The organism is Streptomyces sp. NPDC047886, assembly GCF_043204435.1.
In the GTDB taxonomy this organism is placed as follows: domain Bacteria; phylum Actinomycetota; class Actinomycetes; order Streptomycetales; family Streptomycetaceae; genus Streptomyces.
Genome location: NZ_JBIDCF010000001.1, coordinates 1070462 through 1301147, shown reverse-complemented (window position 1 = coordinate 1301147; position 230686 = coordinate 1070462). Strand labels below are relative to the sequence as shown.

Below are 230686 nucleotides of genomic sequence, written 5' to 3'. Positions count from 1 at the left end.
CGATCGTGCTCACAGAAGCGGTCGCCTTTCGACGGGGGCGGTGTGGGGGCGGGCCCGTACGGGGCCGGAGCCTCGCGGTCACCGGCGATGGAACGGACCCGTATCGTCGCTACGGCGAGACTAGGCCGGTATGACGTCGGAACGCAACCGTCTCGTCGTGACGGGGTCGTCACGCTATGATCCGGTCCATGACCCCACCGCCGCCCGGAACCCCACGCCGCGCCCCCGCCGGAGCCGCCGTGCTCCGGGAGGACGTGACCGACGCGATCCGCGCCGCCGTGTTCGAGGAGCTGGCCGCCGTCGGCTTCGCCCGGATGTCGATCGAGGGGATCGCCCGCCGCGCGGGCGTCGGCAAGACCGCCGTCTACCGGCGCTGGAAGTCCAAGCTGTCGCTCGTGCTCGACCTGCTGACGGTCTTCGCCGCGCAGGGCCTGCCCGCGCCCGCGACCGGCTCGCTCTACGGAGACGTCCGCGCCCTGCTGGAGGTCGCCTCGCACGCGCTGCGCCACCCGGTCGCCTCGCAGGTCATCCCGGACCTGCTGGTGGAGTCGGCCCGGCACCCCGAGATCGCCGACGCGATCAAGGCGGCCCTGCTCGACAGCCAGCAGGGCGTGGCCGCGCTCGTCGTGCGCGACGCGGTGGAGCGCGGCGAGCTGCCGGAGGGCGCCGACCCGGACCGGGCACTCGACCTGATCATCGGCCCCCTGTACTGGCGGCTCGTCGTCGTCCGCGGCGACCTCCCGCCGGGCTACCTCGACACGCTGGCCGCGTCGGCGGTCGCGGCGCTCACCACCACGCCCTGACGTACGGCCGCCCCCACGTACGGCCGCCCTGGCGTACGGCGTTCTGATCCGAGGCGTCACCTCGTGACCCACGGGTCACCCTGACAGGCGGCCGTGTCGCCGCCGTGCTGCCGCGTCACCCGATCGGGTGCGGGTTCGGTGACGTGGCGGCGTCCCGTCGGTTGACAGCGGGGACATGAGGGGGCGCGACACGAAAGGACGGTGACCGCTGTGCGGGAGCTGAGCATCGAAGGCGCGTGGGTCAGGGAACCGGAGGTCTTCCGGGACGAGCGGGGCAGTTTCCACGAGTGGTTCCGGGCCCCCGAGCTGGCCGAGGCCGCCGGGTACGGTCTGGGGCTCGCCCAGGCGAACTGCTCCATCTCCGCTCGGGGCACCCTGCGCGGCGTCCACTTCGCCGACGTACCGCCGGGTCAGGCCAAGTACGTCACGTGTGTGCGTGGCGCCGTCCTCGATGTCGTCGTGGACGTCAGGACCGGCTCACCGACCTACCGCGCGTGGGAGGCGGTACGGCTCGACGACCGCGACCGCCGGGCCGTGTACCTCGCCGAGGGGCTCGGGCACGCGTTCATGGCCCTCACCGACGACGCCACCGTCGTCTACCTCTGCTCGCGCGGCTACGACCCCGCGCGCGAACACGGCGTCCACCCGCTCGACCCGGACCTGGGCATCGAGTGGCCGGCCGGACTCGCGCCCGTCCTGTCCGCCAAGGACGCGGCGGCCCCCGCGCTCGCCGACGCGGAGAGCGGGGGGCTGCTGCCGTCCTACGAGGACTGCGTCCACTGGTACGAGGCGCTCCGCGCCCTGCGCGGCGCCCCGGCCCGTGACGCGCGGTCCGGCGCCGCGCAGTCCAGCGCCGCGCACTCCCGGGGCGCCGGACGGGGGCTCACCGCCGCTCGGCGGTGACCAGCGCGGGAAGCGCCGCCGCCAGCGCCTCCCGCCAGTCCCGCAGCGGCTCGAGGCCCGCGGCGTGCCAGCGGTCGTGCCCGAGCACGCTGTACGCCGGGCGCGCCGCGGGCCTCGGGTACGCCGTGCTGGACGTCGGCCGCACCCGGTGCGGATCGGCGCCCAGCAGCCGGAACGACTCGCGGGCCAGCTCGCACCAGGTGCCGTCGCCGGCGTTGGTGCCGTGGTACACGCCCGCGGGCGCCCGCCCGGCCAGCGCGGCCCGGCCCAGCGCGCGCAGCCGGTCCGCGAGGTCGGCGCTCCAGGTCGGCTGGCCGCGCTGGTCGTCCACCACGTCCAGGGCGGGCCGTGCCGCCTCCAGCCGGATCATCGTCCGGACGAAGTTGGCGCCGCCCGCCCCGTACAGCCACGCCGTGCGCACCACATAGCCCCGCTTGGGCAGCAGTTCGATGACGGCGCGCTCGCCGACGAGTTTCGTCCTGCCGTAGGCGGTGCGCGGTCCGGGCAGCGCGTACTCCGGGTACGGCACGCACGCGTCGCCGCCGAAGACGTAGTCCGTCGAGACGTGCAGCAGCACGCACCCGAGTTCGGCGCACGCCTCCGCGAGGTGCCGCACCGCCGTGCCGTTGACGGCGAGGGCCTCCCGCTCCCGTGACTCGGCCTCGTCCACGGCCGTCCACGCCGCGCAGTTGACCACCACCGACGGCCGGTGCGCCGCGAGCGCCGCCCGTACCGCCACGGGGTCGGTCAGGTCCAGCGCCCGCCGGTCCAGGCCGACCGCCCGTGCCCCCAGCCTGGCCACCACGTCCCGGCCGAGCAGGCCGCCCGCCCCGGTCACCAGCCACCGCCTGCGTACGGTCCTCACAGCGCCGCCCGGCCCAGCAGCGGCTCCCACCAGGAGCGGTTGTCGCGGTACCAGGCCACGGTCTCGGCGAGCCCCGTGGCGAAGTCCTTGCGGGGCCGGTAGCCGAGTTCGTCGCGGATCTTGCTCCAGTCGACCGAGTACCGCCGGTCGTGGCCCTTGCGGTCGTCGACGTGGTCGACCCGGGACCAGTCGGCGTCGCACGCCGTCAGCAGCAGCCCGGTCAGCTCCCGGTTGGTCAGCTCGGTGCCGCCGCCGACGTTGTAGATCTCGCCGGCCCGGCCGGACCGCCGGACCAGCTCGATCGCCGCGACGTGGTCGTCGATGTGCAGCCAGTCCCGCACGTGGGAGCCGTCCCCGTACAGCGGGACGCGCCCGCCGTCGAGGAGCCGGGTGATGAAGAGGGGGATCACCTTCTCGGGGAAGTGGTGGTGGCCGTAGTTGTTGGAGCAGCGCGTCACGCGCACGTCCAGGCCGTGCGTGCGGTGGTAGGAGAGGGCGAGCAGGTCGGCGGACGCCTTCGTCGCGGCGTACGGGGAGTTCGGCCGTACCGGTTCGCTCTCCGTCCAGGAACCGGAGTCGATCGATCCGTACACCTCGTCGGTGGAGACGTGCACGAAGGCGCGCAGCCGGTGGCGCAGGGCCGCGTCCAGCAGCGTCTGTGTGCCGAGCACGTTCGTCCTGACGAACTCGGCGGCGCCGGAGAGGGAGCGGTCCACGTGCGACTCGGCCGCGAAGTGCACGATCTCGTCGTGCTCGGAGACCAGCTTGCCGACCAGCTCGGTGTCGCAGACGTCACCGCGGACGAAGGTGAAGCCGGGGTGCTCGCGGACCGGGTCCAGATTGGCCGGGTTGCCGGCGTAGGTGAGCTTGTCCAGGACGGTGACGTCGAGGCGTTCGGCCGGGGCCGGCGGGTCTGCGGCCGGGCCCGTCGCCGTGCCGGCCGTGGCCGTGGTCGTCGGGGACAGCAGCGTACGGACGTAGTGGGAGCCGATGAATCCGGCGCCGCCGGTCACCAGCACGCGTGTGCGGGGGGTCGTGTCGAGAGCCGTGTTCATGCCGAGATCTGCACCTTGCTGTGATCGCCGAGCACCAGCCGGTGCGCGGCGGGGATGTGCGGGGCCGGGGTGATCTCCACGTTGCGGCCGATGAGGGACGCCTCGACCCGTCCCACCCCGTGCAGGGACGAACCGCTGAGCACGATGGAGTACTCGATCTCGCTGTCGGTCACCCGGCAGTTCTCCGCGATGGACGTGGACGGCCCGATGTACGAGTTCTCCACGACCGTGCCCGCCCCGATGACGACCGGACCGACGATCCGCGAGCCGCGCACGACGGCGCCGCCGCCGATCCGCACCCGGCCGATGATCTCGGTCGTCCGGTCGACGCTGCCCTCGTTGGCCGGTGTGAGCAGTTCCAGCACGGAGCGGTTCACCTCCAGCATGTCGGCGACATTGCCAGTGTCCTTCCAATAGCCGGAGATCACCGTCGATTTGACGGTGCGCCGCTCGTCGATGAGCCACTGGAGCGCATGCGTGATCTCCAGCTCGCCGCGCGCCGAAGGCTCGATGCGGCGCACCGCCTCGTGCACGGCCGGGGTGAACAGGTACACGCCGACCAGCGCCAGATCGCTGCGGGGCTGGGTCGGTTTCTCCTCCAGGCGGGCCACGCGGCCGTCGATGTCGAGCTCGGCGACGCCGAAGGCGCGCGGGTCGGCCACCTTGGTCAGCAGGATCTGCGCGTCGGGGCGCGTGGCGCGGAACTCCTCCACCAGATCGGTGATGCCGCCGACGATGAAGTTGTCGCCGAGGTACATCACGAAGTCGTCGTCGCCGAGGAACTCCGTGGCGATCAGCACGGCGTGCGCGAGGCCCAGCGGCGCGTGCTGCGGAATGTACGTCACGTCCAGACCGAACCGTGAGCCGTCGCCCACCGCCTCCCGGATCTCCTGGGCGGTGTCGCCGACGATGATGCCGACCGTGCGGATGCCGGCCGCGGCGATCGACTCCAGCCCGTAGAACAGCACGGGTTTGTTGGCGACCGGGACGAGCTGTTTCGCGGACGTGTGGGTGATGGGGCGGAGCCGGGTGCCCGCGCCGCCGGAGAGTACGAGTGCTTTCACTGGATCTGACCTGACCTGACCTGAGCCGTCGGGGAAGTGGGGTGGCTGGAATCTGGAACAAGGTGCAGGTTGTGAACGACAGTTGAACGCCACGAATTACGACCTGCCATGCGCCATACGTGTGATTCGGGAAATTCACTCGGGTGGAGATCCCGGCGCGATACCACGGTGATCCGGCGATGAACCCGCTGGGATAACACCCGTACGCCGAACTCCATTGCGGCCACTGGGCTTTAAGTGTGTTAATCGGTGCTTCGCCTCACGCCATCGGTATTGCTACGTTCGTCAACCATGAACGTCCGAATGTCGTCCCTGTCCTGGGACGTACGGAAAGCCCGAATCGCCGTCATCGTCGTCGCGGCGATCGCGTTCTTCTCGAAAACGGCGCTCGCGGCTGCCACTCGCGGCCCCGCCGACGTGCGCTTCTTCGAGGGATTCGCCCGGGTCATCGCGGAGACGGGACCACTGCGCGTCTACGCGGAGCCCCTGCCGGGCCTGCCCGTCTACAACCATCCGCCACTGGCGAGCTGGATGCTCCTCGGGATGGAGAAACTCACCGGGTTCGGAGTGCCGTTCGGCCCCATGATCCGGTTCCCCGCCTGCCTCGCCGATTTCGTCACCGTCATTCTCGTGTTCGAGATCGTGCGACGGCGCGGCACCCTGCGGACGGCCGTGTTCTGCGCCCTCGGCGCCGCACTCTGCCCGGTGCTCGTGGCCACCTCCGGCTACCACGGCAACACCGACTCCGTCGCCGTCATGTTCGCGTTCGCCGCCGCCTACCTGCTCATCGACCGTGAAAAGCCGCGGGCGGCCGGTGTCGCCGCCGCACTCTGCATCAGCGTGAAGCTCATTCCGATCGTCGCCGTCCCGCTGTTCTTCGTCGCCGCCTGGCACCTCGGGCGCCCCGCCCTGATCCGGTTCTCGGCCGGGTTCGCGGCGCTGTTCCTCGTCGTCTGGGGCCCGGTGATCGCCACCGTGCCGGCTGGGCTCAAGGCGAACGTCCTCGAATACGCGGGCGGCAACTTCAGCTTCTGGGGCGTCATCCGCTTCGCCCGCTGGGCGGGCGTCCCCGAGGAGTACGTACAGCTCCTGCGCGGCGACGGCCACTACCTCATCGTGCTCGGCCTGACCGCGGTGGGCGTCTGGCTGGTCCGGCGGCGCCCCACCGACCTGCCCGTCGCCGTCGCCGTCACGCTCGGCCTCCTGCTGCTGCTCAGCACCGCGTCGGGCGTGCAGTACCTGGCCTGGCCGGCCGCCGGGCTCTTCGTCGTCGGCCTGTGGCAGGGCCTCGCGTACGGCGTCGTCGTCGGCGGGGTCACCACCTCCGTCTACTCCGGGCAGCGCCCGGTCCACTGGACCGTCACGGAGATGGCGTTCGGCGCGCTCGGCTGGGCGGTGCTCGGCGTCTGCGTCGCCACCGGCATCCACCGCGTGCTGTCCGCCGCACGGCGCACCGGCGCCCAGGGGCCGCCGACCGGGCTCCCCGTGGACATCGCCAAGCCACGCGCCGGGACCGGGACGGCCCCACCCACGGCGGTGGCGTCCGACCGTCCCTGAAACGACCGCATAGCCCCCTGCCAGACCTCGACCCCCCGTGAGAGTGGAGAAGCACCGTGACGGAAGGCCGGAGCCCCAGGATCGGCATCCTGGTGGTGGCGTACAACGCGGAATCGACGCTGGAGAAGACCCTCGACCGGATCCCCGCCGACTTCCGGTCGAAGATCGCCGAAATCCTGATCCTGGACGACGCCAGCCATGACGCCACCTTCACCGCAGGCTGCCGCTGGTCGCAGCGGGAGGGCCGGCCGCCCACCGTCGTGATGCGGCACACCAAGAACCTCGGCTACGGAGGGAACCAGAAGGCCGGCTACGCCCTGGCCGCCGCCCGCGGCCTCGACATCGTCGTCCTGCTGCACGGCGACGGCCAGTACGCACCCGAACTGCTCCCGCAGCTCGTCGCGCCGCTGGAGCGCGGCGAGTGCGACGCCGTGTTCGGCTCCCGGATGATGCGGCCCAGGGATGCGCTGCGCGGCGGCATGCCGCTGTACAAGTGGCTCGGCAACCGCGTCCTGACCCGGCTGGAGAACCGGCTCCTCGGCACCCGGCTCAGCGAGTTCCACTCCGGCTACCGCGCCTACAGCGTGGACGCCCTGCGCAGGCTGCCGGTCGAGCGCAACACCGACGCGTTCGACTTCGACACCCAGATCATCGTGCAGCTCTTCGACGCCGGGATGCGCATCCGCGAGCTGCCCATCCCGACCTACTACGGCGACGAGATCTGCTACGTCAACGGCATGCGCTACGCCAAGGACGTCGTCAAGGACGTCCTCGCCTACCGGCTGGCGAAGAAGGGGTTCGGCACCTGCGACTGGATCCCCAAGCCCGTGGACTACGCCTTCAAGGAGGGCGACGGCTCCTCGCACTCCGTGATCCTGGACCGCATGCGGTCCCTGCCGCCCGGCCGCGTCCTCGACGTCGGCTGCTCCGGCGGGCTGTTCGCCGAGCGCCTGGAAGCACTCGGCCACCAGGTGACCGGCATCGACCACGTGGAGGTGGAGGGGGTACGCGGCCGCTGCTCGCGGTTCTTCCTCGCCGACCTGGAGGAAGGGCTGCCCGACGGCGTCGGCGACGGCTACGACTACGTCGTCGCCGGTGACGTCATCGAGCACCTGTCCCGCCCGGAGCGCCTGCTCGCCCAGCTGCGGGACGTCCTGAGCCCCGACGGCCGGGTCCTGCTGTCCGTACCGAACTTCGGGCACTGGTACGCGCGGCTGCGGGTCGCGCTCGGCGTCTTCGACTACGACCGGCGCGGCATCCTCGACGAGACGCATCTGCGCTTCTTCAGCCGGGCCAGCCTCCGCAGGACGGTGCGCTCCGCCGGGTACGACGTGCTGTCCCTCGCCGCGACCGGGGCGCCGTTCTGGTCGGTGCTGGGCGGCGGCCCGCTCGCGAAGGCCCTCGGCGGCCTGTCGAAGGTGCTGACCCGGATCCGGCCGACCGTCTTCGGCTACCAGTACGTCGCCGTGCTCACCCCCCACGCGTCGCGCACGATCGTCGCCGGGGAGCACGTCGCCGTCCAGGACATCCTCAGCCGCCAGTTCGTGCCCGACGACCGGCCGGCCGGACGGACCACCGCCACGGCCGGCACCGGCGGCCGGGCGGGAGACCGGGTGGGGGTGTGAACGACCCGCACGGGGAGGGCCGCCGACGCGTCCGCCCCGTGCGCCGCACGCAGCCGCCCCCCTCGCCCCAAGGACCGTACGCCCCCATGCCCAAGCCCAGCCCCCAGCCCCACCACGAGCCGAGCGGCTCCGCGCCAGGCTCGGCCGTCCACAGGCCCCGTCCCGCTCCCCGGCCCGCGCTCAGCGTCATCGTGTCCGGGCACGCCCCGTACCACCGGTTCCGCGCCTGCCTGGACAGCGTCACCGGGCAGGACCACCCCGGCCTGGACATCGTCGTCGCCGTCGCCGGCGAGCCCGCCCGCGCGCTCGCCGAACGCCACGCCCTGCGCGATCCGCGCGTCACCGTGGTGAGCGTGGACCCCGGCACCCACGCGGCCGGGGCCCGCGCCGCCGCCGCCCGCGCCGCCACCGGGGCGTACCTCCAGTTCCTGAACCCCGCCGACCTGCTCCCCGACGGTGCCGCCGCCGCGCTCGCGCGCCGCCTCGACCGGCAGTCCGGCAGGACCGGCGGTGCCGACGCGCACGGGCCGGACGTCCTGCTGTGCGACCACCACCGCGCCACCTGGTGGGACAGCGCGGCGCCCGGCGACGACACCGCCGTCCTCACCCGGCCCGGCGGCACGGGCACCACCCTCGCCCGCCGCCCCGACCTCCTCACCACCGCGCCCCTGCTCGGCAACCGCCTCATCAGCACCGCGCTCCTCGCCGAGCACCCCGACCTCATCGGCACCGAGGGCCACGACGAGCTCTACCTCTCCTACGCGGTGCTGCTGCTGGCCCGCGCCATCACCTGCTGCGACACCGTCGCGTTCACGCACCGCGACGACCGCCCCGCCCAACGGCACGCGGCCGGGTCCGCCCGGCGGTTCGCCGTCTTCGGCCAGTACGAGCGGCTGCACCGGCTCGCCGCCGCCGCGTCCGCGCCCGACGCGCTGCGCTCCCGGCTGTACGACCGGATGGTCGACGACTATCTGACGACCCTCGCCCGGCGCACCGGACTCCCGCCGGCCGAGGCCGCCGAGTTCTTCCGGCGCGCCGCCCGGCACGCCGCCCTGTTCCGCCCCGACGGCCACCACCGCCCCCGCGGCCTCGACGGGGTGCGCCAGCTGCTGCTCGCCCACGACGCCCAGCTGCCGTACCTGCTGCTGCGCGCCGCGAACGAGCGGCACCGTACCGTCCGGGCCGCCGCCGCCACCGGGGCGCGCCGCGCCGCCACCGCCGGAACCCGGCTCCGCTACCGGGGCGCGCTGCGCCGGGGCGTCGACCAGGACCTCGCGGTCTTCTCCGCGTACTGGGGGCGGGGCATCGCCTGCAACCCGGCCGCGATCGCCGCCGAGCTCGCCGAACTGGCCCCGGACATCCGCCAGGTGTGGGTCGTGGAAGCCGACCGCGTACCGCTGCTGCCGCCCGGCACCGAGCACGTGGTCCCCGGGACCGCCCGCTACTGGACCACGCTGGCCCGCGCCAAGTACCTCGTCAACAACGTCAACTTCGCCGACGGCGTCGTCAAGCGCCCCGGCACCGTGCACGTCCAGACCCATCACGGCACCCCGCTCAAGCACATGGGCGTCGACCAGCGGCCCTTTCCGGCGGCGGCGCGCGCCCTCGACTTCGACGCCCTGCTGGAACGCGTCGACCGCTGGGACTACAGCCTGTCCGCCAACAGCCACTCCACCGAGACCTGGCAGCGCGCCTACCCGTCCGGCTTCCGGTCGCTCGACTACGGCTACCCCCGCAACGACGTCCTCTACCGGGCGACCGCCGACGACGTCCTCGCCGCCCGCGCCGCCCTCGGGCTCGAACCCGGCACGCGCGCCCTGCTGTACGCGCCGACGCACCGCGACTACGAGACCCGCTGGACGCCCCGCGTCGACCTCCGGCGGCTGGCCGCCGACCTCGGCGACGACACCGTCCTCCTGGTACGCGGCCACTACTTCCACGCCGACGACCACCGGCCCGCCACCGGGGCCCGCGTCCTCGACGTGACCCGCTTCGACCCGGTCGAGAAGCTGCTGCTCGCCGCCGACGCCCTCATCACCGACTACTCGTCGATCATGTTCGACTACGCCAACCTCGACCGCCCCGTCATCGTCCACGCCGACGACTGGGACACCTACACCCGCACCCGGGGCGTCTACTTCGACCTCACGGCCGAGCCGCCCGGCCATGTCGCCACCAGCCAGGGCGAACTCGCCGACCTGCTGCGCGACGGCACCTGGTGCGACGAGGCGGCCGGCAAACTGCGCCACGACTTCCGGCTGCGGTTCTGCCAGTACGACGACGGGCGCGCCGCCGAACGCGTCGTCCGCCGGGTCTTCCTCGGCGAAGGCGAGGAATCGCTGCCGCCCGTCCTGCCCCTCGCCCGCCGCACCCCCGCACCCACGCCGCAGGAGGCCGTGCGCCGATGAGCCGTACGCACCCGGTCGGCAGGCCGACCACCGCGCCCCGCGACCCCGACGTGACCGTCACGGTCATCGTCCACAACGACGCCGACCGGCTGCCGCGCGCCGTCGCGTCGGTCCGCGCCCAGACGCACCGCGCCATCGAGATCGTCATCAGCGACGACCACTCGACGGACGCCACCCCCAGGGTGGCCGCCGAACTCGCCGCCCGCGACGACCGGATCAGGGTGCTCCGCCTCGAACGCAACAGCGGCGGCTGCGGCGTGCCCCGCAACCGCGCCATGGACATCGCCCGCGCCCCGTTCCTGATGTTCCTCGACAGCGACGACGAACTCCCGCCGAAGGCCGTCGAACTGCTCCTCGCCGCACACGCCGAGGACGACGTCGACTTCACGATGGGCGCGGTCGAACGGATCCGCACCGACACCGCGACGACCTCCCTGTGGATGCCCTCCCTGTTCGACCGGCGCCGCACGGTCCACGGCATCGAGGCCGAGCCCCGGCTCCTGTTCGAACCCCTGTCGACCAACAAGATGTACCGCAGGGAGTTCCTCGACCGGCACGCGCTGCGCTTCCCCGAGGGCCTGCACTACGAGGACCAGCTGTTCTCCGCCCAGGCGTACACCCTCGCCCGCGCGTTCCGGGTCATCACCGAGCCCGTCTACCGCTGGTACTTCGCCCCCTACGCCGCCGCCGACTCCGCCACCATCTCCAACCGGCGCCACCTCATCGCCAACGTCCGCGACCGGATCACCATCGCCCGGCGCATCGACGCCTTCCTCACCGAGCGGAACAGCCCGGCCGCCCTGCGCGAGGAGAAGGACTTCAAGTTCCTCTCCCACGACCTGCGCCTGTACGCGGGCGACCTGCCCTACCGGGACCTCGACTGGATCGCCGAGTTCGCCGCCGAGACGGTCCCCTACCTGGACGGGCTGTCCGGTGCCGCGTACGAACGGCTCGGCCGCGCCGAGCGCGTCGTCGTGGGCCTGCTGCGCGACGGCAGGTACGAGGAGGTACGGCTCGCCGCGCGGGGCCTCGCCCATGCCACGGCCCCCCGCGAGACGGTCGGCGACCGGACAGGACGTACGTACTGGGGCGCGGTGCCGCCCCGCTGCGAGGCGTCCCGGCGCGACCTGGACATCACCGACTGGGACCTGGCCGACTGCCCGTTCGCGGCCGCCGGGTTCCGGCACGAGATCACCCGGGTCGAGCGGGGACCTGGCGGCACCGTCGACCTGGACCTGCGCACCTACGACCCCGGGCGGCGGCTCGCGCTCGCGCCGCACGTCGCCGCCCTGCACCTCGCCCCCGCCGGACGGCGGCTGACCACCCGGCTGCGTCTGGACCCGGCGGGGCGCGGTGTCTTCGAGGGCACCGTACGGCTCGACCCGGGCGCCGCTTCCCTGCCGGTGTACGGCTTCGCGGGCGTACGGCACCCGGTGCTCGAACTCACCGACGGACCGGCGCACAACACCGGCGTGGTGCTCGCGCCGCCGTCCTTCGAGCCGTTCGACGTGCCGGGCCCCGGCCGGCACCGGATCACGGTGGAGCCGGAGGGCCGCGACGCGGGCCGGCTCCAGCTGCGCTGGCAGCCGAGAGGAGTCGTCGGCCGCCTGCTCGTCCCGGTCGGCCGGCGCGCCCCGGTCCGCAAGGCGGCCAAGGCGCTGATCCGCGGCTGACGACCACCCCGGCCGTCGGCCCGCGCCGCGCCCCGGCCGCCGCCCCGGCCCCTGGCGTCAGCTGATGAGCGGCGACCCCTCCCGGTCGTCACCGGGGCGCTGCGGCGACGGGAAGAGCCCCGCACCGTCGCCCCCGGCCTCCTCCACGGCGGCCGGTGCCGGGGCCGGGCGCCGCTCGTCCGGCGGGACCACCGGCGGCAGCCCCGCCGGGTCCTCGCCCAGGAACAGGTGCCGCACCACCCGCTCGGCGGCGTGCCCGTCGTCGTACGGGCAGAACCGCGCCCGGAACGCGGCCCGCAACTGCGCGGACCGCGAACCGCGCCAGTGGCCGGTGGCGAAGATGTCGATCAGTTCGTCCTCGCTGCGGGCGACCGCGCCCGGCGGGAACGCCCGCACGTCGAAGTAGGTGCCGCGGGCCGCCGTGTACGCCTCCCAGTCCTCGGTGTGCACGACGATCGGCCGGTCCAGGCCGGCGTAGTCGAACATCAGCGACGAATAGTCCGTGACCAGCGCGTCCGACGCCAGGCACAGCTCCTCGACGGACGGGTGCGCTGACACGTCGACGACCCGCGGGTGCGGCGTCGCCGCCGACGGGACCGCGTCGCCGCCGTGGGTGGGGTGGGGGCGGTGGAGGATCACGAACCGCGGGCCGAGCGCCGTCAGGATCCGCTCCAGGTCCAGCAGCCGGGGCTGCGGACGTACGTGGTCGCGGTGGGTGGGCGCGTACAGGATCGCCGTGTGCCCGGCGGGGATGCCGAGCGCGGCCCGCAGCCGCACCACGTCATCGGCGGTCGCCCGCTGGAAGACGTCGTTGCGCGGCGAGCCGTACTCCAGCGTGCGGTAGGCGGCCGGGTAGACCCGCTCCCACACGAGCGTGGAGTGCCGGTTCCCGGAGAGCAGGTAGTCCCATTTGTCGATGTTGCGCAGCAGCTCGGGGAAGTCCATGGACCGCGCCGCGGCCGGCCGGTACTGGAGGTCCAGGCCCATGTGCTTCAGCGGGGTGCCGTGCTGCGTCTGGATCAGCAGCTGCCCCGGGCGCTTGACCAGCCGCCGGTCCGGATTGACGTTGCCGACCAGATACCGGGCGCGGGCCAGCGCCGACCAGTACGCCACCGAACCCTGGCGCAGCACCCGCGTACCGCCCGGCACGGTCCCCGCGTGCTCCGGAGCGCAGATCCAGGCCGTACGGATGTGCGGGGCCAGCTCCCGCACCCGCGCCTCCAGGGCGGCCGGCGAGCACGCGTACCCGCGACCCCAGTAGGCGCCGAACACGGCCAGGTCGGATCGGACCGGCAGCAGCCGCTGGAACCGGTAGTGGAGCTGGAGGAGCCCGCCGCGCAGCGCCCGCAGCACCGCCGAACCGAACCGTACGGCCCGCTTCTTCAGGCCCCGCGCGGACGTGATCGCCCGGAACGCGCGGTGGCAGCCGAACCGGACCAGGGCGTGCCGCAGCCGGGTCGTGAACTTGGGCGTGGCGCCCGGCGTCCGGTACCGGCGGTAGTGGGCGCGGGCGCGGCGGAAGAAGTCGGCGCGGGTGCCGCGCGGCAGCCGGCCGGGCGCGGTGAACACCGAGGTGAAGTGGTCGACCATCCGGCGGAACAGCACGGGCCGCCAGCACGCCAGCTCGGGCCGCGCGTCGAGGAACGCGAAGACCCGCTCGTACTGGTCGAAGAGGTCGAAGTGCCGGGGACTCGTCGTCCGCAGGATGGAGCCGGTGCGCCGCTGCCGGTAGTGGACGCACACCCGGTCGAGGGTGGCGATCGACCCGGCGGCCATCAGCGCCGGATACGTCCACGGCGCGTCCTCGTAGAAGCCGGGCGGGAAGGCGAAGCCCTCGCGCTCCAGGAACTCCCGCTTGTACGCCTTGTTCCACACCACCATCAGGACCTGCAGCAGCCCCGGCCGGTCCGCCAGCGTGAACGGCGCGGGCCCGTCCTCGGTGAGGTGGCGGGAGAACTCGTTGCGCACGGCGTCGCCCGACCAGTACGTCCGGGCGTAGTCGTACAGCAGCACATCGGGCGAGCCGGTCTCCTTCAGCCGGTCAGCGACCGCCCGCAGCGCGCCCGGCACGAGGACGTCGTCACCGTCCAGGAACACTACGTAGTCCCCGGTGGCCCGGGCGAGGCCCACGTTCCGCGCGGGCCCCAGCCCGTGGTTCTCCGGCAGGTGCAGGGCCACGACCCGGCGGTCGCGCGCCGCGAACTCGTCGATGACCGCCCCGCCGCCGTCGGGCGAGCAGTCGTCCACGACGATCAGCTCCAGATCGTCGAAGGACTGGCGGAGTACCGACTCCAGGCATTCGTGCAGATAGGCCTGGACCTTGTACGCGGGGACGATGACGCTGAACCGGGGCATGGCCCGGAAACCTCCGATGGACCGACCGGGTTACGTACGCCGTGGCATACGGGGGACGAACGACCCGTGACGCCCCGGTTTCCCGGGGCACCGCACCGTCGGGGGAAGGTGATCAACCGGTACGCGTCTTGACCTGGTGTCACTTCACCGCACCCGCCATCACCCCCGACACGAACTGGCGCTGGAAGGCGAAGAACACGGCCAGCGGGACGACCATCGACACGAAGGCGCCCGGCGCCAGGATGTCGATGTTGTTGCCGAACTGCCGTACCTGCTGCTGGAGGGCGACCGTGATCGGCGGCGAGTCGGAGTCGGCGAAGATCAGGGCGATCAGCATGTCGTTCCAGACCCACAGGAACTGGAAGATGCCGAGCGAGGCGATCGCCGGGCCGCCGAGCGGCATGACCACCCGCGTGAACAGCCGGACCTCGCCCGCGCCGTCGAGCCGGGCCGCCTCCAGCAGCTCACGCGGGATCTCCGCGAAGAAGTTGCGCAGCAGGAAGATCGCGAAGGGCAGTCCGAAGGCGGTGTGGAAGAGGACGACCCCGAGCGTCGTCTCGAAGAGGCCGATCTCGCCGAACAGCTTCGACACCGGAACCAGCGCGACCTGCACGGGGACCACCAGCAGGCCCACCACCACCAGGAACCACCAGTCGCGGCCGGGGAACTCCATCCACGCGAAGGCGTACCCGGCGAGCGAGCCGATCACGACCACCAGGACCGTCGCCGGGACGGTGATCAGGACGGTGGACAGGAGGGAGTCGGTGATCGTGTCGTTGCGGAGGAGGGACGTGTAGTTGTCGGCGGTGATCCGGGCCGGCGCGCCGAACACCCGCCACCAGCCGCTGGCGCTGATGTCGGCGGGGTCGCGCAGCGAGGAGATCAGCAGCCCGACCGTCGGCATCAGCCAGAACAGCGCCACCACGATCAGGAAGACCCGCACCGCCCCGCCGCCGACCCGGCCCACGAGGCGGGCCGCGGCCGAGGTGCGCGAACCGTTCATCGCCGCGTCTCCTTCCGGATTCTCCGGATGTTGAAGAACATCACCGGGATGACGAGCAGCAGCAGGAGGACCGAGATCGCGCTGCCGATCCCCAGGTGGGCGTCCGTGCCGAACGACGAGCGGTAGAGCTGGAGCGCCAGGACGTTCGCGTCGTCCTGGACGGAGCCGGGGGCGATGATGAACACCAGGTCGAAGATCTTCAGCACGTTGATCATCAGCGTGACCAGGACCACCGCGAGGACCGGCGCCAGCAGCGGGACCGTGATCCGGCGGAAGACCTGCCACTCGTTCGCGCCGTCCACCCGGGCCGCCTCCAGCAGTTCGCGGGGCAGGCCCGCAAGGCCCGCGGCGATCAGCACCATCGCGAAGCCGGCCCACATCCACACGTAGCTGCCGATGATGGCCGGCGTCACCAGGGTCGGGCCGAGCCAGTCGACGCCGTTGTACCGCTCGCGGAAGTTGGACTCGGGCAGCCGCAGGTGGGCGCCGTCGGCCGTGGCCGGGAGGCTGAAGGTGCCGTCCGCCGCCGCGGTGGCCGACGCCACCACAGCGCCGTCCCTGACCGCCTCCACCTTCAGCCCCTTCAGGCCGAGTTCGCGTGCGTCGATGACGTTCGGCCGGCCGCCGCCGCCCCGGGTGAAGTCCAGCCACGCCGTGCCCGTGACCCGGTCGCCGGCGGGGCTCGCCGGGGCCGCCGGGCGGGCGTCGCCGGGCATCTTCGCGGGCGCCACGCCCACCAGCGGCAGCTGGACGAGGGTGCCCGCCCGCACCGGCTCCTTCGTGATGAACGCCCCGCCGCCCGCCGCCTTCAGCGGGTGGACGGGCAGCGGGCGCGCCTTGGGGTAGCCCGCGGACTCGGCGAACGTGTCGTGCACGCCCACCCACACCGCGTTGGCGACCCCGCGCTCCGGGTCCTGCTCGTACACCAGCCGGAAGATGATGCCGGCGGCCAGCATGGAGATGGCCATCGGCATGAAGACGATCAGCTTGAACGCCGTACCCCAGCTGACCCGTTCCGTCAGCACCGCGAAGACCAGGCCGAGGGCGGTGGCCACCGTCGGGGCCACGACCACCCAGATCGCGTTGTTCCTGACGGCGGTGAGGATCGTGTCGTCGGAGAAGATCTCGACGTAGTTGTCCAGGCCCGCGAAGCCGCTGCCCGGCTGGTCCAGGAACGACCGGTACACCGAGTACGCGATCGGATAGACCACCAGCGCGCCGAGCAGGACCAGCGCGGGCAGCAGGAAGCCGGCCGCGACCAGCTTGCGGGTGCCCGTGACGCTCTTGCGTACGGGCGGGGGCGGCGCCGCCCCCGCCGTGTTCGCCGCCGTCGTGGCCATGACGTCAGCTCTTGTACGCCTTGGCCGCGTCGGCCTCCAGGCGTGCCTGGGTGCCCGCGATGTCCTTCGGGTTCTTCAGGAAGTCCTGGAGGGCCTTCCACTCGCCCTTGCCGGGCGTTCCGCCGAACGACTGCGGCATCTGGTCCGACATGTCGAAGCGGAAGTCGTCGCCCGCCGCGATCAGCGCCTCCGCGATCCCGCGCTGGACGTCGTTGGGGTACGCGGCCGGGTCCAGGGCCTTGTTGGGGGAGAGGAACCCGCCCTCGCCCGCCCAGATCCGGGCCGCGTCCGGCGTCGCGAGGAACGTCAGCAGCGCCTGGGTCGCGGGCCGGTCGGTCAGCGCGACCGCCACGTCGCCGCCGGTCACCACCGGGGGCTCCGCACCGACCGCGGGGAACGGGAACACCTTGGCGTCCGTACCGACCTTCGCCTCGGTCTGCGCGATGTTGATGGAGACGAAGTCGCCCTCGAAGACCATCGCGCCCTTGGGCTGGTCGCCGCCGGTGAACGTCTGGGTGACGGACGCCGGGAACTCGGTCTGCAGTGCGCCGTCCGCGCCGCCCGCGATCAGGTTCGGCTTGCCGAACAGCTCGGCGAGGGTGGTGAGGGCCCGGGTGACGGACGGGTCGGTCCACTTGATCTCGTGCTTCGCCAGCCGGTCGTACTTCTCCGGGCCCGCCTGCGACAGGTAGACGTTCTCGAACCAGTCGGTGAGGGTCCAGCCGTCCGCGCCGCCGACGGACACCGGCGTCACCCCGGACGCGGAGATCGTCTCGGCCGTGGACAGGAACTCCTTCCACGTCTTCGGCTCGCTCGCGCCCGCGTTGTCGAAGACGGCGGTGTTGTACCAGACCAGCGACTTGTTCGCGGCCTTGAAGTACACGCCGTACCGGGTGCCGTCGACCGAGCCGAGGTCCTGCCAGCCCCGCGAGAAGTTCTTCGCGAGCTGCGCCCTGGCGTCCGCACCGGCCGGCCGGGCCCACTTGCGCTCGACCGCCTGGTGGAGCGCGCCGACCTGCTGGAGCATCGCCACATCGGGCGGGGCGCCACCGGCGATCTTCGTCCCGATGTAGTTCAGCATCGCGTCCTGGGTCGGCACGTACGACACCTTCGCCCCGGTGCGCTTCTCGAACTCCTTGAGCACCTTGGTGAACGCCTGCTGCTCCGGGCCCGTCCACACCGCCACGACCTGGAGTTCCTCGCCGTCCAGGCGCGGTAACTCGACGGTCGGCGCGCTGCTCCCGCCCTTGCCCTTGCCCTCGTTCGTGCCGCTGGAACCGCCCTCGTCGGCGCAGCCGGTGAGGGCGAGAGCGCCTGCGGCTGCCATGGCGACCATGGCCCTGCGTGTGCGAAGAGCTGTACGCATCTCTGCCCCGTTTCTCCCGCGCGCGTCGTCCTCTCGATGTTCCTTCCGATCCGGTCTACGCCGTGCTTACGGGGCCCGCAATACCGCCTTCTCTGTCAACCGCACGATCGTGATGGGCTCGTGACGTGACGTCAGCGGTGGCTCGGGTCGGGGGTGAGGGGCTGGGGCGGCTCCGCGCCGACCGACCTGGCAGCCCGCTCCAGGGCGCTGGCGAGCAGGGCCAGGTCCGTCGGGCCGTTGCCCAGCTCCCGTACGGGCCGCCGGGTCGGCGGATCGCCCATCCGCTCCCACTCCAGCGGTACGACGGTGGGCCGCAGCGTCGCCGTACGCGGGATCCGCCCGGTCACCCGGCCGCCCTGGAACGGGGTCACCCGCCCGTCCGGATGGCCCAGCCGGCCACGCCCCGGCATCGGGTCGTCGGGGCCGGGAGCGGTGGGCCGGGCGTCCAGGACGACCCGCAGCCGCGCGTGCCGGGCCGGTTCCGTGTCGGCCGTACGGTCCGGGCGGGCGGACGCCGTCACCAGATGGACGCCCAGCCGCTCGCCGTCGCGGGCCACCGCCTCCAGCGCCCGTACCACCGAACCGGCCGCGGGCCGGCCGGGGGCGCCGAGCGCGGGCGCGATCAGCGCGTCGAAGTCGTCCACCAGCACCACCAGCCGGGGGAGGCCGGGACCTCCGGACCCTTCGGCCCCCTCGGCGCCGCCGTCGTGGCCTCTCCGGGCGCCTGGGGTCTCCTCGGTGCGGGCGGGGCGCAGGCGGATCGTGGTGCCGCTGGGGAGGGTGTCCAGATCGCCGGCTCCCGTGGTGCCGGCGGGCCGCTCGGACGAGTGCCGCTGCCCGGGAACGCCGCCCTGGTCCGCACGGTCGGTGCGGTCCGTACGTTCGGTGCTGTCCATCCGCTCGGTGCGGTCCGTACGCTCCGCGCGGCGCGCGCCCGCAGGGTCCGCCGCGTCGTGCGCCGCCTGCCACTCGGCGAACGTCCGCCGTCCCAGCAGCTCGGCCCGCCGCTTCAGCTCCGCCCCGAGCGCCTGCGCGAACCCCCGCATGCGCACCGGGTCCGACGCCACCAGGTGCTCCCGCGCGTGCGGCAGCTCCATGCAGGGCGCCAGCCCGTCACCGCCCCGCTCGCCGCCCGAACCGTCCACCAGGAGCAGCCCGAGCCGGTCCGGGCGGGACGCGGCGGCCAGCGAGGCCGCCAGGGAACGCAGCAGCTCCGTACGGCCGCTGCCCGCCGGGCCCTCGACCAGCAGATGCGGTCCCTCCGCCACCAGGTCCACGGCCAGCGGACCGCGCGGCCCCGCGCCCAGCACGGCCGTACCGTCCGGCGCGGACGCCCAGCGGGCCATCAGCGACGCGGGCGTGGCCCGCGCCAGCTCCAGTTCGTCCAGCAGCCTCGCCGACCGGGGCAGCGCCGTCGCCGCCCGCCCGCGCGTGCCCCCGCCCTCGGCGCGCAGCGGCGCCAGGGCACGCCCGAACCGCTCGGCCCAGGCGACGGACACCGCGTCCACCGCCGCGACGGTGCCATGGCCCACCGGGCGGCCCTGCGCCGTACGCATCAGCCGCAGCGCCGTCGCCACGTCCCCGCTCAGCAGGGCGACCGCCCCGCACTCGCGGATCGCCGGCGCGGCGGCGCACGCCGTCTCGTACGTCGCCGCGACCGGTGACAGCGCCGACGCCGCCGGGGCTTCGGCCAGACAGATCAGATGGATGCCGGCGGCCGCGCCCGCGCCCGCCAGTCGCGCCATGGTCTCGCGCAGCGCCGCCGTGCCCGGGTCCCCGTCGACGATCACGACCGTGCGCGTCCCGTCGAACGCCGCCGCCGCTTCGGCGACGTCCCGGTGGTCGCTGCTCGCCCAGCCGGGGCCGAGCGGCCCGTCGTCCAGCCGCCGGGTGAGCTCGGCCGCGCGCGCGGCGGCCTGGTCCCGGTCGTACGCGAGCAGCAGCCGGCAGTCCTGGCCGTGCGCCGGGCGGGAATGCGGCAGCCAGCCGAGCCAGCCCCAGTCGCGCTTGCGCTCCTCCAGTGGCCGGGACCGGTCCGCGCTGATCAGCACGGTCTCCAGGTCCGCGGGGGCGTGCAGCGCGGCCAGCTGCGCCACGGCGGACCGGGCGAGTCCGGCCAGCCGCGCGCGGGGCCCGGCCAGCGCGAGGGACCCGGCCTCACGCAGCCCGACGGTGACCGGTACGGCGGGCAGCCCGGCCCGGTCGGCGGTGCCGAGCCGTACGACCAGGGCTTCGGGGTGCGCGGGGCCGCGCTCCCAGAGCCGGGCGCCCGGCCCGAGCGCGGCCAGCAGCACGGCGGCGGGGTCCGGCCAGGTCTCCGGGGCGGCGCCGCGCGTGGTGGCGCCCGCGAGCGGCGTCCCGGGCGGCGCGTCGTGCGGGGCCCGCCCGGCGGCCGGCCCCTCGGCGCGGCCGCCCGCGAGGCGCCGCGCCCAGGCTCCTATGCCACGCCTCCGGGGCGAGCTCTCCGGGGCTGAGGGCACGGGCGCGGACGGTTCGGGTGTGGACGGCACGGGTGCGCCGCCGGGCGCGCGGGTGCCGTCCCCGGGCGTGGCGCCCGCGCGGCGGGTGATGTCCTCGGGCAGATGGGTGCCGCGCGCGGGCGTCGCCTGGCGCCGGGGGTCGGGCTCCCGGCTGTGCGGCACCGCGCCGTCGGGCACGTCGGCCGCGCGGGTGTGCACGGTCTGACCGGCGTGACCGTGCCCGCCGGGACCGTGCGCCGTGTGCGCGGGCCCCGGGCGCGCGGGCCCGGTCGGCGCGGGTGCCGGGTGCCCGGCGCCCTGTCCCTCGGTCGCGGTCGCGCCACCTGCCGTTCCGTACGGCCGCCGCGCCGCCGGCACCACAGGGGCGGCCCCGCCGGAGACCGGCCGGATCGGCGCCCCCGCCCCCTCGTCGGGAGAGCCCGCTCCGGGAGCGCCCCCTGGTGTACCGGGGCGGATCGGCAGGCGCAGGTGGCCCTCCCCGTCGGGCGTCGTCGCCGGGGCCGTACCGTCCGCGTCGGCGGGGCCCGTCGTGAGGCGTAGCGCCGACTCGCCCAGCCGCAGCAGCGCGCCGGGGGCGAGCCGGACCGGACGGGAGCCGACGTCCTTGCCGTCGAGGGTCGTGCCGTTGGTGGAGCCAAGGTCCGCCACGGTGACCCGGCCGTCGTCCGCGACGGTCACCTCGCAGTGCAGCCGGGAGACGTCCGGGTCGTCGAGGGGGACGTCCGCGTCGGCGGAGCGGCCGATCGCGATCCGTCCGCCGTGCAGCAGATGGACGCCGCCCGCGTCCGGCCCGGCGACCACGTGCAGCCGGGCGGCCGCGCCGTCGAGGGGGGTGTCGTCCTCGCCGGGGGCCTGGAGCGACAGCACGGCGCCGTCCACGAGCGGGGGCTCGCCGAGGGCGCACCGCTGCGGGTCGAGCCGCTCGCGGCCCGCGTACAGCACGACGGCGCCCGACGCGTCGGGCCCCGAGACGGCGGCGGCCAGGCCGGACGCCACGGCGGCCAGCGCGGTCCCCGCCGGTGCGGTGACGAGCACGTCGCAGGCGCGCCGCGCGGTGTGGCCGCCGGTGGGCGGCGCCGCGAGGACGGTCAGCCGGATCTGCATCGCCGTCAGCGGTCCCTTCTGCGCGGCGCGCCGGGCAGAAGGCGGGGGGAACGCAGGTCGACCTCCCCCTACCCGGCGCGGACACGTCGTCCGGTACAGGTCGGCACGGGTCGCGGGCCCAACAGGCCCCGCGACAAGCCGTGCTGGAGGCATCCTCGCACCTGCCACCGACAGCCCGCCCACGGCCCACCTCGAAGTGATCTTGAACGGTCAGCCCTGATCAGGGAAGAGCCTGCTTGTGGTCCACTTGGGATCATCCGTGACCTTTCGGGGTACAACGGTCGGGCAACCATGTCCGTCGAGGAGACGTCTTCCTTTCGAACCCGATCGGACCGCCGTCGGGCACCGACCGGGAGACGTCCTGAACCCATCCGGTACCCGTCCGGAACCCGTCCTGGGGGCGAGGTGAGTACGACCGGCCCAATGAGCCGTTCGGACGAAGCGGAACGGCACTAAAGTGGGTCGGACACCCGGGCGGAGCCGACAGCGGCCCGGACAGGCAAGGACCACGATCGCAGGGAGCGCATGACGTGCGGCCGGTAGGCAGCAAGTACCTGCTCGAGGAGCCGCTCGGGCGCGGCGCCACGGGCACCGTCTGGCGAGCCCGCCAGAACGAGGCGGCGGGCGCCGACGCGGCCGTGCCCGGACAGCCCGGCGAGACCGTCGCGATCAAGGTCCTCAAGGAGGAGCTCGCGAACGACGCGGACGTGGTGATGCGGTTCCTGCGGGAGCGCTCCGTCCTCCTCCGCCTGACCCACCCCAACATCGTCCGCACCCGCGACCTCGTCGTCGAGGGCGACCTCCTCGCCCTCGTCATGGACCTGGTCGACGGCCCGGACCTGCACCGCTACATCCGCGAGAACGGCCCGCTCACCCCGGTCGCCGCCGCGCTGCTCACCGCGCAGATCGCCGACGCGCTCGCCGCCAGCCACGCCGACGGCGTCGTCCACCGCGACCTCAAGCCCGCCAACGTGCTGCTCGCCGAGCGGAACGGGCAGATGCACCCGATGCTGACCGACTTCGGCATCGCGCGGCTCGCCGACTCCCCGGGCCTGACCCGTACGCACGAGTTCGTCGGCACGCCCGCGTACGTCGCGCCCGAGTCCGCCGAGGGCCGCCCGCAGACGTCCGCCGTGGACATCTACGGCGCCGGCATCCTGCTGTACGAGCTGGTCACCGGCCGTCCGCCGTTCGCCGGCGGCACCGCGCTCGAAGTGCTCCACCGCCACCTCAGCGAGGAGCCCCGCCGCCCGTCCACCGTCCCCGGCCCCCTGTGGACGGTCATCGAGCGCTGCCTCAGCAAGGACCCGGACCGCCGTCCCAGCGCCGAGAACCTCGCGCGCGGCCTGCGCACCGTCGCCTCCGGCATCGGTGTGCACGCGACGCCCGCCCAGATCGAGGCGGCCGAGGGCGTCGGCGCGCTGCTGGCGCCCGACCCGTCCCCCGCGCCCGTCCCCGGGGCGTCCGGCGTCCCCGGCTCGGCCGACCCGACGCAGGTCCTGCCGAACACCGGCGGACCCGGCGGCCCCTCCACGTACGACCCGGCCGCCGCGACCAGCGTGCTGCCCGCCACGGGCCCGGCCGGCGCCGCCGACCCCACCGCCGTCATGCCCCCCGTACCGCCGCGTCCCGACGGCCCTCCGCAGCAGCGGCCGGAGGAGTCGCACCCCTGGCAGACCCAGCTGCGCGCCGCCCGCGACCGCAACGAGCAGACGCAGATCCAGTACCTGGACCCGAGCCAGGACCCGCTGCGCCGCCGTCCCCAGCGCCGGCCGCAGCCCCCGCAGCCCGGCCAGCAGCAGTACGCCCCCCAGCCCCATCATCAGCAGCCTCCCCAGCACCAGCACCAGCAGCCGCAGCACCGGCCCCAGCAGCCTCCCCAGCACCAGCAGTACGCGCCGCCGCCCCCGCCCCAGCAGCAGTACGCGCCTCAGCCGCAGCAGCGGCAGCAGTACCCGCCGCAGCACCAGCAGCCGCAGCAGCCCCGACGGCCGCAGCCCGAGCCACCGGCCCCGCGTGAGCCGCGCGCGCCCCGGCAGCGCAGCGCCAACCCCATGCGCATCCCCGGCCTGGGCTGCCTCAAGGGCTGTCTCTTCACGATCGTCCTGTTCATCGTGGCGGGCTGGCTCATCTGGGAACTCACCCCGCTCCAGGACTGGATCGCCGAGGGCAAGAGCTACTGGCAGGCCATCGGCGACGCCGTGTCCACCGTGTCCGACTGGATCTCGGCGATCGGCGGGGACTCCGGCACCACCACACCGTAACGACCGGTAACCCCGCCGATCCGTCGACTTCGGAGGGGTGGTTTTCCCCTCCGAGGTGAATACCGGCGCCCACGCGCGCGTAACTTGGTCGGGAACGCCAGCCGCTGAGGGAGCAGTCTTGGCACGGAAAATCGGCAGCCGGTACACGGCCCACCAGATCCTGGGACGGGGCAGCGCCGGCACGGTGTGGCTCGGCGAGGGCCCCGAGGGGCCCGTCGCCATCAAGCTGTTGCGCGAGGACCTGGCCTCCGACCAGGAGCTCGTCGGACGCTTCGTCCAGGAGCGCACGGCCCTGCTCGGACTGGACCACGCGCGCGTGGTCTCCGTCCGCGACCTCGTGGTCGACGGCAACGACCTCGCGCTCGTCATGGACCTCGTCCGCGGCACCGACCTGCGCACCCGCCTCGACCGCGAGCGCCGCCTCGCCCCCGGCGCGGCCGTCGCGATCATCGCCGATGTCGCCGATGGCCTCGCCGCCGCCCACGCGGCCGGGGTGGTGCACCGGGACGTGAAGCCGGAGAACATCCTCCTCGACATGGAAGGCCCGCTCGGCCCCGGCGGCGCCCACCCCGCCCTCCTCACCGACTTCGGCGTCGCCAAGCTGATCGACACCCCGCGCCGCACCAAGTCGAACCGGATCATCGGCACCCCCGACTACCTGGCACCGGAGATCGTCGAGGGTCTGCCGCCCCGCGCCGCCGTCGACATCTACGCCCTCGCCACGGTCCTGTACGAGCTGCTCGCCGGGTTCACCCCGTTCGGCGGCGGCCACCCCGGGGCGGTGCTGCGCCGTCACGTCACCGAGACCGTCGTCCCGCTGCCCGGCATCCCCGACGAGCTCTGGCAGCTGATCGTCCAGTGCCTGGCCAAGGCCCCCGCGTCCCGGCTGCGCGCGTCCGAGCTCGCCGCCCGCCTCCACGACCTGCTGCCGCTCGTCGCGGGCATGCCACCGCTGGATGTCGACGAACCGGACGCCGAGCCCGCCCCCGACGCGTACGAGGACGACCCGTACCCCACCCTTCCGGGCGGTCCCCGCCGGGGCGCCGTCCCGCTGGTGCCGGGCTCGTCCACCGACTCCAACCGGGACACGCACACCTCGATGCGCGTCCCGGCGCCCGACGAGCTCTCCGGCGGCCCCCTCGGCACCGCCCGCGCTCCGCGCGCCGCAGGCCAGCGCAGGCCCGGCTCGGCCCGCCACAAGTCCGAGGCGGTCCGCAAGCGGCGGATCGCCCTGGGTGCCGCGGCGGTCGCGGTGGCCGCGGCGGTCGGCGTCGGCGGCTGGTTCGCGGTCGGCGGCGACGACGACTCCACACCACCGCAGGACTCCAGGCAGTCGTCCCCCACGCAGCCCTGACACCGCCGGCGGCCGTGCCGTCCGGCGGACGGCGGAGGGCAGCGGGGGACGGCCTGTCGCGGGCAGCCGTTACGCTGGACCCGTGGCAGTCGTCGACGTATCCGAAGAGCTGAAGTCCCTCACCTCGACCATGGGGTCGATCGAGGCCGTCCTGGACCTCGAGAAGATGAGGGCAGACATCGCCGTGCTCGAGGAGCAGGCGGCCGCGCCGTCCCTGTGGGACGACCCCGAAGCGGCACAGAAGATCACCAGCAAGCTTTCGCACCTCCAGGCCGAGGTCCGCAAGGCGGAGACGCTGCGCGGGCGTATCGACGACCTCGCGGTGCTCTTCGAACTCGCCGAGGCCGAGGACGACCCGGACACCCTCGCCGAGGCCGAGGTGGAGCTCGCCGAGGTGAAGAAGGCGCTGGACGAGATGGAGGTCCGCACCCTCCTGTCCGGCGAGTACGACGAGCGCGAGGCCCTCGTCACGATCCGCGCGGAGGCCGGCGGCGTCGACGCCTCCGACTTCGCCGAGCGCCTCCAGCGCATGTACCTGCGCTGGGCCGAGCGCCACGACTACAAGTCCGAGATCTACGAGACGTCGTACGCGGAAGAGGCCGGCATCAAGTCGACCACCTTCGTCGTGCACGCCCCGTACGCGTACGGCACGCTCTCCGTCGAGCAGGGCACGCACCGCCTCGTGCGCATCTCGCCCTTCGACAACCAGGGCCGCCGCCAGACGTCCTTCGCGGGTGTCGAGGTGCTGCCGGTCGTGGAGCAGACCGATCACATCGAGATCCCGGAGAACGAACTCCGGATCGACGTGTACCGGTCCTCAGGACCCGGCGGCCAGTCGGTCAACACCACCGACTCGGCGGTGCGCATCACGCACATCCCGACCGGTGTCGTGGTGTCCTGCCAGAACGAGAAGTCGCAGATCCAGAACAAGGCATCCGCGATGCGCGTCCTCCAGGCCCGGCTGCTGGAGCGCCAGCGCCAGGAGGAGCGGGCCAGGATGGACGCCCTGAAGGGCGACGGCGGCAGCTCCTGGGGCAACCAGATGCGCTCGTACGTCCTGCACCCGTACCAGATGGTCAAGGACCTGCGTACCGAGTTCGAGGTCGGCAACCCGCAGTCCGTCCTGGACGGCGAGATCGACGGTTTCCTGGAGGCGGGCATCCGCTGGCGGAAGCAGCAGGAGAAGTAGCGGCGGCGATCGCCGTGCCGGCGGCGCCGGACCTCCCACGAGGTCCGGCGCCGTTCGCGTGTCCGGGAGGGGATCGCGGGTCCGGGAGGGGGGATCGCGGGTCCGGGAGGGGGGATCGCGGGTCCGGCGCCTTTGTCGATTCGCGGGAGCAAGCGGTGGCTGTGTCATTTCCTCGCTTTGTCGACAACGAACGACCGCTCATCGGGCGGCTGTTCCCCTTTTACGTCACAGTTGCATCCCCGCACGTCGGGCAAGCTTGATCATTTCGGGCATCGCACGCGCAACGACCTTGACGCTCTTGCGAAAACTGGGAAAGCTGGCGCGCGGCATGCGCATGTCCGGGGCGTGTGTGGTCGGGGGAACGGAACGCCGCCCCCAGTGTCGTCCGCCCCGAGCGCGCTGCTCCATTGACGAGAACAGCTACTGGGGGTAGCAGGCAGATGACCAATAAGACGCGGGTCCGCGTGGCGCGGATAGCTGCCGGTGCGGTGATCGCCGCCGGCGCGTCCCTGACCGCGGCGGGTGCCGCCTCGGCCTTCGGCAACGAGACGGCCGGTATCGGCGTCACGGCCAACGAGAACGGTCTGGAGCTCGAAGCCATCGGCGGCGTCGACGGCGGCGGCGACCCGGGCGGTGTCGGCGACCAGGGCGGTACCGGTGACCAGGGTGGCTCGGGCGACCAGGGTGGCACGGGCGACCAGGGTGGCTCGGGTGACCAGGGTGGTTCGGGTGACCAGGGTGGTTCCGGCGACCAGGGTGGTTCGGGTGACCAGGGTGGTTCCGGCGACCAGGGTGGTTCGGGTGACCAGGGTGGCTCCGGCGACCAGGGTGGCACGGGTGACCAGGGTGGCTCCGGCGACCAGGGTGGCACGGGTGACCAGGGTGGCTCCGGCGACCAGGGTGGCACGGGTGACCAGGGTGGCTCGGGCAACCAGGGCGGTTCCGGCAACCAGGGTGGCTCGGGCAACCAGGGCGGTTCCGGCAACCAGGGTGGTTCCGGTAACCAGGGTGGCTCGGGTGACCAGGGTGGCTCGGGTGACCAGGGTGGCTCCGGTACCAACGGTTCCGCCACCGGTGACGCCGGTACCTGCACCGTCGACCTCGACGGCGCCGAGTGCGTCGACAACAACCCGGGCACCAACAACGTCGGCTCCCAGCCGGTCGAGCAGGGCAAGGCCAAGGAGGAGCTGGCGGAGACCGGCGCCGCCGAGACCTCGTTCCTGCTGATCGGCGCCGCGACCATGATCGCCGGCGGTATCGGCTTCCGCTTCCTGCCGCGTCTCGTGGCCGGCGGCCGCACCGCCGCCTGATCCAGGCGACAGGAAGGGCCCGGGAATCCGCTGAGAGGCGGGTTCCCGGGCCCTTCCGGCTGTTCTCGGGAGCGGTGGAGCGGTCCGGCCGCCTGGTAGGCCCCGGAGGGCGCTCAGGCGGTCTGGTGGGCCGCCAGCAGGGCCGCCGCCGCCACGAGGAGCAGGAGCAGCGCCAGCAGGGCGGCGGGCGTGAGCGCGCTCCACGGGTTCTGCTGCTGGAGTCGCTCGCGGTTCGCCCGGCACACCGGGCAGCGGCCCTCGTTGACGGGTGCCGCGCAGTTGGCGCACACCAATCGGTCATAGGTCATGCGCTCTCCTCCTCCCGCGCGGCGGAGCCGCAACCGCGGACTGTCCACACAGTTCTCTCCGCACAACGCTCAGGGAAACGCGACCGTTCCCCTTACCACTGTGCCAGGTCCCCGGAGTTTAGGCGCGCCCCACCGGATTCCCACCGGATTCCCCCCGGTCCTGCCCCCGGCACAACCGGACAAACGTCGCAACCCCGGACGGCGACTGCGCGGGGCATCCCGCTTCGCGTATGGTCACGCACACCTACTCCCGGCCGACCGTGGTGCATCCGTGATCCGATTCGACAACGTCTCCAAGTCCTATCCGAAGCAGAACCGTCCCGCGCTCAGGGATGTCTCCCTGGAGATCGAGAAGGGCGAGTTCGTCTTCCTGGTGGGCTCCTCCGGCTCCGGAAAGTCCACCTTCCTGCGGCTGGTCCTGCGCGAGGAGCGCGCCAGCCACGGCCAGGTGCACGTCCTCGGCAAGGACCTCGCCCGGCTGTCCAACTGGAAGGTGCCGCACATGCGGCGCCAGTTGGGCACGGTCTTCCAGGACTTCCGCCTGCTGCCGAACAAGACCGTCGCGCAGAACGTGGCCTTCGCCCAGGAGGTCATCGGCAAGCCGCGAGGCGAGATCCGCAAGGCCGTCCCCCAGGTCCTCGACCTCGTCGGTCTCGGCGGCAAGGAGGACCGCATGCCGGGCGAGCTGTCCGGCGGTGAGCAGCAGCGTGTGGCCATCGCCCGGGCCTTCGTGAACCGGCCGATGCTCCTCATCGCCGACGAGCCGACGGGCAACCTCGACCCGCAGACCTCGGTCGGCATCATGAAGCTGCTGGACCGGATCAACCGCACCGGGACCACCGTCGTCATGGCGACCCACGACCAGAACATCGTCGACCAGATGCGCAAGCGCGTGATCGAGCTCGAAAAGGGCCGTCTCGTACGCGACCAGGCGCGCGGCGTCTACGGCTACCAGCACTGAGCAGAGCAGCAGGCAAGGCAAGGAAAGGCTGAACGCACGCGATGCGCGCCCAGTTCGTACTCTCGGAGATCGGTGTCGGCCTCCGTCGAAATCTCACGATGACGTTCGCCGTCATCGTCTCCGTGGCTTTGTCGCTGGCTCTCTTCGGCGGTGCCCTGCTCATGCGCGAGCAGGTCAGCACGATGAAGGACTTCTGGTACGACAAGGTCAACGTCTCGATCTTCCTCTGCAACAAGAACGACGCGGAGACCTCCACCAAGTGCGCCAAGGGTGCGGTGACCACCGAGCAGCGCAAGCAGATCGAGACCGACCTCGAGAAGATGGACATCGTCGAGTCCGTCCACCACGAGACGGCCGACGAGGCGTACAAGCACTACCGGGAGCAGTACGGCGACACCGCCATCGCGAGCGTCATCACCCCGGACCAGATGCAGGAGTCGTTCCGGGTCAAGCTGGACGACCCGGAGAAGTACAAGGTGGTCGCGACCGCCTTCGCGGGCCGTGACGGCGTGCAGTCCGTACAGGACCAGCGCGGCATCCTGGAGAACCTGTTCAACATGATGCGCGGCATGAACATCGCCGCCCTCTTCGTGATGGCGCTGATGCTGGTGATCGCGCTGATGCTGATCGTCAACACCGTACGGGTGTCGGCGTTCAGCCGACGGCGTGAGACCGGGATCATGCGACTGGTCGGCGCGTCCAGTTTCTACATCCAGATGCCGTTCATCATGGAGGCCGCGTTCGCCGGGCTGCTGGGCGGTCTGGTGGCCTGCGTCATGCTGCTGGTCGGCCGCTACTTCCTGATCGACGGCGGGCTCGCGCTGTCCGAGAAGATGCCGCTGGTCAACTTCATCGGCTGGGACGCGGTGATAGCGGTGCTGCCGCTCGTCATCGTCATCGGTCTGCTGATGCCCTCCCTTGCCGCCGCGATCGCGTTGCGCAAGTACCTGAAGGTGTGACGAGCGCCCCTGGCGCCGTACGGCCAACGGCCGTACGGCGCCTTTCGCTTGTCCTACAGTGGTCGCCATGTTGGGCCCCGCTTTCTGTACCCGGCCCCGCGGCATGGGCCGCGGGGCGGCCCTGACATTGGTCTTCGCGACGGTCGTCACGGCCGCGGCCGTGACCAACTGCCTCCCCCGCGACGAGGGGCGGCCGGAACCGCGCCCGGCCGCGCGCGCCGCGGCGGCCACCGTCGGCCACGAGGGGCGCGCCGGACGCGACGGGACCGCCGACCGGGACGAGGTCGCCCGCGCGGCGGCCGAGGCCATGGCGGACGGCAAGTCCGGCACCGACGCGGCGCAGGAGGTCGTCAGCCGCAGCGGCGACCGCTGGGGCGCGGTGTACGACGAGAGCGAGTACGCGCAGTTCGAGCGGGCCCTCGACGGCCAGTACACCGGCGTCGGCCTGTGGGCCCGCCGCGCGGCGGGCGGCGACGTCGAGGTGGCCCGGGTCCAGCGGGGCAGCCCCGCGGAACGGGCCGGCATCAGACCGGGCGACCGGCTGCGCACCGTCGACGGCCGCGCCGTCCAGGGCCTGCCCGTCGCCGAGGTCGTCGCCCTCCTGCGTGGTGACGACACCGGCGGCGGTACGGACGCCGAGGCGGGCTCCGCCGTCGTGCTGGGCGTGCAGCGGGGCGACCGCACCTGGACCGAGACGCTGCGCCGGGCGCGCCTCGCCACGGAGGCGGTCACCGTCCGGCGGCTCGACGACGGCACCGTACTGATCCGGGTCGCCGAGTTCACCAAGGGCTCGGGCGCCCGCATCCGCGCCGCCGTCGCCGACGCGCCCGAGGGGGCCGGCGTCCTGCTGGACCTGCGGGGCAACGGCGGCGGCCTGGTCGCCGAGGCGGTCGCCGCGGCCTCCGTGTTCCTGGACGGCGGCCTGGTCGCCACGTACGACGTGCACGGCGAGGAGAAGGCGCTGTACGCGGAGCCCGGCGGTGACACCGGCAGACCTCTCGTCGCGCTGGTCGACGGCGGCACCATGAGCGCCGCCGAGCTGCTCACCGGGGCGCTGAAGGACCGGGGGAGGGCCGTCACCGTCGGCTCGCGGACCTTCGGCAAGGGATCGGTGCAGATGCCGAACCGGCTGCCCGACGGGTCCGTCGCCGAACTCACCGTCGGCCACTACCGCACCCCGTCCGGCCATCGCGTCGACGGCCGGGGCATCACGCCGGACGTGGCGGCGAGCGACGGTGCCGAGGAGCGGGCCCGCACGGTATTGAGTGGCCTCGGGGGCGGGGCGTAGTGCGAAAATGGCCGCACTATGGCTAAGGAAAAAGGGCGCAAGCTGATCGCGCAGAACAAGAAGGCGCGGCACGACTACCACATCATGGACACCTACGAGTGCGGTCTCGTGCTGACCGGCACCGAGGTGAAGTCGCTGCGCCAGGGGCGGGCCTCCCTCGTGGACGGCTTCGTGCAGATCGACGCGCACGAGGCATGGCTGCACAACGTGCACGTTCCCGAGTACAGCCAGGGCACCTGGACCAACCACAGCGCGCGGCGCAAGCGGAAGCTGCTGATGCACCGCGCCGAGATCGACAAGCTGGAGTCCAAGTCCCAGGAGACGGGGCACACGATCGTGCCTCTGTCGCTGTACTTCAAGGACGGCCGCGCCAAGGTGGAGATCGCGCTGGCGAAGGGCAAGAAGGAGTACGACAAGCGGCAGACGCTGCGGGAGAAGCAGGACCGGCGCGAGGCCGAGCGGGTGATCTCCGCGGTGAAGCGCCGCCAGCGGGCGTGACGCCCGGCACGGGGGCGCGGAAATAAGCTGGCACCGTCGCGCGTTGTTCACGTACGATGGCGCATGCTCCCCACAGCGGGGGCGCACCACTCCGGGTTCGCTCCGGAGGTTTGAAAAATCAACATGGGGATGATCGGTTTCGACAGCGGATGTCGAAGCAGGGGAAGCGTGTCGAGGAAGCGGCAATGATCTCGTAAACCATATGTCGCAACCAATAATCGCCAACACCAAGCGCGATTCCTTCGCCCTCGCTGCCTAAGTAGCGACTTGCGAAGTGTCAGCCCGGGGCTGTTCCCGACCCGGATCCTGGCATCAGCTAGGGAACTAAACTTCTGAGCCCGGTCGCGGGGCCCAGGAGGAAATCAAACAGTGACTGAGCCCGTCGGAGACTTGTCCGCGTGATCTCCGGGGCCGAGAAAAGCGCAGCGGACTGCACACGGAGAAGCCCTGGTTCCGCACCGTTGGACGCGGGTTCGATTCCCGCCATCTCCACCGGTTCCGGACGGTTCTGCCGCCCGGAAGACCCCATGTGAGGGCGAAGGCCCGGCTGTCGTGACACTGTCACCGCGGCCGGGCCTTCGTCGTACCCGCCGCCGCCAGGCACAGCGCCACCGCGGCCGCGGCGACCGGCACCACGTACCCGGACGTGCCGCCGGCGTGCTCCACCGTCCACCCGCCCGCCGCCGAGCCGGCCGCTATCCCGCCGAGCAGCGCGGTCACCGCCAGCGTCATGCCCTCGTTCAGCTGCCCGGCCGGGGTGAGGCGCTGCACCAGCGTCATCCCCGTCACCAGGGTCGGCGCCGTCGCCATCCCGGCCAGCAGCAGCGCGCCCGCCAGGACGAGCAGCGACCCCGTGCCCGCCGCGAGCAGCGGCAGCCCCATGAGCAGCGTCATCGCGGCGAGGCAGCCCAGCAGCCGGCGCGGCACGCTCCGCGCGGGGCGCACCGACCCGTACACGAGCCCCGCCAGACACGACCCCAGCGCCTGGGCGGCGAGGACCGCGCCCGCCGCGGGCCCGTCCACGAACGCCAGCGTGACCACCTCCATCGACCCGAACACCGCGCCCGTCGCGAGGAACACCGCCAGCAGTCCGCCCATGCCGGGCGTACGGAGGGGCGAGCGCGCCCGGCCGGTGGTGCGCGGCGCCGGCGGCGGCTCCGTGGCGCGCTGCGCCGCGAAGACGAGGATGCCGGTGAGCAGCAGGACCGCGCCGATCAGGGTGCCGGCCTCGGGGAACAGCGCGGCGCACAGGAACGCGGCGAGGACCGGGCCCAGCATGAAGCACAGCTCGTCCATCGCCTGCTCGAAGGCGTTCGCGGTGTGCACGGCGGCCGGGTCGCGCCGGTAGATGTGGGCCCAGCGGGCGCGGGACATGCCGCCGGTGTTCGGTGTCGTCGCGGTCGCGGCGTACGCGGCGAACAGCGTCCAGGTGGGCGCGTCGTGGCGTACGCACAGCAGCAGGGCCAGCGATCCCAGTACGGCGATCACGGTGGCGGGCACGGCGACGCGGGCCTGGCCGTACCGGTCGACCAGCCGGGCCGTGAACGGTGCGACCAGCGCGGTCGCGGCGAGACCCGTGGCGGTGACGGCACCGGCGAGGGCGTACGAGCCGCGCGATCCGGCGATCATGATGACGGCGCTCACGCTGAACATGCCCATGGGGAGCCGGGCGATCAGATTGCCGAGCGTGAAGGCGCGGGCGCCGGGCGCGGAGAAGAGCCGGAGGTACGGGTTGCGCGGCGGGCGCGCGGACCGGGTCCTGGCGGGGGTGCGGGGTTCCGTGTAGCGGGGCGCCAGGACCAGGGCGTCGGCGGTGACGCCGAGCGTGGGCAGGCCGGTCGCGGGCACGGCGGCAGGGGGTGTCTTCGTCGGTTGCGGCATGGGCATCAGCCTCGCGGCCGGGCGCCCCGCCGGTCCAACACCTTGTGGGCAGCCATTGACACACCCTGGTTGTAAATTCGGCGCGTGCCCCATGACATCGACCCCCGCCTCCTGCGCGCCTTCGCCGCCGTCGCCGACGAACTGCACTTCACGCGCGCCGCCGCCCGGCTGTTCGTCGCCCAGCAGGCGCTCAGCCGCGACATCCGGCGCCTGGAGCGCGAGCTCGGCACCGAACTGTTCGTCCGGACCACCCGGCAGGTCGCGCTCACGGCGGACGGCGAACGGCTCCGCCCGTACGCGCGGACCGTGCTCACCGCGTACGACGAGCTCCGCGCCGCCTTCGCACAGCAGGACCGGCCCCTCCTCGTGGACCTCAACACCGAAGGCATGATCACCACGCGGGTGCTCGCGCGGGCCAGGGAGCTGGCCCCCGACTCCGACCTGATGGCCCGCTTCGAGAGCGGCCTGACCGGCGCGGCCGCCGAGATCCTCGCCGGGCGGCTCGACGTGTCGTTCGGGCGCGTCGGCGGCCTGGAGCCCACCGTCCGCGCCGGGCTCGCCTGGCAGCCCGTCCGGTGGGAGCCGATGGCCGTCGTCCTGCCGGCGGACCACCCGCTCGCCGCCCGCGCCGAGGTCGAGCTGGACGCCCTCGCGGGCGAGACCCTGTACGCGGGAGCCGGCAACCCCGGCACCCGGGAGTGGACCGCGCTCGCCGAGCTGCTGTTCTCGGGGCGCGGCATCCGGGTCGCGCCGCCCGCGCCGGTCGCCATAGGCGCCGAGGAGTTCCGGCGGGTGATGGCGAAGACACGTAACCCGGTCCTGGCGGGCGTCGACTTCCCCGGCATGCCCGGCACCGTGCTGCGGCGGCTCGTCCGCCCCGTACCGCTGTCGCCGGTTGCGCTGGTGTGGCGCAAGGGGCTGACCCACCCGGGGCTCGACGCGCTGCGTACCGCCGCCGCCCAGCTCGCCGCACGGGAGAACTGGCTGGTCATCCCCGAGGGCGCCTGGTTCCCCGAGCACGACGCCCCGCTGATGCGCGGCTGACCCCCACCGGCGGGCCCCCGCGCGGCACGGGGGCCGGGACCCCGGGCGCGAGCTGGGCACGCCAGGGCGGGAGCGGGTCGGCAGCGGGTCGGCAGCGGGGGCGCGCCCGGGTCGGCAGCGGGGCGCGGAGCGGGGCGCTCACAGTGCGGCCGGGCCCCGGGTGAGAGCAAGGTTTCAGGCCGGTCACCTCACATGACCGGCCTGAAACGCGCCCTCCCTAGCGTCTGCTCCTGACGGGTTCAGGGCTTGACAGCAGTGGAGGTGCGCGATGGCCGGCCGGTGGATCGAAGAGTGGGACCCCGAGGACGAGACGTTCTGGCGGGAGAAGGGCGAGCGGATCGCCAAGCGGAATCTGCTCTACTCCGTGATCTCGGAGCACATCGGGTTCTCCATCTGGACCCTGTGGTCCGTGATGGTCCTGTTCATGGGCCCGGAGTACGGCGTCGACCCGGCCGGGAAGTTCTTCCTGATCGCCGTGGCGACCCTGGTCGGTGCGGTGATCCGCGTCCCGTACACCTTCGCCGTCGCCCGGTTCGGCGGCCGCAACTGGACCGTCTTCAGCGCGCTGATGCTGCTGGCGCCCACCGGCGCCGCCTACGCGGTGATGGAGCCCGGGACGTCGTACACGACCTTCGTCCTGGTCGCCGCGCTCACCGGCGTCGGCGGCGGCAACTTCGCCTCGTCCATGACGAACATCAACTCCTTCTTCCCGCTCCACAAGAAGGGCTGGGCCCTCGGCCTCAACGCGGGCGGCGGCAACATCGGCGTCCCGGTCGTCCAGCTCGTCGGCCTCGCGGTCATCGGAGTCGCGGGCGCCACCCACCCCCGTATCGTGCTCGGCATTTACATCCCGCTGATCGTCGTCGCCGCCGTCTGCGCGGCGCTGTTCATGGACAACCTCGCGCCCGTCAGGAACGACACCGGGGCGTCGAAGGAGGCCGTACGGGCCACGCACACCTGGATCATGGCGTTCCTGTACATCGGCACGTTCGGCTCGTTCATCGGCTACAGCTTCGCGTTCGGCCTCGTCCTCCAGACCCAGTTCGGGCGGACCCCGCTCCAGGCCGCGTCGCTCACCTTCATCGGCCCGCTGCTCGGCTCGCTGATCCGGCCCGTCGGCGGGTCCCTCGCCGACAAGTACGGCGGCGCCCGCATCACCCTCGGCACGTTCGCCGCCATGGCCGCCGCGACCTCGGTCGTCGTCTACGCCTCCCTCGCCGAGTCGCTCACCGTCTTCCTCGTCGGCTTCACCGCCCTGTTCGTGCTGACCGGACTCGGCAACGGCTCCACCTACAAGATGATCCCCGCGATCTTCAAGGCCAAGGCGTACGCCTCCGGCCTGGAGGGCGAGGCCGCCGACGCGTACGGACGCCGGCTCTCCGGCGCCTCCATGGGCCTGATCGGCGCGGTCGGCGCACTCGGGGGCCTCGGCATCAACCTGGCCTTCCGGCAGTCCTTCCAGACCGGCGGGAGCGGCACCGCCGCCTTCGTCGCCTTCCTGCTCTTCTACGGTGTCTGCATGGCCGTGACATGGGCGGTATACCTTCGCAAGCCGGTCGAGATGCCCGCCCAGCGGCAGCTCAGCTACTCCGAGGTGTGATCGGGCATGGTCCGTAACGGCGGGGAAACCCCGGCGAACCGAGACTGTCACGCACTCTTGCCAGTCTCCAACGTCATGCACGAGCAACAGCACGGCCCCCTCGCGGGCTTCACGGTCGGCGTCACCGCAGCCCGCCGCGCGGACGAGCTGGGCGCGCTGCTGCAGCGCCGGGGCGCGGCGGTCCTGCACGCCCCGGCACTGCGGATCGTGCCCCTCGCCGACGACGCCGAGCTCCTCGCCGCCACCAAGGACCTGATCGCCGAAGCCCCCGACATCGTCGTCGCCACCACCGCCATCGGCTTCCGCGGCTGGGTGGAGGCGGCCGACGGCTGGGGGTACGGCGAGAAGCTCCTCGACGCCCTGCGCGCCACCCAGGTGCTGGCACGCGGCCCCAAGGTCAAGGGCGCGGTACGGGCCGCCGGGCTCACCGAGGAGTGGTCACCCGGCAGCGACTCCATGGCCGAGGTCCTCGACCGGCTCCTCGACCAGGGCGTCGACGGCCACCGGGTCGCGCTCCAGCTGCACGGCGAACCGCTGCCCGGGTTCGTGGAGGCCCTGCGGGACGCCGGGGCCGACGTGGTGGTCGTCCCCGTCTACCGGTGGATGCCGCCCGAGGACCTCGCACCGCTGGACCGGCTCCTCGACGCCACCGTCGCCCGCACCCTGGACGCGGTCACCTTCACCAGCGCCCCGGCCGCCGCGTCGCTGCTCGCCCGCGCCGAGGACCGGGGCCTGCGGCGGGAACTGCTCGACGCCCTGCGCCACGACGTACTGCCCGCCTGCGTCGGACCGGTCACCGCCGTGCCGCTCCAGGCCCACGCCATCGACACCGTGCAGCCCGGCCGCTTCCGGCTCGGCCCGCTGGTCCAGTCGCTGTGCCAGGAACTCCCGGCCCGCGCCCGTACCCTCCCGGTGGCGGGCCACCGCATCGAGATCCGGGGCCACGCGGTCCTCGTGGACGGCGAACTCCGGCCCGTACCGCCCGCCGGCATGTCCCTCCTGCACACGCTGGCCCGCCGGCCCGGCTGGGTCGTCTCCCGCGCCGATCTGCTCCGCGCCCTCCCGGGCGCCGGGCGGGACGAGCACGCCGTGGAGACCGCGATGGCCCGCCTCCGCTCCGCCCTGGGCGCGCCGAAACTGATCCAGACGGTCGTCAAGCGCGGCTACCGCCTCGCCCTGGACCCGGCGGCGGACGCCACGTACGCGGACGCCCACGGGTAGGACGGGCGCGCCCCGGCGGGGCGCGCCCGGACGCCACCGGCGAAGGCGGGGTTCCGGGGAACCGCCGGGACGGGCACCCTGAGGGGGCCCGGAACGGGCGCGGCAGCGGTGGCTCCCGACGGTGACCCGAGGCGGTGACTGGCGCATGGACGAGTGGCGGTTCGACTCCGGGCGACGGTGTCTGGACCTGATGGCCGAGCCGCCCACGAGTCCCGAGCGGCTCGCCCGGTGGCTGGCGGCGGCCGGGCTCGTACCACCGGGGACACCGCTGCCGGGCGTCGACAGGCACTGGGTGGAACGTTTCGGCGAACTGCGCGGCCACATCGAGACGCTGGTACGCGCCGAACTCGCCCCCCAAGCCGCCCAGGACGGCGCCCCCGACCGCGTCCCCAAGGCCGCCCCGGACCACAAGCCCGGCCGCGTCCCCGAGGCCGCCCCCGACCCCCGGCGCGCCCCCACCGCCGCGGCCCTCGCCCGTCTCAACTCCCTCGCCGCCGCTGCCGCGCCGCCCGCCCCGCGGGCCGTACGCGCCGAAGACGGGCGCCTGGTACGGGTGTTGGACACCCCGCCGGACTGCGGCGCCCTGCTCGCCCTGCTCGCCCGCGACGCCGTCGAACTCCTCACCGATCCGGCGGCGCGCGCCCGGCTGCGGCAGTGCGACGGCGACCACTGCGCCCGCGTCTACCTGGACACCTCCCGTGGCAGGCGCCGCCGTTGGTGCTCCAGCGAAGTGTGCGGGAACCGCGAGCGGGTGGCCCGGCACCGGGCCCGCGCCGGAAGAACCCGAGAAAAATCTCCGCGCCGTTGAGTCGATCCGCTCCGCCGTCCGTAGTGATGGGAGCAAGGAGTCGGACAAGGTCTCGACCGGGGAGGTTCGGGTGCGCAAGGATGCCGCCGTGGCCGATGACCGTCGGGGGACGCATCGGGCCCGGCATCGCGCCGAGCCGTCGCGCCTCAACACCGCCGTCCCGGACGAGGAGTTGATGCGCGCGCTCTACCGTGAACACGCCGGCCCCCTGCTCGCCTACGTACTCCGCCTCGTCGCCGGCGACCGCCAGCGCGCCGAGGACGTCGTACAGGAGACGCTCATCCGTGCCTGGAAGAACGCCGGCCAGCTCAATCGGGCGACCGGCTCTGTCAGACCCTGGCTGGTGACGGTCGCCCGGCGCATCGTCATCGACGGCCACCGCAGCCGGCAGGCCCGGCCGCAGGAGGTCGATCCGTCGCCGCTGGAGGTCATGCCCGCGGAGGACGAGATCGACAAGGCGCTGTGGCTGATGACGCTCTCCGACGCCCTCGACGATTTGACCCCGGCCCACCGGGAAGTCTTGATCGAGACCTATTTCAAGGGGCGTACGGTCAACGAGGCCGCCGAGACGCTCGGCATACCCAGCGGGACGGTCCGGTCCCGGGTGTTCTACGCACTGCGGTCCATGAAGCTCGCACTGGAGGAAAGGGGGGTATCGGCATGACCACGCACGGCTACGGGCACGAGCCCGCGTACGAACGCGAGTCCGTGCACGACGCCGTCGGCGCGTACGTACTCGGCATACTCGACGATGCCGACGCCACCGCCTTCGAGGCGCACCTCGCGGGCTGCGGACTGTGCGCCGCCCGGCTGGACGAGTTCGCCGGGATGGAACCCATGCTCGCGATGCTGGCCGAAGGACCAGGCCCCGCCGAGCGGCCCGTCGTCCTGCCGCCGCCGCCCGAGCCCGCCCGGCCGGGGCCCGGCATGCTGGACCGGCTCGTGGACGAGGTCGCCGTCAAGCGGGCGCAGCGCCGCCGGCGCACCCGCTACCTGGTCGCGGCCGCCGCCGCCCTGATCATCGGCGGCCCCGGGATCGCCGTGGTCGCCACCTCCGGCGACACGCGCGGCAACCAGGCCGAGACGCTCCGCGACCCGCACCCGACCAGCCCGGCGGAGGACGCCTTCTTCCAGCACATGGACGAGAAGATCCGGGCGACGGACGCGACGACCAGGGTCAGCGCCACCGTCGGCCTGGAGAGGAAGGGCTGGGGCACCCACGCCGTCCTGGAGCTCAAGAACGTCAAGGGGCCCCTCAAGTGCCGTCTCGTCGCCGTCTCCAAGACCGGCGAGGAGGAGGTCGTCACCTCCTGGGCGGTCCCGAAGTGGGGCTACGGCATCGCGGACAGCCCCAACGAGGCGTCGAAGAACCCCCTGTACGTCCACGGCGGCGCGGCGATGGACCGCGACGACATCGACCACTTCGAGGTCCGTACGTTCGACGGGCAGCGTCTCGTGGAGGTGGACGCCTGACACCCGGACGGCCCCGTCACGCCGCCGTCACCCCCCCGTCGCCCCGCCCGCACCGACCCGCGCCTGACATCGCGGCCCCCTTGGCGTACGCTCGACGGCTGCCCAGTGCACGTCAGAAGGGGGTCTCGGTGGCCGCGAAGGAAGCCGGCGGTGTGGTCGACACGATCCGGGACCGCGAGATCGGTGTCGAACAGGATCATCTGGACCAGGTGTACCGACGTCTCGAGGAGAAGATCCACGAGGCGGAGTTCCTCATGCGCGACGCCGCCAAGCGCGGCCAGGTCGGCACGCCCGGCGCGCTCGCCGAGCGCGACGCCCAGGTGTTCCGGGCCGGGATCCACCTGAACCGGCTCAACAGCGAGTACGAGGACTTCCTCTTCGGCAGGATCGACCTGCTGCGCGGCAAGGACGGTGTACGGGGCCCCGACGGCGCGTACACCTCCGTCGAGCCCGCCGACGACGCCGTACGGCCCGACAACACCGCGGAGATCGGCGAGACCCTGCACATCGGCCGTATCGGCGTCCTCGACGCCGACTACAGCCCCCTCGTCATCGACTGGCGCGCCCCCGCCGCCGCGCCGTTCTACCGCTCGACCCCGGTCGACCCCGGCCGGGTCGTGCGCCGCCGCGTCATCCGCTCCAAGGGCCGCAAGGTCCTCGGCGTCGAGGACGACCTGATGCGCCCCGAGCTGACCGCGACCCTCGGCGGCACCGAACTGGCCGTCATCGGCGACGGCGCCCTGATGGCCGCGCTCGGCCAGGCCCGCGGCCACACCATGCGGGACATCGTGTCGTCCATCCAGGCCGAGCAGGACCTGGTGATCCGCGCCCCCGCCGCGTCCGTGACCTACGTCGAGGGCGGCCCCGGCACCGGCAAGACCGCCGTGGCGCTGCACCGCGCCGCCTACCTGCTCTACCAGGACCGGCGGCGGTACGCGGGCGGCATCCTGATCGTCTCGCCGACGCCCCTGCTGGTCGCCTACACGGAGGGCGTCCTGCCGTCGCTCGGCGAGGAGGGCCAGGTCGCCATCCGCGCGGTCGGCAGCCTCGTCGACGGCGTCGAGGCCGCCGCGTACGACGACCCGGCCGTCGCCCGCGTCAAGGGCTCGTCGCGGATGCTCAAGGTGCTGCGCAAGGCCGCGCGCGGCGCCCTGGAGCTCGGGGACGCCCCGGAGCGGCTGCGGGTCGTCGCCTCGGGACGGCGCGTCGAACTGGAGGCGGACGAGCTCCAGCGCGTCCGCCACAGCGCGCTCGGCGGCACCGCCCCCGTCAACCTGCTGCGCCCGCGCGCCCGCCGGCTCCTCCTCGACGCCCTGTACGCCAAGTCGGGCGCCGCCGCCCGCAACGCCTCGTCGTCGCTCGGCGACCCGGAACTCGCCGCCGAGCTGCGGTCCTCCTTCGACGAGGACGTCTCCACCGAGGACAGCTTCATTGCGTTCCTCGACGCCTGGTGGCCCGAGCTCACCCCGCGCGGCGTCCTCACCGCCATGGCGGACGAGAAGCGGCTCGGCCGCTGGGCCCGCCGGATCCTCAACCCGGGCGAGGTACGGCGGCTGGCCCGCTCACTGCGGCGCGAGGCGTACTCGGTGCACGACGTGGCGCTCCTGGACGAGCTCCAGACGCTGCTCGGCGCCCCGGCACGCCCCCGCAAGAAGCGCGAGCTCGACCCGCTGGACCAGCTGACCGGCCTGGAGGAGCTCATGCCCGTACGGGAGGAGTCGCAGCGCGAGCGCGCGGAGCGGCTCGCCCGGGAGCGCACCGAGTACGCCCACGTCATCGTGGACGAGGCGCAGGACCTCACGCCGATGCAGTGGCGGATGGTCGGCCGGCGCGGCAGGCACGCCACCTGGACGGTCGTCGGCGACCCGGCGCAGTCGTCCTGGTCGGTGCCGGACGAGGCGGCGGAGGCGCGGGACGAGGCGCTCGGCACCCGGCCGCGCCGCCGCTTCGAGCTGACCGTGAACTACCGGAACCCGGCCGAGGTCGCCGAGGTGGCCGCCAGGGTGCTCGCCCTGGCCATGCCGGGCGCTGAGCCGCCGCGCGCGGTCCGCTCGACGGGCCTGGAGCCGCGCTTCGTGGCGGTCGGCGACGGGGACCTCGCGCAGCTCGTACGGGAGGAGGCGCGGCGGCTGCTGGAGCGCGTGGACGGCACGGTGGGCGTCGTCGTGGCGATGAACCGGCGCGAGCAGGCGGCGCGCTGGCTGGCCGGGCTCGGCGACCGGGTGGTGGCGCTGGGCAGCCTGGAGGCGAAGGGCCTGGAGTACGACGCGACGGTCGTCGTGTCCCCGGCCGAGATCGCCGACGAGTCGCCGGCCGGCCTGCGGGTCCTGTACGTGGCGCTGACCCGAGCCACACAGGAGCTCACGGTGGTGTCGGGGCGGCGGGACGAGCCCGACGCGGACGGCGTTCCGGACCTGCTCCGGGACTGATCCGGCGAGTGATCCGCGTCTGATCCGCGTCTGATCCGCGTCTGATCCGGCGAGTGATCCGGCGAGTGATCCGGCGATGCGGGAATCGCGTACGGGGGTCGTTTGTTAGCCTGGGTACGGCACCGGCTCGATCCAAGCCCCCGGGCCCAACCTTCGTCGCTTCGAGCGACCACTTGCCGCGAGGCGAGCATGGCGGGCCGGTGCCACCCACAGCGTGTGACCAGACGACGGCGGGTCCGTCCCTCTCCGGAGGGGCGGACCCGCCGTCGTCGTGTTTCAGGCCCGCTCTCGGGGCGTCGGCCTTCCGCTATCCCCATGTTTCTCGTATGGTGGAAAAGAGTTTCCGAAAACTCAAAGACCGTATTACCTGCTACTCGCAGGTAGGTGCGACCATCGGAGGGCGCCGCACGGCCACCGCCGGCGCGGCGTAGCAACGAAGCTAGGGAAAGCAGAGGAACTCGGCCATGGCAACGGCGCCCAGCGTCTCGTACTCGATGACGGTCCGGCTGGAGGTGCCCGCGAGCGGAACCGCGGTCTCCCAGCTCACGACGGCCGTGGAGTCCTCCGGAGGCTCCGTGACCGGCCTCGACGTGACCGCATCCGGCCACGAGAAGCTGCGGATCGACGTCACCATCGCGGCGACCTCCACTGCGCACGCCGACGAGATCGTCGGCAAGCTCCGCGACATCGAGGGCGTCGTCCTCGGCAAGGTCTCCGACCGTACGTTCCTGATGCACCTCGGCGGCAAGATCGAGATGGCGTCCAAGCACCCCATCCGCAACCGTGACGACCTCTCCATGGTCTACACCCCGGGCGTGGCCCGCGTGTGCATGGCGATCGCCGAGAACCCCGAGGACGCCCGCCGCCTCACCATCAAGCGCAACTCCGTCGCGGTCGTGACGGACGGCTCCGCCGTGCTCGGCCTCGGCAACATCGGCCCCAAGGCCGCCCTGCCCGTCATGGAGGGCAAGGCCGCCCTGTTCAAGCGGTTCGCCGGTATCGACGCCTGGCCCATCTGCCTGGACACCCAGGACAGCGACGCGATCGTCGAGATCGTCAAGGCGATCGCCCCCGGCTTCGCCGGCATCAACCTGGAGGACATCTCCGCACCGCGCTGCTTCGAGATCGAGGCGCGGCTGCGCGAGGCCCTCGACATCCCGGTCTTCCACGACGACCAGCACGGCACCGCCATCGTGGTGCTCGCCGCGCTCACCAACGCGCTGCGCGTCGTCGGCAAGGCCATCGGGGACGTGCGGGTCGTCATGTCCGGTGCCGGCGCCGCCGGTACGGCCATCCTCAAACTCCTCATCGCGGCGGGCGTCAAGCACGCCGTCGTCGCCGACATCCACGGCGTCGTGCACGCCGGCCGTACCGACCTCGTGGACGCCGCGCCCGAGTCGGCCCTGCGCTGGATCGCCGACAACACCAACCCCGAGGGCGTCACCGGCACGCTCAAGGAGGCGGTCGTCGGCGCCGACGTCTTCATCGGCGTCTCCGCCCCCAACGTCCTCGACGGCGCGGACGTGGCCGCCATGGCGGACGACGCGATCGTGTTCGCGCTCGCGAACCCCGACCCGGAGGTCGAGCCCGCAATCGCCCGCCAGACGGCGGCAGTTGTGGCCACCGGCCGCTCCGACTTCCCCAACCAGATCAACAACGTCCTGGTCTTCCCCGGCGTCTTCCGCGGTCTGCTCGACGCCCAGTCGCGCACCGTGAACACCGACATGATGCTCGCGGCGGCGACCGCGCTCGCGGACGTCGTCACCGAGGACGAGCTCAACGCGAACTACATCGTCCCCTCGGTCTTCAACGAGAAGGTCGCGGGCGCCGTGGCCGGTGCCGTGCGCACCGCCGCGAAGGCGGCGGGCGCGGCCGCCGCCGATCCGACGGCGGTGTGATCGCGTTCACGTCCGCCGTACCCCCGGCGCGTCGCAGGTCGCGACGGTACCGACCCGCCCTTAGGGTGGCGATTCGGCTCCGTGGCCGACTGCGGAGCGTCTCGACGGAGCCGACCGGGCGTCACCACGGCGAGGTCGTGGCGCTTTTCGTGTGACTCCGGAGGGTGCCGGATTGGCTTTCCCGCCGCTGGTGGGGGCAGGATGCGTATTCGGGCGCGAGGGTCTGACAGCAGACCCGGGTCCGGGGACTGTCCAAGGACCCTGGCAGCATCGGCTTCGATCTCACGCCTCACAGGCAAGAAGAACACGGGAGTAACAACATGAACCGCAGTGAGCTGGTGGCCGCCCTGGCCGACCGCGCCGAGGTGACCCGCAAGGACGCCGACGCCGTGCTGGCCGCGCTCGCCGAGACCGTCGGTGAGGTCGTCGCCAAGGGCGACGAGAAGGTCACCATCCCCGGCTTCCTGACCTTCGAGCGCACCCACCGTGCCGCTCGCACCGCTCGTAACCCGCAGACCGGCGACCCGATCAACATCCCGGCCGGTTACAGCGTGAAGGTCTCCGCGGGCTCCAAGCTCAAGGAAGCCGCCAAGGGCAAGTAAGCCCCTCAGGCGCGCGAGAAGGGCGGCCACCCTGTCAGGGGGTGGCCGCCCTTCCGTTTGTCCGCCCACGGGCCTCGTGCGCGCTTTCGAGCCCCTCCCGCCCACGCGGCCCGCCCCCACGAACGACCACGGCCCCCACCTGTGCGGTGCGGGGGCCGTGGTCGAGCTCGCGGCACCGGCCGTACGGCGTACGGAAGGTGGCGTCCCGTCAGACGGCTGCCGTGCCGGGGAGTTCTCCCTTCGCGCCGAGCAGCGTCAGCTTCTCCATGCTGTGTTTTCCCGGGGGGGGCGACCCCCGGACCCCCGGCCGGGACCGGTCAGACGGCTGCCGTGCCGGGGTGTTCGCCGGACCGGTCAGACGGCTGCCGTGCCGGGGAGTTCTACCTTCGCGCCGAGCAGCGTCAGCTTCTCCATGAAGTTCTCGTAGCCGCGGTTGATCAGGTCGATGCCGTGCACCCGGGACGTGCCCTGGGCGGCCAGGGCGGCGATCAGGTACGAGAAGCCGCCGCGCAGGTCCGGGATGACCAGGTCGGCGCCCTGGAGCTTCGTCGGGCCCGACACGACCGCCGAGTGGAGGAAGTTGCGCTGGCCGAAGCGGCAGGCCGAGCCGCCCAGGCACTCCCGGTACAGCTGGATGTGCGCGCCCATCTGGTTGAGCGCCGACGTGAAGCCGAGCCGGGACTCGTACACCGTCTCGTGGACGATGGACAGGCCCGCCGCCTGCGTCAGGGCCACCACCAGCGGCTGCTGCCAGTCCGTCTGGAAGCCGGGGTGCACGTCCGTCTCCAGGGCGATCGCGTTGAGCGAGCCGCCCGGGTGCCAGAAGCGGATGCCCTCGTCGTCGATCTCGAAGGCGCCGCCCACCTTCCGGTAGGTGTTCAGGAACGTCATCATCGAGCGCTGCTGGGCGCCGCGCACATAGATGTTGCCCTCGGTGGCGAGCGCGGCCGACGCCCACGACGCCGCCTCCAGGCGGTCGGGGAGCGCCCGGTGCGTGTAGCCGCCGAGCGTGTCGACACCGGTGATCCGGATGGTCCGGTCGGTGTCCATCGCGATGATGGCGCCCATCTTCTGCAGGACGCAGATCAGGTCCTCGATCTCGGGCTCGACGGCCGCGTTCGCGAGTTCCGTCACGCCCTCGGCGAGCACCGCCGTCAGCAGCACCTGCTCGGTCGCGCCCACGGACGGGTACGGCAGCTGGATCTTCGTGCCGCGCAGCCGCCGCGGGGCCTCCAGGTACTGGCCGTCCGCGCGTTTCTCGATCTTCGCGCCGAACTGCCGCAGCACCTCGAAGTGGAAGTCGATGGGCCGGCCGCCGATGTCGCAGCCGCCGAGGCCCGGAATGAAGGCGTGGCCGAGGCGGTGCAGCAGCGGGCCGCAGAGGAGGATCGGGATGCGCGACGACCCGGCGTGGGCATCGATGTCGGCGACGTTCGCGGACTCGACGTGCGTGGGGTCCATGACCAGCTCGCCGGGTTCCTCACCCGGGCGGACGGTCACCCCGTGCAGCTGGAGCAGTCCGCGTACGACCCGGACATCACGGATGTCGGGCACATTGCGCAGTCGGCTCGGACCGCTGCCGAGCAGAGCGGCGACCATCGCCTTGGGCACGAGGTTCTTCGCGCCGCGGACGCGGATCTCGCCCTCCAGCGGGGTTCCGCCGTGGACAAGCAGTACATCGTCTGTGCCGGTCATGAATCTCGCGTTCCGGAGTGTGCGGGCAGGGGCCAGGGAAAAGGGTAAGGGGCTTCCACCCCTGCCCCGTAAGGCCGAGGGGGCCATGGGATCGTAATGAATTGGGCACAACACCCTCTGTTTCTCACACCTCGCGGAGGGTTACCGTCCGCTTTCGGCCGGGGCGGGCCGGGGGCGCACCCCGGCGCGGCGTGCGCCGGAGGTTCGTCAGGAGTCCGCCGCAAACCCCTCGCAGACCCTTCGCAGCGGCTGAAGATGCGGGATCATGTCTGGCATGACCGAGGTGTCCTCGCTCTCAGGGCGGCTGCTCGTCGCCACTCCCGCGCTGGCCGACCCGAACTTCGACCGCGCGGTGGTGCTGCTGCTCGACCACGACGACGAGGGCTCGCTCGGCGTGGTCCTCAACCGCCCGACGCCGGTCGGTGTCGGCGACATCCTTGAGCCGTGGGCGCCGCTCGCGGGTGAACCGGGCGTCGTCTTCCAGGGCGGTCCCGTCTCCCTCGACTCGGCGCTCGGCCTCGCCGTCATCCCCGGCGACGAGGGCCCGCTCGGCTGGCGTCGCGTGTTCGGCGCGATCGGCCTGGTCGACCTGGAGACACCGCCCGAGCTGCTCGCCGCCGCGCTCGGCTCCCTGCGGATCTTCGCCGGTTACGCGGGCTGGGGCCCCGGCCAGCTGGAGGACGAGCTGAACGAGGGCGCCTGGTTCGTCGTGGAGTCCGAACCCGGCGACGTGTCGTCGCCGCACCCCGAGAGCCTGTGGCGGGCGGTGCTGCGCCGGCAGCGCAGCGAACTCGCCATGATCGCGACGTACCCGGACGACCCGAGCCTGAACTGAACCCGTGGCGGGTGAGTACCCTTGGCAGTTATGAGCACTCTCGAGCCCGAGCGCGGGGCAGGTACGGGGACCCTCGTAGAGCCGACGCCACAGGTGTCGCACGGCGACGGCGACCACGAGCGCTACGCCCACTATGTCCAGAAGGACAAGATCATGGCGAGCGCCCTCGACGGCACTCCCGTGGTGGCACTGTGCGGGAAGGTCTGGGTGCCCGGGCGCGACCCGAAGAAGTATCCGGTCTGTCCCATGTGCAAGGAGATCTACGAGTCCATGGGCGCCGGTGGCGACAAGGACAAGGGCGGCAAGGACAAGAAGTAACCGGTCACGACCGTCCGTGACACCGGGAGGCCCCCGGGGTGCGCAGCCGCGCCCCGGGGGCCTTCGCGTTGCCCGGCGACGCGGGTGGCGGGCAGTGGGCAGTAGGCAGTGGGCGGCGGGCAGTGAGCAGTGGGCGGTGGTGGGTGGCGGGCGGCGGGCGGTGGTAGGCGGGATGGGCCGGGCGGGCGAAGTGGTCTCGACCTCTTGTCCGCATCCGGCGCGCCGATCTAGTCTCCTGCCTGTTGTGCAGAACGAAACGGCCGTTGCGTATGCTGCAACGCTATCGGTGGGAGCCCCGTATGAAGCTTTCTGCCCGACTGCCCGTCCTGGCCCTGACGCTCGCGCTGGCCGCCGCCTGCGCCCCGCAGACCTCCGACACCGCCGCCGACAAGGACGACAAGAGCGGGACCCTGCGGGTCTGGCTGTTCCAGGAGGTCGACAACAAGCCGAAGGAGCGGGTCGTCGACGCCGCCGTCGCCGCCTTCGAGAAGCGCCACCGCGACACGGACGTCCAGATCGAGTACATCCCCGTCGAGACCCGCGCCCAGCGCGTCAAGGCCGCCTTCAACGACCCCGCCAGCGCCCCCGACCTCATCGAGTACGGCAACACCGACACCGCCGGCTATGTGAAGGACGGCGGACTCGCCGACATCAGCGCCGAGTTCGGCGCCTGGGACGAGGCGGAGGACACCGACCCCACCGCCCGCGCCTCCGTCACGGTCGACGGGAAGGTCTACGGGGCGCCGCTGTTCGTCGGCGTACGCGCCCTGTACTACCGCACGGACGTCTTCGAGGAAGTCGGCGTCTCCGTCCCCGCGACACAGGCCGAACTCATCGCGACGGCTAAGCGGATCCGCAAGGCCAGGCCCGAGCTGTACGGCATCGCCGTGGGCGGTCTCTACACCTACGGCGCGATGCCCTTCATATGGGCCAACGGCGGTGAACTCGCCACCCCGGACGGCGACACCTACAAGGCCGCCGTCGACAGCGACGCCGCGCGTGCCGGCATCACCGCGTACACCTCGCTGTTCGGCGACGACAACTGCCCGGCCGCCAAGTGCGCCGCCATGGGCGGCAACGCGACGGTGACCGCGTTCGCCTCCGGCAAGGCCGCGATGGCCATCGGCGGCGACTTCAGCCACGCCGCCGTCGAGGCGGGCACGGTCAAGGGCAGGTACGCGGTGGTGCCGCTGCCGGGCGTCACGGCCGGATCCATCGCCCCCGCCTTCGCCGGCGGCAACAACCTGGGCGTACTCAGGAGCAGTTCGCACCGCACACTCGCCGTGGACCTGATGAAGTCGCTGGCAGGCAAGGAGAGTCAGCGCGCCTTCTTCGACGCGATGGGCTTCCTGCCGACGTACACGGACGTCCGGGCCGACGCGGCGCGCGAGCAGCCGTTCGTGAAGCCGTTCATCGACACGCTCGCCACGGGCGCCAGGTTCGTCCCGGCGTCGCCCGCGTGGGGGCAGATCGACGCTTCCCAGGTCCTGCCCACGATGTTCCAGGAGATCGTCAGCGGGCGTAAGGACGTGACGGCGGCGGCCCGCGACGCCGCGAAGAAGATGGACGCGGCGTTCGCGGCTGCGGGCTGACACCCATGACGAACGGCACGCACCCGCCGCCGGACCCCCGCCCGACACCGACCCCGACCCCGCTCCCGGCCCAGGCAGCCCGCCCGACCCCGCCCCCAGCCCCGACACCGGCCCAGGCAGCCCGCCCGACCCCGCCCCCAGCCCCGCCCCCAGCCCCGGCCCAGGCAGCCCGCCCGGCCCCGGCCCCCGGCCCGGCCCCGGTCCGAGCCATCCGCCGCGCCCCGGCCCCCGCCGGGGGCTCGGCGCGCACTCCCTGGCTCTACCTCGCGCCCGCGCTCGTCGTACTCGCCGGGCTCCTCGTCTACCCGATCTACCAACTCGGCCTGATCTCGTTCCTGGAGTACACCCAGGCACAGGTCAGCGGCGGCGAACCCACCTCGTTCCAGGGCTTCGGCAACTACGCCGCGCTCTTCCGCGACGAGCAGTTCTGGGAGGTCCTCCTCGCAACCGTCCTGTTCGCCGCCGCGTGCGTCGTCGCCACCCTCGCCGCCGGCTGCGCACTCGCCGTACTCCTCACCCGCGTACGGGCCGTGCCGCGCCTCGCCCTCATGCTGGCCGCGCTCGGCGCGTGGGCGACACCCGCGATCACGGGGTCCACCGTCTGGGTGTTCCTCTTCGACCCGGACCACGGCCCCGTCAACCGGATGCTCGGGCTCGGCGACTTCTCCTGGACGTACGGGCGCCACAGCGCCTTCGCGCTCGTCCTGTTCGAGGTCGTCTGGTGCTCGTTCCCGTTCGTGATGGTGACCGTCTACGCCGGCATCAAGGCGATCCCCGGTGAGGTCCTGGAGGCGGCCGCGCTCGACGGGGCGTCACAGTGGCGGACCTGGCGGTCGGTCACCGCGCCGATGCTGCGGCCCATCCTCGTCGTGGTCACCATCCAGTCCGTCATCTGGGACTTCAAGGTGTTCACCCAGATCTACGTGATGACGAACGGCGGCGGCATCGCGGGCCAGAACCTCGTCCTCAACGTCTACGCCTACCAGAAGGCGTTCGCGTCCTCCCAGTACAGCCTGGGGTCGGCGATCGGCGTCGTCATGCTGCTGATCCTCCTCGCCGTCACCCTCGTGTACCTGCGCCTGCTGCGACGTCAGGGAGAAGAGCTGTGAACGCCGTCCGCTTCCGCCTCCGCATCCCCTCGCGCGGCCGCCACGGCCGCCGCCGCAGCCGCCGCCACAGCCTCCGCCTCCGCGGCCGCCTCCATGTCCGCAGGCCCGGACGGCTCGCCGCCGAGGCCGCCGCGCTGCTCGTCGCGGTCGTCGTCGCGTTCCCGCTGTACTGGATGGTCCTCTCCGCGCTGAAACCGGCCGGGGAGGTCCAGTCGACGGAGGCGCGCCCCTGGACGCTCGCCCCGTCCCTCGACTCGTTCCGGCGGGTCTTCGAGCAGCAGGAGTTCGGCCGGTACTTCGTCAACAGCCTCGCCGTCGCGGGCAGTGTCGTGGTCGCCTCCGCCCTCATCGCCTTCCTGGCGGCGACGGCCGTCACGAGGTTCCGCTTCCGGTTCCGTACGACCCTGCTCATCATGTTCCTGGTCGCGCAGATGGTGCCGATCGAGGCGCTCACCATCCCGCTGTTCTTCCTGATGAGGGACCTCGGCCAGCTCAACACGCTCGGCTCGCTGATCCTGCCGCACATCGCGTTCTCGCTGCCGTTCGCCATCTGGATGCTGCGCGGCTTCGTCAAGGCCGTCCCGGAGGCCCTGGAGGAGGCGGCGTACATCGACGGCGCGAGCCGTACCCGCTTCCTCTGGCAGATCCTCTTCCCGCTCGTCTTCCCCGGCCTCGTCGCGACGAGCGTCTTCTCGTTCATCTCCACCTGGAACGACTTCCTGTTCGCGAAGTCGTTCATCATCAGCGACACCTCGCAGTCCACCCTGCCCATGGCGCTGCTGGTGTTCTTCAAGCCGGACGAGAACGACTGGGGCGGCATCATGGCCGCCTCGACCGTGATGACCGTGCCGGTGCTGGTCTTCTTCGTACTCGTACAGCGCCGCCTGGTGTCCGGGCTCGGCGGCGCGGTGAAGGACTGAACGGCGGCCACATGGACGGCGACACGGGCATCGAGAAGGACACGCACAGCGACGTGGAAAGCGACAGCGACGTGGTGAGCGACAGCGACGTGGAAAGCGACAGCGACAGCGATAGAGACAGGGGCAGGGACGGGAAGACCGGGACGGACGTCGAGGGGCTCGTCCCCGCGCCCCGCACCCTCATCCGCGGCGCCGTCGCCCGCCGAGCCGCCGGCCCCGGGTACGTCACGCTCGGCGGTGACACCACGCTGGACGCCCGCCCCGGCACCGAGGGCACGGCGCGCCTGCTCCGTACCGTGCTCGGCGCCGCCACCGGCCTGCCCTTCGCGCCCGGCGGCGGACCGCGCTCCGTCCTGCTGCGGATCAGCGCCGACGTGGAAAGGGCGTACGGCCCGGAGGGCTACCGCCTGTCCACCGACGGCTCCGTCGCCGACGCGGCCGTCGTCATCGAGGGAGGGGGCCCCGCCGGGGTGTTCTGGGGCGCCCAGACGCTCCGCCAGCTCCTCGGCCCCGCCGCGTACCGCCGGGCGCCCGTCCACCCGGGGGAGTGGCGACTCCCGCTCGTCACGGTGGAGGACGGCCCCCGGTTCGGGTGGCGCGGGTTCATGCTGGACGTCGCGCGCCACTTCCTGCCCAAAGACGACGTCCTGCGCCAGCTCGACCTCCTCGCCGCGCACAAGCTGAACGTCCTCCACCTCCACCTCACCGACGATCAGGGCTGGCGGATCGAGATCGCGCGGTACCCGAGGCTCACCGAGGCGGGTGCGTGGCGCTCGCGGACGAAACGCGGGCACCGCGCGTCCCCGCTGTGGGACGACACCCCGCACGGCGGGTTCTACACCCACGACGACATCCGCGAGATCGTCGCGTACGCCGCCGAGCGGCACATCACCGTCGTCCCCGAGATCGACGTTCCCGGCCACTCGCAGGCCGCCATCGCCGCGTACCCCGAACTCGGCAACGGCGACGCGGTCGACACGGCGTCCCTCGGCGTCTGGGACACCTGGGGCGTCAACCCGAACGTCCTCGCCCCCACCGACACCACCCTCCGCTTCTACGAAGGGGTACTCGAAGAGGTCCTCGGACTCTTTCCCTCGACCTTCATCCATCTGGGCGGCGACGAGTGCCCCACGGAGCAGTGGCAGGCGTCCCCGGCCGCACGGGCCCGCGTCGAAGAGCTCGGGCTGAGCGGCGTGGACCGCCTCCGGTCCTGGTTCATCGGCCACTTCGACCGCTGGCTCGCCGACCGGGGCCGTCGCCTCATCGGCTGGGACGAGATCCTGGAGGGCGGCGACAGGCCCGAGCCGGTACGGGCGTCCCGCGGTGATGAGCGGGTACGGGCGTCCGGCGGTGACGAGCGGGTACGGGCGTCCGGCGGTGACGAGCGGGTACGGGCGTCCGGCGGTGACGAGCGGGTACGGGCGTCCGGCCGAGACGTGACGGCGTTCGGTCTCACGCCCGGCGCCGCCGTCACCTCCTGGCGCGGGTACGCCGGGGGCGTCGCCGCCGCCCGCGCGGGGCACGACGTCGTCATGTGCCCCGAGCAGCACGTCTACCTCGACCACCGGCAGAGCGGCGCCGACGAGGAGCCCGTGCCCATCGGGTTCGTCCGCACCCTGGAGGACGTCTACCGCTTCGACCCCGTGCCGCCGGGGCTGCCTCCCGAGGCCGCCGCCCACGTCATCGGCGCGCAGGCCAACCTGTGGACCGAGGCGGCCGAGAACCGCGCCCGCGTCGACTACCAGGTCCACCCCCGGCTCGCCGCGTTCGCCGAGGTCGCCTGGTCCACCACCCTGCCGGCGCCCGCCGAGCGGGACTTCGCGGACTTCGAACGCCGTATGGCCGCCCACTACCGGCGCCTCGACGCGCTCGGCGTCGCCTACCGCCCGCCCGGCGGTCCCCTGCCGTGGCAGCGCCGCCCCGGCGTACTCGGACGCCCGATCGAGGGGACGCCCCCGAACGTGTGACCCCGGCGGGAACCGGTACGCCGCGCGCCCGGCTCCCGGCCCTGTGAACCCCCACCGGAACAAGCCGTACAAGATCGCCGGGAAGTGGCAAAGAAGTGGCAATACGCCCTTGTCGCCGATGGCATGCCAAACCGGACCATCGCCCAGGTCATGGGACGTCGTGGGCGGATACGCGCTTCGCGGACCCTCGCGTCGGTCTTCCTGGAAGATGTGCCAGAGTTGCCACGTCGGGGCTGTGAGCACGTACGGTACGGCAACACAGGCGGGGACGCCGGGACAGCCGGGACACCGGGAAGGGGCAGCTGGGTTGACCACGCACGCACCGCAGGCGGCGCAGTCCGTGACGCTGCCCGCCACACTCGACGAGGCCGTGGCGGCGCTCACGGCCATGCCCGCCGCCGTGCCCGTCGCGGGCGGCACCGACCTCATGGCCGCCGTCAACAAGGGGCAGTTGCGCCCCGCCGGCCTCGTCGGACTCGGCCGCGTCAACGAGATCCGAGGCTGGCAGTACCAGGACGGCCACGCCCTCCTCGGCGCCGGACTCACCCACGCCAGGATGGGCCGCCCCGACTTCGCCGCGCTCATCCCCGCGCTCGCCGCCGCCGCCCGCGCGGCCGGGCCGCCGCAGATCCGCAACGCGGGCACCCTGGGCGGCAACGTCGTCACCGCGGCGCCCACCGGTGACTCCCTGCCCGTGCTGGCCGCGCTGGAGGCGGACCTCGTCGTCGCGGGCCCGGCGGGCACGCGCGAGATCCCCGTCTCCTACCTGCTGGCCGGCCGCGAGATGCTGGGTCCCGCCGAGCTCGTCGCGTTCGTCCGGGTGCCGATCCTGCACGCCCCGCAGGTGTACCTCAAAGCGACCGGGCGGACCGGCCCCGGCCGGGCCGTCGCGTCCGTCGCCGTCGTCCTGGACCCGGCGCGGCGCGCGGTGCGCTGCGCGGTCGGGGCGATCGCGCCGATGCCGCTGCGCCCGCTGGAGGCCGAGCACTGGATCGCCTCGCTCGTCGACTGGGACGGCGACCGGGGGCTCGCGCCCGAGGCGCTGACCGCGTTCGGCGAGTACGTGGCGGCCGCCTGCATCCCGGATCCGCCGCCCGCGCCCGAGGGCGCCGAGCAGCCGCCCGCGCTGCCGCCCGCCGTACTGCACCTGCGCCGCACGGTCGCCGTGCTGGCCCGACGAGCACTGGGGAGGGCGCTGTCGTGACGACCGAAGAGAACGACGAGCAGCAGCGGGGCGGCTGGCAGCCGACCCCGCAGGGCGAGTACGACGCCGACGCGACGGCGTTCGTGCAGCTGCCGCCCGGCGCCTCCCTGGAGGGCCTCCCGCTGGAGGCGCCCGGCCACGGCTATGTGCCGCCGCACATCGCCATGCCCGGAGCACCCGGCGGCCCGGCCGGTGTGCCGGATGCCGCCACGGGTGGCCACGACCTCCGCGACGCCCCCGACGTCCACGAGGCCCCCGACCCGCACGACGCCCACGCCACGGCCCAGTGGAACTTCCGGGAGGCGCTGGTCGCCGAACAGGAGCAGGCCGCTCCGCCGCCCGTGCCCGGCCCGTCCGAGCTGACCGGCCAGTGGACCATCCCGGTCGCCCAGGGGGACCTGCCCGAGGAGTCGGGCGAGTTCCAGCTGTCGCAGGCCGCCTCGCAGTGGACCGGCGGCAACCCGCCCGCGACGCTGCCGGGCGGTGCGCCCGCGCCCTGGGCGACGCCGTCGCCCGAACCGTCGCCGGAGCCGGTGGAGCGCCCGCCGACGCACGCCCCGGAAACCGCCGCGCCCGAGGCCCCGGTCGATGCCCCGGCCCCGGAGCCCGTGACGGCCGAGACGTACGCCGCGAACGTGGACGTGGCCCACGTCCAGGAACCCGTGGCGGCGCACGTCCCGGCCCAGGGCCAGGCGCCCGCTGCCGAACTCGCGCCGGCCGCCGAACTCCACGTACCGGCCGCCGAGCAGCCGCACGCGCCCGCACCCGCGAACGAACCCGCGAACGAACCCGCGCCCGTGGCCGCGCCCGCAGCCCCGCCGCTCGCCGATCCGGCGGACGCGGCGGCGCAGGCGCACACGCAGACGGACGCCCACACGCAGACGGACGCGCAGGCGCAGACGGACGCAGAGGCGCACGCGCAGGCACCGGCGGAAGCCCCGCCGCAGGCCCCGGCCCAGGACGGCCCCCCGCTCGGCGTCGGCGACAGCGACGAGCACCCGCACGTCTCGTACGTCCTGCGGGTCAACGGCACCGACCGGCCCGTCACCGAGGCGTGGATCGGCGAGTCCCTGCTCTACGTCCTGCGTGAGCGGCTCGGGCTCGCCGGCGCCAAGGACGGCTGCTCGCAGGGCGAGTGCGGCGCCTGCAACGTCCAGGTCGACGGCCGGCTCGTCGCCTCCTGCCTGGTGCCGGCCGCGACGGCCGCCGGCAGCGAGGTCCGTACCGTCGAGGGCCTCGCCGCCGACGGGCAGCCGTCCGACGTCCAGCGAGCCCTGGCCCGCTGCGGCGCCGTCCAGTGCGGTTTCTGCATCCCGGGCATGGCCATGACCGTGCACGACCTGCTGGAGGGCAACCACGCCCCGAGCGAGCTGGAGACCCGGCAGGCCCTCAGCGGCAACCTCTGCCGCTGCACCGGCTACCGGGGCGTCCTCGACGCCGTACGGGACGTGGTCGCCGAACGCGAGGCGAGCGCCGCGGCCGCCGCCGAGAACCGGCACACCGCACCCGAAGGGCACCCCGAGGCCCGTATCCCGCACCAGGTTCCCCACCCGCACGACGGAGGCATGGCGTGAGCAACGACGCGGCCACCGCCATCCCGGCGGTCGACGCCCCCCGGCAGGAGACCCCCGCCCACGGGCTGGGCGCCTCGCTCCCGTCGGCCGACGCGCGTGCCAAGGCCGAGGGCACCTTCCCGTACGCCTCCGACCTGTGGGCCGAAGGGCTGCTCTGGGCGGCGCTCCTGCGCTCGCCGCACGCGCACGCGCGGATCCTGTCGATCGACACGTCGGCCGCCGCCGCGATGCCCGGCGTACGGGCCGTCGTGACCCACGCCGACGTGCCGGGCGACCGGGCGTACGGCCGCAACGTCGCCGACCGGCCCGTCTTCGCCTCCGACCTGGTCCGCCACCACGGCGAGGCGATCGCCGCCGTCGCCGCCGACCACCCGGACACGGCCAGGCTCGCGGCCGCCGCGATCATCGTCGACTACGAGGTGATGGACCCGGTCACGGACCCCGAGAAGGCGTTCTCGGCACCCCCGCTGCACCCCGACGGCAACCTGATCCGCCACATCCCGCTCCGCTACGGCGACCCGGACGTGACGGGCGAGGTGATCGTGGAGGGGCTGTACCGCATCGGCCGCCAGGACCCGGCACCCATCGGCGCCGAGGCCGGGCTCGCCGTACCCCGCCCGGACGGCGGCGTGGAGATCTACACCGCGTCCACCGACCCGCACACCGACCGCGACCTGGCGGCCGCCTGCTTCGGCCTTCCCCCCGAGCAGGTCAAGGTCGTCGTGACGGGCGTCCCCGGCGCCACGGGCGACCGCGAGGACCCGGGATTCCACATCCCCCTCGGCCTCCTCGCCCTGCGCACCGGCGCACCGGTGAAACTGGCCGCCACACGCGAGGAGTCGTTCCTCGGCCACAGCCACCGCCACCCCACTCTCCTGCGCTACCGCCACCACGCGGACGCGGAGGGCCGCCTCGTGAAGGTGGAGGCCCAGATCCTCCTGGACGCCGGCGCGTACGCCGACTCGTCCTCCGAATCCCTGGCCGCGGCCGTCGCGTTCGCCTGCGGCCCCTACGTCGTGCCGCACGCCTTCATCGAGGGCTGGGTTGTCCGTACGAACAACCCGCCCTCCGGCCACGTGCGCGGCGAGGGCGCCATGCAGGTCTGCGCGGCGTACGAGGGCCAGATGGACAAACTGGCCGCGAAACTGGGCCTGGACCCGGCGGAACTCCGGCTCCGCAACGTCCTGGCGACGGGCGACCTCCTGCCCACAGGACAGACGGTCACCTGCCCGGCCCCGGTCGCGGAACTCCTCGAAGCCGTACGGGACTTCCCGCTCCCCACGCTGCCCAAGGACACCCCGGAGAACGGCTGGCTGCTGCCCGGCGGCCCCGAGGGCGCGGGCGAGCCCAGCGCGGTCCGGCGCGGCGTCGGCTACGCGCTCGGCATGGTCCACATGCTCGGTGCCGAGGGCACCGACGAGGTCTCCACGGCGACGGTCAAGGTCCAGGACGGCGTGGCGACGGTCCTGTGCGCGGCCGTGGAGACGGGCCAGGGCTTCGCCACCCTCGCCCGCCAGATCGTCCAGGAGACGCTGGGCGTCGAAGAGGTCCACGTGGCCTCGGTCGACACCGACCAGCCCCCGGCGGGACCGGCCACCCACGGCCGCCACACCTGGGTGTCGGGCGGCGCGGTGGAACGCGCGGCCAAGATGGTGCGCACCCAGCTCCTCCAGCCGCTGGCCCACAAGTTCGGCATGTCGACGGAGCTGCTCCAGATCACCGACGGCAAGATCACCTCGTACGACGGTGTCCTGTCGACCACGGTCATGGAGGCCATGGAGGGCAAGGAGCTCTGGGCCACCGCCCAGTGCCGCCCGCACCCCACCGAACCCCTCGACGAAGCCGGCCAGGGCGACGCGTTCGTGGGCCTGGCGTTCTGCGCGATCCGCGCGGTCGTCGACGTCGACATCGAACTCGGCGCGGTCCGGGTGATCGAGATGGCGGTCGCCCAGGACGTCGGCCGCGTCCTCAACCCGGCCCAGCTCGCCACCCGTATCGAGGCGGGGGTCACCCAGGGCATCGGCGCGGCCCTCACCGAGAACCTCCGCACCGCGCGCGGCCTGATCCGCCACCCCGACCTCACGGGCTACGCGCTGCCCACGGCCCTGGACGCCCCGGACATCCGTATCGTCTCGCTGGTCGAGGAACGGGACGTGGTGGCCCCCTTCGGCGCGAAGGCCGCGAGCGCGGTCCCGGTGGTCACGTCCCCCGCCGCCGTCGCCTCTGCCGTCCGCGCCGCCACCGGCCGCCCGGTCAACCGCCTCCCGATCCGCCCCCAGTCGGCCGTGGTGACAGCCACCTCGTAGTGCTTCGTGTCGCTCCGGGGCGCGCGACTACAGTCGGTGCCGTGAACACCCGCCGAGTTCCCGGTATGACCCGGCGAGGCTGACCGCAGCGAGGGGGAAGCGATGTCGTTCGAGGACGAGTGGGCGCACGCGAAGGCCGATGTCGTGCAGCGGCGGGAGGCCGGTACGCGCCTCAACCAGCTGCCGGCAGAAGCCGGCAGCAGTGGAGCGGCGAACTACAAGGTCATCCCCAAGGACCTCCAGGCGGTGGGAAACGAAGCTCAGGAGCTGTTCCACGGCTTCGAAGCCGCAGCCTTCCACGCGGGAGCTCAAACAGGCACGGCCGCCACGAGTCTTGACCAGGACGGCTTCAAGACCGGTTCTGGCATGTGGACCGCATGGGACAAGTGGCGTACGCAGTGCGAAACGCTGCTGAGCGCATGCGCACATATCCACAATCACCTTGAGTACACGATCGCTGACAACGCGAAGGGTGAGGAAGTTCTTATCAGCAACTTCTCCATCTCCAAGGTCGATAAGCACTTCTCCTGAGGGGCTCGCAGATGCCGACATTCGACCAAGTGCTCCATGTCAGACTCGGCAGTCTGAGGGAGGCTGTCACGGACTGGGGGCAGACCTATGACAAGCTGGCCAAACTGCAGGAGAAGGCGGAGAACGGCCTTCGCCATAAAGCGGACAAGGCAAACTGGGCGGGAGAGAACGCAGGCGTAACTCGCCCCTTCGTCAAGAAGACAGCCAAAGAGTTCGGGGACGCGGCCAAGGTCGCGGACAGTATCCGGAACATCCTGCGGGACGCACTGGCCGAATTTCAGGCGGCGAAGGATGCCCTGGAGAAGCTGGTTGAGCAGGCGCCGGGCAAGGGTATTCGTATCGACGCCAATGGAGTCGTTGGCTACCTGATTCACCCGGACCGCAGGAGCAAGGACTACGACGGCCCCAAGCCGGAACAGTCCGACTTCGATGCGATGAGATCGGCCATCAAGGCAGCCATCGAGAGAGCCAATGATGCGGATGATGTGGCATCACGGGCCATGCGTACGGTGGTGGGCGCCGACGAGAACAACTTCTCCGGCACAGAGTACACATCTCTCCAGGCTGCCTCGAAGGCCCAGGATGCCGAGGATGCCAAGTGGGCAGCCGACATCGTCAAGAAGGGTGACGACGCGACACCCAAGGAGATCGACAGGCTGAACAGGTACTTCACGGACAACAAGGGGGATCCGCACTTCGCGGAGCGATTCGCCCTCGAAGTCGGCGCGAAGGGCACTCTTGAATACTGGGCGGACCTGGGGGACTTCAGCGACGGATCGCGGCTCGGAATCGACAACCCGGACAAGCTGAAAGAGCTCCAGAAGAACTACAGCCTGACACTGGCCGCTGCCACCCACGCCACCAGCCCGGAGATGGAAGCGTGGAAGTCGGACATGATCAAGGCGGGCGACGACCCGATCCGCGCGCGTGGAAGCTCTCCGTACGGGTTCCAGATCATGAGCAACCTCATGCGGGTCGGCGACTACGACGACAAGTTCCTGCGCAGCTACGGGAACGCCCTCGTCGCGACCGAGCAGAAGATCACCCATGGGAACGCCGGAGCGGCGGACAGGGCCTGGTTCTCCCCCCAGGCGAATCACCTCAACTGGATGGGCGGAGACCAGGGCCGGGACCCCGTGATCGGCTTCATGGAGGCCCTGGGGAGGAACCCAGGGGCGTCGACCGCGTTCTTCAACAGCGACATCGACCTCACCCCCGACAACACCACCGACGACAAGAAGCTCAACGCCTTCGACTACTTCACCAAGGACAGGAACTGGCCGGAGGAACTCACGGACAAGGGCGACATGTCCCGGGAACCCGGGTTCAACGCCCTGGGCCACGCCCTGGAATCCGCGACCACCGGTCGCGCCCACGACGCGGGGCCTGGCCGGCAGGACGCCCGCACGACGGAAACCGCGCAGGTCATGCAGAAGGTGGTCGAGTACTACGGCGGCGACCCGAAGCGCATGCACGAACAGCCCGGCATGGAGGACAGCCTGGCGAGGATGGGTACGGCGTACATCGATGAGCTGAACCGGGCGTTGGAGACCGAGTACGACACCACGATGACGGAGAACGCCGATTCGCCCTTCGGGTACAACGGGCCGGACGGCACCTCGAGATTCGGCGACAGGTTCGACACGGAACTGCTGTGGAGCCGGAGTGAGGCGGTCGCCTTCATGGGAATCGTCGCACAGACCGAGGTAGGGCACGCACAGCTGTCCATGGCTCAGTCGGTGTACACGGCGAGCGTACTCGACGTGGTCGGTCCCCGGCCCGGTTCAGTGGATCTCCGCAACGATCTCCTCCTCACCGATGCCAAGACCGCTTTGCGTATCGGCGCCGAGGCGCACGGAATCCTCGACGAGTCCCGTATGGCCCAGATCGACGCCACCTACGCGAAGGAATCCGAGGACCACAAGAAGGCGGTCGGAAAGACCACGGAGTGGGTCAAGTTCGGTGTGGGCGTAGTGGTCACCGGTGGAGTGGCAGCCATGACGGGCGGGGCCGGTGGGGCCCTGATCCCGCTGGCAGCGGAGACCGCCGGAGGCGCGGTGGTGACCATGCTCGGAATGGAGGCCGCCGACATCGCGGAGAAGTACGAGAAGGATGAGCAGGCGAAGAAGGAGGCGGACACTCAGAAGGAGAGTGCCCTCCAAGCCGGCCGGCAGTTCGCCGTGCAGCCCGGGGTGGCATACGCGATGGCGCCGGGCTGGACCCGCGCGGAATCCAACTATCTGAGGGAAGAGCTGGTGGCGGACATTATGAACGGGCGTATGCACGGTCGTGGCAACTCTCTTCCCGATCCCTATCAGAAGCAGTGAACATGCCGACTTCCGCGCTGAGGATTCTGGCGGCGGCCGTTGCCGTCCTGATGCTCGTGTCCTGCTCCGCCGACCCCGAACAGCCACGGGGAGAGGCGACCGAAGAGCTGTGTGGGGGGTTCGCCGAGGGCGAATCTCTCGCAGCCCTCGAGTCGATCGTCGGCGAGGACGTTCTCACGGACAGGCTTTCCGACCGGGAGGGGACGATCAGGGCGCTTCGGTCTCCTGACGGGGAGGTGACGGTGGAGGAGTACGCGTCGGGAAGCCCCTACTGCAGGCTCTGGTCGGAGAGGGATTCCGGTCAGGTTCTCGACATCGCATTCCGTGAGGCGCTGGTGATCCCAGAGAGCCGTGACCGTGCCCAGTTCACCTACTACGCTTCCGGAAGAAAGGCGTTCTCTTCCGACCGGCTTGCGATGGTCTACTTCGAGTGCCGACTCAGCGGCTCGAAGGACTTCTTCCTGGCCGCCATGCTGGAGCGCTCGAACCGAAAGCGAGAGCATGTGCCGGGCGTCCGAGCCAGCCAGATCACGCTGCTCAACGCCGCGGCACGCGCGGTCTCCAAAGACCTGAACTGCCAGAACGACACGAAGCTGGTCGCCGGTGTGCCCGTACCCGAAGCAGCGGACGGTGCCCCCGCTCCCGTCAAGGGCAGTGACCGTCGAGGCTGACCGCAGCGAGGGCGTGCGGATTCGGGGGACATGTGACGGGACGAGGAGAAGGCCCTGGGCGGTCCCGACGCCTCGGCCCTGCACCCCTACGAGCTGGGGCTCAAGGCGGTGGCCGGGTCTCGGCGCTCGTACCTCTACTTCGGCTGCGTCAGCCCGCGCCTGCCCGGGTCGCGGGAGCATCCGGCCGTCGTGGGCGGTGAGTTGTTCAACCGGGGCGCGCCCCGAGGGGAGTCCCGTGTTCTGCGCGAGGCGGGGCTCACCGCGCCGCCCGCCGACGACGGGTGCCGCCTCCCCGGACCCGCCTGGCGTGGCGGGCACGGGGAGGCGTACGCGTGTCAGGCCACACAGCCGGGCAGCTGGGCCCGCCCGGACTCGGCGACCTTCTGGCCGTTGACGTACATCTCGCTGTAGATGCCGCGGACGTGGACGAGACCGGTGAAGCAGGCGCCTGCCGCGTCCAGGGATCCCACCGAGAAGAACTGCTTGTTGTGGGCGAGGCGCTTGTCCGGGTTGAAGGCGATGTCCGACCAGATCATGACTTCGACGGTGGCGTTGCCGCAGCCACCTCCGCGCCGTTCGACGGTGGCCTTCGCCCTGCCGGTTCCGTCACTGGTCGGGAGGTGCGCCGTGTTGGTGCAGGGCAGGGCCCGTGACGATCCGTGGGCCTTCTGGGCCCCGGCCTGTGCGGGGGCGAGCCCGCACAGCAGGGCGGTGGTCGCGGCCATCACCGTGATGGCGGTGGAACGTCGCATGTCTCCTCCTTGGTTGCAGGGGTCTCGCACCCTCCGGGTGTGGGCGTGGTGCGATCTCCCACGAGCCGCTTGACGCGGTGGGGTCCCGCCGTTCGCGGAGCCGGGTGGGTCTGAGTCTGCGAAGGGGGCGACGGCCCTCACAAGGCGATCCCGGCTGCTTCACCGAAGTCGGGATCCCGCCCTCTCCGACCTGCGGGGACGTGCTCGTCCCGGGACGGGTGAAGCGGCGACCGGGTGGCGTGGGGACGCGTTCTCCGGATCGCCCGCCGAAACGATGAGTTCCGGCGCCCGGTCCGGTCTACCCGGGTGAGGAGAGAAGGAGCCCACCATGCACAAGGTCACGCAGAAGATCACGCCGTTCCTGTGGTTCGACACCGAGGCCGAGCAGGCCGTCGCGCACTACACGTCGATCTTCGACGATGCCCAGGTCGTCAAGGTCACGCACTTCGGGGAGGCCGGGCCCCGGGAGGCGGAGATGGTCATGACCGTGGAGTTCGAGCTCGCCGGGCAGCGGTTCGTCGCGCTGAACGGCGGGCCCGAGTTCAGGTTCACGGAGGCCGTGTCGCTGGCCGTGGCGTGTGAGACCCAGGAGGAGGTCGACCACTACTGGTCCCGGCTGTCCGAGGGCGGCGAGGAGGGCCCGTGCGGCTGGCTCAAGGACAGGTTCGGGCTGTCCTGGCAGGTCAACCCCCGGGTGCTGGACGAGCTGCTCAGCGACCCCGACCCCGTCAAGGCGAACCGGGTCATGCGGGCCATGCTCGGCATGAAGAAGATCGACATCCAGGGGCTGAAGGACGCCTACGCGGGCTGAGCCGCGCCGGAGAAGTCCGCCCGGCGCCTCGTCAGCGCCGACGGTGACGTGCCGGGTCCTACGACCAGCGGACGAGATCGTTCCCGGTCGTAGGACAGGGGCCAACCTGTGGCATGCCCCTTACTCTGTGGGCATGAGCGCCTTGGAGCCCCCCGACACCGCCGATCCGCCCGTCGCCGCCCGTCCGCAGGAGGCGGGCGGCGTGCTGGACCGGTCGCATCGGGCGCTGAGCATCGGCATCGTCTCGGTCGTGCTGCTGATCGCGTTCGAGGCGACCGCCGTCGGTACGGCCATGCCCGTGGCCGCGCGGGAGCTCGAAGGGGTGGCGCTGTACGCGTTCGCGTTCTCGGCGTTCTTCACCACCAGCCTCTTCGGCATGGTCCTGGCCGGGCAGTGGGCCGACCGGGACGGGCCCCTGGGGGCGCTGGCGACCGGGATCGCCTCGTTCGGGGCGGGGCTCGTGGTGTCCGGGACCGCCGGGACGATGGTGCTGTTCATCCTGGGGCGGGCGGTGCAGGGGTTCGGCGGCGGGCTGGTGATCGTCGCCCTGTACGTGGTCGTCAGCCGGGCGTACGAGGAGCGGCTGCGGCCCGCGATCATGGCGGCGTTCGCGGCGAGCTGGGTGATCCCGTCCGTGGTGGGGCCCCTGGCCGCGGGGACCGTGACCGAGCGGCTCGGGTGGCGGTGGGTGTTCCTGGGGATCCCCGTCCTGGTGGTGTTCCCGCTCGCGCTCGCGTTGCCTGCGATACGCCGCAGGGCGTCCGGGCCCGCCGACCCGGGGGCGCCCGTCGCCGCGTTCGACCGGCGGCGGCTGCGGCTGGCGTTCGGGATCTCGGTGGGCGCCGGGCTGCTCCAGTACGCGGGGCAGGAGCTGAGGTGGCTGTCGCTGGCCCCGGCGGCGATCGGCGCCGCCCTCCTCGTACCCGCCGCGCTGGGGCTGCTGCCGCGCGGCACCTACCGGGCGGCGCGCGGGCTGCCGTCGGTGGTGCTGCTGCGCGGGGTCGCGGCGGGGGCCTTCATCGCGGCCGAGTCGTTCGTCCCGCTGATGCTCGTCACGGAGCGGGGGCTCTCGCCGACGCTCGCGGGCCTCTCGCTCGCGGTGGGCGGGGCGACCTGGGCGCTGGGGTCGTTCGTCCAGTCGCGGCCGCGCGTGGAACCGTACCGGGAGCGGCTGATGGTGCTCGGCATGCTGCTGGTGACGCTCTCCATCGCGGCGGTGCCGAGCGTGCTGCTGCCGGCCGTGCCGGTGTGGATCGTGGGCGTGGCCTGGGGCTTCGGCTGCCTGGGCATGGGCATGGTGATCGCCTCCACGAGCGTGCTGCTGCTGAAGCTGTCGGCGCCGGAGGAGGCGGGTACGAACTCGGCCGCCCTCCAGATCTCGGACGGCCTGTCCAACGTGCTGCTCCTGGCGGCGGGCGGTGCCGCGTTCGCCGCCCTCGGCGGCGGCTCCGTCGCGGGGCACGCGGCGGTCGGTGCGGGCGCTGCCACGGGCGGCTCGCACCCGGCCGCGTTCGCCGTGGTGTTCCTGCCGATGGCGGGCGTGGCCCTGGTCGGAGCCTGGGTGGCGACCCGGGTCAGAACCCCTGCGGAGGCCCCGGCGGCCGGCGCGGCGCCCGGGACGCCGACGGCGCCCACGGCCGGCGGGTGACGCGGCGCTCCCGTGCCGTGCGAGGAGGCTGGTACCAGAATGACCCCATCGCGTAGTACCATTCTGGTATGGCTATGAACCTGCGTCTCCGCGACGACCAGAACGACGCCCTGAAGCAGCGTGCCGAGCAGGAGGGCGTGAGCATGCACGCCATAGTGCTCAAGGCGGTCGACGACTACCTTGCGCGCACCGCGCAGGAGGCCATCGTGCGCAAGACGGCCAAGGAGCAGGCGGCCAAGTGGCACGAACTCCTGGAGCGACTCAAGTGACGTGCATCTACCTGAGCGCCGAGGACGTCCTGGCCATCGCCGAGCACGCGATCGATGACCAGGACGTCGTCGTACGGGACGCCGGGCTCCTGGAGTCCGCCGTGCACCGCCCCTCCGCGGCGATGTTCGGCCAGGAGGCGTACCCCGACCTCATGGGAAAGGCGGCCGCCCTGCTCCAGTCCCTCGCGATCAACCACCCGTTCTTCGACGGCAACAAGCGCACGGCGTGGCTGTCCTGCGTGACCTTCCTCGCCATGAACGGCGTGGACCTCCGGCCCGACATCGACGCCGCCGAGCGGCTGGTCATCGACGTCGCCACCGGGGACGAGGACGAGATCAAGAACATCGCCCAGCGGCTGGCGGCACTCACGTTGTGACGCCCGTCGCACTCCGCGAGGTCACGGCGCCGTCCGTCCGGGAGCCGGGCCGGGCCACCGGTAGGGTGGCCCGGTTGTCGTACGTAAGGCCCGTGCGTGAGCCCGCATCACGCCCGTACCGCCGTCCGTACCTCGCCCGTCCGTACCTCGCCCCGCGCGAGCCCGTACGTACGCGCCCGTGCCCCCCAGAGCCGAGAGCCCCGAATCGGAGACCGTGACTACTACCGCCTCCCATCACCTCTCACCCGCCTTCCCCGGCCGCGCCCCCTGGGGCACCGCCAACAAGCTGCGTGCCTGGCAGCAGGCCGCCATGGAGAAGTACGTCCAGGAGCAGCCCCGCGACTTCCTCGCCGTCGCCACGCCCGGCGCGGGCAAGACCACCTTCGCGCTCACGCTCGCCTCGTGGCTGCTGCACCACCACGTCGTGCAGCAGGTCACGGTCGTCGCGCCGACCGAGCACCTGAAGAAGCAGTGGGCGGCCGCCGCCGCGCGGATAGGCATCAAGCTGGACCCGGACTACAGCGCCGGTCCGCTGAGCAAGGAGTACCACGGGGTCGCCGTCACCTACGCCGGTGTCGGCGTCCGCCCCATGCTCCACCGCAACCGCTGCGAGCAGCGCAAGACGCTGGTCATCCTGGACGAGATCCACCACGCCGGCGACTCCAAGTCGTGGGGCGAGGCATGCCTGGAGGCGTTCGAGCCGGCCACGCGGCGGCTCGCGCTGACCGGTACGCCGTTCCGGTCCGACACCAACCCCATCCCGTTCGTCACGTACGAGGAGGGGAACGACGGCATCCGCCGCTCGTCCGCCGACTACACCTACGGGTACGGGAACGCCCTCGGCGACGGCGTCGTCCGGCCGGTGATCTTCCTCAGCTACAGCGGCAACATGCGCTGGCGCACCAAGGCGGGCGACGAGATCGCCGCCCGGCTCGGCGAGCCCATGACCAAGGACGCCGTCTCGCAGGCCTGGCGCACCGCCCTCGACCCGCGCGGCGACTGGATGCCCAACGTCCTGCGCGCCGCCGACCAGCGGCTCAGCGAGGTGCGCAAGTCCATCCCCGACGCCGGCGCCCTCGTCATCGCCTCCGACCAGGACTCCGCCCGCGCCTACGCCAAGCTGATCCGGGAGATCACCGGGCACGGCGCCACCGTCGTCCTCTCCGACGACGCCGGGGCCTCGAAGAGGATCGACGAGTTCAGCGAGAACGACGACCGCTGGATGGTCGCCGTGCGCATGGTGTCGGAGGGCGTCGACGTGCCACGCCTCGCGGTCGGCGTGTACGCGACGACGATCTCGACGCCGCTGTTCTTCGCGCAGGCCGTGGGGCGTTTCGTACGGTCCAGGCGGCGCGGCGAGACCGCGTCCGTGTTCCTGCCGACCATCCCCATGCTCCTCGGCTTCGCCAACGAGATGGAGGTCGAACGGGACCACGTCCTGGACCGGCCGAAGAAGGCGGGCGACGACGAGGACCCGTACGCCGAGTCCGAGAAGGAGATGGACGAGGCGAACAAGCAGCAGGACGAGGACACCGGCGAGCAGGACATGCTGCCGTTCGAGGCGCTGGAGTCCGACGCCGTCTTCGACCGCGTCATGTACAACGGCGCCGAGTTCGGCATGCAGGCCCACCCGGGCAGCGCGGAGGAGCAGGACTACCTCGGCATCCCGGGGCTGCTGGAGCCCGACCAGGTGCAGCTGCTCCTGCAGAAGCGGCAGGCCCGGCAGATCGCGCACAGCAGGCAGAGGCCCGCCGACGAGGCCGACCTGCTGGAACTGCCCGCCGAACGGCGGCCGGTGGTCTCGCACAAGGAGCTGCTGGAGCTGCGCAAGCAGCTGAACACGATGGTCGGCGCGTACGTACACCAGAGCGGCAAGCCGCACGGCGTCATCCACACCGAGCTGCGGCGCGTGTGCGGCGGCCCGCCGAGCGCGGAGGCCACGGCCGGCCAGATCCGCGAGCGGATCAAGAAGGTCCAGGAGTGGGCCACGCGCATGCGCTGACACCGCGACGGTCCGCCGCGGCCGGCGCCGCGCGGACCGGTTCCGGGCGCCCCGGGGACGTGCCTTTCGGGTACGGCTTCGGGGCGCTTCCGTGCCTAGCGCCACAAACCCGGAGCAACTCCCCATCGACGCCCGGATTCTGGACGAGGTCTTCCGCTGAGCGGAGACGGTCGCTACTGTCCGGGCACATGCAAACGCCCCGTGGCAGCGCCGCCGCGGAGCGCAGCCGGTGTGCCATGGCCTGCCGGCGGCCTCTCGGTGCGACGCCTATGGGACAGGTGTCGCTGAAGCCTTGAGAGTGTCCGCCGTCACTCACTCCGAAGGAGAGGGCGTCGTGACCGCGGAGACTTCCCAGACGCTCGACCGAGGACTGCGCGTCCTCAAACTGCTCGCCGACACCGACCACGGGCTGACCGTCACCGAGCTGTCCAACCGGCTCGGTGTCAACCGCACCGTCGTCTACCGTCTGCTCGCCACGCTCGAACAGCACGCGCTCGTACGCCGTGACCTCGGTGGCCGTGCCCGGGTCGGCCTCGGAGTGCTCCGGCTGGGCCGCCAGGTCCACCCGCTGGTACGGGAGGCCGCGCTGCCCGCCCTGCGGTCGCTGGCCGAGGACATCGGGGCGACGGCCCACCTCACGCTGGTCGACGGCACCGACGCGCTCGCCGTCGCGGTCGTCGAACCGACCTGGACGGACTACCACGTGGCCTACCGTGCCGGTTTCCGCCACCCGCTCGACCGGGGCGCGGCCGGCCGCGCGATCCTCGGGGCCCGCCAGGGCGGCCTGCCGGAGCCCGGGTACACGCTCACGCACGGGGAGCTGGAGGCCGGCGCGAGCGGAGCCGCCGCCCCGCTGCTGGGCGTGACGGGCGTGGAGGGCAGCGTGGGCGTGGTCATGCTCGCGGACGCCGTCCCGGAGCGGGTCGGCCCCCGCGTGGTCGATGCCGCCCGCGAAGTGGCCGACGCGCTGCGCTGACGCGGACGCTCCGGTGCCGACGCGGGCACGGGCGGGGCCGACGGCCGGCCAGCCAGGCACCCCGCAGCTCGCCTCCCGTAGCTCGCATCCCGCGCCCCGCGCCCCCGCGTCCGACGCCGGCCGAGGAGGGTGGGGCAGGCGGCTCATGGGGCTCGGCCGATAGATTGGCGTCGTGCTCTCCAGCCTCACGCGCCCCCGTGCTCTCGCCCTGTGCGCCCTGCCCGTCCTCGCGCTGCTGGCCGTCGCCGGGTTCGCGCCGCTGCCGTTCGCCATCGCGCAGCCCGGCTCGACCGCGGACGTCCTCGGCGCCGACAAGGGGCGGCAGGTGATCACCGTCTCCGGGGCGCCCGTGCGGCAGACCGAGGGCCGGCTGCTGATGACGACGATCCTGGCGACCGGGCCCGGCACGGACCTCGACCTCGCCGACGTCGCGGCGAGCTGGTTCCGCACGGACCGCGCCGTACTGCCGCACGACTCCGTCTACCCGGCCGGCAAGTCCGACCAGGAGATCGAGAAGCGCAACCTCGGGCAGATGAAGGAGTCGCAGAACAGCGCCGTCCTGGCCGCCCTCGGCCACCTGGGCAAGAGTACCGAGGACGTCGAGGTCACGCTGCACCTCGCGGACATCGGCGGCCCCAGCGCCGGGCTGCTGTTCTCGCTCGGCATCGTGGACAAGCTCGACGGCGACGGCTCGGGCGGTGACCTCACCGGCGGGCGGACCATCGCGGGTACGGGGACGATCACGCCCGACGGGAAGGTCGGCGCCGTCGGCGGGGTCTCCCTCAAGACGCAGGCCGCCGCCCGTGACGGCGCCACCGTCTTCCTCGTACCGAAGGACGAGTGCTCCGACGCCCGCGCCGAGGCTCCCGAGGGTCTGCGGCTCGTCCCCGTGTCGACGCTGGACGACGCGGTGTCGTCGCTGCGCGCCCTGGAGCGCGGCGGCAAGGTCCCCAGCTGCTGACCCGGCCACCCGCGCCCCGGTCACCCGCGCCCCGGTCACCGGCGAGCTGGCCACCGCGAGCCGGCCACCCGCGGTCACCCGCCGACCCCGCCACCGCTCGCCGCGCCCGCCCCGCCCCGGCCCACCGCCGCCGATCAGGCCGGGTCGTCACCGGCGGCCTGCTCCACCAGCGGGATGATCCGCAGCGGTACGGGGTTCTCCATCACGATCGCCGTGGACGCCCGCACGATGCCGTCGAAGCCGACGACCCGGTCGATCACCCGCTGGAGGTCCGCGTTCGAGCGGGCCACGAGCCGGCACAGCATGTCGCCGTGGCCCGTCGTGGTGTGCAGCTCCAGCACCTCCGGCACCCCCGCCAGATGCTCCCGGATGTCCGCGCCCTTGCCCTGCTTGATCTCCAGCGTGGCGAACGCCGTGACCGGATAACCGAGCGCCGCCGGATCCACGTCCGGGCCGAAGCCCCTGATCACCCCGTTGGACTGGAGCCGGTCCAGACGGGCCTGGACGGTGCCCCGGGCCACACCGAGCCGGCGCGACGCCTCCAGCACACCGATCCTCGGCTCACGCGCCAGAAGCGCGATGAGCCTGCCGTCCAGATGATCGATCGCCATGACGGCCTCCCAGTGGTCATCCTGTACACAACGCCCTCCCATAGTGCGTCCCGGCTATACGGATTGCCCAGAGGATTCGCGAACTATTGCGCAGCTTGTGGATCGGAGAGAGCCTGCCGCCATGACTGAGACCATGCCTCACACCCCTGACACCGCTCGGCAGGCCGACCCCTTCCCGGTGAAGGGGATGGACGCGGTCGTCTTCGCCGTCGGCAACGCCAAGCAGGCCGCGCACTACTACTCCACGGCCTTCGGAATGAAGCTCGTGGCCTACTCCGGACCGGAGAACGGCAGCCGCGAGACCGCCAGTTACGTCCTGACCAACGGTGCCGCCCGTTTCGTGCTCACCTCCGTGATCAAGGTGTCCACCGACCGCGGCCGCTTCATCGCCGACCATGTCGCCGAGCACGGCGACGGCGTGATCGACCTCGCCATCGAGGTCCCGGACGCGCGCAAGGCGTACGCGTACGCCGTCGAGCACGGCGCGACCGGCCTCACGGAGCCGTACGAGGTGAAGGACGAGCACGGCACGGTCGTCCTCGCCGCCATCGCCACTTACGGCAAGACCCGCCACACCCTGGTGGAGCGGTCCGGCTACGACGGCCCGTACCTGCCCGGCTTCGTCGCCGCGCAGCCGCTCGTCGAGCCGCCGGCCAAGCGCACCTTCCAGGCCATCGACCACTGCGTCGGCAACGTGGAACTCGGCCGGATGAACGAGTGGGTGGCGTTCTACAACAAGGTCATGGGCTTCACCAACATGAAGGAGTTCGTGGGCGACGACATCGCCACCGAGTACTCCGCCCTGATGTCGAAGGTCGTCGCCGACGGCACGCTGAAGGTGAAGTTCCCGATCAACGAGCCGGCGATCGCGAAGAAGAAGTCGCAGATCGACGAGTACCTGGAGTTCTACGGCGGAGCCGGCGTCCAGCACATCGCGCTGGCCACCAACGACATCGTCGCCACCGTCCGCACCATGCGCGCGGCCGGCGTCCAGTTCCTCGACACCCCCGACTCGTACTACGACACCCTCGGCGAGTGGGTCGGCGACACCCGCGTCCCGATCGAGACCCTGCGCGAGCTGAAGATCCTCGCCGACCGCGACGAGGACGGCTACCTGCTGCAGATCTTCACCAAGCCGGTCCAGGACCGGCCGACCGTCTTCTTCGAGCTGATCGAGCGGCACGGCTCGATGGGCTTCGGCAAGGGCAACTTCAAGGCCCTGTTCGAGGCGATCGAGCGCGAGCAGGCCAAGCGCGGCAACCTGTAGGCGCCGTCGGCGACTTGTGGCCCCGTGGACCTGACCCGCGGGGCCACTGGCCGTTACAGTGCCGATCATGGCCAGGATCAACGACGTGGGCGGCATGCAGGGCTTCGGCCCCATCGACACGACCGACGACACCGAACCCTTCCACGCCGACTGGGAGGCCCGCGTCTTCGCCGTCAACCGCGCCCTCATCGCCGCCGGGGTCATCGACCTGGACGAGTTCCGCGACGCCATCGAGACGATGCCGACCGCCGACTACCTCGCCGCCTCCTACTACGAGCGCTGGTTCCACGCGATGCGCACCCTGCTGGAGCGCAAGGGCCTCATCCCGCCGGGAGCGCTCGATGACTGACCGCTTCCCGCCGGGCACCGTCGTCCGGACCTTCGACCACGACCCGCCGCACCACACCCGGCTGCCCCGCTACGCCCGGGGAAAGCGCGGCACGGTCGTCGAGCCGGAGGGCCGCTCCCCGCTGGCGGACGTCCGCGCCCAGGGCGCCGACGCACCGGTGGAACAGGTGTACGCGGTCCGCTTCAGCGCCCGCGACCTGTGGGGCGAGGGCGACCATGACGTCGTACTCGACCTGTTCGAAAGCTACCTGCACGTGGAGGACCAGTGACCGAGGCACACTCCGACGCCCTGATCTCCCGTCAGGTACGCCGGCTCGAGACCCTCCTCGAACAGCGCGGCATCGTGTCCGGCGAAGCCCTGGACGAGGTGCTCGACGCCTTCCTCACCGGCGCGTCCCCGGCGAACGGCGCCCATATCGTCGCCCGCGCCTGGACCGACCGGGACTTCCGCGCACGGCTGCTCGCGGACGGCAACGCGGCCGTCGCCGAGCTCGGCTACACCACCGGCAGCGCGCACCGGCCACGGCTGCGCGTCGTACGGAACACGGCGGACGTCCACAACGTGCTCGTCTGCACCCTCTGCTCCTGCTACCCCATCCGGCTGCTCGGCCCGTCGCCCAGCTGGTACAAGTCGGAGGCGTACCGCTCGCGGGTGGTCCGCGAACCCCGCGCCGTCCTGGCCGAGTTCGGCCTGCGGCTGCCGGAGGAGACGACGATCACGGTGTGGGACTCCACATCCGAGACCCGCTACATGGTCCTGCCCCGCCGCCCCGAGGGCACCGCCGGCCTGGCGGAGGCCGAACTGGCCGCCCTGGTCACCCGTAACGGCCTCATCGGTACGGCAGCGGTCTGACCACCGGCGGAAGGGGGCGCGCAGGGTCGCCCCCGCAGGGGATCGGAGGACACGCAACGCCTCGGTTTCCGGCAGCCGAACCCTCCGACCCCGAGGAGGCGAGCCCGGAGCGCCCCCCCCCCCCCCCCCGCGGGAGAGCCCCCCCCCCCCCCCCCCCGCGCCCCCCCCCCCCCCCCCCCCCCCCGCCCACCCACCGGCGGAAGAGCACCCACCCACCGGCAGCAAGGCACCCACCCACCACCCACCCACAGCGGGCAGGACCCCACCCACCGAAGCAGCAAGACACCCACCATCCCCCCCCACCCACAGCGCGGCAGGACCCCACCCACCCAACACCCGTCCACAGCGCGGCAGGACCCCACCCACCCAACACCCGTCCACAGCGCGGCAGGACCCCACCCACCCACCAACCCACCGCAGAGCCCTCACCCCACCCGCCCCCGGGCGGCCGAGGGGCCGCCGGGCGGCGGGTCGCCGAGTTCCGCGAGTGCCGCCCGGGCCTTCGGGGCCAGCAGCGGCGAGAAGGACGGGTTGGTCCGCAGGGCCTCGTCGAGGTGGCGGCGCGCGGCCCCGTACAGCTGCAGCTCCCGTTCGATCTCCGCCCGGTGGTACGAGAACAGGGCGCTGCGCGGGCCCTGTTCCGTGGCTCGACGCGCGTACGGCAGGGCCTCCGCCGCCCGCCCGGCCCGCAGCAGCGCCCACCCGAGGGCGTCGGCCACCTCCGCCGACCGGTGCCCCCGCGCCCATTCGGCCCGCAGCCACGTCACCGCCCTGTCCGGCGTTCCGTGGTCCGCCTCGTACCGGGCCAGCACCAGCGACTGGTTCACCCCGTGCGCGGCTCCCTCGGCGGCCCGCGCGCGCAGCACCGCGTACCGCGCCTCGGCCTCCGCCACCCGGCCTCGGGACGCGGACCAGTCGCCCGCCTCCAGCGCGTACCGGGGCAGCGGCGCCGCCTTCAGCGCCGCCTCGTAGTCCCGCCCGGCCTCCGCAGGACGGCCGAGCGCCGCGAGCGCCCGCGCCCGGCCCACCAGGGACGGGGCGTGGCCGGGTACGAGCCGCAGCGCCGTGCCGTAATGGCGGGCCGCCTCCCGTGGCTCGCCCCGCTCCCAGGCGAGGTCCCCGAGGCGGGCCAGGCACGCGGCCTTCTCCGCCGGGCTCGCGGCGAGCGCCACGGCGTCCTGCGCGGCCGCCGCCGCGTCCTCCCGCCAGCCCAGGTCCCGGTACACCCGCGCGGCCCCGGTCAGCGCGGGCGCGCCCGAGCGCAGCTCCCGCAGCCGTTCGGCCGCCTTGCCGGCCGCCGCCTGGTCGCCGAGCCCGCCGTACGCGTCGATCAGCACGGGGTACGTCTGCCACCGGCGCGGCCGCTGCTTCGCGGCCGCCTCGCCCCAGCGTTTCGCGGCGCGGAAGTCGCCGCGCGCGTTCGCGAGGGCGCCCATGGCGAGCTGCGCGTCGACGTTGCCCTCGGCGGCCGGGTGCGCGGCCAGCGACCGCTTCAGGGCCCGCTCGGCACGCGGGAAGTCGGCCGCCCGGCCCGTGCGGGCGCCACGCTCCACGTACGCGGCGCCCAGCGCCGCCCAGGACGCGTCGTCGCCCGGGTGGGCGCGCAGCCACTTCTCCCGGTCCGTGATCAGCGCGGCCAGCTCGGGCAGCGATGCCTGCGCCCCCGCGTGCGCGGCCGCGACCGCCCGTGCGGCGGGGCCTGGGGCCGGCGGCGGCCCGTCCCCGGCGGGACCGCTCCCGCCGGGCCAGGGCACACCGATCGGCGCGTACAGCACGACCGCGCACGCCACCACCGCGCCCGCCCATGCGAGCAGCACCGTCTGGGACACCCGTTCCGTCTTCATGCCGCTCACTGTGCGTCGGTACGACGAGCACACCGGCCACTCGCGGGCCGTGTAGTGGACGGGTTCACACCGATGGCCCCGGGTGCGAGGCTGGGATCATGGACGAGCGTGACGAGCACGTACCCGCATCCGCACCCAGCCCCGCGCCCCCACCCACACCCACACCCACACCCGCGCCCACACCGGAACTCCTGACGCGGCTGCGTACGGGCCTCCCCGAAGACGCACTGATCACCGACCCCGACGTCACCGGCTCCTACTCCCGTGACATGGCGAGCTTCTGCCCTGCCGGAGCGCCCGCCGTGGTCGTGCTGCCGCGTACGGTCGAGCAGGTCCAGCATGTGATGCGTACGGCGACCGCGCTCCGCGTGCCGGTGGTTCCGCAGGGCGCCCGCACGGGCCTGTCCGGCGGCGCCAACGCCACCGACGGCTGCGTCGTGCTGTCCCTCACCAAGATGGACCGCATCCTGGAGATCAACCCCACCGACCGTATCGCCGTCGTCGAACCGGGCGTCGTCAACGCCACGCTGTCCCGGGCGGTCGCCGAGCACGGCCTGTCCTACCCTCCCGACCCGTCCAGTTGGGAGATGTGCACCATCGGCGGGAACATCGGCACCGCGTCCGGCGGCCTGTGCTGCGTCAAGTACGGGGTGACGGCCGAGTACGTGCTCGGCCTGGACGTCGTCCTCGCCGACGGCCGTCTGCTGTCCACCGGCCGCCGCACCGCCAAGGGCGTCGCCGGCTACGACCTCACGCGGCTGTTCGTCGGCTCCGAGGGCAGCCTCGGCATCGTCGTACGGGCCGTCCTGGCGCTCAAGCCGCAGCCGCCCGCCCAGCTCGTCCTGGCCGCCGAGTTCTCCTCCGTCAAGGCGGCCTGTGACGCCGTCTGCGCCATCATGGAGCGCGGCCACACCCCGTCACTCCTCGAACTCATGGACCGCACGACCGTCCAGGCGGTCAACCGGCTCGGCAGGATGGGGCTTCCCGAGTCGACGGAGGCGCTGCTGCTCGCCGCGTTCGACACCCCGGACCCGGCCGCCGACCTGGCCGCTGTCGGCGCGCTGTGCACGGAGGCCGGAGCGACCGGAGTCGTGCCCGCCGAGGACGCCGCGGAGTCCGAACTCCTCCTCAAGGCCCGCCGGATGTCGCTCACCGCGCTGGAGACGGTCTCGTCCGCGACGATGATCGACGACGTGTGCGTGCCCCGCTCGCGGCTCGCCGCGATGCTGGACGGTACGGCGGCGATCGCCGCCGAGTACGACCTCACCATCGGGGTGTGCGCCCACGCGGGCGACGGCAACACGCACCCCGTCGTGTGCTTCGACCACACCGACCCCGACGAGTCCCGGCGCGCCCGTGAGTCGTTCGACGCGATCATGGCGCTCGGTCTGGAGCTCGGTGGCACCATCACCGGCGAACACGGCGTCGGCGTGCTGAAGAAGAAGTGGCTCGCGCGCGAACTCGGCCCGGTGGGGATCGAACTGCAGCGGGGCATCAAGGCCACGTTCGACCCGCTCGGCATCCTGAACCCCGGCAAACTCTTCTGACCCAGGCTCCCACCGGCCCACCGTCCCCAGCCCCACCGTCCCCAGCCCCACCGTCCCCAGCCCCACCCGGCCCCACCGGCCGCGCCGGTCCTCGCGCGGGGCGAGGGCCCGCGCGTCACGCGTCTCCGTCCTGCGTCTCGTCGGAGGGCCGGAGGTCGCGCGGCCACAGGTCGTCGCGGCCGCCGGCCGTGCAGGCCAGCAGTTCGGCCAGCCCGTCGTCCAGGCCGAGCCGCTCCGCCTCCGTGCCCGGCGGCACCGCCCGCAGCGTCCGCTCCAGCCATGCCGACACCTGCGCCGACGGGGCTTCCAGCAGCGCGTCGCCGTCCGGCGACGACAGCGCCATCAGGATGACGTCGCGGCCCTCGACCTTGGTCGGCCAGATCCGCACGTCGCCGTGCCCGCACGGCCTGAACACCCCTTCGACCAGCAGTTCGCGGGCGAACGTCCAGTTCACCGGGTGGTCGGAGCCGATGTGGAAGGTGACGTGCAGCGCGTACGGGTCGGCGGTGCGGTACGACAGCCGGGCCGGAACGGGCACGCTGCGCTCCGGCGACAGGACCAGCTTCAGCTCCAGCTCGCGCTCGATCACGGTGTTGTTCCGCTCCATGGCTCTGCGTCCTTCCGCTACCTCGGTACGGCCCCGGAGCGGGCCGCACAGAACGAGAGCGGGTTCGACCGTTTTCATTACGCGACTTTCGCCGACAACTTTCTGTTACTTTGCGTGACAGTCGTGTGACCGGATGGTGCCCCTTGCCGAACGACCGGCCCGGGGGCCTCCGGCGGTCTGATAGATGTGGTGCCTTGAATTGAGGCCCTCGAGGAGATACGGGACCACGGTGATGAGCGCCCCAACCCCGGCAACCGGCGACGGCAGCCCCACGCCCGGCTACTACCCCGACCCGTCCATCCCCGGGTACGTCCGGTACTGGAACGGCGCGTCGTGGGTGCCCGGGACCAGCAGGCCCGCGCCCAAGGAGGGCGATGCCATGCCGGCGCCCCCGGCCGGGGCCATCCCGGCCCAGGCCCCCGCGCCGGCCGCGCCGAGCCCGGCCCCGACTCCCGCGCCGGCCGGGTCGCCGTCGCCCGCGCCCGTACGGGCCGTCGAGGAGACCGGGCCGGTCTTCTTCGACGAGGAGCCGCTCGCCGGGACCCAGTCGGAGCCCGGCCCCGCGGGCCGGCCGGAGCCCGCGGCCGCCTGGCAGGCCGACGTCTCGCGGCAGAGCGGGTTCGGTGGGGAGCGGGACGCCCGCGTCTCCTGGGGCGCCGACGCCCGGGACCCCCGCCGCCCGGCTCCCGCGGCCGACCCGACGGGCGGCGCGCTGCCCGGCGTACGGCAGGTGGGACCGGACCCGGTGCCCGAGCCCCGCCCGGCGCCCGCGCCCGGTGTCCCCGACGGCACGATGACCATCCGGCCGGGGGTGGCCCGGCCGGAGGCGCCGCACGTGCCCGCGCAGTCGCGCCCCCCGGCGCAGTCGGCGCAGTCGCCCGGCCAGCCCGGCCAGCCCGGCCAGCCCGCGCAGGGCAGTTCGCCGCAGCAGGCGCAGCAAGCACCGCAATCCAACCAGGCCCACCAAACTCAGCAACCCCACCAACCCCACCAACCCCACCAACCCCACCAACCCCACCAATCTCCCCAACCCCACCAATCTCCCCAACCCCACCAACCCCCGCAATCCCAGCAGGCGCAGCCGCTCGCGCCGCAGCCGGCGGCGGCGCAGTCCGCCCCGTCGGTGACGCCCGCCGCCGGCCAGGCGGCCCCGGGCGCGCCCGTCACCCCGGCCGCGTCCACGCCCCTCACCCAGGGGCCGGGCGGCGGTTCGGCCTCGTGGGCGCAGCAGGTGCACCAGCTCGCCCAGCCCGCGCAGGCCACTCCGGGGGGCGGGGCCGCCCAGCCGGGCCAGCCGGTGGTGCCGTGGAAGCCCCCGGTCGACGACCCGTTCCTGAGGGCGGCCCAGGCGCAGGCATCGGCCCGTCCGGCCGGGCTCGGGAAGCGGCTGGTGGCGCGGCTCATCGACACGGTGGTGCTCGGGGCGGCCGTCGGCGGCGTCTCCGCGCCGTTCGTCGTCAAGGCCCTCGACCACATCGACGGCAAGATCCAGCAGGCGAAGCTGTCGGGCGAGACGGTCACGGTGTGGCTCCTGGACGGCACGACGTCCACGTACCTGGGTATCGTGCTCGCCGCGCTGCTGGTGCTGGGCGTGCTGTACGAGGCGCTTCCCACCGCCAAGTGGGGCCGGACGCTCGGCAAGAAGCTGTGCGGCCTCGAGGTGCGCGACATCGAGGCGCACGAGCCGCCGACGTTCGGCGCCGCGCTGCGCCGCTGGCTGGTCTACGGGGTGCTGGGCATCCTCGTGATCGGTGTCCTCAACGTCCTGTGGTGCCTGTTCGACCGGCCGTGGCGCCAGTGCTGGCACGACAAGGCGGCCCGCACGTTCGTCGCGGGGTAGCGGTCCGGCTGCCTCGCGCGGCCGGCCGGGCCGCGTACCGCCCCTTCCCCCGAACGCACCTGAGCGGATGCGAGGGGGCATCGGGCGGGATGCACTGCCCTCATGAGCGACGAACCGCCGGCGTCCGGCCGGCCGCCCGAGGACGATCGGTTCCGCAAGCCGCCGCAGGACTCGTCGGAGCCTCCTCCGGCGCCGCCCCCGCCTCCGCCCGGCAGCGGAGGTCCGTACGGCGGGAGCCCCTACGGCGGCGGAAGCCCCTATGACGGCGGGGGCGGACACGGCGGCGGGGGCGGTTTCGGATACGGCGGCGCCGATCCGCTCGCCGGGATGCCGCCGCTCGCGGAGTCCGGGAAGCGGATCCTGGCGCGCCTCATCGACTGGCTCATCATCGCCGTGCCGCTGGCGCTCCTCGTCCTCCCGTTGAACATCTACCGGTGGACGACGGACGGCGACAGGAATGAGGGCTTCGCGGACGCGTGGCAGTCGGGCGGACAGTGGGGCGTCCAACTCATCGGGATCCTGGCGTACATCGGCTACGACACCTATATGACGCAGCGGAACGGGCAGACCTTCGGCAAACGCCTGATGGGTCTTCGGGTGGCCATGCTCAACGACGGCACCGTGCCGCCCACCAACGTGGCCCTGATCCGGGCCCTCGTGCTCTGGCTGCCGACGCTGATCTGCTGCGCGTGTCTGTGGCCCCTGCTGCTGCTCGTGCTGATCCTGGTCGACAAGCCCTACAAGCAGGGCCTGCACGACAAGGCGGCGAAGACCGTGGTGGTGTCAGCCACGCAGTGAGTGCTCAGCCACGCAGTGAGTGCTCACCCGCGCGGGCGCGCGGGCTGGGCACCCGGGCCGCCAGGCCGTCGTCCGTGCGGGCCGCACCGGACGTACGGGGCGCGTCGGCCGTCTGGGCCGGTGCCGCTTTCCGTGCCGCCCTCGCCCGTGCCGCCAGCGGCAGGACCAGGGTGACGAGGAGGCCCAGCAGGAGTCCGGCGACGGCGGTGACGGTGACACCGATGCCGGTCGTCGTGCGGAACAGCAGGAGCATGGCGACGGTCGAGCAGACGACGGTGGCCGAACCGTAGGCGAGCTGTGCGGCGGTCGGACGCGGCATGGCGGTTTCCGTCCCTCGAAGCAACGTGGAGCATCGGTTGGGGGTGTCTCGCAGCAACGCAGTCGCACTCTCCTGCGACTCTACGACGGTGGATGCCCGAGAGGAACCGGTAGTAAGCGTGACCTAACCCACGGTACCGGTGCATGGGGGGCGCACAGAATCACGGCCTATGCCAAATGGCCGGATCCGAGCGCCCGCTGGCGGGTTCCGCCGCTTGTTCCCTCCGCTCAGAACTCGTGTGGCGCACGGGGGAGGACCACAGCCCAGTGACGTACTTTTCCCGCTTCTCCCACCGGTCGGCGGCGCTGGCCGCCCTGGTGACCCTGACGACGACGGCCACCGCCGTGGTGACCCTGACGACGACGGCCGCCGCCACGGGCGCGGCCCCGCCCGCCGCCCCCCTCGCCCCCGCGGCCACCATCCCCGCCGCAGGGGACGCCCGCGACAGCCGCGCCCGGTACGGCGGCGGCCGTCACGGGGACGTCGTGGACGGCCCGTACAGTGCCCGTCAGGCGCTCCAGCGGCGTACCGCCCTGGAGCGGGTGCTGTCCGGCGCGGCGACGCCCGAGCGGCGGGGCGGGTCACGGGTCGTCAGGCTCGGTCCCGGCAAGTACGTCGAGCTGGGCCGGGAGCGTACCGACCGGATCCTCACGATCCTCGTGGAGTTCGGCGACAAGGTCGACGACACCACGATGTACGACCCGGACGGGGCGGCCGGTCCCAGGCCGCCGGTCCTCAAGTACGGCGGTACGCCCGGCCCGCTGCACAACCGCATACCCCGGCCCGACCGTACGCGGGACAACTCGACCGCCTGGCAGCCCGACTACGACCGGGCGCACTACCGGCGGCTGTACTTCGGCGAGGGGCCGGGCGTCGAGTCCCTCAAGACGTACTACGAGAAGGTGTCGTCGGGTCGCTACTCGGTGGAGGGCGAGGTCTCGGACTGGGTGAGGGTCGAGTACAACGAGGCCCGCTACGGGTCCAACTACTGCGGCGGCAACAACTGTCCCAACGTGGAGGACCTGGTCCGCGACGGGGTGGCCGCCTGGGTGGCGCGGCAGCGGGCGGACGGCTGGACCGATGCGCGGATCAGGGAGGAGGTCGCGCGGTTCGACGTGTGGGACCGTACGGATCACGACAACGACGGTGTGTTCGACGAGCCCGACGGCTATATCGACCACTTCCAGATCGTGCACGCGGGAGAGGACGGTTCGGCGGGCGGCGGGGCGCAGGGTCCGGACGCCGTCTGGGCGCACCGGGGTTACGCGTACGCCCGTGACGAGGGCGACACCGGCCCGGACGGCTTCAAGGCGGGCGGGGTGCCGATCGGCGACACCGGTGTCTGGGTCGGCGACTACACGATGCAGCCGGAGAACGGCGGCCTCGGGGTCTTCGCCCACGAGTACGCGCACGACCTGGGTCTGCCGGACCTGTACGACACGAACAACGTGCCCGGCGTCGAGAACTCGGTCGGCTTCTGGTCGCTGATGTCGTCCGGGTCGTGGCTCGGCACCGGCAAGGACGCGATCGGCGACCTGCCGGGCGACATGACCGCCTGGGACAAGCTCCAGCTGGGCTGGCTCGACTACGAGAAGGCGAAGGCCGCGACCCCGTCGAGGCACCGGCTCGGTGTCGCGGCGTACCGGACGGCGATGCCGCAGGCGCTGGTGGTGGAGCTGCCGAAGAAGACGGTGACCACCCCTGTCGTCACGCCGGCCCGGGGCGCGCGGCAGTGGTGGAGCGGCTCCGGGGACAACCTGTCGCACACCCTGGCCCGTACGGTCGATCTGACGGGCCGGTCGACGGCGTCGCTGGAGCTGGACGGCTGGTGGGACATCGAGAAGGACTACGACCACCTGTACACGCAGGTGTCCACGGACGGCGGCGCGAGCTGGCAGGCCCTCGACGGTACGGCCGACGGCGAGCCGATCACCCGTGACGGCGGTGGCCGGCCGGCGCTGACAGGCGTGTCGGAGACGTACCGGAAGCTGGTGTTCCCGCTGGACGCGTACGCCGGGCGGCGGATCGACGTACGGTTCCGCTACCGGACGGACGGCGGGGTGGCGGGCAAGGGGTTCGCGGCCGACGACATCACCGTACGGGCGGACGGCGTCCCGCTCTTCACGGACGACGCCGAGGACACCGCCGAGGACGGCGCGAGCGGGGACGGGGGCGGCTGGACGGCGCGGGGGTTCGACCGGGTGGGCGCGTCCGTCACCGGTGACCACCCGCAGTACTACATCGCCGAGAACCGCCGCCATGTGGCGTACGACCGCACCCTCGCGACCGGCCCGTACAACTTCGGCTTCGGCGCGCCGCTGAACCGGTGGGTCGAGCACTACGCCTACCGGCCGGGGCTGCTGATCTGGCAGTGGGACACCTCGCGGCGGGACAACAACGTGAGCGAGCACCCGGGCGAGGGCATGCTCCTGCCGGTGGACGCGCATCCGGAGCCGATGAGATGGTCGGACGGCTCACCGATGTCGAACAAGATCAGCCCGTATGACGCGGCCTTCGGCTGGTTCCCGCTGCCGGGTTTCACCCTGCACCGGCAGGACGTACCGACGCGGATCCCCCGACGTGCGGGCAATCCGGTCTTCGACGACCACAGGGGCGTCTACTGGTACGAGGAGAACAAGTACGGCAGCGTCAGAACCCGGGACACCAACACCCGTATCGCGGTGGTGGGACAGTCCCGGGACGGCTCCTCCGTCACGGTGCTCGTCGGCCCTTCGGCCAGGTGAACGAGGCGGACGCGGGCCCGGTCGGCTCCGTCCGCTATACGGACCGCGATGTCCACATAGGGCACTTGGCCTGTCCAAGTCAAGATCTGTCTTTTCGCGCGTAAGTCCGGTCGAATGTCGTCACTTGTGGCGCTGCACCGCACGCGGATAATCACTTGACCCCCCATCCGCGCCGGCGGTGCGCAGGGGAGGAAACGACAAGTGAACAGCAGACGACGGGCGTTCCGGGCGTCCGCGGTGATCGTGGCGCTCGCCGCGTCGGCCGCGACAGCGGGAGCCCTCACCACGGCCCAGGCCGACAACCGCCCGGATGCGGGCATCGAGCGCGTCGACCCGGCACCGGGCGCCGGGCACGACCACGGGAACGAGAAGGCGGCGGCGGTCGACCACGACCTCGAAGGCCCGTTCAGCGAGCGGCAGGCCAAGCAGCGCGAAGCAGCGCTGGAGCAGGTCCTGTCCGGGGAGTCCAAGGTGGAGCGCCGCGGCGGCTCCCAGGTCGTCAAGCTCGACAACAAGAAGTACGTCGAGCTCGGCCGGGAGAAGACCGACAAGATCTTCACGATCCTCGTGGAGTTCGGCGACAAGGTCGACAACGAGACCCTCGTCGACCGCAAGGACGACGACACCGACGAGCTCAAGCCGAAGTTCGGTGGCACGCCGGGCCCGCTGCACAACCAGATAGCCGAGCCGGACCGTACGAAGGACAACTCGACGGCCTGGCAGAAGGACTACGACCGCAAGCACTTCGAGGACCTGTACTTCGGCGAGGGCAAGGACGCCAAGGGCAACCCGAAGCACTCGCTCAAGACCTACTACGAGCGCACCTCCTCCGGCCGTTACTCGGTCGAGGGCGGCGTCTCGGACTGGGTGAAGGTCGAGTACAACGAGGCCCGCTACGGCTCCAACTACTGCGGCAACTCCAACTGCGCCAACGTCTGGGACGCCGTCCGCGACGGTGTGACCGCTTGGGCCGCCGACCAGAAGGCCAAGGGCAAGACGGACGAGCAGATCAAGACGGAGCTGGCCCAGTACGACAAGTGGGACCGCTACGACTTCGACGGCGACGGCGAGTTCAACGAGGCCGACGGCTACATCGACCACTTCCAGATCGTGCACGCCGGTGAGGACGAGTCGGCGGGCGGCGGCGCCCAGGGCGGCGACGCCCTGTGGGCGCACCGCTGGTACGCGTACGGCACCAGCGCGGGCAAGACCGGCCCCGAGAACAACAAGGCCGGCGGCACGCAGATCGGCGACACCGGCATCTGGGTCGGCGACTACACGATGCAGCCGGAGAACGGCGGCCTCGGCGTCTTCGCCCACGAGTACGGCCACGACCTCGGCCTGCCGGACCTGTACGACACGTCCGGCCTGCGCGGCGCGGAGAACTCGACCGGCTTCTGGTCGCTGATGTCGTCCGGGTCGTGGCTCGGCACCGGCAAGGACGCGATCGGCGACATGCCGGGCGACATGACCGCCTGGGACAAGCTCCAGCTGGGCTGGCTCAACTACGAGAAGGCCAAGGCGGCCACGGCGTCGACCCACAAGCTGGGCGTCGCGGCGTACAACACCAAGAACCCGCAGGCGCTCGTCGTGGAGCTGCCGAAGAAGAAGGTCACCACCGAGGTCGTGAAGCCGGCCGAGGGCTCCAAGCAGTGGTGGAGCAACATGGGTGACGACCTCAAGAACACCCTCACCCGCTCCGTCGACCTGACCGGCAAGGCCACGGCCCAGCTGTCGCTCGACGGCTGGTGGGACATCGAGGACGAGTACGACTACCTGTACGCCGAGGTCTCCACGGACGGCGGCGCCCAGTGGACCGCGCTCGCCGGCACCGCCGACGGCAAGGCCATCCCGGTCGACGCGGCCGGTGCCCCGGCGCTGACCGGTGTCTCCGAGACGTACAAGAAGCTCGTGTACCCGCTCGACGCGTACGCCGGCAAGAAGATCGACCTCCGCTTCCGCTACCAGACGGACGGCGGCGTGGCCCAGAAGGGCTTCGCGGCCGACGGGATCGTGGTGACGGCGGACGGCGCCCCGGTCTTCTCGGACGACGCCGAGGGCGACGACGCGGGCTGGACCGCGAAGGGCTTCTCCCGCATCGGCGCGTCCATCACGGACGAGTACCCGCAGTACTACATCGCCGAGAACCGCCAGTACGTGTCGTACGACAAGACCCTCAAGGTCGGCCCGTACAACTTCGGCTTCGCGGGCACCAAGGACAGCTGGGTGGAGCACTACCCCTACCAGACCGGTCTGATGATCTGGCAGTGGGACACCTCGCAGAAGGACAACAACACCGCCGCCCACCCGGGTGAGGGCATGATCCTCCCGATCGACGCCCACGCGAAGCCGCTGAAGTGGACGGACGGGACGCTGATGCGCAACCGCATCCAGTCCTACGACTCCCCGTTCAGCTGGTACCGCACGGACGGCATCACCCTGCACAAGGCCGGCGAGGCCGCGCGCATCGGCTCCCAGTGGGGCAACCCGGTCTTCGACGACCGCAAGGGCGTCTACTGGTACGAGGAGACCGCTCGCGCCGGTGTCAAGGTAACTGACACCAACACCCGGATCGCGATCGTCAAGCAGCCGCTGAACGGCCAGACGATCACCGTCAAGGTGGGTCCGTCGACCAGGTAATCGCATCACCGCAGGTCACAGCGTGATCGGCCGTCGCCCTCTAGCGGGCGGCGGCCGATCGTGTTTAGGTGCAGCGGACAGGTTCTTATTGACACACGTCTCACGGGGGAGCGGTTCGACATGCCCGGTGGAGGTTTCAGCAAGTTGCCGGGAGGCAGCGTGGTGGTCGCGCTCAGCCTGCCGAGTCCGGTCGTCGAGGGCGCCACGGTACGCATCCTCGTCCACGCCGTGAACCGGGCCCGCGCCCTGACCAGGCTGCGGAACCTCGGGCTCCGGGCGGTCTACCTGCGGGGCAACACCCACCCGCCCACCCCGGACGAGATCACGGCGGTGCTCCACCACCCGGACGGCCTGCTCTGGCGGACCAACCCGGGTCACGCCCAGGAGCTCTGGCACCCGATACGCGCCCTGCTCCGCCCGTAGCGGCCCGCGGCGGGCCCGCCCCGAGCCGTCGACGGCCCCGCAGCGGGCCCGTGGCGAGCCCGCGCCGGACGGGGCACCCGCGCCGGCCCCGGCGAGCCCGAGGGCCGCAGGCGGCAGTGCGCGGCGCCCGCCCGGTCCCGGTGAGCCCCCGAGGGCTACAGGCGGCGGCGTGCGGCGCCCGCCCGGCCCCGGTGAGCCCCGAGGGCCGCAGGCGGCGGCGTGCGGTGTCAGACGACCGGCTTGCCGCTCAGCTCCACGCCGGCCGCCCGCAGCTCCTCCAGCGCCTTCTGCGTCGTCTCCTCGGCCACGCCCGCCGTCAGGTCGAGCAGCACATGGGTGCGGAAGCCCTCGGCGGCCGCGTCCAGGGCGGTCGCGCGGACGCAGTGGTCGGTGGCGACGCCCACCACGTCCACCTCCGTCACCTCGCGCTCGCGCAGCCAGCCCGCCAGCGAGGTGCCGTTCTCGTCCACGCCCTCGAACCCGCTGTACGCGGCCGCGTACGCGCCCTTGTCGAAGACCGCGTCGATCGCGCCCGACGCCACGGCGGGGGCGAAGTTCGGGTGGAAGCCGACTCCCTCCGTACCGGCCACGCAGTGCACCGGCCAGGAGGTGACGTAGTCGGGGTGCTCGGCGAAGTGGTCGCCCGGGTCGACGTGGTGGTCGCGGGTGGCCACCACGTGCCGGTAGACGGCGCCGGCGGCCTCGCCCACGAGATCCGTGATGGCGGCGGCGACGTCCGCGCCCCCCGCCACCGCGAGGCTGCCGCCCTCGCAGAAGTCGTTCTGAACGTCCACGACGATCAATGCGCGGTGCATGGCGGTTGTCCTTCGGTGGTGGGGAGCGGTCAGCGGTCGTGCCGTCGGGGGGCGGGTCGGTGAGCGGGCCGGTCGGTCATGAGCGCTTCGGGGATGCAATCGAGCCTAGAGACTTCGCCCGCCGGGCGGGAGGGGGCGTCGCCTCCCGGGTGCACACGCGGCGCACGTGGTCAGGCGTGCTCCGTCAGGTACTCCGTGGCGATGACCGGCTCGCCCCGCGACAGCTGGACCGCCGACATCGGCAGCCCCGCGCGCGCCGCGATGTGCCGCGCGCGTGCGTCCTGCAGCGGTTCGCGCGCCACGACCTCGCCGCCCTTGACCAGCTGGACCGGCAGCTGCCGGTCCACCAGGTCCGCCGGTACGGGACCGGTGCCCACGACCTCCGCCTCGGCGACGCCGTCCGCGTCCGTCCGGCGGGCCGCCCACTTGCGGCCGCCGACCGAGACCTTGCCGCCGGACGACTTCTTCGCCACCGGCCGCAACGGCGCCGCCGGGTCGGCGGACTCCGCGCGGGCGACCAGCTTGTAGACCATCGAGCAGGTCGGGTGCCCGCTGCCGGTCACCAGCTGCGTCCCGACGCCGTACGCGTCGACGGGCGCGGCGGCCAGCGACGCGATCGCGTACTCGTCCAGGTCGGATGTGACGACGATCCGCGTGTCGCGCGCGCCCAGCTCGTCCAGCTGCTGCCGGACCCGGTGCGCGACCAGCAGCAGGTCGCCGGAGTCGATACGGACGGCGCCCAGCCCCGTCCCGGCGGTCTCCACGGCCGCCCGCACCGCCTCCGCCACGTCGTAGGTGTCCACGAGCAGGGTCGTGCCGCGCCCCAGGGACTCCACCTGCGCCCGGAACGCGTCCCGCTCGGTGTCGTGGAGCAGGGTGAAGGCGTGCGCGGACGTGCCCACCGTGGGGATGCCGTAGCGGAACCCGGCCGCCAGGTCGGAGGTGGAGTCGAAGCCGCCCACGTACGCGGCGCGGGCGGCGGCCACTGCGGCCAGCTCATGGGTGCGGCGGGCGCCCATCTCGATGAGCCGCCGGCCGCCCGCCGCCGCCGACATCCGGGACGCGGCGGCCGCGATGGCCGAGTCGTGGTTGAGGATCGACAGGATCACCGTCTCCAGCAGCACGCACTCGGCGAACGAGCCCTCGACGCGCAGGACGGGGGAGCCGGGGAAGTACACCTCGCCCTCGGGGTAACCCCAGATGTCCCCGGTGAATCGGTAGTCGGCGAGCCACGCGAGCGTCGGCTCGTCGACGATGCCGCGTTCGCGGAGGAAGCCGAGGACGGCCGGCTCGAAGCGGAAGTTCTCGACGGCGTCGAGTACGCGGCCGGTGCCGGCCACGACGCCGTACCGCCGGCCCTCGGGGAGGCGCCGGGTGAAGACCTCGAAGACCGAGCGCCGGTCGGCGGTGCCGCCCCGCAGCGCGGCCTGGAGCATGGTCAGCTCGTACTGGTCGGTGAAGAGCGCGGTGGACGGAACCGCCACCGGGAGCCCAAGGTCCGCAGCGTTCATGCCCGGATGCTACCCCGAATACTCGTCAGAGTGACGATTTCTCGTTCGGGTCCTCATCCCTCACTGATCGGCCCCGTTTGTGCGGTGCCTCACCCCGAGTGGCAGCATTGGGGGAGTGAGTGTTGCTCCCGTAGAGATCGAACGCACCGAAGCGGCAGAAGAGAGCTTCGCCGTCACCGAACCCGACGTGCCGTGGGTGACGATCGTCCACAACGACCCGGTCAACCTCATGAGCTATGTCACCTACGTCTTCCAGGCGTACTTCGGCTACTCAAAGGACAAGGCGCACAAGCTGATGCTCGACGTCCACCACAAGGGCAGAGCCGTGGTCTCCAGCGGAACCCGCGAGGAGATGGAGCGGGACGTGCAGGCGATGCACGGCTACGGACTGTGGGCGACGCTCTCCCAGGACCGCGGCTGATGAGCGGGCACTTCGAGGCCCTGCCCGGCGGCGGGGCGGCCGTCCTGCTGGACGAGGTCGAGATCTCCATCCTGCACTCCCTGGCCGTGCAGCTGCTGGAGCTGATCGGCCCCGGCGACGAGCCTGCCCAGGGCGAGGACCCGCTCGCCGCGCTGTTCCAGGACGGTCCGAGCGAGCCCCCCGCCGACCCGGCGCTCGCCCGGCTCTTCCCCGACGCCTACGGCGATGACGGCGAGGAGCTGCGCGCGGCGTCCGCCGAGTTCCGCCGCTACACCGAGAACGACCTGCGCGCCCGCAAGCGCGGCGACGCGCTCATCGTCGTACGGACCCTGCAGCGCCTCATGTCGGCCGGCGGGGACAGCGGCGGCGAGGGCCGGGGCGGGCCGGGCGGCGCGGAAGGGCCCGGCGGCGCGGAGGACGAGGGGCGGCGCCTGGAGCTCACCGCGGACGAGTCGCGCGGCTGGCTGGGCGCGCTCAACGACCTCCGGCTGACCATCGGCACCCGCCTGGAGGTCACCGACGAGGACGAGAACGGCGAGCTGTACCGGCTGCCCGACTCCGACCCGCGCAAGCCCATGGTGATGGCGTACCTGTGGCTGGGCGCGCTGCAGGAGACGCTGGTCGAAACCCTGATGCCGTAGCGCGTGTCGTGGGGTATGCGGCGGCAAAGCCGCAGGTAACGAGCGCACAGCGGGACCATCCGCTACATGCCTTCTACACCTTCTGACCGCGTTCGCTCAACGGACGCTCAAATCCGGATAACGATCGAGTCACCGCTCCTGGGGTTCTGTGCCCCGGGAGCGGTTTCAATTTCCATGCTGTGACCTGTGTCACATAACGATCAGCGAAACACGTGGTAAAACTTCGCAACTCCACAGCGGCTCACCCTGCCGTGCCCGTGGAGGGCTGGATCTTCCAGCGCGCACGACCTGTGGAACCCACGTCGTCCGAGTCCGCGGCCGGCGAGGGTGACACGTCGCCGATCGGACAACGGCGTTCGCTCAAAAACCCCGCACCCCTCTTCTGCTGCGCCACGCCCAGCAGGTCCCTGCGCCATTGAGGTAGTCAGATGTCACTCGACTCCATCACCGCAAGCATCGACAAAAACGTCAGCGAGTTCTTCGAGCCCATCTCCAAGTGGCTCGGCGAGATCGTCTTCTACTCGGTCCCGGTAGCCGGTACCGAGCTTCCGCTCATCGTCGCCTGGCTCGTCGTCGCTGGTCTGGTGTTCACGGGCTGGTTCGGGTTCGTCCAGTTCCGCAAGTTCCGGCTTGCGATCGATGTGGTCCGCGGCAAGTACGACGAGAAGGGGTCGGCCGGTGAGGTCAACCACTTCCAGGCCCTGACCGCGGCCGTCTCCGGCACCGTCGGCCTCGGCAACATCGCCGGTGTCGCCGTCGCCGTCTCCATCGGCGGCCCGGGTGCCACGTTCTGGATGATCCTCTGTGGTCTGCTGGGAATGGCCTCCAAGTTCGTCGAGGTCACCCTCGGTGTGAAGTACCGCGAGGTGCACGAGGACGGCACCGTGTCCGGTGGCCCGATGCAGTACCTCCGCAAGGGTCTCGTCGACCGCTTCGGTGAGGGCGCCAAGACGGCGGGCAAGATCCTCGCCAGCGCCGCCGCCGTCATGGTCCTGTTCTTCGGCCTCTTCGGCGGAAACCTCTTCCAGGCCAACCAGAGCTACAGCCAGCTGGCGTCCGTCACCGGCGGCGGCTCCTCCACCTACGCGCTGTTCTTCGGCCTGCTGATCGCCGCGCTCGTCGGCCTGGTCCTCCTCGGCGGTCTCCGCTCCGTCGCCTCGGTCACCAGCCGCCTGGTCCCGGCCATGGCGATCATGTACATCCTGGCCTGCCTGGTCGTCATCCTGACCAACGTCACCGCGCTGCCCTCGGCCGTCTCCACGATCATCACCGAGGCGTTCAGCCCGCAGGGTGTCGCCGGTGGTGTCATCGGCGCCCTGATCATCGGCTTCAAGCGCGCCGCCTTCTCCAACGAGGCCGGTCTGGGCTCCGCTCCGATCGCCCACTCCGCGGTCAAGACGAAGCACCCCGCGAGCGAGGGCCTGGTCGCCCTGCTGGAGCCGTTCATCGACACGGTCGTGATCTGCACCATGACCGCGCTGACCATCGTCATCGCGCGGCCGGAGAGCTGGCTGAAGGCCCGTGAGGGCGAGAGCATCGGCGGTGTCACCATCACGTCGGACGCCTTCGCCACCGTGATGCCGTGGTTCCCGTACCTGCTCACCATCGCGGTCCTGCTGTTCGCCTTCTCCACGATGATCACCTGGGGCTACTACTGCCTCAAGGCCTGGACGCACCTCTTCGGCCGCAGCAAGACCAGCGAGATCAGCTTCAAGATCCTCTACTCGGCCTTCGTGGTCGTCGGTTCGCTGCTGTCCCTGGGCACGCTGATCGACCTCGCCGACTCGGTGCTCTTCCTGCTGGCCGTCATCAACATCATCGGCCTGTACCTGCTGGCCCCGGTCGTCAAGAAGGAGCTCGACTCCTTCCTGGAGTTCGTCCGTCGCCGCAAGGCCGGCGAGGAGCCGGAGGAGCGCGAGGAGGAGCCGGTCAAGGCTCTCTGACCGAACCTCGGCACCACCGCACACCCGCAGTACAGTCCACCCGCACCGGGCCACCGGTGCGGGTGGACCCGTTTCCAGCCCCGTGCGCCCTCCGGCCCCGTGCGCCGTCGCCGCCCGTGCGCCCTCCGGTTCCGTGCGCCCTCCGGTTCCGTGCGCCGTCGCCGCCCGTGCGTCCTCCCCGCCCGTACGCCTCGCACGGCCCGCGCTGTTCGCTCAACGGACGTTCAAATCCGTATAACGATCCCGTCATGCACGCGTCCCTCATTTGTCATGGAGAGGGGCGTTTGTCTGCTTCTTGCTGTGGAGCGGGTCACAGTACGGTTCGCCGGACATGTGTGCGGCCGTGATAAATGTTCACGACCGCCCGGGAACGCCACCCATGTTCCCGGGGGCGCCACAGCCGGCCGACCGCCGGCGGCACTCCAGCCATGTCCGGGGGGATTCAGCGTGGAGAAAGGCGCACCAGAACCATGACCTCTCTGCAGGTCGACACAGACCACCGGGGCGACGCGGTCACGGGCGGCTCGGGCGGCTCGGGCGACCCCGAAGGCTTTGAAGGCCCCGAGGGCGAGGGCTATCAGCGAGGGCTCGGCGCCCGCCAGATCCAGATGATCGCGATCGGCGGCGCCATCGGCACCGGGCTCTTCCTCGGCGCCGGAAAGGCCATATCCAAGGCCGGCCCCAGCCTCATCCTGGCGTACGCGGTCGCCGGCCTCGTCATCTTCTTCATCATGCGGGCCCTGGGTGAACTGCTCATGTACCGCCCGGTCTCCGGCTCCTTCTCGGAGTACGCCCGCGAGTTCGTCGGGCCGTTCGCCGGGTTCGTGACGGGCTGGACGTACTGGCTCTTCTGGGTCGTCACCGGGATCACCGAAGTGACCGCGGCCGCCACCTATATGACGTACTGGTGGGACATCCCGCAGTGGATCTCGGCACTGGTCTTCACCGTCGTCCTGTACGCGGCGAACCTCATCTCGGTGAAGCTCTTCGGCGAGCTGGAGTTCTGGTTCTCCATGGTCAAGGTCACCGCCATCATCGGCATGATCCTGATCTGCGCCGGCATCCTCACCCTCGGGTTCTCCGACGCCGGTGACACCGCGTCGGTGACCCATCTCTGGGACGACGGCGGATTCTTCCCGACCGGTATCGGCGGCACGCTGATGACCCTTCAGATCGTGATGTTCGCCTTCCTCGCCGTCGAGTTGGTCGGGGTGACCGCGGGGGAGTCCAAGGACCCCGAGACGACCCTGCCCAAGGCGATCAACACCGTCCCGTGGCGCATCGCCGTCTTCTACGTCGGCGCGCTGATCATGATCCTGTCGGTCGTGCCGTGGAGCGAGTTCCAGCCGGGCGTCTCGCCGTTCGTCGCCGCCTTCGAGAAGATGGGCCTCGGCATCGGCGCCGCCGTCGTGAACTTCGTCGTCCTCACGGCCGCCCTGTCCTCCTGCAACTCCGGGATGTACTCCACCGGCCGGATGCTGCGCGACCTCGCGCTCAACGGCCAGGGGCCGAAGCTCTTCACCCGGCTGACCCGCTCGGGCACCCCGCTGATCGGCACCACGTTCTCCGCGCTGCTGATGCTGGCCGGCGTGTGGATCAACTACCGGTGGCCGGGCGACGCGTTCGAGAAGGTCGTCTCCTTCGCCACGATCTCCGGCATGTGGGCCTGGGTGATGATCCTCGTCTGTCACATCCGCTACCGGGCGAAGGCGGACCGCGGCGAGCTGCCCGAGTCCTCGTTCAAGGCGCCCGGCGCCCCCTGGACCAGCTGGTTCGCGCTGAGCTTCCTCAGCATGGTCGTCACGCTGATGGCCATCGACCCGGAGGCCAGGGTGTCCCTGTACTGCGCGCCCCTGTGGGCCGCCGTGCTCGGCGTCGCCTATCTGGTACTGAAGGCCAGGAACCCGGAGGGTACGGCGTTCCAGCGCCGCTGACCGGCCGCCCGCGCCGCCGCTCCGGCGCCTCTGTCCAGCATGTGGGCCCGCCTGTACCGACCCTCGGTACAGGCGGGCCCGTCTGCTTATCCTGAACCCCATGCTGACCATCACACGGGCTCTGTACGACCAGATCGTCGCGCACGCCCGCGCCGACCATCCGGACGAGGCCTGCGGCGTGGTCGCGGGCCCGGCGGGGTCCGGGCGCCCGGAGCGCTTCGTCCCGATGCTCAACGCCGCCCGCTCGCCCACGTTCTACGAGTTCGACTCGGGCGACCTGCTGAAGCTCTACCGCGACATGGACGACCGCGACGAGGAGCCGGTCGTCATCTACCACTCGCACACCGCGACCGAGGCGTACCCCTCCCGTACCGACGTCTCGTACGCGAACGAGCCCGGCGCCCACTACGTCCTCGTCTCCACGGCCGACACCGACGACGCCGGCCCCTTCCAGTTCCGCTCGTTCCGGATCGTGGACGGCGTGATCACCGAGGAAGAGGTCGAGGTCGTCGAAACCTACTGACCAGCGGTTCCCGGGCGGACGCGAGGCCGATGTCCGTATGGTGAGCGGATGTCGTCCGCTATGTGGGATCACACTCTGGTTCCCCGAGCGGGAATCGATACGATGACCGCATGGTTTCCATCGACGTGAGCGAACAGACGCCGGGCACCGTCCTGCTCGTGGCGCGGCTGCACGTCGACCTGTGCCGCCTCGCCAGCGCCATGTGTCCACACGGCGCTGCCGCCTGAGCCGCGGCCCATCGCGCACCACCACCTCCGCACCGCGCACCCCGCGGGCGCCCGGGTCCGGGCGCCCGCACCGCAACGCCTGCCTTTCTGCCGCCTTTCCACAGGAGCCCACGCCATGGCCATCGAGGTCCGCATCCCGACCATCCTCCGCACCTACACCGACGGCGCCAAGGCCGTCGAGGGCAGCGGGGACACCCTCGCCGATCTCTTCGCCGACCTCGAGACCCGGCACACGGGCATCCACGCCCGCATCGTCGACGACGGCCAGCTGCGCCGCTTCGTCAACGTGTACCTGAACGACGAGGACGTGCGCTTCCTCGACGGCATCTCCACCAAGCTGGCCGACGGCGACAACGTCACGATCCTGCCGGCCGTGGCCGGTGGCATGGCCTGACATGCGCTACGACAGCCCGCTCGCCGCCGTCGGCAACACCCCGCTCGTCCGGCTGCCCCGTCTGTCCCCCTCGGACGACGTACGCATCTGGGCCAAGCTGGAGGACCGCAACCCGACCGGATCCGTCAAGGACCGCCCCGCCCTGCACATGATCGAGCAGGCGGAGAAGGACGGCCGCCTCACCCCGGGCTGCACGATCCTGGAGCCCACCAGCGGCAACACGGGCATCTCGCTCGCGATGGCGGCCAAGCTCAAGGGCTACCGCATCGTGTGCGTCATGCCCGAGAACACCTCCCAGGAGCGGCGCGACCTGCTCGCCATGTGGGGCGCCGAGATCGTCTCGTCGCCCGCCGCCGGCGGCTCCAACACGGCCGTACGGGTCGCCAAGGAGCTCGCCGCCGAGAACCCGTCCTGGGTGATGCTCTACCAGTACGGCAACCCGGACAACGCGGGCGCCCACTACGCCACGACGGGCCCGGAGATCCTCCAGGACCTCCCCTCCATCACCCACTTCGTGGCGGGCCTCGGCACCACCGGAACCCTGATGGGCGTCGGCCGGTACCTGCGCGAGCACAAGCCGGACGTCAAGATCGTCGCCGCCGAGCCGCGCTACGACGACCTCGTGTACGGGCTGCGCAACCTCGACGAGGGCTTCGTCCCCGAGCTGTACGAGGCGTCCGTCCTCACCACCCGGTTCTCCGTCGGCTCCGCCGACGCGGTGACCCGCACCCGTGACCTCCTCCAGCAGGAGGGCATCTTCGCCGGCGTCTCCACGGGCGCCGCGCTGCACGCCGCGATCGGCGTCGGCAACCGGGCGCTCAAGGCCGGCGAGAGCGCCGACATCGTCTTCGTCGTCGCCGACGGCGGCTGGAAGTACCTGTCGACGGGCGTCTACACCGCCCCGACGACAGAGGCCGCCATCGAAACCCTCCAGGGCCAGCTCTGGGCGTAGGCCGCGTCCGGCGTGGTGCTCCGCACCGCGCAGGGTCTCCCGGTCCGCCGTGGTGCTCCGCACCGCGCAGGGTCTCCCGGTCCGCCGTGGTGCTCCGCACGCCAGGGCGGGCCGGCCCTGCGGCGGGCTCAGTCGGCGGCCAGGTGGCGGACCTGGTCCCAGACCAGCGGGTCCACCGACCCGACCCGGCGGCGGAACTCCCACAGCGGGACGTCCCGCAGCTCGTCCGTCTCCAGGAAGCTCGGCCGGCCCTGAGCGTCGCCCACCGAACCCGGCGGCAGCGCGATCACCCCGGTGCGCTCACCGCGCCCCTTGCTGGTGATCTTGGCGACGAGCGCCTCGCCGCCCCGTACCGACAGCACCAGGCACGGCCGGTCCTTCGAGCCGGGGCCGTCCTCGAACGGCACGTCGGCCCACCAGATCTCACCCGGCTCCGGCCGGTGCTCCGGCGCCCCCCGAGGCCGCTGGGGCCGCGGAGCCGGCCGTACGCCCGCGCGCCCCGCCGGGCGGGTGCGGCCACCGGGACCGCGGCCCCCGGGGCGGCGGCCGGGGGGCCGACCGCTCCGGCCCCAGCCGTCGGCCACCGCCGCGACGAGGGCGAGCACCACCACGGCGACGAGCGCCAGCCACCAGGACGTGTCCATACCCCAGGACGTTACAAGAGCGCCGCCCGCCGCGCCCCGCCGCCCGCGCCGTCCACAGGGTCCATCCGAACCGGTGACAGCGCAGGTGAGTTCCCCCACAACGGGCCGCTGCGAAGGAGCGCCCCGCCCTGCCGCGCCGTACGCTCGACGCACCGCACGACCTCCCCCGTCAGCGTCGCCCCGCTCCCGTCCACGGAGGTTCACGCTCCATGAAGCTCACCGTCGTCGGCTGCTCCGGGTCGTTCCCGTCCGCGGATTCGGCCTGTTCGAGCTACCTCGTAGAGGCCGACGGCTTCCGGCTGCTCCTCGACATGGGCAACGGCGCCCTCGGCGAGCTGCAGCGCCACTGCGGTCTCTACGACCTCGACGCCATCTTCCTGAGCCACCTGCACGCCGACCACTGCATCGACATGTGCGGCTACTTCGTCGCGCGCTACTACCGGCACGAGGGCGGGCGCTGCCCGGCCATCCCGGTGTACGCGCCGGACGGCGCCGAGCAGCGCCTGACGACGGCGTACGCCGACACGCCGTCCGACACGTCGATGAGCGAGGTGTTCGACTTCCACACGCTCAAGCCGGGCTCCTTCGAGATCGGCCCGTTCCGGGTCCGTACGGAGCGGGTGTGCCACCCGGTGGAGGCGTTCGGCATCCGGATCGAGCACGGCGGCGCTTCGCTGACGTACTCGGGCGACACCGGGGTGTGCGACGCGCTGGACACGCTGGCCTCCGGCACGGACCTGTTCCTGTGCGAGGCGTCCTTCACGCACGGCAAGGAGGACATCCCGGACCTGCACCTCAACGGCAGGGAGGCGGGCGCCCACGCGGCGCGCGCGGGCGCGGGGCGGCTGGTGCTCACGCACATCCCGCCCTGGACGGACGGGCAGCGGAACCTGGCGGACGCGCGGGCGGTGTACGACGGCCCTGCGGAGCTGGCGCGGCCGGGCGCGGTCTACGAGCTCTGAGAGCCGACGGCGCCGTCGAGGCCGGACAGCAGCTCGCGCAGCAGCGCGAGGTCCTCGTGCAGGCCGTGGCCGGCGCCCCGCTCCGCTGCCGCATGGAGCGCCGGCCGCACCAGGTCGTAGCGGCCGCTCGCCAGTGCCACGGTCGCCTGTATCTCGAACAGCTGCCCCATGACGTGACGGCTGTCGACCGTCTCCCACCGCGCGGCCGCCGCGATGCGGTCGGCGAGCGTCGAGAGCCGGGTGAGCACGCGACCCGACTCCATGAGCGCGGTGAAGTACGCCGCTTCGACGTGACGGCCCACGCCGTCGAGGCGGGCGGCGAACTCGGTGATCTCCTCAGAGCCGCCGAACCCCACGGCGAGCCTGCACAGGAGCGCCCAGGCGTCGACGTTCCGCTCGGTCAGGTACTCCGGGGAGTCGTCGGGCAGCGGCCGCTCCACAGCGGTGCGCAGCTCGTCGAAGAGGGCGCGCAGCCGCTCGGGCCCGGCCGCACGGAAGTCGGTGGTGTCGCGGACCGCGTAGTACACCCAGGTGGCGTTGTCCGGCTCCTCCCGCCGGCACAGCTCCAGCAGCCGCGCGTTGCGCTGCCGCTTGCTCCTGCGCTCCATGACCTCCGGCGTGTAGCCGGTGTGGTCGAACCGGGTCGCCAGGTGGATGCGGGGAGGTGCCTGCCCCTCCCTGTCGTACGGCTTCTCGTGAACCCGGCCCCGGTAGCGGAAGCGGGTGCTGGCGCGCAGTATCCGCCGGTTGTCCGAGTAGCCGGTGCCGTCCGCGTCGACGATGAGCGGGGAGACGACGAGGTCGGCGGAGGGCAGCAGGTGGTCCAGTGCGCGCAGGGCCTTCCTGAGGCTTCCGGCGTCCTGCTCCCTGAGCACCTCGTCGGCATCCACGAAGACCACCCAGCCTTCGGTGATGTGCTGGAGCGCCAGATTGCGGTGGTGGGCGAAGTCGTCGCACCAGGGAGCGGTGAGCACCTCGACGTCCGGTCGGACGCGGCGGGCTCGGGCGACGGTGTCGTCCGTCGACTGGGAGTCGATCAGCAGGATCCGGTCGGCGTCGTGGACGAGCGCGGTGAGGCACGCCTCGATGTGCTCGGCTTCGTCGCGGGTGAGGACGGCGATCGTGATGGGCGTGGCGGTGGAGGTGGCGTAGCCGGCGCTCAGCTCGTGCGGTGTGCGGGGGCCGAGAGCGGTCCGCGCGAGCTCTGGGCTCATCGCCGTGACGGGCCGGAGGCCGGCCGCCAGGGGGGATCCGGTCAGGGTTGGTGCCAGGTCCAGGAAGTCGGCGAAGTTCATACGAGTGCCCTTTCCGTGGACTCGTGCGGTGTGGTCGCGGTGTGTGAGTCGAGGTCGAGGGTCAGGTCGAAGCCGGCGTCCGGCAGACCGCCATGGGCGACGACGATCTTCGTGGCGTCGAGGGCGGTGAGGCGGGCCCACACCGTACGGAGCGTCTCCCCGTCGATGCCGCTGAAGCTCTCGTCGAAGAGGAACGCGTCCGGAGCCTGGAGCACCGCCCGGGCGAGGGACAGCCGCTGGAGCTGCCCTCTGGACAGGCGACCGCCGCCCTCGCGCAGCGGGTGGTCGAGGCCGTCCGGGAGCCCTTCGACGACGTCGAGGAAACAGGCGGTACGGCAGGCGTCGAGGATCTCGGCATCGGGCCGGTCCGTGCCGAGGGTGAGGTTCTCCCGTATGGAGGCGGTCAGCAGGACCGGCGTCTCCGGTACGTAGAGCACCTGCCGTCGCAGGGCCTCCTCGGGTACGCGGGTCAGCTCCGCGCCGCCCAGGGTGATCCGTCCTCGGTAGTCGGGGTGGAGGCCCGCCAGGGACTTGAGGAGGGTGCTCTTGCCGGAGCCGTTGCGGCCGCGGACCAGCATGCTCGTGCCGTGCGGCACGTCGAGGTCCACACCGCTGACGACGGGCCGGTCCGGGGTGGTGTGGTAGAGAGTGAGCGATCGGGTCGCGATGCCGCCGCGGGGACGTGGCTGCTCGGCGTCCTCCGCGGCGAGTCCGAGCCGCGGGTCGTCGTGCTGGAGGGCTATGTCGCGATAGCGCCCCAGAGCCGCCGACGTACGTTGCAGTGTCACCTGGAGAGAGGCGATCGATTCCATGGCGCTGAGGAAGTAGCCGGCCATGGTGAGATATCCGAAGAGCACTCCCATGGTCACGGCACCCGCTCCGACCTGGAGCAGCCCTGTCCAGGTCACGACGATCGTGAAGACGGCCTGAGTGGTCAGCTTGGTTACCGCGTTGAGGTTTTCCAGTCGGCCGAGCCGGGTTTCGGACTGGATTCTCCGATCGAGCGCGGTCGTGATGCGGGAGAGAGCGAGAGTCCGCTTTCCGTACGAGACGAGTTCCGTGTGGCCCTGGACAATGGTGACGGCTTCCGACTTGAGTGTGGCGTCCCGCTGGAGGGCTTCTTCCGCTGCTTCCCGAATGGGTGTGTAGAGGGCGTACGAACTGAGGACGTTGACCGCTGCCGCCGGTATGAGGATGAGGAAGAGGAGCGGCTGCACTACCAGCAGGTATCCGCCCACCGTCAATACCACGAAGGCGTCCATGGTCAGGCCGATGGCGGTGGAGGTCACCAATGCCTGTATTTCCTGCACGTCGTCGAGGCGGCTGACCAGGTCGCCGGTCCTGCGCGTGCGGAAAAAGGAGAGCGGTAGGCGCAGGAGCTTCTCCGTGTAGCGGGTGGACAGCTGCCGTTGGAGCTTCTGGCCCAAGGTGACGATCATTCGGCCGCGGGCGTACTGGAGCCCCGAGGCTCCGACCGTCAGCGCGATGAAGCCGCAGGCGAGCGCCGCTAGCGAGCCGCCGGAGCCGCCGCCCATGAAGTGGTCCACGGCGACCTGTACGAACAGGCTTACGGCCAGGGCCAGCAGGGACACGGCGGCGGTCGCGAGCAGGATGACCGCCAGAGGGCGGCGGTGATCACTCACCGCCTCGCGCAGCAGGGCTTGGCCCCGTAGCCCCTTGAAGCGGGCGCGCAGCGTGAGCCGGTGGGCCGGACGGTCCGTGACCAGGGTCTCGCCGTGGAAGGTAGAGGCCAGTTCGGTCGCGGACACGTGCCGGACACGGTGGAACAGGGGGTCGCTGACCAGGAAGTCGTCGTGGTCCGTCACCGCGTGTACGACGACGAAGTGCCGGTAACCCTCGTCCTCCAGCAGGATCACCGCCGGCCCGGCGATTCGTACCGCCTGTGCCAACTGGGCGGTGTCGAGGAGCAGTAGCTCGGAGTCGAGCCCGTACCCGCGCAGGGCGTCTCGCAGGCTGAGGAGGGTGGAGCCGGAGTCTCCCAGCCCGATCGACTCGCGCAGGACGGGGGTGTCGACCAGGATGCCGTGTCTGCGCAGCACCGTACGCACACAGGCCGGACCGCAGTCGGTCTCGCCCTCCTGATGCGTGTGGTACTTCTGCCACTTCCGCTGCCGCTTCACCGCGCTCGTCCGCCCCCTTGTACATCGTGTGCGTCCAGTGCTTGAAAGAGCCCCTGAAAAGGCGGTGTCCGCCTCCCCGGCACGGGGAGGCGGACACCGTTTCCCCAGGGATTCAGGGGCGGCCGTAGAGCTTGTCGCAGCCGAGCGACTTCCACAGCTTGTAGTAGTCCGTCGGCGAACCGCCGCACGGCATCGGGTTGAACGACATGGCGTAGATGGCCGCGCACTGCGCACGGGTCGGCTTCTTACCCTCACCGGAGACCGCGGCGGCCTCCTCGTCGGTGAGAGCCGTGAACTGAAGGTTGCGAAGAGTCGAGAGACTCATGGTTCCCCCTCGCAGGGATGGAAAAGTGGTCTAGGCCAGTTTGTGACCTGCGAGAAAGGTAGTCAGTCGCGCTCTTGAAGATCAAGTCGGACGGCATGAGGGATCTCTCCCGTGTCGATGCCGTGCGCGGCGCGGGTGATGTGCTGCATCCCACCGGCAGTCGCGTTTACCCGTCGACGTGACGGCGAAGCCCGGCCGCCGTGGACGGCGGCCGGGCTCCTGATATTCCGGCGGGGTTTCGGGACTTACACGGCCCCTTCTCCCCCCTACTCGCGCATGGCTCCTACTTGGCCTCCGCCTTCTGCAGTTCGGCCAGCTCCTCGTCGGACTCGCGGCCCGGCGTCGGCAGGTTGAACTTGACGATCGCGAAGCGGAACACCGCGTAGTAGACCGCCGCGAAGCAGAGCCCCACCAGGGCCAGGCCCCACGGGTTGCTCGCGATGCCGAGGTTCAGCAGGAAGTCGATGGCGCCGGCGGAGAAGCCGAAGCCGTCCCGCATGCCGAGCGCCCAGGTGAGCGCCATGGACACACCGGTCAGTACCGCGTGGACGGCGTACAGCACCGGCGCGATGAACATGAAGGTGAACTCGATGGGCTCCGTGACGCCGGTGACGAACGAGGTCAGGGCCAGCGAGAACATCATGCCGCCGACGACCTTCCGGCGCTCGGGCCGGGCGCAGTGGACGATCGCGAGGCAGGCGGCCGGGAGGGCGAACATCATGATCGGGAAGAAGCCGGTCATGAACTGGCCGGCGCTCGGGTCACCCGCGAGGAAGCGGGCGATGTCGCCGGTCTTGCCGTCGAACTCACCGGCCTGGAGCCAGGGGAAGGAGTTGAGCAGGTGGTGCATGCCCACCGGGATCAGGGCGCGGTTGGCGACACCGAAGATGCCCGCGCCGACGGCGCCGGAGCCGACCAGCCACTCGCTGAAGTTGTGCAGGCCCGCACCGAGCACCGGCCAGATGCACCCCATGACGACGCCGACAGCCAGGCCCGCGAAGGCGGAGAGGATCGGCACCAGGCGGCGGCCGCCGAAGAACCCAGCCCAGTCAGGCAGCTTGGTGCGGTAGAAGCGCTGGTAGAGCAGGGCCACGATGAGGCCCATGACGACACCGCCGAGGACGCCCGCGTCGACCGCCTTCTCGACCATGACGATCTCGCCGTCGACGACCGTGGCCTGCTTGGGGAGGCTGCTGTCGGTGAACGTCCCGAGGACGTTCTTGAAGACCAGGTAGCCGGTGACGGCGGCGAGGGCGGTCGAGCCGTCGGACTTCTTCGCGAAACCGATCGCGATACCGACGGCGAACAGCAGCGCCATGTTGCTGAGAATGGCGTTGCCGCCCGCGAACATGAAGCTCGCGATCTTGTTGATGAAGTCGGGGAACGACGCGCGACCGAGCATGTCGTCGTTGCCGAGCCGGATCAGCAGCGCGGCCGCGGGCAGCACGGCGACCGGCAGCATCAGGCTGCGGCCGATGCGCTGCATGACCGCCATCACGCCCGCGCCCTTCTTCTTCTGCTCCGCCGCCGGGGCGGCGCTGGCCGTGGACATCAACTTCCTCCAGTGGGCAAGGCGCCGCCCAGGGGAAAAGGGGACGGCGGCGTCTCAGGGGGTGCGCGCGGCACGGGGACACGGCCGCGTGGTCTACACCAATAAGTGGTGTAGACCTGTTGTAGCACGGTGGGGATAGATAAGGAACCTGTGAAATCGTGATGTGACCTCTACGGTCCGTGCGCACGTCGCCGACGCGTGCGAAGGCCCCGGAACACCAGGGTCCAAGGGTCCTGATCCGGGGCCGTGCGGTCGCCTCCGCGTCGCCTGCCGCCTTCGTGCGGCCGCCTCCGTGGCGTCTCCGGGGCTGTTATGGCTTGGTGACCTCCCGCTCCATCTCCTCCTCGACCTCCGGTGGCTCCCGCCCCGGCGTCGGGAGGTGGAAGAGCGTGATCGCCAAACGGAACACCAGGTAATAGATCACCGCGAACGCCAGGCCGATCGGAATGATCAGCCACGGTTTCGTGCCCAGGTGCCAGTTGACGATGTAGTCGATCAGGCCGGCCGAGAAGCTGAACCCGGCGTGCACCCCGAACGCCCACGTCACCGCCATCGACACACCCGTCAGCAGCGCGTGCAGCCCGTACAGCAGCGGGGCCACGAACATGAACGAGAACTCGATCGGCTCCGTGACGCCCGTGACGAACGACGTCAGCGCCACCGACAGCATCAGGCCCGCCACCTCCTTGCGGCGCTCGGGCCGTGCCGTGTGCGCGATGGCCAGCGCCGCCGCCGGCAGGCCGAACATCATGATCGGGAAGAAGCCCGACATGAACTGCCCCGCCGTCGGGTCCTCGGCGAAGAACCGCGTCAGGTCGCCCTGCACCACCGTGCCGTCCGCCTGCGTGAACTCGCCGGCCTGGAACCAGAAGAACGTGTTGATGAACTGGTGCATGCCCACCGGGATCAGCAGCCGGTTCGCGACACCGAAGATGCCCGCGCCCCACGCGCCCAGGCCGATCAGCTGCCTGGCGAACCAGGTCAGCGCGTCGCCCACCGGCTCCCACAGCAGCCCGAACAGCACGCCGAGCACCACGCACAGGAACGCCATGATGATCGGGACGAGGCGGCGGCCGTTGAAGAAGCCCAGCCAGTCGACCAGCTTCGTACGGTGGTAGCGCTGCCACACGACCGCCGTGAGCAGGCCGATCAGGATGCCGCCCAGCACGCCCGGGTTCTGCGGCACCCCCTCCGGGAGGTCGGGTGTCACCGTCCCCTCGCGCGGGAACGCGGCCAGCACGTTGTGGTAGACGATGAAGCCCACCACCGCCGCCAGCGCCGTCGACCCGTCCGCCTTCTTCGCGAAGCCGATCGCGACGCCGATGCAGAACAGCAGGGGCAGACCGAACGAACCGTCGAGGATCGCCGTGCCGCCCTTCAGCAGCACATTGGACGTCTTCTCCCAGAAGTCGCCGCCCAGGTACGCCGAGAAGAGATTGCCGAGGCTGACCAGCAGGCCCGCCGCCGGCAGCACCGCCACCGGCAGCTGCAGACTCCGGCCGACCTTCTGGAGGCCCTGGAAGAGGCCGCTCCACCGGGACCGCCGCGGCGGGGTCGGCGGGCTCGGCGGTGCGGCGGCGCGCTCGCCGCCCCTGTCGTCGCTCATCGGCGTCCTCCCGGAAACAAGACTGGTGTAGACCAGTTGCGATAGGCTCCCGGAGCCCGGCCGCGGGCAGGGTACCGGTGATCATCATCATTGAGGACCAGCCAGGAGAACGCTCGCGAAGATGGGCCAACCGTGAGTTACCGTGACAAACGCGGATCCACGGTGCGCCAAGGCCGCGCTCTTTGACCGCACTCTTCGAACCGACAGGGAGAAACAACATGGCCAGCAAGGCTGAGAAGATCGTCGCCGGGCTCGGCGGTATCGACAACATCGAAGAGGTCGAGGGCTGCATCACCCGCCTGCGCACCGAGGTCAACGACCCCGCCCTGGTCGACGAGGCCGCACTCAAGGCCGCCGGCGCCCACGGCGTCGTCAAGATGGGCTCCGCCATCCAGGTCGTCATCGGCACCGACGCCGACCCGATCGCCGCGGAGATCGAAGACATGATGTGAGCACACATCGTCCGTGAGGGGCCCGTTCCCGTACCACCGGTACCGGAACGGGCCCCTCACTCGTCTGCCACTAGGCTCTTCCCATGTCTCGCATCGACGGCCGCACCCCCGAACAGCTCCGCCCCGTCACCATCGAACGTGGTTGGAGCAAGCACGCCGAGGGCTCCGTCCTCATCTCCTTCGGCGACACCAAGGTCTTCTGCACCGCCTCCGTCACCGAAGGCGTCCCGCGCTGGCGCAAGGGCAGCGGCGAGGGCTGGGTCACCGCCGAGTACTCCATGCTCCCCCGCTCCACCAACACCCGCGGCGACCGCGAATCCGTACGCGGCAAGATCGGCGGCCGTACGCACGAGATCTCCCGCCTCATCGGCCGCTCCCTGCGCGCCGTCATCGACTACAAGGCCCTCGGCGAGAACACCATCGTCCTCGACTGCGACGTCCTCCAGGCCGACGGCGGCACCCGCACCGCCGCCATCACCGGCGCCTACGTCGCCCTCGCCGACGCCGTCTCCTGGGCCCAGAAGCAGAAGCTCGTCAAGGCCGGCCGCAAGCCGCTCACCGGTACCGTCGCCGCCGTCTCCGTCGGCATCGTGGACGGCGTCCCCCTCCTCGACCTCTGCTATGAGGAGGACGTCCGCGCCGAGACCGACATGAACGTCGTCTGCACCGGCGACGGCCGCTTCGTCGAGGTCCAGGGCACCGCCGAGGCCGAACCCTTCGACCGCAAGGAGCTCAACGCGCTCCTCGACCTCGCCACCGGCGGCTGCGCCGACCTCGCCGCGCTCCAGCGCGGCGCCCTCGACGCCACGCTCTGAGCGCAACCGAGGACGCCCCGCGCGCGTCTACGCACACCACCGGGCGTACGGGACCGGCCCGGCCCGGCCGGTCCCGTACGCCCGTCACCACCACAGGGGAGGGCCCCATGCGCAGCCACCGTCACACCCGCACCACCCGCGTCGTACGCGCCGCCACCGCGACCGTCCTCGCCCTGGCCGCCCTCACCGCGGCCACCGGTTGCGCGGCCCTCGACAAGGCCCTCGACTGCGTCCAGGCCGCCGACGCCATCGCCACCAGCGTCGACCGCCTCACCCAGGCGGCGTCCGCCGCGGGCAACGACCCCACGCAGCTCGCCGAATCCCTCGACGCCATCGACAAGGAGGTCGCGAACCTCCAGAACAGCACCGGCGACGCCGACCTCTCCAAGGCCGTGGACGACCTCGCCAAGAGCGTCGAAACCGTCCGCACCGCCGTCGAGAACGGCGACACCACCCCCGACATCGCTCCCCTCACGGACGCCGCCGCCGAGATCGGCAAGGTCTGTACGCCCTAGCGGGAGCCGTCGCGGACCTGGCCCCGGAGCCAGGTCCGTACCGGACGTACCGGAGCCGTCCCGGACGTAGCCGCAGCCGTCCCCGCAGCTGAAGCCGCATCCGCATCCGCATCCGTATCCGTATCCGCATCCGGTTCCGTGGCCGTGGCCGTGGCCTCACCCGGGGCGCGATCCGCCCGCGCGGGCACCGCGATACTGGGGGGCATGACCCGCCTGATCCTCGCCACCCGCAACGCCGGAAAGATCACCGAACTGCGCGCGATCCTCGCCGACGCGGGCCTCGCCCATGAACTCGTCGGCGCCGACGCCCACCCCGAGGTCCCCGACGTCAAGGAGACCGGCGTCACCTTCGCCGAGAACGCCCTCCTCAAGGCCCACGCCCTCGCGCGGGCCACCGGCCTGCCCGCCGTCGCCGACGACTCCGGCCTCTGCGTCGACGTCCTCGGCGGCGCCCCCGGCATCTTCTCCGCCCGCTGGGCCGGCACCCACGGCGACGACACCGCCAACCTGAACCTGCTCCTCGCCCAGCTCGGCGACATCGACGAGCCCCACCGCACGGCCCACTTCGCCTGCGCCGCCGCCCTCGCCCTCCCGGACGGTACGGAACGGGTGGTCGAAGGCCGTCTGGAGGGCACCCTCCGCCACAAGCCCGCCGGCACCGGCGGCTTCGGCTACGACCCGATCCTCCAGCCCGTCGGCGAGACCCGCACCTGCGCGGAGCTGACCCCGGCCGAGAAGAACGCCATCAGCCACCGGGGCAAGGCATTCCGCGCCCTGGTCCCGGTGATCCGCGACCTGCTGGGCTGAGCCCCCGCCACTGTCGGCTCCCGCCGCCCGGGTACGCCGAAGGCGCAGCCGCCTGGGCTGCGCCTTCGAAAGCAAGGTAAGTGCGGCCGGAGGGACTCGAACCCTCACGGGTGTTACCCCACTGGGACCTAAACCCAGCGTGACTGCCAATTCCACCACGGCCGCCTGACCGTCAGACATCGTAGCGGGCCGGTCGTCCGGGGCGGGACCGCGTAGGCGTACGCCCCGGTCGGGGCACGGCAGTTCGGCACCGGGAGCGGGGCCGGGGTTCGGACGCCGGGGCCCTCAGGGGCTCAGTCCTCAGACGCTCAGATCCTCAGACGCCCAGGTCCTTGATGATCTTGGCGACGTGTCCGGTCGCCTTCACGTTGTACAGGGCGCGCTCGACCTTGCCCTCCTCGTCCACGACGACGGTCGAGCGGATGACGCCCGTCACCGTCTTGCCGTACAGCTTCTTCTCGCCGAACGCGCCGTACGCCTCCAGCACCGCCTTCGACGGGTCGCCGACGAGGGTGACCTTGAGGTCCTCCTTCTCGCGGAACTTCGCGAGCTTCTCCGGCTTGTCCGGCGAGACGCCGATCACGTCGTACCCGGCGTCCGCCAGCAACTCCAGGTTGTCGGTGAAGTCGCAGGCCTGCTTGGTGCAGCCCGGAGTGAGGGCCGCGGGGTAGAAGTAGACGATGACCTTGCGGCCCCTGTGGTCCGCGAGCGAGACCTCCTTGCCGTCCGCGTCGGGCAGGGTGAAGGCGGGGGCGGTGTCGCCGGGCTGCAGTCGCTCGCTCATGGCTCTCCTCGGGCAGGGGTGGGCGTATGCGACCAGAGCCTAATGGGGGTCTGTGACAGTCGTCGGGCCCCGGAGCTGACAGACTGTCCATCACGGACCACGACGGGCCGACCAGCGGATCGACCAGGACTACGGAGGCAGCGCGGTGTCGGATGCCAGGACCCCTGCGCAGATCGAGGCGGACATCGTCCGCCGGCGCGAGCAGCTCGCCGTCACGCTCGACGAGATCGGCGTACGCATGCACCCGAAGACGATCATCGGGGACGCGAAGGCCAAGGTGGCGTCGACGGTGGACGAGACGGCCGGGCGTGCCTACGTCACGGTGAACCGGGTCGTGACCGACGTGAAGGCGCGGTTCGTCGCGGAGGACGGCTCGCCCCGCCTGGAGCGGGTGCTGCCCGTGGCGCTCGTCGCGGTCGGAGTGATCGGCCTGCTCGCCGTCTCCGCGACCCGTAAGCGCAAGGACTGAACCGACCGGGCCCGGTCTTCCGGCGATCGTGACCCGCTGGCGTACGGGCGCCTCCCGGCCAGGTAAGTTCGTGGCGTGAGCGCAAACACCCACGACAAGCTGCCCATCCGCATGCTCCACGACCGGGTGCTGGTCCGGTCCGACACTCCCGAGGGCGAGAGGCGTTCGGGCGGTGGCATCCTCATTCCGGCGACGGCCGCCGTCGGCCGCCGGCTGGCCTGGGCCGAGGTGGTCGCGGTCGGCCAGAGCGTACGGACCGTGGAGCCGGGCGACCGGGTGCTGTACGACCCGGAGGACCGCGCCGAGGTCGAGGTGCGCGGTGTGGCCTACGTCCTGATGCGCGAGCGCGATCTGCACGCCGTGGCGGCGGACCGCTTCGAGGGCTCGGAGGACTCCACGGGGCTGTACCTCTGAGTTTGCTACGGTTGTACGAACCCGACGAGACGCGCCGTACCGGGACATAAGGCAAAGACGACGCACCGCCTGAAGTTCTCCCGTCCCGAAGGGTGCGTGCCGTCATGGCCTGGGTTCTGCTGCTCGTCGCCGGTCTGCTCGAAGTGGGCTGGTCGATCGGAATGAAGTTCACCGACGGATTCACCCGGCTGTGGCCGAGCCTGTTCACCGGTCTCGGCATCGTCACCAGCATGGTGCTGCTGGCCCAGGCCGCGAAGTCCCTGCCGATCGGTACGGCCTACGGCGTCTGGGTCGGCATCGGCGCGGCCGGTGCGGCGGTGGTCGGGATGGTCGTCCTGAACGAGCCCGTGACCGCCGCCCGGATCTTCTTCGTCTGTCTGCTGCTGGTGGCCGTGGTCGGCCTCAAGGCGACGTCGGGGCACTGATACGCGGCGCCGAGCCGTGCCGCGTGCCGGGGCCCGTCGCGCCCGGGACGGTGGCGCCTGGCACGGCGGCGCCCGGCACGGTGGCGCCCGGCACGGCCTGGGTCACGGGGCCGGGGCCCCTCAGCGGGCCGGTCACGTCCCCGACGCCCGTACCCGTACCCGTGCCCGCGCCCGCGCCCGTACCCGCGCCCGCCGCCGACCCGGGAGGGTTCGCGTCCGGTACGCCAGGTGCCGACTGAGGCGCCTGCGGGCCGGGCGCGGGCTGGACGCCGCCCGGCGCCGCCTGGGCGTTCCCGGCGTCCTGGAGGTCCGGGGCGCCGCCCGGCCCGTGGCCGTGGCCGCGCCCGCCTTCGTACCCGTAGTCGCCGCCGTACGGGTCCTGGGCGCCGGGCTCCCGGGCGTACGCGTCCTGGCCCTCGTCCCACGGCTGCTCCCGGTACTCGAAGCCGGCCGGGACGTCCAGGTCGAAGTCCCGCGCCGGGGTGCCCTCCAGCGCCCTGGCCGTGAACTGGCCCCAGATCTCCGCGGGCGCGCCACCGCCGTTGATCCGTTCCAGCCCCATCACGCCGTACAGCGACTTCTGCGCGCCCGAGCCGGGATCCTGGCCCATCATCGCCACCACGGTCGCCAGGTCCGGGGTGTAGCCCGCGAACCAGGCCGCCCGGTCGTGCTCCGCCGTGCCGGTCTTGCCCGCGGCGGGCCGCCCGGCCGATCCGGCGGCGGTCCCGGTGCCCGCCTCGACGACGCCGCGCAGCATGGCCGTGGTGGCGTCGGCGGCCTGCCGGCTGATCACCTGCCGGCCGGAGCGCGTGGGCAGCGCGATGGCCTTCTCGCCCTTCTGGACCTTCTCCACCAGCGTGTACGCGCTGTGCTTGCCGTGGTTGGCGAGCGTCGCGTACGCCTCGGCCATGTCGAGGACGCTGGCGGTGGCCGGGCCCAGGGCGATGGACGGGGACGGGTTGAGGTCGGGGGTCGTGGCCGGCAGCCCGAGGTCGATGGCGGTCTGTTCGACCTTGGCGGGGCCGACGTCGACGGCCATCTGCGCGTACACGGCGTTGACGGACCGGTCGGTGGCGGCGCGGACGGTGATGCCGCCGTAGCTGACGTCGTCCTCGTTGGCGGGCGCGTAGGCGTTGCCGGTCCAGCCCTCGACGGTGCGCTTGTTGGAGCCGTCGTAGACCGTGTCGGGGGTGATGGGCTCGCCGTACTGGGTGGTGGAGCCGTGGTGGACGGCGGCGGCGAAGACGAACGGTTTGAACGTGGAGCCGACCTGGTAGTCGCGGCGCGTGGCGTTGTTGACGTACTGCTGCGTGTAGTCCACACCGCCGTACAGGGCGACGACCTTTCCGGTGGCCGGGTCGATCGCGGCGCCCCCGACCCGTACGTACCGGTCGGCGGGGTTGCCGTCGGGGTCGAGCCTCGCCATCACGTTGTCCTCGACGGACTGGACGAACGCGTCCATCTTCGCCTTGTCGAGGGTCGTGGTGATGCGGAAGCCGCCCGCCTTCAGGGTCTCCTCGTCCAGGATCCGGTGGCCGGTCAGATACTTCTCGACGGCGCGGATGACATAGCCGCGCTGGCCGGTCAGCCCGTCGGTGGCGCTCGCGTCCAGCGGCATGGGGAAGCTCATGCCCGCGCGGGCGGCGGGTGTGAGCCACCGCTCCTTCACCATCGCGTCGAGCACGTAGTTCCAGCGGCTGGTGGCCCTCGGCCTGTTGCCGGGGTGGGTGGCGACGTCGTACGCGCTGGGCGCGTTGAGCAGTGACGCGAGGTAGGCGCCCTCGGCGGTGCCGATCTCCTGGACGTTCTTGCCGTAGTAGGCGCGGGCGGCGGCCTGGATGCCGTAGGCGTTGCGGCCGTAGTAGCTGGTGTTGAGGTACCCCTCGAAGATCTCGTCCTTGCTCTTCTCGCGACCGAGCTTGATCGCGATGAAGAACTCCTTCACCTTGCGGGTGACGGTCCGTTCCTGCCCGAGGTAGTAGTTCTTGACGTACTGCTGGGTGATGGTGGAACCGCCCTGCGTGCCCTTGCCGGTGACGGTGTTCCAGGCGGCGCGGAGCATCGCCTCGGGGTCGACGGCGGGTGCGGTGTAGAAGTCGCGGTCCTCGGCGGCGAGCACCGCGTGCCGTACGGCCTTCGGGATACGGGAGAGGGGCACGCTCTGCCGGTTGACGGAGCCGTCCCGGGCGATCTGGCTGCCGTCCGCGTACAGGTACACGTTGGCCTGGGCGGTGGCGGCCGCGTTGGCGGGCGGGATCTCCACCAGGTGGTAGCCGGCGAAGAACCCGCCGATGAGGAGCAGGGCGCCGAGGACGAAGGTGCCGAGGACCATGCGCCAGGTCGGGACGAGCCTGCGCAGACCGGTGCGGCGGCGTGTGCGGACGGATGCGTCGGCGGCTGACTCGGTGCGTCGCGCACCGTGGACGGTGGGGTCGCGGGGCTCCCAGCGCTGGGACTGCGGGGGATCGTCGCTCATGGTCTCGGTCTCCGGCCTGCCCTGTACATGCTCAATGTCGTGTTTGTTTCGTTTGATGTGATTTGCACAACCCCCTCATAGTGCACCGAGCCCTCGCGTATCCCGTGGATCTCGCCCCCGCTCGTCGCGCGGCCGGGGGTTCCGTGGCAGGGGGCGCGGCAGGGGGATGCGCGGCCGGGGGTTCCGCCCGAAAAGCGGTCGCGGGACCGCCGCGCCGCTGACTAGGCTTCCCCGCTCGACTCACGGCAAGTGACGGCTCGTCGGCACGGAACGGAGTGGGGGCTGTGGTGCGGCTGTACGCGGCGGTGGCGGCGGGTGGGTTCCGGCGCCACGCGACGTACCGCATGGCGACTGCGGCCGGTGTGTTCACCAACACCGTCTTCGGCTTCATCCTGGCGTACACCTATATGGCCCTCTGGACCGAGCGGCCCGCGCTCGGCGGCTACGACATGGCCGAGGCGCTCGCCTATGTGTGGATCGGCCAGGCCCTGCTCACCACCTGCGGACTGATGGGCGGCGGCTTCGAGGACGAGCTCGTCGAACGCATCAAGACGGGTGACATCGCCGTCGACCTGTACCGGCCTGCCGACCTGCAGCTGTGGTGGCTCTCGGTGAACCTGGGCCGCGCCGCGTTCCAGCTCATCGGGCGGGGCGTCGTCCCCATGGCGGTCGGCGCGCTCGCCTTCGACCTCGCGCTGCCCGAACAGCCGCTGACCTGGGCGGCGTTCCTGATGTCGGTGGCGCTGGGCTCGGTCGTCAGCTTCGGGGTGTGGTTCATGGTCGCGCTGTCCGCGTTCTGGCTGATGGACGGCGCGGGAGTCGTGCAGGTGGCCTGGCTGTCGGGGCTGTTCTTCTCCGGCATGCTGCTGCCGCTGACCGTGTTCCCCGGGGCGCTGGGAGAGGTCGCGCGGGCCCTGCCGTGGGCGTCGATGCTGCAGGTGCCGGCCGATGTGTTCCTGGAGAAGCGGACCGGCTGGGGGCTGGTCCAGGCGTACGCGTTCCAGGCCGGCTGGGCGGTCGTGCTGCTCGCCGGCGGCCGGGCCCTCCAGGCGGCGGCGACACGGAGGGTGGTGGTCCAGGGTGGATGAGGAACGCGGCGCCGCCGACCGGGGCGGGCGGGACGCGGTGGGCGTCGTGTCGGGGGCCGGCCCGGGCGGGGGCGGGGGCGGTGGCCTGGCGGCCGGGAGCGGTCTGACGGAGGGGCTGCGGGCGTACGGACTGATCGCGGCCATGTGGGTGCGGTCCACCATGACGTACCGCTTCTCCTTCGCGATGACCCTGCTGTCGAACTTCACCGCGACGCTCTTCGACTTCGTCGTCATCCTGCTGATGTTCCGTCACGTCCAGGGCCTGGGCGGCTTCTCCTTCGGCGAGGTGGCCTTCCTGTACGGCACGACCAGCACCTCCTTCGGGCTCGCCGACCTGGCGATGGGCCAGGTGGGGCGGCTGGGCCGCAGGATGCGTGACGGGACGTTCGACACCCTCCTCGTACGGCCGGTGCCGGTGCTGGCCCAGGTGGCCGCCGACCGGTTCGCGCTGCGCCGGCTGGGGCGGATCGCGCAGGGACTGCTGGTGCTGACGTGGTCGCTGATGGTGCTCGACGTGGCCTGGACGCCGGTGAAGGCGGCCCTCGTCCCGCTGATGGTGATGGCCGGCGGGCTGATCTTCGGCTCGCTGATGGTGGCCGGGTCGGCGTTCCAGGTCTGGGCGCAGGACGGCGCCGAGGTCGCCAACTCGTTCACCTACGGCGGCAACACCCTGCTGCAGTACCCGCCGACGATCTTCACCGCGGAGCTGGTGCGTGGCGTGATCTACGTCGTCCCGCTCGCCTTCGTGAACTGGGTGCCCGCGCTGTACGTGCTCGACCGGGACGCCCCGGCCGGTCTGCCGGGGTGGGCGGCCTTCGTGTCACCGCTGGTCGCCGCCGTGTGCTGCGGGCTGGCGGGGCTCATCTGGCGGGCGGCGCTGCGTTCGTACCGAAGTACGGGGAGCTGATCGATCATGGATACGACGACGGCGGCGGCGACAGGCGACCGCGACCGCGATGGTGATGGCGATGGCGATGGCGACCGCGATGGCGCCCCGGGCCGCGACGGCCGTCGGGGCGGTGCCCCCGGCCGCGACGGCCACCGGGACCGCGCCCAAGACCCCGGCCGCTACCGTACGGAGCCGGGCTTCATCGATCTCGTGGACGTCGAGAAGGTCTTCGACGTACGCCGCAAGGCCGGCCTCCTCCGCCGCGAGAAGCGGCAGGTACGGGCCGTCGACGGCATCAGCTTCCGTGTCGCGCGCGGTGAGATGGTCGGGTACATCGGCCCCAACGGCGCCGGCAAGTCCACCACCATCAAGATGCTCACCGGCATCCTCACGCCGAGCGGCGGCCAGGTCCGCGTCTCGGGCATCGACCCGCACCGCGACCGCACGCGCCTCGCGCGCCGGATCGGTGTCGTGTTCGGGCAGCGGACGACGCTGTGGTGGGACCTGCCGCTGCGCGACTCGTACCGCCTGGTGCACCGGATGTACCGGATCCCGGACCGCCGGTTCCGGGAGAACCTCGACCGGTGCGTCGAGCTCCTCGACCTCGGCGAGCTGCTGACCGTACCCGTACGGCAGCTGTCCCTCGGCCAGCGCATGCGCGGCGACATCGCGGCGGCGCTGCTGCACGACCCCGAGGTCCTCTACCTCGACGAGCCGACCATCGGCCTCGACGTCATCTCGAAGGCGAAGGTACGGGAGTTCCTCCGCGACCTGAACGCCGAACGCGGCACCACGGTCCTGCTGACCACCCACGACCTCACCGACATCGAGCAGCTGTGCGAACGGGTCATGGTCATCGACCATGGGCGGCTCATGTACGACGGTGCGCTCGGCGGCCTCCATGAGATCGGCGCCAGTGAGCGGACGCTGATCGTGGACCTGGAGCGGGAGCTGCCGCCCATCGAGACGGACGGCGCGCGGGTCGTCCGGGTCGAGGGGCCGCGGCAGTGGCTGGCCTTCCCCGCGACGTGGTCGGCGGCGCCGCTCGTGGCGCGGATCGCGGCCGCGTACCCGCTGGTCGACCTGTCCGTACGGGAACCCGACATCGAAACGGTGATCGCCCGGATGTACGAGGAGCGGAAGTACGGGGAACGGACCACTCCGGAATCCGCACATTAGTCTGGCGATATGACGAGCGACGTCCCCGGGGATCGCCCCGAGAACCTCCCCGAGAATCGGCCCGAGAACCGGCCCGAGAGCCTCCCCGAGAACCGGCCCCAGAACCCCCCGGACATGCGGGCATCGGACGCCGAACGCGAACGCGTCGCGGAACGCCTGCGCGACGCGGTCGCGGAGGGCAGGCTGGACATGCCCGAGTTCGAGGAGCGCCTCGACGCGGCGTACAAGGCCCGTACGCGCGGGGAGCTCGAACCGCTCGTACGCGACCTGCCGGCGCCCACCACCGCAGCCGCCTTCCCGGCGGCCGCGTCCGACGGGGGCTGGCCCGCCCGTATCGGGCGGCCCGCGACCTCGCGGGGCGGGTTCGCGTTCTGGAGCGGCTTCAGCCGGCGCGGGGCCTGGACCGTGGGCCGGGACTTCACCGGCGTCGTCGTCCAGGGCGGCGGCCAGATCGACCTGCGCGAGGCCGGCTTCGAGGACCGCGAGATCGTGATCCGCTGCTTCGCCCTCATGGGCGGCATCGAGGTGATCGTCCCGCCCGAGCTGCACGTCGAGGTGACCGGCCTCGGGTTCATGGGCGGCTTCGACGACCGGGGCGCCGGCGCGGGCACCCCGGGCTCGCCGCGCGTACGGGTGACGGGGTTCGCGCTGATGGGCGGAGTCGCCGTAGAACGTAAACGACGCAAAGAGCGCAAAAAGCTCCAGAAGTGACCACGTCGGAAGGGCGGCGGAACTTCCGGAACTTAACGTGTGCGCCAGGAGTACCTGAGGTAGGGACGGACGTACGGACGCCCGGCACCGTCGACGTCACCGTACACGTGAACGTCAACGCAGACGTCAACACACACGACGACGGCAACGGCAACGGCTGAGCAACGGCAAGGGGAACGGGGCGGAGCGATGCGAGGCGAGACCACCGAAGAACAGCCCGAGCCGCCGAAACGGCCAGACCCCGCCCCGGCCCCCGGCCCCGCCTCCGCGACAGGCCCCGCCCGCACATCCCCGCCCCTGGTCGCGTTCTCGTACACCGCCGAGGACGAGGAGAAGCGGCGAGGGGTGCGCCGGATGAAGACCACCGCGACCGGGCTCCTCCTGCTCGTCGCGCTGATCTTCACCCTCGCCACCTGGGCGAAGAACTCCGGCGTGACCGGCTGGCCCGGCTACGTCGCGGCGGCCGCCGAAGCGGGCATGGTGGGCGCGCTGGCGGACTGGTTCGCGGTCACCGCCCTGTTCCGCCGCCCCCTCGGCCTGCCCATCCCGCACACCGCGATCATCCCCACCAAGAAGGACCAGCTCGGCGCCTCGCTCGGCTCGTTCGTCGGCGAGAACTTCCTCTCCGAAGGCGTCGTACGGGCCCGGCTCAACGCCCTCTCCATCGGCAGCCGCCTCGGTACCTGGCTCGCCGAACCGGCCCACGCCGACCGGGTCACCGCCGAACTGTCCACGGCGCTGCGCGGCGCCCTGACCGTCCTGCGCGACGCCGACGTCCAGGCCGTCGTCGGCGAAGCCATCACCCGGCGCGCCGACGCCGCCGAGGTCGCCCCCGGCATCGGCCAGACCCTCGACAAGGTCGTCAGCGACGGCGCCCACCACCGGGCCGTCGACCTCGTCTGCGCCCGCGCCCACGACTGGCTGGTCCTGCACTCCGACTCCGTCATGGACGCCGTCCAGGGCGGAGCGCCCGGCTGGACACCCCGCTTCGTGGACCGCAAGGTCGGCGAACGCGTCTACAAGGAGCTCCTCCGCTTCATCACCGAGATGCGCGACATGCCCGCGCACCCGGCGCGCGGAGCCATCGACCGGTTCCTCACCGACTTCGCCGCCGACCTCCAGGCCGACACCGACACCCGCACCCGAGTCGAACGCCTCAAGTCGGACCTGCTCGCCCGCCCCGAGGTCCAGGACATCATCGCCTCGGCCTGGGCCTCCGTACGCGGCATGATCATCTCGGCGGCCGAGGACGAGCGCAGCGAGCTCCGCCTCCGGGCCCGCTCCTCGATCCTCTCCCTGGGCAGCCGCCTGGCCACGGACCCGCGCCTCCAGTCCAAGCTGGAGGGCTGGCTCGAAGACGCGGCCGTCTACATCGTCACCACGTACCGCACCGAGATCACGTCCCTGATCAGCGACACCGTCGCCGGCTGGGACGCGGACCAGACGTCCAAGAAGATCGAGGCCCACATCGGCCGCGACCTCCAGTTCATCCGCATCAACGGCACGGTCGTCGGCGCCCTCGCCGGACTGCTGATCTACACCGTCTCCCACGCACTGGGCGGGTGACCGGTCCCTGCCGACCGACCACCCGCCCAGCTACTACGGGGAGGTGCCTTCTCATACGTACGCCCCCCGCCCAGCGTTCAACCCTTCTGCCGGGTCACCGCCCACGAGGCCACCGCCATCGCACCCGCCACGGAGAACACCGCAGGCCAGGCGCCCACCTTCTTCGCCAGCGGATGCGACCCGGCGAACGCCGCGACATACGCCGCGCTCAACCCGGCCGCCGCGACCCCACCACTGCGCCGCTGCCACTCGCGCGCGGCCACAGCCCCGGCCGCCACCAGCGCCACCCCACCGAGCGGCCGCTTCTTCGTCCACCGAGCGATGCCATACCCGCCGACAAGCCCACCCGCGGCGACGGCCGCCACCGGAATCCTGGCCATTGCAGTCCTGCCTTCCACCCGCGTTCGATATGCCCACCCCGAGGCTAACGCGCCCCCTTGGAGCTTTTGCGGCCGGTCGCCCAGGCGAGTAGAGCCACGACGGCGACGGCGAGGACGAGGATCCCCTTGGCCGCGGTGGCGTCGGAAATCGAGCGCTCGACACGGTCCGGCAAGGAAGCCAGCACGATCAGGGCGATCGTGTGGGCGATCGCGTAGCCGGACGCGATGAGGATCGCCCAGCGCACCACGCGCGATTGTCGGCTGTTGAGAAGTTCATCGGGCACGGTGTTCCGCCTCATCACTTGATGATGTTGTGGCACTGTGTGGCTCGCTTGGCGCCACCCGCGTAGAAGTCGACGCAGGCCTTGCCGTAGTGCTTCAACGTGCGCTTCTGCTTGTCGACACGGCCGATGTTCTGCAGCATGTCGCAGCCATTGCGAATCGGCCCCTTGCTGACCAGGTAGGTACGACCGTTCGTGTCCGAGTAACGCCAGTCGAAGTGCCAGTTACACCAGCGGCCGCCTGCGGAATCGGCGCCGAACACGTCTTGGATGGACGCTTCCTGCCGGGAGATCTTCTTCCCCGAGCCCTGCACGAAGTGCCCGAGCGTCGTGACCGGAACGCAAATCTCGGCTGTCTTCGTGCCGTGGCAGAACCCGACCACCTTCGCGTACCCCACCGCGCTCGCCGCCGCCGGTTCAGCGACCGTCGCGACCAGTCCGGCGGCGGCCAGGAAGACCTGGGCGTACTTCACAACTGCGCGCATGGGGGGCTCCGTTCAGGGTGTCCGCTGGTTACGTCACCAAGAACGCCGCCCGCCCCCAGCCCGGATCCCTCCGTGACCGGGTAGTGACACAAGGTAATCATCGCGAGTGGTGCAGGACCCTTCCTGCCACCATTCGGTAACGCCGTCCCACCTGTTGGGTAAGGCGTCGACCCGCACGGGCACACCACGCTCATGCCGAACCTCACCGTGCTCGACCGCCTCGCCACCGACCCGCTCGTCGTCGCCCAGGACGGCCTGGCGACCGTCCATCAGCTCATGGACCTGGGCTGCGCGTCCTCGGTGGTCGCCGAGCGCTGCCGACCGGCCGGCCCGTGGCGCCGCGTACTGCCGCGCGTCGTCCACCTCCGCACCGACGCCCCGACCCCGCACCAGCGCCTACGGGCGGCGCTCCTGTACGCGGGTCCGGGCGCGCTCCTCACCGGTGAGGCGGCGCTCGCGCTGCACGGCGTGGAGGCCGCCCCGCCGCTCGCGGACCTGCCGAAGGTCGACGTCCTCGTAGCCCGCCCGGTGCACCCGCGCAGCTACGGCTACGTCCGCATCCACCGAACCCACCAGCGCTTGACGCGGGTTCCGGTCCGGGACCTCGCCTGCGTCCCCGTGCCCCGCGCGGTGAGGGACGCCATCCCGTACCTGAACGACGAGGCAGCGATGACGGCGCTGCTGGCGGAGGTGGGTCAATCCGTTTAGGTGGAACGGCGTCCTGCGGAAATCGATCAAAACGGGGCCACGGTCGGATCGACTTGGTTAAAATCTGTCATGCCGCTGCGTGACCTGCTCATACGTATAGCTGAGATCTATGAACCAGAGGGGACCGCGTCCAGCGACCGCCCTGGCCACGCTCTTCTGTGGGAAGTGAAGGACCGGACAGATCTCCCATGGCCATCCCGTTGCTTCGCTACGGGGAACGGAGGCAAAGGGCACGCGACCCTCACTCCGTGGATCGGTGTTTTCGATCGCACCATCAACTCGAACCCTCACGAGGGGCTCTATCTCGCCTACATCTTCAACTCCGACCGCAGTGCCGTCACGCTCACGCTGCAGCAGGGCGTTACGCGATTGACTAAGGTCTACGGGAAGGGCGCCAGCCTGCACCGGTATCTAGTCGCCCAGTCGGAGACCCTGCGTAGGGCCTTGCGGCCGGCGTTGTCCGCCGAGTGGCGCGACCCGCTTCATCTCCTGGTAGCGAGCAAGGACTGGCGCCCCCGAGCGTACGAGAAGGCCAATGTGGCCGCCCGGCGCTATGAGATCAGACGATTGCCATCTGACGAGGTCCTGGCGAGCGATCTGCGGGAAGCGGTGCAACTTCTGCGCGACGCCGCCGTGGTGGAGCGCCTCTGGCTGCAGTCAGCGAAGGTGGACGAGCCGATCCTTGAGTACGAGCCACTCGAGCACGCGGGTGACGATCCCTTCAGCGGGTTCCGTGCGAAGAGCAGCAATGCCTACTACGTCGATGTCAAGGGCGGAAGGCAACGTCGAGAGAGGGAGCATGAAGCGCTGGTCCGTCGGTTCGCGCATCATGCCGCTGCCTGCGGCTACCTTCCATTGACCGAGGGTCAGCATCCACGGGACACCGTCTTGCGGCACCGTGAACAGCCGACCGAGGAGTGGTTGGTGGAGGCCAAGACGGTGAGCAGGGGCAAGGAGTATCTGGCTGTCCGTGAGGCAGTTGGCCAACTCTACGAGTATCGGCACACGTGTTACAGAAAGCACGGTAAGCGGGACCCGTATCTGGTGGCGCTCTTCAGTCAGGACATCGGGCCCTTCGTTGAGTACTTGGAGACGCTGAATATCGCATCGATCTGGGAATCCCCTGACGGATGGGCGGGATCACCTCTCGTCACCGAAGCGAATTGGGGACTGGTCACGTAGCTGCTCGGCCTGGGCTGATCGGAGGCGACCCGGGGAAGCCGCCCCCGAGGGTCAGCTTTCGCAGGCCACGCCGTCGTTGTCGCGGTCCAGGTGGCGGCCGTAGCCGGGGTCGCCTCGGTAAACGGGGGCCGCGCCGGCGGCTCGGGCCGCGGTGCAGTTGCTGTAGTAGACAGCCCCTCCGGCGTCGTCCGAGGCATCGTTGGCAGCCGCCTGTCGGGTCACCGTGGCCGTGGCCGTGGCCGTGGCCGTGGCCGTGGCGGTCACGGTCGCGGTCGCGGTGGTCGTGACGGTGACCGCTGGTGTGGGGGCCGGGGTGGCGACCGGCGTCGCGGTGACAGTGGCTGTCGCCGTGGTTGTCACGGCCGGTGCCGGGCGGGCGTCGTTCGTGGTGCTCATTGCTCCACAACCACTGCCGATCAGCAGCAGGAAGACGCCACCGGCCCACACGCGCTTCATGCGGTACAGCGGGCGCTGTGCCGTCGGCGCGGGGGGCGGCATGAAGGGCTGCTGGTACGGGTTGCTCATGGCACACGTCTCCCTCACGCACATGGGACTGGGTTGCGTGGGGGGACGGAGGAGCCAGTCGACCGCAGTGGTTCACCGTGAAACTACTGCAGAGGCGAGGTGAAGGAAAGGTGAATGGCTGAGGTGATGGATCCGCCCCCGGAGTCGCGACGGCGGGGGCGGGCGAGACCGGTGGGTAGGCGGGACGGGCGGGACGGGCAGGACAGGCGGGGCCCGTGGGGCGGGGGCTTACGGGTGGGGTTTGCCGTGGCAGTCGGTGTAGGGGGTGCCTGAGCCGCACCAGCAGGGGGACGTGCGGGGTGGGGGCCAGGGGAGGGCGCGGCCTCGGGCGGCGAGGGTGGTGGCGTACTGGGGGAGCAGCGCCGCGTTCGACGGGGTGGTGGCCTCCGAGGCGGCGAACGCCTCGTACGACGGGACCGTGCCCTGCACGATGCCGAGGTTCCGGGTGCCCGTGGCGTGGAGCTCGCGGAGGGACGCCTCGATGTCGGTGAGGTGCGCCTCGTATGTGGGGTACTCCGACTCCAGCTCCGGGTACGACGTCAGCAGTTCGGCCAGTTCGCCGGCCGGCCAGTGGAGCACCGCCACCGGGAACGGGCGGGACAGCGCCGTACGGTAGGAGCCGAGTTCGCTGCGCAGCCGGGCGATCTCCGCCTGGAGCTCCGCCGGGTCCGATGAGCCCAGCGCCCAGAGCCGCTTCGGGTCGTGGAGCTCGTCCAGGGACACCGTGCCGCGGTGGAGGCGGTCCGCGAGGACGTCCCAGTCGTCGTGCGGGCGGGCCAGGAGGCGGCGCACCCGGTGGCGGCCGATCAGCAGGGACTGCGTCGGGTAGGGCACGTCCTCGTCCGGCGACGGCGCCAGGGCGTGCGCGGCCGCCGTGAACGTCTCCTCGGACGTCTCCAGCTCGTCGTGGGACTCCAGGGCCTCGCCGATGATCTCCCACGCGGCCGCGTCCGTCGGGGTCAGCGCCCGCAGACCGTCGATGATCGCGCGGGCTTCGGCCTCGTGGCCGTACTCCCACAGGTTCGCCGCCTTCAGGGCCCTGATCAGGTGGGGCCTGTCCGGGGCGGCAGCCGCGAGCAGCGTGTCGTACAGCGTCGTCGCGCGGGGACGGTCGCCGGCGAGCTCCAGGTGCGCGGCCGCCCTGAGGAGCAGCGGTTCCTGGTCCTCCGGGTACTGCGCCGCGGTGCGCAGCAGGCGCTCGGCTTCGTTGGTGTGGTCGGCAGGCGTGTCGGGGCGCATGGTCACCACCGTACTGCTGTGCGTGGTCTGGTGAGTTGTCGATGCAGACCCTATGGTGCCCGCGTGCACGGACGGGGTCGGGGACGGGGACGGGGATGGAGACCGGGCCGCGGTCGCCTTCGCGGTCGCCTTCCCGATCGTCTTCGCGGTCGTGCGGTTCTCCGGCGCGGACTGTGGATCGGTGGTGAGACCGCCGTCAGCGTCGGGCTCGTCCTCCTGCTCTTCGTCGTCCACCAGCTGTGGTGGACCAACCAGCAGGCCCGCGCCGGTGCCCGGGAGCAGGTTCTCCTTCTCGAACGCGCGTGGGCGGGGGAAGGGGGCGGGGAGGGGGACAGAGGGGGAGGGGGAGGGGGAGAGGGAGGAAGGGGAGGAGAGGGAGGTGGGGGTGGCTCTGCCGTGTCCCCCGCCCCTGCGGTGCCTTCGGTGCCTTCGGTGTCTTCTCCTGCGGTGCCTTCGTTCGCGCCCTCCGTCGCGTACGCCGTCCTCCGCGTGCCCGCCATCGGGCTCGTCGTGCCCGTCGCCCCCGGGGTCGAGCGGCGTGGCGTTCTCGACCGCGGGTTCGTCGGGCACTACCCGCGCACCGCGTCCGCCGGTGACGTCGGCAACTTCGCGCTCGCCGGGCACCGGAACTCGCACGGCGAGCCGTTCCGCCACCTCGACCGGCTCGGCAAGGGTGATCGGCTCCTGGTCGAGACCCGCGACCGGACGCATGTGTACGTGGTCGACCTCGTCCTGCCGGAGACCTCGCCCCGTGACGTCGGCGTCATCGCCCCCGTGCCGCGCAGCCTCGTACGGCCCGCGTACGGGTACGAAGCGCCCGGGCGCTATCTGACGCTCACCACCTGCACCCCCGCCTTCCGGTCCACCCACCGCCTGGTCGTCTGGGGGGTGTTGGCCGAAACCCGCGTTCGATGACACGTTCGCCTTGTTAGGGTGACGGCATGGTGCGGATGCTGCTCGTCCTCCTCGCGGAGGTCCTGCTCGCCGACGGCGGCTCGTTCTCCGCCGTCGGGCTCGCCGCCACTGCCGCCGCCGGCGCCGCGCTCCTCGTATGCGCCGTCATCAGCGCGCGTACCGTGCCCGTCGTCCCCCGGAACCGGGTGCGGACCGCGATCCGCGACCGTGAGCGACGCACCGCCTTCCTGCCCCAGCGCGATCCCGACGCCGCCGGGCGCTCCCGGCCCCGCGCACCCGGCCGCCCCCTCGTGGCAGCCGCGTAGAGGCGGGTTCGTCCCCGGGTCCTCCTCGGGGCCAATCCTCGGGGTCTGCCGGGGTTCCCCCTGAGGGTTCTCCCCGGCGCTTCCTCCTCCGGGTGTTCCCTGGTTCTCCGGGGCTCTTCCGTGCGCGTTCCGCCCTGCCGACTCCTTCCTTCTTCTCTTCGGTACGGCTGGTCCCTGGAGGGCTTCCCCATGTCCGTCTTCGCTGTCCCCTTCGCCTCGTTCGTGAACTTGGTCGAACCCTGGTTCGGTGCCGGTTCCGCCGCCGCCGCGATCGTCCTGTTCACCGCGCTCGTACGGCTCGCCCTGCTGCCGCTCTCGCGGGCCGCCGCCCGGGGCCAGCAGGCCCGCACTCGGCTGGCGCCGCGCATGGCGGAGCTTCAGACCCGGTACGGCAAGGATCCCGAGCGGCTGCGGAAAGCCGTGCTGGAGCTGCACGCCAAGGAGGGCGTCTCGCCGCTCGCCGGGTGTCTGCCCAGTGCGCTGCAGCTCCCGGCGTTCCTGCTCATGTACCACCTGTTCGCCTCCGGTGGCGCCGGTGATCACCTGCTGTTCGCCGCGCCCCTCGCCGGCCGCTGGACCGACGCGCTCGCGGACGGCGGGGTCTTCGGCCCGGCCGGGGTCGTCTACGCCGGGCTGTTCGTCGTCGTCGCGGTCGTGGCGACGTACTCGTACCGGTTCGCCCGGGAGCTCGGTGCGGGAATCGGCGGAGGGAGTGGTGCCAGTGGTGCTGGTGGTGCTGGTGGTGCCGGTGGTGCGGTGGCGCGGGTGATGCCGTTCCTGGCGTACGGGACCCTCGTCACCGTCGCCGTCGTACCGCTCGCCGCCGCGCTGTACGTCGTGACGTCGACCACCTGGACCGTCGTGGAGCGGGCGGTGCTCTACCGGCACACCGCGAAGGGCTCGGCTACTCGCGCGTAACGGTCCAGGGTGTGAACCGGGTCTTGCGGGGTGTTCGGTTGTCTTGGAGGATCGGCCAATCCTGACGATGGCCGCACTCCATCGGCCGGGGCTCACCTCGACCACAGGGAGAAGACCATGAAGCTGTTGCGCGTCGGGCCGACGGGCGCCGAGCGGCCCGCCCTGCTCGACGGGGACGGAACCCTCCGCGACCTGTCCGCCCTCGTGGCGGACATCGACGGGAACCTCCTCGCCGACGGAGCCGCGCTCGACCGGATCCGTGCCGCGGCGGGCGCCGGGGTGCTGCCCGTCCTGGACGCGGCCGGGCTGCGCGTCGGCCCGCCGGTCGGCAGGATCGGCAAGGTCGTGTGCATCGGGCTGAACTACCACGATCACGCCCGCGAGACCGGCGCCGAGCCGCCCGCCGAGCCGGTCGTCTTCTTCAAGGCGGCCGACACGGTCGTCGGGCCGCACGACACCGTGCTCGTACCGCGCGGCAGCCGCAAGACCGACTGGGAGATCGAGCTGGCCGTCGTCATCGGGCGTACGGCCCGCTACCTCGACTCGGCCGAGGACGCGCTCACCCATGTCGCGGGCTACACGATCGCCCACGACGTTTCCGAGCGCGAGTTCCAGATCGAACGCGGCGGCACCTGGGACAAGGGCAAGAACTGCGAGACCTTCAACCCGCTCGGGCCGTGGCTCGTCACCGCCGACGAGGTGCCGGACCCGCAGGACCTGGGGCTCCGGCTGTGGGTCAACGGGGTGCTCAGGCAGGACGGCAGGACCGGCGACCAGATCTTCCCGGTCGGCGAGGTCGTGCGGTACGTCAGCCAGTTCATGACCCTGTACCCCGGTGACGTCATCAACACCGGCACGCCGGCGGGCGTGGCCATGGGGCGGCCCGAGCCCAAGCCGTACCTCCGCGCGGGCGATGTGGTCGAGCTGGAGATCGACGGGCTCGGGCGTCAGCGGCAGGAGCTCAAGGACGCCTGAGCAGGACTGACGGTCACCCGGGCAGGGTCACCGTCACACCCTCGCGGGCCGAGCGGCGCGCGGCCTCGAGTACGTCGAGCGCCGCCGCGGCCTCCTCTGCCGTGACCGGCGGGGGCGTGCCGTCCCGCAGGGCGGCGGCCACCGCCGCGTAGTACGCGGGGTAGTCACCCGGCAGGGTGGGCACCGGTCGGCCGCCGCCCGTCAGCGGCGACTCGCCCGCGCCGACCCTGCCCCACATCGACTCGGGCTCCACGCCCCACGCCCCGGCCTCGGTCCCGGACGGGGTTTCGCTTTCGGATCGGGTGCCGCTCTCGGAGGGGGTCTCGCGCTCGGACCGGGGCTCGGTTCCGGAGCGGGGCTCGCTGTCGGCGGTTGCCGGGCGGGCGCCCTCGCGCAGTGCGCCCTCCTGCGGGTCGAGCCCGTACTTCACGAACCCGCCGCGCGACCCCAGTACCCGGAAACGCGGGCCGAGCTGGGCGGCGGTGGCGCTCACGTACAGGTGCGAGCGCACGCCGTTCGCGTGCGTGAGCGCGATGAACGTGTCGTCGTCGGCCGCCGCGCCCTCGCGCCGTACGTCCGACTCTGCGTACACCCGCACCACCGGGCCGAACAGCACGAGCGCCTGGTCGACGACATGGCTGCCCAGGTCGTACAGCAGCCCGCCGATCTCCTCCGGCGCGCCCGACTCGCGCCAGCCGCCCTTGAGCCGGGGCCGCCACCGCTCGAAGCGGGACTCGAAACGCTGAACGGTCCCGAGTTCACCGTCCTCGCCGTCGCCGAGCAGCGCACGGAGGGTGAGGAAGTCGTTGTCCCAGCGACGGTTCTGGAAGACGGAGAGCAGCAGGCCCCGCTCCTTCGCCAGCGCGGCCAGGGCGCGCGCCTCGGCGGCCGTACCCGCCACCGGCTTGTCCACCACGACCGGCAGACCGGCCCGCAGCGCGGCCGTCGCGAGCGGGACGTGCGTCTTGTTCGGCGACGCGATCACGATCAGATCCAGTTCGGCCGCGCGACGCCACAGCTCGTCGGGCGACCCCGCGAGCCGGACGCCGGGGAACTCGGCGCGCGCCCGGGACCGCCGCTCCTCGTCCGACGTGACGACCGTGTCCAGCACCATGCCGTCGGTCGCGGCGATCAGCGGGGCGTGGAAGACGGAACCCGCCAGGCCGTAACCGACCAGTCCGACGCGGAGGGGGCTGCTGGTACGGCTCACTGCGCTCACCGGGGTCTTCGGGCTCATGGGGCTCGTGGGGCTCATGACACCACTTAAGCAACGCTGTTGCGTTAGTGCAACCGGGGCGGCGAGGATGGCAGCGTGAATCTCGCCGGACTCCGCAGCCACAACGCCGCCCTCGTACTGAACCTCCTCCGCACGGCGGGCGACGAGGGCATCAGCCGACTGGAGCTGGCGGAGCGCACCGGGCTCACCCCGCAGGCCGTCAGCAAGATCACCGCCAGGCTCCGCGACGAGGGCCTCGCCGCCGACGCGGGGCGCCGCGCCTCCACCGGCGGCAAGCCGCGCACGCTGCTGCGGCTCATCCCGGGCGCCGCCCACGCCGTGGGTCTGCACCTCGACCGGGACGAGCTGACCGGGGTCCTGGTGGACCTCGCGGGCGTGACCGTCGCCGTGCGCGTCGAGCCCCTGGACCTGGGCGCGGGCGCCGACGCGGTCATGGACGCGGCGGCACGGGTGGTCGCCGACCTGCGGTCACTGGGCGGGGGAATGGGCGGTGCGGGGAGGGCGGACGCGGATGCGCGCGGGGGGATGGGGGTTGCGGGGCGGGCGGACGCGGACGCGTGCGGGGGGATGGGGTTTGCGGGGCCGGCGGACGTGCGTGGGGGGATGGGTGTTGCGGGGTCGGCGGACGTGCGTGGGGGGCGGGCCGTGCTCGGGGTGGGGGTGGCCATGCCCGGGCCGCTCGACCATGTCGCGGGCGTGCCGCACCGGGTCACCGGCTTTCCGCAGTGGGACGGTTTCCCGCTGCGGGACGCGCTGGACGGGCGCCTCCGGTTGCCCGTGGTCCTCGACAAGGACACGAACGCCGCCGCGCTCGGTCTCGCGCTGCGTGCCGGGCGGGCGGCGGGCTCGTTCGCGTACCTCCATCTCGGTACCGGGCTGGGCGCCGGGCTGGTCCTGGGCGGCACCCTGCACCGGGGCGCGCGCACGGGCGCCGGCGAGTTCGGCCACCAGACCGTGCAGCTCGACGGTCCGCCCTGCGACTGCGGCGGGCGCGGTTGTCTGGAGGCGCTGTGCCTCGCCGCCGTCGCCCGGGGCGACCTGCACGAGGCCGCGCGGGTCCTCGGCACCGGGGCCGCGAACCTGGTCGGGCTGCTGGACATCGACCGGGTACTGCTGGGCGGCCGGATCGTCACCGCCGCGCCGGACCCGTTCGTACGGGGCGTGGGCGCCGTCCTCGCGGAGCGCGCCCGGCGTGGGGGCGGGGGCGGACCGGCCGTGCCGGTGGCCGCCGTGGACGGTTCGCCGCACCCGGTCGCCGAGGGCGCGGCGCTACTCGTCCTCGCCCCGGTGTTCGGGCTGTGACCAGGGACCGCCGGCCGTTGCGCTGATCGGGGGGTTGCGTCCCGCCGTACGGCGGGATGCCGCCGTGCGACCCGGGAGACGGGCGCGTCGCCGTGGGAGGTCTCCGAACACGACTGTCCACGACCGTACGACTGTCCACGACCGCTCGTGATCAAGCAAAGGCACTGCCATGCGACTGCGCACCGCCGCCCTCGCCGCCGGATTCGGGCTCCTGGCCCTCGTGACGGTGGCCTCCGGCGTACAGCCGGTCGCCGCGTCGCCCCACGCGCACGCCCCTGCCCCCGCCCCCGGCGCCGGTGCCGGTGCCGGTGCCGCCCACGGTCCCGCCGGTGTCGTCGCCCACAGTCCCGCCGATGTCACCGTCGCCGGCCGGGAGCCGACCTGCGGCGACACCTCCGCCATCCGGTTCCCGATCACCACCCGCATCGTGGGCGGCCCGGACAGCTACCGGCCGGGTGACGCGTTCCGGGAGTGGAGCGTCGAACTGACCAACACCACCCGTCAGCCCTGCCGCAACATCCATCCCGTGATCGTCCTCACCGACCGGGGCCGGACGCTGAAGCCGGCGCAGGTGCGGCTGGAGTTCTCCAGCGGTGCCGGGCTGCGTCCCGGGCACCCGGTCGTGGTCGAGCAGACCGACCAGGACGAGATCGTCGGCGTCCTGGACGATGACGCGGACCGGTCCTTCGCCGGCTTCACCGTGCCCGCCGGGCGTACGGTACGCGTGCCCGTCCGGCTGGCCTTCACCGCCGACACCGCCCTGGAGGAGGTCACCGCTCACGCCGCGATCGTGCAGCGCAAGGGCGACGACGGCGACTGGGTCGGCGAGTCGGGTGCCTACCGCTTCGCGCTCGTCGCCGCCGGTGAACCGTTCTCACCGCCGGAGATCGACGAGGAGCTCGCGACGACCGGACGCCGGGGCGTGCTGCCCCTCGCCGGGGCGGCGGTGGGCGCCGTCCTGCTGGGCGCCGGTGCGGTGGTCATGGCGCGGCGACCGCGCCGCGACCGCCCCCGCGACTGAACGCCCAGCCCTGAGCCGCCCCCGCGACTGAACGCCCGGCCTGAGCCGCCCCGGTCGCCCGGCCGCCCCGGGCTGCCCGCCCCCGTCCCGCCCCGTCCCGCCCCGTCCCTTCCCGTCCCGCCCCTTCCCGTCCGGTCCCGTCCGCGGGTTCAGCCGAGGCGGGTGGTGAAGCTGAAACGATCGCCCCGGTACAGGGTGCGGACCCGCTCCAGCGGCGCGCCGTCCGCGTCCCGCGAGAGCCGGTGCAGCAGCAGCATCGGCAGCGCGGGAGGGGTTCCGATGAGCAGGGCCTCGCGCGGTGTCGCGAGGACGGTCTCGATGCGCTCGTCCGCGTCGCCGAAGCCGATGCCGAGGCGCTCGCGCAGGTACGCGTAGAAGGAGGAGTCCGGGTCGAAGTCGCTGTCCAGTCGCGGGACGCGGGCCTCGGCGACGTACGTGCTCTCCAGCCCGACCCGTTCGTCGTCGGCGAGCAGCACCCGCTCCAGGTGCCAGACGGAAGCTCCCGCCGGGAGGCCCAGTTCGGCGGCGAGCGGGGCGTGGGCGGGGAACCGGTCGAGGGAGACCAGCCGGCGGCCTGGCCGGCGGCCCTGGCGGCGGACGCCCTCGGTGTAGCTGGCGAGCGAGAGCGGCTGTTCCAGCTTGGGCCCCGCGACGACCGTGCCGCGCCCTTGTCGGCGCAGCCGCCCCTCCAGGAGCAGTTCCCGCAGGGCCTGGCGCACGGTCTCGCGGGACACCTCGTACCGCACGGCGAGGTCGCGTTCGGTGGGCAGGGCGTCGCCCTCCCTCAACTCCTCGATGAGCTCGGCGACATGGGCCTTGACCGCGTAGTACTTGGGGATGCGGCCGTGCTCCGGGATCCCGGAGCGGACGGGTGCGCCAGGTGCCTGGCCGTGCGGGTGGTTCACGCGGGGATCGTCGCAGACGTAGGTGAACGGCCGGGTGCGGGCGCGGCGGGGCGCCACGGCGCGGGCGCCCGGATCCGGCGACGCGTCCTCCTCCCGGCGGCCCGACCGGCCACCCCCGCAAGGTAACGACAAGATAACGGGTCTAGGCCAGTCTTGAGGGGCCGTTCACACTCCCGTCGCCCGTCCGACCTGTCCGGGCCACCCGCCGCCACGACCGTTTCCGGCGTGAGAGTCATCGTCGTAGGAGCCGGCGTGCTGGGCACCATGCACGCCTGGCACGCAGTGGAACGCGGCCACGAGGTCGTACACATCGAGCGCGAGAGCGAGGCCCGGGGCGCGTCCCTGCGCAACTTCGGCCAGATCTGGGTCAGTGGCCGCGCGGGCGGCGAGGAACTCGCGACCGCCCTGCGCGCCCGCGAGCTGTGGGAGCGGATCGGGGCCCGCGTCCCGGGCCTCGGGTTCCGGGCCATCGGCTCACTCACGCCCGTCCGCACCGAGCCGGAGCGTGCCGTCGCCGAGGCGGCGGCCGCCCGGCCCGACGCCGCCGCCCGCGGCTTCGAGCTGGTCACCGCCGACCGGGCACGCGCCATCAACCCCGCCCTGCGCGGCGAGTTCAACGCCGCCCTGTGGTGCGCACGCGACGCCGCCGTCGAGCCGCGCACCGCCCAACTCGCCCTGCGGGCCGCGCTGCACGCCTCCGGCCGGTACACCTTCCTGCCCGGCCGGGAGGTCCGCGATGTCGTCGGCGGGAACGGGGTCCGCGACGACCAGGGCGACACCCATACCGGCGACGCCGTCGTCCTGTGCACCGGCGCCTGGCTCGGCGGCCTGGTCCGCGAGGTCGCGGGCGACATCCCCGTACGCCGCGTACGCCTCCAGATGATGCAGACCGACCCTCTCGGCGAGCCCCTCACCACCTCCGTCGCCGACGCCGACAGCTTCCGCTACTACCCGGCGTACGACTCGGCCGCACTGGAGGCCGGTCAGCCGCAGGAGCCGGTGGCCGCCGCCCACCGCATGCAGCTGCTCATGGTGCAGCGCCTCGACGGCGGACTGACCATCGGCGACACCCACGAGTACGAGCACCCCTTCGCCTTCGACACCCTCGAAGACCCCTACGAGCACCTCACGAAGGTCGTCGAGTCGCTCATCGGCCGGCCCCTGCCGACCGTACGCCGCCGCTGGGCCGGGGTGTACGCGCAGTGCACCGACCCCTCCCGCGTCGTCCACCGCCAGCGGGTGCGCGACGGCGTCCACCTCGTCACCGGCCCCGGCGGCCGCGGCATGACCTGCGCCCCCGCCATCGCCGAGACCACCGCGAACGAACTGAACTGGTGAGCCACCCCATGCCCCCCATGCCCCCCATGTCCCCTACATCGCCCACATCGCCCATGTCCTCTGCGTCCTCCGCGTCCTCCGCGTCCCCCCTGCCTCCCGTGAACCTGGTCGTCCTCGACATGGCCGGCACCACCGTCGCCGACGGCGGCCTGGTCGAGGCCGCCTTCGCCGCCGCCGCGCGCCGCGTCGGCGAGGACCCGGAACCGCTGCTCGACCACGTCCGCGCCACCATGGGCGAGTCCAAGATCTCCGTGTTCCGCGCTCTCTTCGGCGGCGACGAGACCAAGGCCCACGAGGCCAACACCGCCTTCGAGGAGGCGTACGGAGAGCTGGTCGCCGCCGGGGCCGTCGCCCCTGTCCCCGGCGCCGCCGACGCCATCGGCGCACTCCGGGAACAGGGCCGTACCGTCGTCCTGACCACCGGCTTCGCCCGCGTCACCCAGGACGCGATCCTCGACGCGCTGGGCTGGCGGGACCTGGTGGACCTCACCCTCTGCCCCGCCGAAGCCGGGGGCAGGGGGCGCCCGTACCCCGACCTGATCCTCGCCGCCTTCCTCCGGACGGGTGCCGTGGACGACGTCCGGCGGATCGCGGTCGCCGGGGACACCACGTACGACATGCTCAGCGGCGTCCGCTCCGGCGCCGGGATCGTCGCGGGCGTCCTGACCGGCGCCCACGACGCGGAACGGCTGACCGCGCACGGCGCGGGCCACGTCCTCGCCTCGGTCGCCCAACTGCCCGACCTGCTGAGCCGGGTGGATCGCCGGATGGACCGCCCGATGGAACGGCCGGTGGAGCCATGAGCAACGGCATACGCTTCGAACAGGTCTCCGTCGCCTACGGCGGCGACACCGTCCTCGACGCCCTCGACCTGACCGTCGGGCCAGGCGAGGTCATGGCGCTGCTCGGACCGTCCGGCTCCGGCAAGACCACCGCGCTGCGCGCCGTCGCCGGGTTCGTACGGCCCGTGTCCGGACGGGTGTTCATCGGCGACCGTGACGTGACCGCGCTGCCGCCGCACCGGCGGGGCATCGGCATGGTGGTCCAGCAGTACGCGCTGTTCCCGCACATGCGGGTCGCGGACAACGTGGCGTTCGGCCTGAAGGCGCGCAGGACCCCGAAGAGCGAGATCCCCCGGCGGGTCGCCGAGGCCCTCGACATGACGGGCATGGCCGACTACGCCCGGCGCTACCCGCGTGAACTCTCCGGCGGGCAGCAGCAGCGCGTCGCCATCGCTCGCGCCCTCGCCATCCGCCCCGGCGTACTGCTCCTGGACGAACCGCTGTCCGCGCTCGACGCGCGCCTCCGCTCCGGCATGCTCGCCGAACTGGCCCGACTGCACCGGGACCTGCCCGACATGTCCATCCTGTACGTCACCCACGACCAGGTCGAGGCGCTGACGCTCGCCGACCGCATCGCCGTCATGGAACGGGCCCGGCTGCGGGACTGCGGCACGCCGCAGGAGCTGTACCGCACGCCGCGTACGGAGTTCACCGCGTCGTTCGTCGGCAACGCGAACCTGCTGCCGGTGACCGTCGGCGCCCGCTCGGTCTCCTTCGCCGGGCGCGAGCTGGAAGTGAACGTCCACGCCGGTGACGGTGACGCTGGCAGTGGAAGTGGCAGCGGCAGCGGCGGTGATGGTGATGGTGATGGTGATGGTCAGTACGGCGGCAGCCTCGCCGTGGCACCGGGCGCCGGCGCCACGCTCTGCGTCCGCCCGCACCTGATCGGCCTCGGCGAGGGTCCCAACGCGCTGCGCGGCACACTCGCCGAGATCCAGTGGCGTGGCGCCACGCACCGGCTGTACGTCGACGTGGCGGGCCACCGGGTGAAGGCGGACGTCCGCGAACTGCGCGAACCGCCGCCGCTCGGCGCCGAGGTCACCCTCCACTTCGCCGCCGAGGACGCGGTGCTGCTGGCGGCGGGGGTGGCGGCATGACCGCCACGACCGTCACCGGGACGGCCGGTCAGGGCGCGCCGGGGCCGGGCCGCCCCGGCCGGTCGCGGGATGACCGTGAGCCGGGCGGGGACCGTGAGCCGGGCGGGGACCGTGCGCCGCGGGCGTCCCGCGCGCCGGCCGCACACCGTACGGTCCGGGCCGCCCGTGCCCTGTGGGCGCCGCGCGCGCTCTGGGCGCTGCCACCCGTCGCCGTGCTCGGCGTCGTGTTCCTCCATCCGCTCGCCCTCGTCGTCCAGGAGTCCCTCGCGCCCGGGGCGTACGCCGAGGTGCTCGGCTCCCCGGCCTTCCGGGACGCGCTCGTCACGACCGTGCTGCTCGCGGCCGGGGCGACCGCCGGCTGCCTCGTCATCGGGTTCGTCCTGGCGCTGATCGTGGCGTTCGTGCCGTTCCCCGGCTCCCGGGCGGTCGCCCGGTTCATCGACGTCTTCCTCTCCTTCCCGTCCTTCCTCATCACCCTCGCCCTGCTCTTCCTCTACGGCACCGTCGGCATCGCCAACGGCCTGTGGACGGACGTCACGGGCGCCGCCGAAGGGCCGTTCCGGTTCCTGACCACCCCGTGGGGCGTGCTGCTCGCCGAGATCACGTACTTCACGCCGTTCGTGATGCGGCCGCTCCTCGCGGCGTTCGCCCAACTCGACACCGCCCAGCTGGAGGTGGCGTCCTCGCTCGGCGCCCGGCCCGCGCGGATCGTACGGCGGGTCATCCTCCCCGAGGCGCTGCCCGCGCTCGCCGCGGGCGGCGGCCTCGTCCTCGTCCTGTGCCTCAACGAGTTCGGGATCGTCCTGTTCACCGGCGCCAAGGGCGTCACGACCCTGCCGATGCTCGTCTACGGCAAGGCCATCCTCGAATCCGACTACACCGCCGCGTGCGTCGTCGCCGTCGTCGAGGTGGCCCTGTCCGTGGGCCTCTACGCCCTGTACCGGGTGGTGAGCCGCCGTGCTGGTGCACAGCGCTAGGGGCAGGTGGGCCGCCTGGACCCTGTTCCTCGTCCTGTTCGTCCCGCTCTTCGCCCTGCCCCTGCTGGTGATCGTCGCCGCGTCGTTCGCCACAAACTGGTCCGGCACGCTCCCGTCGGGACCGACCGGCGCGAACTACGCCGCCGCCGTGCGCGGCGAGTCCCTCCAGGCGCTCACCACCAGTCTCGTCACCGCCGTCACCGCGAGCCTGCTCGCGCTGCTCATCGGCGCCTGGGCCGCGCTGGCCGCCGAGCGCCTCGGCCGGCGGGCCCGGCGCGTGCTGGACGCGCTGTTCATGCTGCCGGTCGCCGTACCGTCGGTAGTCGTCGGGCTCGCCGTGCTGGTCGCGTTCTCACAGCCGCCGCTGCTCCTGAACGGCACTCGCTGGATCGTGATCGTCGCGCACACGGTGCTCGTCACGGCCTTCGCCCACCAGTCGGTGACGGCGGCCCTGCGGCGGCTGGACCCGGCGTACGAGCAGGCGGCGGCGGGTCTCGGCGCCCGCCCGTCGTACGTCCTGTGGCGAGTGAAGCTGCCGCTGCTGCTGCCGTCGCTGAGCGCCGCCGCCGGGCTCGGCCTCGCCCTGTCCATGGGCGAGTTGAGCGCCACGATGATGCTCTACCCGCCGGACTGGCTGCCGCTGCCCGTCCTCGTCTTCACAGCCACCGACCGGGGCTCCCTGTTCACCGGATCGGCCATCGCCGTCGTCCTGATGGCGACGACGCTGCTGGTCCTGCTGGCCGTCTCCCGCTTCCGCACCCGAGCCACCTACCGCTAGGAGAGAACGACGTCATGGTCACCCGCACCCCCCGGCGGACCGCCGCCCTCGCCGGCAGCCTGCTCCTCACCACCGTGCTCACCACCGGACTCGCCACCGTGCTCACCGGCTGCGGCACCACATCCGCCGCCGACGAGAAGGTCGTCACCGTCTACAGCGCGGACGGCCTCAAGGGCGAGAACGGCGACGGCTGGTACGACCGGGTCTTCGAGGACTTCGAGAAGGAGACCGGCATCACGGTGAAGTACGTGGAGGGCGGCTCCGGCGAGATGGTGCAGCGCGCCCTGCGCGAACGCACCAACACGCAGGCCGACGTCCTCGTCACACTCCCGCCGTTCATCCAGCAGGCGGCCTCCAAGGGCCTCCTCCAGCCGTACGAGCCGAAGGGCGCCGACCAGGTGGACGGCGCCGACACGTCCCGCGACGGCACCTGGACCCCGGTCGTCAACAACTACTTCGGCTTCATCCACAACAAGGAGGAGCTGAAGACCCCGCCCACCACCTGGGAGCAGCTCCTCGACCCGGCGTACAAGGACCGGCTCCAGTACTCGACGCCCGGTGTCGCGGGCGACGGCACCGCCGTCGTGATCAAGGCCATGCACGACTTCGGCGGCCAGGAGCCCGCCATGGAGTACCTGAGGAAGCTCCAGGCCAACAACGTCGGCCCGTCGTCCTCTACCTCGAAGCTGGCGCCCAAGGTCGACAAGGGCGAGCTCCTCGTCGCCAACGGCGACGTCCAGATGAACTTCGCGCAGGCCAGGTCCATGCCGAACCTCGGCATCTGGTTCCCCGCCCGCGAGGGAGGCAGGCCCACCACCTTCGCCCTGCCGTACGCGGCGGGTCTGGTCGACAAGGCGCCGCACGCCGCCAACGGCAGGAAGCTGCTCGACTTCCTGCTGAGCGAGGGCGCGCAGCGGCAGGTCAGCGAGGTCGGCGGCGGCTTCCCCGCCCGGGCCGACATCAAGCCGGCCGACGCCAACGCCGTCGCGCTGGCACGGCTGATGGAGGGCGTCGAGGTGTTCGAGCCGGACTGGACCGACATCGACAAGAACCTGAAGACCTATGTCGACGCGTGGAAGACCGCCACGGGCAGCTGAGAGTTCACCGCACGCCCCTGGAACACCACGGCACATCGCGGAACGATAACGGGTACGGACCGACGCGCCACCGCGCCACCGCGCCACGGTTCGACCGCGCCACGGTCCCACTGCCCCACGCCCCACGGTCGACCGCGCCACGGTTCGACCGCGCCACCGCCCCGCCGTCCCACCGCTCCACCGCCCCACGGCCTCACCGCGCTTTCGCCCTACCTCCGCACCGCTCCACCGCCCCACCGCCCCACGGCCCCACGGCCCCACGGCTCCACGGCTCCACGGCTCCACCGCCACACCGCTCCACCGCGTCGACGTCCCTGAACACCGGGGGCGTCGGCGTGCCCGAGAGCGCGACGACCCGAAGACCGAGCCCGGCCCCCCGTCTCCCACCCACCACGGAGGACCCACGATGCCGCCCACCGGCACGCCCAGCAGCCCCCGCACGCCCCGCGTGTCCCGCCGTAGCGTCCTCGTCGCGGGGGCGGCGACCGCCGCCACCGCGGCCGCCGGCACCCTCGCCGCCGCGTCCACCGCCCAGGCCGCGTCCACCGCCCAGGCCGCCGCCCCGGCCCTCCCGGACGGCACCAGCGCGAACAAGGTGCTCGTCGTCGGCATGGACGGGCTCCGCCACGACAGAATCGACGCGGCGACCGCGCCGCACCTCAAGGCCATGCGCGCGAACGGCACGTTCGGCACGTCCCTGCTGTACGCCAACCCCATGGCCGCGACCTCGTCGGGCCCCGGCTGGTCGACCGTCTCCACCGGCGTCTGGCCCGACAAGCACGGGGTCAAGGACAACTCCTTCACCGGCCGGAACTACAGCCGCTACCCGGGCTTCCTGGCCCGGCTGCACCAGGTCAGGCCCGATCTCTCGCTGTTCGCGGCCGTCGACTGGAAGCCGCTGGACACCTACGGCACGGTCACCGCGGGCGCCGACGCGGCACTCGTGCTCGACGGTGACCGTGACGGCTATGTCGCCCACGACGAGACCATCACCGCCACCACCGTGTCCGTCCTGCGGGAGCGGAACCCGGACGTGCTGTTCGTCTACCTCGGCAACACCGACGTCGTCGCCCACTCCTCCGGCACCGGACAGCGCTACCTCGACGCCATCGCCGTCCAGGACGCCCAGCTCGGACGGATGCTCGCCGCCATCGAGGCCCGCCCGACCCGCGCCGCCGAGCGCTGGACGGTCATCGTCTGCACCGACCACGGCCATGTCGACACGGGTGGTCACGGCGGCAGTTCCGTCGAGGAGCGGCGCACCTTCGTCCTCGCCACGGGACCCGGCATCGCGGCCGGCGCCCGCCCCGCCGACACCCGCCTCGTGGACGTCGCCGCGACCGTGTTCCACCAGCTCGGCATCGCGCCCGACCCGGCCTGGGGGCTGGACGGCAAGCCGGTCCAGCAGCGGTCCACCGACCCGTTCGACAGCCTCCAGGGCTCCCTGTCCGGCCGGGTCGACGAGACGGGCATCCCGGCCGGGGTGCTCGGCTTCACGCACACCCCGCCCAGCGGCTGGTCCGTCATCGACAACGCCATGGGCACCGGCGGTGTGACCGAATGGCGCGGCTGGTCGTTCGCCACCGACGAGTTCTGGAGCCGGACCCAGCGCGACCAGTGGCGTGAGCTCAACGTCCGCGCCCGGGGCGTCTTCGCGGTCGCCGACTCCGACGAGTGGGACGACCGGGCGAACTCGGGCCGGTTCGACTCGACGCTGGTGACACCGGCGTACGACGTCGTCGGCCGTACGAAGGTGACGCTGGACTTCGTCACGCACTACCGGCAGGAGGCCGGCCAGACCGCCGAAGTCCTCGCCTCCTTCAACGGCGGCACCCCGACCGCCGTCCGCGCCTACACCTCCGACGTGGTGTCCCAGCCGCAGTCGCTGACCGTGGCCGTCCCGTCCGGGGCGTCCAGCGTGAGCTTCCGCTTCCGCTACACCGGTGCCAACAACTGGTACTGGGTGATCGACGGGGTCACCATTCGCACAACGTGACTAATCTGGGGGCGTCGCCACAGTGCTGTCGCGGCGCCCCAGCACACCGCATGTCTTGTACGGCAGGAGTCCCGTAACCATGGCAGAGCGCAAGCCGATCGAATCCTGGCTCACCGACATGGACGGTGTCCTCATCCACGAGGGCGTACCGATCCCCGGCGCCGAAGCCTTCATCAAGAAGCTGCGGGACACCGAGCGGCCCTTCCTGGTCCTCACCAACAACTCCATCTACACCGCCCGCGACCTGCACGCCCGGCTCTTCCGCATGGGCCTGGACGTGCCGGTCGAGAACATCTGGACGTCCGCGCTCGCCACCGCGCGGTTCCTGGACGACCAGCGGCCCGGCGGCACCGCGTACGTCATCGGCGAGGCGGGGCTGACCACCGCGCTCCACGACATCGGCTACGTCCTGACCGACCACGACCCGGACTACGTCGTCCTCGGCGAGACCCGGACGTACAGCTTCGAGGCCCTCACCAAGGCGATCCGGCTGATCAACGCGGGCGCCAGGTTCATCTGCACCAACCCCGACGAGACCGGCCCGTCCACGGAGGGCCCGCTGCCCGCCACCGGCTCCGTCGCGGCGCTGATCACCAAGGCCACGGGCAAGGAGCCGTACTTCGCGGGCAAGCCGAACCCGCTGATGATGCGGACCGGGCTGAACGCGATCGGCGCCCACTCCGAGAGCAGCGCCATGATCGGCGACCGGATGGACACGGACGTCCTGGCCGGTCTGGAGGCGGGCATGGAGACCTTCCTCGTCCTCACCGGGCTGACGACCCCCGCCGACGTCGACCGCTATCCGTTCCGGCCGTCCACCATCGTCGATTCGATCGCCGATCTGGTCGAACGCGTCTGAGCCGACCGGGACCGGCGCGGATCGCGGTACGCGCAGGTCAGCGGCGTGCCGGCGGGGCGTGACCCGGCGGCCGCGCGGCCGCTGCGGATGCGGAAAGCGGCGTCAGGAGTGAATCTTGCCAGCAGGAGGTTCACGATGCGTTCAGGACTGCTTGCTCTCCGTTCCGTCGCGGCGGCGGCCGCCGTCCTCGTGCCGGCCGCGCTCGCCGGGCCCGCGCACGCCGGTGACAACGCCGACGTGACCGTCAAGGTCATCCCGGCCACGGCCCGGCCCGGCGCCGACGTCGACCTGCGGGTCTCCGGCTGTTCCGGTACGACAGGCTCGGCCAGGTCCAAGGCGTTCGTCGCCGACGCCGAGCTGTCCGGGCGCGACGGCAAGGGCAAACCCCTGCACGGCGACACCACCGTCAAGTCCTCCCTCCCCTCAGGTGTCTACGCGATCACCGTCGTTTGCGACGGCCGCGACCACCACGACGTCGGCAGCGTCCACGTCACGCACAACCCGCCGCCGCCCACCCCGCACGCCCCCGTGAAGGCGGGCGGCGGAGGCACCGCCGCGCTCTCCGCCGACGCCCCCAGCGTCGCCGAGCAGGGCCCCGGCACCCCGCACACCGTCGTCGGCCTGGTGCTGGCGGCCGCGGCGGCCGTCGCGGTGGCGTTCCGCAGCGCGCGCCGCCGCCGCACGGGCGCGGACTGAGGCCCGCCGTGTCGTCCGGCGACCGCCCGGCCGGCCCCGGCGGCGATGACGGCGGCACGGGGGGCGCGGTGGGCGGTACGGGAGGCGGTACGGGGAGTGGCACGGGACGGCTCGTCACCGGCGTGGCCTGGGCGCTGCTCCTCCTCGGCATGTGGCTGTGGGGCAAGGAGGTCACCGGCGGCCCCGGCCGGCCCTCCGGCCCGACGACCGGTGACGTGGCCGCGGTCGGCCGGCCCCTGGCCGTACCGCTGCCCCCGGCGCGGGATCCCCTCCGGGAGGCCAGGCCGCGGCGGCTCCGGGTGCCGTCGCTGGGCATCACCGCCCCCGTCGTACCGCGCGGCCTCGACGCCACGGGCGCGATCGAACCGCCCCCGTACGAGATGCCGCAGACCGTCGGCTGGTTCGGCTCCGGCGCCGCGCCGGGCACGGACGGCGCGGCGCTCCTCGTGGGCCATGTCGACACGGACACGAAACCGGCCGTCTTCTACGGGCTGAGCTCCGCCCGCCCCGGCGCGCGCATCGAGGTGACGCGGGCCGACGGCTCGGTCGCCGAGTTCACCGTCGAGGACGTACGGGTTTTCACGCGCCGCGAGTTCGACGCGCGGCGGGCGTACGGGCAGCACGTGCCCGGCCGCGCCGAGCTGCGGCTGATCACCTGCGGCGGCACCTTCGACCGGGCGACCGGCTCGTACACGGCGAACGTGGTCGTGTCGGCGTATCTGACCGGCCTGCGCTGACCCGTCGCTCACCGCCGCCCGGGGCCCTGCCGTCCGAGCGAGGCCCGACAGGCCCCGAGCGCCCGGCAGACCCGGCGTACGCCCGACAGGCCCCCGGCAGCGAATGCCGAGGGCCTGCGGTCGTACGTCACGCGGTCGTACGGTCACGGTCGTACGGTCACGGTCGTACGGTCACGGCCGTGCCGTCATGCGGTCGTACCGTCATGCGGTCACCTGGTCAGGTGACTACGCGCGGCGGGCCGTGAAGTCGCACCACGCCGTCCACTCCGAGACGGCCGAGCCGTCCTGGACGCGGACCCGCCAGCGGTAGTCGCCGTCGGGCAGCTTGTCCTCCGGAACCTGGAAGGCGGCGTTCTGGCTGGTCTCACTGACCGTCTGCCGGCGCAGCACCTGCTTGCCGTCGCCCTGCTCCAGCTCGAAGACCACCTTCCGGCCGGGTGCCGCGTCGCCGGGAGTCTCGACGGTCCCGGGCGGGGCCACCGACTCCAGCGTCGCCGCGAGCGTCGCGGAGCCCGTCGTGACGACCGGCTTCTGCGGCGCGCCGCAGAACTGGAAGCCCGCGTACGGGCCGTCGGATATACGCGGGTTGCCGGGGGTGCGCAGCAGGCGGTCCGGGTTGTCGGCCGCCGCGTTCGCCGCCGTGGCCACCGTCCCCGTGTTCGGCTCCGCCAGGGCGAGGGGCGTGGCGACCGCCGCTGCGGCGAGCACCGCCACGGCCGCCGTGACGAGCCGTGCCGGCCGTACGCCGGAACCTCTGTTGAACAGACGCATCGCTTCTGTCTCCTCCTCGGCTACTTGACGTTGAGGACGTGGTCGGGGGTCTCGACGGGGTTGACCGCCACGCACTGGTAGGCGCTCCAGCGGTGCTCCGCCACGAGCCGCTTGCCGACCGCCTCGCAGCCGCCGAGGTTGTGCAGGTCGCCGTACTTCACCCAGCTGGACGCCGAGTTGGCGGTCAGCTTGGTCGCGGCGACGTGCTCGGCGATCCTGTTGCCGGCCGTGACCCCGTCCGTACCGTCCCACCGGTAGTGGACACCGAGCCAGACGCGGCCGATCGAGTTCTCCTCGGCGGCGGCGGAGAAGCTGGTGAAGGTACGGGTCACCCCGAGGGCGTTCGGGTCCTCGGTGGTGCCGGTGAAGGTCACGTTGTCCGTGCGGAACCACTTCTCCATGGCCTTGGCCCAGGCGCCGCCGAAGGTCGCGTGACCGGAGACGTACGCGGGGAACGCGGGGGAGAAGTGGATGCCGTCCCGGTCCTGGGAGAGCGGCTGCCAGCTGGAGTTCGGCTGCGTGGCGTCGTTGCCGTCACCGTCGAGCCGGATCGCGGACTCCGGCCGCCACAGGTCGATGTTCGTCTGGTACTTGGCGTCCCAGGCCGCGATGCCCGCGTCGGCCATCGAGAACGCGGCGAGCGCGAACAGCTTGGCGTTTCCGGCGACGGTCAGCCGCTGGTCCCGCGACAGGATCTGGGTGAACTCGAAGAGCTGACCCGGCGGCTTGTAGGTGCCGTCGAGGTCGTTGGCCCAGAACAGGGCCGCCTGCCGCTGGTCGGCGGTGCGGGCGGTGGAGTCGCTCTTGCCGAGGTTCTTGACCTCCTCGACCTGAGCGGCGTACGCCGGGCTCTTCAGGAGGCTGTCCATGACGGTGTGCCCGCCGGGACCGGCCGGCCGGAACTGGGTGCCGGAGGTCAGGGAGAACGGCTTGACCAGGCCCCAGCCGGGCGTGGCGGCGGACTTGCCGTCCGTGGGACGCCAGAAGCCGGGCGTCTGGCTGCCGCTGTAGGCGACGGTCGTCGAGGAGCCGTCGTTCTGGCGGGCGTTGATCATCGCGGCGGCGGCCTGCTGGCCGACGGACGTACCGGCGGTGCGCTCGGCCGCGGTCACGGCGGCGGGGATGGTGGACCGCGCCGTGGCGATCTCGTCGTCGAAGTTGGCGCCGGGGAAGACGCTGCGCAGCACGTCGAAGGCCGCGTGGTCGATGGCGCTGTTGACGTCGGGCACGGCCCCGTTGCCGGCGGTCGCCTTGATCAGGTACGGGGCGCCCAGGCACTTGACCGCGCCTTCCGCGCACTTGGCGGAGTTGGCCGCGTCGTAGATCGCGCCGTGCATCATGGCGCCGGCCCTGGCCAGCGGACCGGGGGCGCCGCCGACCTCGCGGAAGGTCTGCTGCAGGACGTCGTTCCAGTACACGACGTGGTCCTTGACCGGGTCGGCCGGGGTCTCGTACGTGACCAGGATCGACGGGGCGTTGGCGGTCGCGTCGCTGGACGCGAAGATCTTGAACGCCTTGTAGTCGGCCTCGTCGGTGGCGCGCAGACCGACGGTGTCGACCGCCCGGTCCACCTTCGACCACTGCTTGACGATGGAGGTGATGTCCTCCGAGATCCACCGCGGCCCGCAGTTCGTGTGGCCGTGCGTCACGGTGGAGGTGTTCGCCTTGGTCCGCCAGGCGGGCTGGGTGCTCCAGCGGGTCGACGCGGAGACGACGCCGGTGTCCCAGATCTCCCACGAGCGCGGCTCACAGGAGTCCGACCACACGGCGTACAGGTTCAGCTCGGCGTTGAGGACGTCCTGCCCGGTGACGGAGGCGTCACGCGGGAACTGGATGAACGAGCGCGCCTCGTTCTTCTGCCACTCGCGGCCGACCCGCAGGCCGACGGCGCCGGAGAGGTCGGCCGTCTCGCCGTTGACGACGGTGGTGTCGAAGTTCGTGCCGAAGTAGATCGCCGGGTCGATCGTCACCGGGTACTTCGTGTCCTTGTCGGCCAGGAAGTCACGGTCGGCGGAGACGTCGAGCGTGTAACCGCCCTTGGCCGGCGTGATGTCGAGTCCGACCGGAGCCCGGTTGGTCTCGGCGAGGCCGCGCCGGTCGCGCGAGGCGTCCCACATCACGGGCGTCGGCAGCTTGCCGACCGTCTTGTTCGTCGCCGTGTCCGTGAAGGTGACCGACTTGTCGGCGCCCTGCGCGGCCTTCACGCCCTTGGCCTTGAGCGGCAGGGTGACGTCGGCGGCACGTTCGGCCGCCGCCCGGTTCTTCACGACGAGGAACTGCTCGAACCCGGTCCTGGTGGCCTCGACCACGAGGTCGGTACCGGGCAGCGCGTCGACGTACGTGGCCTTGTTGCCCTTGAGGACCGGCTGCGGAAGGGCGCCCTGCCAGCCGAGGGCGACGGAGCGGTCGCCCGTGCCGAGCGTGGCGAGGTCGCCGCCGCCCGCGCCGGTACCGCCGGCGAGCCGCAGCCCGCGCGGATGCGCCTTGGGGGTCACCGAACCGTCGGCGTTCTTCACGAGGGTGGTGTCCACCGGGACCCAGGCGCCGCCCTTGCGGAAGCGGACGGGCCCGGCGTGGGTCTCCAGCGACATGGTGCCGTCGGGGTTGGCCCACAGAGTGGTGTTCTCCGTGCGGGCGCCGATCACCTCGATCCGGCGGTCCTGGGCGGCGGCGGTGAGCCGGGCCCCGGCTTCCTCGGCGGTCGTGGCACCGCTCTGACGCGCCGTGTCGGCGGCCGTGGTGGCCGCTGCGGTGATGGCCGGTTCTTGCTGTACGGCTACGGCGGGGGCGGTGCCCGCCGCGATCAGGCTCGCCTCGGCGAGGAGCACCAGGGAGAGCGGGCCGGCGAACCGTCCGCGTCGGGAGCCGGATCCGGCTCGCGGCCCTGAGCTGCCGTGCGGCAGGTGGGTCGATCTGTGCACGTGGTTCAGCCTCCAGAACAGTTGCTGCATGAGAACTGCCTTTAGAACTGGCATGCGAAGCGTGACAGTGTGCGACGGAGCGTGTCCAACGTGTTTCCCGGCCTGTGGACGTGATTGTGATCATGGCCGGAACGGGGAACTCCGATGCGCGCGGAGGAAGTTGGGAATGATCCATTACGCGGCGGCCCTAGGCGGCGGCCCTCGGCGGCGGCGCTCGGTGGCGGCGCTCGGTGGCGGCGCTCGGTGGCGGCGCTCGGTGGCGGTGCGCGGGGGCGGCGTTGGGGGGAGGCGTCGGGTGGCGCGCTGGCGGATGGGGGTCGCGGCCCGGCGGCGGTCATGGTCCGGCGGTCGGCGGTCGCGCGGCGGGAAAGCATGAGGCCCCTCGTCCTGGAACGAGGGGCCTCATATGTCTGTGCGCCGCCAGGGACTCGAACCCCGGACCCGCTGATTAAGAGTCAGCTGCTCTAACCAACTGAGCTAGCGGCGCCTGCTGACCTGGATAACTCTACCCGACGTCCGGGAGTGCTCCCGACCTCCATCCATCCGGAAGCCCTGTCGCTTACGTCACTCTCATCACTCCCCCTACTGCCACTACTGCCACCACTCCCGTCGCTCTCGGCTGGTGTGTCGCCGCGCGCGTCACCGCGCGTGTCGCCGTGCGCGTCGTCCTGCCGGTCTCGTTCCGGTGGGGTCTGCCCGGCCTGTCGGATGGTCGTTTTTATCTCCATACCGTCAAAATGCGACATGTCGGGACAGTTGCGACACTGGCGCCCGTGCAGCAGTCCGGAGAGATCTTGATAAGTCTGGAGGGGAACCGTATGGCCGTCCCGGTCTTCGAGGAGTACGAGCCCGCCGCCGACTGCCCCTGCGCCGGCTGCGCCCGGCAACGGCGCGAGCTGGCCACGGGGCTGGCCGTGCGGGTGGGCGGTCATCCGTCGGCCCATGGCGCCCGCCGCGCGCTGGTCCTGTTCACCGCGGCGGGTGTGGTCCTCGGCGGCGCGGGGGTTCAGGCCGCGAACGGCGCCGCGCTCCACCCGGCCGGTCCCTTCCACCCCGCCGGGCCCCTGGGCCTGCGGGGAGACGCGGACGACCCGGACTCGGCGACCCCGCAGGGCGGTACCGGCGGGCTGCACGGCCGCCCGCGCCCGGGCCCGACGCCGGGTCAGGTATCGGCGGACACCCTGCGGCAGATCACCCGCGCGGACATCGTCAACCGGGCGAAGCGCTGGGTGGCCGCGAAGGTCCCGTACTCGATGGAGAAGTACTGGACGGACGGCTACCGGCAGGACTGCTCCGGGTTCGTGTCGATGGCCTGGAACCTGCCGGGCAACGAGTGGACGGGCAGCCTCGCCCGGTACGCGACCAAGCTCAGCCGCTCGGCGCTGCAGCCCGGCGACATCCTGTTGTTCCACAACGACGCCGACCCGAACAAGGGCTCGCACGTCACGATCTTCGGCGGCTGGACCGACTACACCCGCACGCACTACATCGCGTACGAGCAGGCCAAGCCGCACACCCGCAGGCAGGCCACCCCCCTGGCGTACTGGAACAACTCCGACAAGTACGTGGCCTACCGCTACAAGGGCCTGATCGACGGCGACACCGACGACGCGGGCGGCTCCGGCGGCTCCGGCGGTGAGGCCACGCGGGCGGTCGGGTACCCCGGCGCCGGGCGCTTCGGGCCGGGCGCGAACAACCCGTACGTCACCCGGCTCGGCCGGATGCTCGTGGAGCGCGGCGGCGCCCGGTTCTACCGCGAGGGGCCTGGTCCTCGCTGGAGCGACGCCGACCGGCGGGCCACCCGGGCGTTCCAGCGGGCCCAGGGCTGGCGCGGCGCCGAGGCGGACGGGCTGCCCGGGCCGCACACCTGGCGGCTGCTGGTCGACGGGACCGGCAAGGACATCCCGGGCGCGGCGGCGAAGGGGTCCGGCGGCGGCACGTCCGCCGGACCCGCCTCGTCGGCGCCCGCCTACCCCGGCCGCGGCCACTTCCGGCCGGGCCAGTCCAACACGTACGTGGAGATGCTGGGCCGCCGGCTGGTGCGGAAGGGCTTCGGCGCCCACTACCGGACGGGCCCCACCCCCCGGTGGGGCGAGGCGGACCGGCGCAACGTCCAGGCGTTCCAGCGGGCGCAGGGCTGGCGCGGCGGTGCCGCAGACGGCTACCCGGGCCCCGAGACCTGGCGGCGGCTCTTCCGATGAACGGGTACGACGAGCGTGAGGTGCGAACGACGATGACCACGGCGACTCCGGAAGGCGGGGCGGCCGGTCGGCGCGTCCCGGTGATCGGCAACGAGACGACCGGATCGATCCCGGTCCATCTGCTGTTCCGCGAGGACAGGGACGAGGACGGCCCGGCGACCGGCGGAACCCCGACCGTCCCGAGCGGCCCGTCCTCGGGTCTGGCCATGACCGGGACGGCGGGGATCATGGGCACCCCGACAGCGGCGGCCTCGAAGGCCCCACCCACTCCATTCACCCCGCCGACCTCACCGGCAGTGGCAGCCACATCGGCTCCGACAGCCTCGGCAGCCCCACTCACCCCGGCGGCCTCGGCAGTCCCGGTGGGCGGCCCCACTACCCCGAACACACCCCCGCCGCCCGCCACTCCGGCTGCGGACGACCGCACCGGCGTGGCGTCCCCGAAGACGCGCGCCCTGTCGGACTCGCCGCCGACGTCCGGCGACCCCGCGGTGACGGCCATGTTCGACCCGGCGTCCCTCTGGGCGGACGAGCCGCCGAAGGGTGGTGGCCGTACGGCCGCCGCCGCGACCCGTACGGCCTTGTCGCCCACCGGCGCGGAGGCCCCGACGTCCGGCGACCCCGCCGTGACGGCGTTGTTCGACCCGGCGTCCCTCTGGGCGGACGAGCCACCGAGAAGCGCTCGCCGGGCGCCCGCCGCCCCCACGCGTAGGGCGGCGCCGACCGGCCCCGTGGCGCCTGTGACGCCGACCGGATCCGTAGCGCCGACCGGATCCGTAGCGCCGACTGGCCCCGTGACGCCGACTGGCCCCGTGGCGCCGACTGGCCCCGTGGCGTCGACCGGCCCTGTGGCGCCGACTGGCCCCGTGGCGCCGACCGGACCTGTGGCGTCGGGCACGGACGCCCCCGGCGGTGCGGGTCACAGCTCCGCCACCGCCTCGACGGCCGACACGACGACTGCCACCACCGCCACGACCACCGCTGGGGCCGCGTCCGCCTCCGGGTCCGGGACCGCGACGGCCGCCACGGCGTCGACAGCCGACGGCGGGACCGGCACCGTGCCCCCCGCGCACGCCCCCGGCGTGCCGGAGCGCCCGGTGGACGAGCGCCCCCCGATGCCGCCCGCGAGCGGTCGCGCCCCCCGGCACGCCGTACGACAGGCACCGCGTCCCGCACCGCGCACCGAACCCCGCCCGGCGCCGCGCCCCGTAGCGCGTGGTGCGGCGGAGTCCCTGGCACGCCCGCCGGCGAAGACCCTCGACAGGACGGGCGCGAAGACCCCCGACAGGACGGCCGCGAAGGCGGGCGACGCGAAGACCGCCGACAGGACGGGCGCGACGCGGACGCGGCCCGTGCCGTCCGCCGACCCGAGGCTGGCCGAGCGGCCTGCGGCGGTGCTGTCCGGCTGGATCGGCGCGGTCGTGGGCGCCGTCGGGCTCGCCGGTTGCGTGGCGGTGCTGTGGTGGGCCGGGGCGGTGCCCCCCTCGGTGGCGCGGGTGGTCGGCCTGCCTCTCCACCCGTACGGGGGCGCGGTGATCGTCCCGTCGGTGCTGCTGGCGCTCGGGGTGCTGGTGACGCTGTTCGGGTTCGGCGGTCTGGGGCGCGGCCGGGTGGGCCAGGCGTGGGTGCTGACGCTGTTCGGCGAGTACCGGGGCACGATGCGGCGTACGGGGCTGGTCTGGGCGAGCCCGCTGCTGCTGCGCCGCCGGGTCGACGTACGGCTGCGGCACTGGCGCAGCGAACCGCTGCCAGCGGTCGACGCGAACGGTACGGCTCTGCGGGTCGTGGTGCTGGTGGTGTGGCGGATCAGCGACACGGTGCGGGCGGTGCTCGGCGTGGCCGACCACGAGCGGTACCTGCGGGAGCAGGTGGAGGCGGCGATGGCGCGGGTGCTGTCGCAGCTGCCGGCCGACGCGTTCCACGAGGACGCGCCGACGCTGCGGGACGCGGAGGCGGTGGGGGAGGCGCTGACGCGGATGCTGTCGGCGGAGTGCGCGCCGGTCGGCATCGAGGTGTTCTCGGCGCAGCCGACGCGCCTGGAGTACGCGCCGGAGGTGGCGGCGGCGATGCAGCGCCGGAGGGTCGCGGCGATCGACGCCAAGCACCGGGACATGGTGCTCGGTTCGGTGGTGGACGCGGTGGACGACATGGTCCACCGGCTGACCACGCGTGGTCTGGTCGAGCTGGACGACTACGACCGCAAGTCGCTGGTGAAGGACCTGACGGTGGCGTTCTACACGGGTCGTGGTGGTCCGGCGGAAGGGGCGTGATTGGTATGGACATGCCCATCGCCCGTCCCTACATTGGGACTTGGTCTAGACCGCAACTATTCCCCATGCGCGCGTGCGGCACGGCTCATGGAAGTCCCCCACGTCCTCTCGGAGCGACAGCATGCGAAAGAAGACAGGAACGGCGGTGGTGGCCCTCGGCATAGCCGCGGCGTCGCTGTTCGCCACCAGCAGCGCCAGCAGTCATGGCTACACCGACCTGCCGATCAGCCGGCAGAAGCTCTGCGCCAACGGCACGGTCACCAACTGCGGCAACATCCAGTGGGAGCCGCAGTCGGTCGAGGGGCCCAAGGGCTTCCCGTCCGGCGGCCCCGCCGACGGCAGGATCTGCGCCGGCGGCAACGGTCAGTTCGCCCAGCTCGACGACCCGCGCGGGGGGAACTGGCCCGCCACCAGGGTGTCCGGCGGCCAGAGCTACACCTTCCGCTGGCAGTTCACCGCCCGGCACCGCACCACGGACTTCAAGTACTACATCACCCGCAACGGGTGGGACCCGACCAGGCCGCTGACCCGCGCGGCCCTGGATCCCCAGCCGTTCCTGACCGTCCCGTACAACAGCCAGCAGCCGCCGTCCACGCTCACGCACCAGGGCACCATCCCGAGCGGGAAGTCCGGCAAGCACCTGATCCTGGCCGTGTGGACGATCGCGGACACGGCGAACGCGTTCTACGCCTGCTCCGACGTCCAGTTCTGACCCCCGGCCCGCGACGGCCGGTCCCGACGGCCTGGTCTGCCGGTACACGAAGAAGCCCCTCGCTTCCGCGAGGGGCTTCTTCCGTCTGTGCGCCGCCAGGGACTCGAACCCCGGACCCGCTGATTAAGAGTCAGCTGCTCTAACCAACTGAGCTAGCGGCGCCTGCTGACGGAGTTAATAGTACCTGGTCCCGGGGGGTGCTTCCGACACCCCGCCGACCGTCCCCGCTGACCATCCCCGCCGACCGTCCTCGGTGAAAGGCCCTCGCCGACCGTCCTCGGCGAAAGGTCTCCGCCGACCGCCCTCGGTGAAAGGTCCTCGCCGACCGCCCGTCCCGGTCCGCTCAGATCGCCAGGGACAGCACCACCGGCGCGGCCTTGCGGTTCAGGGTGTCCGCCGCCGAGCGCAGCCGGTGGGCGTGCTCGATCGGGAGTGACAGCGCCAGGCAGCCGACCGCCGAGCCCGCCGTCAGCGGCACCGCCGCGCAGACCGTACCCACGGCGTACTCCTGGAGGTCGAGCACCGGGACGGTCGGGGGCTGGCTGTCGAGCTTCGAGAAGAGCACCCGCTCGCTGGTGATCGTCCGCGAGGTCAGCCGGGCGATCTTGTGGCGGGAGAGGTGGTCGCGGCGGCCGTTCTGGTCGAGCTGGGTGAGCAGGCACTTGCCGACCGCGCTGGCGTGCGCCGCCGACCTGAAGTCGACCCACTCGTTGACCTTCGGGGTGTGCGGGCCGTCCGCGACCTGCGTGATCTTGACTTCGCCGTCGATGTACCGGCTGATGTAGACGGCGGCGCCGACCGAGTCGCGCAGCTCCGTGAGGGTCTCCTGGAGCTTCGCCTCCAGGGCCTCGCGGCGCGTCGTACCGGAGCCCAGCAGGATGAGCGAGTCGCCGACCACGTACGCGCCGTCGGCCACCTGCTCGACGTACCCCTCGCGGCGGAGCATCCGCAGCAGTGAGGTGAGATGGCCGGTCGGCAGCCCGGTCTCGCGGGCGATCTGGGCGTCGCTGACCCCGCCACCGTGCCGGGAGATCGTTTCGAGTACGCGCAGGGCGTACTGCACCGAGTGGAACGGCGCGGTCGGCTCCGGCTTCAGCGCCACGGTCTCCCCCTACCAGGTTGTTACCGCAAGCTTCCGTACCACGATAGCCGCCAAGGGCGGTTTCAGGGGCACCTGTTGACGAGAATGATGCCGCGCCCCGGGGGGCATACGCTGGGGCGCAGCATCCCGGCATATGCCAGGGTCACACCTTCCCGATGGATGCCGAGGTCAGAGCACCGCACCGAGGAACTCGCGGGTACGTTCGTGCTCGGGTTCCGTGAAGATTTTCTCCGGTGACCCCGCCTCGATCACCCGCCCGGAGTCGAACATCAACACTTCGTCCGAGATGTCGCGGGCGAAGTTCATCTCGTGCGTGACGCACACCATGGTGATGTCCGTGGACCTGGCGATGTCCCGCAGCAGGTCCAGCACCCCGGCCACCAGCTCCGGGTCGAGCGCCGACGTGACCTCGTCCAGCAGCAGCACCTGCGGCCGCATCGCCAGGGCCCGCGCGATCGCCACGCGCTGCTGCTGGCCGCCCGACAGCTGCGACGGCCGGGCGTCGGCCCGGTCGCCGAGCCCCACCAGCTCCAGCAGGTCCCGGGCGCGCTCGTCGGCCTCGTCCCGGCCCAGCCCGAGCACCCGCACCGGCGCCTCGGTGATGTTGCGGAGCACCGACATGTTCGGGAACAGGTTGAACTGCTGGAAGACCATGCCGATCTTCTTGCGGACCTCGCGCCGGTGCTTCTCGCCGGCCGGGAACAGCCGGTCGCCGTTGACCTCGATCGTGCCCGCGTCCGGCTTCTCCAGCGTCATCAGCAGCCGCAGGATCGTGGTCTTGCCGGAGCCGGAAGGGCCGATGAGCGTCACGTGCTCGCCCGGCCGGACCGAGAAGCACAGATCGTCCAGGACCGTGTTCTCGCCGAAGCGCTTGGTGACCTTGTCGAAACGGATCAGTTCAGTGGACAAGACGGCGCTCCAGGGCTCGTACGAGGAGGGAAGCCGGATAGGCGATGAGGATGAAGGCGATGCCGATGACGGTCAGCGGCTCGGTGTACTGGAAGGTGGCCGCGCTCTCCAGTCGCGACTGCTGGAGCAGCTCCAGCACGCTGATCGCGGCCAGCAGCGGGGTGTCCTTCAGCATCGCGATGACGTAGTTGCCGAGGGCCGGTGCGACACGGCGGAGCGCCTGCGGCAGGATCACCGCGAACCAGGTGCGGTGGACGGGCAGGCTGAGCGCCGTCGCCGCCTCCCACTGACCGGCCGGTACGGCGTCGATGCCGGCCCGGTAGACCTGCGCGGTGTACGTCGAGTAGTGCAGCCCGATCGCGACCGTGCCGGTGGTCAGCGCGGAGAACTGCACGCCCCACTCGGGCAGCACGAAGAACAGGAAGAACAGCTGCACCAGCAGCGGGGTGTTCCTGACGAACTCGGTCAGGACGCCGACCGGCCAGCGGACGAACCGGCTCGGCGCGCGCAGGGCGGCCGCCCAGACCAGCCCGAGGCCGAAGGCGATCAGCGAGCCGAGCACCAGCACCTGGAGGGTGACGAGCAGCCCGTCCAGGAACCGCGGCATGAAGTCCACGACGGCGGACCAGTCCCAGCTCATGCGATCACCCCGATGTTCGCCTTGGTCTTCCGCTCCAGGGCCTTCATGGACCGGGTGATCCCGAACGCGAGCACGAAGTAGATCACCAGCACGATCGTGTAGATCTGGGCGCTCTCCTGGGTGGCCAGACGCACCAGGTACGCGGCGAACGACACGTCCCCGACGCCGAGCAGCGACACCAGGGCCGTCCCCTTCAGCAGCTCGACGAGCAGGTTGCAGAAGGACGGGATCATCTCCGGCACGGCCTGCGGCAGCAGGATCAGCCGCATCCGCTGCCATGGCGTGAAGCTGAGCGCGACGCCCGCCTCGCGCTGCGCCGGCGCCACCGAGTTCAGCGCGCCCCGCACGACCTCGGCGCCGTACGCCCCGTACGACAGACCGAGCGCGAGGACCGCCGCCCACATCGGCACCAGCTGCCAGCCCAGCAGCGGCGGCACCACGAAGAACAGCCAGAACATCAGCACCAGCGCCGACGTCCCGCGGAAGATCTCCGTGTACGCCCCCGCCGCGAAGCGGACGAGCCGTGAGCGATGCGTACGGGCCATGCCGACGCCGAAGGCGACGACCGCGCCGAGCGCCGCGCTGTAGACGAGGAGCTGGATCGTGATCCAGATGCCGGGCAGCACCCAGTTCTGCCAGAGTCCGCTGGTCATCGGCACAGCTCCTCGGCGGTCAGGGTCGTCATCTCGGCCTGTGTGAAGCCGAAGCGCCGCAGGATGCGGAAGAGCTCGCCGCTCTTCTTCATCCGGTGGATCTCGGTGTTGAACGCGTCGCGCAGCTCGACGTCGGTACGGCGGAAGGCGAAGCCGCCGCCGTCGACGCGCTTCACGCCGTCCACCACGGCGGCGAACGGCTCGGTCGCCTCGGCCCTGGTGCTCCTGCGCACCACGGCCCGGGTGGTGAGCGCGGTGCCGGCGAAGACGTCCACGCGGCCGGACTCGACGGCGTTCAGCCCGGCCACCTGGTCCTGAAGAATGACGATGTCCTTCTCGGGGTACCCGGCCGCCACCGCGTAGCCGATCTCCGCGTACCCGGTCCCGGTGGCGAACCTGGCCTTGGTGCGCACGACGTCCTCGTAGGAGCGCAGACCGAGGGGGTTGCCCTTGCGCACGATGAACGAGTCGAGCATCTGGTACTCGGGGTCCGAGAACAGGACCTGCCGGCACCGGTCCTCGTTGATGTACATCCCGGCCGATACGACATCGAACTGCTGCGAGTTGAGCCCGGGGATCAGGGAGGCGAAGTCGGTGGCGACGGGCTGGACCCGGTCGACACCGAGCCGCTGGAAGATCACCTTGGCGAGTTCCGGGGCCTCTCCCGTGAAGGCGCCCTGCTCGTCCACGTATCCATAAGGGACCTCACCGGCGATGCCGAGGCGCACCGTGCGCTGCGATCTGAGCCGCTCCAGGGCGTCTCCGGACGCCACCCGGGCACAGCCCGCGGCGCCCAGCGCCCCGGCCGCGCCGATGGCGGCGGTGCCGACCAGCAGCGAGCGCCGCCCGACGCCGGACGGCTCCGGCCCGGGCGGGGGTATGCGGCCTGTTCTTCTCTGACGAGTCGTACGAGCTGTTCCAGCCATGGGCGCGCGGCTACCCGGACCGGCACAGGGTATGCGTACCGGTTTCGCCGCCGTGCCGACCGACCACCTTCCACCGACCGCCGACAGATGGGGAGTACAGGCCATGACCACCGTCGGACTTCTGCGCCCGGAAGGGCATCCCGAGGACGACTACCGGCGCATCGAGACGCTCCTCGACAGCGACATCCGGGTCGACTCCGTCGTGTACGCGGGGCCGGGCGACGACCCGGAGCGGCTCGCGGCGGGCGCGGAGGAACTGCGGCTCGCGGGCGCCGAGTCGGTGGTCTGGGCGACCGCCGAGGGGTCGTTCACGCAGGGCTGGGACGCCGCCCGCGAGCAGGCCCGCTCCCTGGCGCTGGCGGCCGGACTCCCGGCGTCCAGCACCGCGATCGGCTTCGCCCACGCCGTACGGGCGGTGGGGGCCGACCGGGTCGCGGTCGCCGCCGGGTGGCCGGACGACATCCTGAAGGGGTTCGTCCGGTTCCTGGAGGCGGCCGGCATCGAGGTGGTCGGGGCGGCGCGACTGGTCGCGCTCGACCGGGTGCCGGAGCTGGTCAGGGCGGCCGACGACCCCAGGGCCCGGGCGCTGCTCGTCCCGGACACGGTGGCGCCGACCGTGGCGCTGCTCCCGGAACTGGAGGAGGCGGTGGGCAAGCCCGTGCTGACCGGGACACAGGTCACGGTGTGGGAGGGGCTGCGGCTGGCCGAGCGGCGCGGGGCGTGGGCGGACGAGCTGGGCGCGCTGTTCGCCCGGGAGGAACCGGAGGAACCGTAGAACCGACGCAGAGCCGAGACGCCGGAATAAGCGGAAGGTGCCTCCTGTTACCGCTCCTGTACCCATGATCTGTCGACCGTGCAGGAAGGCCCCACCGGTGAGCGTGAGCGACGACGCGATACGAGACGACGACGCGACTCGGCAGAGCGAGGCGATACGGGACGACGGCGCGGCACGGGACGGGGGCATCCGGGGCGCCGCGCGGGGGACCGCGCCCGTACCGCTGTCGGTGCTGGACCTCGTCACCGTCGGCCGGGGCCGTACCGCGACCCAGGCGCTGGCCACCAGCGTCGCGCTCGCCCGGCTCGCCGAGGACCGCGGCTACCACCGCCACTGGGTCGCCGAGCACCACTCCATGCCCGGGGTCGCCTCGTCGTCGCCGGCCGTGATCCTCGCGCACCTCGCCGCCCACACCCGCCGCATCCGGCTCGGCTCCGGCGGTGTCATGCTGCCCAACCACGCGCCGCTCGTCGTCGCCGAGCAGTTCGGCACCCTGGAGGCGCTGGCACCCGGCCGCGTCGACCTGGGCCTGGGGCGCGCGCCCGGCACCGACGGCGCGACGGCCGCGGCGCTGCGCCGCGTGGACGGAACGGGTGAGGGCGCCCCGGGGTCCTCCCCGCAGGAGCGAAGCCGGGAGCGGGGGGAGGACTTCCCGCGGCAGCTGGCCGAGCTGGTCGGGTTCCTGGACGACGACTTCCCGGACGGGCACCCGTACGCCGGGATCCACGCCGTACCGGGGCCGGTGCAGGGCCCGTCGGGCCGTCCGCCCGTATGGCTGCTCGGCTCGTCCGGGTTCAGCGCGCGGCTCGCGGGGACGCTGGGTCTGCCGTTCGCCTTCGCGCACCACTTCTCGGCCCGGAACACGCTCCCCGCGCTGGACCTGTACCGCGAGTCCTTCCGCCCGTCGGCCGTGCTGGACGCCCCGTACAGCCTCATCGGTGTCGCGGCGCTGGCCTCGGACGACGAGGCCGAGGCCCGCCGCCAGGTGCTGACGGGCGCGCTGTCCATGGTGCGGCTGCGCACCGGGCGCCCCGGGCTGATCCCGACGCCGGACGAGGCGGCGGCGTATCCGTTCAGTCCCGTCGAACGGGACTTCGTGGACGGCTGGTTGTCGACCATCGTCCATGGCACTCCGGACGCCGTCCGCGCCGGTCTCGACGAACTCCAGAAGCGCACCGGCGCCGACGAGCTGATGATCACGGCGAACGTGCACGGGGCGGAGGCGCGGCTGCGCTCGTACGAGCTGATCGCGGACGCATACGGAATGACGGCGTCTGGTTCTTTCTCCTGACGCCGCGCGCACGATTCCTAAGACAGGCTTAAACCGCTCGTCACTCATGGTGGCGAGCGGTTCCTTTTGTCCCTGCAGGGCTCTGACGAGCGCTTTCTGTGCCGAATTGGTCTAGTCCTTGTTTGGTTCAGACCATTGACGCGCTGTTGGTCCGGCGGCTATCAATTCTTCAACTTCCGCTTCGCGTACTGCGCTTCACCCCCCTCGGAGGCAGCTCGTGCACGCCCGTAAACCCCTGATCGCCGCGCTCACCGGTATGGCACTCGCCGCCGGTGCCCTGGCCACCGGCGCCCTCGCCGCCGTGGCCGCGCCAGACACCGCCCGCGCGGCGGAAACCACCTCCTCCGCGGCCTCCACGGGCGGCGTGAAGATCGCGTACTACGACCAGTGGAGCATCTACGGCAACGCCTTCTACCCCAAGCACCTGGACACCCGGGGTATCGCGGCCAAGCTCGACGTCATCAACTACTCCTTCGGCAACATCCACCCCACCGACCTCACCTGCTTCATGGCGAACAAGGCGGCGGGCGACGACAACAACCCCAACGCCGGTGACGGCGCGGGCGACTCGTACGCCGACTACCAGCGCTCCTTCGCGGCCGCCGACAGCGTCGACGGCGTCGCCGACAAGTGGGACCAGCCGATCGTGGGCGTCTTCAACCAGTTCAAGGAGCTGAAGGCGAAGCACCCGCACCTGAAGATCAACATCTCGCTGGGCGGCTGGACGTACTCCAAGTACTTCCACGACGCCGCGAAGACGGACGCGAGCCGCAAGAAGCTGGTCTCCTCCTGCGTCAAGCAGTACATCCAGGGCGACCTGCCGGTCGAGGGCGGATACGGCGGCCCCGGCACCGCCGCCGGCATCTTCGACGGCATCGACATCGACTGGGAGTACCCCGGCTCCGAAGGCGGCCACCTCGGCAACCACTACGGGCCCGAGGACAAGCGGAACTTCACGCTGCTCCTCGCCGAGTTCCGCAAGCAGCTCGACGCGTACGGCGCCGCCAACGGCGGCAAGAAGTACCTGCTGACCGCCGCGCTCCCGGCGGGCCAGGACAAGATCAAGCACATCGAGACGGACAAGATCGGGGCGTACCTCGACTACGCCAACATCATGACGTACGACATGCACGGCGCCTGGGACGGCGACGGGCCGACGTACCACCAGTCACCGCTGTACTCCGGCGCCTCCGACCCGACCGACCCGATCGCGCCCGGCACCGAGAAGTACTCGATCGACAACGCCATCGACGCCTGGATCGACGGCAAGCCCGCCTACGGCATCACCGGCGGCTTCCCCGCGAACAAGCTGACGCTCGGGTACGAGTTCTACTACCGCGGCTGGAAGGGCGTCCCGGCCGGGGCGAAGAACGGCCTGGCCCAGCCGGCGACCGGCGCGTCCGCCGCCCGCCCGCTCAGCCAGCAGGCCGGCATCGCGCACTACAAGGAGCTCGGCGGCATCGTCGACAACGCGGCCACCACGTTCTGGGACGACGAGGCGAAGGCGTCGTACTTCTACAAGAACGGCGAGTTCTTCACCGGTCTGGACAAGCGGGCCATCCAGGCGCGCGCCGACTACGCGCACAGCCGCGGCCTGGCGGGCGCGATGATGTACTCGCTGCTCGGCCTGGACGCGAACACCACGCTGCTGAACGACATCGTGGCGGCCGTGGGCGGCTCCCCGAACCCCACGCCGACTCCCACGCCGACCCCGACTCCCACCCCGACCCCGACCCCGACTCCCACCCCCACGCCGACCCCGACGGCCGGGTGCACGGCCGCGGCCTGGTCAGCGGCCACCGAGTACACGGGCGGCGCCCAGGTCTCGCACAAGGGCCGCACCTGGAAGGCCAAGTGGTGGACGAAGGGCGAGGAGCCCGGCACGACCGGTGAGTGGGGTGTCTGGCAGGACCAGGGAGCCTGCTGACGCGCCACCCGCCCAGCCCCGTCCCCTCCGCCCCGCCCCGTCCCACCCCCCACACCACCGCCCCTGACCGGAGAGCCTCGGCCTCCCGGTCAGGGGCGGTCTTCACGCCACGCGCGCGCCGACCCTGATCAGGTCGGCGATCCGCTCCGGGGTCACCGCCCGCGAGTACAGCCACCCCTGACCCGTGTCGCAGCCGATGCGCCGCAGCCGCGCCGCCTGCCCCGACGTCTCCACGCACTCGGCCGTGACGGTCAGCCCGAGCCGGTGCGCCAGCTGCACCATGGCCTCCACGATCACCTCGTCGGCCGGGTTGGGATGCGCCTCGTCCTGGAAGCCCCGCACGAACGATCCGTCCAGCTTCAGCACGGACACGGGCAGCCGGCTCAGATAGGCCAGGTTCGAGTACCCGGTGCCGAAGTCGTCGATGGCGATCTGCACACCCATGTCGCTGAGCGCCTGCAGCGCCTGGAGCGGCCGGCCCGCCGAGCCCATCACCGCCGACTCCGTCAGCTCCAGTTGGAGGAGGTGGGGCGCGAGTCCGGTCTCGGCGAGGATCTCGGCGACATCGGCGACGAGGTCGGAGTCCCACACCTGCCGTACGGCGACGTTGACGCTGACGAACAGGGGCCGTTCGCGCGGATGGTCGATCTGCCACTGCCGGGCCTGCCGGCAGGCGGTGCGGAGCACCCAGCGGCCGAGCTGCACGATGGAACCGTCCTCTTCGGCGATTCCGATGAACCGATTCGGCGACAGCGAGCCGAACCGCGGATGGTTCCAGCGGACGAGCGCCTCCACACCCCGGACCGTGCCGTCCGCCATGCCCACGAGCGGCTGGTAGTCCAACGTGAACTCGCCCCGCTCGACGGCCGGTCGCAGCGTCGACGAGAGGGCCTGGCGGGTCATGCGGTGCGCGTTGCGCTCCGGGTCGAACAGCGTCCAGCGTGCCTTGCCGTCGGCCTTGGCCCAGTACAGCGTGGTGTCGGCGGCCTGCATCAGCCCGTTGACCGTCGTCCCGGCCGCCGCCCTCTCGACCACACCGATCGACGCCGACACGGACAGCCGCTGCCCGGCGAGGTCGAACGGCCGCTGTACGGAGGCGAGTACGGACCGGGCGAGATCGGCGAGCTGCTCCGTACCCGCAGAGTCCTCGACCAGGATCGCGAACTCGTCGCCGCCGAGCCGGGCGACCAGGTGGCCCCCGCCCCTGCTGTAGCCGTCGCTGTCGGCGCACTCGGTCAGCCGGGCCGCGACGGCGGCCAGCAGCCGGTCGCCGACCCGGTGCCCGAGCGTGTCGTTGACCGCCTTGAAGCCGTCGAGGTCGAGGTAGCAGAGCCCGATCCGGCCCGTACCGCCGTCGTCGTACGAGGAGTTCTCCAGCGCGGAGGTCAACCGCTCGAAGAACAGGGTGCGGTTGGGCAGCCGGGTCACCGGGTCGTGCATCTGGAGATGGCGCAGCCGGGCCTGGAGTTCACGCCGGTCGCTGATGTCGGCGATGGACAGCAGGACGTTGCCGCTGCGCGGCACCGGGGCGACCGTGACCTCCGCCCACAGGGAGCGGCCGTCGGGGTGCTTGAGCCGGCGGGTGCAGCGGAACCGGGAGCGCCGGCCGCGCAGCACCTCGCGGTAGGCGTGCCAGGTGCGGCTGTCGGCGGCCAGGTCCACGAGGTCGGCGGCGGCCTGTTCGCGCAGGGACGCGGCGTCGGTGCCGAGGAGCGTGGCCAGCGAGTCGTTGGCGCTGACGACCAGGCCCTGCCGGTCCACGACGGCCATCGCGAGGTGCGCGGCGTTGAAGGCGGCGTGCACGTCCCGCAGGCGCGCCGACCCCCCTCGTTCGTGACGCTCCGTGATCGGCAGCCGGGCGGTTCCGGGCGGTGCGACGGCCGCCGGTCCCGGTCCTTCTGGTGTTCCGCTCACCGCTCGCTCCCGCAGGGCAGTCGTGACGTGCAGATGTGGTCGGGATGGTCAGCCTTGGAAAGTGTGCCGATCATAGAGGCTGCCGAGGCGGCCGTTCCAGCGTCTGCACCGCTCCTGCGGCGTGCGGATCCTGTGAGGAACCCCACCTCCCACCCCTGGTCGATCGTTTCTGCACAGGTGTGGCGACTGACGGTTCCGGTGTGACCGGTTGTGACGTTCCGTGATGAATTCAAGTCGGCCCCGGCGTGTCGGCTGCTCACCCATGTGGGGCAGTGGAACAGGACGTATCGCCACAAACCTGCACAGGGTGGTGGAACGTCCGTATCCCGCAGCCGGAGGTCGATGTGGAGGGCCAGCAGCCACCCGAGCAGCCACCCGAGGGAGTGCACCGCCTGAGCCTGCGCTCCGCGGCCGCGGCCTTCTTCTCGCTCCTGGCGTTCGGCGCGACCGGTCTCGTCGCCGGCCCGGGGGCGGGTCATGCCGTCGCCGCCACACCCACCGCCGGGTGTGTCCTGCCGCGCACCGACGCCCATCACTCGCTCGGCCTCGACACCTGGAACGCGGCCTATCCGAAGCCCGTCCGGGACCTCAAGGCCGTCATGGTGTTCCTGTCGTTCCCGGACTCGCGCCCCCGGGTCAGCCCCGCCGACCTGGTCGCTGACTACTTCCCCGACACCAGCCGGTTCTTCCAGCAGGCCTCGTACGGCCGGTTCTCGCTGCGCCCGTACGTACGCGGCGACTGGCTGAGGATGCCCCGCCCCTCCACCGCGTACGCCATACGGCGCGACTGGTCGCCCGACCGGCGCGCCGCCTATCTGCGCGACGCCCTCCGCGTCGCCGACCCCCGGGTGGACTTCTCCCGGTACGACATCGTCTACCTGGTCGCCGACCCGGACGCGCCGGGCGTCGACTCCGACGCGACGAAGGTCGTCAACCTGCGGACGCCGCTGCGAGCCGACGGCACCGACATCAGGCGCGTCGTCACCCTCTTCGAGCGGCACCCGCCGGACCGCAACGTGCTCGCCCACGAGACCGGGCACGTCTTCGACCTGCCCGACCTGTACCGCCGGCCGCTGGACGGCAAGGGCGACTGGGACACCCACGTCGGCGACTGGGACGTCATGGGCAGCCAGTTCGCCCTCGCCCCCGACCTGTTCGGCTGGCACAAGTGGAAGCTCGGCTGGCTGGACGAGGAGCAGGTGCACTGCGTCCGGGGCCCCGGCCGGTTCACGCTGGAGCCCCTCTCGGCCCTGCCCGAGCGCGGCGTGTCGGTCGGCAGGCGACTGGCCGTCGTACGCACCGGGGAGCACACTGTCCTGGCGATCGAGGCCCGCGGAGCCACCGGCAACGACCGGGACACCTGCACCGAGGGCGTGCTGATCTACCGGGTCAGCGGCAAGGCCGCCTCCGGCGCGGGCCCCGTCGAGGTCGTGGACACCCACCCGCTCACCGCCGCCTGTGGCGACCGGTCGGTGTACCCGCCGCTCGCGGACGCCCCCCTGGGCGTCGGGGAGACCTTCACGGTGCCGGGTGAGGGGACACGGATCGAGGTCGCCGACCGTACGAGCACGGGAGCGTGGACGGTCGAAGTGACCCCATGACGAAGAAGCCCCCCGCTTCCGCGAGGGGCTTCTCCCGTCTGTGCGCCGCCAGGGACTCGAACCCCGGACCCGCTGATTAAGAGTCAGCTGCTCTAACCAACTGAGCTAGCGGCGCCTGCTGACGTCGTAGACCTTAGCATCCTGATCCGGGTCAGGAAAAATCGATACCCGCACGTCCCCGGCGGCGGCGGTCCTCGCCACCCGGACACACGCCCAGAGCAGCACCTCGGGCCCCGGCAGCCACGGATTCCGGGTGTCCGGCGCCACCACCCAGCGAGGCTCCCCGGCCGCCTCCGGCGCCAGCGGCGGCACGGTCACGGCGTCCCCCACCCCGTGGCAGAGCATCGGCGGCACGGCGTCCCCCCACTCCTCCCAGCGCAGCAGCGACGGCAGCCGCCGACTGGTGCCCGGCGCGGTGAACAGCAGCATCCGCCCCCGGTGCACGGCCACCGGCCCGGAACCCGGCCCCTCCGCCCACAGCCGGTCGAGCAGCCGGCGCCCGAAGATCGACTCGACGTTGACCACGTCGAAGGCGGACCCGCACGGCAGCACGGCCGGAAGCTGCGGCCGCGCCTCCCACAGGGCGAGCGTGGAGGCCGGGTACGCCGACGCCGACATCAGCCACTCCGCGCCCGCCGCGGTGACCCGTGTGGTGTGCTGCGGACCGTCCTCCCGCACCCGCGGGAACGGATCGCCGGTCCGGCGCTCGTCGATGTCGCCGTGGGCGGGGCTCAGGGGAAGCTCGTCTCGCAGCCATACGCTCATGAGACAGGTCTACCGGCAGTGACAGGGCGAACTCACTTTGTTGCGAGAAACCCTGACAGGGGCCTGCGCCAAGGAGTATGTTGCCCGCCCGGCATATGCCCCCGCGCTACTCGTCCCCCTGCGCGCCCCCACCGCGCAACAAGTCGCGGCCGAACTCCACCATCTTCTTCGCGTAGTCCTCGGTCCACTCCGCCCGCAGCGCGATGTCCGCAGTGGTGAGCCGGTCGAACCGGCGCGGATCGGCGAGCTGCGCCGCCGCGATCGCCTGGAACTCCACCGCCCGGTCTGCCGCCGCCCGGAACGCCAGCGTCAGCTCCGTCGACCGGACCAGCAGCTCGCGCGGGTCCTCGATGGACTCCAGGTCGAAGAAGTGCTCCGGGTCGGCGGCGGCCTCGGCAGGCTCGAAGAGCAGGGGCGCGGGCCTGAGCCGCCGCGGCTCGCTCCGCTCGGTTTCCGCCATCGTGACTCCGTTCCATGGGCGCTTCCCGGACCATCGTCCATTGTCCCGCTCCCCGCAAGACCGCACCCGGACGCCCCCGCCGGCGAACCGACGGGCCGTGCAGGGTCGTCTGGGCGTCGGCGGATCCGAGGCGTACGGTCCGCCGGTGAACCGCCGGAAGGGGCCGTGCAGGGTCGCCCCCGCAGGCGTCGGCGGATCCGAAACGGCGAGGAGACCGGGACCCGAACCCGCCGACGCCGAGGAGGTGAGCCCGGAGGGGCCCCGACCACCCCGGCGCCGCAGCCCGAAGGCGAACCGGCCACGAAACCACCCGCAACCCAGCGCACCACCCCGCTCGCGACCCCGCCGCGACGCCCGCGCTCGCGATGACGCGTCACGGGCGCCAGGGCACGCGGTGCTCCGTGAGGCGGGCGAGCACCGCGTGGTTCGCCTCCCACCCGTCCGGGAACTTCACCGTCACGCCCAGCTGGACCGGCTCCGTGGAGGGGTGCTCGTCCAGGAGTTCCGCGACGCCCGCACGGCAGATCACGACGCAGGCGTGCCGGTGCCGGGACGCCAGCACGCACAGCCGCCCCGTCTCCAGGTGGAACGCCGTCGCGTCCGGGCGGCCCGACAGCGGGTGCAGGACGACCGTCACGTCGTACTCCCGGCCCTGGAGCCGGTTCGCCGTGTCGACGGTGACCCCCGACACGCCCAGCTCGGCCAGCGCGCCACGGATCGCGGCCGCCTGGTCGCGGTGCGCCGTGCCGACCGCGATGCGCGCCGGTGTGAGCGGCGCCGGATCGGGGGAGCGTTCGCTGACGGTCACGCCGCCCCGGTCCAGCATCCGCCGCACCACCAGCGCGCAGGCCCGCACCGCCTCGGGGTCGGTGCGCGGTGTGTGCCGGGCGGGCAGCTCCAGCAGTCCCCAGCCGGCCTCGGCCGCCTCGTCCAGCACCCGGTCGGGCCCTGACCCGTCCGACGGGACGCCGAAGGAGAGCCGCCGGTTGCCCTCGCCCGTACCGGCGCGGAAGCGCGTGTACGGGTAGAACGCGTCGGACACGAGCGGCGCCGCAGACGCCGGCAGCCGCCATGACACCGGCAGCCGGTGCTGCGGCAGCTCGGGGTTGTGGGCCAGCAGGGTCGACACCGCGCTCGCGGACGGGTCGTACGACAGCCCCGCCCACTGGTCGGCGCCGACCACGGAGAACGGATCGAGCTGTCCCGGGTCTCCGACGAACAGCGCCCGTTCGAAGAGCCCGGCCACGGCGAGCAGCGCGTCGGACCGCATCTGGTAGGCCTCGTCCACGATGGCGTGCCGCCACGGTTCGACGCCCTTGACGTGCGCCCACTTCGCGGCGGTGGAGATCACGACGTCCAGCCCGGCGAGGTCGGCGGCCTTCGAGGACTTCCGTACGTTGTCGAGGTCGTCCAGCGCCTTGTCGTACGGGTCGGAGTCGTTGGAGTGGAGCCGCCCCACGGGCAGGTCGGGCCGCTTCTCGGCGAGCCGCAGCACCAGGTCGTCCACCTGCGCGTTGGTCTGGGCGACGACCATCAGGCGCCGGCCGGCGGAGGCCAGTTCGAGCGCCGCCCTGACGACCAGGGTGGACTTGCCGGCGCCGGGTGGCGAGTCGACGACCACGCCGCGGGCGTCCCCGTGCAGGGTGCTCGTCAGGATCGCGTCGGTGGCGCGGGCGGCCTCGGCGGCCGGGTCGAACAGCTCGCGCGTCACAGGATGTCCTCCGGCGTCACGGGGTCGGGCGGCTCGGCGGTGTCCGCGTGTGGTGGCCCGCCGTGGGTCCACGGCGTCTCCTCCGGGTCGGGCAGCTTCACGCCCACCCGCTGGTCGTGTTCGAACAGCGTCCAGGCGATCCGGTCGCCTTTCTGCGGCACGGAACCCTCGGCGGGGTCCTTGGAGCGGCCCATCCGGTCGAGGAGCCGCAGCACGAACACGGCGCCGTCGTCCTCGTACCGCACGAACTCCGCGCTCTGCGGCCGGCCGTCCAGCGACCGGTACACCTTCACCCGCTCGCCGAGGTGCGGCGTGTCGTCGGTCCGCACGGTCAGCAGGGGGCGCGGTGACGGCCGCTTCGACTCGGTCCACGCCATGGTCACGTCCACCACCTCCCCGAGGAACGCCTCGCCGGCCAGTCGCCGCTCGGCCAGCACCAGGGGGTCGTCCAGCGCCTCCTGCGCCTCCAGCTGGGTCTGCGCGCTCTCCCGCGCGGCCAGTTTCCGTGCCGCCGTCACCGCGTCGTCGCGGCGCGGCTGCGGCGGCTCCCCGGCGCGCACCCGGTCGCGGTGGCCGGTGAACGACCAGCGGTCCCGGGTCCACCGGTCCGCGACCCGCGCCCCCGCCGGCAGCTCGCGCAGCAGCTCGACCGCCCGCCACACGGCCTGCCAGGTGGGCCGCAGCTGGGTGAGGACGAGGCGCCGGACCTCCCGCTCCGCCCGGTGCAGTTCACCGAGCCGCTCGTCGGCCGCCTCGCCGTCCTCGGCGGCGGCCAGCGCCTGCCGCGCCCGGTCGTACCGTTCGATCGCGGGCGCCAGCAGCCGGTTGTCGAACGCGGGGTCCGTCGCGGGACCGGCCGGCGGGCACAGCAGCTGCCCGTCCCGGTCGCGGCCGAGTTCCGCCCGGAGCGCGGCCGCCGCGCCGGACTCGCCGTCCGGGGTGTCGATCCAGGCGAGGACCGCCCCCAGGTGCTGGTCCTCCAGCGACGACTGGCCGGTCGCCCAGTGCCGGTTGAGCAGGTCCGTCGCCGCCACCAGCAGCGACGAGCCCGGCACCCGCGCCCGCTCCCCGTAGTGGGTCAGCCATCGGCCGAGCAGCGGCACGCGCGGCGGTGCGGGGAACGGGGTCTCGGGGTCCTGTTCGGCGGTCCGCCGGAACCGGGTCGAGCGGCCCAGCAGCCGTACGTACTCGATACCGGCCCGGCTGGGCACGATCAGCTGCGGCGCGTCCCGGCACAGCTCGACCTCGACCTTGACCTTCCTGCCGGTCTCGGGGTCGGTCTCGGCACGCTCGGCGGCCTCGACGTCGTCGGCGAACCCGTCCAGGTACGGCAGCAGCGCCTCCGCCAGGTCGGCCAGGAAAGCGAACCGCAGGTCCCGGTCGCGGGGCTGCGGCACCACGAGCAGCCGCGGCTCCTCCGGGTCGGTGCCGATCAGCGCGCCGAGCGGAGCGCCCGCCTCACCGGCGGTGGTCAGCGGTACGAACACCAGTGGCCGGTCCGCCAGGTGCCGGTGCCGCACGGTGGCCAGCGGCCGCGCGTGACCGGCCTCGACGGCCTCCAGCCGGGCGAGGGTGGAGATCAGCGACATGGGGGCACCGCCCCGGCGGCGCGGCCGCTCTCGGTCAGCGGGGGCACGGGGCGGCCTCCTCGGGGGTCGGGGCGGCCGCTTCCGCGAGCGCCTCGGCGCGTAGTGCCGCCGCCCGCCGCAGCGCGAGGACCGCCGGGTCGGCGGGGTCGCCGTCCCGCGTGCTCGGGCCGTCGTCGGACGTGCCGGGGCCGGTCGCGTCGCCGCGCGCGGCCGCCAGGACGTCGCCGACCGTCGTCAGCCCACCGAGTTCGCCCCTCACCGAGCGGCCCAGCGTCTCCACCGCGCCCGCCCGCCGGGCCCGGTCGCGGCAGTGGAAGGCCAGCTCGCAGGCGGCCAGGCACTCCGGCGCGTACGCGTGCGGCACCGCCTCCACCGCGGCGGCCAGCTGTTCCGCCGAACACGCCTCGACGTCGAACGTCGTGCCGTCCGGCAGGGCGGCCGCGATGTCCTCCAGCCGGGTCAGCCGGGCCAGCTGCCTGCGGGTGACCGCCAGCTGCTTGCGCACGTCGACGGACGAGCCCGTCGGCCGGTTCGAGAAGTCCTTCGGGCACACCAGCAGCACCGAGTGGCCCACCTCGGCGCCCTCGACCATCGCCGCGACCCGCTCCAGGGCCAGTACGTACACGGCGGCCTGGCGCGCCGCCGCGCCCACCTTCGCCGCGTCAGCGGAGCCGTCGATCATCGGGAACGACTTGATCTCCACGACCGTCCAGTGCCCGTCCGGCCGCACCACGACCGCGTCCGGCTCCAGGTGGACCGGGGAGCCGGCCACCTCCAGTGCCAGCATCGGATGGTCGAGCAGGGACCACACCCCGGCCGCCGTGGCCTCGCGCAGCGCCAGCGCCGTGCGCGCCGCGCGGCCCTCGGGCCCGACCGCCGTCAGGTCCGGCACCCGTACGTCCCCGGGGTCGTCCACCCCGAGCAGCCGGGTCAGCTCGGCGCCGCCGTCGGCCTTGACGGCGGCCTCGAAGGCGTTGCCCCGCATGAACGCGAACTGGGACTGCCCGAAGCCGGACGGCGAGCCGAGTGCCGAGGCCAGCGCGGCCTTGTCGACCCCGGCCCCGTCCAGCAGGGCGCGGCGCCTGCAGCCGGGGTTCGCGGCCAGCGCCGCCAGCGCGCGGGCGTCCAGCGGGCGCGGCATGACGGCGGGACCGCGCAGTTCGGCCAGCTTCCGCCATGCTCTCGGCTTCGCCGGAGCGGGGGATGCCCCGACCCGGAGGGTCGTCTGTGGCGGCCGAAGCGGTCCGCCGTCCAGGGATCGGCTCACCCGCGGAAGTCTCGCATCCGCCACTGACAATCGGGGCCGGGTCCCGCGGGTTCCCCCCTTCGTCCCGCCGTGTTCACGTACGGGATGATGGAAGGCCACGTTTCGTGCACCAGCTCCGTGAACCTCAGGAGAGCCCCCATGGCACCGCGCATCCTGCTCGCCCGGCACGGCCAGACCTCGTGGTCGCTGGCCGGCAAGCACACCGGCAGGACGGACGTCCCCCTGCTCGACCGGGGCCGCGAGGGGGCGAAGCTGCTGGGGGAGCGGCTGCACCGGGGCCCGTGGGACGGGCTGGACGGGGTCGAGGTCCGTACGAGCCCGCTGTCCCGCGCGCGGGAGACCTGCGAGCTGGCCGGTTTCGGCGACCGCGCGGAACCGTGGGACACGCTGATGGAGTGGGACTACGGCGCGTACGAGGGGATGACCCCGGCCGAGATCCAGGCGATCCGCCCCGGCTGGCTGATCTGGCGCGACGGCGTTCCGGAGGGCGAGTCCCTCGCCCGGCTCACCGCCCGCGCGGACGAGGTCGTGGAGTGGGCCCGCTCGGCCGACCGGGACGTGCTGGTCTTCGCGCACGGCCACATCCTGCGCGGCATCGCGGCGCGCTGGCTGGGCGAGGACATCGCCTTCGCGGCCAGCATCCGGCTGGACCCGACGAGCCTGTCCGGCCTGGGCTGGGCGTACGGCGCCCCCGCGATCGAGCGCTGGAACGACACGGGGCACCTGGAGCGGTGAGCCGCCGCGCCGGTGCGGCGGCCCGTCAGGCGCGCCGCGTCTCGGCGCGGAGCCGCAGGAACGCCGCGACGTCCGGCACGGCCCGATAGGGCACGAGCACCCGGGCCGTCTCCGCCAGCATCGACCGGATACGGCCCGACCGGACCTCGTCCAGCAGCTCCAGCACCCGCCGGCCGGCCGCCGCGGCCTCGTCCGGGGCGCCCGCGCGGGCGAGGTCGGCCGCGAGCTGGGCCCGGTACAGCGCCAGGTTGCGGGTGAAGTGCGGGTTCTGCAGGGCGGTCGCCCGCCGCGCGTGCCGTGCCGCCCGCGACGAGTCGCCGAGCGCCGACCAGCACTGGGCCTGGAGGATCTCCAGTTCGGGTTCGCCGAAGAAGGACATCCACTCGGGGTCGGAGTCGGCGGTGCCGCGCCCGAAGTGGGTGTGCGCCCGGCCGAGCGCCTCCTCGCAGGCGGCGCGGTCGCCGAGACCGGCCCAGCCGCCCGCCTCGCGCAGGGTGAGCAGCGCGAGCAGCCGCCCGGACGCCAGGTTCTTCGCGGCGTGCTGCCCCGCCTGGGCCGCCCGGACGGCCTCCCGGAACCGGCCCGCGTCGCGCGCCAGGAACGCCGTGTTCGAGAAGGCGTGCGCCTCCAGGGCGGGATCGCCGCTGACGCGTGCGGTGGCCAGGGCCTCGGCGTAGTGCGATCTGGCGTCGTCCAGGCGGCCCGAGTCATGGGCCAGCCAGCCCACGGACAGGGCGAGTTCCCCGGTGCCCGCGTGGAGCCGGTCGGCGGTGGACTGCCGGGTCGTCGTCCCCGCGTCGAGCAGCGCGTACGCCGTGCGGAGGGGTTCGGTCGCCCTGCGGTACAGCCCTTCCGCGCCGTGCCGGTCGTCGAGCAGCCGGATCCTTCGTACCGCCGCCTCGACGGCGTCGACCTCGGCCTCGCCGAACCTGCCGCCGGCACGCGGCGCGGGGATGGCGCCGAGCCCGCTGACGCCCAGCGAGGCGGCCGCGACGGTGGCGGTACCGCTCGCCATGAATGCGCGACGCAGCACGTCGCTCTCCTCATCGTTCCGGATCGTGATGGGTGGGGCGGGCACGTCCGCGGCGGCGCCCGCCCGCCGTCCGCGTACGCGCTCCCGTGCCACGAACCCCAGGTCCGTCAGGGACATCCCGGGGAACATGTGCAGGAACACCCGCTCGTACGCGTAGTTCGGGCAGCGGATCTCGCCCGACTCCACGCGCCCGATGTACCGGGCGTCGCAGGCCACCTGCTCGCCGATCTCCCGGGCGGCCCTGCGCACCGCGGCGGCGAACTCCCCCGCGGAGCGCTGCCCGCGCAGCCGGCGGAAGACGAGATTGGGAACTGCCCGTGACGTCGCCATGGCGGAGCCCTCTCCTGCGTGCTGCCGTTGCTCCGGCGGAGAAAGAACGTACCTGCTGTGGCCGGCGCCACACACGGAGTTTGGCTACAAACCGGATATCTCACCCACGATCCGCCATGAACTGCCACCCTTTGCGGCGGCGAGCCGCCGTAGCTGTTGACGGGTCCGCGCGTTGAACCATGCGGAGGGACGGAACGTGTCTCCGTTCGGGAACTCGAGCGAGGAGGGGACCCCTTGTTGGAGGTCGGCATGGAAGCCAGCCCGCGCATCGACGACGCGTCGCGGACGACCGCGCAGCACTGGCCGACGCAGGACGTGAGCGCACCACCCCGGACCGGCGACACCGCCCAGGACGGGGCGTGCGACCTGGTGACCGTACCGGCCAGGCAGGGCCTCGAAGCCGTGGACATCCTCCGCCGCGGCGCCGCCCCGGCCGTCGGCCCGGTCCTCCACGACGGCGCCACCGGCACCCTCGGCTTCCTCGTACCGCCCGGCACGGCCGCCGCGTGGGACGTGCCGGGCAGCGCCTGCACCCGGACGGACGGCCGGGGCCTCCGCGTACCGGCCGCGCCCGAGCCGCCCGTCTCCGGTTCCGGCTGGCTGCTGCCCCCGGCCGACGCGGGCCCGGTCACCGACCCGGGGGTGCTCCGCGAAGCCCTGGGCGAAGCCGCCCGCCTCATCGAGGCCGCCGACAACTGCCGCTGACGCCGACCCCGCCCCGTACCGAAGGGGCGGCCGTACGGGGGCGCCCCGCACACGTCGGCGGTTCCGGAACGGCGAGGGGACCGGGTCCGAGCCGGCCGGCCCCGGGGAGGCGAGCCCGGAGGAGCCCCCGGGACGGCGGGAGAGCGCCGGGCGCGCCACGGGCGCGGATAATGGCCGGGTGGCCAGGAACAGACAGCGTGGACGGGCGGTGGCGCCGGAGGCGGTCGTGGAGACCGTCGACGGCGGACTCGCCGAACTCATACCGGACCGTGAGCGGCCGCGCGCCTGGACCCTGCTGATCGACGGCGCCCCGCAGTCGCACGTCGACCTGGAGGACCCGTCCCGGCTGACCTTCGAGTACCAGCGGCGCCTCGGCCACGCCGCCGACCTCGTCGCCCCGACGGGCCGCCCCGTGCACGCCGTCCACCTCGGCGGCGGGGCGTTCACGCTCGCCCGGTACGTCGCCGCCACCCGGCCCCGCTCCACGCAGCAGATCGTGGAGCTCGACGCCCCCCTCGTCCAGCTGGTCCGCCGCGAACTGCCGCTCGACCCGGGCGCCCGCATCCGGGTCCGGGGCGGTGACGCCCGTGCCGGCCTCGGGAAGCTGCCGGACGGCTGGGCGGACCTGGTCATCGCGGACGTCTTCAGCGGCGCCCGCACCCCGGCGCACCTCACCAGTACGGAATTCCTCACGGACGTACGGCGCGTCCTGAAGCCGGGCGGGCTCTACGCCGCGAACCTCGCCGACGGGCCGCCGCTCGGCCATCTCCGCGGCCAGATCGCCACCGCGGCCGCCGTCTTCCCCGAACTCGCCCTGATCGCCGACCCGACGGTGCTGCGCGGGCGGCGGTTCGGCAACGCCGTGCTCCTCGCCTCCGACACGGCGCTGCCCGTGGCCGAGCTGACCCGCCGCGTCGCGACCGACCCGCACCCCGGGCGGGTGGAACACGGCCGCCCGCTGGCCGACTTCACGGGCGGCGCCGGAGTGGTCACCGACGAGAACGCCAAGCCGTCCCCCGTACCGCCGGCGTCGTCATTCCGCTGAACCGGCCCCCGCCCTTCGGTGGGCACCTGCCCACCGAAGGGCACCCGCCCACCGGAGGGACCCGCCCACCTGGGGGCACCCGCCCACCGGAGGGCACCCGCCCACCGGGCAAGCACCACAGACCGCCCCACCTGGCAGGAGCCGCCCACCAGGGCGGACGCACCGGCCGGGCCGAACTCCGCCTGGCCCGCCGGAGTCAGCGGCGGCGTTCGTCGATCTCGACCCGCGGCGCCGTGTCGTGCCAGACGCAGAACACCGAGACCTCGCGGTTGCCCTGGGTGAAGGTCACCCGGATCCACGTGGTCTGCTTCCACACCTGCATCTGCCAGCCGGACGCCGGGGTCGCCGAGACCAGTTCGGCGGAGGCGGCGCCGAGGTCGAAGACGACCTGGCCGCCGTCCACCGCGTAACTCCTCACCGTGCCCGTCTGCTTGGACGGCCCCGTCGTGGGCGGCAGGGACGCGGACGTGGCGGACGCGGAGGCCGACGCGGTCCGTGACGGCGACGCCGACGGCGTGCCGCTGCCGGCCGGGCTCGGTGAACCGGACGGCCCGGCCTCCGACTTCGGGCGGCGGGTGGACGAGGAGTCCGGCGCGGGCCGGATCAGCGTCGGCCGCTCGGCCGTCAGCGGCAGGGCGCGCGGCGGATCGTAGGCCGTACCGGCCATCACCGTGTGCACACCCCACCACGACAGCGTGACCGCCGCGCCCGTGGCGAGCGACCACGCCATGGCGTGAACCAGTCCTCTTCGCATCCGGGCCATAGTGCACCACCCGTCCACGGAGTCAACACCGGTCCCCCTCATTCCGCCTTATGGCGTACGGTGCGGCCCATGGCAAGTGTGCTCGTGGTCGAGGACGACCAGTTCGTGCGCTCCGCCCTCATCCGGCACCTGACCGAGGCGTCCCACACCGTACGGAGCGTCGGAACGGCTCTGGAGGCGCTGCGCGAGGTGGCCCATTTCCGGTTCGACGTGGTCATCCTGGACCTGGGCCTGCCCGATCTGGACGGGGCGGAGGCGTTGAAGATGCTGCGCGGCATCACCGACGTACCGGTGATCATCGCGACCGCGCGGGACGACGAGGCCGAAATCGTACGGCTCCTCAACGACGGCGCGGACGACTACCTCACCAAGCCGTTCTCGGTGGATCACCTGTCCGCGAGGATCGCCGCCGTCCTGCGGCGCGCACGCGCCTCCGCCGGTGAGGCCCCGCCGAGCCGGGTCATCCGCGTCGGCGGGCTGGCCATCGACCCGCTGCGCCGGCAGGCCGAGCTGGACGGCGTACGACTCGACCTGACGCGCAGGGAGTTCGACCTGCTGGCGTTCCTCGCGGGGCGGCCGGGTGTCGTCGTGGCGCGCAGGGAGCTGCTGGCGGAGGTGTGGCAGCAGTCGTACGGGGACGACCAGACCATCGACGTCCATCTGTCGTGGCTCCGCCGCAAGCTGGGCGAAACAGCGGCGAAGCCGCGCTATCTGCACACCCTGCGCGGTGTCGGCGTGAAGCTGGAGCCCCCGCTGTGAGGCGGCAGCGGTGAGATGGGCACTCGTCAAGGTGGCGCTGGCCGTCACCGCCATGGTCGTGGTGGCCTTCGCCGTACCCCTGGGGCTCGTCATCAAGGAGATGGCGCGGGACCGGGCCTTCTCCAACGCGGAACGGCAGGCCGCGGCCATCGGCCCCACCCTGTCCATCACGACCGACCGGGACGCGCTGAACCGGGCCGTCGCCTCCACCCAGGCGGGGGCCGCGGGCCGGATGGCCGTCCACGTCCCCCCACCGCCGGAAGACCCCGCGACGACGATCGGTACGGGCCGGGCCTCCGCGAAGGACGTCGCCACCGTCCGCCGGGTGCCCCAGGCGTGGATCACCGAGGTCGATGGCGGCTTCGCGCTGCTCCAGCCCACCGCCCTCAGCACCGGCGACATCGCGGTCGTCGAGGTGTTCGTGCCGGAGGGCGAGGTCACCAACGGCGTCGCGACCGCGTGGCTGACCCTCGCCGGGGTGGGGGTCGCGCTGATCGTCGGCTCCGTCGCGGTCGCCGACCGGCTGGGCATCCGCATGGTCCAGCCCGCCCAGCGGCTCGCGCTCGCCGCGCACGACCTGGGTGAGGGCAGGCTGGGCGCCCGGGTCAGGGAGGAGGGGCCCGCCGAGCTGAAGTCCGCCGCGGTGGCCTTCAACTCGATGGCCGACCAGGTGGTGCGGCTCCTCGCCAACGAACGCGAACTCGCCGCCGACCTCTCCCACCGGCTGCGCACCCCGCTGACCGTGCTGCGCCTCAACGCCGCGTCGCTGGGCGAGGGTCCGGCCGCCGACCAGACCCGGGCGGCCGTCGAGCAGCTGGAACGCGAGGTCGACACGATCATCCGTACGGCCCGGGAGGCGAAGCCGCAGACCCAGGCCGTGGGCCCTGGCGCCGGCTGCGACGCCTCCGAGGTGGTGCGGGAGCGCATGGAGTTCTGGTCCGCGCTCGCCGAGGACGAGGGCCGCAAGGTACGGCTGGCCGGCGTCGACCGCCCCGTACGCATCCCGGTGGCCCGTCCCGAACTCGTCGCCTCGCTCGACGCGCTGCTCGGCAATGTCTTCCGCCACACCCCGGAGGGTACGGCGTTCTCGGTGGACGTCCACAACGGCGACGACGCCGTGATCGTCCTCGTCTCGGACGCCGGGCCGGGCATCGCCGACCCGGAGGCGGCGCTCGCGCGCGGCAACAGCGGGCGGCGGGACGGCTCGACGGGCCTCGGTCTGGACATCGTGCGCCGTGTCGCCGAGTCGACCGGCGGCGACGTCCGGATCGGCCGTTCGGTGCTGGGCGGCACGGAGGTCCGTGTCTGGCTCGGGCTGGACGGCCGGGGCGGCGGACGCGTCGGCGGCCGGGGCGGTGGCCGGGGTGTCAGGGGAGGGCGTCGCGGCCACGGTGTGCGGCGCCGGGTCGTGCGCCGCCGCGGGGGCGACGCTTAACCCCCGCCGATGGGTTCCTTAAGCGCGTCCTAAGATCCCCGGCCACCGCCCCGAAACGGAGGTTCGTCCCTTTCGGGCTCGCTAGCGTGCTCCCCGTCCCCACCCCCCGTACATGAGGCAGGCACGTCATGGGCACAAGCACGCACCGGCGCAGGGCGAGCGTCAAGGCCAAGGCGATCGGCGCGGTCGTGGCGGCCGCGGTGGCCGGCGGCGCGGCGTTCGCGTTCACCGGCACCGCGCAGGCGGCGGCGGTGAGCGCGGCGTACACCAGGACCAGCGCCTGGGACGGCGGTTACACCGGCCAGTACGTCATCACGAACACGACCGGTTCGGTGCGCTCGGGCTGGACGCTGGAGTTCGACCTGCCGGCCGGCACCCGCGTCAACTCGCTCTGGAACGGCGAGCACACGGTCGACGGCCGCCACGTGACCGTACGGCCCGCGAGCTGGAACAAGGAGCTGGCGCCCGGCGCGTCCGTCACCGTCGGTTTCGTGACCAGTGCCGCCGGGCAGGCGGGCGACCCGGCCGGCTGCCTCATCGACGGTGTGACGTGCTCGGCCGACGCGGGTACGACTCCGCTGCCCACCGGCCGCCCCACCGAGCAGCCCACCCCCACCCCCGCGACGCCCACCGCGACCCCGACACGCACGGCCACACCGACCCCGACCGCCCCGACTCCCACTCCCACACCGACCCCCACCCCCACGCCCACGCCCACCGCGACGGCCGGGCCGGCGGGCGCGCGGTTCGCGCCGTACGTCGACACGTCCCTCTACCCGGCGTACGACATGCTCGACACCGCGGCCAAGACCGGGGTGCGGGAGTTCACCCTCGCCTTCATCACCTCCGGCGGCGGCTGTGTCCCGCGCTGGGGCGGGGTCACCGACCTCGCGAACGACAAGGTGGCCGCACAGATCGGCGCCCTGCGCGCCAAGGGCGGCGACGTGCGGGTGTCCTTCGGCGGGGCCGCCGGGCACGAGCTCGCGCTCAACTGCGGGAGCGTCGATGAGCTGGCCGCCGCGTACGGCAAGGTCATCGACCAGTACAAGCTGACGAAGGTCGACTTCGACGTCGAGGGCGCCGCCCTCCCGGACACCGCCGCCAACACCCGGCGTGCCCAGGCGATCGCGCGGCTTCAGAAGTCCCGTCCGGGCCTGGACGTCTCGTTCACGCTGCCGGTGATGCCCGAGGGGCTGACGCAGCCGGGCGTGAGCCTGCTCGCCGACGCGAAGAGGAACGGCGTCGGGATCGACGCGGTCAACATCATGGCGATGGATTACGGCCCGGCGTACAGCGGCGACATGGGCCGGTACGCGATCCAGGCGGCGACCGCGACGCAGGCCCAGATCAAGGGCGTGCTCGGGCTCTCCGACGCGGCCGCCTGGAAGACGGTCGCCGTCACCCCGATGATCGGCGTCAACGACGTGACGACCGAGATCTTCACGGTCGAGGACGCGGCGGAGCTCGTGGACTTCGCGCGGTCCAAGGGCATCGGCTGGCTGTCGATGTGGTCGTCGACCCGGGACAGGCAGTGCGCCGCCGGGGCCGTGAACCACGCGGACGCCACCTGCAGTTCCATCCTCCAGCAGCCGCTCGCCTTCACGAAGGCGTTCGCCGCCTACAAGTAGACCTGCCCGCCCCGCCCCCTCCCGAGCTTCCGCCCCTCCTGAGCCCCCGACCCCTTCCAAGCGCCCCGAGCCTCCGAGGCCCTCCCGAGCCCCCCACCGCGCGCGCTCCGACCGTCACCCCACCCGGTCGGAGCGCGCGCACGTTTCACGCCGAGCGGACGTCCGGGCGCGCGTCCGGCGGCAGGTCGGGCAGCGTGCCCGAGCGGGCGAGGCGCGCGTACCAGTGGGCGCTGGCCTTGGGCGTACGTTCCTGCGTGTCGTAGTCGACGCGGACCACGCCGAAGCGCTTGCTGTACCCGTAGGACCATTCGAAGTTGTCCAGCAGCGACCAGAGGAAGTAGCCCCGTACGTCCGCGCCGTCAGCCATCGCCCGGTGCAGCGCGGTGAGATGGCCGTGCAGATAGCGGATGCGGTCGCTGTCGTCCACGGCGCCGTCGGCGGCGGGCGCGTCCGGGTAGGCGGCGCCGTTCTCGGTGACGACCAGGGGCAGGCCCGGCGCCTCGCGGGTGTAGCGCATCAGCAGGTCGTACAGGCCGGTCGGGTCGACGGACCAGCCCATGTCGGTCCGCTCGTGCTCGGGGGAGTGCTGGTGGAAGGAGACGTGGTCGGCGCCGGGCCACGGGGAGTGGGCGCTGGCGCCGTGGCCGTCGTCGGCGGTCGAACCGTGACTGTCAGTGGCGGCGGATACAACTGTAGGTGCGTAGTAGTTGATGCCCAGCGAGTCCAGGGGGTGGTGGCGGATGACGGCCAGGTCGTCGCCGTGGACGAAGGACCAGTCGGTGAGGTGGGCCGTGTCGTCCAGCAGGTCGTCGGGGTACGCGCCGGCGAGCAGCGGGCCGGTGAAGATCCGGTTCGCGAGCGCGTCGATACGGCGCTGGGCGTCGCGGTCCTCGGGGGTGTCGCTCCTGGCCCTGACGGCACACGTGTTGAGGCTGATCGACAGCAGGGCGTGGGAGGGCAGGGTGGCGCGCAGCGCCTGGGCGGCCAGGCCGTGGCCGAGGTTGAGGTGGTGGGCGGCGCGGAGTGCGGCGACGGGGTCGGTGCGGCCGGGGGCGTGGACGCCGGAGCCGTATCCGAGGAAGGCGCTGCACCAGGGTTCGTTGAGGGTGATCCAGTGGCTGACGCGGTCGCCGAGCGCGTCGGCGACGATACGGGCGTAGTCGGCGAACCGGCGTGCGGTGTCGCGCTCGGGCCAGCCGCCGCCCCCGTCGGAGCCGCTGATGTGGGCGGTCTCCAGGTGCTGGGGGAGGTCCCAGTGGTAGAGGGTCAGGACGGGCGTGATGCCGTGGTCGAGCAGGTCGTCCACGAGGCCCCGGTAGAAGTCCAGGCCCTTCTCCAGCGCGGGCCCGCGCCCGTGGGGCTGGACGCGCGGCCAGGAGACGGAGAAGCGGTACGCGTTGACGCCGAGGTCCGCCATCAGCCGTACGTCGTCGGGGCGGCGGTGGTAGTGGTCGGCGGCGACATCGCCGGTGTCGCCGTTCCGGGTGCGCCCCGGCGTATGGCTGAAGGTGTCCCAGATGGACGGTGTCCGGCCGTCCTCCTGGGCGGCGCCCTCGATCTGGTAGGCGGCGGTGGCGGTGCCCCACAGGAAGCGGGGCGGGAAGCTGACGGACAAGGAACTCTCCCGACGGTGAGTGGAGTGACGACGGAGGCGAAGCGGACGGAGAAGAAGGAAAGGAAGGAGACGAAGGAAATGAAGGAGACGAGGGAGACGAGGGAGAGGGACGGCCCGAACGGCCTGGACGGCTTCGGCGGGGTCAGCCCTTGACCGCGCCCTGCATGATGCCGCCGACGATCTGTCTGCCGAACAGGATGAGGACGAGCAGCAGCGGCAGGGTGCCCAGCAGCGCGCCGGCCATGATCACCGACTGGTCCGGGATATAGCCGCGGCCGAGGCCGGTGAGGGCGACCTGCACGGTGGGGCTGCCGGTCTGGGTGAGCGCGATGATCGGCCAGAAGAAGTCGTTCCAGGCCATGACGAACGTCAGCATGGCGAGGACCGCCATCGCCGGGCGGGCGGTCGGGAACACCACGTGCCACACGACCCGCAGTCCGCCGGCGCCGTCGACGCGCGCGGCTTCGAGCAGCTCGGTGGGGAGGGCGCCGGTGAGGTACTGCCGTATGAAGAACACCCCGAAGGCGCTGACCAGGGCCGGCAGGATCACCGCCTGGAGCCGGTCGGTCCAGGACAGCTCGGCCATCAGCATGTAGAGCGGCACGGCACCGAGCTGCGGCGGCACCATCATCGTGCCGATCACCAGGAGCAGCAGGAGGTTCTTGAAGCGGAACCGCAGCTTGGCGAAGGCGAACCCGGCGAGCGTCGAGAACAGCACGGTGCCCGCCGCGACCGTGCTCGCGACGATCGTGGTGTTGAGCAGGGCGGTGCCCAGGTTGGCGTCGCTCCACGCGACACCGAGGTTGTGGAGGAGGTTGTCGCCGAACCAGAGCGGCGGAGGGGTACGGGCCAGGCGGGTGTTGTCGCGGGACGCCGCGATCGCCGTCCACAGCAGGGGGAACAGGGAGACGGCGGTGAGGGCGATCAGAACGGTACGGATGACGGGGCCGCCGCGCAGGGGGCGGCCCGCACGGGCGGTGGACGGCACGTCGGCTCCTCAGGCGTTCATGCGCAGACGGCGCGCGATCAGCGAGGCGCACGCCCCGACCAGCAGCAGGATCAGGAACATCGCCCAGGCGATGGCGGACGCCCGGCCGAGATGGAGGTTCACCCAGCCCTGCTCGTACAGGTAGAGGCCGAGCGTCTGGAACTGGTGGTCGGCACCGCCCGTGGCCCCGGCGCTGCCGTTGAACAGGAGGGGTTCACCGAACAGCTGGGTCGCGCCGATCGTGGAGACGACACAGGTGAACAGGATGGTCGGCCGGAGGGAGGGAACGGTGACGTGGAGGAACTGCCGCCACGGGGAGGCGCCGTCCAGCGCCGCCGCTTCGTACAGCTCGGCCGGGACGGCCTGTATGGCGGCCAGGTAGATGAGCGCGTTGTAGCCCGTCCAGCGCCAGACGACGATCGTGGACACGGCGATCTGCGAGGTCCAGCGGCCGTTCTGCCAGTCGACGGCATCGAGACCGACCCACCCCAGCGTCCAGTTGACCAGCCCGTGGTCACGGCCGAAGAGGAGGGCGAAGACGAGCGTCGCGGCGGCGACCGAGGTGGCGTACGGGGTGAGCGCGGCCACCCGGAAGAACAGCGAACCGCGCAGCCGGTGGTGGAGCAGATGGGCGATGCCCAGCGCCATGAGGAGCTGCGGCACCGTCGACATCAGCCCGATGGTGACGGTGTTGGTCAGCGCGTTCCAGAAGAACTCGTCGGTGAGCAGCCGGGAGAAGTTCCGCGCCCCCACCCACTCCATCTCGGTGGGCGCCGTCAGCTCGACCCGGTGCAGCGCCGCCCAGCCGGTGTAGAGCAGCGGGAACAGCCCGAAGGCCGTGAAGAAGAGGAAGAAGGGAGCGAGATACGCGTACGCGGGCCAGGCGCCCCGGCCCCGGTACGGGCCGGTCACAGGTCCAGGGCGTTGTCGATGGTCCTGACCGCCGCCTGCCAGGCGTCCTCCGGCGACCGGCCCTTCTGCTCGACCTGGAGCATGCCGACGTCGGCCAGGTTCTGGGCGATGACCAGGTCCTTCGGGCCGATGACGGTCACGGGGACGCCCTCGGCGGCCCGGGAGAAGACCGCCCCGATCGGGGCGTCGCCGAAGTACGGGTGCCTCGCCCCCGCGACCTCCGGCCGGGTGTAGACGGCGGACGCGCTCGGGAAGCTGCCGCGCTCCCGGAACAAGGTGGCCTGCTGGTCCGGTGCGGTCAGCCAGGCGGCGAGCCGTACCGCCTCGGCCGTGTGCCGGCCGGCCGACGGTACGACGAGGAACGAGCCGCCCCAGTTGCCGGGCCGGGGCGCGGCCGCCACGTCCCAGCGGCCGCGCCCGGCCGGGCCCGCCTTGTCCTGGATGTAGCCGAGCATCCAGGCGGGGCAGACCACCGTGGCGAAGGTGCCGTTCGCGTACGCCTGGTCCCAGGCGGGGGTGAACTGCTGCAGCCTGGCGGTCAGTCCGGCCGTCGCGAAGGAGGCGGCGAGGTTCCACGCCTCCTTCACGGCGGGGTTCGTGCGGTACACGACCCGGCCGTCCCGGTCGTAGAACCGGGTGGCGGCGCTGCCGTTGATCGCGGCCAGCACCCCGGAGGCGGAGTCCACGAACGCGGTCCCGGGCGGTGCCTTCGCCGCGTACCGCAGGCCGGTGTCCCGGTACTTCGCCCAGTCGCCCGCCCACAGGGCGCCGACCTCGTCCCGGTCGGTGGGCAGACCGGCCCTGGCGAAGAGGTCCTTGCGGTAGCAGACGGCCTGCGGCCCGATGTCCGTGCCCAGGGCGACCGTTCTGCCGTCCCGTGCGGTGCCCTGCGCCCACTTCCACGGCAGGAAGTCCTCCTCGCGTACGCCCCGGGCCGTGCCGAGGTCCTCCAGCTTGTCCGCCTGGGTGGCGGTGATCTCCGCGATGTTGGCGACCTCGACGGCCTGGATGTCGGCGAGGCCGCTGCCGCTGACGAGATGCGTGAGCAACTGCGGGTAGTAGTTCTCGTTCCGGGTGATCGACGTCTGCTCGATGACGACGTCCGGGTGGAGCCGCATGTACGTGTCGTACAGGCCGGCCTCCTGGTAGCCGAAGGAGCCGAAGACGCCCACGGTGAGCCGGGTCCTGCCGTCGCCGCCGCCGTCGCTCCCCGCGCAGCCGCCCAGCAGCGCGGCCGCGGCGACCGCCACGAGGGCGACCGCGCGGGCGGCCCTCCTCGCCGCCCGGCCGGTGCGTGTGCGCATCGCGTCCTCCCGGTCGTGCTCGCCCGTACGGAATGCACCGATTCTGTACGGTTCGGGAGGGGTAGGGGCGCTCCCACTCCGCTCGACACGGCCAAGAGGCCGCCCGCGCACCTCCTGGAGGCGCCCGGGCACCTCCCAGAGGCCGCCCGCGCACCTCCTAGAGGTCGCCGGGGGCGGGCAGCTCGCCCGAGCGGGCCACGCGCGCGTACCAGTGGGCGCTGGCCTTCGGCGTGCGGTCCTGCGACGCGAAGTCGACGTGCACGGCACCGAACCGCTTGTCGTAGCCGTACGCCCATTCGAAGTTGTCCATCAGGGACCACAGGAAGTAGCCGCGCAGGTCGGCACCGCTCTCGATGGCCCGGTGCGCGGCCTCCAGGTGGCTGTGCACGTAGGCGATGCGCTCCGGGTCGTGCACCACGCCGTCGGGTCCGGGCTCGTCCTCGTACGCGGCCCCGTTCTCCGTGATCATCATCGGCAGCCCGGGGTGCTCGTCGGCCACGCGCATCAGCAGGTCGTACAGCCCGGACGGGTCGACCGACCAGCCCATCGCGGTCCGGGCGCCGGGCGGCTGGTGGAAGGCGACCTCCTCGGCGCCCGGCCACGGCGAGAAGTCGCCGCCGCCGTGCCCGTCGTTGCGCAGGCTCGCGTCACCTTCGCCGGCGGCCGACACGACCGTCGGCGTGTAGTAGTTGATGCCCAGGAAGTCGAGGGGCTGATGGATGTCGGCCAGGTCGCCGGGCCGGACGAACGACCAGTCCGTGAGCCGGGCCGTGTCCGCGAGCAGGTCCTCCGGGTAGGCGCCCGCCAGCATGGGGCCGAGCCAGACCCGGTTGCCGACGGCGTCGATCCTGCGCACCGCGTCCAGGTCGGCGGGCGAGGGCGTGAGCGGCCGTACCTGGTGGAGGTTGAGCGACACCGCGACCTGCGCCCGGGGCGGCAGGGCGGCGCGCAGCGCCTGGACCGCCAGGCCGTGGCCGAGGTTGAGGTGGTGGGCGGCGCGGAGTGCGGCGACGGGGTCGGTGCGGCCGGGGGCGTGGACGCCGGAGCCGTATCCGAGGAAGGCGCTGCACCAGGGTTCGTTGAGGGTGATCCAGTGGTCGACGCGGTCGCCGAGCGCGTCGGCGACGATGCCCGCGTACTCGCCGAACCGTTCGGCGGTGGCGCGGTGCGGCCAGCCGCCCCCTGCGGCGGAGCCGCCGGGGAACACGGTCTCCAGCTCCTGCGGCAGGTCCCAGTGGTAGAGCGTCAGGGCGGGCGTGATGCCCGCCCCGAGCAGCTCGTCCACGAGGGCCCGGTAGAAGTCCAGGCCCTTCTGGACCGCCGGCCCCCGGCCGGTGGGCTGCACCCGGGACCAGGAGACGGAGAAACGGTAGGCGCTCAGCCCCAGCTCCTTCATGAGCCGGACGTCGTCACGGAACCGGTGGTAGTGGTCGACGGCCACATCACCCGTGTGCCCCTGGAAGACCTTCCCAGGGGTGTGCGAGAACGTGTCCCAGATCGAGGGCGTGCGGCCGTCCTCGGTCGCGGCTCCTTCGATCTGGTACGCGGCGGTGGCGGTGCCCCAGAGGAAACCGGGCGGGAACTGACGGGTCGCGGTGAGCGGCCTGGCATCGGACGCAGTCATATGGGAGCGCTCCCAACACAGAGAGGGATTCAGTACGGAGGAGGTGGGGGCGGGGGTCAGCTCTTGACCGCGCCCGAGGTGATGCCGCCGACGATGTGCTTGCCGAGCAGGGCGAAGACCAGCAGCAGCGGCACGGTGGAGATCAGGGCACCGGTCAGGACGATCGCCTGGTTCACGGTGTGGTTGCCCGACCCGAGGCCGGCCAGCGCGACCTGGAGCGTCGGATTCCCGTCCGGGGTCAGCGCGATGAACGGCCAGAAGAAGTCGTTCCACGACTGGACGAAGATCAGCATGCCGAGCACGGCCATCGCGGGCCGCGCCACCGGGAACACCACGTGCCAGATGACCCGCAGACTGTGCGCGCCGTCCATCCTGGCCGCCTCGACCAGCTCGATGGGCAGCGCCTCCAGCAGGTACTGCCGCATGAAGAAGACACCGAACGCCGCGACCAGCGACGGCAGGACGACCGACTGCAGCTGGTCGACCCAGCCCAGGTCGGTGATGATCTGGTACAGCGGGATCACGCTGAGCTGCGGCGGGATCGTCATCGTCGCCACCACGAGCGCCAGCAGCACGTTGCGGCCGCGGAACGGCAGTTTGGCGAAGGCGAAGCCCGCGAGCGTGGAGAACACCACCGTGGACAGTGCCACCAGGCCCGCCACGACCGTCGTGTTGACGAGCGCCTCGCCCATGTCGACCTGGTTCCAGGCGAAGGTGAGGTTGTCCAGCAGCCGGGGCCCCGGCAGCAGCGGCGCGGGCGCCTCGACGACCCGCTCGCCCGAGTGCGAGGCCGCCACGAGGTTCCAGTACAGCGGGAACAGCGAGACGAGCGCGGCCAGACCGAGCAGGACGTACGTGAACGGCCCCGCGTGGTGCTGCTTCCCTGCGCCCTGCCGCAGCCGCCGGCCGGTACCGGGCGCCGAGCCGGCGCGGGCACCCGGCCGGCGCGCGTCGGCGGCGTGGCGCCGTGCTTCGTGTACCTGGGTCATGGGTCAGCCCCCCAGCTTCTTGCGGTTCGCGCGCGCGATGAGCGCCTGTACGGCCCCGATCAGCAGCAGGAGCAGGAGCATCACCCACGCGATGGCGGAGGCCTGGCCCAGGGCGCCGGTGATCCAGCCCTTCTCGTACATCAGCAGGCTCAGCGTCTGGAACTGGTTGCCGCTGCCGCCGCTGACGCCCAGACTGCCGCCGAACAGCATCGGCTCACCGAACAGCTGCGTGGCGCCGATCGTCGACACGACGATGGTGAACAGGATCGTCGGACGGATCGAGGGGATGGTGACGCTGATGAACTGCCGCCAGCGCGACGCCCCGTCGAGGGCGGCGGCCTCGTACAGGTCCTGCGGCACGGCCTGCATCGCCGCCAGGTAGATCAGCGCGTTGTAGCCGGTCCAGCGCCAGGTGACGATCACCGAGATGGCGATCTGCGCCGGCCACTTGGACGACTCCCAGTCGACCGGTTCGAAACCGACCCAGCCCAGCGCTGTGTTGATCAGACCGTAGTCACTGTTGAACAGCTGCGCGAAGACGAGCGTCGCGGCCGCGATCGAGGTGGCGTACGGGGCGAGGACCGCGACCCGGAAGAACCCCCGGCCGCGCAGCTTGTAGTTGAGCAGATGCGCGAGGCCCAGGGCCATCAGCAACTGAGGGACGGTCGAGATGATCCCGATGGTGAAGGTGTTGGCCAGCGCGTTCCAGAAGAAGTCGCTGTCCGTGAGGCCCGTGTAGTTCTCCAGGCCCCGCCACTCGGCCTCGCCGCCCAGCTCCACGCGGTGCAGCGAGAGATAGCCCGTGTAGATCAGCGGGAAGAGCCCGAACGCCGCGAAGCAGAGGAAGAACGGGGCGATGAACGCGTACGGGGTGGCCTTCAGGTCCCAGCGGTACAGCCTGCTGCGCCAGCCGGTCGACCGGGCCGGTTTCGGTGTGTCGGAGGAGGCGGGCGGCGGCGGGGCGGGCGGCGGAGTGCCGTCGGCCGCGGCCCGGACGGAGGTAGCCACGCGGGCGTCCTTCCAGTTCGGATGCGTACAGCGTGCGAGGGCGAGGGATACGACGGTCCCCGGACCGGCGCGCCCCTTGGGGTTCCGGGGTCTTGGGGGCCGGGGGGCCGGGGGGTCCGGGCGGTCCCGGAGGGAGGGCCTCGGGGGGCCGTGGTCAGGGGGCCCCGAGGCGGAGGCTCCTCGGGGCTTCCCCCACCCGGCCAGCCCCTGCCTCCAGGGGCTTCCCCCACCCGGCCAGCCCCGGGAGCCCCGCCCCCGGAAGCGCCCCGGACACGCCCCGGCGGGGCAGCCCCGGGGAGTGTCCTTCGGCGCGAGCGACCCCCGGGTGCTTTCCCGGGCCACCGCCAGGTCGGTCAGCGGGGCCAGGGGAGTGGCCCTGGCCGGCCTCCCTGGCCGGAGCGCCGGGAGGGGAGCCCGTCCAGCGGGCCCCGGAGTACCCGGGGCCGCCGAGTCGGGGTTACTGGGCGATCTTGTCCTTGATGAGCTTCTTCACGTTGTCCCATGCCTTGTCAGGGGCGGTGCCGCGCTGCTCGATGTCGAGGATGCCGTTGTCGGTGATGAAGGTCTTCACCTGGCCGTCGTGGCGGCTCACCGGCGCGGGGGTGATGCCGGCCGCGGCCTCCGCGTAGATCCTGCCGACGGGCGTGTCACCGAAGTAGTCGATCTTGGCGTTCATGACGGTCGCCGAGGTCAGCGTGGACTTCGTGGACGGGATGTTGCCGTTGACGCCGAACACCTTGGCGTGCTGCTCCGGGGCGGTCAGCCAGGCGGCGAGCTTGGCCGCCTCCTCCGCGTGCTTGCCGGCCTTCGGCACGGCGAGGAACGAGCCGCCCCAGTTGCCCGCCTCGGGCGGGGTCGCGATGTCCCACTTGCCCTTGTTGGCGGGGCCGGCCTGGTCCTTGATGATGCCGGTCATCCAGCTCGGGCAGGCGACGGTGGCGAACTTGGAGTTCTTGAAGCCGGCGTTCCAGGTGCCCTTCTCGTCGAACTGGCGGAGTTTCGCGGTGATCCCGGCCTCCGCGGCGTCGACGGCGAGGCCCCAGGCCTTCTTGACGCCAGGGCTGTTCTCCCAGTTCAGTTCGCCCTGCTCATTGGCGTACTGATCCGGCTGGCTGGACAGCACGGCGTTGAACAGGCCGCTGGCCGAGTCGTGGAACGACGTCCCGGCGGGCGCGTTCTTCTGGTACGTCTTGCCGGTCTCGACGAACTTCGCCCAGTCGCCCGCCCAGAGCTGGGCGACCTGGCCGCGCTCCGTGGGCAGTTTGGCCTTGGCGAAGAGGTCCTTGTTGTAGCAGACGGCCATGGGGCCGATGTCGGTGCCGAGGCCGATCACGGAGCCCTCGGCGGTGGTGGCCTGCTTGACCTTCCAGTCCAGGAAGGCGGAGGTGTCCGCGCCACCGGTCTTCGACAGGTCGACCCACTTGTTGCCCATGGTGGGCCCGGTGGCCTCGGCGATGTAGCCGACCTCGATGGCCTGGATGTCGGCGAGGCCGCTGCTGCGGGCGAGGCGGAGCTTCAGCGTGTCCCAGTACTTCTGTCCGTCGGCGACGTTGGACTCGACGATCTTGATGTTGGGGTTGAGCTTCTCGTACTCGGCGTAGAGCTTGGCGCCGTTCTCGTTGTCGTAGCCGAAGGAACCGAAGGTTCCGATGCGCAGCGTGATCTTTCCGTCGCCGCCGGCCTGGTCCGAGCCGCCGTCGTCGCTGCTGCAGCCGGCGATGAGGGCCGTGCAGGCCAGGAGGGCCGTTGCCGCGAGCGCGGGGCGGCGGCGTCCGCGCGCCGTGCCGCGTGATCCGCTCCATCTGCTGGAAGTGCGCATTCCACTCTCCTCGTCCAGGGTGGTGCTGATGTGCGCCGATGAGGGCCGGGTTTCCCGGCGACTCTTGGGTTTTCTCGGGGTTTCTCGGCGTTTGTCGGGGTCCAGAGGTCCGGTCGGCTTCAGCGGCTCGGCAGCGGCCGGGACTGATGGGAGCGCTCCCACCCCGGTTATGCCCGGAAGGTTGCTGCCTTGCGGGGGTGGGTGTCAAGAGGTGAACGCGAATTGTTGCCGGAGGGGGATGCGGGGGTGTCGCGGAGTGGACGGAGGCTTCAGAAGCTGAAGGAACGACTCCGTGCGGTGGTACGCTCCGTGGCATTGGGAGCGCTCCCATGACGCCTGGTCATGACGTGGCCCCTCCCCTGAGGGCTGCCCAGGGGGCACCCTCTAGGTTGGGCCCCTAAGTTGGGCCGGAAGAAGTGCGCGGGTCGCCGGGGTCGAGGTTCCCCGCTGCCCGGGTTCGACGGTCCATGGGTGCATGGGTGCATGGGCTCATGGGTTCATGGGCGCATGGGTTCATGGGGATCGAGGTCGAGTCGATGGGAGACCGATGGCGGTGAACGGACGGCAGACCGGCAGACCCACGCTGGAGGAGGTCGCGGCCAGGGCGGGAGTCGGCCGGGGCACGGTGTCCCGCGTGATCAACGGGTCGCCCCGGGTGAGCGACCGCGCCAAGGCGGCCGTGGGCCAGGCCATCGCCGAGCTGGGGTACGTACCCAACCGGGCCGCGCGCGCCCTGGCCGGCGCCCGCACCGACGCCGTCGCCCTGGTCATCCCCGAGACCGAGGCGCGGCTCTTCGCGGAACCGTACTTCCTGGACATCATCCGGGGCGTGAGCGCGGAACTCGCCGACGCGGACAAGCAGTTGCTGCTCACTCTGATCCGCTCCAGCAAGGAGCGCCAGAGGTTCGAGCAGTACCTCGCCGCGCAGCGCGTGGACGGCGTCCTGCTGGTCTCCGTGCACGCCGACGACCCGCTGCCCGATCTCGTGCGGCAACTGGGCATGCCGGCCGTGCTCAACGGCCGCCGCTCCGAGACCGAGCCCGTCGCGTACGTGGACTCCGACAATGTGGGCGCCGGCCGGTCGGCGGTCGACCACCTGACCGGGCGGGGGCGGCGCAGGGTCGCCACCATCACGGGGCCGCTCGACATGTACGTGGCGCGCTGCCGCCTCGACGGCTACCGGCAGGGCATCGAGGCGGCGGGCCTCGCGCCCGACGACCGGCTGGTCGCCTCCGCGGACTTCACGGAGGACGGCGGCCGCCGCGCGATGCGGGAACTCCTGGACCGCTGCCCCGACCTGGACGGCGTGTTCGCGGCCTCGGACGTCATGGCGGCGGGCGCGCGCGGTGCCCTGCGCGACGCGGGCCGGCGGGTCCCGGAGGACGTGGCGCTGATCGGCGTGGACGACTCGGCGGTGGCCCGCCACATGGACCCGGCGCTGACGAGTGTGCGCCAGCCGATCGAGGAGATGGGCCGTGTGATGGCCCGCGTCCTGCTCCAGGAGATCGCGGGCACCGACACGGAGCCCCGGCAACTGGTGCTGCCGACGGAGCTGGTGGTCCGCGAGTCGACGTGACGGCCGCCGACCGGGCGTGGCCGCGCCGCCCGGCCGCACCGCACCGCCCGCCCCGCCCGGCCGCACTGCCCCGCCCGGCCGCACCGCCTGACCGTCCGCCCGGACGCCGGGCCGGTGCGGCCGTGACCCCCGGTGGGCCGGACCGAACGGGTCGTCACCAGGGCTGGGACGTCGTGCCGTCCGGTGCCAGGCCGTAGCGGCACAGCGCCTCGGTGTCCGGGGCGCCGGACTCGCGGGCCAGCCGCACCAGGACGTCCAGCGCGTCCCCGTATCCGGCGTCGGCGGCCGCGAGGCAGAGCCGTCGGGCGTCGTCGGGCAGGCCGGCGTCCGCGCGGAGCCGGGCGATCACCGCCAGGGCGACCGCGTGACCGGCGTGGGCGGCCCGGCGGGCGAGACGCTCGGCGCCCTCCAGGTCCCCGGCCTCCTCCCGCAGCCGCGCGAGTTCGGTGAGCACCCGTGTGTCTCCCCGGTCGGCGGCCAGCTCGTAGAGGCGCTCGGCGTCCTGGACGAGTCCGGCGTCCTCCCGCAGCTGGGCGAGGCCGGCCAGGGTGCGGCTGCCGCCGTGGTGCGCCAACCGCTCGGCGCCCTCCCGGTCACCGCCCGACTCGCGCAGCCGGAGGAACTCGTGGAGCACCAGGCTGGTGCCCGAAGCGGCGTACCGCCGTACCAGCTCCTCCGCGCCCAGCTTGTCCCCGGCCTCCTCCCGGAGCCGGGCGATGAGCGCGATGGCTCCGCTGTTCCCGGCGCGCTGGGCGGTCAGGGCGAGGCTCTCCGCACGGGCCCGGTCCTGCGCCCGCTCCCGTACCCACACCAGCTCGACGAGTGCGAACGTGCTGCCGCCGTCGGCCGCCCGGCACGCCAGCGACTCGGCGATCTCGCTGTTCCCCGCGACCTCGTGCAGCAGCGCGAAGGTGGCGAGGGCGTCGGTGTTGCCGAGTTCGGCGGCCGCCTGGTAGAGCTCCGCGGCGCGCTCATCGTCCCCCGCCTTGTCCCGCTGCCGGGCGAGTTCGGTGAGCGCGTACGTGCTGCCCGCCGCCGCCGCGGCCCGCAGCGCCCGTTCGGCCGACTGCGTGTCGCCCGCCCTGCCGGACAGCCGGGCCAGTTCCGTCAGCGCGAAGACGCTGCCGGCGCGGGCGGCGGCGAGCAGCAGGCGCGCGGCCCCCTCGGTGTCGCCGGACCGCTCCCGCAGGCGCGCCAGCCTGGCGGCGGGCCGTACCTTGCCGGCGTCCAGGGCCAGCAGGACGAGCCGGTCGGCGCCCTCCTTGTCGCCGGACTTCTCGCGGATGCGGACGAGTTCGGTGAGCGCGAACGCGCTGCCCTTCCGGAGCGCGGCGCGGGCGAGGTTCTCGGCGCCTCGCGTGTCGCCCGCCTCTTCACGGGTACGGGCGAGATCGGCGAAGTCACGGATCCTGCCCGTCCGCGCGGCGGCGGCCACCAGCCGTTCGGCGCTCTCCTCGTCGCCCGCCTCGTGACGTAACCGGGCCAGTGCCGCGAGGGGTTCGGCGTCCCCCTTGCGGGCGGCCTCGTTGGCGAGTTCCTCCGCTCCGTCAGGATCGCCGGTCAGCTCGCGGAGCCGTACGAGGTCCCACAGTGCCCGCCCGTCGGCCTCGTACCGCTCCTCGTACAGCTTCCGCGCCTCGCCCAGGGCGCCCGAGCCCTCGCACAGATCGGCCAGGTCGAGCAGGACGTCGGAGCTGCCCGCGTCGACGGCGGCGCGGTAGAGGAGGGTGGAGTGCCGGAGCCGCCCCCGGGCGCGCGCGGCGGCGGCGAGCGCCACGAGATCGTCGCCGCGCACCGCGTGCCGGGCCGCCGCCTCCCAGAACGAGGCTGGCGGGCACAGGAGCCTGCGCTCGGCGCCGCCGTGCTGCTGGAGGTAGTCGGCGAGCCGGTAGACGTCCGTGCCGCCGAGCGCCCCCGTGCCGCCGGAGGCCGCCGTGCCGCCGAGCGCGCCCGTGCCGCCGAAGGCCGTGTCGCCGAGCGCCCCCGTGCCACCGAAGGCCGTGCCGCCGAGCACGCCCGTGCCACCGTAGGCCGTGCCGCCGAGCGCGCCCGCTCCCGCCCCCCGCCGGATCCTGGTCAGCGGACCGGGTACGCCACGGCAGGGCTCCGCGCAGTACGCGAGTGCCGCGTCGAGCCAGTCGTGGCCGAGGGCGTCCAGTTCGCGGTCGGTGAGATAGTCCTGGGCGGCCTCGGCGAGGAGCCGCCGGGGCAGGGCGGGGCCGTGCCCGAGGCGCCGGAAGTCCATGGCGGCGCGGATGAGGGCGGCGGCGCCGGGCGGCGCGCACGCGTAGCGCGCCATCAGCGCGGGGACCCCCGCCAGGAACTGCGTCACCTCGCCGTCCAGCGCCCCGGCCACCGCGCGCGCGAGCCGGGGGTCCTCCGTGGCCTTCCCGTGCGCCTCGGCGATGTCCCGCTCCGTGAAGGCGCTGGGCACGGTGACGCAGCGACCCACCCCGGTCAGCAGGTCCCGCTGCTGGGCGAACAGGTCATGGGCACCGGCGGACGGGGGGCTCGTCAGAGCCTCCCAGTACCGGGGCCACATGGTCGCCAGGACCAGGACGGGCCGACGGTCCCGGTCGCTCAGGACGGTCCGGAGCCGGGCCGCGACGCGCTCGGACGTCCGCGCGTCGGGCGCGAGCAGGTAGTGCTGCGCCTCGTTGAGCCACACCACGGTCCTGGGCCGGACGTCCTCCAGGTGCCCGAGCGCCGCCTCGGGGCGCGTGGGGTCGTACGGATGCCACACCCGCCAGCCGTCGGGGAGCCGGCGCAGCGACTCCCAGCAGGCGCGGGTCTTCCCCGTGGAGGACTCGCCGACGAGCGTCACGAGCAGGCTGCGGCCGCCGATCGCCTCGTCCACCGCCATGCGCAGGGCCGTGTCGTGGTCGCGCTCCACGTACAGCGGCAGTCGCGGCAGCGCGTCCTGTGCGGCGTGGTCCGACAGCGTTATCGCCCGGTGCACCTCCAGCGCGAACGGATCCAGGTCCGGTACCGGCGTCCCCAGCGGCCTGGCCAGCCGGGCGGTCACCCACAACCTCCTCGCCTGCCACGACGCGTGGGCGGCGTCCCATCCCGCCTCCTGGGCGAGCACCGACGCCACCGCCATCACATCGGCCTGCCCGGCGGGCAGTTCGGCGGAGGCGATGATGCGGTGCACCGCGTCCTTGGAAGGGCTGCCGGCGTGACCGTCGTCGTCGCGGATCCAGCGCGCGATGTCCGCGACGGTCGGTGTGCCCGCCTCCACGTACAGCTCGTACAGGAACTCCTTCAGCGCCCGCAGTTCCCCGAAGGCCACCCCGGAAGGCCGCTCCAGAGGGCGCTGACTGCCCTTGCGCGGCCGTCCCTTGTCGATCGTCACTCGCACCATCCTCGCGTATTCCGTCCTGTTCGCGCAGGGTTCTCCGAGGGCGGCGGGGCGCCCGCCCCGCCGACAGCGGACACGGACGCGGACGCCTCGCCGCGCCCCGCCGCCCTCAGCGGAGCAGCACGTTCACCACGGCGGTGGTGGTCGCCGCGGTGACAGCGGTCACCAGACTGCCGAGGGCGATGCCCAGCAGGGTGATGCGCTCGCGACGGCGCAGGGGACGACGACGTGACATGAGTGTGCTCCCGTCTCTCGTACGGTGAAGGGCCCGACCGGCCGGACCGGTCCGACCGGTTCGACACCACGCTCCCGCGCCGCAGGACCCCCAAGACGAGCCGAGACGAGTTCACCGCGCGGCACCGCCACCGCCGGAACCCGCCCGTACCCCGCGCGGACGAGCGGCGACGAGCGGCGGCGAACAGCGAGGGACCGCGACCAGCGGCGACGAGCGGCGAGGGACCGCGACGAGCGGCGGCGAACAGCGAGGGACCGCGACCAGCGGCGGCGAACAGCGAGGGACCGCGACCAGCAGCGCGGAGCCGCGACGAGCGACGACGGTCGCCTGAAAACGCGAAGAGGCCGCCCACGCCTGCCGTGGACAGCCTCCGGGTCAGCCCGTCAACGCGCCTGCCCGGCCGCCCGCCACTCGGGCGCGAGGACCGACCAGACCTCCTCGTCGTGCCGCTCCCCCCGGTACAGGTAGCTCTGCCGCAGCACACCGTCCCTGGTCATACCGAGCCGCCGGGCCACGGCGATGCTGGGTTCGTTGCCCGCCGACACCACCCACTCCACGCGGTGGATGCCCCGCTCCTCGACGGCCCAGTCGATGATCAGGCGTACGGCCCGGGTCACCAGGCCCCGGCCCACCGCCGCCGGTTCCAGCCAGCAGCCCGCTTCGGCGGTGCCCCGCTCGACGTCCATCTGCCGGAAGATGACCGCGCCGACCAGCTTGCCGTCCGTACGGATGCCGTAGATCCGCCCGCTGTCGGTCGCGGCCTTGTCCGCGTACGCCTGGAGGAACGCCCGGCTCGACTCCAGGTCCTTCACGACGTCCGGCAGCCCGTTGTACCGCCCGATGAACTCCCGGCCCCGGTCGATGTGGGCCAGGAACTCCTCGGCCTGCCACGGTTCGAGCGGACGCAGCTCGGCGCCGTCGTCGCCCAGGGATATCGCGTACATCGTCACCCTCCAGGGTTGTCGTCCAACAGCACGATGGCACCGTCGCCGCCGCCCCCGACGACGCGGCCGTACGCGGTGGTTCAGGTGTCGTACGTACCGTCCCAGGGCGCGGTGAAGCCGAGCTGGTCGGGGTAGAACTCCGCCCACACCTCCTCACCCTCCTCCTCGTCGTCCTCTTCGCCGTCCTCGCCGTCCTCGCCGTCCTCGTCGTCCCGCTCCTCCAGGACCAGCCCGAACAGCACGCCGTCCTGGCGCACCGCGAACGGGGCGATGGCGATGTCCCCGAACTCCCGCTGCGGTAGCGCGTCCAGCCACGCGGTCAGCACGCGGTCGGCGGCGTCGACCGCCTGCCGCTCCCCGGACGCCGACGTGCCGGTGAACTCGATGCGCGAGCGCAGGTGCCGGCCTGCCGGGTCGAACGTGTGGAGCACCGCGTACCACCGCTTCGACGCCTGCCAGCCACCGTCGCCGTCGCCGTCGCCGTCGCCGTCGCCGTCGCCGTCGCCGTCGCCGTCGCTGTCGCTCCAGGATTCCGGGAAGGCCGCCGTGACGGACGCGAAGAACTGGCCGTCCCGCCAACGGCCGATGGTGCGGGTGCGGTAATCCGGCTCGTGGGCGATCGGTATCAGATCGGGAACGCTCATGGGTGGAACCATAGGGGGAGACATGGACGAGCCCCCGCGCCCCGGGTGGTATCGCCGGGGGGCGGGGGCTCGCGGTCGGTGAAACCTCAGCCGTCAGCCGTCAGCCGTCAGCCGTGGGAGCAGTGGACGTCAGAGTGCCGGGTGGGCGTTCTTCAGGAGCTCCTGGAACTGGGCCGAGAACCAGTGGCCGGACACCGGTGCGTCCGGGAGGGCGCCCGACATGCTGTTGCCGTTGCGGGGGTTGCCGGTGTACGTGGGGTCGCACATCCGGTCGAAGCCCTTGCCCTCGTTGTTCGGGATCTCCTTGCTGGCGCCGTCCGACTCGCCCGGGGGCTTCATCCACACGTACGCGTCGATACCGGCGGCCGGGTTGGCCTGCGGGCGTTCGCCGAGGCCGGCGCCCGCCTGGTTGCACCAGTTGCCGGGGTTGATGCGGCGGTCGTAGCGGCCGCCGTCGACGTACGCGTCGACGTTCGTCAGGGCACCCGGGCCGGTCGGGCGCGCGGTGCCGCCCCAGCCGTTGCGGGAGGTGTCGATCAGCATGCCGAGCTTGCTGTCGAAGCCGATTCTGACCAGCTCGGCGCGCATGGCCTGCGCGTACGACAGCTCGTCGGTGTACCGGTTCCAGTCGACCCACTTGGACTGGCGGACGGACACGCCGTTCACCGAGTCGCCGATGGCGAAGTGGTCCTCCTTCAGCGCGCTGTAGTTGGCCGTGTTGACGATGAAGCCGTGCACGTTGGCGACCGTCGACCCCTCGGCCGTCGCCGCCTCCTTGAAGATGGCGGCCGACGCGCCGAAGTTGTCGTCCCAGCCGAGCCAGCCGTGGTGACCGGCGTCCACGTAGTTGTAGACGTTGGCGACCGCGCCGAGCTTCTTCAGGGCGTAGCCGACGCCCTTGACGTAGTTGCCGTTGGCCTTCATCACGTCGCAGTTCGGCGTGGCCGTCGGACGCGGCGTGACGTTGGTGACCAGGTTCGGGAGGCTGTCGATCTCGACCGTCGTGACGATGCGCAGGCCCGCGTACTTCGGGTCGGCGAGGATGGCCGCGATCGGGTCGATGTACTCGGTCCTGTAGCGGCCGATCTCCGTCGGGCCCAGCTCGCCGTTGGAGGCGAGCGCGGCGCAGTCGCGGCCGGGCAGGTTGTAGACGACCAGCTGGATCGCCAGTTCGCCGCTGCCCTTCTGGCGCAGCGCCTCGTCGAGGTGGTCGCGCAGGCCCATGCCGCCGTTCACGCCGTTGATGGCGGCGATGCGGTCCAGCCAGACACCGGTCGGCTGGCTGGAGACCTTGGAACCGCCCGGCTCGGCGGCGGCCTTCGCCGACCACTCCGGGTTGACGTAGACCTTGGCGCCCGCGTACGGGTTGTCGACGCGGCTGCCGGCCGGCGGGTCCGTGGGCGGGTCGGTCGGCGGGTCGGTCGGGCCCGAGCCCTCGTTGCAGGTGACGCCGTTCAGCTTGAACGTCCCCGGGACGGAGTTCGTGCCGCTGTACGAGCCGTTGAAGCCGAACGACGTGGAACCGCCCGTCGCGAGAGCGCCGTTCCAGGAGGCGTTCTTCGCGGTGACGGCCGCGCCGGACTGGGTGATCGTGGCGTTCCAGCCCTGCGTCACCCGCTGGTTGCCGGCGTACGTCCACTCCAGCGTCCAGCCGTTGAGGGCGTCGCCCGTGTTGGTGACGGTGACGTTGGCGCCGAAGCCGGTGTCCCACTGGTTGGTGACCGTGTAGTCGACCTTGCAGCCCGGGGCGGCGGCCCCGGCGGGGGAGCTGAACGCCGTCGCGGTGGCCCCGGCCGTGGCGATGAGGGTGCAGGCGGCCAGGAGAGCGGTTCTGCGACGGTTGGGGGGTGCTTGTGTGCGGCTCATGGGGATCGGGTCGTCCTCTCGGGTTGCGATCGGTTCCGACGGTGGGTCGGACCGGTTGGATACGTCGGTCGGGGTAGGTCGGTCGGGGTAGGCCGGTCTGGTCCGGCGGTCCGGTGCCGCGGTCTGGGCGCGGCGGTCCGGTGCCGTGGTGCGGGTGCGGCAGTGTGGGGCCGTGGTCGGGGTACGCCGGTCCGGTGCCGTGGTCCGGTGCTTCGGTGGTGCGCTGCGGCCGGAGGTGTGTCGGCCGCGTGCGCCGGGTGGGGTGTCAGCCGCCGACGGCGCGCAGGTGGTCACGCAGGCCCACGCCGAACGCGGTGGGGGTGCCGTCGTAACCGCTGATCAGGGCCGGGCCCGCGGAGCAGTCCCAGGTGTTCCACGTCCAGCCCAGGTAGGACAGGCCCCGGTCGTCGAACCACTTCATGACGCGGTCGATGAAGCCGTGGCCGCAGGTGTTCTCGCCGATCTCACCCGCCACCAGCGGTACGCGGGCGGCGACCGGCGCGAGGGTGGAGTTCCAGCACGCCTCGTCGGCGCAGGTGTTGAAGTTGTAGACGTGCCAGGCGGCGGCCAGATTGCCCGCAGGGTCGGTGGGGGCGTACGTGAGCCACTGGCTCAGGTCGTTGGAGTACGCGAGGCCGGGTACGAGGACGAGGTTGGTCGCGCCCGTCTTCCGTACCGCGTCGACGAGATCCTGCATGCCGGCGACCTCGTAGCCGATGCCGGGGCAGGTCCCGCCGTCCCGCCAGCAGGCCCACGCCGCGCCGGCCGTGGGAGTGGCGCGGTCCGGGTAGGGCTCGTTGAACAGGTCGAACACCACACGGCGGTCGTCCTTGAAGGTGTTCGCCACCGACGTCCAGAACGCGGGCGTGTAGCGCGCGTTGGGCATCGGCTTCTGGCAGCTCGCGTGGACGTCGGCGCAGCCGGCGGAGTTGCCGGTGTACTGGCCCCAGCTCCAGTGCAGTTCGAGCATCGGGGTCATGCCGCGCGCCTCGACGCGGCGGACCAGGTCCTTGACGGCGTCGACGTAGTTGTCGCCTCGGTACTCGGGTTCGATGTTGTCCAGACCCAGCCAGCACTCCTCGTTCAGGGGGATGCGTACGGTGTTGGCGTTCCAGTCCGCGATGGCCTTCACGGACGCGTCGTCCACGGGGCCGTCGAAGATGCCGTGGCCCTGGACGCACATGAACTCGCCGCCGGAGCGGTTGACGCCGAGCATCCGGCGGGTCGCGCCGTCGGCGTCCACGAGCCTGTTGCCCTGCACGGCGAGCACCGGCGGCCCGTCACCGGGCTGTGGCGGGTCCGGTGGGTCCGTCGGGTCCGGCGGGTCCGGCGGGTCCGGCGGGTCCGTAGGGCCGCCCGGATCCTCGCCGCACACCGTGCCGTTCAGGGTGAACGCCGTCGGCGACGGGTTGGCGCCGGACGACGAGCCGATGAAGCCGGCCGTGACGCTCGCGCCCGTGGTGAGCGTCGCGTTCCAGCTCTCGTTGGCCGCGGTGACCGAGGTCCCGGACTGGGACCACCGGGCGCCCCAGCCCTGGGTGACCCGCTGGCCGCCCGTGAAGTCGAAGCCGAGGCTCCAGCCGTTCAGCGTGGAGCCGTTGTTGGTGACGGTGACCGAGCCCTGGAATCCACCCGCCCACTCGTTCACGGTGGTGTACTCCACCGTGCACACGGGGGCGGCGACGGACGCCGACGGTGTGGCACCGGGCGCGGCGAATGCCGAACCCGACGGTGTGGCCTCGGGCGCGGCGGACGCCGAGGCCGCCGGTGCGAGAACAGCGCTCGCCAGAGCGAGCGCGGCTCCCGCGAGCAGGGATGCCGAACGCGGGGGGTGTCGCATGAGCGACTCCTTGCAGCTCAGGCGCGTACCTGACAACGCACCGACTGAATGGAACCGCTCCCACTGGTGCCGCCGACCGTAGCGCCACGGTGCCGTCAAGCAACAGAGGGTGCGCAAAGTTTTTCTTTCGACGTACTTCGACTCTTCAAGCACCTTGACCCCGAACGCCCCTCTCCCCATAGTGGGAGCGCTCCCACTGGTTCAAGGCTTGTCATCCCCACCTCCTGCACCACTCGCTGAGCCGCTAGGAGAGACACGCGCATGTCGCCAGGACCACGTACGGGCCACCGCAGACGGTTGACGACCGTCCTGGCCGCCGTCCTCGCCCTTCCCCTGGGCGTGATCGCCGCCAACGGCGCACCCGCACAGGCGGACGAGACCGCCGCCGTGCAGTGCGGCGTCGACTACAGGACCAACGACTGGGGCTCCGGCTACACCGCCGAGCTCACCCTCACCAACCGGGGCGCCGACCCCATCGACGGCTGGACCATCCGCTACGACCAGACCGGGAACCAGCAGCTGACCAACGGCTGGAACGGCACCTGGTCGCAGTCCGGCAGGACCGTCACCGTCACCCACGCCGGGTGGAACAGGACGGTCGCGGCGGGCGGGGCCGTCACCACCGGCGCCCAGTTCACCTACAGCGGCGCCAACGCCGCGCCCACCGCCTTCACCGTCAACGGCACCCCCTGCGCCGGCGCGCACCAGCCGCCCGTCGCCGTGCTGACGAGCCCGGCCCCGGGTGCCACCTTCACCGTCGGCGACCCCGTGCCGCTGGCCGCCACGGCCGCCGCCGCCGACGGGGCGACCGTCGGCAAGGTCGAGTTCTACAGCGACACCACGCTCCTCGGTACGGACACCACGGCCCCGTACACGTTCAGCGCGCGGAACCTCGCCGCCGGGGCGCACTCCCTCTACGCCAAGGCGTACGACAGCCTGGGCGCGTCCGCCGAGTCCGCGCCGGTCGGCATCACCGTCGCCACCGGACCCGCGCTCGTCGCGACCCCCGCCCAACTCGGCGTACGCCAGGGCGAGTCCGGCACGTTCGACCTCAAGCTCTCCACCCAGCCGGCCGCGAACGTCACGGTGACCGTCGCCCGTACCTCGGGCAACACCAACCTCACCGCCGCCCCCGGCAGCCTCACCTTCACCCCGGCGAACTGGAACACCGCCCAGAAGGTGACCGTCACCGCCGCCGCGACCGGCACCGGCTCTGCCGTGTTCACGGCGACCGCCCCCGGCCACGCCGAGGCCGCCGTCACCGCCACGCAGCTCGCCGCGGACTCCACGTACGACGCCCGGTTCCTGGCGATGCACGCCAAGATCACCGACCCGGCCAACGGCTACTTCTCACCCGAGGGCATCCCGTACCACTCGGTCGAGACGCTGATCGTCGAGGCGCCGGACCACGGCCATGAGACGACGTCGGAGGCGTACAGCTATCTGATCTGGCTCCAGGCCATGTACGGCAAGGTGACCGGCGACTGGACCAGGTTCAACGAGTCCTGGGGAACCATGGAGAAGTTCATGATCCCCACCCACGCCGACCAGCCGACCAACTCCACGTACAACGCCTCCAAGCCGGCCACCTACGCCCCCGAACACGACCTGCCGTCCCAGTACCCCTCGCGCCTCGACTCCGCCGTGGCCGCCGGTCCCGACCCGATCGCGGGCGAGCTGAAGAGCGCGTACGGCACGGACGACATCTACGGCATGCACTGGCTCCAGGACGTCGACAACGTCTACGGCTACGGCAACGAGCCCGGTAAGTGCTCCGCCGGACCGACGGCCACGGGACCGTCGTACATCAACACCTTCCAGCGCGGACCGCAGGAGTCGGTCTGGGAGACCGTCCCCCACCCGACCTGCGACAACTTCTCCTTCGGTGGCCGGAACGGCTACCTCGACCTGTTCACAGGGGACTCCTCCCACGCCAGGCAGTGGAAGTTCACCAACGCCCCCGACGCCGACGCCCGCGCCGTCCAGGCCGCCTACTGGGCCGACATCTGGGCCAAGCAGCAGGGCAAGGGCGCCCAGGTCGCGGCCACCGTCGGCAAGGCCGCCAAGATGGGCGACTACCTGCGCTACTCCCTCTTCGACAAGTACTTCAAGAAGGCCGGGAACTGCGTCGGCCCGACCACCTGCCCCGCCGGCACCGGCAAGGACAGCGCGCACTACCTGATGTCCTGGTACTACGCCTGGGGCGGCGCCACCGACACCTCCGCGGGCTGGTCCTGGCGCATCGGATCCAGCCACGCCCACAGCGGCTACCAGAACCCGCTCGCCGCGTACGCGCTCAGCGAGTACGCCCCGCTCCAGCCCAAGTCGGCCACCGGCCGGCAGGACTGGGCGACCAGCCTGGACCGGCAGATCGAGTTCTACCGCTGGCTCCAGTCCGACGAGGGCGGCATCGCGGGCGGCGCCACCAACAGCTGGCAGGGCCGCTACGCCACCCCGCCGGCCGGCACCCCCACCTTCTACGGACTGTTCTACGACGAGAAGCCCGTCTACCACGACCCCGCGTCCAACCAGTGGTTCGGCTTCCAGACATGGTCCATGGAGCGGGTCGCCGAGTACTACCACCAGACCGGTGACGCCCTCGCCGAGAGCGTCCTCGACAAGTGGGTCGACTGGGCGCTGTCGCACACCACGATCAACCCCGACGGCACCTACCGCTTCCCGTCCACCCTCCAGTGGAGCGGCAAGCCCGACACCTGGAACGCCGCAGCCCCCGGCGCGAACAGCGGATTGCACGTCACCGTCGCCGACTACACCGACGACGTCGGCGTCGCCGCCGCGTACGCCAAGACCCTGACGTACTACGCCGCCAAGTCCGGTGACGCGGACGCCAAGCGGGTCGCCAAGGCACTCCTCGACGGCATGTGGAACCACCACCAGGACCCGCTGGGCATCGCCGTCCCCGAGACCCGCGCCGACTACAACCGCTTCGACGACCCCGTGTACGTGCCCAGCGGCTGGACCGGGACCATGCCGAACGGCGACCGGATCGACTCCTCGTCCACCTTCGCCTCGATCCGCTCCTTCTACCAGGACGACCCGGCCTGGTCGAAGATCGAGTCCTATCTCGCGGGCGGCGCCGCCCCCGTGTTCACGTACCACCGCTTCTGGGCCCAGGCGGACATCGCCCTGGCCATGGGCTCGTACGCGGAGCTTCTCGAATAGCCCCGCGCGGCTTCGCGTACGCGACGGCCGGGCCGACCGCGCTGCCTGCGGTAGGCCCGGCCGCCTCCTTCCCCATGTCCCCGACTTCCCCATGTTCCCGACTTCCCCATGTCCCCGAGCTTTCGAGACGGAGCACCCGTGCGTACGAAGCGGAACCTCCTCGCAGGGCTGGCCCTCGCCGCCGGCCTGCTGACCGGCGCCCCGCCCGCCGCCCACGCGGCCGAGCCGCAGGCACCCGCGGCGCTCGCCGCCGACACCTACACCTGGAAGAACGTCCGCGTCGACGGCGGCGGCTTCGTCCCCGGCATCGTCTTCAACCGGTCCGAGAAGAACCTCGCCTACGCCCGTACGGACATCGGCGGCGCCTACCGGTGGCAGCAGTCCACCCGGACCTGGACCCCGCTCCTCGACTCCGTCGGCTGGGACCGCTGGGGCCACACCGGCGTCGCGAGCCTCGCCACCGACGCGGTCGACCCGAACCGCGTGTACGTCGCCGTCGGCACGTACACCAACAGCTGGGACCCCGGAAACGGCGCCGTGCTGCGCTCCGCCGACCGGGGCGCGACCTGGCAGAAGACCGACCTGCCGTTCAAGCTCGGCGGCAACATGCCGGGCCGCGGCATGGGCGAGCGCCTCGCCATCGACCCGCACCGCAACAGCGTCCTCTACCTGGGGGCGCCCAGCGGCAAGGGCCTGTGGCGGTCCACCGACTCCGGCGCCACCTGGTCCCAGGTGACCGCGTTCCCCAACCCCGGGAACTACGCGCAGGACCCGTCCGACACCAGCGGCTACGCCTCCGACAACCAGGGCGTCGTCTGGGTCACGTTCGACGAGTCCACGGGCACGGCCGGGAGCGCCACGCGCACGATCTACGCCGGCGTCGCCGACAAGGAGAACGCCGTCTACCGCTCCACCGACGCGGGCGCCACCTGGACCCGGCTGCCGGGTCAGCCCACCGGCCTCCTCGCCCACAAGGGCGTACTCGACGCCGGGAACGGCTACCTGTACCTGGCGTACAGCGACACGGGCGGCCCGTACGACGGCGGGGACGGCGCGGTGTGGCGGTACGCCACCAGGACCGGCACCTGGCAGGACATCACCCCGGACGCCGAGCCCTACTACGGCTTCAGCGGCCTGTCCGTCGACCGGCGGAACCCGGGCACGGTGATGGTGTCCGGCTACAGCTCCTGGTGGCCGGACACACAGATCTTCCGCACGACGGACAGCGGCGCGAACTGGACGCGGGCCTGGGAGTTCACCTCGTACCCGAACCGCTCCAACCGCTACACCATGGACGTCTCGTCGAGCCCGTGGCTGACGTGGGGCGCGAACCCGAACCCACCCGAGGAGACCCCGAAGCTGGGGTGGATGACGGAGACACTGGAGATCGACCCGTTCGACTCCGACCGCATGATGTACGGCACGGGCGCCACGATCTACGGCACCGAGAACCTCCGCCAGTGGGACGGCGGCGGCAAGATCACCATCAGGCCCATGGTCCAGGGCCTGGAGGAGACCGCCGTCAACGACCTGATCTCACCGCCCTCCGGCGCCCCCCTGATCAGCGCGCTCGGCGACATCGGCGGCTTCCGCCACACCGACCTCACCGAGGTCCCGTCGCTGATGTTCACACAGCCGAACTTCACCAACACCACGAGCCTGGACTACGCCGAGAAGAACCCGGACACCGTCGTGCGCGCCGGCCACCTGGACGGCGGCCCGCGCATCGCGTTCTCCACCGACAACGGCGCCAACTGGTTCGCCGGGCAGGAGCCCCCGGGCGTCTCCGGCGGCGGCACGGTCGCGGCCGCGGCCGACGGCAGCCGCTTCGTCTGGAGCCCGGACGGCGCCGGAGTGCACACGACGACGGGCTTCGGCACCTCCTGGACCGCGTCGCAGGGCGTCCCGCAGGGCGCGACGATCGAGTCCGACCGCGTGAACCCCCAGAAGTTCTACGCCTTCAAGGACGGCGCGTTCCACGTCAGCGTGAACGGGGGCAGCAGCTTCACGCGGTCCCAGGCCACGGGCCTGCCCGCCACCGGCAACGTCCGCTTCAAGGCGGCCCCGGGCCGCGAGGGCGACATCTGGCTCGCCGGGGGCGCCCCGGACGGCACGTACGGCCTGTGGCGCTCGAAGGACTCGGGCGCGACCTTCACCCGGCTGAGCGGCGTCGAGCAGGCCGACACCATCGGCTTCGGCAAGGCAGCGCCGGGCGCCTCGTACGACACCCTCTACACCAGCGCGAAGATCGGCGGCGTACGCGGCATCTTCCGCTCCACGGACGAGGGCGCGTCATGGACCCGCGTCAACGACGACGCGCACCAGTGGGGCTGGACCGGCGCGGCCATCACCGGCGACCCGAGGATCTACGGACGGGTGTACGTCTCCACCAACGGCCGGGGCATCGTCTACGGCGACACGACGGACCCGGGCGGCGACCCCGGCGGCCCCGGCGACCCGACGGACCCTCCGGCCGACCCGTCCTGCGAGGCCGCCTACACCATCACCAACCAGTGGCAGGGCGGCTTCCAGGCCGACGTGACCCTCAAGAACACCGGCAGCACGACCTGGAACGGCTGGTCCGCCCACTGGACGTTCACCGACGGCCAGAAGGTCACCCAGATGTGGAACGGCACCCATACCCAGACAGGCGGCGCCGTCACGGCGAAGAACGCGAGCTGGAACGGGCTGGTACAGCCGGGCGCCTCCGTGACGCTCGGGTTCACCGGCTCGTGGTCGGGCACGAACACGCCCCCGACCACGACCTGTAGACCCGCCACGGCGTCCTGACCGAAGGGCCGGGGTGCCCACCGCTCCCGGCCCCGCTGGCGAAACCGGCCGCGGCGGCATGTCTCCCCCCCCCCGGAGGAGGAGCGGAAGGTCCGCCCGGGGCGGTCAGCGGGTCAGAGGCCCTGGCGCGCTGCCGACCCGGGCGGCGCCGCCGCAGTCCTCGCACGAGAGGACGACGGCGCCCTCGTACAGGAGCGGCATGATCTGGCCGTCCCGGCACTGTCGGCATCGGACATCGCCATAGCGCCGCCGCAATGCCTCGAACAGCCGCAGTACGTGCGTGGCCTGCACGTCAGACGACCGAGAGCGCGGACAGCTCCTCGTCGGTGGCCGCCAGGTCGTCGAACTCGCCGTCCTTGACGCCCTCGAAGAACTTCCGGATCTCGGCGCGGCTGAAGTACAGGACCGGGCTGGTCGGGTCCTTGTCGTCGGAGAGGGCGACCATGCGGGTGCCGTCGGGGATGCTGTGGTGTGGGTGGCCGTGGGCGTCGGGGGCTGCGGCGAGGATGACGCAGTCCTTCAGGATCGGGTCGAGGTCGGTCCTGCTCGACTTCCGCCAGTCCAGGGCGGGAGCGCTGACGTTCTCGTACGCCTTGGTGGCGTGGCCGTTGCTGATGGTGCCCATGGTGGGGTTTCCTTTCTGAGGGGACGTGACTGTCCTTGCAGCCCGCCCCGGACGGCCTTGCCGGGAGGTCCGGGGCGGCAACTCTTATCGCCATGCCGGCGGTGGGACAGATCAGCGGCGGTGCCAGTAGTAGGACGGGCTCTCCAGCCAGCTGCGCGTGTACGGCGCCGTTCCGGGCCCGCACTCGGGGTGGCGTTCCAGTTCCGGGCGGAACCCTGAGCCGCCATCGGGCGCGGGAACGCGTTCGCTCGGCCCGGTGATCGGCCTGGTGCAGTGCACGCAGGCGCGGGCGCCCTCGCTCACGGTGCGGTCTCCTGGTGGAGCGGGTTGCCCGGGGCCGGGGTGACGCGGAGGAACCCGGTGACGACTTCCCGGAACCCCGTGTGGCCGGTGCGGGCCGCGTGGGTCATGGCCCACGAGTCCGGCCCGAGCTGCCCGGTGTCGGGCTCCGAACGGTCGTGGCAGGTCGTGCACTCCGTCTCGCGCAGCGGGGCCTGAGGGGCGCCCGGCGACCGGTCGGGGGCGATGGTCCACTCCGCACGCCGGATCACGCCTCGGATGGTCACGACGTACCCCTGTCGCGATGGCTGGAGCACGTGCAGGTGATGGAGAACCAGGGCCGCTTCTCGGCGAGCGGGTTGTGGGACGCGTAGACGTCCATCGGGGTGCAGGTGGCGTGTTCACCGGTCCCGCATTCCCGCGTGCGGCCAGCCGCGCGTGCGGCCGCCTCGATCTGCCGAGTAGCGAGGCGGCCACTGGTCGACACCCCGCCGCCAGCGGAGGCGGGCAGGTACGGGTTGCGCCAGATGCTCACCGGGCCGCCCTCCTAGCGCGGCACCGGGAGCAGGTGCACGGCGGGAGCTGCCCGGAGATCGGCGGGTGCTGCACCGGTTCTCCCTCACAGCGCTCCTGAACCGTGGTGGCGGGGCCGCCCGCACCCACCTTGTGCACGTTGATCGTCATCATGGCTGTGCTCCCGACTCGTCACTGATAAGCGCCGGTGCGAGCATGGCGGGTCGGGAGCGCCGGAACGCTCACAGATCTGTGAGCGTTCTGAGCGAACGGTCTACAGGCCGATCCACGCGCCCATATGCGTCAGGGCGTCCGGGGTGCGCCGGCCGATGTGCAGCAGCCCCGTCACCGCCTCGCGAGTGCGGGGCAGGTACCGCGTCTGCTCCGGCGCCACCCGCCGGGCGTCCGCGAGCCGCCGCAGTGCCGCTTCGGGGTACCCGGTCTCCATCTCGACGAACGCCCAATCCACCAGGAACCGGGCCCGTCGGGACGTCAGGGTCGAGGCCGGCAGCGTCTTGAGCGCGCGGGCCTGCCCCAGGGCCTGGTCGAAGCGCCGCATGGTCAGTGCCGCGCCCATCTCGTGCAGGGCGACGTTGGTATGCCCGAAACCAAGCCAGTGCACGTCGGAGGCGTCCCCGCCCACGCGGGTGGCCAGCTCGTGCGCCGCGCGGATGTGCCGCTCGACCGCCGCTTCGTCGTTGCAGCGGGCCGCGACCGCCGACGCGCCGAGGTGCAGCTGCCCGGCGACCGCCAGGGACTCGCGCGACTCCTCACCGTCCAGCACGTCATGCCCGAGCTGGATCAGCCGCCGCCCGAGGTCCAGCTCGGACCGCTCATGCCCGAGGGCGCGCTTGTAGTGGCGGATCGCGGCGAGGCACGGGTCCGAGGCTCGCTCGGCCGCCCAGCCCATCCGGTCCAGGGCCACGGTGGACAGGTCGCGGTAGCCGACCTTGAGGGCCACGTCGTGCGCAGACCGATACGCGGAGGCGAGCGCCCGCCACGCGGCCGTCGACGGCTCGGAGTGCGCCGCGTGTGTGAGGTCGCCGATCAGCGCGGGCAGGTCGAGTGCGGCGCTGCGCAGCTGGGTGGCCCGGACCCGCTGGCACAGCGCGTCCGCCTCCCCGGCGAGCACGGGCAGCGGGCGGCGACCGGGATGGGGCAGCGGGTCCAGGTCGTACAGGTCCAGGGCCTCGCGGATCGGCCGCATGAGGGCGGCGAGCCGCTCCCGCTGAGCTCCGGTGGTGGACGCGGGCTCCGTAAGGACGGTCGGGGAGACGCTGAGCGCTTCCGCCACCGCGCTGATGAACGCATCGCTCGGCGTCCGGGCTCCGCACTCAACCTGGTTGAGGAGGCTGTAGGAGTAGGGGATCCGATCGGCGAGCTGCCGTTGTGTGAGCCGTGCAAGACGGCGTTGTTCCCGAATCCGCGCACCGGTGTGCTCCGCGCTGGAAAAAGGCATACTGGCTCCGTTCCTGACTCGTCATCCGGAACGTACCCGCGCGACCGCGCGCCGGACACCGAACCGCCCCTGCACCCAACCGGGTTCAGGGGCGGTCGCGTGTGGTCAGATGGGCGCATGACGAGGACACGGACCCTGTACCTGTTCTGCTCCGCCGCCCCGCCGGTCTTCGACATCGCCCGCGTGATCGAGGATGCGCAGGCACGCGGCTGGGACGTCTGCCTTGGGCTGACGCCCAGCGCCGCCCGGTGGCTGGAGCCGAACCTCGACGGGCTGGCCGCACTGACCAGACACCCGGTGCGCGTCGACTACAAGCGACCGGGCGACCCGGACGTCTGGCCGAAGGCCGACCTGATCTTGTTCGCGCCCATGACGGCCAACAGCCTGAACTCCTGGGCGCTGGGGCTGACGTGCGTGTTCGTGGTCGGCGTCGTCGCGGAGGGTATCGGCAAGGGCATCCCCATCGTGGCGATGCCGTGCGTGAACGCGGCGTATGCGCGGCACCCGCAGGTTGACCGCTCCGTGGAGACACTACGGGCGGCCGGCGTGACCGTGCTGTACGGGGAGGGCGGGTTCGTTCCCAACACCCCGGGGGGCAAGAACGAGTACCCGTGGGCGCTCGCCCTGGACGCGGCCGAGGAGGCGTGGGGGCGGGGCGCCCGGTAGTGATCGGCCGTGGGCCCGGACATGAAGAAACCGCGCCCTGCCCTCCCCGGAGGGGCGTTGTCTACGGGGGCGGGCTGACCCCGCCGGTCGCCGAGGGTGGAGCGGCAGGTCAGGGCAGGGTGCGGGTCGGGCCGCAGGGGATCGCCGGAGCCGGAGAGGATGCGACGCGTAGCTTCCCGGGCCCGGTCCCGGTGCCGCCGCCACCCTCGCCAGGGCGGCCCCGGGCGTCACCCGTGGACGCGCGGGGCCGCCCCGGGCGTCACCCGTGCGCGGGTGGGGCGAGTGCCGGTCGGCGACGGCGCCAGTACGCCAGGGTCACGGCGGCGAGCAGCGGAGGCCAGGCGAGCAACGGGGCGTAGCAGACGTGGAACAGCAGGTCCTGCAGGGGGGTGCCGACGCTCAGGTCACCGAGGCCCGCGTACACAGCGAGGAACGACCAGCCGCACAGCGCGGTGAGACCGACGGCGCCCAGCAGTGCCGGCACGACCGCGGCGAGTGGCCGCACGGGTCGGCCGCCGAGCAGCGGTACCCAGCGGGGCACGACCTGGCCCCAGTCGCGTACGAGGCCCAGTGTGAGCAGCGCCAGGCACTCGGCGATGACGCTGAGCGCCACGGCGTATCCGGCGTCCACGGGCTCGCCGCCCACGGGCGCCCCGAACGCGAGGGCGATCCGCCACAGTCCGGAGGGGAGGGCGGCCAGGGGGACGGTGTGGGCGGCGAGCACGGCCCAGCGCGGCACGTTCGGCAGAGCGGTCGTCTTCAGCATGCGCCCATGCTGGCGCCGGTCCCCGTCCCGGGGCGTCGCCGCCCGGTCGCGGTCCGGGCGTCCGGCCTCCGCCGCGCGGCGGAGGCCGACCTCCACCCGGGGGAGGGGCGCCGTCGTGCCCCGGACAACGCCGAAGGCCCGGTCCGCCTGCGCGGACCGGGCCTTCGATGATCAGGGTGAGTAACGGGACTCGAACCCGCGACATCCTGGACCACAACCAGGTGCTCTACCAGCTGAGCTATACCCACCACGACCGGTCTTCTTCCCGACCGGCCGAGAAAAAGTGTACAGGGTCCGAGAGGGTGCTCGCGCCCGCCTTTCCGGCAGGCGCTCACCGGGGGCTCGGGCCCGCGGCTCAGGCCGTGGGCTCCGGTGGCAGGACGTGGCGGGCGGCGATGGTCTTCGCCGTGTCGGAGTCCGGGCCGGGCTGCGGGACGAAGATCGCCTCGCGGTAGTAGCGCAGCTCGGCGATGGACTCGCGGATGTCGGAGAGCGCCCGGTGGTTGCCGTTCTTCTCCGGACTGTTGAAGTACGCCCTCGGGTACCAGCGGCGGGCCAGCTCCTTGACCGAGGAGACATCGACGATCCGGTAGTGCAGGTAGTCCTCCAGCGCCGGCATGTCCCGCGCCAGGAAGCCGCGGTCGGTGCCGACGGAGTTTCCGCACAGCGGGGCCTTGCCGGGCTCCTTGACGTGCTCGCGTACGTACGCCATGACCTGCTCCTCGGCGTCGGCGAGCGTGGTGCCGCCCGCCAGCTCGTCGAGGAGGCCGGAGGAGGTGTGCATCTGGCGCACCACGTCCGGCATGGTCTCCAGGGCCGCGTCCGGCGGGCGGATGACGATGTCCACGCCCTGGCCGAGCACGTTCAGTTCCGAGTCGGTGACCAGCGCGGCCACCTCGATGAGTGCGTCGTCCGTCAACGAGAGCCCGGTCATCTCGCAGTCGATCCACACCATGCGGTCGTTCATGCGTCCTACCTTAGAGGGACCGCGGGGGAGCGGGTCGCTGACGCGTGCCCTCTCCCCCGCGGTCCCTCGTCGGACGCCGTCGCGCCGTTACGGCGCGGTGCGCTGCCCCGGCAGGGCGGCGCGTCCGGCCGCGAACGCGTCCGGGTGCGGCTTGCCGGGCTCGGGGCCCGTCGCCGCGCCGGCCGTCGCGGCGCGCCGCACCACGGTGGCCCCGTGCTGCGGGAGCACCTGGTCCATGACCGCCGCCGGGGCCGGTGCGGGCTCACCCTGCGGGCGGCGTGCCCGGTAGGCGGCCCGGTACGCGGCGGGCGACGACCCCAGCTGGCGGCGGAAGTGCCCGCGCAGCGCCACCGGCGAGCGGAAGCCGCAGCGCCCCGCGACCTCGTCCACCGAGTAGTCGGACGTCTCCAGGAGCCGCTGTGCCTGGAGCACCCGCTGGGTGATCAGCCACTGGAGCGGCGCGCTGCCGGTCAGTGAGCGGAACCTGCGGTCGAAGGTCCGCCTGCTCATGTACGCGCGGGCGGCGAGCGTCTCCACGTCGAACTGCTCGTGGAGGTGCTCCAGCGCCCACGCGACGACCTCCGCGAGCGGATCGGCGCCGATCTCCTCGGGGAGGGACCGGTCGAGGTACCGCTCCTGCCCGCCCGTGCGCCGGGGCGGTACGACGAGCCGCCGGGCCAGTGCCCCGGCCGCCTCGGCGCCGTGATCCGTCCGCACGATGTGCAGGCAGAGATCGATTCCGGCCGCCGTGCCCGCGGACGTCAGGACGTCGCCGTCGTCCACGAAGAGCTCCCGCGGGTCCACGTGGACCGACGGATAGCGCTTGGCGAGCGTCGGCGCGTACATCCAGTGCGTGGTGGCGGGCCGTCCGTCCAGTAAACCGGCGGCGGCGAGCACGAACGCCCCGGTGCACAGCCCGACGATGCGGGCACCTTCCTCATGCGCGCGGCGCAGCGCGTCGAGCGCCTCGGCCGGTGGCGGCGATGTGATCGACCGCCAGGCCGGTACGACGACGGTGCCGGCCCTGCTGATGGCCTCCAGTCCGTACGGTGCTGAGAGTTCCAGTCCCCCGGTCGTGCGCAGTGGCCCGTCCTCGCCCGCGCAGACGAGCAGCCTGTAGCGGGGAACTCCGGCGTCCTGGCGGTCAATCCCGAACACCGAAAGTGGGATGGAACTCTCGAAGATGGGGCCGCCGCTGAACAGCAGTACGGCGACGACCTCGCGACGGCGGCGTCCGGACAGTCTGCGTCCGGTCTCCGGTGCGGCGGAGTCCTGGCTCATGACGCTAAGCCCCCCTCGGTGTTCGCGTCTCCTAGGTCCTGTCGCTCCTGCACGTTTCCCCTCGGTTTTGCACGAGACCCCGTTCTTCGATAGTCATGATCGAATCTACTGGGTTCCGCGGCACCGGCGTGACAAGTTCCGCATCCGGCACTATGTCGACAAGGCAACTTGGCGCGAAGCATTCGATCACGAAGCGTTTCACCCGGGACGCCCCCCAGGGAAGTGGGCGTGACGCGCATGGCCCATCCGCGTAGGGTGCGAACGCCCGGGAAGGGGCTTTCCTCCCTGGTGACAAGGGGGTTGACAGGCCATTCCGGTACGGATCGGCCTGTGCGCGGAAGTTGGCTGAAAACATACGGGCGCGCGTGTGCGAGAGGGTCAGTCTCCGGGCGCACACCCCGCCCCGTGCCGCCCTCCCCGGTGTGCCCCCGCCCCCGTCCGCGAGTGCCTTCCCCGGTGCGGCGCACCCGCGCCGACCGGTGCGACGGCTGGTTCGACCGCCGGTTCGGTGGACGGTACCGCCGCGAGCCTTTCCGAGCGGCGCAGCAGCGTCCGGCACGCGGCCGTCACGGCGGCGAGGCCGAGCGCGGTGGCGGCGGCCCCGCCGAACGACGTGCCGTACACCAGGAGGACGAACGGGACCAGGGCGCAGCTGAAGGCGGCCCAGCGGACGACCTCCCCGGCCGAGTCCGGGACCGACCCCGCCGGGACGGCCGACCCCGCCGGGGCCGCCGGCTCGACGGGGGGCGCGGCGGACGCGGCGGACGCGCCGGAGGGGGTGACGGGCGCGGGTGCGGACGTGGACGCGGTGGCCGGGGCGGCGGCCGGTGATGCGGTCACGGGAGCTCCTGGGGCGGTGGGCGGCCGGATGCGGGTCGGACGGCGGGCTGCGCAACGACGAGCGGAGCGCTCCGGTCACTGTCCGTGGCCGCCGGATGGCGGCGCGAGCCACTCGTGAGGATGTGCTCTGCGTGTCCGGTTCGTCACGCAGGGAAGCCTGTAGAGGCCATCCGGCATTGCCATCCGGGGCGGGCTCGGGCATGCTCCCTTGAACGCCGTGTGCGGGGCGCTGGTACCTGGGCGGGTGAGGAGTGTCGCCGTACCCTTGGGGGTATGGGGTGGGGAAGATGATTCCCGGACACAGACACCGACACCGCCCCGGACGTCGACCCGGACACCGTGGCAGTCCCGTCGCCCACCGTTGTTCCCCGTCCACGTCCCCGCTCCATGAGGACCTTCTTCGCCGAGACACCGATGGCCGGTCACGAATTCCCTGAACCCGCGGACCGCAGGCAGGTCGCCGATTCGACGGTCGACCCCCTGGCGGCGGAAGAGACGCGCCACTCCTGCGATCCCGCCTTCCAGCACGGTGTGGTGGTCGGCTTCGACGGCTCGACCTCCAGCGAGCGTGCCCTCGCCTACGCCATCGGCATGGCCTGGCGCTCCGGATCCGGTCTGATCATCGTCCATGTGGCGAACCGGCTCCCCACCACCGTCTGGGCCGGCTGTGAACCCCCCGTCTTCGTGGACGTGCCGGACCACCGCACCGAGGTGCTCGGTCTGGAGCTGGCCTGCGCGGACTACCTCTCCGAGGTGTCCTGGATCCTGGTCGAGCGCGGCGGTGACATCTGCCACGAACTGGAAGAGGTCGGCCGGGAGTACTCGGCGGACGCCATCGTGGTCGGTTCCACGCACGGGATCGTGGGGCGGATTTTCGGCTCCGTCGCCGGTCGGCTCGCGAAGCGCGCGCAGCGGCCCGTCGTTGTCATCCCGTAACCAGACGTTGTCCCTGGTGAGACCCTGTCAACTCCCCGTGGTCGCGGATGAATTGGGTCCTTCCCAAAGGTGGATTGTGCGTTTGTGAAGGGTATATCCAAGTGGCTGGGAAGCAGCACAACTGCACATGAGCATGAAGGGAGCCCGCCGTGGACAACGACGTCTCTGCGGGGAGCACCACCTCCACTCTCGGCCAACTCGCACTCGGACTGACGCTGCTGGCGTTCGGCATCGGCAACACCGGTGTGATCGACAACGTCGGGGCAGCCGATGCCTCGGCACTCGCCACCTGGGTGGGCGGCGTCGCGCTGTTCGTCGCGGGCCTGTTCGCCTTCCGGGGCGGTGACGGCGGCACCGGCACGGCCTTCGCCGGGCTCGGCGCGTTCTGGTTCACCTGGGGCACCGGCGTGGGCTCACAGGTCTCCGCGGAGGCCTCGGGCCTGTTCCTGGTCCTGTGGGCGCTGCTGGCGCTCACCCTGACCGCTGCCGCCTCGGGCAGCGGACTGCTCGGACAGGGCGTGTACGGGCTGCTGTCCCTGTCGCTGCTGCTCCTCGGCATCGGCGCGTTCGCCGACGCGGGCGGTCTCGCCAAGGCCGGCGGCTGGGGCGCCGCCGTGGCGGGCCTCGCGGCCTGGTACGGGGCGACGGCGTCGCTCGCCAAGTGGCCGAGCCTCACCGGCCGCGCCGCCGGCCGGAGCGCGGCCGCCGCGAGCTGAGCCACAAGGCCGGTGCAAGGGCGGCACCGGCCGTACGAGAAGGGCCGGGGGCCCGGGCCGGGGGGGGGGGGGGGGGGGGGGGGGGGGGGGGGGTGTGGGGGGGGGGGGGGGGGGGGGGGGGGGGGGGGGGGGGGGGGGGGGCGGGGCGGCCGGGCTGGGTTTCAAAGGCGCTGTTTATGGGGGTCACCGGCGGTTAGTAAACGGCCGGCCCCCACGTGGGTTTGTTTCAGTGTGGGGGGGCCGGCCTCTTCGTATGTTGCGGTCGACGCGGGACCTCGGGGTACTACTCGACCGTCACGGACTTCGCGAGGTTGCGCGGCTTGTCGATGTCCCGGCCCAGGGACAGGGCCGTGTGGTACGCGAAGAGCTGGAGCGGGATGCCCATGAGGATCGGGTCGAGCTCGTCCTCGTTCTTCGGCACCACGATCGTGTGGTCGGCCTTCTCCTGCTCCTGGTGCGCGACCGCGAGGATCCGGCCACTGCGGGCCTTGATCTCCTCCAGCGCCGCGCGGTTCTTCTCCAGCAGCGAGTCGTCGGGGACGATCGCGACCGTCGGCAGCGCCGGCTCGATGAGGGCGAGCGGGCCGTGCTTCAGCTCCGACGCCGGGTACGCCTCGGCGTGGATGTACGAGATCTCCTTGAGCTTCAGGGACGCTTCGAGCGCCACCGGGTAGCCGCGCACCCGGCCGATGAACATCATCGACTTGGCGTCGGCGTACTCGTCCGCCAGCTTCTTGATCTCGTCCTCGTGCTCCAGGATCTCGGCGATCTGCTCGGGCAGCCGGCGCAGGCCCTCGATGATCCGCTTGCCCTCGGCCACCGACAGGTCGCGGATGCGGCCCAGGTGCAGCGCGAGCAGCGCGAACGCCACCACGGTGTTGGTGAAGCACTTGGTGGAGACGACACAGACCTCAGGGCCGGCGTGCACGTACACGCCGCCGTCCGTCTCGCGGGCGATGGCGGAGCCGACGACGTTCACGACGCCGAGGACGCGGGCGCCCTTGCGCTTGAGCTCCTGCACGGCGGCCAGCACGTCGTACGTCTCACCGGACTGGGAGACGGCGATGTAGAGGGTGTCGGGGTCCACGACCGGGTCGCGGTAGCGGAACTCGGAGGCCGGCTCGGAGTCGGCGGGGATCCGGGCCAGTGACTCGATGAGCCCGGCGCCGATGAGGCCCGCGTGGTACGAGGTGCCGCAGCCGAGGATCTTCACGCGGCGGATGCCGCGCGCCTCGCGGGCGTCCAGGTTCAGGCCGCCCAGGTGCACGGTGGAGAACCGGTCGTCGATGCGGCCGCGCAGGACGCGGTCCACGGCGTCGGGCTGCTCCGAGATCTCCTTGTGCATGTACGTGTCGTGGCCGCCCATGTCGTACGACTCGGCCTCCCACTCCACGGTGGTCGGCGTCGCCGTCGTGGTCGAGCCCTCGGTGGTGTACGTGCGGAAGTCGTCGGCCTTGATGGTGGCCATCTCGCCGTCGTCGAGGGTGACGATCTGGCGGGTGTGGGCGACCAGCGCGGCGACGTCGGAGGCGACGAACATCTCCTTCTCGCCGATGCCGAGGACGACCGGCGAGCCGTTGCGGGCGACGACGATGCGGTCGTTGAAGTCGGCGTGCATGACGGCGATGCCGTACGTGCCCTCGACCAGCTTCAGCGCCTGGCGGACCTTCTCCTCCAGCGTGTCGGCCTGGGAGCGGGCGATGAGGTGCGTGAGGACCTCGGTGTCCGTCTCGGAGAGGAACACGACACCTTCCGCCTCCAGCTTCGCGCGGATCTCGGAGGCGTTGTCGATGATGCCGTTGTGCACGACGGCGACCTTGTTGTCGCCGGACAGGTGCGGGTGGGCGTTCTCGTCGCTCGGGGCGCCGTGCGTGGCCCAGCGGGTGTGGGCGATGCCGGTGGTACCGGTGAAGCGCTTGGGGACGCGGGCCTCCAGGTCGCGGACACGGCCCTTGGCCTTGACCAGCTTCAGCCCGGTGGACTTCGGGCTGGTGATCACGATGCCCGCGGAGTCGTATCCGCGGTACTCCAGCCGCTGCAGGCCCTCCAGCAGCAGCGGAGCGACATCACGCTTACCGATATAACCGACGATTCCGCACATAGAGTGTTGCCCCTCCTGGATTTCCTGGTGTGTGCTCAGCCGTAGACGATCCGGCGCAGCTGCCGGAGCGAGAGCTCCGGGGGCGCCACGGCGCGGTGCGGCAGTTCGGCGGCTATGCGCTCGAAGATCTCGGAGTTCACGGCGCCGCCCGCCTGGAGCTCGCGGTGGCGGCGGCGGACGAACTCCTCGGTCGTCTCGTCGAAGTACGCCAGCACGTCGAGCACCACCCGGGCGGCCTCACCGCGCTGGAGCGCGGTGCTGCGCACCAGATGGTCGATGAGGTCGTCATGCGACGGGCGGCGTTCGAGCACCCGTAGATATTGGGGGTTCGATGCCTTCCTTTGCAAGAAAGCTGCCCGATTTCGGGCAGAGAAGCGCAAGATCGGGAAGGAAACCGGCTTTGGTCTATACCTTGACCGGTGTGTGAGGCGCACGGTACGCATGGTGACTGTTCGGTTGCCCGCACCACAGGTGAGACGTCCGCTGAAGGGACCCGGCTTGTGAGAAAGCACAGAACGATCCCGCTCCTGCTCGGCTCGCTGCTCCTCGTCGCCGCCACCGCGGCCACCGCCGTGGCCGGAGCGCCGTCCGGCGCCCCCGCCGGCACCGCCCCCCGGCCGCTGGGGGACGTCGTACCGGTGCCGTCGTCCGTACGGCCCGGCGGCGCGCCCTACACGCTCAACCCCGCCACCCGCATCCTCGTGGACGACGGCGCCCGCGACGCCCGCCGCGTCGGCGGCTACCTGGCCGCCCTCCTCCGTCCCTCCACCGGCTACGCCCTGCCCGTGAGCGACGACGCCGGGCCCGGCGGCATCCGGCTGCGCCTCAGCCGGGGCGACAAGGCCCTCGGCGACGAGGGCTACCGGCTGGAGTCGAGCCGCCGGGGCGTCACGATCACCGCCCGTACGGCCGCCGGGCTCTTCCACGGCGCTCAGACCCTGCGCCAGCAGCTCCCGGCCGCCGTGGAGTCCCGGACGCCGGTGCCCGGCCCCTGGACCGTCGCGGGCGGCACCATCACCGACGTGCCGCGCTACGCCTACCGGGGCGCCATGCTCGACGTCTCCCGGCACTTCTTCACCGTCCCCCAGGTCAAGCGCTACATCGACCAGCTCGCCCTCTACAAGATCAACAAGCTGCATCTGCACCTCTCCGACGACCAGGGCTGGCGCATCGCCATCGACTCCTGGCCGCGCCTGGCCACCTACGGCGGCTCGACTCAGGTCGGCGGCGGGCCCGGCGGGTACTACACCAAGGCCCAGTACAGGCACCTCGTCGCGTACGCCGCGTCCCGCCACATGGAGGTCGTCCCCGAGATCGACATGCCGGGCCACACCAACGCCGCGCTCGCCTCGTACGCCGAGCTGAACTGCGACGGCGTCGCCCCGCCCCTCTACACCGGCACGAACGTCGGCTTCAGCTCCCTGTGCGTGCCCAAGGCCGTCACCTACGACTTCGTGGACGACGTGGTCCGCGAGCTCGCCGCGCTGACTCCCGGCCGGTACCTCCACATCGGCGGGGACGAGGCCCACTCCACCAGCCACGAGGACTACGTCACCTTCATGGACCGGGCGCAGGCCGCCGTCACGAAGTACGGCAAGACCGTCATCGGCTGGCACCAGCTGACCGGCACCACCCCCGCGAAGGGCGCCCTCGCCCAGTACTGGGGCCTGGACCGGACGAGCCCCGCCGAGAAGGAGCAGGTCGCGCGGGCCGCGCGCAACGGCACCGGGCTGATCCTGTCGCCCGCCGACCGGATCTACCTGGACATGAAGTACACCAAGGACACCCCGCTGGGCCTGGCCTGGGCCGGCTACGTCGAGGTCCGGCGGTCGTACGACTGGGACCCGGGCTCCTATCTGCCGGGCGTCCCCGCGTCGGCGGTCGTGGGCGTCGAGGCGCCGCTGTGGACGGAGACCGTCTCCGAGAACGCCCACATCGACGCCATGGCCTTCCCGCGGCTCCTCGGCGCCGCCGAACTGGGCTGGTCGCCGGCGGCCACGCACGACTGGGAGACGTACAAGCGGCGGCTCGCCGCACAGGGGCCGAGGCTCCACGCCCTCGGCATCGACTTCTACCGCTCGCCCCAGGTGCCCTGGGAGTGACACCTGCACCTACGCCTACACCGACCCGTCGCCGGCGTCCGCCGCCGGCGGCGGGCCGGCCGGCGGGTGCTCACACGGCGAACTGCTGGAACGCGATGGACTTCTCGATCGGGTAGTACTCGGTGCCCAGCAGCTCACGGATGATGCAGGCGTTGCGGTACGGCCCCATGCCCAGGTCGGGCGAGGTGATGGAGTGCGCGTGCGTCCCGGCGTTCTGGAGGAAGACGCCCCGGCCCGTCGTGTCGATGGAGTAGTTGCGCGCGATGTCGAAGCGGCCCTGTCCGTCCCACCGGATCCGGTCGCGCACCGGCTCCAGGAACGCGGGCACGGTGTACGTGTAGCCGGTGGCGAGGAGGAGGCCCTCGGTGCGTATCTCGTAGTCCTTGCCCTGCTCCTCCTGGCGCAGCCCCAGCGTGTACGTGCCGGTCGCCTCGTCGTACGACGCGGTGTTCAGCGACGAGTTGGTGAGCAGCCGCGTGGGCACGGGGCCGCCCGTCTCGACGTGCTTCTGGTAGAGCAGGTCGAAGATCGCGTCGACGAGTTCGCCGTTGATGCCCTTGAACAGGCCCTTCTGCTGCGACTCCAGCCGGTAGCGGGTCTCCTCGGGCAGCGAGTGGAAGTAGTCGATGTACTCCGGCGACGTCATCTCCAGCGTGAGCTTGGTGTACTCCAGCGGGAAGAAGCGCGGGGAGCGGGTCACCCAGTTCAGCTGGTAGCCGTGGACGTCGATCTCGGAGAGGAGGTCGTAGTAGATCTCGGCGGCGCTCTGTCCGCTGCCGACGACGGTGAGGGACCTCTTCGCCCGGAGCGCGTCCCTGCTCGGCAGGTAGCGGGAGGTGTGGACGACGTCACCGCCGAGGCCCCGGCAGGATTCGGGGATGTACGGCGGGGTGCCGGTGCCCAGGACGAGCCGGTGGGTGCGGAAGGTGTCCCCGTCGGTGGTGCGGACCGTGTAGAGCTCCCCGTCCGGGTCGTGCTCGACGCGCTCGACGGTGGTGCCGAAGCGGACGCTGCTCAGTTTCGCCGCCGCCCAGCGGCAGTAGTCGTTGTACTCGGCGCGCAGCGGATAGAAGTTCTCGCGGATGTAGAACGAGTACAACCGGCCTTTCTCCTTCAGGTAGTTGAGGAAGGAGTAGGGCGAGGTGGGGTCGGCGAGGGTGACCAGGTCCGCCATGAACGGCGTCTGGAGGTGGGCGCCGTCCAGCAGCATGCCGGAGTGCCAGTCGAAGTCGGGTTTGGAGTCCAGGAAGAGGCCGTCGAGCTCGGTGATGGGCTCGGTGAGGCAGGCGAGGCCCAGGTTGAACGGACCCAGTCCGATACCGAGGAAATCGAGGGGCGTGGACAAGGTTGTCTCCCAGGTACTGCTCGGCGCGGACTCGGGGCTCAGCAAAGTGAACTTCAGGTACGGGCGGGCGTCGACCTTCGTTCCGGCCACAACGGCTTCGCCCGACGCGAACACGCCTTGCGGGGACAGGGAAAGGGGGCGAGGGCTGGACTCAAGTAAGGCTAGCCTGGCCTAACTTGAGCTCGCAATCCCTCGCCCCCAGGAGGCGCACCGAGCTCGCAATCCCCGCCCCCCTCCGGAGGCGCACCGGTCACACGTCGGCGGTGGTGTCCGTCTCGGGGTCGGCTTCGGGTGTCTCGCGGAGCGCGTCCTCGCTCAGCCCCTTGCGCCAGTACCCGACGAACGTCACCCGGCGGCGGTCGATCCGCCGCTCGTTCACCAGATGACGGCGCAGCGCCTTCACCGCGCCGGACTCGCCCGCGATCCAGGCGTACGGAGCGGTGCCGGACAGCTCGGCCGCGCGCACCGCGTCCACGGGCGACGGCGCGCCCTCGTCCCGCACCAGCCAGGTGACGGTGGCGTCCGCCGCCGTCGCGAGCTCCAACCGGTCGTCGGCGTACGGCACTTCCAGCCAGACCCGGGCCCGGATCCCGGCCGGCAGCGACTCCAGGATCGCCGAGGCGGCGGGCAGCGCCGTCTCGTCTCCCCAGATCAGCACCTCGTCGGCGTCGGCGGGCAGCCGGAACCGGACGCCCGTGTTGTCCTCGACGGCCGGGCCGAGGACCACCACGCGGTCGCCCTCGGACGCCCGCAGCGCCCAGCGGCACGCGGGGCCCCCGTCCGTGTGGACGGCGAAGTCGATGTCGACCTCGTTCGTACCGTCGGCGGCGCGGCGCCGCGCCCGCACGGTGTACGAGCGCATCACGGCCCGCACGTCGTCCGGCATCGCCCGCCAGGCGCCCAGCGCCCCGTACAGATCGCCGTCATCGACGGGCGGCATGACGGGCTCGGGCTGCCCCGGGTGCGGCAGGAACAGGGAGAGGCTCTGGTCGCGGCCCCCGGCCGCGAAGCCCCCGAGGTCCTCGTCACCGGCGCCGGTGAAGGTGACGCGGATCAGCGACGGTCCGAGCCGCCGCACCCGTACCACCTGGAGGGAGAAGAAGCCGAACGGGGCGGTCCCGGCGGTCGTCATCGGGGTCAGGCCACCTTCTTGGCGTTCTCGATCGCCTTGGCGAGGTCCTCCAGGATCGGCGCGCACTTGTCGTACGAGTAGATGGGCTCGGTGACGCGCGGAACGACCTGGCCGGCCTTCACGGCGGGCAGCTGCGCCCAGGTCGGCTTGGAAGACAGGGCGTCGGGCTGGATGGCCGAGGTCCGGTTGTCCATCATGATGACGTCGGCCGGGTACTTGTCGATGTTCTCCCAGCTCAGTTCCTCGAAGAAGCCGGCCTCGTTCACCTTCGGCTCGACGAACCGCACACCCAGCTCCTGGAAGTAGAGCGTGTCCGCCGAGGTCTTCGCGAGGGAGACGTAGAACAGCTCCTGGCTGGCCGAGCCGATCAGGACGCGGATCTCCGGCTTGGACTTCGCGGCGGCGCGCAGCCGGGCCGCGGCCTTCTCGAAGCGCTCCTTCGCCGCGGCCGTCTTCTTGTCCTTCAGGTCGGCGCCCAGGGATTCGGCGAGGTCGGCGTGGCGCTGGAGCGCCTTGGGCATGGTGGTCTGGGCGGCCCACAGCGCGACGCTCGGCGCGATCTTGAGGATCTTGTCGGCGGACTGCGGCGGCAGGTACCAGAGCTGGTCCTTCTCCCACATCGCGGAGACGAGGACCTCCGGCTCCAGCTTCAGGTACGCCTCGATGTTGAACTCGCCCCAGACGTTGCCCAGGATCTCGACCTTCTCGACGTCCAGGTCGCCGGCCTGCGGGTCCGGCTTGTCCTCGCCGGTCTTGGCGTCCTTGACGGTCGTGGGGCCGAACACGCCCTTGACCTCGATGCCGTAGTCGTGGAGGGCGGCGGCGGTACCGGTGAAGGCGACGATGTTCTTCGGGACCGACGCCAGCTCGACGGCCTTGCCCCGGTCGTCCGTGAACTTCCAGGGGCCGGACTTCTCGCCGGCCGCCGCGTTCGAGTCCTCGGCGTCCTTGCCGCCGCCGCAGGCGGCCAGCGCGGCGCCGAGCCCGACGGCGCTGCCCGCGGTGAGCAGGCCGCGGCGGGTGAAGTGGGTGGCGCGGGCGGTGCTGGGCATGGCGGAATCGCTTTCGTACGGCCGGTAATCGACCCTTGGGCACGTTCGAAGGTAGGTTAGCCTAACCTCAGAAGCGGCCGCACGAGGGTGGGGTGCTCCCGCGCGGGAGCACCCCATCCCCGTGCCGCACCGCGTCACGTGCCGGTCGTCGGGCCGGCCGGCCGGTGCCCGGCGTCAGGCGGAGAGGCCCAGCTCGCGGGCGATCAGCATCCGCTGGACCTCGCTCGTGCCCTCGCCGATCTCCAGGATCTTGGAGTCACGCCACATCCGGGCCACCGGGTACTCGTTCATGAAGCCGTAGCCGCCGTGGATCTGCGTGGCCTCGCGGGCGTTGTCCACCGCGACCGTCGAGGAGTACAGCTTGGCGAGCGCCGCCTCCTTCTTGAACGGCTCGCCCGTCACCAGCCGGGAGGCCGCGTCCCGCCAGCCGATCCGGGCCATGTGCGCCCGCATCTCCATGTCGGCGATCTTGAACTGGATGGCCTGGTTGTCACCGATCGGCCGGCCGAAGGCGTGACGTTCCTTCGCGTACTTCACCGACTCGTCCACACAGCCCTGCGCCAGCCCCGTCGCCAGCGCCGAGATGGCGATCCGGCCCTCGTCCAGGATCCGCAGGAACTGCGCGTACCCGCGGCCCTCCTCGCCCAGCAGGTTGGCCACCGGGACCCGGACGTCCGAGAAGGACAGCTCACGCGTGTCCGAGGCGTTCCAGCCCACCTTGGAGTACGGGGCGGCGACCGTGAATCCGGGCGTGCCCGACGGGACGATGATCGAGGAGATCTCCGGCCGCCCGTCCTCCTTGCGGCCCGTGACGGCGGTGACCGTGACCAGACCGGTGATGTCCGTACCGGAGTTGGTGATGAAGCACTTCGAGCCGTTGATCACCCACTCGTCGCCGTCCCGGACGGCGGTCGTGCGCGTACCACCCGCGTCCGAGCCGGCGCCCGGCTCCGTCAGGCCGAAGGCGCCGAGTATCTCGCCGGAGCACATGCGCGGCAGCCACGCGCGCTTCTGCTCCTCCGTGCCGAACCGGTACACGGGCATGGCGCCCAGGGAGACGCCCGCCTCCAGGGTGATGGCGACGGACGAGTCGACCCGGGCCAGCTCCTCCAGGGCGATGCCCAGGGCGAGGTAGTCACCGCCCATGCCGCCGTACTCCTCCGGGAAGGGCAGGCCGAACAGGCCCATCTGCCCCATCTCGCGGACGATCTCGTACGGGAACTCATGGCGCTCGTAGAAGTCGCCGATCTTCGGTGCCACGACGTCGTGGGCGAACTGCTCGACGGTACGGCGCAGTTCCTCGTGCTCCGGCGAGAGCCGGTGGTCCAGGGACATCGGGGTCACTCCTTGTGGGAGAGGGCGCGGACGGTACGGGACGGGCTCGGGCGGCCCAGCTGTCCGGCCAGCCACACGCTCGTGGCGGTGAGCAGGCCGAGGTCGACCCCGGTGTCGATACCGAGGCCGTGGAGCATCCACACGAGGTCTTCGGTGGCGAGGTTCCCGGTGGCGGACTTGGCGTAGGGGCAGCCGCCGAGCCCGCCCGCGGAGGCGTCGACGGTGGTGACGCCGTGCTGGAGCGCGGCGAGCGTGTTGGCGAGGGCCTGCCCGTACGTGTCGTGGAAGTGCACCGCGAGGGTGCCGGTGGCGATCCCCGCCCCGTTCAGCGCGGTGAGCAGCGCCCGTACGTGGCCGGGCGTGGCCACGCCGATGGTGTCGCCGAGGCTCAGCTCGTCGCAACCCAGGTCGGCGAGGCTCCGGGTGACGCGGACGACCTGGTCGACGGGGACGGCACCCTCCCAGGGGTCGCCGAAGCACATCGACAGATAGCCGCGCACGGCCAGGCCCTCCGCCTTGGCGCGGGACACGACCGGGGCGAACATGGCGAGCGCCTCGTCCACCGTGCGGTTCAGGTTGGCCTTGGCGAACGACTCCGTGGCGCTGGCGAACACGGCGACCTCGCGGGCGCCCAGCGCGAGCGCCCGGTCCAGGCCGCGTTCGTTGGGCACGAGGACCGGCAGGCGCGCGTCCACGTCCCGGACGAGCGGGAACAGCCGCTCGGCGTCGGCGAGCTGCGGCACCCACGCGGGGTGGACGAAGCTCGTCGCCTCGATCGTGCCGAGGCCAGCGGCGGCCAGCCGCCGGATGAACTCGGCCTTCACCTCCGTCGGGACGACACCCCGCTCGTTCTGCAGGCCGTCGCGCGCGCCCACCTCGTGGACGCGGACGCGGGCCGGGAGGCCCGGTGCGGGCACGCTCATGGGCAGCCCCGTCGGCGCGGTCACGCTTCCTCCTCCTCACGGGCGTGGGGTTCGACGACCGCCAGCACCTGGTCCATGGCGACCGTGGTGCCGGGCGTGACGTCCAGTTCGGCGACGGTTCCGTCGTGCGGCGCGGAGATGACGTGCTCCATCTTCATCGCCTCGACCACGAGCAGCCCCTGCCCCGCGGTGACCTCGTCGCCGACGGCCACCTTGACGACGGTGACGGTGCCGGGCATCGGGGCGGTCAGGGAATCCGCGCCCGAGTAGGCCGACCGGGTGAGGGACGCCTCGACGGGGTCGTGGTCCAGCACGTTCCAGCTGTCCCCGTCCCGGCCGAGCCACGTCCCGGCGCGGTGGAACGTGTGGGTCAGCCCGTCCAGGGTGACGGTGACCCGGTCGTCGGTGACCGTGCGGGCCGTGGCCCGCACCCGGTGAGCTACGGGTTCGAGTCCCGGCACTCGCAGGTGGTGCGTGACCGGCAGCGGCTCGCCGCCCATCCGCCAGCCGCTCGGCACACCGAACGGATCGGTCCAGCCCCGGGCGTCCGGCCCCGGGCGGAGCCGGTCCTCGCGGATGGCCGCCGCGGCCTCGTACACCTCTTCGGGCACCCCGCCCGGGACGAGCCCGTCGGCCTCGCGCTCCACGAGCCCGGTGTCCAGGTCGCCGGCGACGACCGACGGGTGGGCGAGCAGCCTGCGCAGGAACCCGGCGTTGGTCGGCACGCCCAGGGTGACCGTGCCGGCGAGGGCGGCGCGCAGCCGACGCAGCGCCGTGGCGCGGTCCGGGCCGTGCACGATGACCTTCGACAGCATCGGGTCGTACAGGCTGGACACCTCGGTGCCCTCGCTCAGCCCCGAGTCGGTGCGCACCCCGGTGCCGCGCGGCTCGCGCAGGGACAGGACCGTGCCGCCGGACGGCAGGAAGCCGCGGGAGGGGTCCTCCGCGCAGATCCGGGCCTCGACGGCGTGCCCGGTCAGGGTGATGTCCTCCTGCTCGTACGGGAGCCGCTCCCCGGCCGCGACGCGCAGCTGCCACTCGACCAGGTCGATGCCCGTGATGAACTCGGTCACCGGGTGCTCGACCTGGAGCCGGGTGTTCATCTCCATGAAGTAGTACGAGGACGGGTCGTCGCCCGGGACGATGAACTCGACCGTGCCCGCGCCCCGGTAGCCGCAGGACCGGGCCGCCTGGACGGCCGCCTCGCCCATCGCCGCCCGGGTCTCCTCGTCCAGCAGGACCGAGGGCGCCTCCTCGATGATCTTCTGATGGCGGCGCTGGAGGGAGCACTCGCGCTCGCCGAGGTGGACGACGTTGCCGTGGCCGTCCGCGAGGACCTGGATCTCGATGTGCCGGGGCCGGTCGATCCACCGCTCCACCAGGAGGGTGTCGTCGCCGAAGGACGCCCGCGCCTCGCGCCGCGCGGCCGCGATCTCGTCCAGCAGAGCCGACTCGACCCTGGTCAGCCGCATGCCCTTGCCGCCGCCGCCCGCCGAGGGCTTCAGGAGCACGGGCATGCCGATCTCGCGTGCCGCGGCGGCCAGTTCGTCGTCGGTGAGACCGCTGCGGGATGAGCCGGGCACCACCGGAACACCGGCCGCCCGGACCGTCTCCTTCGCCCGGATCTTGTCGCCCATCAGGGAGATCGCGTCGGCGGGCGGCCCGATGAAGGCGATCCCCGCATCCGCGCAGGCCCGCGCGAACGCGGCGTTCTCCGCGAGGAAGCCGTACCCGGGGTGGACGGCCTGCGCGCCGGTCCGCGCGGCGGCCTCCAGCAGCCGGTCCACGCGCAGGTAGCTGTCGGTGGCGGCCGGCGGGCCGATCCGTACGGCCGTGTCGGCCTCTCGTACGTGCCGGGCGTCGGCGTCCGCGTCGCTGAACACGGCCACGGAGCGCACCCCGAGCGCGCGCAGCGTACGGATGACCCGGACCGCGATCTCGCCCCGGTTGGCCACCAGGACGGTGTCGAACATCGTCATCGTCTTGAAGTCCCTCACGAGTCGCTCACATCCGGAAGACGCCGAAGCCGGGCTCGCCCAGCGGGGCGTTGGCACAGGCCGTCAGGGCGAGCCCCAGCACCTGGCGGGTGTCCAGCGGGTCGATGACACCGTCGTCCCACAGCCGGGCCGTGGCGTAGTAGGCGCTGCCCTGCTGCTCGTACTGCGCGCGGATCGGGTCCTTGAAGGACTCCTCGTCCTCCGCCGGCCAGGTCTCGCCGCGCGCCTCCAGCTGGTCGCGCTTGACCGTGGCGAGGACGGAGGCGGCCTGCTCGCCGCCCATGACGGAGATCTTGGCGTTGGGCCACATCCACAGGAAGCGGGGCGAGTAGGCGCGGCCGCACATCGAGTAGTTGCCCGCGCCGTACGAACCGCCGATGACGACCGTCAGCTTCGGCACGCGCGTGCACGCCACCGCCGTGACCATCTTCGCGCCGTGCTTGGCGATGCCGCCCGCCTCGTAGTCCCGGCCGACCATGAAGCCGGAGATGTTCTGCAGGAAGAGCAGCGGGATGCCGCGCTGGTCGCACAGCTCGATGAAGTGGGCGCCCTTCTGGGCGGACTCGGCGAACAGGATGCCGTTGTTGGCGACGATGCCGACCGGGTGGCCGTGGATCCGGGCGAACCCGGTCACCAGCGTCTGGCCGAACTCCGCCTTGAACTCGGCGAACCGGGAGCCGTCCGTGATCCGCGCGATCACCTCGCGCACGTCGTACGGCGTACGGGAGTCGGCGGGCACCGCCCCGTACAGCCCGGCCGGGTCGACCTTGGGCTCGTCGGCGGGCTCCACCGACCAGGGGAGCGGGCCGCGCTCCGGCAGCGTCGCCACGATGTTCCGCACGATGCGCAGCGCGTGCGCGTCGTCCTCGGCGAGATGGTCGGTGACCCCGGAGACCCGGGAGTGGACCTCGCCGCCGCCGAGCTCCTCGGCCGTGACGACCTCGCCCGTCGCGGCCTTCACCAGGGGCGGGCCGCCCAGGAAGATCGTGCCCTGGTTCCGTACGATCACGGCCTCGTCGCTCATCGCGGGCACATAGGCGCCGCCCGCCGTGCAGGAGCCCAGCACCGCCGCGATCTGCGGGATCCGCGCGCCCGACATGCGGGCCTGGTTGTAGAAGATCCGCCCGAAGTGCTCCCGGTCGGGGAACACCTCGTCCTGCATCGGCAGGAAGGCGCCGCCCGAGTCCACCAGGTACACGCACGGCAGCCGGTTCTCCAGGGCCACCTCCTGCGCGCGCAGGTGCTTCTTGACGGTCATCGGGTAGTACGTGCCGCCCTTGACCGTCGCGTCGTTGGCGACGACCACGACCTCGCGCCCGCTGACCCGGCCGATCCCGGCGATCACGCCCGCGGCCGGTGCCTGGTCGCCGTACATCCCGTTCGCCGCCAGCGGCGCCAGCTCCAGGAACGGGGAACCCGGGTCCAGGAGCGTGTCCACCCGGTCGCGGGGCAGCAGCTTGCCGCGCGCGGTGTGCCGGGCGCGGGCCTTCTCACCGCCCCCCAGGCGTGCCGCCGCGAGCCGGGCGCGCAGGTCGTCGGCCAGCTCATGGTGTGCCGCCTCGTTGGCCTGCCAGGCGGCGGACGCGGGATCAGCCGCGCTCGCCAGCACAGGTGCCTGCTGCATCGTGTCGAGCCCCCTTGCCCGTACGACCTACTCATACGATCCACGTTAATGAGCGTTAACGTATGTCCTTCAGGTTAACGACCGCTAACCCGGTTGTCTAGAATCAATCCCATGAGCATCAGGACCGACGCCCCGACACGCCGCGAGCAGATCCTCCGGGAGGCCGCGCGCCTCTTCGCGGAGCGCGGCTTCCACGGCGTCGGGGTCGACGAGATAGGCGCCGCCGTAGGGATCAGCGGCCCCGGTCTCTACCGCCACTTCCCCGGCAAGGACGCGATGCTGGCCGAGCTCCTCGTCGGGATCAGCGAACGCCTCCTCGCCGGCGGGCGCCGCCGCGTCGAGGAGGCCGACGGCGACCCCAGGGCGCTGCTCTCCGCCCTGATCGACGGCCACATCGACTTCGCCATCAACGACCGCGCCCTCATCACCCTGCACGACCGCGAGCTGGACCGCCTCCGGGACGCCGACCGCAAGCGGGTGCGCCAGCTCCAGCGGCAGTACGTGGAGCTGTGGGTCGAGGCCGTACGCGAGGTCTACCCGGCGCTGGAGGAGGCCGACGCCCGCGCCGCCGTCCACGCGGTGTTCGGCCTGCTCAACTCCACCCCGCACCTCGGCCCGGCGGGCGCGCTCACCGGCCGCACCACCACGGCCGCCCTGCTGCACCGCCTCGCCCGGGGCGCCTTCGCGGCGGCGGCCGACGGAAACTGAGAAGGGCCGGCCGCGGCGGTACGCACCGCCACGGCCGGCCCCGGAATCACTCAGCTCACGACCCGTGTGTCAGACCCGGTCGGACCAGGCCGGGTCAGCCCGGTGGGGGCCGGTCAGCGCAGGCCGGTGTCTGCCCGGTGGGGGCCGGTCAGTACAGGCCCGGTCAGCCCCGTCGGGGGGCCGGTCAGTACAGGCCCTTGTACGTCTGCCAGCCGGTGCCGATCCGCACCGTCGACCGGAAGCCGCCGGACCCGTTGCCGTAGTTGCGCAGCAGGTCACCCGCCGTGTTGCGGGTGATCAGGTCCACGATGCCGTCCTTGTTCAGGTCGCCGACACCGACGAAGGCGTCGCGCCCCTGGGCCCAGCCCGTGCCGTACACCGCGACGCGCGGCCGCAGCCCGCCGGTCGCGGAGCCGTCGTACCGCCACAGGGCGTTGTTCCTGTCGACCGCGAGGACGTCGGCGATGCCGTCGCCGCTCAGGTCCCCGGCCCCGAAGACCGCCCGGTAGGAGGTCCACGCGGCGCCGATCTTCCGCCCGGCCCGCAGTGCGCCCGCGCCGTTGTCCGCGTACAGGTAGACATCACCCGTGGACGCCCTGCGCACCACCAGGTCGGGGCGGCCGTCGCCGGTCATGTCACCGGGCGACATGAGGACGTTCCACTGGTTCCAGCCGGTGCCGATGACCTTGACGGGCTGGTACGGGGAGAAGATCTGCCCGGTGTGGCAGTCGCCCGACAGGCGCACGAGCTCGCCGTTGGGCCGCCGTCCGAGCGTGTCGTTGCACTCGTCGCCGGTCATGTCGCCGAGCGGGACCACATGGTCGAGCCCGGCCCACAGGAGCCTGCTGCCGGCCTGGACGCCACCGGTCGCCGTGCCCTTGTGCAGGGTCAGCGCGTCGTCCTGGCCGATGGTGAACAGGTCGCCGTAGCCGTCCAGCGGGCCCAGGAGATCGCGCCACCGGGCCCTGGAGGCCCGCAGTTCCACCGTTCCTGTGTGGACCAGCGGCGCGCCGTGGCCGTCGGCGGGCACGGCCGTCAGCGTCCAGGCGTACCGGCCGTTGTAGGCGGGGCGCCCTGCGTCGTCCAGGCCGTCCCAGAACGCGGTGACCTTCCCCCGGGTCTCGCCGCCGCTCAGCGTCCGCGCGACCGTGCCCGTGACGACGTCCCTGAGCGTCAGCCGCCAGGAGGCGGCGGGCTTGGACAGGACGCCCTCGACCGGGGCACCGCCGCCGAAGCCGCCGTTCTTCGGAGTGAGCGATCCGGCGCGTACCGCGTCGGTCAGGGCCAGGGGCTGGGTGACGGCGCCCGAGGGCACGACATGCACCCGCTCCTCGGCGTCCGCGAACGCGGCGTGCCCGCCGAAGCGGTCCACGGTCCAGCGGACGTGCCGCTGGGAGGTGCCCGTGTCGGGCAGGTCGCCGATCGTCCGGCCGACCGGGGCGCCGGTGTCCACGGTGGTCATGACCAGCTTGCCGGCGGCCCTGTCGTGGGTGACGACATAACCGTCGCCGAGCAGGGCATCGCCGGACGGAACCGTGACGGACTTCTTCGCGGTGCGGTCGAACACGCCCGACTTCCCGGCCGCGTCCGGGCCGCAGGCCCAGTAGAGCCAGCGGCCGAGCGCCTGCAGCTCGGCGGGCACGCAGCCGGAGCCGGTGTCGACCGTCTCGACGGTGTTCCGGGTCGCGAGGTCGAGGGCGCTGACGGTGCCGGGGGACGTCCCCGCGCCGGCGGGGGTCCACAGGGCGCCGTCCCACAGTGCGGCGGCGCTCGGCGTCCGGTCCAGGACCTTCGTCCCGTACGTGGTGTAGACGGTCTGCCGCCCGGCGGCCGCCGCCGTGTGGACGAGGTACCCGCCCGCCGCGTCGGTGATCGTCCCGTACTCGGGCGTGTCGAAGTACGGCGTGTGAGCGCTCCGGCCGACGACGGTGACGCGGCCGCGTCCGTCCCCCAGCGGCAGCTGCCGGGTGAAACCTCCGTCGCCGACGCCGAGCAGCCTCTCGCAGTCGGCGTCGCCGGTGGCGCAGGGCCGCAGCCAGTCGTCGCCCGGGGTGAGCCGGGTCCGCTCGCCGTAGGCCGGTTCGCCGCTCGCCGCGAGGGTGCGGACGTAGTCGTACCGCGAGGTCCCGGCGCCGGTGTCGCTGGTGACCAGGCGGCCCTGGGAGAGCGCCAGTCCCTGGACGACGGCGGGCAGTTGCGGAAGCTCCTTCGCGGTGGAGACGACGGGCGTGCCGTCCGCGTTCGCCGTGATGCGGCGGATGCCCCAGTCGGCGGCGCCGCTGCCGCCGACCACGACCGCCGTACCGCCCGGCCCGCTCGCCAGTGGGGAGGGAGCCTGGTGGAGGAGCCGGACCGCCGGGCCGCCGGCGATCGGCACCGCGTCCACGGCGGAGGTGGTCGACGTCGGGGCCCTGTACACCAGCCAGTCGCCCACCACGGCCATGCTGTGGGGAGTCGCGGAGGACTGGGGCAGGGTCACCTCGGTGAACGGCGCGGAGAGGTCGGCGCGGGAGGCCACCAGCACCGTGGTGCCGGCCGTGCTGTACACAGCGATGTGACGGTGGGTCAGCTTCGCGTACCGGTAGCCGTCCGGCAGCGGCGCGGTGTGCTCCTCCACCCGTGCCGTCTCCGTGTTCACCAGGACCATACGGAGGGAACCGTCGATCCGGCCGAGGAAGACGATGTGGTCGCCATGCGCCGCCAAGGGGGCGCCCAGCTGCCCGTCCGCCGGGATGCCGCCGACCGCTCGGTCCCGCGTGGAGCCGTCCGCCTCGGGCGTGAGCAGGTGCGGGATGCCGTACGTGGTGCCGTCGGGGCGGGTGACCCGCTCGTAGGCGACGGCCGTCGTGCCGTACGTCCGCTGGTAGACCAGCTCTTCGGGGACGGTGACGACCGCGACGCCGCCGGTGGCCGCGTTCCGCAGCTCGATCCGGCGGTCCTTCACATGGGCCAGGGCGTCGCTGCCCGTGGGCTGGACGGTGACGCCCGCGTCGGGTGCGGCGACCGGGAAGGTCCTGCCGTCCGCGTACCGGGTCCACTGCCGGCCCGTCAGGCCCTCCTCCCGGTGGAACACGCCCTCGGTGCCCGCCCCGTCACCGGTGACGGAGCTTCCGGCGAAGTCCAGCCAGGCGCCGTGCGGAGTGGCCTTCAGCGTCGCCGGGACGACGACCCCCGGCGGGGTTTCGCCGGCGGCGACGGCGGGGCCGGCCAGCGGCAGCAGCAGTCCTCCGGCCAGCGAGGCGGTCAGAGTGATGGAGACGCCGGTGCGCGACAGCGCGAGACGGTTCAAAAGGTCCCTCCCCAGGAGCCTGGAAACGGCCGGAGGGCCCGCCCCCTCGCTGTGCCCCCGCCGCAAGTGGCCGGATCTTAACAAGGGGTGGGCCCACCGCCGTCGGCCGGGGCCGTCGGCCGGGGCTGTCGGCCAGGCCGTCCGCCGGGGTTGTCCGCCGGGACTGTTCGCCGGGCCGTCCGCCGGGGTTGTCCGCCGGGCCGTCCGTCTCCGGTGACGGCTCAGCAGGCGTACGTGGTGCCGTCCGCCGCGGAACCCCAGTTGCAGGAGCTGATGGAACCGGTCGATGTGTTGTTGTCGACGCTTCCCGGCTTCTTCAGCCGCAGGTCAGGGTTCCTGGTCGTGCCGTTGTTCGGCAGGACGTGCCGGGCGTACCCCCGGTAGATGTGGTGCCAGCCGCTGCTGTCCTTGCGGTTCGTGCCGCTGCCGGTGTGCACATAGGCCCGCGCCCCGGCCGGCAGAGCGTAGGACGGCAGGGCGCGGCCGTACGTGTTGGTGGTGATGTCCGGGATGTAGCCGCCCGTGTTGACGGTCCTGCTCGTGACGTTCTTGATGACGAAGTACTCGCCGTTGACGTTGAGCTGCCGGCCGTCCCTGACGTCCGCCCCGGCGGCGTTGGGCCGCACGTGCGTGATCATCAGGGCGCCCGTCGTGGACGCCGCGTGGCCGGTCGAGGGCAGGGCGGCCAGGGACAGGGCGGCCGTCGAGAGGGCGACGGCGCGTATCGCACGGTTCAAAGACGTGCCTTCCTTCTACGGGCCCGCAGGGTTCACGCGGGCTCCCCCGAGTCGGGGGAGAGGCGTCAGTCTGCCCGGGGAGGGGCCGGTTCGTGGGCGTTACGGGCCGGTAAGGCGGGTATTACGGGCCGGTAGGGCCGAAGGTCCCGGGCGGCGCGCGCCAGTCCACGCCGTGGAACGGCTCGGCCACGGGGTGTGGCGGGCGGCACAATGGGCGCATGCCGATACCCAGCCGCGCCGCCCTCGTCGAGCACCTCGTCCGCACCCGGATCGCCGGAGACGTCGCCACGCCCCGCGACAACAACCTCTCCCACTACCGCAAACTCGCGAACGGCGACCGTCACTACTGGCTGGGCCTGGAGCTCGGCGACCGCTGGACCGACGAGCAGGACGTGCTCGCCGTCATGGCGGAGCGGTGCGGTGTGAACGACGACCCGGCGCACCGGGCCGGGCAGGACACCATCGATCCCGAGCTGACCGTGGACGCGCTCGACCGGATGGCCGCGCGGCTGCGGAAGGCGGCGGCGGGTGAGGAGCGGGTGCTGTTCGCGACGGGGCACCCGGGCGCGCTGCTCGACGTGCACAGCCGGACGGCCGCCGCGCTGCGGGCCGCCGGGTGCGACATCGTGCGGATCCCGGGCGGGCTCACCGCCGACGAGGGGTACGTCGTGCAGTTCGCCGACGTGGCCGTGTTCGAGCGGGGCGCGAGCCTGTGGCACACCCATTCGCCGGAGCCGATGAACGCGATCCTGGACCACCTGGACGTACCGCCGGACCTGGTGGTCGCCGACCACGGCTGGGCGGGCCGCGCCGGTCAGCGGGGCGTCGACTCCGTCGGGTTCGCCGACTGCAACGACCCGGCCCTGTTCATCGCCGAGGCGGAGGGCACCCTCCAGGTGGCGGTGCCGCTGGACGACCATGTCGTCGACCCGCGCTCCTACGAGCCGCTGACCGCCTACCTGCTGGACGCGGCGGGGCTGTCGGCCTAGCCGCCGTCGGGCGTCCCGCCGGGAGACCTCGTCACGCGTGCGGGACGCGGACGACGCCTTCCTGGATGACCGAGATCGCCAGGCGGCCGTCCCGCGTCCAGATGCGGGCCTGGCCGAGGCCCCGGCCGCCCGACGAGGACGGGGACTCCTGGTCGTACAGCAGCCACTCGTCCGCCCGGAACGGCCGGTGGAACCACATGGCGTGGTCCAGGGACGCGCCCACCACGTCGCCGACGGCCCAGCCGCCCCTGCCGTGCGCGAGCAGCACCGAGTCCAGCAGGGTCATGTCGGAGACGTATGTCGCGAGGCAGACGTGCAACAGGGGGTCGTCGGCGAGCTTGCCGTTCGTACGGAACCAGACCTGCGAGCGCGGCTCGCGGGGCCGGCCCGCCGTGGCGTACGGGGGTTCGTCCACGTACCGCAGGTCCACCGCCGCGCGGGCCTCCAGCATGCGGTCGGCGATGTCCGGGTGCGCGAACCGGTCGGTGTACCGGGGGAGGGCCTCCCGCGCGGTCGGCAGGGTCTCCGGGTCCGGCGCGGGTGGCATCCCCGTCTGGTGGTCGAGCCCTTCCTCGTACGTCTGGAACGACGCCGACAGGTGGAAGACGGGCTTCCCGTGCTGGGTCGCCACCACGCGCCGTGTCGTGAACGAGCGGCCGTCGCGGATGCGGTCCACGGTGTAGACGATCGGCGCGCCCGGGTCGCCCATGCGCAGGAAGTACGCGTGGAGGGAGTGCGCCGTGCGGTCGTCGGGCACGGTCCGGCCGGCCGCGACCAGCGCCTGGGCCGCGACCTGACCGCCGAAGACCCGGGGCACGATCGCCGACCGCGACCGGCCCCGGAAGTAGTCCTGCTCGATCCGCTCCAGGTCGAGCAGGTCGAGCAGGTCGTCGAGCGCCTTCGTCACCTGGGCTACAGGCCCATCGACTTGGCGATGATCGACTTCATGACCTCGCTGGTGCCGCCGTAGATGCGGTTGACGCGGTTGTCCGCGTACAGGCGGGCGATGGGGTACTCGTTCATGTAGCCGTAGCCGCCGTGCAGCTGGAGGCAGCGGTCGATGACGCGGTGGGCGACCTCGGTGCAGAACAGCTTCGCGGAGGCGGCCTCGGCGGCGGTCAGCTCGCCCGCGTCCAGGGCCTCGAGGGCGCGGTCGGCGACGGCCTCGGCGGCGTCCACCTCGGCCTGGCAGGCGGCCAGTTCGAACTTGGTGTTCTGGAAGGACGCGACCGGCTTGCCGAAGACGGTGCGCTCCTGCACGTAGTTCTGGGCGAACCGGACGGCGGCCTTGGCCTGCGCGTACGCGCCGAAGGCGATGCCCCAGCGCTCGGACGGCAGGTTCTGGCCGAGGTAGTAGAAGCCCTTGTTCTCCTCGCCGAGCAGGTCCTCGACCGGCACCTTCACGTCGACGAACGCCAGCTCGGCGGTGTCGGACGTGCGCAGGCCGAGCTTGTCCAGCTTGCGGCCGATCGAGTAGCCATCGGACTTCGTGTCGACGGCGAAGAGGGAGATGCCGAAGCGGCGGTCGTCGGCGGTCGGGGCGGCGGTGCGGGCGCAGACGATGACGCGGTCGGCGTGCACACCGCCGGTGATGAAGGTCTTGGCGCCGTTGAGGACGTAGTGGGTGCCGTCCTCGCTCAGCTTGGCGGTGGTCTTCATGCCCGCGACGTCGGAGCCGGTGCCCGGCTCGGTCATCGCCAGCGCCCACATCTCCTCGCCGGTGACGAACTTCGGCAGGTAGCGCTTCTTCTGCTCGTCGTCGGCCAGCATCTTGAGGTACGGGAGGGCGAGCAGGACGTGTACGCCGGAGCCGCCGAACTGGACGCCCGCGCGGGCGGTCTCCTCGTAGAGCACGGCCTCGAACTTGTGGGTGTCCAGGCCGGCGCCGCCGAACTCCTCCGGCACGTTGATGCCGAAGATGCCCAGCTCGCCGAGCTTGTCGTAGAAGTCGCGCGGCGCCTGGCCGGCCGCGAACCACTCGTCGTAGACGGGGACGACCTCGGCCTCGATGAAGGCGCGGATGGTCTCCCGGAACGCCTCGTGGTCCTCGGTGAATACGGTACGGCGCACGGGAACGCCCCTTTCCGGCTGCTGGTCCGACTGGTAACGGCTGGCTAAGCGCT

200 protein-coding genes, 5 tRNA genes, 1 other RNA gene and 1 riboswitch (1 of these 207 only partly in view) are annotated in these 230686 nt (G+C 72.3%); of the genes, 115 read left to right on the top strand and 91 right to left on the bottom strand.

The features are described 5' to 3' along the window. Positions 1-13 carry the beginning of an ABC transporter permease gene (locus tag ACGF5U_RS05675; RefSeq protein WP_392713158.1) on the bottom strand. 923 nt of this gene lie to the left of the window's left edge, so only the first 13 of its 936 coding nucleotides appear in the window; the start codon lies at positions 11-13; its stop codon lies off the left edge, out of view. A gap of 163 nt (positions 14-176) precedes the next feature. Between ACGF5U_RS05675 and ACGF5U_RS05670 the strand changes: the two genes are divergently transcribed. Both ACGF5U_RS05670 and ACGF5U_RS05665 read left to right on the top strand, forming a co-directional pair. Beyond that, a complete protein-coding gene (locus ACGF5U_RS05670) occupies positions 177-803 on the top strand; it encodes a TetR/AcrR family transcriptional regulator (RefSeq protein ID WP_392713157.1) in 627 nt (208 codons plus the stop codon). Between the two features lie 210 nt (positions 804-1013). Next, a complete protein-coding gene (locus ACGF5U_RS05665) occupies positions 1014-1706 on the top strand; it encodes a dTDP-4-dehydrorhamnose 3,5-epimerase family protein (RefSeq protein ID WP_392713220.1) in 693 nt (230 codons plus the stop codon). Here the strand turns inward: ACGF5U_RS05665 and rfbD are convergent. The 3 genes from rfbD to ACGF5U_RS05650 are packed head-to-tail and all read right to left on the bottom strand — an operon-like array spanning position 1687 to position 4690. Then, entirely contained in the window at positions 1687-2571 is an 885-nt protein-coding gene (rfbD, locus tag ACGF5U_RS05660) for a dTDP-4-dehydrorhamnose reductase (protein ID WP_392713155.1), read from the bottom strand. The two genes, ACGF5U_RS05665 and rfbD, sit on opposite strands and share 20 nt — an antisense overlap. Then, a complete protein-coding gene (gene rfbB / locus ACGF5U_RS05655) occupies positions 2568-3626 on the bottom strand; it encodes a dTDP-glucose 4,6-dehydratase (protein WP_392713153.1) in 1059 nt (352 codons plus the stop codon). The genes rfbD and rfbB overlap by 4 nt, the downstream gene beginning before the upstream one ends. After that, positions 3623-4690, bottom strand: a complete 1068-nt coding sequence (locus ACGF5U_RS05650) for a glucose-1-phosphate thymidylyltransferase (RefSeq protein WP_392713151.1) — start codon at positions 4688-4690, stop codon at positions 3623-3625. The genes rfbB and ACGF5U_RS05650 overlap by 4 nt, the downstream gene beginning before the upstream one ends. Positions 4691-4981: 291 nt before the next feature. Between ACGF5U_RS05650 and ACGF5U_RS05645 the strand changes: the two genes are divergently transcribed. The 4 genes from ACGF5U_RS05645 (at position 4982) to ACGF5U_RS05630 (ending at position 11953) form a co-directional block, all read left to right on the top strand. After that, a complete protein-coding gene (locus ACGF5U_RS05645) occupies positions 4982-6247 on the top strand; it encodes a glycosyltransferase family 39 protein (protein ID WP_392713149.1) in 1266 nt (421 codons plus the stop codon). A 56-nt stretch (positions 6248-6303) separates the two neighbouring features. After that, complete coding sequence (locus ACGF5U_RS05640; protein WP_392713148.1) at positions 6304-7872, top strand: methyltransferase domain-containing protein; 1569 nt, start codon at positions 6304-6306, stop codon at positions 7870-7872. Between the two features lie 86 nt (positions 7873-7958). After that, positions 7959-10280, top strand: a complete 2322-nt coding sequence (locus ACGF5U_RS05635) for a CDP-glycerol glycerophosphotransferase family protein (protein WP_392713146.1) — start codon at positions 7959-7961, stop codon at positions 10278-10280. Further along, on the top strand, positions 10277-11953 hold the full coding sequence (locus tag ACGF5U_RS05630) for a glycosyltransferase family 2 protein (RefSeq protein ID WP_392713144.1): 1677 nt from the start codon (positions 10277-10279) through the stop codon (positions 11951-11953). The genes ACGF5U_RS05635 and ACGF5U_RS05630 overlap by 4 nt, the downstream gene beginning before the upstream one ends. Before the next feature lie 57 nt (positions 11954-12010). Here ACGF5U_RS05630 and ACGF5U_RS05625 read toward each other — a convergent pair whose 3' ends face one another. From ACGF5U_RS05625 to ACGF5U_RS05605, 5 genes are all read right to left on the bottom strand, one after another. Next, the gene (locus ACGF5U_RS05625; protein ID WP_392713143.1) at positions 12011-14308 is read right to left on the bottom strand and encodes a CDP-glycerol glycerophosphotransferase family protein; all 2298 of its coding nucleotides are present in this window, start codon (positions 14306-14308) and stop codon (positions 12011-12013) included. Positions 14309-14447: 139 nt separating this feature from the next. Then, on the bottom strand, positions 14448-15311 hold the full coding sequence (locus ACGF5U_RS05620) for a carbohydrate ABC transporter permease (protein WP_392713141.1): 864 nt from the start codon (positions 15309-15311) through the stop codon (positions 14448-14450). Continuing rightward, positions 15308-16651, bottom strand: coding sequence for a carbohydrate ABC transporter permease (locus ACGF5U_RS05615; RefSeq protein ID WP_392713139.1), 1344 nt, complete (start codon positions 16649-16651; stop codon positions 15308-15310). Before ACGF5U_RS05615 ends, ACGF5U_RS05620 begins: the two co-directional genes overlap by 4 nt. A 4-nt stretch (positions 16652-16655) precedes the next feature. Then, positions 16656-18017 carry an ABC transporter substrate-binding protein gene (locus ACGF5U_RS05610; protein ID WP_392713138.1) on the bottom strand — a complete coding sequence of 454 codons (1362 nt, stop codon included), beginning with the start codon at positions 18015-18017 and terminating at the stop codon, positions 16656-16658. Between the two features lie 131 nt (positions 18018-18148). Then, positions 18149-21601 carry an FHA domain-containing protein gene (locus ACGF5U_RS05605; protein WP_392713137.1) on the bottom strand — a complete coding sequence of 1151 codons (3453 nt, stop codon included), beginning with the start codon at positions 21599-21601 and terminating at the stop codon, positions 18149-18151. A gap of 530 nt (positions 21602-22131) precedes the next feature. On the opposite strand from ACGF5U_RS05605, the gene ACGF5U_RS05600 reads away from it, so the two are divergent. The 4 genes from ACGF5U_RS05600 (at position 22132) to ACGF5U_RS05585 (ending at position 27718) form a co-directional block, all read left to right on the top strand. Continuing rightward, the gene (locus tag ACGF5U_RS05600; RefSeq protein WP_392713136.1) at positions 22132-23865 is read left to right on the top strand and encodes a serine/threonine-protein kinase; all 1734 of its coding nucleotides are present in this window, start codon (positions 22132-22134) and stop codon (positions 23863-23865) included. Positions 23866-23983: 118 nt separating this feature from the next. Continuing rightward, a complete protein-coding gene (locus tag ACGF5U_RS05595) occupies positions 23984-25219 on the top strand; it encodes a serine/threonine-protein kinase (protein ID WP_392713135.1) in 1236 nt (411 codons plus the stop codon). Positions 25220-25301: 82 nt separating this feature from the next. Further along, positions 25302-26408, top strand: coding sequence for a peptide chain release factor 2 (prfB, locus tag ACGF5U_RS05590; RefSeq protein WP_392713134.1), 1107 nt, complete (start codon positions 25302-25304; stop codon positions 26406-26408). A 440-nt stretch (positions 26409-26848) separates the two neighbouring features. Next, a complete protein-coding gene (locus ACGF5U_RS05585) occupies positions 26849-27718 on the top strand; it encodes a hypothetical protein (protein ID WP_392713133.1) in 870 nt (289 codons plus the stop codon). Positions 27719-27831: 113 nt separating this feature from the next. Here the strand turns inward: ACGF5U_RS05585 and ACGF5U_RS05580 are convergent, their stop codons facing one another. Then, complete coding sequence (locus ACGF5U_RS05580) at positions 27832-28026, bottom strand: hypothetical protein (protein ID WP_392713132.1); 195 nt, start codon at positions 28024-28026, stop codon at positions 27832-27834. Between the two features lie 271 nt (positions 28027-28297). Between ACGF5U_RS05580 and ftsE the strand changes: the two genes are divergently transcribed. The 5 genes from ftsE to ssrA all read left to right on the top strand — a co-directional run bounded on the left by ftsE (position 28298) and on the right by ssrA (position 32227). After that, positions 28298-28987: a cell division ATP-binding protein FtsE gene (ftsE, locus tag ACGF5U_RS05575; RefSeq protein WP_392713131.1), complete on the top strand. Its 690-nt coding sequence runs from the start codon at positions 28298-28300 to the stop codon at positions 28985-28987. A 41-nt stretch (positions 28988-29028) separates the two neighbouring features. Then, positions 29029-29946: a permease-like cell division protein FtsX gene (gene ftsX, locus ACGF5U_RS05570; RefSeq protein ID WP_392713129.1), complete on the top strand. Its 918-nt coding sequence runs from the start codon at positions 29029-29031 to the stop codon at positions 29944-29946. 67 nt (positions 29947-30013) lie between these two features. Then, positions 30014-31234, top strand: a complete 1221-nt coding sequence (locus ACGF5U_RS05565) for a S41 family peptidase (RefSeq protein ID WP_392713128.1) — start codon at positions 30014-30016, stop codon at positions 31232-31234. 18 nt (positions 31235-31252) lie between these two features. Further along, on the top strand, positions 31253-31732 hold the full coding sequence (gene smpB / locus ACGF5U_RS05560) for an SsrA-binding protein SmpB (RefSeq protein WP_392713127.1): 480 nt from the start codon (positions 31253-31255) through the stop codon (positions 31730-31732). Between the two features lie 125 nt (positions 31733-31857). Next, positions 31858-32227: a transfer-messenger RNA gene (ssrA, locus tag ACGF5U_RS05555) on the top strand. Between the two features lie 66 nt (positions 32228-32293). Here ssrA and ACGF5U_RS05550 read toward each other — a convergent pair. After that, positions 32294-33613 (bottom strand): MFS transporter, encoded by a 1320-nt coding sequence (locus ACGF5U_RS05550; RefSeq protein ID WP_392713126.1) that lies wholly within the window; start codon positions 33611-33613, stop codon positions 32294-32296. Positions 33614-33697: 84 nt separating this feature from the next. Here ACGF5U_RS05550 and ACGF5U_RS05545 point away from each other — a divergent pair, with 84 nt between their 5' ends. From ACGF5U_RS05545 to ACGF5U_RS05505, 9 genes are all read left to right on the top strand, one after another. Next, complete coding sequence (locus tag ACGF5U_RS05545) at positions 33698-34657, top strand: LysR family transcriptional regulator (RefSeq protein ID WP_392713124.1); 960 nt, start codon at positions 33698-33700, stop codon at positions 34655-34657. Positions 34658-34925: 268 nt separating this feature from the next. Further along, the gene (locus tag ACGF5U_RS05540) at positions 34926-36257 is read left to right on the top strand and encodes a nitrate/nitrite transporter (RefSeq protein WP_392713121.1); all 1332 of its coding nucleotides are present in this window, start codon (positions 34926-34928) and stop codon (positions 36255-36257) included. Between the two features lie 75 nt (positions 36258-36332). Beyond that, positions 36333-37478 (top strand): uroporphyrinogen-III synthase, encoded by a 1146-nt coding sequence (locus tag ACGF5U_RS05535; RefSeq protein WP_392713119.1) that lies wholly within the window; start codon positions 36333-36335, stop codon positions 37476-37478. Between the two features lie 145 nt (positions 37479-37623). Beyond that, entirely contained in the window at positions 37624-38286 is a 663-nt protein-coding gene (locus tag ACGF5U_RS05530; protein ID WP_392713218.1) for a CGNR zinc finger domain-containing protein, read from the top strand. Positions 38287-38356: 70 nt separating this feature from the next. Next, positions 38357-38950: a sigma-70 family RNA polymerase sigma factor gene (locus ACGF5U_RS05525; protein ID WP_392713118.1), complete on the top strand. Its 594-nt coding sequence runs from the start codon at positions 38357-38359 to the stop codon at positions 38948-38950. After that, a complete protein-coding gene (locus ACGF5U_RS05520; RefSeq protein WP_392713117.1) occupies positions 38947-39759 on the top strand; it encodes an anti-sigma factor family protein in 813 nt (270 codons plus the stop codon). The genes ACGF5U_RS05525 and ACGF5U_RS05520 overlap by 4 nt, the downstream gene beginning before the upstream one ends. Before the next feature lie 128 nt (positions 39760-39887). Next, positions 39888-42188: a HelD family protein gene (locus ACGF5U_RS05515; RefSeq protein WP_392713115.1), complete on the top strand. Its 2301-nt coding sequence runs from the start codon at positions 39888-39890 to the stop codon at positions 42186-42188. A 464-nt stretch (positions 42189-42652) separates the two neighbouring features. Beyond that, on the top strand, positions 42653-44086 hold the full coding sequence (locus ACGF5U_RS05510) for an NAD-dependent malic enzyme (RefSeq protein ID WP_392713114.1): 1434 nt from the start codon (positions 42653-42655) through the stop codon (positions 44084-44086). Positions 44087-44406: 320 nt separating this feature from the next. Continuing rightward, positions 44407-44688 carry an HU family DNA-binding protein gene (locus ACGF5U_RS05505; RefSeq protein ID WP_017237029.1) on the top strand — a complete coding sequence of 94 codons (282 nt, stop codon included), beginning with the start codon at positions 44407-44409 and terminating at the stop codon, positions 44686-44688. Between the two features lie 354 nt (positions 44689-45042). On the opposite strand, the gene murA is transcribed toward ACGF5U_RS05505, so the two are convergent. Beyond that, positions 45043-46383 (bottom strand): UDP-N-acetylglucosamine 1-carboxyvinyltransferase, encoded by a 1341-nt coding sequence (murA, locus tag ACGF5U_RS05500; RefSeq protein ID WP_392713113.1) that lies wholly within the window; start codon positions 46381-46383, stop codon positions 45043-45045. A 274-nt stretch (positions 46384-46657) separates the two neighbouring features. Here murA and ACGF5U_RS05495 point away from each other — a divergent pair, with 274 nt between their 5' ends. The 12 genes from ACGF5U_RS05495 (at position 46658) to ACGF5U_RS05440 (ending at position 61737) form a co-directional block, all read left to right on the top strand. Then, on the top strand, positions 46658-47218 hold the full coding sequence (locus ACGF5U_RS05495; protein ID WP_392713111.1) for a YqgE/AlgH family protein: 561 nt from the start codon (positions 46658-46660) through the stop codon (positions 47216-47218). A 30-nt stretch (positions 47219-47248) separates the two neighbouring features. Next, positions 47249-47536 carry a DUF3039 domain-containing protein gene (locus tag ACGF5U_RS05490; protein WP_023588437.1) on the top strand — a complete coding sequence of 96 codons (288 nt, stop codon included), beginning with the start codon at positions 47249-47251 and terminating at the stop codon, positions 47534-47536. A 299-nt stretch (positions 47537-47835) separates the two neighbouring features. After that, complete coding sequence (locus ACGF5U_RS05485; protein ID WP_392713110.1) at positions 47836-49128, top strand: extracellular solute-binding protein; 1293 nt, start codon at positions 47836-47838, stop codon at positions 49126-49128. 5 nt (positions 49129-49133) lie between these two features. Further along, positions 49134-50237 (top strand): carbohydrate ABC transporter permease, encoded by a 1104-nt coding sequence (locus ACGF5U_RS05480; RefSeq protein WP_392713109.1) that lies wholly within the window; start codon positions 49134-49136, stop codon positions 50235-50237. A gap of 134 nt (positions 50238-50371) precedes the next feature. Then, complete coding sequence (locus ACGF5U_RS05475; protein ID WP_392713216.1) at positions 50372-51157, top strand: carbohydrate ABC transporter permease; 786 nt, start codon at positions 50372-50374, stop codon at positions 51155-51157. An 11-nt stretch (positions 51158-51168) separates the two neighbouring features. Beyond that, a complete protein-coding gene (locus ACGF5U_RS05470) occupies positions 51169-53124 on the top strand; it encodes a beta-N-acetylhexosaminidase (RefSeq protein WP_392713107.1) in 1956 nt (651 codons plus the stop codon). Positions 53125-53431: 307 nt separating this feature from the next. Then, positions 53432-54328 (top strand): FAD binding domain-containing protein, encoded by an 897-nt coding sequence (locus tag ACGF5U_RS05465; protein WP_392713106.1) that lies wholly within the window; start codon positions 53432-53434, stop codon positions 54326-54328. Then, positions 54325-55902: a 2Fe-2S iron-sulfur cluster-binding protein gene (locus tag ACGF5U_RS05460; protein WP_392713104.1), complete on the top strand. Its 1578-nt coding sequence runs from the start codon at positions 54325-54327 to the stop codon at positions 55900-55902. Before ACGF5U_RS05465 ends, ACGF5U_RS05460 begins: the two co-directional genes overlap by 4 nt. Beyond that, positions 55899-58208, top strand: coding sequence for a xanthine dehydrogenase family protein molybdopterin-binding subunit (locus ACGF5U_RS05455; protein WP_392713103.1), 2310 nt, complete (start codon positions 55899-55901; stop codon positions 58206-58208). The genes ACGF5U_RS05460 and ACGF5U_RS05455 overlap by 4 nt, the downstream gene beginning before the upstream one ends. A 102-nt stretch (positions 58209-58310) precedes the next feature. After that, positions 58311-58739 (top strand): hypothetical protein, encoded by a 429-nt coding sequence (locus ACGF5U_RS05450; protein ID WP_392713102.1) that lies wholly within the window; start codon positions 58311-58313, stop codon positions 58737-58739. 11 nt (positions 58740-58750) lie between these two features. After that, positions 58751-61066: a hypothetical protein gene (locus tag ACGF5U_RS05445; RefSeq protein WP_392713100.1), complete on the top strand. Its 2316-nt coding sequence runs from the start codon at positions 58751-58753 to the stop codon at positions 61064-61066. 2 nt (positions 61067-61068) lie between these two features. Continuing rightward, positions 61069-61737 (top strand): hypothetical protein, encoded by a 669-nt coding sequence (locus ACGF5U_RS05440; protein ID WP_392713099.1) that lies wholly within the window; start codon positions 61069-61071, stop codon positions 61735-61737. Between the two features lie 335 nt (positions 61738-62072). Here ACGF5U_RS05440 and ACGF5U_RS05435 read toward each other — a convergent pair whose 3' ends face one another. Further along, a complete protein-coding gene (locus tag ACGF5U_RS05435; RefSeq protein WP_392713097.1) occupies positions 62073-62489 on the bottom strand; it encodes a hypothetical protein in 417 nt (138 codons plus the stop codon). Positions 62490-62817: 328 nt separating this feature from the next. Between ACGF5U_RS05435 and ACGF5U_RS05430 the strand changes: the two genes are divergently transcribed. The 7 genes from ACGF5U_RS05430 to ACGF5U_RS05400 all read left to right on the top strand — a co-directional run bounded on the left by ACGF5U_RS05430 (position 62818) and on the right by ACGF5U_RS05400 (position 69533). Beyond that, entirely contained in the window at positions 62818-63300 is a 483-nt protein-coding gene (locus ACGF5U_RS05430) for a VOC family protein (protein WP_392713096.1), read from the top strand. Between the two features lie 133 nt (positions 63301-63433). Beyond that, positions 63434-64948, top strand: a complete 1515-nt coding sequence (locus ACGF5U_RS05425; RefSeq protein WP_392713095.1) for an MFS transporter — start codon at positions 63434-63436, stop codon at positions 64946-64948. 68 nt (positions 64949-65016) lie between these two features. After that, the gene (locus tag ACGF5U_RS05420) at positions 65017-65217 is read left to right on the top strand and encodes a CopG family transcriptional regulator (RefSeq protein WP_392713094.1); all 201 of its coding nucleotides are present in this window, start codon (positions 65017-65019) and stop codon (positions 65215-65217) included. Beyond that, the gene (locus ACGF5U_RS05415; RefSeq protein ID WP_392713093.1) at positions 65214-65594 is read left to right on the top strand and encodes a type II toxin-antitoxin system death-on-curing family toxin; all 381 of its coding nucleotides are present in this window, start codon (positions 65214-65216) and stop codon (positions 65592-65594) included. Before ACGF5U_RS05420 ends, ACGF5U_RS05415 begins: the two co-directional genes overlap by 4 nt. A gap of 214 nt (positions 65595-65808) precedes the next feature. Next, positions 65809-67596, top strand: coding sequence for a DEAD/DEAH box helicase (locus ACGF5U_RS05410; protein ID WP_392713092.1), 1788 nt, complete (start codon positions 65809-65811; stop codon positions 67594-67596). 334 nt (positions 67597-67930) lie between these two features. Continuing rightward, positions 67931-68572: an IclR family transcriptional regulator gene (locus ACGF5U_RS05405; protein ID WP_392713090.1), complete on the top strand. Its 642-nt coding sequence runs from the start codon at positions 67931-67933 to the stop codon at positions 68570-68572. Between the two features lie 172 nt (positions 68573-68744). Further along, positions 68745-69533, top strand: a complete 789-nt coding sequence (locus ACGF5U_RS05400; RefSeq protein ID WP_392713089.1) for a PDZ domain-containing protein — start codon at positions 68745-68747, stop codon at positions 69531-69533. Positions 69534-69667: 134 nt separating this feature from the next. On the opposite strand, the gene ACGF5U_RS05395 is transcribed toward ACGF5U_RS05400, so the two are convergent. Beyond that, complete coding sequence (locus ACGF5U_RS05395) at positions 69668-70144, bottom strand: Lrp/AsnC family transcriptional regulator (RefSeq protein WP_392713088.1); 477 nt, start codon at positions 70142-70144, stop codon at positions 69668-69670. Positions 70145-70265: 121 nt separating this feature from the next. On the opposite strand from ACGF5U_RS05395, the gene hppD reads away from it, so the two are divergent. From hppD to nthA, 4 genes are all read left to right on the top strand, one after another. Next, positions 70266-71411, top strand: coding sequence for a 4-hydroxyphenylpyruvate dioxygenase (hppD, locus tag ACGF5U_RS05390; protein WP_392713087.1), 1146 nt, complete (start codon positions 70266-70268; stop codon positions 71409-71411). Positions 71412-71478: 67 nt separating this feature from the next. Further along, a complete protein-coding gene (locus ACGF5U_RS05385; protein ID WP_392713086.1) occupies positions 71479-71760 on the top strand; it encodes a hypothetical protein in 282 nt (93 codons plus the stop codon). Continuing rightward, complete coding sequence (locus tag ACGF5U_RS05380) at positions 71753-72028, top strand: SH3-like domain-containing protein (protein ID WP_392713085.1); 276 nt, start codon at positions 71753-71755, stop codon at positions 72026-72028. Before ACGF5U_RS05385 ends, ACGF5U_RS05380 begins: the two co-directional genes overlap by 8 nt. Beyond that, the gene (gene nthA / locus ACGF5U_RS05375) at positions 72025-72612 is read left to right on the top strand and encodes a nitrile hydratase subunit alpha (protein WP_392713084.1); all 588 of its coding nucleotides are present in this window, start codon (positions 72025-72027) and stop codon (positions 72610-72612) included. The genes ACGF5U_RS05380 and nthA overlap by 4 nt, the downstream gene beginning before the upstream one ends. A 425-nt stretch (positions 72613-73037) precedes the next feature. Here the strand turns inward: nthA and ACGF5U_RS05370 are convergent, their stop codons facing one another. Then, complete coding sequence (locus ACGF5U_RS05370) at positions 73038-74456, bottom strand: tetratricopeptide repeat protein (protein ID WP_392713083.1); 1419 nt, start codon at positions 74454-74456, stop codon at positions 73038-73040. 98 nt (positions 74457-74554) lie between these two features. On the opposite strand from ACGF5U_RS05370, the gene ACGF5U_RS05365 reads away from it, so the two are divergent. Beyond that, the gene (locus ACGF5U_RS05365) at positions 74555-76003 is read left to right on the top strand and encodes an FAD-binding oxidoreductase (RefSeq protein WP_392713082.1); all 1449 of its coding nucleotides are present in this window, start codon (positions 74555-74557) and stop codon (positions 76001-76003) included. Positions 76004-76118: 115 nt separating this feature from the next. On the opposite strand, the gene ACGF5U_RS05360 is transcribed toward ACGF5U_RS05365, so the two are convergent. Continuing rightward, complete coding sequence (locus ACGF5U_RS05360; protein ID WP_392713081.1) at positions 76119-76610, bottom strand: SsgA family sporulation/cell division regulator; 492 nt, start codon at positions 76608-76610, stop codon at positions 76119-76121. 232 nt (positions 76611-76842) lie between these two features. Here ACGF5U_RS05360 and ACGF5U_RS05355 point away from each other — a divergent pair, with 232 nt between their 5' ends. Together ACGF5U_RS05355 and ACGF5U_RS05350 are read left to right on the top strand one after the other, a co-directional pair. Then, positions 76843-78450 (top strand): RDD family protein, encoded by a 1608-nt coding sequence (locus ACGF5U_RS05355; RefSeq protein WP_392713080.1) that lies wholly within the window; start codon positions 76843-76845, stop codon positions 78448-78450. Between the two features lie 102 nt (positions 78451-78552). After that, the gene (locus ACGF5U_RS05350; protein ID WP_392713079.1) at positions 78553-79248 is read left to right on the top strand and encodes an RDD family protein; all 696 of its coding nucleotides are present in this window, start codon (positions 78553-78555) and stop codon (positions 79246-79248) included. A gap of 4 nt (positions 79249-79252) precedes the next feature. Here the strand turns inward: ACGF5U_RS05350 and ACGF5U_RS05345 are convergent, their stop codons facing one another. Next, on the bottom strand, positions 79253-79567 hold the full coding sequence (locus tag ACGF5U_RS05345) for a hypothetical protein (protein ID WP_392713078.1): 315 nt from the start codon (positions 79565-79567) through the stop codon (positions 79253-79255). A 266-nt stretch (positions 79568-79833) separates the two neighbouring features. Here ACGF5U_RS05345 and ACGF5U_RS05340 point away from each other — a divergent pair, with 266 nt between their 5' ends. The 3 genes from ACGF5U_RS05340 (at position 79834) to ACGF5U_RS05330 (ending at position 85374) form a co-directional block, all read left to right on the top strand. Next, the gene (locus ACGF5U_RS05340) at positions 79834-82311 is read left to right on the top strand and encodes an immune inhibitor A domain-containing protein (protein ID WP_392713077.1); all 2478 of its coding nucleotides are present in this window, start codon (positions 79834-79836) and stop codon (positions 82309-82311) included. A 201-nt stretch (positions 82312-82512) separates the two neighbouring features. After that, positions 82513-84951 (top strand): immune inhibitor A domain-containing protein, encoded by a 2439-nt coding sequence (locus ACGF5U_RS05335; RefSeq protein WP_392713076.1) that lies wholly within the window; start codon positions 82513-82515, stop codon positions 84949-84951. A 120-nt stretch (positions 84952-85071) separates the two neighbouring features. Further along, the gene (locus ACGF5U_RS05330) at positions 85072-85374 is read left to right on the top strand and encodes a hypothetical protein (protein WP_392713075.1); all 303 of its coding nucleotides are present in this window, start codon (positions 85072-85074) and stop codon (positions 85372-85374) included. Between the two features lie 227 nt (positions 85375-85601). Here ACGF5U_RS05330 and ACGF5U_RS05325 read toward each other — a convergent pair whose 3' ends face one another. Together ACGF5U_RS05325 and ACGF5U_RS05320 are read right to left on the bottom strand one after the other, a co-directional pair. Continuing rightward, positions 85602-86189 (bottom strand): isochorismatase family protein, encoded by a 588-nt coding sequence (locus tag ACGF5U_RS05325; RefSeq protein ID WP_392713073.1) that lies wholly within the window; start codon positions 86187-86189, stop codon positions 85602-85604. Positions 86190-86359: 170 nt separating this feature from the next. Then, entirely contained in the window at positions 86360-87700 is a 1341-nt protein-coding gene (locus tag ACGF5U_RS05320) for a nicotinate phosphoribosyltransferase (protein ID WP_392713072.1), read from the bottom strand. 106 nt (positions 87701-87806) lie between these two features. Here ACGF5U_RS05320 and clpS point away from each other — a divergent pair, with 106 nt between their 5' ends. The 8 genes from clpS to ACGF5U_RS05280 all read left to right on the top strand — a co-directional run bounded on the left by clpS (position 87807) and on the right by ACGF5U_RS05280 (position 94735). Beyond that, on the top strand, positions 87807-88121 hold the full coding sequence (gene clpS / locus ACGF5U_RS05315; RefSeq protein ID WP_392713215.1) for an ATP-dependent Clp protease adapter ClpS: 315 nt from the start codon (positions 87807-87809) through the stop codon (positions 88119-88121). After that, on the top strand, positions 88121-88762 hold the full coding sequence (locus tag ACGF5U_RS05310; RefSeq protein ID WP_392713071.1) for a DUF2017 domain-containing protein: 642 nt from the start codon (positions 88121-88123) through the stop codon (positions 88760-88762). The genes clpS and ACGF5U_RS05310 overlap by 1 nt, the downstream gene beginning before the upstream one ends. A gap of 428 nt (positions 88763-89190) precedes the next feature. Further along, positions 89191-90705, top strand: a complete 1515-nt coding sequence (locus ACGF5U_RS05305) for an alanine/glycine:cation symporter family protein (protein ID WP_392713069.1) — start codon at positions 89191-89193, stop codon at positions 90703-90705. A gap of 470 nt (positions 90706-91175) precedes the next feature. Then, positions 91176-92639, top strand: a complete 1464-nt coding sequence (locus ACGF5U_RS05300; RefSeq protein WP_392713068.1) for an amino acid permease — start codon at positions 91176-91178, stop codon at positions 92637-92639. 100 nt (positions 92640-92739) lie between these two features. After that, positions 92740-93162, top strand: a complete 423-nt coding sequence (locus tag ACGF5U_RS05295; RefSeq protein ID WP_392713067.1) for a Mov34/MPN/PAD-1 family protein — start codon at positions 92740-92742, stop codon at positions 93160-93162. A gap of 110 nt (positions 93163-93272) precedes the next feature. After that, the gene (locus tag ACGF5U_RS05290) at positions 93273-93389 is read left to right on the top strand and encodes a putative leader peptide (protein WP_392713065.1); all 117 of its coding nucleotides are present in this window, start codon (positions 93273-93275) and stop codon (positions 93387-93389) included. A gap of 115 nt (positions 93390-93504) precedes the next feature. Further along, positions 93505-93783 carry a MoaD/ThiS family protein gene (locus ACGF5U_RS05285; protein WP_392713064.1) on the top strand — a complete coding sequence of 93 codons (279 nt, stop codon included), beginning with the start codon at positions 93505-93507 and terminating at the stop codon, positions 93781-93783. 1 nt (position 93784) lies between these two features. Continuing rightward, on the top strand, positions 93785-94735 hold the full coding sequence (locus ACGF5U_RS05280) for a PLP-dependent cysteine synthase family protein (RefSeq protein WP_392713062.1): 951 nt from the start codon (positions 93785-93787) through the stop codon (positions 94733-94735). 128 nt (positions 94736-94863) lie between these two features. Here ACGF5U_RS05280 and ACGF5U_RS05275 read toward each other — a convergent pair whose 3' ends face one another. Continuing rightward, positions 94864-95379: a type II toxin-antitoxin system PemK/MazF family toxin gene (locus tag ACGF5U_RS05275; protein ID WP_392713061.1), complete on the bottom strand. Its 516-nt coding sequence runs from the start codon at positions 95377-95379 to the stop codon at positions 94864-94866. A gap of 209 nt (positions 95380-95588) precedes the next feature. On the opposite strand from ACGF5U_RS05275, the gene ACGF5U_RS05270 reads away from it, so the two are divergent. Continuing rightward, positions 95589-96341 carry an MBL fold metallo-hydrolase gene (locus ACGF5U_RS05270; RefSeq protein WP_392713060.1) on the top strand — a complete coding sequence of 251 codons (753 nt, stop codon included), beginning with the start codon at positions 95589-95591 and terminating at the stop codon, positions 96339-96341. On the opposite strand, the gene ACGF5U_RS05265 is transcribed toward ACGF5U_RS05270, so the two are convergent. From ACGF5U_RS05265 to ACGF5U_RS05245, 5 genes are all read right to left on the bottom strand, one after another. Continuing rightward, complete coding sequence (locus ACGF5U_RS05265) at positions 96329-97636, bottom strand: glycosyltransferase (RefSeq protein WP_392713059.1); 1308 nt, start codon at positions 97634-97636, stop codon at positions 96329-96331. The two genes, ACGF5U_RS05270 and ACGF5U_RS05265, sit on opposite strands and share 13 nt — an antisense overlap. After that, complete coding sequence (locus tag ACGF5U_RS05260) at positions 97633-99777, bottom strand: peptidase domain-containing ABC transporter (RefSeq protein WP_392713058.1); 2145 nt, start codon at positions 99775-99777, stop codon at positions 97633-97635. Before ACGF5U_RS05260 ends, ACGF5U_RS05265 begins: the two co-directional genes overlap by 4 nt. Before the next feature lie 112 nt (positions 99778-99889). Next, positions 99890-100102: a hypothetical protein gene (locus ACGF5U_RS05255; protein WP_392713057.1), complete on the bottom strand. Its 213-nt coding sequence runs from the start codon at positions 100100-100102 to the stop codon at positions 99890-99892. 283 nt (positions 100103-100385) lie between these two features. After that, positions 100386-101654, bottom strand: coding sequence for a PTS transporter subunit EIIC (locus ACGF5U_RS05250; protein WP_392713056.1), 1269 nt, complete (start codon positions 101652-101654; stop codon positions 100386-100388). Positions 101655-101964: 310 nt separating this feature from the next. After that, positions 101965-103260 (bottom strand): PTS transporter subunit EIIC, encoded by a 1296-nt coding sequence (locus tag ACGF5U_RS05245; RefSeq protein ID WP_392713055.1) that lies wholly within the window; start codon positions 103258-103260, stop codon positions 101965-101967. A gap of 218 nt (positions 103261-103478) precedes the next feature. On the opposite strand from ACGF5U_RS05245, the gene ACGF5U_RS05240 reads away from it, so the two are divergent. From ACGF5U_RS05240 to rdgB, 4 genes are all read left to right on the top strand, one after another. Next, positions 103479-103712 (top strand): glucose PTS transporter subunit EIIB, encoded by a 234-nt coding sequence (locus ACGF5U_RS05240; protein WP_392713054.1) that lies wholly within the window; start codon positions 103479-103481, stop codon positions 103710-103712. Positions 103713-103795: 83 nt separating this feature from the next. Next, positions 103796-104527, top strand: a complete 732-nt coding sequence (gene rph, locus ACGF5U_RS05235) for a ribonuclease PH (protein WP_392713053.1) — start codon at positions 103796-103798, stop codon at positions 104525-104527. A 107-nt stretch (positions 104528-104634) separates the two neighbouring features. Next, a complete protein-coding gene (locus ACGF5U_RS05230) occupies positions 104635-105042 on the top strand; it encodes a hypothetical protein (protein ID WP_392713052.1) in 408 nt (135 codons plus the stop codon). 204 nt (positions 105043-105246) lie between these two features. After that, positions 105247-105849, top strand: a complete 603-nt coding sequence (gene rdgB, locus ACGF5U_RS05225; RefSeq protein ID WP_392713051.1) for an RdgB/HAM1 family non-canonical purine NTP pyrophosphatase — start codon at positions 105247-105249, stop codon at positions 105847-105849. 81 nt (positions 105850-105930) lie between these two features. Here the strand turns inward: rdgB and ACGF5U_RS05220 are convergent. After that, positions 105931-106014, bottom strand: a tRNA-Leu gene (locus ACGF5U_RS05220). A gap of 151 nt (positions 106015-106165) precedes the next feature. After that, positions 106166-106633: a thioredoxin-dependent thiol peroxidase gene (gene bcp / locus ACGF5U_RS05215; protein WP_392713050.1), complete on the bottom strand. Its 468-nt coding sequence runs from the start codon at positions 106631-106633 to the stop codon at positions 106166-106168. Positions 106634-106778: 145 nt separating this feature from the next. On the opposite strand from bcp, the gene ACGF5U_RS05210 reads away from it, so the two are divergent. From ACGF5U_RS05210 to ACGF5U_RS05200, 3 genes are all read left to right on the top strand, one after another. Continuing rightward, positions 106779-107102, top strand: a complete 324-nt coding sequence (locus tag ACGF5U_RS05210) for a DUF3618 domain-containing protein (RefSeq protein ID WP_392713048.1) — start codon at positions 106779-106781, stop codon at positions 107100-107102. Positions 107103-107177: 75 nt separating this feature from the next. Further along, entirely contained in the window at positions 107178-107516 is a 339-nt protein-coding gene (locus ACGF5U_RS05205; protein ID WP_392713047.1) for a GroES family chaperonin, read from the top strand. Beyond that, positions 107512-107583: riboswitch (guanidine-III (ykkC-III) riboswitch) on the top strand. Its footprint overlaps the gene before it by 5 nt. Positions 107584-107620: 37 nt before the next feature. After that, positions 107621-107941, top strand: a complete 321-nt coding sequence (locus ACGF5U_RS05200) for a DMT family transporter (protein ID WP_392713046.1) — start codon at positions 107621-107623, stop codon at positions 107939-107941. Here the strand turns inward: ACGF5U_RS05200 and ACGF5U_RS05195 are convergent. Then, a complete protein-coding gene (locus tag ACGF5U_RS05195; RefSeq protein ID WP_392713044.1) occupies positions 107919-110417 on the bottom strand; it encodes a transglycosylase domain-containing protein in 2499 nt (832 codons plus the stop codon). The two genes, ACGF5U_RS05200 and ACGF5U_RS05195, sit on opposite strands and share 23 nt — an antisense overlap. 287 nt (positions 110418-110704) lie before the next feature. On the opposite strand from ACGF5U_RS05195, the gene ACGF5U_RS05190 reads away from it, so the two are divergent. The 5 genes from ACGF5U_RS05190 to ACGF5U_RS05170 all read left to right on the top strand — a co-directional run bounded on the left by ACGF5U_RS05190 (position 110705) and on the right by ACGF5U_RS05170 (position 115850). Next, a complete protein-coding gene (locus ACGF5U_RS05190) occupies positions 110705-111505 on the top strand; it encodes an ABC transporter permease (protein WP_392713214.1) in 801 nt (266 codons plus the stop codon). Next, a complete protein-coding gene (locus ACGF5U_RS05185) occupies positions 111498-112412 on the top strand; it encodes an ABC transporter permease (protein ID WP_392713043.1) in 915 nt (304 codons plus the stop codon). Before ACGF5U_RS05190 ends, ACGF5U_RS05185 begins: the two co-directional genes overlap by 8 nt. Positions 112413-112418: 6 nt before the next feature. Further along, complete coding sequence (locus ACGF5U_RS05180) at positions 112419-113573, top strand: ATP-binding cassette domain-containing protein (protein WP_392713041.1); 1155 nt, start codon at positions 112419-112421, stop codon at positions 113571-113573. Positions 113574-113687: 114 nt separating this feature from the next. Further along, the gene (locus tag ACGF5U_RS05175; RefSeq protein WP_392713213.1) at positions 113688-114284 is read left to right on the top strand and encodes a DUF1707 domain-containing protein; all 597 of its coding nucleotides are present in this window, start codon (positions 113688-113690) and stop codon (positions 114282-114284) included. Positions 114285-114473: 189 nt separating this feature from the next. Beyond that, positions 114474-115850 carry a DUF445 domain-containing protein gene (locus tag ACGF5U_RS05170; protein ID WP_392713040.1) on the top strand — a complete coding sequence of 459 codons (1377 nt, stop codon included), beginning with the start codon at positions 114474-114476 and terminating at the stop codon, positions 115848-115850. Between the two features lie 77 nt (positions 115851-115927). Here ACGF5U_RS05170 and ACGF5U_RS05165 read toward each other — a convergent pair whose 3' ends face one another. The 3 genes from ACGF5U_RS05165 to ACGF5U_RS05155 are packed head-to-tail and all read right to left on the bottom strand — an operon-like array spanning position 115928 to position 116996. Next, entirely contained in the window at positions 115928-116230 is a 303-nt protein-coding gene (locus ACGF5U_RS05165) for a hypothetical protein (protein ID WP_392713038.1), read from the bottom strand. 44 nt (positions 116231-116274) lie between these two features. Then, entirely contained in the window at positions 116275-116529 is a 255-nt protein-coding gene (locus ACGF5U_RS05160; RefSeq protein ID WP_392713037.1) for a hypothetical protein, read from the bottom strand. Beyond that, entirely contained in the window at positions 116529-116996 is a 468-nt protein-coding gene (locus ACGF5U_RS05155; protein WP_392713036.1) for a hypothetical protein, read from the bottom strand. Before ACGF5U_RS05155 ends, ACGF5U_RS05160 begins: the two co-directional genes overlap by 1 nt. A 192-nt stretch (positions 116997-117188) precedes the next feature. Between ACGF5U_RS05155 and ACGF5U_RS05150 the strand changes: the two genes are divergently transcribed. Both ACGF5U_RS05150 and ACGF5U_RS05145 read left to right on the top strand, forming a co-directional pair. Then, positions 117189-117704 carry a hypothetical protein gene (locus ACGF5U_RS05150; RefSeq protein WP_392713035.1) on the top strand — a complete coding sequence of 172 codons (516 nt, stop codon included), beginning with the start codon at positions 117189-117191 and terminating at the stop codon, positions 117702-117704. Positions 117705-117773: 69 nt separating this feature from the next. Beyond that, positions 117774-118886 (top strand): MrcB family domain-containing protein, encoded by a 1113-nt coding sequence (locus ACGF5U_RS05145; RefSeq protein WP_392713034.1) that lies wholly within the window; start codon positions 117774-117776, stop codon positions 118884-118886. A 51-nt stretch (positions 118887-118937) separates the two neighbouring features. Here the strand turns inward: ACGF5U_RS05145 and ACGF5U_RS05140 are convergent, their stop codons facing one another. After that, positions 118938-119411, bottom strand: a complete 474-nt coding sequence (locus ACGF5U_RS05140) for an excalibur calcium-binding domain-containing protein (RefSeq protein WP_392713033.1) — start codon at positions 119409-119411, stop codon at positions 118938-118940. 228 nt (positions 119412-119639) lie between these two features. Then, positions 119640-120650, bottom strand: coding sequence for an SEC-C metal-binding domain-containing protein (locus ACGF5U_RS05135; RefSeq protein ID WP_392713032.1), 1011 nt, complete (start codon positions 120648-120650; stop codon positions 119640-119642). On the opposite strand from ACGF5U_RS05135, the gene ACGF5U_RS05130 reads away from it, so the two are divergent. The 4 genes from ACGF5U_RS05130 to ACGF5U_RS05115 all read left to right on the top strand — a co-directional run bounded on the left by ACGF5U_RS05130 (position 120540) and on the right by ACGF5U_RS05115 (position 123763). Then, entirely contained in the window at positions 120540-121565 is a 1026-nt protein-coding gene (locus tag ACGF5U_RS05130) for a class E sortase (RefSeq protein ID WP_392713030.1), read from the top strand. The genes ACGF5U_RS05135 and ACGF5U_RS05130 overlap by 111 nt on opposite strands. A gap of 26 nt (positions 121566-121591) precedes the next feature. Continuing rightward, positions 121592-121870, top strand: a complete 279-nt coding sequence (locus ACGF5U_RS05125; RefSeq protein ID WP_392713029.1) for a DUF6412 domain-containing protein — start codon at positions 121592-121594, stop codon at positions 121868-121870. Between the two features lie 189 nt (positions 121871-122059). Beyond that, on the top strand, positions 122060-122788 hold the full coding sequence (locus ACGF5U_RS05120) for a YidC/Oxa1 family membrane protein insertase (protein ID WP_392713028.1): 729 nt from the start codon (positions 122060-122062) through the stop codon (positions 122786-122788). Between the two features lie 117 nt (positions 122789-122905). Further along, on the top strand, positions 122906-123763 hold the full coding sequence (locus tag ACGF5U_RS05115) for a fumarylacetoacetate hydrolase family protein (RefSeq protein ID WP_392713026.1): 858 nt from the start codon (positions 122906-122908) through the stop codon (positions 123761-123763). A gap of 13 nt (positions 123764-123776) precedes the next feature. Here the strand turns inward: ACGF5U_RS05115 and ACGF5U_RS05110 are convergent, their stop codons facing one another. Then, on the bottom strand, positions 123777-125000 hold the full coding sequence (locus ACGF5U_RS05110) for a Gfo/Idh/MocA family oxidoreductase (protein ID WP_392713212.1): 1224 nt from the start codon (positions 124998-125000) through the stop codon (positions 123777-123779). A gap of 75 nt (positions 125001-125075) precedes the next feature. Between ACGF5U_RS05110 and ACGF5U_RS05105 the strand changes: the two genes are divergently transcribed. Both ACGF5U_RS05105 and ACGF5U_RS05100 read left to right on the top strand, forming a co-directional pair. After that, on the top strand, positions 125076-126302 hold the full coding sequence (locus tag ACGF5U_RS05105) for an ROK family protein (RefSeq protein WP_392713025.1): 1227 nt from the start codon (positions 125076-125078) through the stop codon (positions 126300-126302). A gap of 169 nt (positions 126303-126471) precedes the next feature. Beyond that, on the top strand, positions 126472-127323 hold the full coding sequence (locus ACGF5U_RS05100; RefSeq protein ID WP_392713023.1) for a hypothetical protein: 852 nt from the start codon (positions 126472-126474) through the stop codon (positions 127321-127323). A gap of 149 nt (positions 127324-127472) precedes the next feature. Here ACGF5U_RS05100 and ACGF5U_RS05095 read toward each other — a convergent pair whose 3' ends face one another. Next, positions 127473-128228: a GntR family transcriptional regulator gene (locus ACGF5U_RS05095; protein WP_392713022.1), complete on the bottom strand. Its 756-nt coding sequence runs from the start codon at positions 128226-128228 to the stop codon at positions 127473-127475. Between the two features lie 225 nt (positions 128229-128453). On the opposite strand from ACGF5U_RS05095, the gene ACGF5U_RS05090 reads away from it, so the two are divergent. The 10 genes from ACGF5U_RS05090 to ACGF5U_RS05045 all read left to right on the top strand — a co-directional run bounded on the left by ACGF5U_RS05090 (position 128454) and on the right by ACGF5U_RS05045 (position 138645). After that, positions 128454-129566, top strand: coding sequence for a TIGR03364 family FAD-dependent oxidoreductase (locus ACGF5U_RS05090; RefSeq protein ID WP_392713021.1), 1113 nt, complete (start codon positions 128454-128456; stop codon positions 129564-129566). Between the two features lie 53 nt (positions 129567-129619). Continuing rightward, positions 129620-130369: a phosphonatase-like hydrolase gene (locus ACGF5U_RS05085; RefSeq protein ID WP_392713018.1), complete on the top strand. Its 750-nt coding sequence runs from the start codon at positions 129620-129622 to the stop codon at positions 130367-130369. After that, positions 130366-131505 carry an ABC transporter ATP-binding protein gene (locus tag ACGF5U_RS05080; RefSeq protein WP_392713016.1) on the top strand — a complete coding sequence of 380 codons (1140 nt, stop codon included), beginning with the start codon at positions 130366-130368 and terminating at the stop codon, positions 131503-131505. Before ACGF5U_RS05085 ends, ACGF5U_RS05080 begins: the two co-directional genes overlap by 4 nt. Next, a complete protein-coding gene (locus ACGF5U_RS05075; protein ID WP_392713015.1) occupies positions 131502-132482 on the top strand; it encodes a 2-aminoethylphosphonate ABC transporter permease subunit in 981 nt (326 codons plus the stop codon). Before ACGF5U_RS05080 ends, ACGF5U_RS05075 begins: the two co-directional genes overlap by 4 nt. Continuing rightward, on the top strand, positions 132463-133260 hold the full coding sequence (locus tag ACGF5U_RS05070; protein ID WP_392713013.1) for an ABC transporter permease: 798 nt from the start codon (positions 132463-132465) through the stop codon (positions 133258-133260). The genes ACGF5U_RS05075 and ACGF5U_RS05070 overlap by 20 nt, the downstream gene beginning before the upstream one ends. Positions 133261-133274: 14 nt before the next feature. Further along, positions 133275-134357, top strand: coding sequence for a 2-aminoethylphosphonate ABC transporter substrate-binding protein (locus tag ACGF5U_RS05065; RefSeq protein ID WP_392713011.1), 1083 nt, complete (start codon positions 133275-133277; stop codon positions 134355-134357). A 406-nt stretch (positions 134358-134763) separates the two neighbouring features. Continuing rightward, positions 134764-136353 carry an alkaline phosphatase family protein gene (locus ACGF5U_RS05060; protein ID WP_392713009.1) on the top strand — a complete coding sequence of 530 codons (1590 nt, stop codon included), beginning with the start codon at positions 134764-134766 and terminating at the stop codon, positions 136351-136353. Between the two features lie 79 nt (positions 136354-136432). Beyond that, on the top strand, positions 136433-137212 hold the full coding sequence (locus ACGF5U_RS05055) for an HAD-IIA family hydrolase (protein WP_392713008.1): 780 nt from the start codon (positions 136433-136435) through the stop codon (positions 137210-137212). 135 nt (positions 137213-137347) lie between these two features. Continuing rightward, positions 137348-137908, top strand: coding sequence for a hypothetical protein (locus tag ACGF5U_RS05050; protein ID WP_392713007.1), 561 nt, complete (start codon positions 137348-137350; stop codon positions 137906-137908). A 68-nt stretch (positions 137909-137976) separates the two neighbouring features. Further along, positions 137977-138645 carry a class F sortase gene (locus ACGF5U_RS05045; protein ID WP_392713210.1) on the top strand — a complete coding sequence of 223 codons (669 nt, stop codon included), beginning with the start codon at positions 137977-137979 and terminating at the stop codon, positions 138643-138645. Between the two features lie 225 nt (positions 138646-138870). On the opposite strand, the gene ACGF5U_RS05040 is transcribed toward ACGF5U_RS05045, so the two are convergent. The 3 genes from ACGF5U_RS05040 to ACGF5U_RS05030 form a co-directional block, all read right to left on the bottom strand. Then, a complete protein-coding gene (locus ACGF5U_RS05040) occupies positions 138871-139416 on the bottom strand; it encodes a hypothetical protein (RefSeq protein WP_392713005.1) in 546 nt (181 codons plus the stop codon). A gap of 20 nt (positions 139417-139436) precedes the next feature. After that, positions 139437-142337 carry a DNRLRE domain-containing protein gene (locus ACGF5U_RS05035; RefSeq protein ID WP_392713003.1) on the bottom strand — a complete coding sequence of 967 codons (2901 nt, stop codon included), beginning with the start codon at positions 142335-142337 and terminating at the stop codon, positions 139437-139439. A 413-nt stretch (positions 142338-142750) separates the two neighbouring features. Next, positions 142751-142824, bottom strand: a tRNA-Lys gene (locus ACGF5U_RS05030). Between the two features lie 331 nt (positions 142825-143155). On the opposite strand from ACGF5U_RS05030, the gene ACGF5U_RS05025 reads away from it, so the two are divergent. Beyond that, the gene (locus ACGF5U_RS05025) at positions 143156-144538 is read left to right on the top strand and encodes a peptidoglycan-binding protein (RefSeq protein WP_392713209.1); all 1383 of its coding nucleotides are present in this window, start codon (positions 143156-143158) and stop codon (positions 144536-144538) included. 919 nt (positions 144539-145457) lie between these two features. Here the strand turns inward: ACGF5U_RS05025 and ACGF5U_RS05020 are convergent. Then, positions 145458-145595: a hypothetical protein gene (locus ACGF5U_RS05020; RefSeq protein ID WP_392713001.1), complete on the bottom strand. Its 138-nt coding sequence runs from the start codon at positions 145593-145595 to the stop codon at positions 145458-145460. Between the two features lie 40 nt (positions 145596-145635). On the opposite strand from ACGF5U_RS05020, the gene ACGF5U_RS05015 reads away from it, so the two are divergent. Together ACGF5U_RS05015 and ACGF5U_RS05010 are read left to right on the top strand one after the other, a co-directional pair. Beyond that, positions 145636-146808, top strand: a complete 1173-nt coding sequence (locus tag ACGF5U_RS05015; RefSeq protein WP_392712999.1) for an SPFH domain-containing protein — start codon at positions 145636-145638, stop codon at positions 146806-146808. Between the two features lie 121 nt (positions 146809-146929). Continuing rightward, a complete protein-coding gene (locus ACGF5U_RS05010; protein ID WP_392712997.1) occupies positions 146930-147520 on the top strand; it encodes a lytic polysaccharide monooxygenase in 591 nt (196 codons plus the stop codon). 88 nt (positions 147521-147608) lie between these two features. Here the strand turns inward: ACGF5U_RS05010 and ACGF5U_RS05005 are convergent. The 6 genes from ACGF5U_RS05005 to ehuB all read right to left on the bottom strand — a co-directional run bounded on the left by ACGF5U_RS05005 (position 147609) and on the right by ehuB (position 151750). Beyond that, positions 147609-147682 (bottom strand) — tRNA-Lys (locus ACGF5U_RS05005). Positions 147683-147863: 181 nt separating this feature from the next. Next, positions 147864-148622, bottom strand: a complete 759-nt coding sequence (locus tag ACGF5U_RS05000) for an IclR family transcriptional regulator (RefSeq protein WP_392712995.1) — start codon at positions 148620-148622, stop codon at positions 147864-147866. A 168-nt stretch (positions 148623-148790) separates the two neighbouring features. Beyond that, complete coding sequence (gene ehuA / locus ACGF5U_RS04995; RefSeq protein ID WP_392713208.1) at positions 148791-149570, bottom strand: ectoine/hydroxyectoine ABC transporter ATP-binding protein EhuA; 780 nt, start codon at positions 149568-149570, stop codon at positions 148791-148793. Next, positions 149521-150171, bottom strand: a complete 651-nt coding sequence (gene ehuD, locus ACGF5U_RS04990; protein ID WP_392712993.1) for an ectoine/hydroxyectoine ABC transporter permease subunit EhuD — start codon at positions 150169-150171, stop codon at positions 149521-149523. The genes ehuA and ehuD overlap by 50 nt, the downstream gene beginning before the upstream one ends. After that, the gene (gene ehuC, locus ACGF5U_RS04985) at positions 150168-150824 is read right to left on the bottom strand and encodes an ectoine/hydroxyectoine ABC transporter permease subunit EhuC (RefSeq protein WP_392712991.1); all 657 of its coding nucleotides are present in this window, start codon (positions 150822-150824) and stop codon (positions 150168-150170) included. Before ehuC ends, ehuD begins: the two co-directional genes overlap by 4 nt. Further along, the gene (ehuB, locus tag ACGF5U_RS04980) at positions 150821-151750 is read right to left on the bottom strand and encodes an ectoine/hydroxyectoine ABC transporter substrate-binding protein EhuB (RefSeq protein ID WP_392712989.1); all 930 of its coding nucleotides are present in this window, start codon (positions 151748-151750) and stop codon (positions 150821-150823) included. Before ehuB ends, ehuC begins: the two co-directional genes overlap by 4 nt. A gap of 103 nt (positions 151751-151853) precedes the next feature. Between ehuB and ACGF5U_RS04975 the strand changes: the two genes are divergently transcribed. The 3 genes from ACGF5U_RS04975 (at position 151854) to ACGF5U_RS04965 (ending at position 155743) form a co-directional block, all read left to right on the top strand. Next, complete coding sequence (locus ACGF5U_RS04975; protein WP_392712988.1) at positions 151854-152525, top strand: decarboxylase; 672 nt, start codon at positions 151854-151856, stop codon at positions 152523-152525. Between the two features lie 154 nt (positions 152526-152679). Further along, positions 152680-153816 carry an LLM class flavin-dependent oxidoreductase gene (locus ACGF5U_RS04970; protein ID WP_392713207.1) on the top strand — a complete coding sequence of 379 codons (1137 nt, stop codon included), beginning with the start codon at positions 152680-152682 and terminating at the stop codon, positions 153814-153816. Positions 153817-154033: 217 nt separating this feature from the next. Beyond that, on the top strand, positions 154034-155743 hold the full coding sequence (locus tag ACGF5U_RS04965; RefSeq protein ID WP_392712986.1) for a glycosyl hydrolase family 18 protein: 1710 nt from the start codon (positions 154034-154036) through the stop codon (positions 155741-155743). A 102-nt stretch (positions 155744-155845) separates the two neighbouring features. Here ACGF5U_RS04965 and ACGF5U_RS04960 read toward each other — a convergent pair whose 3' ends face one another. Beyond that, positions 155846-157657, bottom strand: coding sequence for a putative bifunctional diguanylate cyclase/phosphodiesterase (locus tag ACGF5U_RS04960; protein ID WP_392712985.1), 1812 nt, complete (start codon positions 157655-157657; stop codon positions 155846-155848). Between the two features lie 344 nt (positions 157658-158001). Here ACGF5U_RS04960 and ACGF5U_RS04955 point away from each other — a divergent pair, with 344 nt between their 5' ends. Next, a complete protein-coding gene (locus ACGF5U_RS04955) occupies positions 158002-159258 on the top strand; it encodes a M6 family metalloprotease domain-containing protein (RefSeq protein WP_392712984.1) in 1257 nt (418 codons plus the stop codon). A gap of 41 nt (positions 159259-159299) precedes the next feature. Here the strand turns inward: ACGF5U_RS04955 and ACGF5U_RS04950 are convergent. The 6 genes from ACGF5U_RS04950 to ACGF5U_RS04925 form a co-directional block, all read right to left on the bottom strand. Then, positions 159300-159373, bottom strand: a tRNA-Lys gene (locus ACGF5U_RS04950). Next, entirely contained in the window at positions 159364-160023 is a 660-nt protein-coding gene (locus ACGF5U_RS04945) for a bifunctional DNA primase/polymerase (protein WP_392712983.1), read from the bottom strand. The genes ACGF5U_RS04950 and ACGF5U_RS04945 overlap by 10 nt, the downstream gene beginning before the upstream one ends. A gap of 106 nt (positions 160024-160129) precedes the next feature. After that, the gene (locus ACGF5U_RS04940; protein WP_392712981.1) at positions 160130-160483 is read right to left on the bottom strand and encodes a hypothetical protein; all 354 of its coding nucleotides are present in this window, start codon (positions 160481-160483) and stop codon (positions 160130-160132) included. Positions 160484-160856: 373 nt separating this feature from the next. Beyond that, positions 160857-162194: an AAA domain-containing protein gene (locus ACGF5U_RS04935; RefSeq protein WP_392712980.1), complete on the bottom strand. Its 1338-nt coding sequence runs from the start codon at positions 162192-162194 to the stop codon at positions 160857-160859. Further along, positions 162191-163783, bottom strand: a complete 1593-nt coding sequence (locus tag ACGF5U_RS04930; RefSeq protein WP_392712979.1) for a hypothetical protein — start codon at positions 163781-163783, stop codon at positions 162191-162193. Before ACGF5U_RS04930 ends, ACGF5U_RS04935 begins: the two co-directional genes overlap by 4 nt. Positions 163784-163817: 34 nt before the next feature. After that, positions 163818-165050: a hypothetical protein gene (locus ACGF5U_RS04925; protein ID WP_392712977.1), complete on the bottom strand. Its 1233-nt coding sequence runs from the start codon at positions 165048-165050 to the stop codon at positions 163818-163820. A gap of 138 nt (positions 165051-165188) precedes the next feature. Here ACGF5U_RS04925 and ACGF5U_RS04920 point away from each other — a divergent pair, with 138 nt between their 5' ends. Then, positions 165189-165785, top strand: a complete 597-nt coding sequence (locus tag ACGF5U_RS04920; RefSeq protein WP_392712976.1) for a histidine phosphatase family protein — start codon at positions 165189-165191, stop codon at positions 165783-165785. 25 nt (positions 165786-165810) lie between these two features. Here ACGF5U_RS04920 and ACGF5U_RS04915 read toward each other — a convergent pair whose 3' ends face one another. Next, entirely contained in the window at positions 165811-167148 is a 1338-nt protein-coding gene (locus ACGF5U_RS04915; RefSeq protein ID WP_392712975.1) for a tetratricopeptide repeat protein, read from the bottom strand. A gap of 249 nt (positions 167149-167397) precedes the next feature. On the opposite strand from ACGF5U_RS04915, the gene ACGF5U_RS04910 reads away from it, so the two are divergent. Both ACGF5U_RS04910 and ACGF5U_RS04905 read left to right on the top strand, forming a co-directional pair. After that, positions 167398-167853, top strand: coding sequence for a hypothetical protein (locus ACGF5U_RS04910; RefSeq protein WP_392712974.1), 456 nt, complete (start codon positions 167398-167400; stop codon positions 167851-167853). Positions 167854-168031: 178 nt separating this feature from the next. Continuing rightward, positions 168032-168898 carry a spermidine synthase gene (locus tag ACGF5U_RS04905; protein ID WP_392712973.1) on the top strand — a complete coding sequence of 289 codons (867 nt, stop codon included), beginning with the start codon at positions 168032-168034 and terminating at the stop codon, positions 168896-168898. Between the two features lie 196 nt (positions 168899-169094). Here ACGF5U_RS04905 and ACGF5U_RS04900 read toward each other — a convergent pair whose 3' ends face one another. Further along, complete coding sequence (locus tag ACGF5U_RS04900; protein ID WP_392712971.1) at positions 169095-169661, bottom strand: hypothetical protein; 567 nt, start codon at positions 169659-169661, stop codon at positions 169095-169097. Between the two features lie 69 nt (positions 169662-169730). On the opposite strand from ACGF5U_RS04900, the gene ACGF5U_RS04895 reads away from it, so the two are divergent. The 3 genes from ACGF5U_RS04895 (at position 169731) to ACGF5U_RS04885 (ending at position 173483) form a co-directional block, all read left to right on the top strand. After that, the gene (locus ACGF5U_RS04895) at positions 169731-170420 is read left to right on the top strand and encodes a response regulator transcription factor (protein WP_392712969.1); all 690 of its coding nucleotides are present in this window, start codon (positions 169731-169733) and stop codon (positions 170418-170420) included. Between the two features lie 10 nt (positions 170421-170430). Then, positions 170431-171855 (top strand): ATP-binding protein, encoded by a 1425-nt coding sequence (locus tag ACGF5U_RS04890; RefSeq protein ID WP_392712967.1) that lies wholly within the window; start codon positions 170431-170433, stop codon positions 171853-171855. A gap of 128 nt (positions 171856-171983) precedes the next feature. Further along, positions 171984-173483, top strand: a complete 1500-nt coding sequence (locus ACGF5U_RS04885) for a cellulose binding domain-containing protein (RefSeq protein ID WP_392712965.1) — start codon at positions 171984-171986, stop codon at positions 173481-173483. Between the two features lie 145 nt (positions 173484-173628). On the opposite strand, the gene ACGF5U_RS04880 is transcribed toward ACGF5U_RS04885, so the two are convergent. Then, positions 173629-175098, bottom strand: coding sequence for a GH1 family beta-glucosidase (locus ACGF5U_RS04880; protein ID WP_392712964.1), 1470 nt, complete (start codon positions 175096-175098; stop codon positions 173629-173631). A 15-nt stretch (positions 175099-175113) separates the two neighbouring features. On the opposite strand from ACGF5U_RS04880, the gene ACGF5U_RS04875 reads away from it, so the two are divergent. Further along, positions 175114-175251 (top strand): hypothetical protein, encoded by a 138-nt coding sequence (locus ACGF5U_RS04875; RefSeq protein ID WP_392818322.1) that lies wholly within the window; start codon positions 175114-175116, stop codon positions 175249-175251. Here the strand turns inward: ACGF5U_RS04875 and ACGF5U_RS04870 are convergent. From ACGF5U_RS04870 to ACGF5U_RS04840, 7 genes are all read right to left on the bottom strand, one after another. After that, a complete protein-coding gene (locus ACGF5U_RS04870) occupies positions 175241-176086 on the bottom strand; it encodes a carbohydrate ABC transporter permease (RefSeq protein WP_392712961.1) in 846 nt (281 codons plus the stop codon). The two genes, ACGF5U_RS04875 and ACGF5U_RS04870, sit on opposite strands and share 11 nt — an antisense overlap. A 9-nt stretch (positions 176087-176095) precedes the next feature. After that, positions 176096-176998, bottom strand: coding sequence for a carbohydrate ABC transporter permease (locus ACGF5U_RS04865; RefSeq protein WP_392712959.1), 903 nt, complete (start codon positions 176996-176998; stop codon positions 176096-176098). Further along, positions 176995-178302, bottom strand: a complete 1308-nt coding sequence (locus ACGF5U_RS04860) for an ABC transporter substrate-binding protein (protein WP_392712958.1) — start codon at positions 178300-178302, stop codon at positions 176995-176997. Before ACGF5U_RS04860 ends, ACGF5U_RS04865 begins: the two co-directional genes overlap by 4 nt. Positions 178303-178459: 157 nt before the next feature. Next, positions 178460-179926, bottom strand: a complete 1467-nt coding sequence (locus ACGF5U_RS04855; protein ID WP_392712956.1) for a GH1 family beta-glucosidase — start codon at positions 179924-179926, stop codon at positions 178460-178462. A gap of 56 nt (positions 179927-179982) precedes the next feature. Next, positions 179983-180915: a carbohydrate ABC transporter permease gene (locus tag ACGF5U_RS04850; protein WP_392712955.1), complete on the bottom strand. Its 933-nt coding sequence runs from the start codon at positions 180913-180915 to the stop codon at positions 179983-179985. A gap of 3 nt (positions 180916-180918) precedes the next feature. Further along, positions 180919-181923 carry a carbohydrate ABC transporter permease gene (locus ACGF5U_RS04845; protein WP_392712953.1) on the bottom strand — a complete coding sequence of 335 codons (1005 nt, stop codon included), beginning with the start codon at positions 181921-181923 and terminating at the stop codon, positions 180919-180921. A 457-nt stretch (positions 181924-182380) separates the two neighbouring features. Next, on the bottom strand, positions 182381-183742 hold the full coding sequence (locus ACGF5U_RS04840) for an ABC transporter substrate-binding protein (protein ID WP_392712951.1): 1362 nt from the start codon (positions 183740-183742) through the stop codon (positions 182381-182383). 547 nt (positions 183743-184289) lie between these two features. On the opposite strand from ACGF5U_RS04840, the gene ACGF5U_RS04835 reads away from it, so the two are divergent. Further along, entirely contained in the window at positions 184290-185318 is a 1029-nt protein-coding gene (locus ACGF5U_RS04835) for a LacI family DNA-binding transcriptional regulator (RefSeq protein WP_392712950.1), read from the top strand. A gap of 154 nt (positions 185319-185472) precedes the next feature. On the opposite strand, the gene ACGF5U_RS04830 is transcribed toward ACGF5U_RS04835, so the two are convergent. The 6 genes from ACGF5U_RS04830 to ACGF5U_RS04805 all read right to left on the bottom strand — a co-directional run bounded on the left by ACGF5U_RS04830 (position 185473) and on the right by ACGF5U_RS04805 (position 194208). Beyond that, positions 185473-188673, bottom strand: coding sequence for a hypothetical protein (locus tag ACGF5U_RS04830; RefSeq protein WP_392712949.1), 3201 nt, complete (start codon positions 188671-188673; stop codon positions 185473-185475). Between the two features lie 115 nt (positions 188674-188788). Next, entirely contained in the window at positions 188789-188914 is a 126-nt protein-coding gene (locus tag ACGF5U_RS04825; RefSeq protein ID WP_392712948.1) for a hypothetical protein, read from the bottom strand. A gap of 383 nt (positions 188915-189297) precedes the next feature. Continuing rightward, the gene (locus ACGF5U_RS04820; RefSeq protein ID WP_392712947.1) at positions 189298-189858 is read right to left on the bottom strand and encodes a GNAT family N-acetyltransferase; all 561 of its coding nucleotides are present in this window, start codon (positions 189856-189858) and stop codon (positions 189298-189300) included. 80 nt (positions 189859-189938) lie between these two features. Continuing rightward, a complete protein-coding gene (locus tag ACGF5U_RS04815) occupies positions 189939-190502 on the bottom strand; it encodes a hypothetical protein (RefSeq protein ID WP_392712946.1) in 564 nt (187 codons plus the stop codon). 129 nt (positions 190503-190631) lie between these two features. Then, on the bottom strand, positions 190632-192368 hold the full coding sequence (locus ACGF5U_RS04810; protein ID WP_392712945.1) for a glycoside hydrolase family 6 protein: 1737 nt from the start codon (positions 192366-192368) through the stop codon (positions 190632-190634). Between the two features lie 265 nt (positions 192369-192633). Further along, entirely contained in the window at positions 192634-194208 is a 1575-nt protein-coding gene (locus ACGF5U_RS04805) for a cellulase family glycosylhydrolase (RefSeq protein WP_392712943.1), read from the bottom strand. Positions 194209-194469: 261 nt separating this feature from the next. Between ACGF5U_RS04805 and ACGF5U_RS04800 the strand changes: the two genes are divergently transcribed. Together ACGF5U_RS04800 and ACGF5U_RS04795 are read left to right on the top strand one after the other, a co-directional pair. Then, positions 194470-197391 carry a glycoside hydrolase family 48 protein gene (locus tag ACGF5U_RS04800; protein WP_392712941.1) on the top strand — a complete coding sequence of 974 codons (2922 nt, stop codon included), beginning with the start codon at positions 194470-194472 and terminating at the stop codon, positions 197389-197391. 138 nt (positions 197392-197529) lie between these two features. Continuing rightward, positions 197530-200181, top strand: coding sequence for a cellulose binding domain-containing protein (locus ACGF5U_RS04795; protein ID WP_392712940.1), 2652 nt, complete (start codon positions 197530-197532; stop codon positions 200179-200181). A 292-nt stretch (positions 200182-200473) separates the two neighbouring features. On the opposite strand, the gene ACGF5U_RS04790 is transcribed toward ACGF5U_RS04795, so the two are convergent. The 5 genes from ACGF5U_RS04790 to ACGF5U_RS04770 form a co-directional block, all read right to left on the bottom strand. Then, a complete protein-coding gene (locus ACGF5U_RS04790) occupies positions 200474-200806 on the bottom strand; it encodes a DUF397 domain-containing protein (protein WP_392712938.1) in 333 nt (110 codons plus the stop codon). A gap of 111 nt (positions 200807-200917) precedes the next feature. Next, positions 200918-201109 carry a hypothetical protein gene (locus ACGF5U_RS04785; RefSeq protein WP_392712936.1) on the bottom strand — a complete coding sequence of 64 codons (192 nt, stop codon included), beginning with the start codon at positions 201107-201109 and terminating at the stop codon, positions 200918-200920. Beyond that, complete coding sequence (locus ACGF5U_RS04780; RefSeq protein WP_392712935.1) at positions 201106-201357, bottom strand: hypothetical protein; 252 nt, start codon at positions 201355-201357, stop codon at positions 201106-201108. The genes ACGF5U_RS04785 and ACGF5U_RS04780 overlap by 4 nt, the downstream gene beginning before the upstream one ends. Before the next feature lie 11 nt (positions 201358-201368). Continuing rightward, positions 201369-201620 carry a hypothetical protein gene (locus ACGF5U_RS04775; RefSeq protein WP_392712933.1) on the bottom strand — a complete coding sequence of 84 codons (252 nt, stop codon included), beginning with the start codon at positions 201618-201620 and terminating at the stop codon, positions 201369-201371. A 252-nt stretch (positions 201621-201872) separates the two neighbouring features. Then, entirely contained in the window at positions 201873-203057 is a 1185-nt protein-coding gene (locus ACGF5U_RS04770) for a helix-turn-helix domain-containing protein (RefSeq protein WP_392712931.1), read from the bottom strand. A gap of 117 nt (positions 203058-203174) precedes the next feature. On the opposite strand from ACGF5U_RS04770, the gene ACGF5U_RS04765 reads away from it, so the two are divergent. Continuing rightward, positions 203175-203723, top strand: coding sequence for a flavoprotein (locus ACGF5U_RS04765; RefSeq protein ID WP_392712929.1), 549 nt, complete (start codon positions 203175-203177; stop codon positions 203721-203723). Positions 203724-203982: 259 nt separating this feature from the next. Here ACGF5U_RS04765 and ACGF5U_RS04760 read toward each other — a convergent pair whose 3' ends face one another. The 5 genes from ACGF5U_RS04760 to ACGF5U_RS04740 all read right to left on the bottom strand — a co-directional run bounded on the left by ACGF5U_RS04760 (position 203983) and on the right by ACGF5U_RS04740 (position 207577). Beyond that, positions 203983-204489, bottom strand: coding sequence for a hypothetical protein (locus ACGF5U_RS04760; protein ID WP_392712928.1), 507 nt, complete (start codon positions 204487-204489; stop codon positions 203983-203985). Positions 204490-204664: 175 nt separating this feature from the next. Beyond that, positions 204665-204737 (bottom strand) — tRNA-His (locus tag ACGF5U_RS04755). A gap of 107 nt (positions 204738-204844) precedes the next feature. Further along, positions 204845-205456, bottom strand: a complete 612-nt coding sequence (gene orn, locus ACGF5U_RS04750) for an oligoribonuclease (RefSeq protein WP_392712926.1) — start codon at positions 205454-205456, stop codon at positions 204845-204847. Positions 205457-205543: 87 nt separating this feature from the next. Next, entirely contained in the window at positions 205544-206737 is a 1194-nt protein-coding gene (locus ACGF5U_RS04745; RefSeq protein ID WP_392712925.1) for a helix-turn-helix domain-containing protein, read from the bottom strand. Positions 206738-207115: 378 nt separating this feature from the next. After that, a complete protein-coding gene (locus ACGF5U_RS04740; protein WP_392712923.1) occupies positions 207116-207577 on the bottom strand; it encodes a hypothetical protein in 462 nt (153 codons plus the stop codon). A 414-nt stretch (positions 207578-207991) separates the two neighbouring features. On the opposite strand from ACGF5U_RS04740, the gene ACGF5U_RS04735 reads away from it, so the two are divergent. Both ACGF5U_RS04735 and ACGF5U_RS04730 read left to right on the top strand, forming a co-directional pair. After that, complete coding sequence (locus tag ACGF5U_RS04735) at positions 207992-208513, top strand: universal stress protein (RefSeq protein ID WP_392713206.1); 522 nt, start codon at positions 207992-207994, stop codon at positions 208511-208513. A gap of 149 nt (positions 208514-208662) precedes the next feature. Continuing rightward, on the top strand, positions 208663-209229 hold the full coding sequence (locus ACGF5U_RS04730; protein ID WP_392712921.1) for a GPR1/FUN34/YaaH family transporter: 567 nt from the start codon (positions 208663-208665) through the stop codon (positions 209227-209229). A gap of 283 nt (positions 209230-209512) precedes the next feature. On the opposite strand, the gene glmS is transcribed toward ACGF5U_RS04730, so the two are convergent. Together glmS and ACGF5U_RS04720 are read right to left on the bottom strand one after the other, a co-directional pair. Continuing rightward, entirely contained in the window at positions 209513-211330 is a 1818-nt protein-coding gene (glmS, locus tag ACGF5U_RS04725; RefSeq protein ID WP_392712920.1) for a glutamine--fructose-6-phosphate transaminase (isomerizing), read from the bottom strand. A 35-nt stretch (positions 211331-211365) separates the two neighbouring features. Continuing rightward, a complete protein-coding gene (locus ACGF5U_RS04720) occupies positions 211366-211641 on the bottom strand; it encodes a hypothetical protein (protein WP_392712918.1) in 276 nt (91 codons plus the stop codon). A 189-nt stretch (positions 211642-211830) separates the two neighbouring features. Here ACGF5U_RS04720 and ACGF5U_RS04715 point away from each other — a divergent pair, with 189 nt between their 5' ends. After that, complete coding sequence (locus ACGF5U_RS04715; protein ID WP_392712916.1) at positions 211831-213432, top strand: beta-N-acetylhexosaminidase; 1602 nt, start codon at positions 211831-211833, stop codon at positions 213430-213432. A gap of 70 nt (positions 213433-213502) precedes the next feature. Here the strand turns inward: ACGF5U_RS04715 and ACGF5U_RS04710 are convergent, their stop codons facing one another. The 7 genes from ACGF5U_RS04710 to ACGF5U_RS04680 form a co-directional block, all read right to left on the bottom strand. After that, complete coding sequence (locus tag ACGF5U_RS04710) at positions 213503-214777, bottom strand: lysine N(6)-hydroxylase/L-ornithine N(5)-oxygenase family protein (RefSeq protein ID WP_392712914.1); 1275 nt, start codon at positions 214775-214777, stop codon at positions 213503-213505. 250 nt (positions 214778-215027) lie between these two features. Next, positions 215028-215909 carry a siderophore-interacting protein gene (locus ACGF5U_RS04705; RefSeq protein ID WP_392712913.1) on the bottom strand — a complete coding sequence of 294 codons (882 nt, stop codon included), beginning with the start codon at positions 215907-215909 and terminating at the stop codon, positions 215028-215030. A gap of 5 nt (positions 215910-215914) precedes the next feature. Continuing rightward, positions 215915-216961, bottom strand: a complete 1047-nt coding sequence (locus ACGF5U_RS04700; protein WP_392712911.1) for an ABC transporter substrate-binding protein — start codon at positions 216959-216961, stop codon at positions 215915-215917. Between the two features lie 174 nt (positions 216962-217135). After that, on the bottom strand, positions 217136-218296 hold the full coding sequence (locus ACGF5U_RS04695; protein ID WP_392712909.1) for an acyl-CoA dehydrogenase family protein: 1161 nt from the start codon (positions 218294-218296) through the stop codon (positions 217136-217138). 5 nt (positions 218297-218301) lie between these two features. Next, positions 218302-219219: a hydroxymethylglutaryl-CoA lyase gene (locus ACGF5U_RS04690; protein WP_392713205.1), complete on the bottom strand. Its 918-nt coding sequence runs from the start codon at positions 219217-219219 to the stop codon at positions 218302-218304. A gap of 20 nt (positions 219220-219239) precedes the next feature. Continuing rightward, a complete protein-coding gene (locus tag ACGF5U_RS04685; protein ID WP_392713203.1) occupies positions 219240-221192 on the bottom strand; it encodes an acetyl/propionyl/methylcrotonyl-CoA carboxylase subunit alpha in 1953 nt (650 codons plus the stop codon). A 31-nt stretch (positions 221193-221223) separates the two neighbouring features. Further along, positions 221224-222840 (bottom strand): carboxyl transferase domain-containing protein, encoded by a 1617-nt coding sequence (locus ACGF5U_RS04680; protein WP_392712907.1) that lies wholly within the window; start codon positions 222838-222840, stop codon positions 221224-221226. A 111-nt stretch (positions 222841-222951) separates the two neighbouring features. Here ACGF5U_RS04680 and ACGF5U_RS04675 point away from each other — a divergent pair, with 111 nt between their 5' ends. Next, complete coding sequence (locus ACGF5U_RS04675) at positions 222952-223548, top strand: TetR/AcrR family transcriptional regulator (RefSeq protein WP_392712906.1); 597 nt, start codon at positions 222952-222954, stop codon at positions 223546-223548. 184 nt (positions 223549-223732) lie between these two features. Here the strand turns inward: ACGF5U_RS04675 and ACGF5U_RS04670 are convergent, their stop codons facing one another. Next, positions 223733-226837 carry an FG-GAP-like repeat-containing protein gene (locus ACGF5U_RS04670; RefSeq protein ID WP_392712905.1) on the bottom strand — a complete coding sequence of 1035 codons (3105 nt, stop codon included), beginning with the start codon at positions 226835-226837 and terminating at the stop codon, positions 223733-223735. Between the two features lie 221 nt (positions 226838-227058). Further along, entirely contained in the window at positions 227059-227574 is a 516-nt protein-coding gene (locus tag ACGF5U_RS04665; protein WP_392712904.1) for a hypothetical protein, read from the bottom strand. Positions 227575-227792: 218 nt separating this feature from the next. On the opposite strand from ACGF5U_RS04665, the gene ACGF5U_RS04660 reads away from it, so the two are divergent. Beyond that, entirely contained in the window at positions 227793-228563 is a 771-nt protein-coding gene (locus ACGF5U_RS04660; protein ID WP_392712902.1) for a phosphatase, read from the top strand. Between the two features lie 31 nt (positions 228564-228594). On the opposite strand, the gene ACGF5U_RS04655 is transcribed toward ACGF5U_RS04660, so the two are convergent. Further along, positions 228595-229470, bottom strand: coding sequence for an acyl-CoA thioesterase (locus ACGF5U_RS04655; RefSeq protein ID WP_392712900.1), 876 nt, complete (start codon positions 229468-229470; stop codon positions 228595-228597). A gap of 5 nt (positions 229471-229475) precedes the next feature. After that, on the bottom strand, positions 229476-230633 hold the full coding sequence (locus tag ACGF5U_RS04650) for an acyl-CoA dehydrogenase family protein (RefSeq protein WP_392712898.1): 1158 nt from the start codon (positions 230631-230633) through the stop codon (positions 229476-229478). Positions 230634-230686: the final 53 nt, after the last annotated feature.

Excerpts from the sequence above, each read along its gene's own strand:
- ACGF5U_RS05670 (WP_392713157.1), top strand. The coding sequence starts at position 177 with ATGATCCGGTCCATGACCCCACCGCCGCCCGGAACCCCACGCCGCGCC.
- rfbB (WP_392713153.1), bottom strand. The coding sequence starts at position 3,626 with ATGAACACGGCTCTCGACACGACCCCCCGCACACGCGTGCTGGTGACC.
- ACGF5U_RS05645 (WP_392713149.1), top strand. The coding sequence starts at position 4,982 with ATGAACGTCCGAATGTCGTCCCTGTCCTGGGACGTACGGAAAGCCCGA.
- ACGF5U_RS05635 (WP_392713146.1), top strand. The coding sequence starts at position 7,959 with ATGCCCAAGCCCAGCCCCCAGCCCCACCACGAGCCGAGCGGCTCCGCG.
- ACGF5U_RS05630 (WP_392713144.1), top strand. The coding sequence starts at position 10,277 with ATGAGCCGTACGCACCCGGTCGGCAGGCCGACCACCGCGCCCCGCGAC.
- ACGF5U_RS05625 (WP_392713143.1), bottom strand. The coding sequence starts at position 14,308 with ATGCCCCGGTTCAGCGTCATCGTCCCCGCGTACAAGGTCCAGGCCTAT.
- ACGF5U_RS05620 (WP_392713141.1), bottom strand. The coding sequence starts at position 15,311 with ATGAACGGTTCGCGCACCTCGGCCGCGGCCCGCCTCGTGGGCCGGGTC.
- ACGF5U_RS05615 (WP_392713139.1), bottom strand. The coding sequence starts at position 16,651 with ATGGCCACGACGGCGGCGAACACGGCGGGGGCGGCGCCGCCCCCGCCC.
- ACGF5U_RS05610 (WP_392713138.1), bottom strand. The coding sequence starts at position 18,017 with ATGCGTACAGCTCTTCGCACACGCAGGGCCATGGTCGCCATGGCAGCC.
- ACGF5U_RS05605 (WP_392713137.1), bottom strand. The coding sequence starts at position 21,601 with ATGCAGATCCGGCTGACCGTCCTCGCGGCGCCGCCCACCGGCGGCCAC.
- ACGF5U_RS05585 (WP_392713133.1), top strand. The coding sequence starts at position 26,849 with ATGACCAATAAGACGCGGGTCCGCGTGGCGCGGATAGCTGCCGGTGCG.
- ACGF5U_RS05580 (WP_392713132.1), bottom strand. The coding sequence starts at position 28,026 with ATGACCTATGACCGATTGGTGTGCGCCAACTGCGCGGCACCCGTCAAC.
- ftsX (WP_392713129.1), top strand. The coding sequence starts at position 29,029 with ATGCGCGCCCAGTTCGTACTCTCGGAGATCGGTGTCGGCCTCCGTCGA.
- ACGF5U_RS05565 (WP_392713128.1), top strand. The coding sequence starts at position 30,014 with ATGTTGGGCCCCGCTTTCTGTACCCGGCCCCGCGGCATGGGCCGCGGG.
- smpB (WP_392713127.1), top strand. The coding sequence starts at position 31,253 with ATGGCTAAGGAAAAAGGGCGCAAGCTGATCGCGCAGAACAAGAAGGCG.
- ACGF5U_RS05550 (WP_392713126.1), bottom strand. The coding sequence starts at position 33,613 with ATGCCGCAACCGACGAAGACACCCCCTGCCGCCGTGCCCGCGACCGGC.
- ACGF5U_RS05540 (WP_392713121.1), top strand. The coding sequence starts at position 34,926 with ATGGCCGGCCGGTGGATCGAAGAGTGGGACCCCGAGGACGAGACGTTC.
- ACGF5U_RS05535 (WP_392713119.1), top strand. The coding sequence starts at position 36,333 with ATGCACGAGCAACAGCACGGCCCCCTCGCGGGCTTCACGGTCGGCGTC.
- ACGF5U_RS05530 (WP_392713218.1), top strand. The coding sequence starts at position 37,624 with ATGGACGAGTGGCGGTTCGACTCCGGGCGACGGTGTCTGGACCTGATG.
- ACGF5U_RS05520 (WP_392713117.1), top strand. The coding sequence starts at position 38,947 with ATGACCACGCACGGCTACGGGCACGAGCCCGCGTACGAACGCGAGTCC.
- ACGF5U_RS05510 (WP_392713114.1), top strand. The coding sequence starts at position 42,653 with ATGGCAACGGCGCCCAGCGTCTCGTACTCGATGACGGTCCGGCTGGAG.
- ACGF5U_RS05505 (WP_017237029.1), top strand. The coding sequence starts at position 44,407 with ATGAACCGCAGTGAGCTGGTGGCCGCCCTGGCCGACCGCGCCGAGGTG.
- murA (WP_392713113.1), bottom strand. The coding sequence starts at position 46,383 with ATGACCGGCACAGACGATGTACTGCTTGTCCACGGCGGAACCCCGCTG.
- ACGF5U_RS05495 (WP_392713111.1), top strand. The coding sequence starts at position 46,658 with ATGACCGAGGTGTCCTCGCTCTCAGGGCGGCTGCTCGTCGCCACTCCC.
- ACGF5U_RS05490 (WP_023588437.1), top strand. The coding sequence starts at position 47,249 with ATGAGCACTCTCGAGCCCGAGCGCGGGGCAGGTACGGGGACCCTCGTA.
- ACGF5U_RS05485 (WP_392713110.1), top strand. The coding sequence starts at position 47,836 with ATGAAGCTTTCTGCCCGACTGCCCGTCCTGGCCCTGACGCTCGCGCTG.
- ACGF5U_RS05480 (WP_392713109.1), top strand. The coding sequence starts at position 49,134 with ATGACGAACGGCACGCACCCGCCGCCGGACCCCCGCCCGACACCGACC.
- ACGF5U_RS05470 (WP_392713107.1), top strand. The coding sequence starts at position 51,169 with ATGGACGGCGACACGGGCATCGAGAAGGACACGCACAGCGACGTGGAA.
- ACGF5U_RS05450 (WP_392713102.1), top strand. The coding sequence starts at position 58,311 with ATGTCGTTCGAGGACGAGTGGGCGCACGCGAAGGCCGATGTCGTGCAG.
- ACGF5U_RS05445 (WP_392713100.1), top strand. The coding sequence starts at position 58,751 with ATGCCGACATTCGACCAAGTGCTCCATGTCAGACTCGGCAGTCTGAGG.
- ACGF5U_RS05440 (WP_392713099.1), top strand. The coding sequence starts at position 61,069 with ATGCCGACTTCCGCGCTGAGGATTCTGGCGGCGGCCGTTGCCGTCCTG.
- ACGF5U_RS05435 (WP_392713097.1), bottom strand. The coding sequence starts at position 62,489 with ATGCGACGTTCCACCGCCATCACGGTGATGGCCGCGACCACCGCCCTG.
- ACGF5U_RS05430 (WP_392713096.1), top strand. The coding sequence starts at position 62,818 with ATGCACAAGGTCACGCAGAAGATCACGCCGTTCCTGTGGTTCGACACC.
- ACGF5U_RS05425 (WP_392713095.1), top strand. The coding sequence starts at position 63,434 with ATGAGCGCCTTGGAGCCCCCCGACACCGCCGATCCGCCCGTCGCCGCC.
- ACGF5U_RS05420 (WP_392713094.1), top strand. The coding sequence starts at position 65,017 with ATGGCTATGAACCTGCGTCTCCGCGACGACCAGAACGACGCCCTGAAG.
- ACGF5U_RS05395 (WP_392713088.1), bottom strand. The coding sequence starts at position 70,144 with ATGGCGATCGATCATCTGGACGGCAGGCTCATCGCGCTTCTGGCGCGT.
- hppD (WP_392713087.1), top strand. The coding sequence starts at position 70,266 with ATGACTGAGACCATGCCTCACACCCCTGACACCGCTCGGCAGGCCGAC.
- ACGF5U_RS05385 (WP_392713086.1), top strand. The coding sequence starts at position 71,479 with ATGGCCAGGATCAACGACGTGGGCGGCATGCAGGGCTTCGGCCCCATC.
- ACGF5U_RS05380 (WP_392713085.1), top strand. The coding sequence starts at position 71,753 with ATGACTGACCGCTTCCCGCCGGGCACCGTCGTCCGGACCTTCGACCAC.
- ACGF5U_RS05370 (WP_392713083.1), bottom strand. The coding sequence starts at position 74,456 with ATGAAGACGGAACGGGTGTCCCAGACGGTGCTGCTCGCATGGGCGGGC.
- ACGF5U_RS05365 (WP_392713082.1), top strand. The coding sequence starts at position 74,555 with ATGGACGAGCGTGACGAGCACGTACCCGCATCCGCACCCAGCCCCGCG.
- ACGF5U_RS05360 (WP_392713081.1), bottom strand. The coding sequence starts at position 76,610 with ATGGAGCGGAACAACACCGTGATCGAGCGCGAGCTGGAGCTGAAGCTG.
- ACGF5U_RS05355 (WP_392713080.1), top strand. The coding sequence starts at position 76,843 with ATGAGCGCCCCAACCCCGGCAACCGGCGACGGCAGCCCCACGCCCGGC.
- ACGF5U_RS05350 (WP_392713079.1), top strand. The coding sequence starts at position 78,553 with ATGAGCGACGAACCGCCGGCGTCCGGCCGGCCGCCCGAGGACGATCGG.
- ACGF5U_RS05345 (WP_392713078.1), bottom strand. The coding sequence starts at position 79,567 with ATGCCGCGTCCGACCGCCGCACAGCTCGCCTACGGTTCGGCCACCGTC.
- ACGF5U_RS05330 (WP_392713075.1), top strand. The coding sequence starts at position 85,072 with ATGCCCGGTGGAGGTTTCAGCAAGTTGCCGGGAGGCAGCGTGGTGGTC.
- ACGF5U_RS05325 (WP_392713073.1), bottom strand. The coding sequence starts at position 86,189 with ATGCACCGCGCATTGATCGTCGTGGACGTTCAGAACGACTTCTGCGAG.
- ACGF5U_RS05320 (WP_392713072.1), bottom strand. The coding sequence starts at position 87,700 with ATGAACGCTGCGGACCTTGGGCTCCCGGTGGCGGTTCCGTCCACCGCG.
- ACGF5U_RS05310 (WP_392713071.1), top strand. The coding sequence starts at position 88,121 with ATGAGCGGGCACTTCGAGGCCCTGCCCGGCGGCGGGGCGGCCGTCCTG.
- ACGF5U_RS05305 (WP_392713069.1), top strand. The coding sequence starts at position 89,191 with ATGTCACTCGACTCCATCACCGCAAGCATCGACAAAAACGTCAGCGAG.
- ACGF5U_RS05300 (WP_392713068.1), top strand. The coding sequence starts at position 91,176 with ATGACCTCTCTGCAGGTCGACACAGACCACCGGGGCGACGCGGTCACG.
- ACGF5U_RS05295 (WP_392713067.1), top strand. The coding sequence starts at position 92,740 with ATGCTGACCATCACACGGGCTCTGTACGACCAGATCGTCGCGCACGCC.
- ACGF5U_RS05290 (WP_392713065.1), top strand. The coding sequence starts at position 93,273 with ATGGTTTCCATCGACGTGAGCGAACAGACGCCGGGCACCGTCCTGCTC.
- ACGF5U_RS05285 (WP_392713064.1), top strand. The coding sequence starts at position 93,505 with ATGGCCATCGAGGTCCGCATCCCGACCATCCTCCGCACCTACACCGAC.
- ACGF5U_RS05280 (WP_392713062.1), top strand. The coding sequence starts at position 93,785 with ATGCGCTACGACAGCCCGCTCGCCGCCGTCGGCAACACCCCGCTCGTC.
- ACGF5U_RS05275 (WP_392713061.1), bottom strand. The coding sequence starts at position 95,379 with ATGGACACGTCCTGGTGGCTGGCGCTCGTCGCCGTGGTGGTGCTCGCC.
- ACGF5U_RS05270 (WP_392713060.1), top strand. The coding sequence starts at position 95,589 with ATGAAGCTCACCGTCGTCGGCTGCTCCGGGTCGTTCCCGTCCGCGGAT.
- ACGF5U_RS05265 (WP_392713059.1), bottom strand. The coding sequence starts at position 97,636 with ATGAACTTCGCCGACTTCCTGGACCTGGCACCAACCCTGACCGGATCC.
- ACGF5U_RS05255 (WP_392713057.1), bottom strand. The coding sequence starts at position 100,102 with ATGAGTCTCTCGACTCTTCGCAACCTTCAGTTCACGGCTCTCACCGAC.
- ACGF5U_RS05250 (WP_392713056.1), bottom strand. The coding sequence starts at position 101,654 with ATGTCCACGGCCAGCGCCGCCCCGGCGGCGGAGCAGAAGAAGAAGGGC.
- ACGF5U_RS05245 (WP_392713055.1), bottom strand. The coding sequence starts at position 103,260 with ATGAGCGACGACAGGGGCGGCGAGCGCGCCGCCGCACCGCCGAGCCCG.
- ACGF5U_RS05240 (WP_392713054.1), top strand. The coding sequence starts at position 103,479 with ATGGCCAGCAAGGCTGAGAAGATCGTCGCCGGGCTCGGCGGTATCGAC.
- rph (WP_392713053.1), top strand. The coding sequence starts at position 103,796 with ATGTCTCGCATCGACGGCCGCACCCCCGAACAGCTCCGCCCCGTCACC.
- ACGF5U_RS05230 (WP_392713052.1), top strand. The coding sequence starts at position 104,635 with ATGCGCAGCCACCGTCACACCCGCACCACCCGCGTCGTACGCGCCGCC.
- rdgB (WP_392713051.1), top strand. The coding sequence starts at position 105,247 with ATGACCCGCCTGATCCTCGCCACCCGCAACGCCGGAAAGATCACCGAA.
- bcp (WP_392713050.1), bottom strand. The coding sequence starts at position 106,633 with ATGAGCGAGCGACTGCAGCCCGGCGACACCGCCCCCGCCTTCACCCTG.
- ACGF5U_RS05200 (WP_392713046.1), top strand. The coding sequence starts at position 107,621 with ATGGCCTGGGTTCTGCTGCTCGTCGCCGGTCTGCTCGAAGTGGGCTGG.
- ACGF5U_RS05195 (WP_392713044.1), bottom strand. The coding sequence starts at position 110,417 with ATGAGCGACGATCCCCCGCAGTCCCAGCGCTGGGAGCCCCGCGACCCC.
- ACGF5U_RS05180 (WP_392713041.1), top strand. The coding sequence starts at position 112,419 with ATGGATACGACGACGGCGGCGGCGACAGGCGACCGCGACCGCGATGGT.
- ACGF5U_RS05175 (WP_392713213.1), top strand. The coding sequence starts at position 113,688 with ATGCGGGCATCGGACGCCGAACGCGAACGCGTCGCGGAACGCCTGCGC.
- ACGF5U_RS05170 (WP_392713040.1), top strand. The coding sequence starts at position 114,474 with ATGCGAGGCGAGACCACCGAAGAACAGCCCGAGCCGCCGAAACGGCCA.
- ACGF5U_RS05165 (WP_392713038.1), bottom strand. The coding sequence starts at position 116,230 with ATGGCCAGGATTCCGGTGGCGGCCGTCGCCGCGGGTGGGCTTGTCGGC.
- ACGF5U_RS05160 (WP_392713037.1), bottom strand. The coding sequence starts at position 116,529 with ATGAGGCGGAACACCGTGCCCGATGAACTTCTCAACAGCCGACAATCG.
- ACGF5U_RS05155 (WP_392713036.1), bottom strand. The coding sequence starts at position 116,996 with ATGCGCGCAGTTGTGAAGTACGCCCAGGTCTTCCTGGCCGCCGCCGGA.
- ACGF5U_RS05150 (WP_392713035.1), top strand. The coding sequence starts at position 117,189 with ATGCCGAACCTCACCGTGCTCGACCGCCTCGCCACCGACCCGCTCGTC.
- ACGF5U_RS05145 (WP_392713034.1), top strand. The coding sequence starts at position 117,774 with ATGCCGCTGCGTGACCTGCTCATACGTATAGCTGAGATCTATGAACCA.
- ACGF5U_RS05140 (WP_392713033.1), bottom strand. The coding sequence starts at position 119,411 with ATGAGCAACCCGTACCAGCAGCCCTTCATGCCGCCCCCCGCGCCGACG.
- ACGF5U_RS05135 (WP_392713032.1), bottom strand. The coding sequence starts at position 120,650 with ATGCGCCCCGACACGCCTGCCGACCACACCAACGAAGCCGAGCGCCTG.
- ACGF5U_RS05125 (WP_392713029.1), top strand. The coding sequence starts at position 121,592 with ATGGTGCGGATGCTGCTCGTCCTCCTCGCGGAGGTCCTGCTCGCCGAC.
- ACGF5U_RS05120 (WP_392713028.1), top strand. The coding sequence starts at position 122,060 with ATGTCCGTCTTCGCTGTCCCCTTCGCCTCGTTCGTGAACTTGGTCGAA.
- ACGF5U_RS05115 (WP_392713026.1), top strand. The coding sequence starts at position 122,906 with ATGAAGCTGTTGCGCGTCGGGCCGACGGGCGCCGAGCGGCCCGCCCTG.
- ACGF5U_RS05110 (WP_392713212.1), bottom strand. The coding sequence starts at position 125,000 with ATGAGCCCGAAGACCCCGGTGAGCGCAGTGAGCCGTACCAGCAGCCCC.
- ACGF5U_RS05100 (WP_392713023.1), top strand. The coding sequence starts at position 126,472 with ATGCGACTGCGCACCGCCGCCCTCGCCGCCGGATTCGGGCTCCTGGCC.
- ACGF5U_RS05085 (WP_392713018.1), top strand. The coding sequence starts at position 129,620 with ATGTCCTCTGCGTCCTCCGCGTCCTCCGCGTCCCCCCTGCCTCCCGTG.
- ACGF5U_RS05080 (WP_392713016.1), top strand. The coding sequence starts at position 130,366 with ATGAGCAACGGCATACGCTTCGAACAGGTCTCCGTCGCCTACGGCGGC.
- ACGF5U_RS05075 (WP_392713015.1), top strand. The coding sequence starts at position 131,502 with ATGACCGCCACGACCGTCACCGGGACGGCCGGTCAGGGCGCGCCGGGG.
- ACGF5U_RS05065 (WP_392713011.1), top strand. The coding sequence starts at position 133,275 with ATGGTCACCCGCACCCCCCGGCGGACCGCCGCCCTCGCCGGCAGCCTG.
- ACGF5U_RS05060 (WP_392713009.1), top strand. The coding sequence starts at position 134,764 with ATGCCGCCCACCGGCACGCCCAGCAGCCCCCGCACGCCCCGCGTGTCC.
- ACGF5U_RS05055 (WP_392713008.1), top strand. The coding sequence starts at position 136,433 with ATGGCAGAGCGCAAGCCGATCGAATCCTGGCTCACCGACATGGACGGT.
- ACGF5U_RS05050 (WP_392713007.1), top strand. The coding sequence starts at position 137,348 with ATGCGTTCAGGACTGCTTGCTCTCCGTTCCGTCGCGGCGGCGGCCGCC.
- ACGF5U_RS05040 (WP_392713005.1), bottom strand. The coding sequence starts at position 139,416 with ATGCGTCTGTTCAACAGAGGTTCCGGCGTACGGCCGGCACGGCTCGTC.
- ACGF5U_RS05025 (WP_392713209.1), top strand. The coding sequence starts at position 143,156 with ATGGCCGTCCCGGTCTTCGAGGAGTACGAGCCCGCCGCCGACTGCCCC.
- ACGF5U_RS05010 (WP_392712997.1), top strand. The coding sequence starts at position 146,930 with ATGCGAAAGAAGACAGGAACGGCGGTGGTGGCCCTCGGCATAGCCGCG.
- ehuD (WP_392712993.1), bottom strand. The coding sequence starts at position 150,171 with ATGAGCTGGGACTGGTCCGCCGTCGTGGACTTCATGCCGCGGTTCCTG.
- ehuC (WP_392712991.1), bottom strand. The coding sequence starts at position 150,824 with ATGACCAGCGGACTCTGGCAGAACTGGGTGCTGCCCGGCATCTGGATC.
- ehuB (WP_392712989.1), bottom strand. The coding sequence starts at position 151,750 with ATGGCTGGAACAGCTCGTACGACTCGTCAGAGAAGAACAGGCCGCATA.
- ACGF5U_RS04975 (WP_392712988.1), top strand. The coding sequence starts at position 151,854 with ATGACCACCGTCGGACTTCTGCGCCCGGAAGGGCATCCCGAGGACGAC.
- ACGF5U_RS04945 (WP_392712983.1), bottom strand. The coding sequence starts at position 160,023 with ATGAGCGTATGGCTGCGAGACGAGCTTCCCCTGAGCCCCGCCCACGGC.
- ACGF5U_RS04940 (WP_392712981.1), bottom strand. The coding sequence starts at position 160,483 with ATGGCGGAAACCGAGCGGAGCGAGCCGCGGCGGCTCAGGCCCGCGCCC.
- ACGF5U_RS04930 (WP_392712979.1), bottom strand. The coding sequence starts at position 163,783 with ATGTCGCTGATCTCCACCCTCGCCCGGCTGGAGGCCGTCGAGGCCGGT.
- ACGF5U_RS04920 (WP_392712976.1), top strand. The coding sequence starts at position 165,189 with ATGGCACCGCGCATCCTGCTCGCCCGGCACGGCCAGACCTCGTGGTCG.
- ACGF5U_RS04915 (WP_392712975.1), bottom strand. The coding sequence starts at position 167,148 with ATGGCGACGTCACGGGCAGTTCCCAATCTCGTCTTCCGCCGGCTGCGC.
- ACGF5U_RS04910 (WP_392712974.1), top strand. The coding sequence starts at position 167,398 with ATGGAAGCCAGCCCGCGCATCGACGACGCGTCGCGGACGACCGCGCAG.
- ACGF5U_RS04900 (WP_392712971.1), bottom strand. The coding sequence starts at position 169,661 with ATGGCCCGGATGCGAAGAGGACTGGTTCACGCCATGGCGTGGTCGCTC.
- ACGF5U_RS04895 (WP_392712969.1), top strand. The coding sequence starts at position 169,731 with ATGGCAAGTGTGCTCGTGGTCGAGGACGACCAGTTCGTGCGCTCCGCC.
- ACGF5U_RS04885 (WP_392712965.1), top strand. The coding sequence starts at position 171,984 with ATGGGCACAAGCACGCACCGGCGCAGGGCGAGCGTCAAGGCCAAGGCG.
- ACGF5U_RS04860 (WP_392712958.1), bottom strand. The coding sequence starts at position 178,302 with ATGCGCACACGCACCGGCCGGGCGGCGAGGAGGGCCGCCCGCGCGGTC.
- ACGF5U_RS04855 (WP_392712956.1), bottom strand. The coding sequence starts at position 179,926 with ATGACTGCGTCCGATGCCAGGCCGCTCACCGCGACCCGTCAGTTCCCG.
- ACGF5U_RS04850 (WP_392712955.1), bottom strand. The coding sequence starts at position 180,915 with ATGACCCAGGTACACGAAGCACGGCGCCACGCCGCCGACGCGCGCCGG.
- ACGF5U_RS04840 (WP_392712951.1), bottom strand. The coding sequence starts at position 183,742 with ATGCGCACTTCCAGCAGATGGAGCGGATCACGCGGCACGGCGCGCGGA.
- ACGF5U_RS04835 (WP_392712950.1), top strand. The coding sequence starts at position 184,290 with ATGGCGGTGAACGGACGGCAGACCGGCAGACCCACGCTGGAGGAGGTC.
- ACGF5U_RS04825 (WP_392712948.1), bottom strand. The coding sequence starts at position 188,914 with ATGTCACGTCGTCGTCCCCTGCGCCGTCGCGAGCGCATCACCCTGCTG.
- ACGF5U_RS04820 (WP_392712947.1), bottom strand. The coding sequence starts at position 189,858 with ATGTACGCGATATCCCTGGGCGACGACGGCGCCGAGCTGCGTCCGCTC.
- ACGF5U_RS04815 (WP_392712946.1), bottom strand. The coding sequence starts at position 190,502 with ATGAGCGTTCCCGATCTGATACCGATCGCCCACGAGCCGGATTACCGC.
- ACGF5U_RS04810 (WP_392712945.1), bottom strand. The coding sequence starts at position 192,368 with ATGAGCCGCACACAAGCACCCCCCAACCGTCGCAGAACCGCTCTCCTG.
- ACGF5U_RS04805 (WP_392712943.1), bottom strand. The coding sequence starts at position 194,208 with ATGCGACACCCCCCGCGTTCGGCATCCCTGCTCGCGGGAGCCGCGCTC.
- ACGF5U_RS04800 (WP_392712941.1), top strand. The coding sequence starts at position 194,470 with ATGTCGCCAGGACCACGTACGGGCCACCGCAGACGGTTGACGACCGTC.
- ACGF5U_RS04790 (WP_392712938.1), bottom strand. The coding sequence starts at position 200,806 with ATGGGCACCATCAGCAACGGCCACGCCACCAAGGCGTACGAGAACGTC.
- ACGF5U_RS04770 (WP_392712931.1), bottom strand. The coding sequence starts at position 203,057 with ATGCCTTTTTCCAGCGCGGAGCACACCGGTGCGCGGATTCGGGAACAA.
- ACGF5U_RS04765 (WP_392712929.1), top strand. The coding sequence starts at position 203,175 with ATGACGAGGACACGGACCCTGTACCTGTTCTGCTCCGCCGCCCCGCCG.
- ACGF5U_RS04760 (WP_392712928.1), bottom strand. The coding sequence starts at position 204,489 with ATGCTGAAGACGACCGCTCTGCCGAACGTGCCGCGCTGGGCCGTGCTC.
- orn (WP_392712926.1), bottom strand. The coding sequence starts at position 205,456 with ATGAACGACCGCATGGTGTGGATCGACTGCGAGATGACCGGGCTCTCG.
- ACGF5U_RS04745 (WP_392712925.1), bottom strand. The coding sequence starts at position 206,737 with ATGAGCCAGGACTCCGCCGCACCGGAGACCGGACGCAGACTGTCCGGA.
- ACGF5U_RS04735 (WP_392713206.1), top strand. The coding sequence starts at position 207,992 with ATGGCCGGTCACGAATTCCCTGAACCCGCGGACCGCAGGCAGGTCGCC.
- glmS (WP_392712920.1), bottom strand. The coding sequence starts at position 211,330 with ATGTGCGGAATCGTCGGTTATATCGGTAAGCGTGATGTCGCTCCGCTG.
- ACGF5U_RS04705 (WP_392712913.1), bottom strand. The coding sequence starts at position 215,909 with ATGACGACCGCCGGGACCGCCCCGTTCGGCTTCTTCTCCCTCCAGGTG.
- ACGF5U_RS04700 (WP_392712911.1), bottom strand. The coding sequence starts at position 216,961 with ATGCCCAGCACCGCCCGCGCCACCCACTTCACCCGCCGCGGCCTGCTC.
- ACGF5U_RS04695 (WP_392712909.1), bottom strand. The coding sequence starts at position 218,296 with ATGTCCCTGGACCACCGGCTCTCGCCGGAGCACGAGGAACTGCGCCGT.
- ACGF5U_RS04690 (WP_392713205.1), bottom strand. The coding sequence starts at position 219,219 with ATGAGCGTGCCCGCACCGGGCCTCCCGGCCCGCGTCCGCGTCCACGAG.
- ACGF5U_RS04685 (WP_392713203.1), bottom strand. The coding sequence starts at position 221,192 with ATGTTCGACACCGTCCTGGTGGCCAACCGGGGCGAGATCGCGGTCCGG.
- ACGF5U_RS04680 (WP_392712907.1), bottom strand. The coding sequence starts at position 222,840 with ATGCAGCAGGCACCTGTGCTGGCGAGCGCGGCTGATCCCGCGTCCGCC.
- ACGF5U_RS04675 (WP_392712906.1), top strand. The coding sequence starts at position 222,952 with ATGAGCATCAGGACCGACGCCCCGACACGCCGCGAGCAGATCCTCCGG.
- ACGF5U_RS04660 (WP_392712902.1), top strand. The coding sequence starts at position 227,793 with ATGCCGATACCCAGCCGCGCCGCCCTCGTCGAGCACCTCGTCCGCACC.